The sequence below is a fragment of the Dickeya zeae NCPPB 2538 genome (assembly GCF_000406165.1).
GTDB lineage: Bacteria > Pseudomonadota > Gammaproteobacteria > Enterobacterales > Enterobacteriaceae > Dickeya > Dickeya zeae.
The window spans coordinates 1,992,124-2,222,809 of the sequence record NZ_CM001977.1 but is presented as its reverse complement, the minus strand read 5'-3'; the positions used below and the strand labels follow the sequence as shown (position 1 = coordinate 2,222,809).

Here is a 230,686-nt window from a genome sequence, read left to right as displayed (position 1 = left end):
GCATACAAATGGGTTGAATCAAGGTATAATCACACTATTCTGCGTTAACTCTTTATTTTTAATGAGTTAACGCATTTCTGGTCATCAATGACATTCCCCCCGACGCCTGTGAAGGCGACATCAGAGGTTGCTCAATGAGCGAAAAGCTACAGAAAGTGCTGGCGCGTGCAGGGCACGGTTCACGCCGCGAAATTGAAAGTATGATTGAAGCCGGGCGCATTAGCGTTGACGGCAAGATTGCCACGTTGGGGGATCGCGTTGAGGTTACCCGGGCGACCAAAATTCGTATCGACGGACATGTGGTGTCAGTTCGTGAAACTGAAGAAGCTGTCTGCCGTGTATTAATGTATTACAAGCCGGAAGGGGAACTCTGTACCCGCAGCGACCCGGAAGGCCGACCGACGGTGTTTGATCGTCTGCCGCGCATTCAGGGATACCGTTGGGTGGCAGTAGGGCGTCTTGACGTGAATACCTCTGGCCTGCTGCTGTTTACAACGGATGGTGAGCTGGCTAACCGTTTGATGCACCCCAGCCGTGAAGTCGAGCGTGAGTATGCCGTACGCGTCTTTGGCGAAGTGGGTGATGATAAAATTCGTCAATTGAGTAAAGGCGTTCAACTGGAAGATGGCCCGGCGGCATTCCGTGCGATTCGCTACCAAGGTGGCGAAGGGCTGAATCAATGGTACAACGTCACCTTAACGGAAGGCCGTAACCGCGAAGTACGTCGTTTGTGGGAAGCGGTGGGCGTGCAGGTGAGTCGTCTGATCCGTGTGCGTTATGGCGATATTCAGTTACCGAAAGGGTTACCCCGTGGTGGCTGGACGGAGATGCCGCTGGCTGACGTTAACTACCTGCGTGAGCTGGTGCAACTGACGCCAGAGACGGTCAGTAAACTGCCAGTGGAGCGCGAGCGCCGTCGGGTGAAGGCTAACCAGATACGCCGTGCGGTGAAACGCCATGGGCAGACTGGCGCGGCGAGTCGTCCTACGGGCAACCGTCGCAGTGCGCCGAAGCGCAACGGTTGATTGGTTTGTCTGAGGCTGTGCCGACTGGCGCAGCCTCTTTGCTGTTGTTCTTTCCTGATATCTACCAGTCAATCCCTTGCTGGGCTTGAATCCCGGCGTCAAAGGCATGTTTCACCGGCCGCATTTCCGTTACGGTATCCGCCATTTCCAGCAAGTCGCGATGACAACCCCTGCCGGTAATGATTACGCTCTGATGCGCTGGCCTCTGCTGTAGTGCGGTCATGACATCGTTCAGCGGCAGGTAATCGTAGCTCAACATATAGGTCAGTTCATCGAGCACCACCAGATCGAGCGAGTCATCGGCCAGCATACGCAGGCCATGCTGCCACACACGCTGGGCGGCTTCGGTGTCTGTCTGGCGGTTTTGTGTATCCCAGGTAAAGCCGGTCGCCATCACCTGAAACTCCACCCCATGCTGCTGTAGCAGATTCTTTTCGCCGTTCGGCCATTCACCTTTAATGAACTGGATGACGCCAGCTTTCAGTCCGTGTCCGACGGCCCGGGTTACCGTGCCGAAGGCCGCCGTGGTTTTTCCTTTACCGTTACCGGTGAATACCATCAGAATGCCACGGACATCAGTAGCGGCGGCGATGCGGGCGTCGACTTTTTCTTTTAGTCGCTGCTGACGTTGCTGGTGACGATCATCACTCATAAGCGGATACCCTTTGTTCCATCGTGTGTTGCATCATTCGGCAGGGCCGGGTTTGCGGTCGGGTTGTGCGTCAAAGCTCATGCCGGTCTTACGGCGACTATCATCCCCCATTAGGTACAAATACAGCGGCATAATATCCGCTGGCGTTTTGAGCTTGTTCGGATCTTCATTGGGGAATGCGGCAGCGCGCATCGGGGTACGAGTACCACCAGGATTGATGCAGTTGACCCGCAGGTTGCGGTTGCGATACTCCTCGGCCAGCACCTGCATCATGCCTTCAGTCGCAAATTTGGAGACCGAATAAGCCCCCCAGTTAGCACGCCCCTGACGACCCACACTGGAACTGGTGAAAATAAGCGAGGGAGTGGCGGATTTCAGCAGCAACGGCAATAACGCCTGTGTCAGCATAAAAGTCGCGTTAACGTTAACCTGCATGACCTGGTGCCAGACGGTAGCGGATTGTTCCGCCATCGGCACAATGTCACCCAGCAGACCGGCATTGTGCAGCACGCCATCGAGCCGCGGTAGCGCCTGACCAAGCTGCCCGGCTATCTGCATAAAGTCATGGTGGCTGGCGGTCAGCATATCGCAGGGGATCAGATAACTGTGGGTCCCGCACTCTTGCAGGATTTGTTGTTCCACGTCCCGCAATTTACTCTCGGTACGTCCCAGCAACACCATGCTTGCACCATGACGTGCATAGGTCAGCGCGGCCTCGCGCCCAATGCCATCACCGGCACCCGTGACCAGAATAATACGGTGTTGCAACAAGTCTTTTTTCGGTTGGTAATGCAAAACAGTGTCCTCTGGCTGCCATCATTCGTGGATGATGTGGTGTTTCTAAAAAGCCATCATGGTTTTTTTATGCCTGAAACAATAGGTGTTTTCAATCAGAAGGTCCGGCTTTCTCACAGACTGCGCAGCAAAAAGCAGCGGAAAGTTCAATTTATATATAAAGATCATCGCCATCACGCTTGTCATACGTTAGGTTAGAAGCTCGGCGCCCCGCGCTGTAAACCGTAATGGTTGTTTGAGAATCAACGTCATATATCACATTGGTCAATGAAGGCGGTATTTGTGGAATTACTTTCTCAGTATGGTTTATTCCTGGCAAAAGTCGTCACCCTTGTCGTCGCGATCGGCGCATTGGTGGTGCTGACAGTCGGTATGACACAGCGTAAACGCCATCGTAAAGGCGAACTGCAGGTGATTAATCTGGGCGAACAATACCGTGAGATGCGGCAGGAGATGCGCTCTGCCGCTATGAGCGACACCGAGCGTAACCTGCTGGAGAAAAAACAAAAAAAGAAGATAAGGAAACCGCCAAACAGGAAAAGAAGCGCGCCAAACGTGGCGAGGAGAAATCCGCTCGCCCGTGCTTATATGTGCTCGATTTTAACGGCAGTATGGACGCGGGCGAAGTCAGCTCGCTGCGAGAAGAAGTGTCGGCGGTGCTGGCGGTGGCACGACCGGAAGATGAAGTGTTGCTACGCCTGGAAAGCCCTGGCGGTGTGGTGCATGGCTACGGGCTGGCTGCGTCCCAACTACAGCGTATCCGGCAGCGTGGTATTCGCCTGACCGTAGCCGTGGATAAAGTGGCGGCCAGCGGCGGCTATATGATGGCATGCGTGGCGGATCGTATCGTGGCGGCGCCGTTCGCTATTGTCGGGTCGATTGGCGTGGTGGCACAAATCCCGAACTTCAATCGGTTATTGAAGAATAAAGATATTGATGTGGAATTGCATACGGCAGGCCAGTACAAACGCACACTGACACTGTTTGGTGAAAACACGGATGAAGGGCGGGAAAAATTCCGTCAGGAATTAAATGAAACGCATCTGCTATTTAAACAGTTTGTCAGCGAGATGCGCCCGTCGTTGGATATTGAATCGGTCGCAACCGGTGAGCACTGGTTTGGTACACAGGCGAAGGACATGGGGCTGGTGGATGCTATTGGCACCAGTGACGACCTACTGATTGCTGAAATGGAAAACCACGAAGTATTGGCGGTACGCTATACCCGCCGCAAGCGTCTGTTGGATCGGTTAACCGGCAGTACCAGCGATGCGCTGGAACGTCTGATGCTGCGTTGGTGGCAGCGAGGAAATCATCCTCAGCTGTAAGTCAGCTGTTTGACCTGCCTGTCCGTGTATTGCCTTTGTATCAATACCATCAGTGTATTGTGGTGTGCCGGATGGGTGGGTTCCTGCCTGTTCTTCATATTCTGGTTTCGGTATAAATATTGTGTGGCGATTTTTAATCGTTCATTCATCTATTAATTATTTTATTTTCCTGATGGCAGGTAATTTTATTTTATAGTCCATGGGTGTTGTTCAAAATAAAAATAGATGACCTCGATGAATGAACGGCCCATGGGGCCGTTCATGTGCCGAATTATCGAATAGTTATCTGTGTGGATAACGTATTTCTTGGCGCATTCGTTGATGTGTCCTGGAATTGGAATTGACCACTTTCATTTCCATCCAGATTATAATAACGCATCCAGCCTACAACGGTATAACCGGCCGGACAAGGGAAGGTGTATTGCCCCCCGACATTACAAATAGTATCGGTTTGATAATTGGCGCTGCGTGGCAATAAATTGCTATTCATCCAGGCTACCGGATTACTGCCGTAACCAATTTCCTGTACTGCTACCCTAAGTTGTGAGCCACCGTGGTCACAGGTGGTTGAAAATTGCCCCAGAGAGGTCATGGGTTCCCAACCACAGTTAGACGAACCTACGGCGTAGACTGCCACGCGTGATAGCGCAGGGGCCGGAGCTCGCAAGGGACCAGAAGATGATGATGAACGGGGGGTATCTCTGGCTACAGAAAGCGGGCCGCTGCTTTCCAATGGCTGGAACGTTGTCAGACCTGATTCAATCGGCAGGCCTGCCTCATCGGTATTATTAAGGGTTTGAGAATAACTGCCATGACTAAAAACTGCTGCGAGTGACAATAACAAAGGCAATCCAAATTGCTTTTTCATAACACTCTCCATAAATGATTTTTAATGGATGCCGGTAAGGCATCGTTCGAGAGTATAAGTAATGATTTTTGTTCTGTAAATAAATTGCAATATTTGTTGTGAAATGTTTTCTGCTTTTTTTTTAAAAGGATTTTCTTTAAATAATATCTTTTTTAATTAAGTCTATTATATTTATTTTTAAATTATTTAGGCGTTGTTAATGGTAGCGTTGCCATTCTCCATTGTTGTGGCCTAAAACAGAGGGGCATAGCTTGGCTGACGGCGGATAACCGCGAATGCACAAAGGAGAATATTGGTGAATGCCACAGGGTACGTGAACCGGGGAGACTAAAAACACCGAAGAGTCGCAACACCAAAGAAGCACCGGGCGGTGTGGTCCCGGTGTAAGGTTGGTATTAATCAATAAGTTGATATTTTTCTGATAAGACGTGCGCCAGATGTTTGAACATATTGAACACTGCTGTGGTTTTGTTCGTCGGGAGCCCATCGTTATCGAGAAAGTACTCGCCGCGAAACACCAGTACGCCATTTTTTTGTTCTACCGCATTAGCGATCATGCCATGCAGGTAATCGTCGTGATTCTGAATCAGCGCATTGGCTTCCTGTAACAGGGCTTCACGGCTAATCGGTGTTTTTTCTTCATTTATGTGCATAAAACCAGGCATGGTCTTTCTCTCCTGCAAGTAACCCTAGTTTTTCTGGCGCTATTGTAGCGTCTGAGTGGGATTTAGCGCAAATTGACTGATTTTTATTCACTACTTTGCCGATAAACACAAGAGTAATGATTGGCGAAAACAGGTTTTACATGCTAATTAGGTTGCGTGGTGCTATTTATCAGGTAGAGTGTGGGATTTTGCATCGTCAGGCGGAAAAATTGCGTTACGCCGGGATGAAACCGGTTGCCGATGAGTGTGATGCAGTAAAGAATAATCCTGATTGATCATAGGGTTGCGGCGCAGTGAATGCGTGCGGCGCACCGTCGCCACGTTAAAAAAACGATTTTCCCGCAACCGTGATGGTTCAGGCTACGCCGGCTGGAAAGCCAGAGCGAATAACTGAGAAAATTTTTTCTTTTTTCAAAGAATTCAGTAGGTAACAATATATTATGGGTAAAGCTCTCGTTATCGTCGAGTCCCCGGCAAAGGCCAAAACGATTAATAAGTACCTTGGCAATGACTACGTGGTGAAGTCCAGCGTAGGCCATGTCCGTGACTTGCCGACCAGCGGTTCGGGTTCCGCGAGCAAGAAAGGCGCTGAAGGCGCCGCCGAGAAAGCCAAAAGTGGCGAGAAGGCCAAGAAAGCGGTCAAAAAAGATGAAAAAACCGCACTGGTTAATCGCATGGGCGTTGATCCGTACCATGGCTGGCAAGCCCATTATGAGATCCTGCCCGGTAAGGAAAAAGTGGTCTCAGAGTTAAAAACGCTGGCACAGAATGCCGACCACATCTACCTCGCAACCGACCTTGACCGCGAAGGGGAAGCCATTGCGTGGCACCTGCGGGAAATTATCGGTGGTGATGACAAGCGTTTTAGCCGTGTGGTGTTTAACGAAATCACCAAGAATGCCATTCGTCAGGCGTTCGAAAAACCGGGCGAACTGAATATCAACCGTGTTAATGCCCAACAAGCACGCCGTTTTATGGATCGTGTGGTGGGGTACATGGTGTCGCCGCTGTTGTGGAAGAAAATTGCCCGCGGATTGTCTGCCGGACGAGTGCAGTCAGTGGCGGTGCGTCTGGTAGTGGAACGCGAGCGTGAAATCAAAGCGTTTGTACCGGAAGAATACTGGGAGTTGCACGCCGATTTGCTGGCCAATGCCGAAACGGCATTGCAGATGCAGGTAACGCATCACCAGGGTAAACCTTTCCGTCCGGTAAATCAGGCACAGACACAGGCGGCGCTCAGCCTGCTGGAAAAAGCCAGCTATGTGGTCGCCGAGCGGGAAGACAAACCGACCAGCAGCAAACCGGGCGCTCCCTTTATTACCTCTACGCTGCAACAAGCCGCTAGCACCCGTCTGGGTTTTGGCGTGAAAAAAACCATGATGATGGCGCAGCGACTGTATGAAGCCGGTCACATCACTTACATGCGTACCGATTCCACGAACTTGAGTCAGGATGCGCTGACGATGGCGCGTGATTATATTCAAAGCGAGTTTGGTAAACGCTATCTGCCGGATGCCGCTAACCTGTACACCAGCAAGGAAAATTCACAGGAAGCGCACGAAGCGATCCGTCCTTCTGATGTCAAGGTGCTGGCTGACCAGCTTAAAGACATGGAAGCCGATGCACAAAAGCTGTACCAACTGATTTGGCGGCAGTTCGTGGCGTGTCAGATGACACCTGCTCAGTATGATTCCACAACACTGTTGGTCAGTGCCGGGGATTATCAACTGCGCGCCAAAGGGCGTACCCTGCGTTTTGATGGCTGGACGAAAGTGATGCCGGCATTACGCAAGAGCGATGAAGACCGGACATTGCCAGTTGTTGAAGTAGGACAAGCGTTGTCGTTGGAAAAATTGTTGCCAAGTCAGCATTTTACCAAGCCACCGGCACGTTACAGCGAGGCTTCTCTGGTTAAGGAACTGGAAAAGCGCGGTATCGGCCGGCCTTCTACCTATGCGGCTATCATTTCTACGATTCAGGATCGTGGTTATGTCCGGGTAGAAAATCGTCGTTTCTATGCGGAGAAAATGGGGGAAATCGTCACCGACCGGCTGGAAGATAACTTCCGCGAGTTGATGAATTATGATTTCACCGCACGCATGGAGAACAGCCTTGATCTGGTTGCCAACAGCCAGGCTGAATGGAAAGCCGTGCTAGATGAATTCTTTGCTGAATTCAGCAAGCAACTGGAAACCGCCGAGCTGGAGCCGGATGAAGGCGGGATGAAGCCGAACCAGATGGTGCTCACCAGCATTGATTGCCCGACCTGTAGTCGTCAGATGGGCATTCGAACCGCCAGTACCGGGGTGTTTCTGGGGTGCTCGGGTTATGCGTTGCCGCCGAAAGAGCGCTGCAAAACCACCATTAACTTGATCCCGGAAGCAGAAGTACTGAATGTGCTGGAAGGTGATGAGGCTGAGACCAATGCGCTGCGTGCTCGTCGCCGTTGTTCGAAATGCGGTACGGCGATGGACAGTTACCTCATCGACAATCAGCGTAAGCTGCATGTGTGCGGTAACAACCCATCCTGCGATGGCTATGAGATTGAACACGGCGAGTTCCGGCTGAAAGGGTATGATGGCCCGGTCGTTGAGTGTGAGAAGTGCGGTTCGGAAATGCACCTGAAGATGGGGCGTTTCGGCAAGTACATGGCCTGTACCAACGAAACCTGTGGTAATACCCGTAAAATTCTGCGTAATGGTGAAGTGGCACCGCCGAAGGAAGACCCGGTACCACTGCCGGAACTGGCGTGTGAAAAGTCCGACGCGTATTTTGTATTGCGCGACGGTGCTGCCGGTGTGTTCCTGGCGGCCAATACGTTCCCGAAATCACGGGAAACCCGTGCGCCGTTGGTGGAAGAGCTGGTGCGCTTCCGTGATCGCCTGCCGGAAAAACTGCGTTATCTGGCTGATGCGCCGGTAACCGACCCTGAAGGCAATAAAACGCTGGTGCGGTTTAGCCGTAAGACCAAACAACAGTATGTCTCTTCTGAAAAAGAAGGAAAGGCAACGGGATGGTCTGCGTTCTATGTTGACGGCAAATGGGCAGAGGCCAGCCGTTAATTGTGCCGATAAATTGACTAAAACCGCATTTTTTCCCAGTGGTTACGGTTACATTAGCTTAAGCCAGCCTGCACAGGCTGGCTTTTTTGATCCATGAACCATGAATATCATCCGCAGGCAGCCGATAACAAAAAAGGAAATAAAAATCCGTTTTCCAGTGCCAGTACTGTCTAACCAATATGGGAAATGGTTATAAAAATATTTTTTTATGATTAAATGGCATTTATTACATGGCGGGAATCTACACCGTTGCATTGAGCTGTCACCACCTTGTCAACGCAGATAACGTCAATAACACAGATGCCGCCGCGCATGACATATTACGGAATGGGATAACTTATGAAACTGCAACAGCTTCGTTATATCGTTGAAGTTGTTAATCACAATCTGAACGTTTCCTCCACGGCCGAGGGGTTGTATACCTCGCAGCCGGGGATCAGTAAACAAGTTCGGATGCTGGAAGATGAACTGGGTATTCAGATTTTTGCACGCAGCGGAAAACATTTAACGCAAGTGACACCCGCCGGACAGGAAATCATTCGTATTGCCCGAGAAGTCCTGTCCAAGGTCGATGCTATCAAGGCCGTTGCGGGTGAGCATACCTATCCGGATAAGGGGTCGCTGTATGTGGCAACGACTCATACTCAGGCGCGTTATGCTCTGCCTGATGTGATTAAAGGATTTATCGAGCGTTATCCACGCGTATCGCTGCACATGCACCAGGGTTCGCCCATGCAAATTGCTGAGGCGGTGGCGAAAGGTACGGCGGATTTCGCCATAGCCACTGAAGCGCTGCATTTGTATGAAGACCTGATCATGCTGCCGTGCTATCACTGGAACCGTGCGGTGGTTGTGAAACCCGATCATCCGTTGGCGGGAAAATCCCAGATCAGCATTGAGGAGCTGGCCGCTTACCCGATTGTTACCTATACCTTTGGTTTTACCGGTCGTTCAGAACTGGATACCGCGTTCAATCGGGCCGGGCTGACGCCGCGCATTGTGTTTACCGCCACCGATGCCGATGTGATTAAAACCTATGTCCGTCTGGGGCTGGGCGTTGGTGTTATCGCCAACATGGCAGTCACACCGGACAGTGATCCGGATCTGGTGGCGATCAACGCCGATAACCTGTTTAGCTATAGTACGACAAAAATCGGGTTTCGTCGCAGCACGTTCCTGCGTAGCTACATGTACGATTTTATTCATCGTTTTGCACCGCACCTGACGCGGGATGTGGTCGATACCGCGATTTCGCTGCGCTCCAATGAAGAAATCGAAGCCATGTTCAAGGATGTGACGCTGCCGATAAAATAAACCGTCGATTGTGCATTCGATTGCCACCCGTGGCGATACCAATAACGTATGACACAACATGGTATGACAAGCATAAGGGCAGGTGAAAACCTGCCCTTATCATGATAGGAAAGCGCTGTTGTCGGTCAGATATCGACTTTTTCTTTGTATTCGCACAGGTCTTCTATCAGGCATGCGCCGCAACGTGGTTTACGGGCGATACAGGTATAACGGCCGTGGAGAATCAGCCAGTGGTGGCAGTCGACTTTAAATTCAGCCGGGACGTATTTCAGTAATTTTTCTTCTACTTGTTCGACGTTTTTGCCCGGTGCGAAATGGGTACGATTGCAGACACGAAAAATATGCGTATCAACTGCGATAGTGGGCCAGCCAAAGGCGGTATTCAATACGACATTGGCGGTTTTGCGCCCCACACCCGGCAGGGCTTCCAGTGCGGCACGATCTTCCGGCACCTGACCTTGATGTTTTTCCAGCAGAATACGGCAGGTTTTGATGATGTTCTCCGCCTTGCTGTTGAATAACCCAATGGTTTTGATATACGCCTTCACGCCTTCCACGCCCAAGTCCAGCATGGCCTGCGGCGTATTCGCGACCGGGTAGAGTTTTGCCGTTGCCTTGTTAACGCTTACATCGGTTGCCTGTGCGGACAGCAGTACCGAAATGAGCAACTCAAACGGCGAGTTGAATGTTAGCTCGGTAGTCGGATGGGGATTGTTGTCCCGCAAGCGACTAAGAATGGCAATCCGTTTCTCTTTGTTCATATTATTCCGCTAACGTCTGTGATGAACCGATGACGGTGGGGCGTACCGCACGGGCCTGACGCTGTTTCCGTTTCTCGTCGATAAGGTACTTACCGGCCAGCATCATTCCCAGCCCGATAAACGCACCAGGGGGCAGAATCATCAGCAGGAACGGCGAATCCATGTGTACCACCTCAACGCGCAGTACCCGTGCCCAACTGCCCAGCAGCAGGTCAGCGCCATCAAACACGGTACCGTTGCCAAGAATTTCTCGTATCGCCCCCAGCACAAACAGCGCACTGGTGGCTCCGAGCCCCATGAACAACCCATCCAGCGCGGACAGTATCACCGTATTTTTGGAGGCGAAGGCTTCCGCCCGCCCAATCACGATGCAGTTGGTCACGATCAACGGGATAAAAATGCCCAGCGACTGATACAACCCATAGGCGTAAGCATTGATCAGCATTTGCACGATGGTGACCACCGAGGCGATCAGCATGACGTAAATCGGAATACGAATTTCACTTGGTACCCAGCGGCGCAACGCTGAAACGGCTATGTTGGTGCAGGTCAGCACCAGTGTGGTCGCCAGCCCAAGCCCGAGTGCGTTGGTGGCCGTTGAGGTGACAGCCAGCAGCGGGCAGAGCCCCAGCAGTTGTACCAGCGCAGAGTTGTTTTTCCACAACCCCTGTAAGGCCAGTTCTTTCGTCTGATTCATTATTTCTCTCCACATGGCGTCAGGCTGGATAAACGCGGCGGCAAGGTCTGCAAAAACAATACGCTGCGTTTCACTGCGTTCACCACCGCGCGCGGGGTAATGGTGGCACCGGTAAATTGGTCAAACTGGCCGCCGTCTTTTTTCACCGCCCAGCGACTGTCTTGTGGACCCGTTATCGTCTGGCCGGTAAAACCCGTTATCCAGTTGGAAATACGAATATCGATCTTATCCCCCAGCCCAGGGGTCTCATGATGTTCGGTAACACGAGTCCCCAGCACGTTACCATGAAAGTCCGCACCAATCAGCAGGTGGATTGCGCCGGAATAACCGTCTGGCGCGGTACTTTCCAGTGCGGCAGCCACGGGGGTACCGTCTTGGCGCGCGATATACACGCGGTGTGGTGACGTGGAGCCCAACGCCGGGTCAGTCACCAGATAACATTCGCTAAGCAGATTGTTGTTATACCGATTGGCAGGCAGTACCTGATCAAGCAGGGCACGCTGTTGCGCGATAACCTGCTGTGAAATGGTGTTCTCGGTCAGATAATTGACCAGCGCCGTCAATCCGGTGGTGAACGCGGCAAACAAGGCCAGTGTAGTCGCGTGGCGACGCATAGTGGTCAGCAACATAATCCGTCCTTAACGATGGCCATAAGCGCGCGGTTTGGTGAAATAATCAATCAGTGGCACGGTAATGTTGGCCAGTAATACCGCGAAGGCTACGCCATCGGGATAACCACCGTAGGTTCGAATGGTCCATACCAGTATGCCGATCAGCGCACCGAATATCAGTCGACCCTTGGGCGTGGTTGATGCCGTTACCGGATCGGTCGCGATGAAGAACGCGCCCAGCATCGTGGCACCGGAAAACAGATGCAGCAGCGGCGGGGCGCTGATCTCCGGATGAAGATGCCAGCCGGCCAGCGCGCATAAGGACAACGCAAGCAGGAAGCTCAACGGGATCTGCCAGTGGATGACCCGTATCAACAGCATAAACAGGCCACCGGCCAAAAAAGCCATATTAATCCATTGCCAGCCTAAGGCACCCACTACGCCGCTGAATAACGGCTGATGCAACAACACGTCGGGTTGATGGCCGCTGCGCAAGCCAGTTTTGAAGGCATCAAGCGGCGTCGCCTGACTAATACCATCGACCCCCTGGAGCAGTTGCTGGATAGTCTGGCCTGCTGTGCCATGGCCGGTAAATATAGCCATCAGCGCATCCTGAAAACCGACAGGGGATGCCTGCAATCCCTGTGGCGGTAGCCAACTGGTCATTTGTACCGGAAAGGAAATCAACAGAACCACATAGCCGATCATCGCGGGGTTAAACGGGTTTTGCCCCAGTCCACCATACAACTGCTTGGCGATAATAATCGCGAAGGTTGTTCCTAATACCACCATCCACCAGGGGGTAAACGGCGGCAAGCTGACGGCCAGTAATACTGCGGTTAACAGCGCGGAGCTGTCCTGCAGCGTTTCCAGCACCGGGCGTTTTCGCAATGCCAGTATGACCGATTCGGTAAAAAGCGCGGTGATGCTGGCCAGTGCCAATTGAATCAGGTTGCCGTACCCGAAAAACCAGACTTGCGCTACGATGCCGGGCACGCAGGCGAGCAGGACCCAACGCATAATCGCGCGGGTGGACTGGCGGTTATGGGTAAACGGTGAGGGTGCGATTCTAAAAGCCATTTAATCCTCTTGCGATGCCGACAATGCGGCGGCTTTACGTGCTTTAACCCGGGCGATAGCGGCGGCGACGGCGGCTTTGCGCGGGTCGAGGCTGTCGTTCTGGGTGGCGTCGCCCGGTGCAGCAATGAGATCACTGTCGGGGGCGGTGACTGTCGCTAATGGGGATGCTTCAAGTGACGTTGTCACGTTCTCTGTGTTATCAGCCTGTTCGGTACTATGAGATAGTGCCGTTTTACGGGCTTTTACCCGGGCAATGGCAGCGGCGACGGCCGCTTTACGCGGGTCGAGGCTATCGATCTGGGGGACGTCGCCCGATGCAGCCGTGAGACGACTTTCGGGGGATGCGCTTGTCGTAGATGGTGAAATATCCTGTGACGTTGTCACGTATTCGGCGCTATCAGCGTCTTCGGTATGATCAGAGTGTGCCGCTTTACGAGCTTTAACCCGAGCAATGGCAGCCGCGACTGCCGCTTTACGTGGGTCGAGCTTGTCGTTTGCGTCGCTTGTTTCAGCATCAGTGGTTGTGATACCGCTGGTTGTAATATCAACGGTGGTAACGCGCATTGCCTCAGCCTGACGGGCTTGCACGCGCGCGATAGCGGCAGCTACGGCAGCTTTTGGGGTATTGTCGTGCGTGGTATCCAGTGCTTTTTCCGCCTGCCGTTCACGTAACTGCACTTTGCGCGCCTCGCGGGCGGCAATAACGGTACTGTTGTCCGGCAACTGCCCAGGTTCAATGCGGATGTCGGGTTTTACGGCGGTGGCCTGTTTGTTTCGAACTCTTTCCAGCGCGGCCATTACGGCGCTTTTATCGGTAGCGGCGACACTGGCAGCGGCCTGTTTATGTCGTTCTTCACGCGAGCGCTTTTCACTCTCCAGTCGGGCCTGACGTGCATCAAAGCGCGCTTTCGCTTCGGCGGCTTTGCGGGATTCCTGATCCAACGCCTGAATCTCGGCTTTTTCCTGGCGGTAATATTGCACCAACGGGATATTGCTGGGGCAAACATAGGCGCAGGCACCGCATTCGATACAGTCGAACAGGTGGTGCTGGCGCGCTTTTTCGTGCTCTTGTCCCCGGCTAAACCAGTAGAGTTGCTGCGGTAGCAGCCCGGCCGGACAGGCATCGGCGCACTTGCTGCAACGAATACAAGCCTGCTCCTCTTCCTGCACCTGAATTTCATCGCGGGCAGGTGCCAGAATACAGTTGCTGGTCTTGATGATTGGCACGTCCAGTGCGGGCAGGGTGAACCCCATCAGCGGCCCGCCCATAATGACCATGGGTTGAGTGGTGGTGACGTGATAACCGGCATGACGCAGCAAATGACGTACCGGTGTTCCCAGCCGTACCCAAACGTTACCCGGCTGGCGCAAGGCATCGCCGGTGAGGGTGACGACACGCTCAGTTAACGGTTCACCATCAATAACCGCGCGTTTGATAGCATAGGCAGTGCCGACGTTTTGCATCAGCACGCCAATAGACGCTGAATGCTTGCCGAATGGCACTTCTTTGCCCGTCAGAATTCGGGTGAGTTGTTTGGCACCGCCAGACGGATATTTGGTGGGAATGACGCGCATTTGAATGCGCGGGTAATCCACCAGCGCAACACGTAGCGCTCTGATGGCTTCCGGCTTGTTGTCTTCAATACCCAATAGAATACGTTGCGGTTGTAACAGGTGGTCAAGAATATCGACCCCTTGTGCAATTTCCTGCGCGCACTCTTGCATCAGCCGGTCGTCAGCGGTGATATAGGGCTCACATTCAGCGGCATTGATGATCAGCGTCTCGATGCCGCGCAGGCCGCCCTGTAACTTGGCGGCGGTGGGGAAACCTGCGCCACCCAGCCCGGCGATACCAGCCTGATGCAAATGTTCCACCAGCTCAGACGCTGTCGCCTGACGATAGTCAGTCAGCGTACGACGTTCACACCAGCGGTCTAACCCATCTGGGATAATAATGATGCTCAGTTCCGTCAACCCGGAGGGGTGGTTGCTCATATGCTGACGGATAGCATGCACGGTGCCAGAGGTCGGCGCATGCACTGGCAGCATACGGCCAAAGCCACGCGTCAACGGTTGCCCACGGAGTACCTTGTCACCGACGTTGACGCACAGGTCGCCTTCCGGGCCAAGATGTTGCTTGAGCGGGATAATCAGATAGTCAGGCATAGGAACCTGACGCAGCGGTATCTGACAGGATTGGGTTTTCATTTCCGGAGGATGAATCCCGCCTGCGAAATCCCAGATTCTGTCTTTTCTAAAGGCGGCGAACAGCTTAAACATGGTTTTCAATCACACGGTTTTCCGCCTGGATGACACGCACCGGAATGGCGTCGAGATTCCATTTCCAGTTGGCGGTTGTCGGCGCTAAAGGTCTTAATTCGATACAATCCGTCGGGCAGGGAGCCACACACAGGTTGCAACCGGTGCACAGATCGCGGATGACGGTATGAACGGCACGCGTGGAACCGATAATGGCGTCGACCGGGCAGGCCTGAATACATTTGGTACAACCGATACAGTTCGCTTCATCTATCCAGGCGACCAGTGGTTCTGGTTTTTGCTGTGTATCGGCATCCAGCGGTTGTGGTTCGATGTTCAGTCGCTCCGCCAGTTTGAGCATCAGCGGCTCTCCGCCCGGCACGCATTTGTTGATGAGCTCGCCATTGAGGGCGATAGCTTCGGCATAAGGTCTGCACCCCGGATAGCCACACTGGCCACACTGACTCTGTGGCAGCATTGCTTCCAGATGTTCGACTACCGGATCCGCTTCCACGCGAAAGCGTCGGGAAGCGAATCCCAGAATGAGCCCTGACACTATCGCCAGCGCGCTGAGGGCGACAATGGCCATTCCGATAGTGTTCATCACAATTTCACCAACCCGGTAAAGCCCATAAAAGCTAGCGACATGAGCCCAGCGGTCACCAGTGCAATCGATGAGCCCCGAAACGGTGCTGGCACATCGGCGACCGCAAGGCGCTCACGCAGTGCGGCAAATAACACCAATACCAGTGAAAAGCCGACGGCAGCACTGAATCCATAAATGGTGGATTGCAGGAAATTGTGCGACTGATTAACGCTTAACAATGCCACCCCAAGGACGGCGCAATTGGTGGTGATCAGCGGCAGAAAGATACCCAGTAAGCGGTAGAGCGCCGGGCTGGTTTTGCGTACCGCCAATTCGGTGAATTGCACCACGACGGCAAACACCAGGATGAAAGCCAGCGTGCGCAGGTAGAGCAGGTTTAGCGGCAACAGCACATAGGTGTTGACCAGCCAGGAAAATACCGACCCTATCGTCATCACAAATGTGGTGGCAAACCCCATGCCAATAGCGGCTTCCAGTTTTTTGGACACGCCCATGAATGGGCATAGCCCCAGGAATTTCACCAGTACGAAGTTGTTGACTAAAATCGTGCCAACAAACAGTAATACATATTCGCTCATTACAGTGCCTACACAATAAAACCGGCGTATTATCGGGTATTGTCAGGCGTTCGGCAACTTACCCTCTGTGGGGTTATTGAGTAATCGTACGGGTAAAGCAGGGAAAAAGATAAGCTGCAGGTGTTACCCTTCATCCGTTAAGCTGCGGGATGACGTTATTAATCCTACCCATAAGCCTTGTGCTACAGGGCTAACCTGTTGCGCTGTTCAACATATCCAGCCGCCTGAAGTATTTGGGTATAAATAGTAAGAAAATATAAAATGACGCGGAAATCCGCCGGGTAGCGCGTGTGGTTTGGGCACGGGTCGCCACCATGCGGTAAGGGTTATCCATGCAGTCTGTGAGGTTTGTGAGGTTAGCGGACTTCTCAGACCACAAAATGCCAGACAGATTTCGGCACCTGGCCAATATCAAACAGTTTTCCGCCCGCGGCTAATTCCGCCCGACGATGATCAGCGGCACGGTACATATTAATAATGTCATGATCATCAGTCAGAGAATAATTTAGGTGATCAAATAATTTCTCAAGACTTTCTGGTGAATTCACTTTTCTGAACTTTAACAAATATTCGTAAACGCTCATTTGCGCAAAATTATCAATAGTGGTGATTTTAGGGGATTCAGTATATTCGTCGTAATGTTTCTGTCCAGTAGTGAATTCAAAAATATACACTTGGCACGCATTGTGGTTAATAAAAATAGTCGTCAGGCGATGTCATCAAGTATCAATGCGCCGTTGCGGGTTTCATTAACACGTCATTTCGTAAAACCACGAATAATGTGCCTGTGACTGATAAATAAAAGGACGAATAGTGCTTTCACTGGTTTTCTATATCTGCCGACATTCGGATTGTAGTAGAAAACACTGACGTAAAGATTGGCGTTATATCTTGTGTCTCAGGGTAAATAGCGTGTTCTATGGGCGCGTCGGTAGTGTGCGCTCCGGAGATTGTTGAACGTCTGCCCAATAGGATTGCCAGCATGCCGTAACCTGAAAATGCGAAAGTGGTCAGGCATATCTTCGTTTCTTTGCCACCATCCTGAGCGTCAGGGCAATAGCAAAAAGGTGGGGATATCATCGGTTGCACAGAATGGGACTCCGCACAGGTGGTGAATACGCGGGGAATCCGCATGTTGACGAAGGAGCGTTGGTCATGACGTCCAATCGGTTTCTTTCCGTTGATGTCGGGTCATGTCGATGACGTAGAGAAAAGGGAAATGGTCTATGCAAAGCAGAAAAATGCTTATCGCAATCAGTATACTGGGTTCCTCACTGGCACAGGCGGCATCACCGTCTGATGTCAGCGTGGGGCTTTCCGGCATGAAAGCACAAATAGATAATGGGTTAGTTTCCGTCGCGATTGGCAGCGATGGCAGTATCGGCACACTGTCAAACGGCAGTCAAAATCTTATCGATAAAGCCAATAGCCAGGTGAACGCGCTGGGTAAAAGCAGTACCGGTTATCTGGATTATTATTCAGGCGCATTTCTGAAGTTTAAACCACAGCAGATTTCTGTGATTGAAAACACGAAAGACATTGTACATATTGCTTATATCGATAATGAAACCAGCGCCTTGAGTCTGGAATACCATTTTATCGTACGGCGTGGTGTCAGCGGGATTTATAGCTATGCCGTGGCGCGTAATGATACGTCATCCAATCTGACGGTGAGCGAATTACGCGGGGTGTACCGGTTTAATCCTTTTCTACTTGATCATATCTCCAATGGTATTCATACCACCAAGCCTTACCTCTACTCCCAGCTCAATAACTTTGAGAAGATTCAGGATGAAACCTGGAAATTACCGGATGGTAGTTATTACTCCAAATACGACTTCGCCGGTTATATGCGCAAAACCCCAGTCTGGGGGGTATACGGCAACAATATCGGTGCATGGATAGTCCCAGGTAGTACTGAGTATATGTCCGGTGACGACACCAAGCAGGATTTGATGGTGCATCAGGACGGTCTGGCGATCATGTATATGACGGGGTCGCATTTCGGTACGCCGGACTTGATAGCCCCTCCCGGCTGGCAAAAACTGTATGGCCCCTGGTTATTGTATGTGAACGCCGGTACCGATGAGCAGATGTACAGTGACGCGCTGGCGCGTAGTCGGCAGGAAATCGCTTCGTGGCCATATAATTGGGTGAACGACAGTCGTTTCCCGGTGGACCGCGCCAGCGTAACCGGTAGCGTGAATACCACCATCCCGTTGAACGTAACACTATCGTCTTCGCTCAATGAGGCATCGGATGTACAGACCTTAGGATATGCCTTCACCACCAATACCGACAGTCAGGGAAATTTTCGCTTTGATAAGGTACGTAAAGGAAAATACACCCTGACGATTTATGCCAATGGCGGCAGCAGGCCGGGCGTGCTCTACAGTGATGTAGTGAATGTTACCGGCAATACGCCGATACCGGCTATCCAGTTAGCTAAAGCGGCACCGGTGGTGTGGGCTATTGGTCAAAGTGATCGGTTGGCGTCTGAATTCCGATTTGGCGACCAGTTGCGTAATTATCACTGGCAGAATGATGTTCCGGCCAATCTGACGTATACCATCGGCGAGTCAAGTCCGGCACAGGATTGGTATTACGCCCAAACGAATCCCGGTAGCTGGAATGTGAATTATATCGATCGTGCCGATGGCAGCAGCAGGGTGCTGAATGTGGCGTTTGCCGCGGCCAGCAATCGGGGGATGACCAACCCGACGACGCCGTCGCTGTCGGTGTTGGTCAACGGTACTAAAGTCAAAGACATTCAGTATGACAACGATAAATCCGTGTACCGCGGGGCGCTTAACAGCGGTAAATATCACTACGAGCGTATTCCCATCGACAGTGGTTTACTGCGCGACGGCACCAACACCATTACCTTCACACTGAATGGCGGCACCTTTATGTACGACGCTGTGACACTGACAAAATAGCGACCGTCACTGGCTGCGTTTAGGGGTAATTGACTGATCTATAAAATAAACAAAGCCGACACATGGTGTCGGCTTTGTTGTGTACAGCGTTGTCTGTTTACCGTGTGACTGACCGGCAAGCGGTTGGGGGGATTAGGCCCGATGTCCGCACAGCTTGTAATACAGGTCGTTCCAGCGCAGCCCGTCTTTAAAGGCTGGCAGGGTGGTTTGCTGGTCGATGACCGTCAGTTCGATGTTATGCAGGTCGGCGTACAACCGCAAGTAATCCAGATCAAGCGACTGCGTGAAGACGGTATGGTGTGCGCCACCCGCCAGAATCCAGGCTTCGGCTGCGGTTTCCAGTGATGGCTGTGCCTGCCACAGAGCACGGGCAACTGGCAGTTTCGGTAATGGGTGCGGTTGCGCGACAGCATCGACCTGATTCACCAGCAGACGGAAACGATCGCCCAGATCGATCATGCTGACATTCAGTGCTGATCCGGCCGGGGCGGAGAAGATCAACCGCACCGGATCCGCTTTACCGCCGATCCCGAGGTATTGTGCGTCCACCAACGGCTTGGCTTCGCTGGCAATACTCGGACAGACTTCCAGCATGTGTGCACCCAACACCAGATTGTTACCCGGTGCAAAATGGTAGGTGTAATCCTCCATGAAGGAAGTCCCGCCGGGTAAACCTTGTGCCATGACTTTCATAACACGCAGCAGTGCCGCGGTCTTCCAGTCGCCTTCGGCACCAAAACCATATCCCTGTTGCATCAAGCGTTGTACCGCTATGCCAGGGAGTTGCTTCAGGCCGTAGAGGTTTTCAAAGTTGGTGGTAAAGGCTTTAAAGTTGCCCTGATCGAGAAAACGCTTCAGACCGAGTTCGATGCGAGCGGCATCCAGCAAATTCTGCCGTTTGGGGCCGTGCAATTTGACCGCGTCGCTGAGCGTATAGGTTGCTTCGTACTCTTCAATCAGCGCTTCCACATCGCCCTGGCCGATATCGTCCACCACACCGACCAGGTCTCCCAATCCCCAGGCGCTGACGGCGTAGCCAAACTGAATTTGCGCACCGACTTTATCACCTTCGGTGACCGCCACTTCCCGCATGTTGTCGCCAAATCGTGCCACTTTGAGCTGGCGGCTTTCCTGCAACGCGGCGGCTACTCGCATCCATTTGGCAATGCGTTCATGGGCGTTGCGATCCTGCCAGTGACCGACCACCACCTGATGTGCCTGACGCATGCGCGCGCCGATAAACCCAAACTCACGCCCACCGTGGGCTGTCTGGTTCAGGTTCATAAAGTCCATGTCCATGCTGTCCCATGGGATATCGGCATTGAACTGGGTATGGAACTGTAACAACGGCTTATTCAGGATGCTCAGGCCACCAATCCACATTTTGGCGGGTGAGAAGGTATGCAGCCAGGTCAGCAAGCCGATGCAGTTATCCTGATAATTAGCGTCGCGGCATAGCGCGGTAATTTCATCCGGCGTCTTGACCAGCGGTTTAAGTACCAGCCGCACTGGCAGATTGGCGTCACGATTAAGGCCATTCACCACTTTTTCGGCATTCTCTTTCACCTGACGCAGTGCTTCCGGGCCGTACAGATGCTGACTGCCAATCACAAACCAGACTTCGAGCGGCTTAAATTGTTCCATGATGACTCCTGTTTGGGTTCCCAAAGGGATGTAAAAGTGATGGTCGGCAAACACTCAATGGTCTGCCCCGGAGTGGGGGCTGTAGGCGGGTTCCGCCAGCCGACACCACTGCTGATAACGTTCGTAAAGCTGTTGATAACGGGCGACACGCTGTGGGTCCGGCATCAATGTGCGTTCGATTCCGCAGGCCATGTGCTGTTGTGCAGATGGAATATCCGGGTGCGTCCCGGCGGCGACAGCAGCGAAGATGGCCGCACCCAGCGCGCAACATTGATCTGAGGCCACGATTTGCATCGGGCGGTTCATCACGTCGGTACACACTTGCATGATGGTGGCGGATTTACGGGCAATCCCGCCGAGAGCCAGCAGGTTTTCCACCGGGATCTGTTGAGACTCGAAGCACGCCATGATGGCGCGTGCGCCAAAAGCGGTGGCGGCAATCAATCCACCAAACAGCGCCGGGGCATCGGTACCGAGATTGAGGTCGGTAATCACACCTTTGAGCCGTTGATTGGCAAACGGCGTGCGACGGCCGTTAAACCAGTCGAGCACGATTGGCAGATGATCGAGTGAAGGGGAGTCGGCCCAGGCTTGTGTTAGCTGTGTCAACAGGCTGGATTGCAGTTGATCTAATTGTGATTGCCATTCGGGGTGTTCGCTGGCGGCCAGTTGCAACGGCCAGCCCAGCACACGGCCAAACCAGGCATACATATCGCCAAAGGCCGATTGACCCGCTTCCAGCCCGATATAACCGGGCACCACGCTACCATCCACCTGACCACAGATCCCGGCGATCGTTTTATCGCCAACACGATCCGCGTCTGCTATCAGAATGTCGCAGGTTGAGGTACCGATGACCTTAACCAGCGTGTAGGGCTTAGCGCCTGCACCGACTGCACCCATGTGACAATCGAAAGCGCCGCCGGATATCACGACATTGTCAGGCAAACCTAATCGCTGTGCCCATTGCGGCGTCAGTGTGCCGACCGGGTGATCAGCCGTCCAGGTCTCGGTAAAGAGTGGGTAGTGCAGTTTTTCTGTCAGGCAAGGATCGAGCGCTTGCAAGAAATCTTTTGGCGGTAGGCCACCCCAATCTGGGTGCCACAGTGATTTATGCCCGGCGCTGCAACGGCCGCGACGAATTGCGCCCGGCGCCGTGGTGCCAGAGAGCAGGGCGGGTACCCAGTCACACAGTTCTATCCAGGAGACCGCTGCCTGACGTACTGCCGCATCCTGCCGGGTGATATGGAGAATTTTGGCCCAGAACCATTCCGATGAATACACGCCACCAATGTAGCGGGTGTAATCCGGGAATTGGCCGCTGCGGCATAGCTGATTGATGGCTTCAGCTTCATCAATAGCGGTGTGATCTTTCCATAGCACAAACATGGCGTTGGGGTTATCCGCAAACTCCGGACGTAGCGCCAGCACATTGCCTTGTTCATCTATTGGCGCAGGCGTTGAACCGGTGGAGTCGACGCCAATGCCGGTTATCTGCTGGCGCTGTTCGGGAGTCAATCGTGCGACCACAGTCCGAATCGCTAATTCCAGTGATTCGATGTAATCCAATGGATGGTGGCGAAACTGGTTGCTGGCCGGGTGACAATATTGTCCCTGACGCCAGCGCGGATAGTAGACCACTTCTGTTTCCAATTCCTGCCCGCTGTGGCAATCCACCGCCAGCGCACGGACAGAATCGCTGCCAAAATCAAGACCAAGAGTAATGGCGCCCGCACTCATCGTTGCTGCTCCTGTTAATCGTAGGGATCACGCTGTTTACGATAGACAGGCCGATTTAACGCCGTGAGGAGTCATTAGCTGGAAGTATGTACTTTTCTGTCACGCTCAGGGGTTTTGTGATGGCGGTCATAAGTTAACGGCAGGTTAAATTTGCTGAATCTATGCACGAATCAGCTGTAGTTTCTGAATGTGATTGCGCTCTCTCTTCGTGGTGAAAATACCCGCTACAACTTACGCGTCTGAAGGTAAACGGAGGATGGAATCACAATAACTTATTGTTTTTCCGTTGTTCCAGAAAAAAGCATTTTACTGAGAGCGTTTACATACGTGATGGCACCTCCGGTTGCCATCGTGGTAAAGATAACAATGAGCGGAGAAAACCATGCATAAATTCACTAAGGTTCTGGCGGCGATTGGCCTGGCTGCGGTTATGTCACAATCGGCTATCGCAGAAAATATGAAGCTGGGCTTTCTGGTTAAACAACCGGAAGAGCCCTGGTTCCAGACTGAATGGCGGTTCGCCGACAAAGCCGGTAAAGACCTGGGATTTGACGTTATCAAGATAGCTGTGCCCGATGGCGAGAAAACCCTCAATGCTATCGACAGCCTGGCTGCCAGCGGTGCCAAAGGTTTCGTTATCTGTACACCTGATCCGAAACTGGGGTCAGCTATCGTTGCCAAAGCGCGCAGCTATAACCTGAAAGTGATTGCCGTAGATGACCAGTTTGTGAATGCCAAAGGGCAACCGATGGACACCGTCCCGCTGGTGATGATGGCCGCCACCAAGATTGGCGAACGTCAGGGCCAGGAATTATGGAAAGAGATGCAGAAACGTGGTTGGAAACTGCAAGACACTGCAGTGATGGCGATCACCGCCAATGAGCTGGATACCGCTCGCCGCCGCACATCGGGATCGATGGAGGCACTGAAAGCCGCTGGATTCCCGGAAAAACAGATCTATCAGGTACCGACCAAGTCTAACGATATCCCCGGCGCATTTGATGCCGCTAACTCGTTGCTGGTGCAACACCCTAACGTGAAAAACTGGCTGATCGTCGGTATGAACGACAACACCGTACTGGGTGGTGTGCGTGCAACCGAAGGTCAGGGATTCAAGGCCGCTAATGTCATCGGTATCGGTATCAATGGGGTGGACGCGGTCAGCGAACTCTCCAAAGCACAACCGACCGGTTTCTACGGCTCACTGCTGCCAAGCCCGGACGTACATGGCTACAAGAGCATCCAGATGCTGCATGACTGGGTAACAAAAGGCGTTGAACCGCAGAAATTCACCGAGGTGACGGATGTGGTGCTGATTACCCGCGATAACTTTAAAACTGAACTGCAGAAAAAAGGCTTGATGTAATGACCTTTGCCCGTACGAGCTGGTAGCCGCGCGGGCAAAACACTGGCCGCGCCGTCATCCGACGGCGCAGACCATTGAGGATGCTGAAATGACCGTACAGTCACCTTATTTATCCTTCCGGGGGATCGGCAAAGTGTTTCCCGGCGTCAAGGCACTGGATGACATCAGTTTTGACTGTCATGCCGGGCAAATCCACGCGTTGATGGGAGAAAACGGCGCGGGGAAATCCACCTTGCTGAAAATTTTGAGCGGCAATTACACGCCGTCGCAGGGAGAGATTCACATTAAAGGGCAACCAGTGCGCTTCACCAATACGATGGACGCGCTGAATGCCGGTGTGGCGATCATCTACCAGGAACTGCATCTGGTGCCGGAAATGACGGTAGCGGAAAACATCTATTTGGGGCAGTTGCCACACAAGGGGGGGCTGGTAAACCAATCGCTACTGCGTTACGAGGCCGGTTTACAACTGGAACACCTTGGATTGGATATCGACCCGGATACCCCGTTGAAATACCTGTCCATTGGGCAATGGCAGATGGTGGAAATCGCTAAGGCGCTGGCACGCAATGCCAAGATTATCGCCTTTGATGAGCCGACCAGCTCGTTGTCGGCACGTGAGATCGAACAACTTTTCCGGGTGATCCGTGAATTGCGCAGCGAAGGGCGGGTGATTCTGTACGTGTCACACCGTATGGAGGAAATCTTTGCACTGAGCGATGCCATCACCGTGTTTAAAGACGGGCGCTACGTGAAAACCTTCTCCGATATGCAGCAGGTTGACCATGCGCAACTGGTACAAGCCATGGTGGGCCGCAATCTGGGTGATATTTACGGTTATCAGCCGCGTCCACATGGTGAACCGCGGCTGGAACTGCATGAAGTCAAAGCTGTGGGTGTGAAATCACCGGTGTCGTTATCAGTACGTAGCGGCGAAATTGTCGGACTGTTCGGGTTGGTGGGGGCCGGGCGTAGTGAGCTGATGAAAGCGCTGTTCGGCGCTACCGGCATTACCAGCGGCGAGGTGCGGTTGGATGGGCAACCACTGCGTGCCAGATCCCCCGGCGATGCGATTCGTAGCGGGCTGATGCTGTGCCCGGAAGATCGTAAGGCCGACGGCATCATTCCGGTGCACTCGGTGCGGGATAACATCAATATCAGCGCCCGTCGCAAACACATCAAGAACGGTTTCATCATCAATGAAGCCTGGGAGGAGGAAAACGCCGATCATCACATTCAGGCGTTGAATATCAAAACGCCGTCGCCGGAGCAGTTGATCATGAACCTGTCCGGCGGTAATCAGCAGAAGGCGATCCTTGGTCGCTGGCTGTCGGAGGATATGAAAGTGATCATGCTGGATGAACCGACCCGCGGCATTGACGTCGGTGCCAAGCATGAGATTTACCACGTGATTTATGAGCTGGCCCGGCAGGGTATTGCCGTGTTGTTTGCGTCCAGCGACCTGCCTGAAGTGCTTGGGCTGGCGGACCGCATCGTGGTGATGCGCGAGGGTGCCATTTCCGGCGAATTGCTGCACGGTGAAGCCAGTGAGCAGCAGGTCCTGAGTCTGGCGATGTTAAAAACGACTGCTACTGAACCCGCGGTTGCCTGACCGCCAAGGAGTTGATGAATGTCTACGGTTAGTTCCCCTTCCCATGCCGGTAAATCTCATGCTTTCAGCCTGTCCCGTATCTGGGATAATTACGGCATGCTGGTTGTGTTTGCCGCACTGTTTTTAGCCTGCACGTTTTTTGTGCCCAATTTCGCTACCTTCATCAATATGAAAGGGCTGGGGCTGGCGATTTCCATGTCGGGCATGGTGGCGTGCGGCATGCTGTTTTGCCTGGCCTCCGGTGATTTTGACCTGTCGGTCGCGTCGGTGATTGCCTGTGCGGGTGTTACCACCGCGGTGGTGATCAACGTCAGCGAAAGTTTGTGGCTGGGCGTCGCCGCCGGTTTACTGCTTGGCGTTGCGTTCGGTTTACTCAACGGATTTGTTATCGCGCAACTGAAAATCAACGCATTGATCACCACACTGGCAACCATGCAGATTGTGCGTGGGCTGGCGTACATCATTTCTGATGGCAAGGCTGTTGGTATTGAAGATGAGCGCTTCTTCACGCTGGGTTACGCCAACTGGCTGGGGTTACCGGCACCGATCTGGCTGACGGTCATTTGTATGGTGTTGTTCGGTTTATTGCTCAATAAAACCACCTTTGGTCGCAATACGCTGGCAATTGGCGGTAACGAAGAGGCCGCCCGGTTGGCCGGGGTACCGGTAGTACGGACCAAAATCATTATTTTCGGTCTGTCCGGGCTGGTTTCTGCGGCGGCGGGTATCATTCTGGCATCGCGTATGACCAGCGGACAGCCGATGACGTCTATCGGTTATGAATTGATTGTGATTTCAGCGTGCGTACTGGGCGGTGTGTCACTGAAAGGTGGTATCGGCAAGATATCCTATGTGGTGGCCGGGGTGTTGATCCTGGGGACGGTGGAAAACGCCATGAACCTGCTGAATATCTCGCCCTTTGCCCAATATGTGGTGCGTGGTCTGATTCTGCTGGCCGCGGTTATCTTTGACCGCTACAAACAAATGTCGAAGAAAACGGTGTGATAGCCGGATAGCGCTAGCCAGTGCTGGCGCTATCCATAACGAGACGAGAATCTCTTTTCAGGAGGCCGCATGTATCACCGTATGGCGCATGAGTCCCAGCCTAACCCGTTGCTGCCCGGTTATGCGTTTAACGCCTATCTGGTGGCGGGACTGACGCCGATTCTGGCTGGCGGACCGCTGGATTTCTTCATTGATCGTCCAGATGGTATGAAGGGATACATCATTAACCTGACCATCAAAGGTCAGGGGAAGGTGTTGGATGGCGATGATACGTTTTTCTGTAACCCTGGCGACCTGCTGCTGTTTCCACCCCGGTCGCGTCACTACTATGGCCGTGCGCCCGGTAGCGACTGTTGGTATCACCGCTGGGTCTATTTCCGCCCTCGTGCCTACTGGGCCGACTGGCTGGAGTGGCACAGTAAAGGTTGTGATGTCGGGCGGTTGACGCTCTCCAGTACCGGGCTGTTGCAGGAGTTTGACAAGCTGTTCGCCAATATTGAACAGACCCATCGTTCCGGGCGGCGTTTTGCTGAAGAACTGGCGATGAATCTGCTGGAGCGCCTGTTATTGCGCGCGATGGAGGAAGATCCACAGAGCCCGCAGCGCATTATGGACCCGCGCGTGATCGAGGCGTGCCAGTTTATTACCGGTAATCTGGCCGGAGAACTGCGTATTGATGAGGTGGCTCGCCATGTGTGTCTGTCGCCGTCGAGGCTGGCCCATCTGTTTCGTGAACAGGTTGGCGTGAACATCCTGCGCTGGCGTGAAGACCAACGAGTTATTCGCGCCAAGCTGTTGTTGCAGACCACACAGGAGTCGATAGCTGCTGTCGGTCGTGTGGTGGGCTATGACGATCAGCTCTACTTTTCCCGCGTTTTCCGCAAGCGGGTAGGTGTTAGCCCTAGCGATTTCCGGCGGCGTAACAGCGAAATCCATCATCCGTTGATAGAAAAACCGGTGGAGGTTTCTCCCTGGCGTGGTGAATCGCTCGCTCCGCCTCACCCTTGGGTCGTGACGCCATAATTACCTGTTGATGTACCCTGGCTATGGCTGTGATGGGGAGTCATAGCCGGGGGCTCTATCAGTATTATCATCTCAGTATTACTATCCAGCGCAGCCATCTCAGTACTGTCCGATAATCATCATTTTCCCCGGTGCTATACTAGGCAGTGTTCCGCCAGCGCTGAGCTGAAGGCGGAACGCCGCCTAATTGCACGAGGACAACGGGCCTGATCTTCAGGTCCGCCAATGAGGGGAAATATATGACGGAGACCATCCGTGTTGGTCTGATAGGTTATGGTTATGCCAGTAAGACATTTCATGCGCCACTGATTGCAGCCACGTCAGGAATGAAGCTGACGGCGGTATCGAGCCGCGATGCGGGAAAAGTTCAGGCTGACTGGCCCTCAATGCACGTCGTGCCGGAGCCGCAAGCGCTGTTCACTGATCCTGATATCGATCTGATTGTCATACCCACCCCGAATGACACCCATTTCCCACTGGCTCGGCAGGCGTTGCTGGCCGGTAAGCATGTGGTGGTGGATAAACCGTTTACCGTGACACTGTCACAAGCACGTGAGCTGAACCAACTGGCAGAACATGCGGGTAAACTCCTTTCCGTATTCCATAACCGGCGCTGGGACAGTGATTTCCTGACATTACAGCAATTGCTGAAAGCCGGGGCGCTGGGCGATGTGGTGTATATGGAATCGCATTTTGACCGCTATCGACCGCAAGTGCGTCAACGCTGGCGTGAAGAGGGCGGCGAAGGAAGTGGTATTTGGTACGATCTGGCGCCACATTTGATTGATCAGGTATTGCAGTTGTTCGGTTTGCCGGTGGCGATTCAGGCGGATATGGCGCAGCTTCGTCCCGGCAGCAAAGCCGCAGATTATTTCCATGCGACGCTGATTTACCCCCAGCGACGTGTCGTGGTGCACAGTACCATGCTGGCGGCGGCGCCAAGCGCCCGTTACATCGTGCATGGCACCCAGGGCAGCTATGTGAAATTTGGTCTTGACCCGCAGGAAGACCGCTTGAAAGCGGGTGAAAAACCACAAGAACATGATGACTGGGGGCAGGATAACCATGACGGTATTCTGACGCTGCACCGTGAGGGGGTACTGGCAGAACAAACCGTGCCGACCATCCCTGGGCATTATCAATCTTATTATGCCGGTATTCGTGATGCGCTGCGGGGGCGGGGCGACAACCCGGTACCTGTCGGACAGGCGATTAACGTGATGGAGTTGATCGAGCTGGGGCTAACCTCATACGAACAGAAAAAAATGATGACACTGAAGAGCAGTTAGCCGGTAATCGTCATGATTTGTGACGTAAATCCCTGAACGCGAGGCGGGTTTCTGTCTTGCATTATGGGTATTTATTGCTGATAGTGGGGCATTGTTTAAGCAGGCGATCTTAGGATCGCCTGTATTTTTTATGTCTGAGGATGCAAACACACTATGGCATGGTTACAACGCTTGAAAATTGACAAATTTTTGCTGGTTTTAATTGCGGTCGTTATTACCGCGTCCATTTTCCCGTGTGAGGGCACGGCCAAGGTTTTTTTCGAAAACCTGACCACCGCCGCCATCGCACTGCTGTTTTTCATGCATGGCGCCAAGCTATCTCGTGATGCGATTACGGCCGGTATGGGCCACTGGCGACTGCATCTGGTGGTGTTTGCCAGTACCTTTATTCTGTTCCCATTACTGGGGATTGGCATGGCGTTCCTGTCACCACAGGTGTTAACCCCCGGACTGTATCTGGGGTTCCTGTATCTGTGTGCATTGCCTGCGACGGTGCAATCCGCCATTGCTTTCACCTCGATGGCTCGCGGTAACGTTGCGGCCGCGATTTGTAGCGCTTCGGCATCCAGCATTCTCGGGGTTTTCCTGTCGCCGATCCTGGTCGGCCTGCTGATGCATACACAAGGTGGGCAAACTGATACGCTGCATGCGATCGGCTCCATTATCATGCAACTGATGGTGCCGTTCGTCATTGGTCATCTGTCCCGTCCGTTGATTGCCCGCTGGGTCGATCGTCATCGCAAACTGATCAATATCACTGACCGGTCATCTATTCTGTTAGTGGTGTACGTGGCATTCAGTGAGGCGGTGGTGCAGGGGATTTGGCACCAGATTAACGGGTGGTCGCTGCTGGCGGTGGTTATCTGTTCGCTGGTGCTACTGGGGATTGTGCTGGTCTGTACCACGCTGGCAGCCCGCAAATTGGGGTTCAATACCCCGGATGAAATCACCATCGTATTCTGTGGTTCTAAAAAGAGTCTGGCCAATGGTATCCCGATGGCTAACGTACTATTTCCTGCCGCCGCTGTTGGGGCAATGGTGTTGCCACTGATGATTTTCCACCAGATTCAGTTGATGGTGTGTGCGACGCTGGCGCAGCGTTATGCAAAACGAGCCGCATCGCCGGATGAAGAAAAAGCGGGAAAATAACGCGTCATATGCAACAGGGTTAAAACACGTTTCCTGATGTCGATCGTTTCCTTACGAAATGGTCAACCGAGAGCACATTGACTATAGTGTTAATCTGTGAGGCTTTTTGAAGCCTCGCAGCAATAGGGATAGAGAAAGTAATCATTACTTAATTGATGAGGGATAGACATGTATAAGAAAGTGCTGCTCTCGCTGAGTTTCCTCAGTGTCGTTACCGTATCTCAGGCTTATGCCGCGACAACGGAAACCTGTGTCAAGACCGATGAAAGCGCTATCGCCAGTTTGTTTGATCGCTGGAATGCATCGTTACAGACTGGGGATGCGAAGAAGGTCAACGCCAATTATGAGACCGACGCGGTGTTATTGCCGACGTTGTCTGGCAAAATGCGTACGACAGATGCTGAGCGCATTGACTATTTTGAGCATTTCTTAGCAAAAAAACCGGTGGGTAAGATTGATAACCGCGTTATCAAGATTGGGTGTAACGAAGCGCTGGATATCGGCAATTACACCTTCACATTTGGTGATAACTCACAGGCTAAAGCGCGTTACACCTATACGTATGCATTCAAAGACGGTAAATGGTTGATCTCCAGTCACCATTCGTCCGTACAACCGAAAGATTAATTGTGCTGGGATGGGATGCTGTCGACCATGTTATCGGCAGGTCACCTTAGGCATGAAAAAAGCGGATACCATAAGGCATCCGCTTTTTTTTGTCCGGTGCAGTCTTATTACGTCTTACGCCTGTCGTTGCTGAGCGCGCTGGCGCAACAGCTGTTTTTCCTGTTCAGAGATAAACGCCATACGCAGGCCGTTTTCTTGTGCCTGTCGGATATCTTCCGGCAACAGTCCCGCTAATGGTGCCGCTATCTCGTATTCATGGCGAATATCGATCCCTTGCACGGCCGGGTCGTCGGTGTTAATCGTCGCTGGAATACCGTGGCGCAGGAAATGCACCAGTGGGTGCTCATGCATCGCTTTTACCGTGCTGGTCTGCAGGTTAGAGGTCAGGCAGGATTCAATGCCAATCTGGTGTTCTGCCATATATTCCATCAGCTCGCTGTCGACGATCGCTGTGACGCCGTGACCGATACGCTCAGCCCCCAGTTGCTGTATCGCCTGCCAGATACTTTCCGGACCGGCGGCTTCGCCTGCATGGGCGGTGATACGCCAGCCCGCATCGCGCGCTCGGGTAAAGTGGGTAGTGAAGAGTTCACCGGGGAAACCGAGCTCATCGCCTGCCAGATCGATAGCAATAATGCCGTCTTTGTGTGCCAGCAACGCGTCAAGCTCTTGCTCACAGGCGTGGGTACCAAAGGTACGGCTCATGATGCCGATAAGACGCACCATCACGGCGTGATTATGGTCACGACAACCTGCGGTAATACCATCGATTACGGCTTCAACCACGCCTTCCAGCGGTAATTGGTGACTGAGGGCCATGTAGTAAGGCGAAAAACGTAACTCAGTGTAATCCAGTCCGGCACGGATTGCGTCTTCCACGTTTTCGTAAGCAACGCGGCGGCAGGCATCCAGCGATCCCAGTACGGCCACACCCCAATCCAGCTTTTGCAGAAAGCTGATTAAATCGGGTTCGTGATCGATTATCTGTACGTGGGGACGCAGGGACTCGAGGTCATGGCCGGGCAAATCGATAGTAAACTGGCGGCCTAAGTCAAGGATGGTTTGGGGGCGGATATTACCATCAAGATGGCGATGGATATCCGTCAACGGAATGTACGGATCAATCATGTTGTATGTTGTACTCGTTTTTTATTAAAAAAATCCATCAGCAGGCGGTATTCCTTGTGACGCTGGCATTACGCCACCGTTCCACAAGGGACAGAGTCTGATAACTCGTGTGCAGTATAAGAATAAACGCGGGCAATTTACCATTGATTGATAAAAAGAAGTTTATATATCAATGCGGACATAATACAAATTAAGCATAAGCACCTGATGCCAGCGTGTGTCATCCGCCTCGCTGTCTGTTGTACGGCATACTACGTGGTACTGCATGTTAAAACGCGATGTGCTTGCCGAGCGAAAGAAACCGGCGCCTGAGCGGCGCCGGTGAGCGATTACGGACTGACGGAGGCGTCCGGTTGGGTGTCTTCTGGTGCATCATCACCTTGCTCGGGCACATTTTCCGACGGCTGGGTGATAAACGGCGCGATGAACTCAGCCAACGGGATCTTACGCCCGTTGAAGGTCACGGTGCCATCGCTGTACTGCAGTGAACTGGTGATGGCATTGTCTTTGGTGACGGTAACCTGGCTCATCTGACCAATATTGGCCATCAGTTGGGTCTGCTGACGAGCCATCTGGTCCAGTTGCTTTTTCTCTTCATCCGTGGTGGCTTTCGGCGCTATCTGTATCATCAGTTCGGTAAGCATATCCATCGGCACGTTGAGGCGGGCGTCCAGACTTTTAACAGACTGGCGGATAATTGCTTCCTCGTCAGAGAGATTCGCGGTTGGCGCGGTGCTCTTTTGCAGCGGATCGGTTAAATCCAATGCCAGCGTGAAGGTACTTTCGCCTTTCGCGTTTTTCCAGCTTAATGGCGCTACTTTGATACTCGGATTACCTTTCAACAATTGCGGCAAATTGTGCAGAACCAGAGCAGCTAACTGCTGGTCGTAAACTTCTGGCGTCATCTGATCGATGTTTTGCAGCAAGGATTGCAGGTTCTTCTGGTATTCCGTCACGAATTGGCGGGTACCTTTGCCATCCAGCCCGGAGAAGGCGAAGTTAATGTTCCACGACCCCAGATTTTGATCGCGAAATAGCGCCGATCCTAGCGACAGGGTCAGCTGTCCTGCCAGATTCGTGTCGTCTTCCGAGCTGTGATTGACCAGCGAGAAATCGTTCAATACCAGGTTATCGCCGCTCTGAACATCCAGCGCCAGTTTCTTCAACGTGAGTTTGGCGTCGCCGATATTGAGATCGAATTTACCTTTGTGGGTGTCGCTGTTAAGCGCCAGATCCTGCAGCGTCAGTTTCTCATTCTGTCCTTGCAGGTTAGGTTTCTCCATCGTCAGGTTGGCCACATTGCCGACCACTTTGCCTGCACGCAGATTACCAGCCACATCGACCAACAGTGTTGTACCGCTGAAGTTAACCTTCGTATCCTGACTTTTAACGTCCAGCGCTTCCAGCGTGACGGCAGAGTGAGTATCGCCGTTATAGTCAATGCGGCTGTCTGTAGTGATGAACGGTTTGTTCTTCGTCAGATCAAACAGCGCTTTTACCGATTCAGTGTTGGCCAGCTCGCCGTGTACGGCGGCTAATGCCGGTTTCAGGCTAAACTGACTGGCGCTCAGTGGGAAGGGGCCGTGGAATACGGTGGCGTTAAAGACTACTTCGTCATTGGCACCTAACAGGCGTTGCCGGGCATCGGTACCGTCAGACTGTAACACCAATGCGACCTGGCTTTTGAACATACCACGGTGATAGTCCCGGTAGGCGACCTTGATGCCTGATTGCGGGTACGCGTTTTTTAACTCGTTGTTCAGATTGTCGGTGACATCCCCAATATGCTGTTCAATCTGTTTGCCGGTATACCAGGAGGCACCTCCCCAGGCTACGGCGAGCGCAATAACAACCCCAGCGGCTACAACTGTTTTTTTTGCCACGTTATATTTCCTTGTTGATTCAATGTGTTGTATTCCTCATCAGGGAATACATGGCGTTATACCAGTAAAGGCCGGTTATAAACACGGGCAATCTGACCTTTCCCCTGGATGTGTACCGGTGATTCACTGGCGGGGATAAAGCATGATTCGCCTGGCAGCAAGCGGACCTGCTGTGCGCCGTGTTCCAGTACTGCCTGACCTTCGACACAAAAGATAATAGCTGCACTTTGCTGACTCAGCATCTGCGGTACATCGGTAAGATAATGCAGTGAAAAGGCAAAGTCATCGACCGGAATAGGAAAACTCAGTTCGTTGGCCGTTTTTACCGGCGACGTCAGTAAGGTGTCAGCCGGTTTCGACTCAAAGCGGACGTTGGCGAGCAATTCAGGGATATCGATATACTTAGGTGTCAGACCGGCACGCAGAACGTTGTCCGAATTGGCCATCACTTCCAGCGCCACCCCTTGAAGATAAGCATGCGGGGTTTCGGCATACAAAAACATGGCTTCGCCGGGTTGTAGTGTAACGACATTCAGCAGTAACGGGGAAAACAGGCCGCCGTCATCAGGGTAAAACTGTGCAATAAAGCGAATGGTGTCCCAAGGTTCGCCATGTTGATGGCTCAAAACCTCTTTCAGTCCGGCGATAGCGGAGGCTTTCTGCTCGCCTTCCATGCTCAACAGGCTGGAGAACAAGGTACTGAGCGTTGTGCTATCAGGGCATGACAAAAATGCGGCGATAGCCGGGTGGGCGTTGGCTAGTGGTTGCAACAAACCGGTGATCGCTGTCAGCTCACGAAAGCCATTCATCGCCAGATAAGGGGTGAGGGCAAAGACCAACTCCGGTTTGTGATTAGCGTCTTTGTAATTGCGTTGTGGGGAGTCAAGCGCTATACCGGCGGCATTTTCACGCGCAAACCCGACTTCGGCCGCAGACTTACTGGGGTGAACCTGAATCGATAACGGCTGTTCAGCACATAATACCTTGAAAAGAAAAGGTAACTCACCAAAGCGTTTTGCTACCGCCGTACCTAAAAAACCGGCCGGGTCTTTATTGATCAGATCCCGAAGGCTCTGTGCCTGCCCCTGCTCATCAAGTAAGAGAGAGCTACTTTTCGGGTGCGCTCCCATCCACAGCTCTGCCATGGGTTGATTGTCTGGGTTTTCAATCCCATACAGTTCGGTTAACGCGTGTTTACTGCCCCAGGCATAATGCTGCACATTGTTGCGCATTTTTTGCATAATATTTTCCTGCTATTAAATGGATTGTTAATTTCATGGCGATAACGGCGGGTAATCGCGCCTGAAAAGGTTCCGCCATCTCAATGCCCGCTATGCTAATGCTTTATATGCCATGATTCCAGAAGGGTAATAATTCGCAGTCATCTGAAAATGACGTGTTTCGCAAAGGAGAAAACCATGTCAGACACGCGTATTGAGAAAGATTCCATGGGGCCGATTGCCGTGCCGGCAACGCATTTGTGGGGTGCTCAGACCCAGCGTTCACTGGAGCACTTTCGTATTTCGGAAGAAAAAATGCCAGGTGCACTGATCATGGCGCTGGCACAGACCAAACGTGCGGCAGCGCGCGTCAACATGGATTTAGGGTTATTAGCCGACAATAAAGGTGATGCCATTATTCAAGCGGCAGACGAAGTCCTGAGTGGTCAGCACGTCGGAGAATTCCCGCTGGCTATCTGGCAGACGGGCTCTGGCACGCAAACCAACATGAACATGAACGAGGTTCTGGCGAATCGGGCCAGCGAATTGTTGGGGGGCGTGCGGGGTAATGACCGGCTGGTGCACCCGAATGATGATGTCAATAAAAGCCAGAGTTCTAACGATGTTTTTCCTACCGCCATGCACGTTGCGGCAGTGACCGTGCTGCGTGAACATCTGATCCCTGAATTGAACGTGTTACAACAGACCCTCGCGGATAAGGCGACGCAGTTTGCCGATATCGTCAAGATTGGCCGCACTCACCTGCAGGATGCAACGCCGCTGACGTTAGGGCAGGAGATTTCTGGCTGGGTAGCGATGCTATCGCATAATGTGCGCCATCTCGAAAATAGCATTCCTCACCTGTGTGAACTGGCGTTAGGTGGTACAGCTGTCGGTACCGGGTTGAATACACACCCTGAATACGCGGTACGGGTGGCGGCTGAACTGGCTGCGTTGACTGGGCATCCCTTTGTGAGTGCGCCGAATAAATTTGAGGCGTTGGCCACCTGTGATGCGCTGGTACACGCGCACGGTGCACTGAAGGGGCTGGCCGCATCATTGATGAAGATTGCGAATGATGTGCGCTGGCTGTCCTCCGGGCCTCGTTGCGGTATTGGCGAGATTGCCATTCCGGAAAATGAGCCCGGTAGCTCGATTATGCCGGGGAAAGTCAACCCGACACAGTGTGAAGCGATGACCATGCTGTGTTGCCAGGTGATGGGGAACGATGTGGCGGTTAATCTTGGGGGCGCATCCGGTAACTTTGAGCTGAATGTCTTTCGGCCGATGGTGATTCACAATTTCCTGCAATCCGTTCGGTTATTGGCTGATGGTATGAAGAGCTTTAACGAGCATTGCGCCGTGGGCATTGAACCTAACCGCGAGCGGATCAACCAATTGCTGAATGAGTCGCTGATGCTGGTGACCGCGCTCAATCCGCATATTGGTTATGACAAGGCCGCTGAAATCGCCAAAAAAGCGCATAAAGAGGGGCTGACACTGAAGGCATCAGCCTTGAAACTGGGCTATCTCACTGAGGAGCAATTTACGCAGTGGGTTCGCCCAGAGGACATGGTCAGCAGTATGAAACCGTGATACTCAGGCACCGTCATCGGTATACAGATGCAAGCGCGGGATCAGTAACCGCAACGGCTTGGCTTTGGGTCGATGGCGATGCTGAATGTTGTCAGCATCGTAGTCATTGAGGTCTCCCATCACCGGCATCGTATCCTGATGACACAACACCAGCAGCGGTGACGGGCAGGGATGCTGTACTTGCTTCTGCTGTTCCTGATACCAGACCCGTGCAATCGGCTGAACTTTCACGGGCCGCTTGATTTTTAGCAACGCCTGTTCCGGCAGGCGCTTCACATCTCGGATTTCCTGCTCCAGCAACGATGCCCATTGCTCCTTGCTGTAAGGGGCCTGGCTGCGTCCTGCCTGCAGACTTTTCTCCAGTTTTTCCAGTAACGTATCACGGGTAATGTTGTTGATGATGTTCTTGTTCGCCCAGCCAAATCTCACCGAGGCCGGATCAAGCAGCAGGGTAATGGTGCGATAGGCGCTCAGTGTTATCAGCCCTTTGAGGTGGGCATGGACAAAATCGAAGCGCTGTTCGGGTTCCAGTCCAGACTCCACGGTGATGATCTGCTCCAGTTCCTTTTTCCGGGCGTTTATGTTCGTCACTAACTGACGAGCCTGTCGTGATTCAGCGTTATTAACCCGAAAACACAGTACGCCGGGCAGGCGGATGGCTGCTTTGCTACTGATAGTTTCAGCGTAGTGGTGAATGAATAAATGCCGAAAATGCTGCAAACCGATATCTCGGGCTTCTATACCAGTGACGGGCGTAACCTGAATATGCGTTACCGGGTCATGCTCTGTACCTTTTTCTACCGAAGGAAGGGTAAACAAGCGCCCGCCGGTAAATTGAAAGGCGAGAAACAATTGATGCATTTCAGCCAGATGCGCTTCCAGTGAGGTAAAGCAGTGGTTCATCCGTTCAATCAGGTCGTAGGCAGGCATAATTATCAACATCAAATTAGTTACAACATACTATTTATTATATCCCAAACGCCCAGTTCAGCAACGCATCTTTTTATCAGCTTGGTAGTACGAAAAAGCAGAGTACCCACCGATTCTGAATTTTCAGCACCGGTGGGTAGAAGGGGGGAGATAAGTCACCGTTGAATCAATTTTTCAGGGATTTCAGCTTGAATCCTAAACCGATAGCCAGCGTCAGCAAGCATGACAGAAACAGCACCAACCCCGTCCAACCATAGTGATACCAAAAGAAACCACCTGAAGTACCCGCGAGGCTCGACCCCAGATAATAACAGAATAGATACTGCGACGAAGCCTGACCTTTCGCACGCAATGCACGCAAACCAATCCAACTACTGGCAACCGAGTGGGCGGCAAAGAACCCGGCGGCAAAGAGCATCATCCCCAAAAACATCATCAGCAGCGAACTGAACAGGGTCAATAGAAGGCCTGATAACATCAGCATAATACTGCCGACCAATACCGGTCCCCGGCCGAAACGAGCAATCATCGCCCCGGCGCGTGGTGATGCGTAGCTACCGGTGAGGAAGACCACCGACAGCAAACCCACCACCGTTTGACTCAGGTTGTAAGGGGCATCCAGCAAGCGATAGCCAATATAGTTGAACAGCGTCACAAAGGAGCCCATCAGCAGGAACCCTTCGGCAAATAACAACGGTAGACCAGCATCACGCCAGTGTAAACGGGTATTGATCCACAGTGTTTTGGGGCGCAGCGAACCGGCACGAAAGTGATGAGAATCAGGCAATATCCGCCAAAACGTCAATGAGGCCAGTAACGCGACGATGCCAATACAGGTGATGGATACACGCCAGCCGAAAAAATCAGCAATGACCCCGGTTAACAGACGGCCGCTCATCCCGCCAATTGAGTTACCGCTAATATACAACCCCATAGAAAATGCCACCACACTGGGATGGATTTCTTCACTCAGGTAGGTCATGGCTACCGCGCCCACACCGCTGAGCGATAAGCCAACCAGAGCGCGCATCACCAACAGGCCGACCCAGTTGGTCATCATGCAACCTATCAGGGTAAATACCGACGCCAGTAGTAGCGATACCACCATGACATTTTTACGACCAATGGTGTCTGATAGCGGGCCGGTAAATAACAATCCGACAGCCATCGTCATCGTGGAAACGGAAAGCGACAGGCTGCTGGTGGCCGGAGATACGCCAAAAGCCTGCGACAATATCGGCAATATCGGCTGTACGCAGTACAACAGGGCAAAGGTCGCCAGACCGGCAGAAAACAAGGCGAGCGTAACGCGAATGAACGACGGCGTACCTCGGCTGATAAATGGATTTTTGTAAACAGGAACGCGGGTGTCGCGTTGAGGTTGGATATCGTCAGTGACAGAAACGGACATTCTCTGTGCAGACATGGGGGTACTCAAAATCAATCCTTATCCGGAAAAATACGGCAAAAACATCAGTGGGTAAATCATAGAATTAGCTCGATTGTTTTGTATAATATATTAATTGTTAATAATGATATTTTATAAATATGAATATTGAGCTCAGGCATTTACGCTACTTCATTGCCGTCGCCGAAGAGCTGCATTTTGGGCGGGCAGCGGAAAGATTGCATATTTCTCAGCCACCGCTCAGCCAGCAGATTCAGGCTCTGGAAGAGCAAATCGGCGCTCAACTGTTGGAGCGAAATAACCGTAATGTACGCCTGACACAGGCGGGCGAATTATTTCTGAAAGAGGCCTGGGCCATCATCAGCCAGGTCAATCAGGCGGCAGAGCGAGCGGCCCGCATTCAGCGCGGTGAAATAGGGGAGCTTAATATCGGTTTCACCTCATCAGCTCCGTTTGTTAAACAGGTTTCGCGTAGTCTGTTGCAGTTTCGCCAGAGCTATCCTGAAGTACATATCCAGATGATGGAGATCAACACTAAGCAACAGATTGCACCGTTGCTTGACGGTAAGCTGGATCTGGGCGTCATGCGTAACAACCCATTGCCGGATATGCTGCGTCATCAGCTACTACTGCATGAGCCAATGGTGGCGGTTGTGCATGAGGAACACCCGCTGGCTTCTGTTCCCGGCGGGCATATCAGTATCCAGCAGTTAGCCAATGAACCCTTCGTGTTTTTTGCCCGTGAGGTGGGAACGGCGCTGTACGATGAAGTCCTGAATTTGCTCAAAAGATACGGCATTACACCGTACATTACGCAGGAAGTCGGCGAGGCGATGACGATTATCGGTCTGGTCTCATCCGGGTTAGGGGTTTCCTTGTTGCCAGCGTCATTCCGTCGTATCCGGATAGATGGCGTAAAATACCTGTCGTTGCAGGAAAAAGACGCTATCAGTGAAATGTGGTTAGTAACCCACCAGCATCGCCCGCTGAACACCGCCGCCCAGACGTTAATCACGCTAATGTTGGGTAATACCCTCAAAAATATGTGCGGTTAATCACATATCGAATCAAATATTTGACGGCTATTTACAAAAGCTCCACCATAGCCTCAGTTTTTTATTTTACAGCGTAAAAAATACCCATTACGCCTAATTGCAGGAGCCGCTTTACCGTGATTGTCAGTGGTCAGCCGGGACACATCGATCAGATCAAACAGATGAATGCAGGTGGCGTTTATCGACTGATCGATGAACATGGCCCCATCTCCCGCATTGAGTTGTCAAAACAGGCCCAGCTTGCTCCCGCTAGTATTACCAAAATCGTGCGCGAATTGATGGAAGCGCATCTGGTACGGGAAACCGAGTACCAGGAAATGGGAAGCCGTGGGCGGCCGGCAATCGGCCTGGTGTTGGATACCGAAGCCTGGCACTACCTATCGGTACGAATCAGCAACCAGGTGATGACGTTGGCCCTGCGTGATTTGAGCGGCCATCTGGTGGTGGAGGACAAGGTTGATTTACCGAGTGAACATCCCCAGCCACTACTGGAACGCATTCTGACGGACATCGATCAGTTTTTTATCCGCCACCAACGTCAGTTGGAACGACTGACCGCTATCGCCATCACGTCACCCGGTATGGTGGACTCATCCACTGGCATCATTCACCGTATGCCGTTTTACGCCGTAGAAGAAATGGCGATCGGCCCGGCGCTGGAAAAGCGCACAGGGGTGCCAGTTTATCTGCAACATGATATTTGCGCCTGGACGATGGCAGAAGCGTTGTTTGGCGCATCACGCGGTTGCCAAAACGTTATCCAGATTGTTATCGATCATAACGTCGGTGCCGGCATTATTACCGGCGGGCGTATACTGCATGCCGGTAGCCGAACGCTGGTGGAAATTGGTCACACGCAGGTTGACCCTTATGGTAAGCGCTGTTATTGCGGTAATCACGGGTGCCTAGAAACGGTTGCCAGCATCGAAAGTATGCTGGAGCTGGCCCAGCAGCGCCTGAAAGGTTCAATGAGTTCACTGTTGCATGGCTCACCGTTGACGGTCGAATCGCTGTGTGAGGCAGCGCTGAACGGCGATCAGCTGGCAAAAGATATTATCGTTGATGTTGGCAATAACGTGGGCCGTATTACCGCTATCATGGTTAACCTGTTCAATCCGGAAAAAATTCTCATTGGTTCTCCGCTTAATCAGGCCGCTGATATTCTGTATCCTGCCATTCTTGATTGCATCCGCCGTCAGGCATTACCGGCTTATAGTCACCATTTGCAAGTCACATCGACCCATTTTTATAATCAGGGAACGGTGCCCGGTGCCGCTCTCATCAAGGATGCGCTCTATAACGGTTCTTTACTGATTAAACTGATGCAGGGTTAATCAGTATCGCGTCGTGTCTTCGCTTACCGACAAAACATTGCGCTAACGCAAGCCGCTCCACAGGCCCATCCCCTAGACTTTAGGCTTCATCAGTACGTTTTTTGAGGTTTATTTTTTCAGGTGGGGCCTGCCGGAGTGGTGTTTTCATGTTAAAGCGTATGTTTGTTACAGGAACGGATACTGCCGTTGGAAAAACAGTCGTATCGAAGGCGTTATTACAGGCGCTGACGAAAACGGGCAAAACCGTGACGGGGTATAAGCCTGTTGCCAAGAGCTGCAAGGAAACAGAAGAGGGGCTGCGTAACAAAGATGCGCTGATCTTGCAGGAAGCCTCGTCGATCCCACTGTCTTATCAGCAAGTCAATCCTGTGTCGTTACAGGAAGATGAAATCAGTGCCAGCGAACAAGAGATTAACTACTGCGCGATGACTGAAGGGCTGAACCAGCTTGGCGGGTTATCGGACATGGTTATCGTCGAAGGCAGTGGTGGCTGGCGTACCTTAATGAACGACATGCGGACCTATTCGGAATGGGTGGTTCAGGAGCAATTACCGGTCGTTTTGGTGGTTGGGATAAAGCTCGGTTGTATCAATCATGCGCTACTGACGGCGCAGGCGATTATTAATGATGGGTTGCCGCTGGTCGGCTGGGTCGCCAACCGCATTAACCCAGGGCTGGCTAACTATGCTGAAATCATCCAGGCGCTGCGGGAAAAAATTCCTGCTCCTCAATTGGGTGAGCTACCGTATTTGCCCCGCGCAGAACAACGAGATTTGTCCACGTACATTGATCTTTCCGCGATTAGCCAGTCGTTCTAACTGTCGACGGGTACCCGGTTCTATATCATCCACGGCCTATGGTGGAGGTAATCCCCGGGTATTTGAATAACAAAGAGGAAAGGGGAGAATGTCGCTCCCCTTTTTTATATCGCATCATGACATCAATTGATTACGTCTAGCGCTTATTACCCACCGGGTGAGCGCTCTGATCGTCGTTATCAATTATCCGCAAGGCGGATATAAACGATTTTCTGTGTATCCTGGCCGCAATGACCAACAACCTGGCCGCCGTGCTGGCTGACCTGATCGTTAGGTACGATATCCAGCTCGAAACCGGATTCAGGTACGCCATTGTTGATAATCTTGCGGGCGATGTCATCGCGAATCTGTTCACACGAGGCTTGTGACGCTTGTGCGATAAGTGGTGTCAGTAACAGCGCTATTGCACCGGCCAGCATCGTTTTCTTCATGGCATCCTCCCACTCATCTTGATGGTTTATCTGCCCAGTCTGGGCAGATAAAGTATAGATCAATCTATCAGGGTGTTACCGGACGGCCAGAGCGACGGTCAAGGCAGCGCGAAGAGCTGGGTTCCCAGTAAGCATTGAAGTTGGAACTGGCTTTGCATTTCTCTTCAAGTGCTTCTGCCATATCGGCTTTATCGAAATCCCGATCGGCTTTATCAACGCGTTTTTCAAGATGCTTGTTCACTTTATTACGCAATGTACGTGTCTCATTCCAGTCTTCGCTACTCTGGCGCGCCGCTTCTTTTGATAACGCACTGTTGCCGTTATCAATCACGATGTGTTGCGCAGCCTGTGCTGATGAAAAAAGACCCAGACTAAACAGGGATGAGGTAAGAAGAAGGAGTAAATTACGTGTTTTTTTCTGCATGTTTCACCCAGACAGGAGTTTCTGTAAATACGAAAGCAAGGTTGTCATAACCAAAGATAGCGTCATGGTGACTATAGCATCCGCTACCATCAACAAACTATAACTGAACTAACAGATTCAGGGTACGTCGCTGCTTTCACTGCAGTATAGTCTGGGCGGAGTCGGTATCACTGCGCCTGAATGGCATGGCAGATACACCGCTCCGCGTTCGTCCCTGAATGTTCACATCAGGCGTTGGCGCATCACACCGAAAGCCTATTGATGTGGTATTACTTTATCTGGTACTACCGGTATGAATTACTCGTCGCGGGTAACCTTCAAGCCACCGTATGTCTGGCTGACCGGCATCATTTCCAGCGTGTTGATATTGACATGAGCAGGTAATGTCGCCACCCAGAACACCGCTTCAGTCACATCTTCCGGCGTCAGTGGGTTGGATTTGTCATATGTCTGGCTGACCTTGGCTTCATCGCCTTTAAAGCGTACGGCGGAGAATTCTGTGCCGCCAACCAGACCGGGTTCAATATTGGTCACTCGCACACGAGTGCCGGACAGGTCAGCCCGCAATCCCAAGCTGAACTGACGCACGAATGCCTTGCTGGCACCGTAGACATTCCCACCAAGATAAGGCCAGTTGCCCGCAGTCGAGCCGATATTAATGATATGGCCTACATTACGTTTCACCATTTCCGGCAATAGCGCATGGGTCATAAAGACCAACCCTTTGTTATTGGTATCGATCATGGTTTCCCAGTCATCTACGTTGGCTTTATGCGCAGGCTCTAACCCCAAAGCCAGACCGGCATTGTTGACCAGCACATCAATATTGCGCCATTCGGCAGGTAACGTAGCGATAGCCTGCTCAATGGCTTGTCGATCGCGAACATCAAGACGAAGCGTGAAAAGCGCATCGCCATATTCAGCTTTCAGCGCATCAAGACGTTCCTGGCGGCGCCCTGTGGCGATAACCTGATGGCCTTCTTTGATAAAACGCCGGGTAATTGCCTCACCAAAGCCCGCCGTTGCACCGGTAACCAAAATAATCATGCGTTTTTCCTCTGTTATTTCTGACTGCAATGCCTGGCTGCAATCTTCCGCTTTTGACAGCGTTTGAGCCCAACTTGAACCCAACACGGTGCTTGCCACGTTATCACGAAGATCTTGCCTGTAACATCATAATGAAAATCAGCATACCTCAACGTCATGGCTATCTCTATGTCAGTGTTGATCTTTTCGGTGCCACTCGTACTCAGGATACCGCGTTGCACTATGTTGCAGATATTCTGTCGAGCCGGGCCGCAGGCTAATCCACACAGGTTTGTTATCGATTATTGACTGGCTCTATAGTAGTTTTTGAGGTAATGATGAGTCTGGGTATCAATAACACGGGTAAGGAACAGGTATGGAAAGCAGCAAAAGTCACCAGCAGTCCGTCGAACAACAGTTTGGTGAGCAGGCTAACGCCTATCTTAACAGCGCCGTTCACGCTCAAGGCGAAGACCTTGCCCAGTTGGCCCAGCGTCTACAGGGCAACCACCATACCCGTGTGTTGGATTTAGGCTGTGGTGCCGGCCATGTCAGCTTTACCATTGCCAGTCTGGTCGAAAACGTGGTGGCATGCGATTTGTCGCCTCGGATGTTGGATGTCGTTGCCAGTGCTGCACAGGAAAAAGGGCTGGCAAATATCAGGACTGAGCAGGCGGTAGCGGAGTCATTGCCATTTGCCGATGGTAGTTTTGATGTCGTGGTAAGCCGTTATTCAGCCCATCACTGGCAAGATGTCGGGCAGGCGCTGCGGGAAGTCAGAAGGGTGCTGAAACCGGGTGGAGAAGCAATTTTCATGGACGTGATTTCACCCGGCCACCCGGTGCTGGATGTTTATCTGCAAACGGCGGAAATGCTGCGCGACACATCGCATGTACGCGATTATACCTCGGGTGAATGGTTGACACTGCTGAGCGAAGCCGGATTGACAGTACGTTCTTTGCAAACATCGCGTCTGCACCTGGAATTCCAAAGCTGGGTGACGCGGATGCGGACTCCTGAACACTTTGTCACGGCAATCCGCGCCCTGCAGCAGCAAATGTCGGCCGATGTTATCCGCCATTACGCTATTGAGCCGGATGGCTCCTTTACCACCGATACGGCTTTTATTGTTGCCAGTCGGGGGTAAAGGAGTAAGACAGCAGACTATGCATCACTCATTTCCTGATTATCTGCTTCAACGGCGTCGTACAGCCGCTCCAGAATATCAGGAAATGCTGACTGAACACGGTTCCAGCTGGGGACAAACGGTTTGTCCCCAGGACTGTCACTGTATGCCTGCCCTGATTGGGTAATGACATCAGCAAACAGTTCGACTGCCGATTCTTCGGTATGGCGATCAAAATGCAGGCCATTCATACGGGCATCATGTTCGAATGAGTCGATCATATCCAGCGCGGTTCGATAATAAGTAGCACGTAACACCCGGAACGAATCCGTTGTGATATTCACGCCCTGAATTGCCAGTTTGCGGTATAACGCTTTGGTGATATCCATCGCCATACGCTGCAATCCGGAGCTGGGGTCGTTTTCCGACATCGGTTGATGTTTGTGGTCGTAATTGTCAGCGATATCCACCTGACAGATACGGCTGGTCGCTGTTCCCCGGTGGATTTCCGATAACATACCGATTTCCAGCCCCCAGTCGCTCGGAATGCGTAAATTCCGCAGCACATGACTGCGCATCGCGAATTCACCGGATAGTGGATAGCGAAAACTGCGCATATACTCGAGATAATCTGAATTACCGTAAACGCTTTGTAGCGATTTCAACAAGGGGAAGACCAGCAAACGCCCAACGCGGCCATTCAGTTTTCCCTCCGCTACCCGTGCGTAATAGCCTTTGCAGAAATCGTAGTGAAAATATGGGTTGGCAATTGGATAGAGCAGGCGAGCCAGCATAGTGCGATCGTAAGTGACAATGTCACAATCATGCAATGCAATACAGGCTGTGCGCCGTGACGCTAAGGTATAGCCAACACAAAACCAGACATTACGACCTTTGCCTTGTTCCATCGGCGCTAATTCTTTGTCGGTCAGTTCCTGACTGAGCCGGGTCAGGCGCGGGCCATCGTTCCACAAAATGCGGTGCCGCTGCGGAAGGCGGGAGAAAAATTGCCGGGCAAACAGAAACTGCTCACGGTCGGCCCTGTCCAGCCCGATGACGATTTCTGACAGGTAAGGTACCTGAGAGAGCATATCGACAATCTTATCCAGCGCCGGGCCTTCGAGCTCAGAATACAGGGAAGGGAGGATCAACCCCATGCTGCTCTGACCGGAAAACACCTGTAATTCGTATTCCAGCTCTTCAACGCTGCGCCGGGTAAGGTTATGAAAATTGGTAATCATTCCATCCTGATAGAATTCACTCATGGTTGCCATTCCTCCCATCTCAATCAAGCAGTTCAGCCCCGTAACGGCTAAGAAAATACGTGAGCCCTTCATTCCAGCCAGCCGGTCCGGCAGCCTGAGTACGGTAGATCTCCTTATGATTTTTTTGTGACAACGTCACGTTGTGGGTATGGTGACCTTTGATGATCACGGCGTAATCAGTTGCTTCCAGTAACGATATATCGTTGGGGCCATCACCTAATCCGATAGTGACCACAGGCCCTCGGCTTGCTGATTGCATTTGTTTTATCAGGCGCTGTACCGCAGTACCTTTACTGATACCGTCAGGCATTACGTGAAGAAAACGACCGCCTTGTGTTAAACACAGCTGTTTTTGGGCCAGACAGGTCTTGAATGTTTCCAGCGATGTCGCATCGTCTTGCCACAATATAGGCTCGGAAGCGTAGCGTTGACGGGCCAGCGCCGCCTGCGGCAGCGTTAAACCTGTCTCCGCCGCCACCGTGACATCATCCATATCCGCAAAACCACAGAATAGAAAGCCGAATTGTTCACGTAAGCGTTGTAGTTCCCGACAGAGATCAGGGTAGGTAAAGGAATACATTGAACGTGCGGATAGCGGCGGTGTTTGCCAGCATGATGGCAGCAAAATGTGAGCACCATTTTCCGCGATAGCCGGCATGCTGCTTAACCCCAGTTCCTGCTGCAGCGGCAGGAGTTCCGCGGCTGTTTTACTGGTGGTGATGACAACTGGCACCTGATGACGTTGCAAGCGGTTCAGCCAGAGTTTGGCTTCATCCCAACGGTAGGTGTAGTGGTCCAGTAATGAACCGTCCAGATCGGTAAAAATAACCCAATTCGTAGTCAATTCAGGCACTTTACCTCCTGTGTCTATGTGGGGGTGATGAGGGAATGGTATAAGGCAACTGACATGCGGATTGGCGACATAACGCTATTCGCCTGATTATTTTTATGGAAATGATTCGAATGCTTTATTAAGCCTAGACAGGGATCACGGTTTTGGCAAATGTGGGTTATAGCTCAAGTCAGCGCGATTGACCAGCCCGAACGCCAGAACCCGCCTGACCTTACATTGGTTCGTATAATGTATATTATGTTAAATTAAGTTTGAAGGACACTACGTTCATAAGCATGCACAGACCACCACCAACACTTATCTCATCTTCCCTTCTTCCTGGCAGATATATGGGGATAACGTCGCACAGGTGTTTTGCACGCGGGTGAGAAAATCCGCACAGCTATGAATCGTGATCACGGATCTCGGTGATTCGACCTTCCTGCACGACGATCATTGATTTGAGCTCCATCGCCAGTATAACGCCAGCCTCAAACCGCCCTGGGATGGTTACAATCGGCGTGCCACGCCATTCAGTGTCGATCAACACGAGATCACCCACGGCATACATCCCGCGGATCTGCGTAAAACGACGATCAGGGAAAATGTCCACGGCCATCTGTTCCAACATCGCGATGAAGCTATCGGCGTCTCTGGCGTAAGCGCCACGACTCTGATGCGAGAACTGGAAGTGATCGGAGTTGAGCAGAGAGCGGAGTGTTGCGAAATCCTGCTCGCAATACGCCTCGATATAGGCTCGCGCGACGTCGACAACCTCATTAACGCCTGCGAATAAAGTCGATTTAGGATATAGCCCTCGACCAGTGTCGTCATTTAAAGCCATACACTTCCTCCCTCCGGCGTACATATTCTCTACTGTAAAATATTTGCGCAACTCTTCCGTTGAACGCTAACAGATGAGGTAAGTTTGTCCAGAGCCAACGCATGATCATGGATTAATCTGATGCCTTCCCGGCTTTATCCGCGGGCCCCACCCCCGACCTATTCACACCATGGATAGGTCGTATCCACCAGGTGCGGATTCTCAAAAAATGTTGGTGGAATAACATGAGGCTTTTCGTAAGGAGCCCACCATGTTTATTGCAAAAAAACTTGCTACAACAACGCTGTTAACCGGATCGTTGCTGTTATACCCTGCTCTTCACTCTACTGCGGCTGACGTACCTCAGCATACTGTTCAACAGCAGGCTGGTGGCTATAGCGTTCAGGTTGGCAAAGTTCTTGTCACATCATTTACCGATGGCAGTGTCGCGCAAGATCTTCACCGGCTGCTGCGGCGTACAACAACGCAGAATACGGACGCGTTATTGGCTAAAAACTTTCAGTCCAACCCGGTTGAAGCATCCATTAATGCATTTCTGATCAGTCTGCCCGGACGCAAAATAGTAGTTGATACCGGTGCTGGCCAACTATTTGGCCCCGGCAATGGCGGTCGACTGATTGAGAGCCTGGCAACCCAAGGGATTCACCCGCAGGATATTACGGATATTTTGCTGACTCATGCGCACTCCGATCATGCTGGTGGCATGGTTAAAGACGGTCAGCGGGTATTCGTCAATGCACGCGTGTTCGTGGGAAAACCGGACATTGATTTTTTCTTTGATAACGCGAATCAGAAAAAAACAGGCTACGACAAAAGTTACTTTGATATCGCCGAGAAAACCTTAAAACCCTATTTGGATGCGGGTAAAGTTGTGCCGTTTTCAGGCTCAACGGAGCTAATTCCGGGTATTACGGGCACAGTGCATCCTGGGCATACGCCAGGATCGGCGTTCTATACGCTGACAAGCGAGGGTGAAAAGATAACCTTTGTGGGCGATCTTATCCACATCGCGGCCGTGCAGTTCCCACAGCCAAATATCACTATCGCGTATGATGAAGACCAGGATCGTGCTGCTCGCGTGCGCATTCATGCGTTTGAAGACTTTGCCAGAAATAAAGATCTTATTGCCGCCCCCCATTTGCCGTTTCCCGGTATTGGTTATGTTGGCCGAAACGAACATGGCGGCTATACGTGGGTGCCTGTCACCTATACTGATCGTGCCGCTGCCATCACAAAGTAAACGGATAACAGAATGATGCCATTTTCAGACATGGATATTGATCTGATGCTAACGCTAGATGCATTGCTAAAAGATCAGAACATCACGCACGCCGCCGCGCGGCTGGGTATCAGTCAACCAGCAATGTCGGCCCGACTGTCGCGCTTGCGGGCCATCTTTGGCGATCAACTGTTTATTCCTTCCCCACATGGACGTGGGGTTTTACCAACCCCACGAGCTGAATCGCTGCGACCGCAGGTTGTGAGCGTTCTGCGCGATATATCGACCATGCTTGAACCGGTGAATTTTGATGCGGCAAGCAGTAATCGTACGTTTGTGATTGCGCTGCATGAAAATCCAGCCCTGATGCTGGGGGCAGATCTGGTTAATCAATTTCGGGTTGCGGCACCGGGTATCCGGCTTCGCTTCGCCCTGCCGGAAAGTGCTCGTTTACCTGAGCTGTTGGAAAGTGGTGACATCGACATCTATATTGGCGTGAATGCCGGTGCGCATGATGCCTGGATCAGACGCAAACTTTTTGACGATGAGTTTGCGACCGCGCAGCGTAAAGAACATCCTCGAGGCACTGCTCCCCTTGACCTGAAAAGTTATTGCGCCCTTCCCCATCTGGTGGTTTCCTCCGAAGGGGATCCGTTTACCGGTTTTGTTGATCAAACGTTGGCAGGTCTTGGGTACCAACGTAGCGTGATGATGTCCACCCAAAGCTATGCCATGGCACCACCGATTGTTGCTGGAACCGATCTGCTTTGCACGTTACCCAGACGAATGTTGCAACGTTTTGCCCAGACACTCGATATTTTCGAGCCACCGCTACCCCTACAACCGATTGTCATCAGCATGTACTGGCATCCGAAAAATAGTCATGACCCGGCCAACATCTGGTTACGTGCGCGACTGTTGTGTGCCGTCGGCCTTCAGCCGTGAGGTTAACTATTCCGTTGTCAGCGCATCGTAAACACTGCGTAGCCGCGTACGCAGGTAGAGAACGGCTTTGTGTTTACGTGATAACAACGCCTGAACGCTAACACCGGTTTCAGCTGACAACTCGTTATAGCTGTAGCCCTGCAACTCAGTCTTGTCGAACACCTCACGTTGTGCGGATGGCAATTCAGATAACGCTGCGTCCAGTTCGTCCCACAATAACGCTTTAAGATACTCATCTTCCGGCGTTTGCGGTGTGCCGAACAGCGTTTCCGCCAGTTCATCCTCTGGGAAATCCCCATCTTCATCATCAGTGAAATATCCGGATAACGGCAGCTCGCGTTTTTTGCGCGCCCGGTCGGTCATCTCGTTACGTGCAGCACGAAACAGCCAGGCGGCAACATTTTCCACCGGCTGCTCCACCGTCATCAACTGATATGTCACTTCCTGCAAGATATCGTCAGCGTCATCATGCACAGCCGTCCGGCCGCGGATAAACGCGGTTAACCGCGACCGGCAGGCTTTGATAGCTGAAATCAGCAATGACTCTCCCGCCATTTCGGCTTTCATTGCGGTTACTCGGCTTCCGGTGTTTTAGGTGTTGCATCGGTCGCATTGCGATCATGACGGCGCCCATGCCAGTTACAGCGATCGCGATGGCCGAATCCGTCACGGCGTTGCCGGATAAATTCTTCACGTTGTTCCGGTGTCATTTGCATCCAACGCTCGTGCATACGACGACGCTCGCGTGCCATACCAAATATCCCAGGCCGGAATCCCAAGCCGCCAAACAGAATGCGACTCAGTACCAACAGCCCCAACGCCTGCCAGAAATCAATACTTTTTACCCCAATAATCGCGGGTAATAACGCATTCCATAACGACATCACCAGCAGCCCCAGTACGACAAACAGCACAACAGCAATCAATAACGGTTTTGCCATCCGATGCCCATGGAACCCAGAACCTCTGCCGTGCCGATACATTTCACCATTTCTCATCATATCTCTACCTCATTACATTCTCGGATAACTTGCTTGTGATGTAGTAGACGAATGAGCGGGAGAAATATTGCTGAAAATTTGAAAAAAAGTCGGAAAGACGCTTCAACAGCCCACCGGTGGCTTGCGGGGTAGCGCCTGTTATGCTGTTAGCAGGTGGCTATCAGACACCAGTTGCCAAAGTATCTCGGTATCAATTTCCTGCAAGACGATACTTACCCAATGTTCTTTGTTCATATGGTAAGCCGGTAAAACACCGTTGATTGAACGCAGTGAACCGATCGTCTCTGGTCTGGCTTTGACGTTAACGACTCCCACTTCCGCATCACCTGTTCGCCCCAACTGGTGATTTTTCACGGTCATATGCACACAAAACCATTTTCGGTTCGGATGCCGAAATACGCAGGCATTCGTGTTTTTCCATGGATAGTCTGGTGATACACCATATTGCCGTGCAATGTTTTCAAAAAACTGTTCTTTATTCATACCACATGGTTCTCAGTTGATACTGTTTCCGAGCCCTATTCTGATAGTTGTTCAATGTGATTGTACAGTAAGTCTCAAAGCATAGAGACTGCGAGTTTAACGATCACACAACCCGCCTTAGATAAGGTACTTTCTTTATAAAAAAGACCGAAATAACACAGCATAAAAAAACAATTGCGGAAATTAAAGGGATAGTGATGACAGATTGAACCATCCACCGTCTTGAGGCCAGATAATAAAACAACTCGACAAAAATAGGATGAATGAGATAAATGCCAAGGCTAATTTCAGATAAGAACTTTAACTTTTCCGGATTAATGTATTTAGTGCGACACCCTTTAAGGATCCACATGAAAGAAATGGACATAAGGATAACATTAACACTGAGATAATTATAAAAATAGAGACCATTTTCTTTCCCAAAAATCAAGGAGAGGAAATAGCAAAATAGGCAGGTAAAGACAAACGACGAGAAAAAAATAACACTATAATGCAGTGACGAACGGCTGGGATTACCCCTGACTATTAAGTGCCCACAGATATAGTAAGGGAGATAATAGAGGAACTCACCAAAAAACAGGAAATCGTTACTTTTTATAGAGAAATTATACATATCGCTCAATGAGCAAAAAGCGAACATCATGAATACGAAAAATAATAAAAACTTTCTTTCCGTATTGAATACCACGACTCTAATTAATGGGGTGAAAATATACAGCCCCATTATCATATATAGAAACCACAGGTGATAATAGGGTCTACCATTTACGATGTTTCTTAATATCTCAGTCTCACCACCACCACTAATCCTTGATTTGATTACGCCCCAAAAAATAAAGAAAGCAGACCAAAACACCAACGGATAGAAGATCCTACTCATCCTCTTTTTGTAGAAAAAAGAAAGACTTTCGTTTTTTTCTGGCGAGAGCAATAAGGCCCCACTAATCATTACAAAAACAGGGACACACCAACGAGTTAATGAATCATATATATTGCCAGCCCACCAGGAAAGACTGCCAAGTTCAGCTAAATTTACTGTATAAGCTGAAATATGCAAAACAATAACCGCAAAAGTCGACACAATCCTAGCTATATAGAGCCATTCCATTCTGTTATATTCTCTTTGTTATATATTCCATGCAAACGATCGGTGGCATAGTATCTTATAGGTGATAATTTTAATCCATTTCAATTAATACACATCCATGGCATGTCTAGTTTTATAGCACAATAGATATGTTGAACTGACAAGGATAAGTCTTGCTCGATAGAACAGCGTAACGATTACCCTTTTGTGGATGAAGGTATCGACGATGACCGAACTTAAAAGATGGCAAGTGAAATAACCCTAATGAAAAAGTGAAGCAATCATATCACAGTCAAAATAGCATTCCACGTATAAAACATGCTACTGACGCTACATGATAAAAAATCGTGAGCACGATATCACTGCGCATAGCCCTACCCAGACAGCCCGCTACCGAAAAGCCTAAGAGTTTGAGAACCAGGGGGACTAGCGGCCCCTTCTGTTTTAGTGGCCTAACCTCACGGTGGTCATCTCGCCAGTCAATTAAGCATTGCTTATGTACAGTCGAGCTAACAACCGTTTCGTTTATTACCAGTCTTTTCCACAAATGCGTCAATTTTGTTATTCCCAAGTTATAACAAAAAGTTAGCCGGAGTATTACCTATGAGAGGGATAGACATTCTTTGCCAACTATATAAGTATACCGGCCGATGATGGGATGGCTTTTTGAACACCAGCAAGAAAGGACGTCTTCCTGGCCTCATGAACGCTGCATCGAATAATAATTTGAAATTTTCAGGAGACTGGTGATGAAAAAATCACGTCTTAACCTGCCCTCGGGTTACTTTGGCATCGTTCTGGGGATTATTGGGCTGGGGTTTTCATGGCGGTTTGCAGCGACCATATGGCCGGTTACAACAATACCGGCGAACATCCTTATCATGATGGCCACTATTATATGGGTGCTGCTCATGGCGGCACTCATTGTCAGGATGATCAGGCATGCTGATACGCTTTTGCAAGAGATAAGACATCCACTTAAAAGTAGCTTTGTGAGTCTGGCTCCTGCCACCGCCATGTTGGTCGCAATAGGGCTCGTGCCCTGGAGCTACCCAACGGCGCTCGGTCTTTTTCTTATCGCCGTAACAGTCCAACTCACCTATGCCGCATGGCAAACGGCAGGATTATGGCGTGGACGGCATCCCCATGAGGCAACCACGCCGGGGTTGTATCTTCCTACTGTCGCGAATAATTTTATCAGTGCGATGGCATGCGGCGCGTTAGGATTTCAGGATGTGGGTACCCTGTTCCTTGGGGCGGGTATTTTCTCGTGGCTTAGCCTGGAACCGGCAATACTGAGCCGCTTGAGGAATGTCGATGAGATGTCTCCTGCGGTGCGTTCTTCATTGGGTATTCAGATGGCTCCGGCGTTTGTTGCTTGCAGTGCCTGGTTGAGCGTGAATGGTGGCCAGGCAGACGTGTTTGCCAAGTTGTTATTCGGTTACGGTTTGTTGCAGGTACTCTTTATGATCAGGCTGATTCCGTGGTACTGCTCCCAACCGTTTTCCCCTACATTCTGGAGTTTCTCGTTTGGTGTGGCGTCGCTGGCAACAACCTCTATCCGGTTGGGGCATGCCGTGCCGGGAGGCGCATTATACTGGATGGCCTTCCCACTATTTATTGCATCGAATTTTATTATCGCCCTACTTATTATTAAAACCAGTATGCTTTTACTAAATGGAAAGCTCATTGTCTGGGAAGAAATAGATAAAAAGTAATCGTCGAGTTCAAAACACCGGCGGCAGTCGGTGTTTTGATTATATGTATCGTTACCTGAAATCGACCACTTTCACCATTGCTCACTCGATATCTATCATTGCATTACATGTTTCAATTTCTTTATCTATTCCTGATGATGCCTAATTTTTTCATAAAAATGACAAAGCACGCGCTTATTCAAAGCAGTAAATTAAGATTTTTCTGATTTCGCAAAGAACAATTGTCCAACACTGTTAGCGCTGAAGCAGGACATGCTTCTTAATTCTTACATTAAATAATATATGGACATGAAAATGATGAAACTCAAAAAAGTTTTATTAGCATCCTCAGTATTATTTTTCCCTCTGACTCAACATGCCCAGGCAGCCTGGGAACTTGGTGATATTTGTTATGGGTACGCGACAGCCACCGGTTCAGGTTATTCCGGTGGTGCTCTATTATTGGATCCTATCCCTTCCAATATGGAAATTACTGCGTTAAACCGGACACAACTATACTATAAAGGAGTAAAAGCAGCACTTGCCGGTGCTTATTTAAAAGTTACCGGTCCCAAAGGAAGCACGACTGTATATGTTACGGATCTGTATCCCGAGGGGGGCGATTGTGCTTTAGATCTCTCATTCAATGCCTTCGAGAAAATTGGTAATTTACAAGATGGTAAAATCAATATTCAGTGGGAGCTGGTTAAAGCACCGGTGAGTGGTAACGTCGTGTATAGGATTAAAGAAGGCTCGAATCCTTACTGGGCGGCAGTGCAGTTCAGGAACGTGAAATACCCCATTGTCGGGGTGAAGTATTTACGAGGTACACAATGGGTCAGCGCGCCAAAAACGGATTACAATCACTTTATTATTGAGTTCGTTGGCAAAAATGATATTCCCATCGAATTTACCGATCTTAAAGGCAACATATTAAGTGATACGCTGCCACCGATGCCAGATGGCACGTCGTCAGCCTATCTGATCACCGGAAAAGTCCAATTGCCATAATCGATCGGTAACGCTTGTGGCCACCTTCTGAGGGTTACCGGTACAACCGGTAACCCTCTTCTTTCTTTTGAGCCCTCCGTCTCGCCACGCCACCGTGACATAAACGTTGCTTCACTTCACACTTTTTTATGTTTTCTGATGTTGTTCAGAACTACGGCGGGGTCACACTCAGATAATGATAACCGTCTACACTATGATTACACGGCATTTTTCCTGATACTAACCCTTCACCGGGATGTGCATATGATGAATACGCAGCAAGATAAATCACCAGGTTTATTGGCCATTTCCGCTTTGGGCATTGTTTTTGGCGATATTGGTACCAGCCCACTTTATACCTTTAACACCGTAATACAGTTAGCTGGCGACGCCGCTCAGCCAGCTACCATCCTGGGCCTGCTTTCTACGCTGTTCTGGACCTTAATCATTGTCACTTCTGTTAAGTATGCGCTGTTTGCCATGCGGATTGATAACAAGGGCGAAGGTGGCGTTCTGGCGTTGATGTCTCTGCTACAAGGTAATCAACCCAAACATCAGAAATGGATCATTGCCGCCGGCCTGCTTGGGGCAGCGTTTATTTATGGGGATGGGGCGATTACGCCAGCTATTTCTGTACTGTCAGCGCTGGAAGGATTAGAACTGGTGTTTCCTGAAACCGCAAATTATATCCTGCCGCTGACGCTGGCTTTGTTGATTATTCTCTTCGCTATTCAGCCGCTGGGCACAGACAAAATCAGCCGATTTTTTGCACCGGTGATGCTACTGTGGTTTGCTGTTCTGGCGTTACTGGGTATCAAGAGTATTGTGAGTTATCCCGCCGTGCTCTGGGCACTGAACCCAGGTTATGCGTTGGCATTTTTTGCCAGCCACGGACATATCGGCTTATTGATTCTTGGTGGTGTGTTTCTGTGCGTGACGGGAGCGGAAGCATTGTATGCCGATATGGGGCATTTTGGTCGCAAGCCTATCTGGCTTGCCTGGTATGTGATGGCACTTCCTTGTCTGTTGCTCAATTATGCAGGTCAGGCCGCGTTTATTTTATCCGGTGCAGATGCCAGCAATAATATCTTCTATCGCCTCTGTCCCCCCTCATTGCAAGTGCCCTTGATTGTTCTGGCAACCCTTGCGACTATCATCGCCAGTCAGGCGATTATCTCAGGTGCCTTTTCGATGACCCGCCAGGCCATTCAGTTGGGCTGGTTACCCAGAATGAAAATTACCCAAACGGCAGAACAAAGTTATGGGCAAATCTATCTGGGAACTATCAACTGGCTATTAATGGTGGTGACACTCAGTCTGGTTATTTTTTTCCAATCGTCAGAACGACTGGCCGCGGCTTACGGTATTGCTGTATCCATCACCATGCTGATGACGACGCTGTTGTTGTATATGGCGATGCGTAAGATTTGGCGCTGGAACCGGATACTGAGCCTGAGTATCACCACTGTCTTTATCCTGATAGACCTTGGTTTTTGCGTCGCCAATATGCTTAAAGTATTTGAGGGCGGCTATGTTCCCCTGCTGCTGGCCATGCTGATTTTCTGCATCATGTTTATCTGGCGTCGAGGGGTGACCCGGGTATCACAAACGGTGTCGGAAAAAACGCTGTCGGTGGATGAATTTCTGTCATCATTGCAGAAAAATGGCATTTCACGCGTGCCGGGTGTGGCCGTATTTTTGACCAGAATACAAAATGTAGCGCCCCCGGTAATGCGTTGGCACGTGAAGCGCAATCACGCGCTGCATGATAAAATCATCGCATTGACCATTCAGGTACTGGATGTGCCTCGAGTCAAAAAGGAAGATAAGCTGATTATCACCGAGCAGTACCCAGGCTTCTGGCAAGGTGTGGCGTACTACGGATTTATGGAAAAACCCAATATTCCCGAACTGCTTAAACAAACGCCACCCATTCAGGCATGTAACGATCATGAAGCCGTGACTTACTATATCGGCCATGAGTCCATTGTTGCCAAAGACGGCACTGATGCCCTGCCACGCTGGCAATCCTATCTTTTTGCCTGGATGATGAGAAACAGCCTGCATGTCACCGAGTATTATCAGTTGCCGGGCAATCAGGTAATCGAAATCGGCCGCCGAATAGCTATCTAACCTGCCTTGAAGGGTGACAAGCGTTTCTTCCGCCGTTGTCACCCTCTCATCACCCTTTTTAACCCTGCTTTGCGATAGGAACGATAGAGTTTCAGGTGAGAGTTTGGTTGATAAAAAATAGTATGTTGTAACTAATGTAATATTGGTTATTGGTGCATGAGATGTGATGACATGCGATAAATATTGGTGGGAAGTGTTCAGGAATAAAGGGCGGATAACCGCCCTTCTCTGATGTAAACGTCAAACAACGAAATCCGCAGTTTGTGACACCTGCCCCACGATTTTCACCAGAAATTCCGCAGAAGTATTGTTATCGAGATTCAGGTAAAGATTGCTGACATTGGATGACGCATCCCAATTAAGCATAATTTCCCCACCGCTACCACTGAACTGATTAACAAAGTGCAAATTGTGGCCGGTATTGAATGCGGAAAGATCGATCTTATCAACCCCGGTCTGAAAATCGAGAATCCAGTCAGGGGCGTTAACACTTGAGTCAGACACCGCGGTATAGACAAAGGTATCTTTGCCACTACCACCATACAAACGATCGGCCCCGCCCCCACCATAAAGGATATCGTCACCCGCACCACCCTGTAAGGTGTTATTGGCATCGTTACCAATCAGTAGATCATTGCCTGAACCGCCAATCGCGTTTTCAATGGTGACCCCGTGCGCAATCGATATATTGCCTTTCAGGCCGCCGACATCCGAAAACGCGCCTTCGTTGAGGTTGATGCGCTGGTTATTACTGTAGCCGGAGAAATCAAAGGTGTCGTTGCCGCCCGCATCCCATACCGAGAAAATCAGCGCCTTACTGCTGCTGGTCGCGGTATAGAAATCACGATCGGTATTGGAATGGAACCCGTAGATGGTATCCCCCGTACGGGTGGACATATTGGCACCGTATAAACGCTGGATAGCTTCGATATCATCCAGCATCGGCCCGGCCGCATAATGGCCTTTGAAATCACCACCGGTATTTTTCTCACTCCAGTAACTCATAATACTGAACTGGCGAGTGTCTTCCGCGTAAGTGACATCGCTGTAACTGGGGTTCCCGACACCGGCATTATAATCACCGGGATGATTCAGGCCCAACGCATGGCCAATTTCATGCGTCAAGGTCTGGCGACCATACTCCATCGTATCCGGACTACGAATGTTATCTACATTGTAGTTGTACCAGGTCGAACCGGAAGCGCTACCACTTCCCGGCAGGTACGCATAAGCCTGAGAGCCGTAGTCTAAACGACCACTGGAATCACGGGTGTAATTACCGAAGGTGACATTAGCTGACTGATTACCGGTGACCTCCGTAAACGTGATATTGGCGACATCCGCCCAGGATTGTAGTGCCAGCTTCGCCTGGGAAATTTGCGCGGCATTGAATTTGACAAACCCGGTATCGCCATCCGGTGTAGCTCGCGCTGACTGCAGAAATTTAAACGTCAGGTTAGCGGATTTACCAAACACATTCGCACCGTTCCAGCTCACATTGTCACGGGTAATTTGTGCCCCCGCTTCCTCAAGCGAGTAAGAGGGTTTGCCGTTAATCGTTAATCCATTACCGCGTTCATGGTAGTGCAGCAAATTATAAATTGCGTCATAACTGCTGCTGGGGGCAGATAGTGAATGCAAAGCGTCATCATCACGTGAAGACAGATTTCTTTCCATAAAACCCTCATTCTCATGAATAATCATAAATTGCCATTAAATTTACGGATAAAAATACCCTACCAACTTAATGGCCTATTTTTAGGAAATAAATTTGCTAATATCAGATATAACCTGGTCAGCACCGTTACCAGCGCTGATTAGTTATATAATTCACTGTAATGATTTTGTAAAGAATGTATCGCTATTTTTCTATTTCATCACAGCACTGGCATGAAAATTTAAATACACCGCTAATTGATGAAATTAAAATAAGTTATAGGTATGACGAGAAGGAATAAAGAAAACGATTGCTTTACGCTAAAGCAAGTATTACTAACCGTAGATTATTACAGTAAAGAATAATACCCTGTCGCGGTATTAATGATAAAATAGGGCAGAAAGTCTGCCCTGTAAGTAACGTTCAATAATTAATTACACGATAACATCGGATTGTGCTACCTGACCGACGATACGCACCAGGAAATCGACAGAACTGTGGCCAGCCTCATGTAACCACAGATTCGTAACGCTATCTGCCGCATCCCACTGCAGTATGATTTCCTGACCTTTACCAGAGAACTGATCCTGCACAAAACTCAACTGCCCCTCGCTACGGAACGCCGACAGATCGATTTTGTCCACACCAGTCTGGAAATCGGTGATCCAGTCATACGCCGACACAGTAGAGTCCTGACCGCTGCCGTAGACGAAGGTGTCACGCCCGGCACCGCCGGTCAGCGTATCTGCCCCTGCACCGCCGTACAACACGTCGTTGCCTGCGCCGCCCTGCAGTATGTTATCGGCGCTGTTGCCGACCAGAATATCATTGCCAGAGCCGCCAATCGCATTTTCGATGGTCACTCCGTGGGCAATCGATACGTTGCCTTTCAGACCGCCAACATCCGAGAACGAACCTTCATTGAGGTTGATGCGCTGGTTATTGCTGTAGCCGGAGAAATCAAAGGTATCGTTGCCGCCCGCATCCCACACCGAGAAAATCAGCGCCTTGCTGCTATCGGTCGCGGTATAAAAATCACGATCGGTATTGGAGTGGAACCCGTATACCGTATCGCCAGTGCGGGTAGTCATATTGGCACCGTACAACCGCTGGATGGCGGCAATATCGTCAATCATCGGCGCACCACCATAATGACCGTTGTAGTCAGCGCCGACTTCATTCTCACCCCAGTAACTCATGATGCTGAACGGATAGCTATCCTCAGCATACACGGCGTCGTTATAGGTCGGCTCCCCTTCACCAGCATTGTATTCCCCTGGATGTGCCAGACCAAGCGCATGCCCAATTTCATGGGTTAGAGTCTGACGACCATACTCTTCCGCCCCCGGATTGCGGATGTTGGACTGATTATAGTTATACCAGGTGCTGCCTGCGCCCTGATACTGACCCGGATAATAAGCATAGGCCTGTGTGCCATAATCCAGATTACCGCTGGCATCACGGGTATAATTACCAAAGGTGATATTGGCTGATTTATTTCCCGTTACTTCGGTAAACGTCAGGTTGGCAACATCGGCCCAGGATTGCAATGCCAGTTTCGCTTGTGCAATTTGCTCTGCATTAAATTTCACAAACCCGGTATCACCCGCTGGGGTTGAGCTTGCTGATTGCAAAAACTTAAACGTCAGATTAGCTGATTTGCCAAATACGTTGGTGCCATTCCAACTGATATTCTCACGGGTAATCTGCGCTGCGGCCTGATCAACAGAATAAGAAGTCTTGCCATTAATCGTCAGACCATTACCGCGATCATGATAATGCAGAAAATCATAAACGGAATTATATGCACTGCTCGCATTTGCTGATAATGCGTGTTGAGCGTCATCTTGACGTGAAGACAGATTTTTTCCCATAAAATCCTCTGAAAATAATATAAGCGAGAGTAGCCATTACTTATTCAGGGCGAACAGAACCCTGCCAGAATGACATATGAATAAGATTTCGATGGAAATCTTATTAAACAGGATAGTGACACTACCCTGTTTAATATTTTCAGTGATTAATTACACGATAATATCGGACTGCGACACCTGACCGACGATACGTACCAGAAAATCCGCAGAGCTGTGGCCCGCTTCATGTAACCACAGATTCGTGATGCTATCAGCCGCATCCCACTGCAGTATGATTTCCTGCCCTTTACCAGAAAACTGGTCCTGCGCAAAACTCAGCTGCCCTTCGCTACGGAATGCTGACAGATCGATTTTGTCCACACCGGTCTGGAAATCAGTGATCCAGTCGTACGCAGACAGGGTTGAATCCTGGCCGCTGCCGTAGACGAAAATGTCGCGACCGGCACCACCGGTCAGGGTATCCGCGCCCAGACTGCCGAACAGCACATCATCGCCCGCGCCGCCCTGCAGGATGTTATCAGCGCTGTTACCAACCAGAATATCGTTACCAGAGCCGCCAATCGCATTCTCGATAGTGACCCCATGCGCAATCGATACATTACCTTTCAAACCGCCAACGTCTGAGAACGAACCTTCATTGAGGTTGATGCGCTGGTTACTGCTGTAACCGGAGAAATCGAAGGTGTCATTGCCACCCGCATCCCACACCGAGAAAACCAGCGCTTTGCTGCTGTCGGTCGCGGTATAAAAATCACGATCGGTATTGGAGTGGAACCCGTATACCGTATCGCCAGTGCGGGTGGTCATATTGGCGCCGTACAGCTTCTGGATAGCGGCAATATCATCCATCAATGGTCCGGCTGAGTAATGGCCTTTAAAGTCTCCGCCGGTATTTTCCACATCCCAGTAGCTCATGATGCTGAACTGGCGGGAGTCTTCTGCATAGGCCGCGCTGTTTTTATAGCTGATATCCCCTTCACCGGCGTTATATTCAGCCGGGTGGCTCAGCCCCAATGCATGCCCAATTTCATGGGTGAAGGTATGTCGCCCGTATTCTTCGGTACCCGGGTTACGCACAGTCGACTGGTTATAGTTGAACCAGGCGCTGCCCGACAGCGGATGCGTCCCCGGATAAGCCGCATAAGCCTGCGTATCCGTATTCAGGCTGCCATCCGCATTGCGGGTGTAATTGGCAAAGGTAATATTTGCTTTTTGACTGGGGCTGACTTCGGTAAAAGTCAGGTTCGCAACATCCGCCCACGACTGTAATGACAGTTTTACCTGCTCCATTTGTACCGGCGTAAATTTTACCGGTCCAGTATGGCCGTTAGGCGTCGACGTAAAGGTATCCAGGAACGAATAGGTCAGATTCGCCGCCTTGCCATACACATTATCGCCGTTCCAGGTGGTATGCGGTCGGGTTAACCCTTCATCCACCGCTTTATCGGTGGAATAGGACGGTTTGCCATTCACCGTTACGCCATCGCCACGTTGATGGTAATACCAAAAATCATAGACATCGGCATAGCCGATATAATTACCTGCCTTGGCAGCAGCAGAGGTATTTGATGGTATATTCTCGTTTTGTTGCATATTACTTCTTCCATAAAGTCTGACTTATTTATTACAGTCAGAATGCCTTATTCGCCATTATATCGTCGGCAGTCACCCTGACCGCCCAACGCATGGCACACCCATCTTTCGCAGCCTGCTACGAAAGAAATCTAGTGGAAACGGCATCACTTCGCGCAACAGGCGCTTATTAATGTGTTTTATTGCCGGATGACGTTTTTACCTTACCCTTTCTGGCAACATCGGCGGGTTGAAACCAGGCGGCCAGTTGCATCATGTCCTGCTCATTGAGCGTACCTGCGGTATAGCGCAGAATTAACCATGCCTGTAGCCAGCGATATTTCACTTCCGCCAGCTCGCGCCGGGCGTTGTACCATTCCTGTTCCGCCATCAATACATCCAGATTAATACGTTCACCACCGGCAACGCTTTGCCGTGTAGCGCGAATGGCTTCCTCCGCGGCGGCGACACTCATTTGCCAGGCTCGGATCTTGGCTGCGCCGTTGGTACACAGGTTAAATTGACGACGTAACTCCGCGAAGGTTTGCCGGGTTTGATTATCCAGTTCAGCCTGACTTTGCTCGTATTCCGCTGTCGCCTGACGCATTGACGCCGACACCGCACCGCCGGAATACAGCGGTACACGCACCTGTAACCCTACCGTCTGGGTGTCATATTTCTGGTTATAGTTATATTCAGATTCAGACAGGCTATTGCGAGTCGACGCTACCAGATCCATGCTCGGCAGATGACCTGCACGGTTACGCTCGATTTCATTGCGGCTGTAACCGACGTTTTCTCGCTGCACCGCCAGTTTTGCGTTGTACCGGACCGCCAGTTCACGCCATTGCGTTAAAGAGCGGTTTTCCGTCACGTTATCTGGTAACACATCCAACGCCAGCGGCGACAAATCCTGAATCTGTAGCGGCGAGCCAATCATATTTTCCAGCGCAGTCATGGCGGCATCCAACGTATCTTCCTGCTCTATACGTTGTGCATTAGTGACGGTGTAACGTGCTTCTGTCTCACGCAGATCGGTTTGCGTCCCTTCTCCCGCCGCCAACAAGCGACGATTCAACGCCAGTTGCTCCTCATAGGCACGACGTTGCGCATCAAGTAACGTTAATTTTTCCTGCGCCAGCAGCGCGTCGCTCCATGACTGATACAGCCGTACCATCAAGTCCTGGCTACGATCACGAAATCGCTGATCGGCCATCAGTTTGCGGCTGATGCCCTGCTGATAACGCGCCCAGGCGGCATAATCCAGCAACGGCTGACGCAGCGTCAGCGTTGATACATAGTTGTCGTAATCACGTTGACTGGTGTTATTCACCGTGCGATCCCGCTGCGTCACCTTGGAATGGCTGTAGTTAACGCCATAGTTATACTGTAACGACGGCAGCAGCCCGGCCCGACCGATCGCCACCTCTTCCTGCCCGGCATCCCGTTCAAAACCAGCCGCTCGCAACTGTGCATCATTACGCAACGCCAGTTCCCAGGCGTCGACCAACCCCATCGCCTGAGCGCCGCCGCCCGGCAGAGATAACACTATTGACAGAGATAACACCATTGCCAGTAATACTGCTTTCCTTCGCATTGCTTTCTTCCGTTACTCTTCCGTCAGCGCCAGATGCATACGATCCATCAACGGCTTAAACAGATAATTGATAAACGAACGCTCCCCGGTACGCACAAAGCCCTGCACCGGCATGCCGGGTTTAATTTCCAGCCCATGCAACGTTCGTTTGCCTTCTTCGCTCACCTGAATTCGCAGGCTGTAATATGGCGCGCCGTCTTTCTCATCGACCAGTCGGTCGGCGGAAAGCAAGGTCACTGTCCCCGGAACGCGCGGTGTCGTACTCTGGCTAAACGCGGTAAATTGCAACTCCACCGGCAACCCGGCCCACACTTTATCCACCATTTCTACCGGAATGCGCCCATCCACCAGCAAGGGCTGATCTTCCGGCACGATTTCCATCATCACCTGTCCGGCGGCGATCACCCCACCTTCAGTGAAGACCTTCATATCCACCACGGTACCGGCAACCGGTGCACGCACCTGCACATTAGCCAGATTAAAATCCGCCTTCTCGCGCTGGCTTATCACTTCGTTCAGTTTGGACTGTACATCAGATAACTCGCTGCTTACTTCTTTGTCATATTCCTGCTGACGCTGGGCAATGCGCAGTTTCTGTTGCTGAATATCCCGACGGATTCGCCCTGCATCGCCACTGGTCTGCGCCAGTTCACCACTCACCTGCGCAAACAGTCGCTCCATTTCCAGCATTTTATTGCGCGGCACATAATTCTCCGCCGCCAGTGGACGTAATCCCTGCAACTGCTGGCTTAATACGGCTTGTTCCGACTGCTTGCTGGTGATCACTTTTTGCAACGCGCCAAGCGATGTCTCCATCCCCTCGATACTGGCGCGCACACCTTCAGTTTCCAGTTTCAGAGCCTGTTGTCGGCTATACAGCAGATTTTCCTGTAACGCGATAATGCCCGCTATTTCTGGCCGCTGGCGTGCTTCAACCAGCCGGGGCGTCGCCACTAACGATGACTGATTGCGCTGTTCCGCCAGTAATCGGGCTTCGCGCGCAATCAACTGATCATATTGGGAACCTAATCCCTCGCTGGTGGTACGGGCATCAACGGCATTGAGCGTCAGCAATACCTGACCGGCAGCAACACGGTCCCCCTCTTTGACCTGAATGCGCTCGACAATGCCGCCTTGCATGTGCTGGATCACTTTGCGATTGCCAGAAACCACAACGTTCCCCTGCACCGCCACACCTTTATCCAGCGGCGCCAGTAATGCCCACAGCAGAAAACCGCCAAAACCGGCAAATACCAGCCACCAACCCAATCGCAACGCCCGTTTTTCATCACGACTGGCCCGATCGCGCATTGTCGCTTCGTTTAATTCATCCTGTGTCGTTACATCCATGCCTGTCATTGGTCCGTTCCTGTCATTGCGGCATCACAGCCGGCGTATTCATCCGGGCCTGATTGGCAGCGCTACGTTGCTGCAACTCCGTCAGTACATCCCGTGCCAGTCCCATACGTTGTTGCTGGCCTTCATGGAGGATAAGAATTTTTTGCGCCAAGGTAGTTAGCGCTGGACGATGGGTGATGAGCACCACGGTGGCGCCACGTTTTTGCAGTGCGACGATCGCCTGCATCAGGGCCTTATCACCGTCACTGTCAAGGCTGGCATTGGGTTCATCTAACACCAACAGGCAAGGATCGCCGTACATCGCCCGGGCCAAACCAATACGTTGACGCTGCCCCCCCGACAGGCCACTGCCGCCATCCCCTAACTCCGTGTCATACCCTTTGGGTAGGGACAAAATCAGCTCATGCACCCCTGCCAGTTTTGCCGCCGCCACCACTTTCTGTGGGTCGGCTTCACCGAAGCGGGCAATGTTTTCCGCCAGTGTTCCTCTGAATAACTGCACATCCTGCGGCAAATACCCAATAGCCGGACCAAACGCGCTTTTATCCACCAGATCCAGGTCTGCACCGTCCAGACGTACTTTACCTTGCGTCGGCGCTTGTGCACCGACCAGCAACCGGGCCAATGTAGACTTACCAGAACCAGAGGCACCTAGCACCACCAGCGTTTCCCCCGCTTGTAGTGAGAAATGGATATTCTGCAATCGGGCGTTACCATTACCTTGTGCCGGGCGCAGTGATACCTGTTCAACACTGAGATGACCTTCGGGTGCGGGTAATGCCATCGATTCTGGACGCGGCGGATATACCGCCATCAGCCGGGTCAAACGCTGCCAGGCAATGCGTGCACTGCTCCACTGTTTCCACACCCCGATCAACTGATCGATCGGGCTTAAAACACGACCTACCAGAATGGAGCCAGCGATCATCATCCCCGGTGTAATTTTGCCGTCGATCGCCAACAATGCCCCTAGCCCCAACATGAATGATTGCAACGCAATACGGCTGTATTTGGAGGCACCACCGACAGCCGCAGCACGTTCACTGGCGAGATTTTGCAGAGAAATAAAGCGATAATGACGCGCCAGCCAACGCCGACGCAGGTTACCCAACATCCCCATCGCTTCAATCACGTCAGCGTTACGCAGTTGAGCATCAGCCAGGTGGGTCGCCTGCTGGGATTGCAGGTTAGCTTCCGCCAGCGGCTGGCTGGTCAGATGCTGGTTTAGCCAGGTCAGCGCAACCAGTACGACGGTGCCGCCCAGAGCCAGCAACCCCAACCAGGGGTGCAATAAAAACAGTACCAGCAGGAACAGCGGGAACCACGGTACATCGAAGAAGGCGAATAACGCATTACCGGTAATAAACTGGCGCAACAATGTTAAATCGGTGAGTGCCATTCCGGCGCGACCGTCACCGGCGTCAAGATTACGGGCAAACGCGGCATTGAAAACATCCTGATTGAGCGCCAGGTCGATCCGGGTCCCCAGTCGCACGACCAGCAGGCTGCGCACCCACTCCAACGCGCCCATAAAAACACACAGTCCCGCCATCAGCAGGGTCAGCATCAGCAGGGTAATGCCGTTACCTGACGCCAGCACCCGGTCATACACCTGGAGCATGTAGACCGAAGGGGCCAGCATCAGCAGGTTGATGACCGCGCTGAAAATGCCGACGCTCCAAAAACTGCGGCGAAACTGACGCAGTACGCCGAACAGCGAACGATCTTGCTCAGTGGAAGCATTCACGACGGGCGACTCCCACTCAGGCTTTCTTTTTCAAAATACGCACACTGCCGTTAGCCAGCGTATGTTCGTACTGATCATGACTACGGCTGAAAAACGCCACTGCTGAACCGTCAGTCTGTGTCAGTGTCACCCCATCAGGCGTAGGCCGCCAGCCAACCGGCGCTTCCGGCAACAGCGCTTGCAGGCAGGTCTTGTCGCCCGCCAGTCGCCAGGTCGTGCTATCAAGCACCTCGGTATTCAAACGGATATCGCAGTGCTGTTCCGTGCCGCTTAATACCCACTCTCCGCTCAGCTCCGCTGCAGACGGTAATCTCAGACTGCTCGCCATACATCCTCCACTCAGTGCACCCAGTAATGTCGCAATAATCAGCTTTTTCATGATATTCCCATCATTCGGTTATCAGAGCGCGCGATTCATGATTGAAACTATCTTGTTAAAGACATTGATAATGGCAGGATCATTTCACATCAAACATCACCTGCCATTATTTAATGGCCCTGTAGATAACAGGTTTTTTTCTGTTCTTACTTTCTCTGTTCTCGTTAAAAAATTATGCGGTCATTAAACGATCACACCATTGTTAAACAATGAGATTTGACTGTTAAACAATGAAATCCGACGGCTGCAACGCCGTACCGACAATGTTCACCAAAAAATCAGCCGAACTGTGTCCGCTTAAATGCATCCACATATTGGTCTGGTTCGCCTGACCATCCCAATTCAACAACACTTCGTTGCCAGCTCCGGAGAAATGATCGACAAACTGGAGATCATGATTCTTATTAAAGGCGGACAAGTCGATTTTATCTTCACCACGCTGAAAATCAGTAATGGTATCCGGTGCCGATGCGAGCGAGTCTTTTTCCCAGGCATAAACAAAAATATCTTTACCCGCCCCGCCCGTTAAAATATCAGCGCCGCCATCACCGTACAGCACGTCATTACCTGCTCCACCGTCGATGTGGTTATCAGACAGATTACCGACAATGACATCATTGCCTGAACCGCCGATAGCATTTTCAATTACCGCGCCCGCCGCAATAGAAACATTTCCTTTTAAACCGCCGACATCTGAAAACGTACCGCTAATCAGACTGATGCGCTGATTCGAGCTATAACCGGAAAAATCAAAGGTATCATTGCCGCCGGCATCCCAAACGGAAAATATCAGCGGTGTTTTGCTGTCGGTCGCGGTATAAAAATCACGACCTGTATTAGAGTGGAACCCGTATACCGTATCGCCAGTGCGGGTGGTCATATTCGCACCATACAGTTTTTGGATCGCGGCGATGTCATCCATTAACGGAGCGGCGGCATGATAGCCATGAAAATCGCCACCGGTATAACCCTCATTCCAGTAACTCATGATACTGAATTGACGGGTATCTTCGGCGTAGGTCACGTCTTTATAGCCAGGGTTACCATCGGAGGCGTCATAATCCCCTGGATGATACAATCCGAGCGTGTGGCCAATTTCATGTGCCAGCGTATTGCGGCCAAATTCATTAATATCCGGCCGCTGGTTATCAGCCTGATTGTAATTAAACCAGGCCGAACCAGCCCACTTCCAATTTCCAGGATAGAAACCAAAGGCCTGGCTATTGTTATCCGTATGGCCATCTGAGGTTAATGTATAGTTACCGAACTTAATCGTAGCCTGTTGAGGGTTTTTGACTTCGGTGAACGTCACATTGGCTACATCAGCCCAGGATTGTAATGCCAGTCTGGCCTGCTGAATTTGTGCGGCGTTAAATTTAACGAAACCTTTGTAATTATCAGGCATATTGGCATCAGAAACTGACTGAAGAAAAGCGTAAGTCAGTGCGACAGGTTTACCGAAAACATGATCACCATTCCAGGTGACATTACCTCGGGTTATTTGGTCGCGAGCCTGCTCCAGCGTATAGGATGGCTTATCGCCAATATTGCCATCCCCACGGTGATGATAATTCCAGAATTGATAGACATCCGCCACACCGGTATACCCACCGGACGATGCGGAAGAAAGATCGGTTTTTTTGCTATATAAAGCCATCACGCTTCCTCCATGAAATACGTTCATATCTGATGATGTTATGTGCGGACATATACCCGTCATACTTCAAGTTGCTGGTGTGTTGGCTACATTCGCTCACCCGAATCACTAACCTCATCGGGATTCACTCTCTTGCCGCCTTCCTGCAACTCGAATATTTTGGGTACAACATCTTTTTATAAATACACGCGTTGTCAGCGCGTAATTCATAAAACTCTCGCTGAACACCCACCATTCACTTTTTCTGTTAAAAGCGAATGTTCCCTGTTAGGCATGAATCAACTATTCAGGCAGCATAGCCTGACAACACAAACAGGTTAGTAAAACAGAAATAAAATGACAAGATTTCATCAAGAAAATCGATGTTTTGTTACAGACAATTCAGGCTGCCAAAAAAAAACCAGACAGAAGATTGAGGAAGGAAAAATTAGCAGAATAAAAAATGGTGCGTAAGTAACCAAACGCACCACGTCAGAGCATCACTCACTTATCAATGACAACGACAAAATCATCAATTACAACGACGCCAGCGTACTACGGATGACTTCGGCATACGGCGTGGTCGGATGGCCCAGCAGCGCGGCCAGCGCGTTCTTATCATCAAACAAGCCGCCTTTTTCCGCCCCTGCATCCGAATCAGCCAGCATATCGGCAAGACCACCCGGCAAGCCTGCGCCTTTTAAGGCGTTGGCGAAATCGGCTTGCGACAGGTTGACATACTGTAATGGTTTGCCACTCTGCCGGGCGATTTCGGCGGTAAACTCCGCCAGCGTATAGCTATTGTCACCGGCCAGTTCATAAGTTTTGCCGGCTTGACCGCCCAATTGCAGCATGAGAGCCGCCGCCTGTGCATAATCACTACGTGCCGCCGACGCGATACGGCCCTCACCAGCCGCGCCGACAAACGCGCCATGCGCCAACGCCGGGGCAATGCTGGCGGCATAGTTTTCGGTATACCAGCCGTTACGCAAAATCACATGAGGAATGCCGGAAGCCTTTAACGCCGCTTCCGTCGCCAGATGCTCCGCCGCCAGTCCGAGTGGAGACGTGTCGGCATGCAGCAAACTGGTGTAGACGATAAGACTGACACCTGCCGCTTTAGCTGCGTCAATAACAGCTTTATGTTGCGTTTCGCGCTTGCCCACCTCACTGGAGGAAATCAACAACAGCTTTTCGACCCCGCTCAGTGCCTTGACCAGTGTTTGTGGTCGATCGTAATCGCCATAACGCACATGGATCCCTTTCGACGCCAGTCCACTGGCTTTCGCTGGATCGCGAACCACAGCAATGATGTGCGCTGTCGGTACTGATTTCGCCAGAGTATCAATCACTAAACGGCCTAACTGGCCTGTTGCTCCTGTAATCGCAAACATCGTGTACTCCTGTTTATGGGGAAATACCGCTGCACGCTTCAGCCCGTATATCCTAAACCTCGGTATCCGGTTGAAACTCATATCTGCAGCATATGGCCTGAACTCACTTTTAGTAAGTACTAACAAAAATGTTAGTGTGAAATAACAATGCGAGCATCATCACAACATCCCAGCTACCGGCTTCCTGCTGACGTGTTGCAGGGTAATCTGTAAGATGGCTCTCAGCCGGTTTTTTAGTTTCAGTCATATCGCACTTATGCGATATTGCTTTTTCAGAGAGCTGATGACGCAAATATTTGTCATATTTGTCACTTCTTTACTTATTTGATTCGTGCCCATCAGAATTATAATCGCAGACAGTGGACACGATTTTCTGCCTTGACGGTTTATCACAAAGGGTCTCTTTGGCGTGGCAAAATTATTTTTACGCAGTGGAAATTTAGACGATTTTCTTGCGTTGGGAGAGAACGGCCAGCCCGTTTATACTTCGGCGCTACAACTACGGGAAACACTGCGTCTTCGCAAACAACAGCCCATCGCTGATTGTCTGGCTATTCCTCAGCCTAATGAGGATGGCGATCGCATCGACTGGTATTCCCCCTTCTCCGGTAAAATTACTTCCTGGATGGCAGCCAGCGACGAACAACGCGAGCAGGCGTTGACGCTGCTGGAAAACTATCTCAACACGGTTGACGCGATCAGCGAACGAGCGCGCCAGTCCGACAAACCGGCACAAAAACTTTTCGGCGTATTGTTGTCGAAAGCCTTTCAGTTTCCGGGCTCCAATCATGTGTATCTGGTCGACGATAAACCGGTTATTACCTTCTGGGGATTCGTCAGCCTGGGCAAAAAATCTCGCCAGGATGTGCTGGAGTGCCTGCGTCCGGTTGAACTCCCTGAGCCAGTTCCGGAACCGGAACCGCTGCCGGAAGTCACGGTACACATTGCCGAGCCCGAACCGGAGTTACCGCCGCCGCCCGTCGTCGAACCAGAACCCGTCGTGATTGCCGAGCCGGTCGCAGCACCTCCTGCTCCGCTGTCGGCACGCCGTGTCTGGACCAGTCCTTGGGTTCTGGGGCCGGGTGTCGCGCTACTGGCGACGCTGGCGTTTCAGATTCGCGGCTGTGTTTCCCACCCTGAAAGCAACGCGCCGTCTGCCGTGACTGCTATCAAACCGGAAAAACGTGCACTGGGTGCAACGCCGCCGGATGCACTCCCACAACCCAATCTGCCATTAAATGTGGCCACACTGCTGCCACAGCCCGTCACGGCTGAACCACAGAAAAAAGCGGAAGAGAAAGCACCGCCAGCGGCAGTAGAAATGGCCGCCGCGCCGAAAGGCGCGCTGGTGATGCCGGCCGACGCAGTGAAAATCGGCTCCATCCGCTTCCTGGATGGCAACTGGCAAGCCACACTGTCGGTGAAAAACCCGCTGACCGGTAAGCCGCCGGTATTGCGCTATCAGCTCAAAAACGGCAAAGGCCGGGTGCACTTTACCTATGGCGACAACATCACCTGTCAGGCAGAGGTGGAGGCCGGGTTGCATCAATCCGGCAATCTGGTGATCAACAGCCGCTACCGTGCGCGCTGCAGCGATGGTTCCCGCTATCCGATGCCGGAAATCGTCTGTACCCGACAGGAGTCGAGCGAGGCTGCTGAATGTAAAGGCCGCTATGATGCCGACACTGTGCTACCGATGACGATTAAGCGTGAGAGTAAATAACCATGCTGGCAACCCTGACAGATTACAAACAACACATTACGCTGATTCAAAATAGCGGTATTCAGTTTCTTGACTTTGCGTTGAAGCTCACGCCAGCCCGCGCCGGATTCGCCAATCGTTTCGTGCGCAAAAGCGCCAATGGGCCGTTGCTGCGACTGACCTATAACGAACACAGCGGAAAATACACCCTGCCGAGCGCGATGCAGGTGCTGCCGGAAGCAGTTAACCCGGAATCCAGTTATACGCTGGAGCAGTCTCTCCACTTACTGAGCAATGCGTGGTTACCGTTACCCTTCTTCCGCTTTAACCCACCACGTACCTTTATGGGCGGCCCGAATAACTGGGCACGAGTACAAGTGCTGGAGCTCGACGAACCGGACGATGACGGCAACACTCACCGGATTTGTCTGGCGTTCGATACCCGTGTTTACCCGGAAAGCCATGACCTGGAAACGCTGGCCCCCAGCGAGAACGATATCAACGCCGGGCGACTGTTCACGCTGGCTTACCACAGCGAAGAACTGGATGATTTTCTCGATCAGACCTGGGTAGATGGCTGGTTGCGCGAAACCTTTTCGCAGCAAGCACTCACGGTGGAAAACCGCAAACCTCGAGATATCCGCCAGAACCTGCGTGAATTCGAATATCAGGCGCATTACCTGAATCTGCTGGATATTATGGCGACACTGCTGGATGTACCGGAAATCCGGATCACCAGCGGTACCTTGAAAGAACCTGCCATTAACGTGGACCTGATACTGGATGTCGGCAACTCCCATACCGCCGGGATCCTGGTGGAAGATCATGCCGATGAGAGCAACGGCTTGCGGCAGACCTACGAATTGCAGATTCGCGATTTGAGCCAGCCTCATTATTTGTACAATGAGTTGTTCGACAGCCGGGTGGAATTCGCCCAGGCGCGTTTCGGTAAGCAAAACTTCTCCTTTGAAAGCGGGCGCGACGACGCGTTTGTCTGGCCATCCATTACCCGTGTTGGCCGCGAAGCCAGCCGCCTGGCGCTACAGCGTCAGGGAACCGAAGGTTCCAGTGGTATTTCCAGCCCACGTCGCTATCTGTGGGATGAAGAGCCGTATGTGCCGGGCTGGCGCTTTAGCCAGACAACCAGCCCGCGCCAGCAGGAACCGCTGGCGACCGCCATGCCGTTGACCATGCTGGTCAACGATGAAGGTCAGCCCCTGTTCAGCTTACCGCTGGATGAACGCCTGCCGGTGTTCGACCCTCACTACAGCCGCAGTTCGGTCATGACATTCATGCTCTCCGAGTTGCTGGCACAAGCGCTGATGCAAATGAATAGCGCGGCCCAGCGTCTGAAGATGATTCATGCCAATGCGCCGCGTCAGTTGCGCAATATTATTCTGACCCTGCCTTCAGCCATGCCCAAGCCAGAGCGTGAAATTTTCCGCCGTCGCATGATCGAAGCGATCGGACTGGTGTGGAAAGCGATGGGCTGGCACCCGGCCGATGATGAGTTCCTGACGGCGGACGACAAGCGCCGCAGCACGGTACCGGTGCCTGACGTGCAAATGGAGTGGGATGAAGCCACCTGCGGGCAGATGGTGTACCTCTATAACGAAGCACAAGTGAATTTCGGTGGCCGGGCGGAGGCCTTTTTCGCCAGTATGGCGCGGCCGGATAAAGAGCTGGCGGATGACGAGCAGCCGGGTAAAACCTTGCGCATCGCGTCTATCGATATTGGTGGCGGTACCACCGATTTGGCGATCACCCAGTACTGGCTGGATGACGGTGTCGGCAGCAACGTCAAAATCATCCCTCGCCTACTGTTCCGTGAAGGGTTCAAAGTCGCTGGCGATGACATTTTGCTGGACGTGATCCAGTTGTATGTCCTGCCAGCCTTGCAGGCAGCGTTGAAAAAAGCCGGTGTTACCAGTCCGGATAGCCTGATGACCCGCCTGTTTGGCAGTGAAGGCCGTATGGATGGTCAGTTGACACTGCGTCAGCAGGTCACACTGCAAATGTTCATTCCTATCGGGCAGGCGATTCTGGAAGCCTATGAGCGATTCGACCCGCTCGACCTGAATGCGGAAATCGACACCACGTTCGGTGAAATGCTGTCGCAAACACCGACACGTAAGGTGCTGGAGTACGTCAACACCGAGATCCAACGCGAATTGCCGGATGAGGAAACCCCGTTCGACATTCTGCAAGTGCCACTGATTCTGCGTCTTAGCAAGCTACACAGCGAGTTTCTGGCTAACCGCATGAGTATCACCCAGCATTTGCGCTTGATGTCGGAAGTGGTGTCTCTGTACGCCTGCGATGTGCTGCTGCTGACCGGTCGGCCGTCCCGTTTCCCGGGCATTCAGGCGTTGTTCCGCCATCTGCAACCGCTGCCGATTAACCGCATGATGTCGCTCGATGGCTATCACACCAGCGACTGGTACCCGTTTAACAAGCGCGGTCGCATTGAAAACCCGAAATCCACCGCGGCGGTGGGGGCCATGTTATGCCTACTGGCGCTGGATCTGCGCCTGCCCGGCTTCTACTTCAAAGCCGGGGATTTCGAGCCCTATTCCACCGTGCGTTATCTTGGCATGCTCGACAACACCAACACACTCACCACCGATAACGTCTACTATAACGATATCGATCTGGATGATGCGGATTTCACGCTGGATGACCAACCCGGTTTTGAAGTCCGCGGTTCGCTGTGCCTTGGCTTCCGCCAGTTGGATAACGAGCGTTGGCCCGCTTCGCCACTCTATTCACTGTCGATAGTCGACCCGGAGCTGGCGCGTAAAGTCGCGGGTGACAGCGTCCTGCATGTGCGCCTGAAAGTCGTACCGGGTGACGATAACCCCACACCAGAACGCGTTGAAATAGCCAGTGCGGTGTTGGGGTCGGGAAATACTATTTCACCGCATCAATTGAGGTTAAAACTGAATACCTTATCCAGCACGGTTTCCGGCATGGCACATTACTGGATCGATAGCGGGAGCGTCTTCAAGAAATGAAACCATTAACGCCCAAACAGTTGTCGAGCCGCCTCAGCCGTCAGTTACAGTCCGTTTCGCAAGGCGTGGATCAGGCGATTGCCTGGGTAGAAGAGACCCGGCGCAACGTCCCTCGTCTGGATATGGAAGCCGACCGGCTGATCATTAAATTGCGCCGTTGTCGCAACAAAGCCCGTGGGCTGTCCGAGTCATCGCTCAAAGAGATCGCCATGGGGATGTTCGGTTTGGCTCAGGGGGGGAAAACCTACCTGCTGACATCACTGGCTGGCGGAGAAAACGGTCGAATCGAAACGTCCGTCGGCGGCGTCACGCTGGATTACCAGAAAAATATCAACCCGGACAACCAGCAACCGGCGTTTGTCACCCGTTTTACCCGTCAGGTTGAAGGCAAAAATACGCCAAACCCGGTGCAACTCCAGTTGCTTAACGAAGCCGATGTCGCCCGTATTATGGCTTATTCCTTCATTCTGGAAGATGCTCAGAATGACACGGCGGAACTGGATGAGCAGCATATTGCCGAACACCTGAAAACCCTGTCGCTGCACCGCCAACAGGAGCCGGTGACCGGGCTGAGCAGCGATGATGTGGTGGCATTATGGGATTACCTGACGCGTCATGATGCCCGGCGACAAAAACCACTGGAACGCAAGTTCTGGCCGCTGGCGGTCGAACTGGCGCCACACCTCAGTATCGACGATCGCGCCAGCCTGTTCTCGGTGCTGTGGGGCGAACGCGCAGACTACACCTCGCTGTATCGCCATTTTGCCCACACGCTGGAGCAGCTCTCCGGCGCCCGTAAAGTACTGGCACCGATTAGCCTGCTGGTGGACGAAGCGTTGCAACCGGACAGCGGTATTTTTAATGCCAGTCAGTTCGACCGCCTGAATAGCCCTTCCGACCTGAGCGTACAGGTACGCCCTATTGTGAATGGTCGTGCTGCTCGCGGCGTAGAACTGTCACTGGCAGAACTGATTATGCTGACAGCCGAAGTGCTGGTTCCACTGCTGTCACCGCCGAAAGAAACCCTGTTCGGTCAGGTCGATCTACTCGATTTCCCAGGCTTTAGCCTGCAGGATGAACCCGAAGCGGAGGTGGATGACGATAACCCGGACCGCCTGTTGCGGCTCAAACCGCACCCGTTATCCCGAACGTTGCTGCGCGCCAAGCGCGCTTATTTGCTGGAACGCTATACCGACGATCAGGAAATGAATCTGCTGATGGTGTGTACCGCCGCAGCCTGTAAAGCGGATGTGCGCCACGTTGGCCGTGCGCTGGACTTTTGGGTTCGCCATACCCAGGGGGAAAACCCGCAAATCCGCAGTCGCCGTAAGCCTGGCCTGATTTGGGCGGTCACCCGCCATGACAGGCGTTTCACTCATGGCCATAACAACGATGAAGCGGTGCAGCGCTATGTGGGTAACCCCGGCGATGCCTGGGGCACCATGCTGGCGATGGACAAGCGCGGCATCAACCGTATGACTGCCTGGCTGGATACCGAAGTCCGCCGCGAGGTCAAACTGGGGCGTATCAACGAACAGTTGAGCGAATTACAGCGCGAGCTGTCTGATAACCTGCTCGGCAGTTGGTACCAACCTGCGGGTGCTGACGATCCAGCACGCAAGCAACACATCGCTGAATCGATGCTCAAGGCGCTGCAGACACGAACCGGCGTACACGGCGAATTGCTGGAGCGGCTGTTACCCTCTCGCGATGAGCTGCGTCATCTCTATTTGCAGCAACAAGTGCAGCAATCGCGTAATTTTGCCGCCTATCAGGAAACACCGGATACCGCGGTGCCGATGGCCAGTTACGAGCCTTTTGGCGTTGGGCTGGATATCGACCTCTTCAGTGATGAGAGCGCGCAGGCTGAAAGCGAAGAAAAACCAACGCCCGTCGTACCCGTTGTGCAAACGGAAGAAGACCAGGCCGAGAATCACAGCTATGAGGCGGAGTTCGCCCGCAACCTGTACCGTTACTGGATCAATCACCTGCGCAATTTGCCGGAAAATGTCGCCATCATTGAGCTGTTGGGTATTAACCGCCCCACGATCGAAATGCTGGTGGAAGAGCTGATTACCGCCAGTATTCGTCTGAAACTCGAAGACGAATTACAAATCATGCTGGTGGATTCCGGTCAGCTAGGGATTAACCGGGAAAGCAAAGCAGACCGTCAGGTATCCCGCGCACTGAATGTGCTCGGTGATTTCGTCGCCTGGCTGGGCTTCCAGCAAATATCGGAATCCCTACGCCCGGACAGTCGCGTCAACAAAGGCAACAAGATCTTCGCGAAACCGGAAAAGCAGGTCGCTAATTTTGGTGCCTCACGTCGGCTGACGAAGCTATCCGTCACTCCGGTCAACAATACCGCGTATTACATCTATGACTGGTTGATTGGTCTCAATGAGATGATTATCCAGAACGCGGGTTACGCGGCTGGTCGTGATATCAAGCCAAAACAACGTGAACGTCTGGGAACGATCCTCAGTCAGATCAAACCCACGGAAAGCTAACGGCTCAGGCGGAGCATCAGGCTCCGCCTTCCGCCCGTCCCCGCACAAAAGTTTACATAATCAAATAATTATGTCGCTTTTCGGGTCACTCCTTTCGACAAAATCACGTTATAAATCAGGCTGGTCTTGCAAAAACGCAGCACTCACGTCATAGTTTCTGGCGGGGTGCGTACTGTTGTACCGAATGTCTGTTATTGTCATGCTTTTTCGTTAATCGCCCGGTTTAAAACACGCTGTTGATTTAAAAAAAGGAACACAGACCACCCCGTTCTTTTTCCGCCATCTTGATGCTGTTCTGTTTCTTCTGCTCTCCGGCGAAGACAGAAAAGCACCGCTTCCAGGGATATCAGTTGCCGTTATCGATTGGGTATGTGCCAGTCGTACTGACCATCCGCATTCACATATCCGGTTGCTGATGCCGTTTTTCGGCCTATCACCGTAAAACGATTAATTAAGATCGATATTAACGAAGATAAAGAGAGCATCGCCTATTCCACGACGCCTGACACCCGGATCAGTCGCGCGGGTTTCTTTTAGCTGTTTACGACATGGCACAGGTAACGCATCATGAGTAACAGTAGCGAATCCGATACCGCATTTGATGATTTTCTAACGCTTTCCGCCCTGCTTACCGGGTTCAGTCGATTTGAACTGACCGGTACCGGGCTGGCCCATGACTATTTCGACTGGCTGCAACAGGCTGCCCCTTTACCCTTCAAACAATTGCAGCGCGATTTTTCAGCACAACCCGACGATGACACCATAAGGCTCACCTGGCTGCAAAACACCGTGCTGACATCATCCTCACTCGGCCCCGTCACACGCAGCCTGCTACGGCTGTGGTATACCGGTCAGTGGATCCCGGTCAACCCGACACCCCAGGCAGACGCCCGTTTTCTCAGTGAGGCAGCCTGGCGCGAAGCCTTGATCTGGCAGGCTATCCATGCCCATCCGCAGTCAATCCGTCAACAGGAGTTCGGCTCCTGGGCCGAACCGCCGATGGCTGAATGGAGAACACGTGGATGAACCTTGTCACACCCCATCAGGCAGAAGAGACTGATTACGATGTGGTGATTGTCGGCGGCGGCATTGCCGGGGCGCTGATGGCCAAGACCCTGACTCGCGCAGGCAAGCGTTGTCTGATACTGGAAGCGGGCTCGGGAGATAATCTGCACTACACCGGCTACCGGGAAATGCTGACGCACTATCGTCAGCGGCCAGATAAAAGCCATCAGGTATCTGGCGTACACAATGTCAACGCGCCGGTACCGCATGATACGGCGCTGCATCCGCTACTGCCGGATGGGTACGACGACCGTGGTTATCTGGTGCAACGTGGCCCGCTGCCATTCAGCTCTACCTATTGCCGCCAGCTCGGTGGCACCTCGCTACACTGGCTTGGCAATGCCATGCGCATGCTGCCAGAAGACTTCGAGTTACAAAGCCGTTACGGCGTCGGGTTGGACTGGCCGCTGCGTTATAACGACCTGGAGCCCTGGTATCGGGCTGCCGAGTATGAGTTGGGGGTGTCGGCCAATGTCGAAGAACAAGCGTATGGTGATATTCATTTTCCACCGGACTATGTTTATCCCATGCACGGGATACCTACCGCCTGGGGCGATCGGCAACTGGCCCGGCGTTTGACCGGCATGAGTATCATGGAGGACGGACAGCCTATCCCTCTGTCGCTGCGTGGTACCCCATCAGCCCGTAACGGTGTACCGCATCCTGCTTATGACCATGGGCGCGGCTATCACCCGCGTGGGGCGGCCGGTAACCCGCACCTTGGCCTGTATTGCACCGGTAATAGCTATTGCACGCCGCTCTGTCCGACACAGGCCCGTTATAATGCGCTGAAAACACTGGAAGACGCCGATGCTACACGGCTGGATGTGCTCACTTGCAGTGTGGCGCATAAGCTACTGATAGACCCCGCTACCGACGCCATCACCGGTATCCAGTTTCGTCATTACGTCCATCATGAAACGGCACTACATCACCTGCATACCGTCAGCGCCCGACGCTATGTCCTGGCTGGCAACGCGATTGCTAACGCGGTTCTGCTGCTGGCGTCCGGTGCCTGTAAAGGCAATGATCTGGTCGGCCGCCACCTGATGGATCATCCCATCCTGCCGGTCTGGGGTCGGGCGGATGCACCGCTCTGGCCGATGCGTGGCCCACTGACCACCTCAGGCATTGAAGCGATGCGAGGCGGCAGCGCCCGTGTACACCGGGCAGCGTTCCGTATCGAGCTGAGCAATGACGGCTGGCGCTGGCCGGTTAACAAACTGTATGACGATGTTGAGACGTTACTGCAAGAACCCCTGTGTGGCCCCCGCTTACGCAGTCAGATTCGTGAGCGGCTGTCCCGCCAATGCAGCGCGCGTTGCATGGTGGAACAGTTACCAGAGTACAATAACCGGGTGACGATCCATCCGGATTACCGCGATGCGCTGGGTAATTACCGCCCGGTGATTCATTACGATCTGTCACTGTATACCCGCGCCGGTGTTGCGCGCGCCAGCACGGTTATGCGGCAGGTTTTCCGACAGATAGGTGTGCATGACTACAGCCGTTATTCACCCGGTGAACCCGGTTATTTTACCTGTCAGGGCCAACCGCTGGCGTTTACCGGTGCCGGGCACATCGCAGGGACCCACTGCATGGGAAACTCTCCGCACCACTCGGTGGTGGATCGCCAACAGCGTAGTTGGACTCATAAGAATCTCTATCTGGTAGGCGCCGGAAATATGGTTAGCATGGGAACGGCACCACCGACTCTGACACTGGCAGCACTGACGTTATGGGCAGCGCACACAATTCTTTCCGAACTGGACAGAATGTGTGCCAGCACACGTTAAACGTGAAAAAAGCGCTACAAAAGATGATGATATTCAGGTTTCATGCTAGGAATAAATAGATAAGACTAATTACACACTTCGTCACTGCCGCAACTGACTAGACGGAATAACACCATGAACTTAAACGAACAAAACCAACAGCACGATTTGGATGCGACTTTCAGGGAAAAGGGCTACGTCAAACTCACCAGTCATAAAGATTTGGCCCATGAACTGGACGACATCCGCGATCTCCTGCAAAAGGCGATGGTGCTTGAACATGCGGTAATCCCCCCTTATCTGACCATGCTTTACACGGTGAATGACGATATCGACCCACGGGTCACTGACGTGATCCATTCGGTCGTAATAGAGGAAATGTTGCACTTCGTCATGGTCGGCAACCTACTCAACGCGGTAGGTGGCACGCCCGATATTAGTAGCCCCAGTTTCATGCCTGACTATCCGGCTACACTACCGTTCGGCATTGAAGATCTGGAAATTCAGCTCCACCCATTTTCTCAGCACGCCATTCATCAGGCGATGCAAATCGAACACCCCAAGTACGTTCGCCCGGAAGTGGTCGCCAGTCATGTTTGCAGTGACATGTCTATCGGTGAGTACTACATCTACATCGAATCACGCTTGCGCGCAGCGGTGGAGTCTTTCGGCGAAAAAGCCGTGTTCTGCGGCGACCCTACCCGGCAGATCGAACCGGAACAGTTCTGCCACGGCTCATACGGCAATATCACGCCCGTGGTCGATCTCGACAGCGCGGTCTATACCCTGCGTCAAATTTGCGATCAAGGCGAAGGTTCGCCGCACAACATCTGGCAGGGTGACGAAAATAATGTGCCGCATTACTACCGCTTCAACGAAATCTACTGTGAGCGCATGTATACGCACGGCGATACCATCGCCAGCGGTCCAACCGGTGATCCATTGAATATCGAATGGGATAAAGCGGTCAAAACCCACAGTGCTGCCAAAATCGCCGATTACCCAGAAAGTGAGCTGCGTAAAGCCATTGTGCGTTTCAATCGCCGTTACAGCGAAATTCTGGAAAACCTGCAACTGGCGCTGTCCGGTCGCCCGCTGAAACTCACTCCAGCGGTCATGGCGATGGGGTCATTGCGCGAAGATTTCCGCGCCATTGTTGCGCATCCGTTCCCCGGAGATAACGCGTACCACGCGGCACCGACATTCGAATATACCCCGCCGCCGCCGCCGCGTTTTCAGGCCAAAAGCCAGGCAGTCACCTTCGCCAATAACCAGACCACGTTGGAAAAACTGTCTCAGGCTTATGCCGCCGGTGATTTGCCGATGGCACTGGCGTGCCTGAGCGAACAACTGGTGTGGGACATGACCGGCCCGGTAGATGTCCCCTATACCGGCGTATTCTACGGTCATGAAGGCTTCTCCCGTTTTTGGTCACTGATGAGCCAGACCGTGGAATTCAGCAGTGAGGTGGTGGAAAAAGTCTTCTTTAGCGACAATCAGGCGATGGCTTACGGTAGCCAGCAAGGGATCACCAAATCTACCCGCGTCCCTTACAGCTACGACTGGGCAATCCGGTATGAATTTACCAGCGATCATCGCATTCGGCTGATGCGTAATTATTTCAACCCGATGCGAATTCAGGCAGCGTTGGCGGCCACGCCACCAAAACCACGGTCGTTCATCAACAAATAACGCCGTTTTTGATGGGGTTGAATGGGCACCGCCGCATTGGCGGTGCTTTTTTATCTATATCAAATCAGATCGCGTCAGCAACTGAGTTATAGGATGAAAAACGGTTCGATTATCTGTTGTACCTCGGGGATAGCCGTTGCCACATGCATGCCCCCGGCCTCGTAGCTTCCCCGATATTTCACTACCAACCCCGCCTCCGAACCAATGACCACCCCGGCGGCGATATCCCAAATGCTGGTGTTTTTTTCCACGTAGCCGTCGGTAAAGCCCAGCGCGGCAAAACTCAGCCCAACAGTGGCACAACGATAGCGCGCCACAGCCCAACCTTCATCGCGCAGATAGCCATCGAGCATCGCCACTTCCGCCGCCGCCCATTTATTACTTTCGCCCAACGCCAGCAAGCGAACTTCGCTAAAGGGAACCTGACGGCGATAAGGCATGCCATTGCGCCAGACCCCGCATCCAATTGCGGCTGACAGCGTCAGGCCCAGCATCGGCAACGCAATGGTGCCGACCACCGCTAATCCGTTTTCGACATACCCGATGGAAATCCCCCACAGCGGCAGCCCACGTAAAAAGTTGGTGGTGCCATCAATTGGGTCGATAGACCAAAAACTATCGCCAACCTCTCCGCCCATTTCCTCGCCTAAAATGGCGTCATCAGGAAAGACATCTTTCAGACGATCACGAATCAACTGCTCTACCTGACGGTCTGCATCCGATACAAAGTCGTTGGCGGATTTCTGCTCCACTACCACGCTGTCACGCCGGGCAAACAACTGCTTCGCCAGTAACGCGGCCTCTTCCATAACCGCGTTGGCGGTCTCAAAGCGTAACTGCAAATCAGACATGACGTCCTCCGGTTATATCACCCCAGCAAATTGGGAATATCAGACAGTACGGTCTGCGCACCCTTATCCAGAAATCGCCGGGCTTGTGCGACATCATTAACAATCGCCACCGCGTATTCAATACCACTGTCGGCCAGAATATGCAGCGCTTCATCATCCAGCAGCTCCGACAAACAGTGCAAAATCTGGCAGTTCGTTTCCTGCAACAGCGCAACGGGGTTTTTAGGCGGTACCACCACGGCGAAGGCACGCGGGACATCCGGCATCAATCGGGCCGCCGCCTGCATTGAGCGAACGGAAAAACTCGACAGAAACAGGCGGTCACGATTAGCAGGCCACATTGACTTCAGTACCGCCAGTGCGACCTCCGCCGTTTCCACATCATCACCGGCGGTGGGCTTGAGTTCGAGTTGCAGCCCCATGTCTAATTCCAGTACACATTCAATCAATTCCTGCAAAGTAGGAATTGTCACGCCAGCGAATGCGTCGCCAAAGTGTGCGCGTGCGTCAAGCTGGCGAATCTCCGCCAGTGTTAACCCGGCGACCAAACCACGGCCGTTGGTGGTGCGATCGACCCGGTCATCGTGAATGATCACCGGTTGACCATCCCGGGTCAGTTTGACATCCACCTCCAGCCAGGTCGCCCCCTGTTGCGCGGCTTTACGCATTGCAATCAGCGTGTTTTCCGGTGCCAGTGAAGATGCGCCACGGTGGGCAATGAGTGAAGACGCTACCACACGGCGGCGGCGTGAGTGCTCGGTTACAACATCAGACATAATGGTTTCCCTGGTGTTTCAATGCATCGGTGTTGAGTAAAAAAATGTGTTGATATCTGGATGACGTCTTATCGTGTCGTTACGCCCAGGCTGATACCGGAAACCATCAGTCAGTTGGGCCCCGGTATTACAGCCAGGCATCGTCATCTCATTTCAGCATCACGTTTTGGATAAACTGTTTTTTAATTTCATCACCCAGCGGTTTAGCCGCCCAGGCGAAGCTGTGCGACCGGTCCAGCGAACCCACCACCGGTACGTCGGTTCCTGCTGGCATCAGCGGTGCCGTACCAAACTGAGAATGAAAGCGCAGTTGGGTATCAGGCAGTGTCAGCCAGTGGATAAACAGCAACGCTGCCGCTTTGTGCTTAGCATTAGCGGGAATACCGACGACATTACCGCCGCCCGGCATACCAAAATCGGGCAGGTAAAATTTGATATCTGGCGACAATTCCCCTTTATGTTGCAGCGACAGCACCAAATCTTCCCAGGAGGCGGCAAGTTTAAACTCACCGGCATTGAGCCGGGTGATGCTATCGGCATTGGAAGCACTGATCACCAAACTACTTTTGTAATGGTTGAACCAGCGCCAGGACGGGGCGAGCTGCTGCACTATCTCCGTTGTAACGCGCCCGTCGCGATAGTTCACATCTGGCACCAGCGTGCGGGTGACAGACTCGATAAATGCCGGTCCGGAACCGCCATTCTCTACGTTAAAAGCGAACTCGCCGGGGTTTTTCGCCAGAAACTGTTCAAGTTGGGGCAACGAATGCGGCAGGTCGGCCTCCTTGATACGGGCCGAGTTGTAAGCGATGACTGTCTGATTCCCCCAGAACGCCACGGCATAGCCTTTCGTATCAACCCCTTCTATCTGATAGGTTAGCTTGTCGCCACCGGGCAACCGTGAGGTCAACGGCCCCCAGAACAGTTTCGGCCCATTGAACAACCCAAACTGACTGCCACCCACCGATATCACATCGATGTCACCCTGGTCGCGGTTCTGTTCCGCCAACAGCTTATTGATACTGCCCGCCGCCTCACCGTCTGGAATGGTGACCCGAATACCGTACTGTTTCTCAAACGCTTTCACTTCGTCGCGCAATCGGTCCTGGTAATACCAGTTAAACCAGGTAAGTTGCCCTTCCTGACGCGCTTGTGCCTCCACGTCCTGCCAGGACATCGTTTTTAAATCTGCGGCCTGAGCCCCACACAGTGGCAACAACAACACCGGCAATGCCACCAGCTTGCGTAAGGTCGACGGCGTAAATCGAGTAAACATGCAAGATTCCCCTGATGATTTCCCTGATAAGTAGTGAGACCGCATCATCGCTATCCTTTATTGACGAACGCTGACGTCGGCACATTTTTAAGACAGCGCTCCATCAGCAGCATCAGCACCACGTTGGGCACCACCAGAATCAGTGACACCACCGCGGCATTAGGCCGGATGAAGTTATAACCAAGGTATGAATACAAAATGGTAGGTACGGTGATGAAATCCGGTGCCCCCACGATGTAGGAAACGGAAAACTCTTCGATAGAGAGGATGAACACCATAATCATCGACGCAATCACCCCAGATTGCAGCGACGGCCAGTAAGCCACCCGGAAGATCTCCCCCCTGCTGGCACCCAGATTGCGTGCCGCATCGACCAAATCCTGTCGCACCTGACTGAAGGAGACACTCAGAATGCGAATGGCGTATGGCAGAAATAACACGGTGTGCCCAAGAAAAATCCCCATGAACCGCGAATAAACACCTAACCGCATCAGTAATGAAGATAAGAACACCGCGATAACGAACCCCGGCAACACAATCGGCAACAGCGTCACTGCCTGCGCCACCCCTTTTGCCGGGAATGACAACCGCCCAAACGCATAAGCCGTCGGCATCGCCAGCAGCAGACACGTTACGGTAACGCAAGGGGCCAGCAGGTAACTGTGCAGCAGCGCATCAGGTAAGGACGTGGTATTCCACAACTCACCCCAGCGTAACAGCGACAAGACTGGCGGAAAGACATCCGGGTAAGACCAGGGATGGGCAGGATCCACCAAGGACCACAGTATCGCCATGGCAAATGGCAGAACCAGCCAGACAAGCCCCAAGAGCAAAAGCAACGTGACCAGCAGACGATTGAGTCGGTTAACGGCTGTTTGTTGCATCGGTTATCTCCTTATGCCGCGCACGACGACACCTGTCGCCATCGCCAACAATCCAGCCCCCAGCAGCGACAACAGCATCAGCATCACTGCCACGACCGCCGCCTGGTTCCAGCCATCGCTTCCCGACTGTTGTACCCGCAACATCAGTTGTGACATGGAGTTCAGGTTGACCGGCCCGGCGACCGACTGAAAGGAAAAGTCACCGGCAGCACCGATGAAGATCAGCATCATGGCCGTCTGCAATGCCCGTAACGTTAACGGCAGCACAATCCGCCAAAAGCGAACCCAGACACCGGCCCCCAGATTACGGGCGGCCTCCAGCACTGTTTCGCCGATGGCCTGCACAGAACCACTTATCAGCAACAACGCAAACGGCATCTGTTTCCAGATTTGAAGCAGGATCACGCCAATACCGTTGGCATCATTCTGCATACGCATAGGCCGCTCCGTTATCCCCAGCCGTAACATCGCGACGTTGAGAAACCCCTGATAGGAGATAAAGTTGACGAACAGAAACGCTGCCGTCAGCCCCGGCACCAGCAACGGCGCTTTAAGTACCGCACGTAAGGTGATGGCACCCGGGAAAGGTTTACGCAGCCAGATTGCCAATGGGTAAGCCAGCGCAACGGACAACACGGCACTAAACAAGGCGATGCGGGCTGAATAGAAAAAAGAGCGCCAGAGTTGCTCGTCTGCCAGCATGACTTGCCAGAAACGCAGCGAAAACGCACTGTCACCGGCGAAATTGAAAAAACCCAGCGACTGGGAGAACGCCATCCCCAGTACCGCCCCCATCGCCAGCACAATAACCCCCACGCCAGGCAACAGTAACAGGTAAGCCATGAATGACGATTTCATGTCACCTCCTCGCGCAAAAAACGTAACGCGTCAGGTGGTAGCGAAAAGGTGTAAGTTTCCCCTTCCAGTAACGGCTGGTATCCCAACAGTTGGATACGATAGCTGGTCATGTCGGAGTCTGGCGGGCTTCCCTCGATGTCGGTCAGGTTGCCGAGGAAAGTATGGCGTTTCACCCGCAGAGAAAAAATATTCTGCCCTGTCGCCGATATGGACAGCAGGCTGGCATTTTCAGGACGCCAGCACAGGTAAAGTCGATCCCGAATCGGCGGTTCGTCGGATGCCACGACCAACTCACCCAGCGGCGTCGCCACCCGATAATGTCCGCAGAGTTCATCCCGCGACATGACAGTACCAACCATAATATTGGCGGTACCAATAAAATCTGCGACAAAGCGGTTAACCGGCCGCTGGTAAATATCCTGGGGAGTACCGGCCTGGATGATACTGCCGCCGTGCATCACCATCACCTTGTCAGACATGGCTAACGCTTCAGCCTGATCATGCGTGACATACACAGCGGTAAAGCCCTGTTTGCGTTGTAACGTGCGAATCTGCAACCGCAGTTGCTCGCGCAGTCGGGCATCCAGGTTGGATAAGGGTTCATCAAACAGCATCACGTCCGGTCGCACGGCCATGGAGCGCGCCAGCGCCACGCGCTGTTGCTGTCCACCTGAGAGCTGAGCAGGCAATTTATCCAGATGTCCGGCCATCGCCACCGTCAACGCCGTTTCCACGACCCGGTGGCTTAGCGCCTCTCCCGACACCCGGCGTTGCTGTAATCCAAAGGCAATGTTTTCTGATACGGTCAGGTGGGGAAACAAGGCGTAAGATTGAAAGCACATCGCGGTGTTGCGTTTCTCTGGCTCAAGACCATTCATCTCCCGGCCACCAATACGAATGGCCCCGCCATCCAGTGGCACAAAGCCAGCAATAGCCCGCAAGAGCGTGGTTTTGCCGCATCCAGACGGCCCCAGCAGGGTAACAAATTCACCTTCGTTAGCCTCGAATGATACCCCCTTGAGTACAGGCGTATCACCGTAAGCCACACTGGCGCGCTCCACTTCCAGTCGACTCATCACACGCTCCCCGTCGTTCGTCAGGCACCTGTTTAATCAGGTGAAAACGCTGCCAATTGAATTTATAATGCAGTATGCATAATAATAATGACAAATACGTTTCAAATGCGTCACAGAAAATAGACAACACAACCAAATGATATATAAGAAAATATATTTAAATTAACTGTAATATCTCAAAAAATCGTATCAGCCATAGAGTTGTATCTGATATCAGAGATAATTATTATTCTTTATGTTTAATAATTAACAGTACCGGTATTTACGGCATGCCTTCCGGCATCAGCCATGAGCTAACTGCACGACGGGGCGTGATAAAAGGATCATAAACACCATGAAGACACACGCGGAGGCCCGTGCCTGATGTGGCCAATACTTCACGACAATGCAAGTGTTACCGTGAATGAACGTCTGGTTCTGGATATCGTTCGTCGTAACCGGCACATCATGCGTTCTGCGGTGTCACCGCAGACCAACCTGACCCAACCCTCGGTACACCGCATCATCGATAACCTGCTGGAGCGTGGGCTATTACAGTTAGGTGAAAGCATCGTACATGGCCGCGGGAAACCCAGCCCGGCGCTGGAACTGGCGCCGTCGGCGCGGTATAGCATCGGTATTTCGGTCAATACCGACGCGCTGACGTTTTGTCTGTGCAACTTCGGTTGCCAGGTGGTCTATGAAGAAACCCTCGATATTCCGCTGGATGACCGTACGCGCGCATTGTTTATGTTGAAAGAGCAGGTGCGTAAGGCACTGCAGCGGTGCGCGATCCCCACGTCAGCCGTGGTGGGCATAGGGTTCGCTATGGCAGGCTATCTGGTGGAAGAAAAACGGTTGTTTAACGCACCGGAACCGCTTCGCGACTGGTCACTGGTGGATCTCAAAAGTGAGCTGGAAACCCTGTTTGATCTGGAAGTCTGGACTGAGAATAACGCCACCACCGGTGCGATTGGCGAATCTGTGCTGGGCGCGGGGCTACAGTACCCGACCTTCGGTTACCTGTCATTCAACTATGGCTTTGGCGCGGGGCTCATCCTCAATGGCCAATCCTTTGCCGGTTCTTTCGGCAACGCCGGAGAAATCAGCCGTATTTATACCAAACAGGAGTTTTCCTCCCGCCCCGCGCTGGGCGAATTGCTTAAGCGGCTTAATACACAAGGGATCGATATTCAGCGGGTCAGTGCCCTGCGTAAACAGTTCAACCCACAGTGGCCAGGTGTGTCAGACTGGGTTGAAGAAGTCAGGCCCAGCCTGAACCGTGCCATTGATGCGCTGCGGGCGGTGGTCGACCCGGCGGCGATTGTCTTTGGCGGCGAGTTACCAACAGCATTGGGAGAGATGTTACTGAACGTGCCCCCCACCCAACAGCCGCCACGCTATGGACACGCAGCCCGTTATCCCCGGCTATTGTTAAGCCAGATCCAGCATGACCCGGCGGTGATTGGCGCTGCACTCATGCCGCTCAAAGCTCGCTATTTTGCCTGAGTAAGCGGTTGTACAAGGCGCGTTATCACAACATTGCCACAATATTAGTGACAACGTCACTTTACGCAATAGCATCGGTGGCCTCCGTCAACAGAGCCACCAGCGTCGCAACCTCCGTGTCGTAAGGCTGTTTGTCTTCTTCCACTACCAGATAGAGCGGCGTAAAACGCCGCCCGCCTTGTGGCAAAGGCAGCAATTTCAGTATGCCGGACGCCAGACCATCGGCCACACGCGCTTGCGGCATCCAGCCATAACCCACACCGTGCATCACCGCTTCGATGGCTGCTTCCACCGTGGTAAATGTCCAGTTTTCCGTGCTGGCGGGTTTATGCAGGCTCTCTTTCTGCTGTTGTCTGTCAATAATTTCAATCAATGGATAGGCGCTAAGATCCGCAAATGACAACGGCTGCGTCTGCTGATGCAATGGATGGTCTGCCCGCGCGACAGCAACGAATGCCATGTCCATCAATAATCGTCCTCGGTTAATCCCCTCCCACGGCTGGGAAATCAGCCAGATATCGGCCTGATAGTCGGCAAGTTGCGCCCGACTCTCGCTGCGTAGCACCTCCATCAAATGAACTTGAGTGTGCGGATGACGCGACTGGAAAGTACGCAGCGCCGCAAACAAAGTCGGTTTGGGGAAAATGCTATCTACCACCAGATCAATTCTGGCCCGTCCGCCACGCCGAAGCATGTCTGCCCGCAACTCCAGCGTGTGAAAGGCATTAAGCAGCGGAATAGCCTGCGTCAGCAGTTGCTGCCCCTGCGCAGTTAACACCGTCCGACGCCCGGATGGCACCAACAACGAGACCCCCAGCCGTTCCTGCATCAATGATAATTGGTAGCTCACCGAAGACTGGCTACGGTTAAGCGCTTGCGCGGCCTGAGCAAACCCACCCAGCTCCACCACTGCCCGCAACAGCGCCCATTGCTCCAGTGTCGTTTTCGTCAGCATCTGCGTCATTCCATCTGTTGGTCTACCGGCATAAGTCAGCCAATCAATCTAATTATTGAATTAATTAACACTAAAAACAGCGTTATTCATCAATTTATTCAGGCCTTATACTCTGTTTCAGCCAACAATAAGGAAAACAGTATGAGTACTTTCGACAAACACGATCTCAGCGGTTTTGTAGGAAAACACCTGGTTTATACCTACGATAACGGCTGGAATTACGAGATATACGTGAAAAATGGTCACACATTAGACTACCGCATTCATAGCGGTATCGTGGCCAATCGTTGGGTAAAAGATCAGGAGTCGTTCATTGTCCGTGTCGCCAGCGATGTTTACAAAATTTCCTGGACAGAGCCGACCGGCACCGACGTGAGCCTGATAGTCAATCTGGGCGATCGCATTTTTCACGGCACCATTTTCTTCCCACGTTGGGTCATCAATAACCCGGAAAAAACCGTCTGCTTCCAGAATGAGCACATTCCGTTGATGGAATCTTACCGTGCGGCAGGCCCAGCCTACCCGACAGAAGTGATTGACGAATTCGCCACCATCACGTTTGTGCGTGACTGTGGTGAAAACAACAATAGCGTTATTGATTGCCCGGCCAGCGACTTGCCGGACAACTTTCCGCAGAATCTGCGCTGATTCCGCTATATCGACCAGATAACGATGCCATAAAAAACAGCAGGCCGAATGGCCTGCTGTTTTTGTCTGCCATGCCGATGGTAGTCGGCTTAAAACGTTGTCCAGTTATCCGCCGAAGTATCGGCTATAGCGCTATTACCCGGTGTGGTATTGCTACCCGGTAATGCCGCTTGTCGATTTGCGATCTCTGGCCGACGCAGACGGCTGGTCAACATCGCTGTGTTGCCTGATGTCTGAGGCTCATCCTGCGCTGACAGACGGAAGACCGACACCAGTTGCGAGAGCCTGGCGGCTTCATCTTCCAGAGAATTTGCTGCCGCAGAGGATTCATGCACCATCGCGGCGTTCTGCTGAATAGTCGAATCCATTTCGGATACCGCGCCACCAATCTGCGCAATACCACGACTCTGTTCATCCGACGCAGAGGCAATTTCCCCCATAATGTCGTGTACCCGTTTAACGGACGCCACAATATCATCCATCGCGCTCCCGGCATCGGATACCAGTACCGTCCCGGTATTAACCCGGCTCACTGATTCTGAAATCAGCCCTTCGATCTCTTTGGCCGCCTGTGAACTACGCTGCGCCAGATTGCGGACTTCACCGGCTACGACGGCGAACCCACGCCCTTGCTCACCGGCACGTGCGGCTTCCACGGCAGCGTTGAGCGCCAGAATATTGGTCTGGAACGCAATACTGTTAATGACGCTGGTGATATCGGAAATCTTTTTCGAGCTACCGGAAATCTCGCCCATCGTCTGGACGACCCGGTGAATAATATCACCACCACGATTCGCGTTATCCGTGGCCTGTTCGGAAATCTGGCTGGCATGACGCGCATTATCCGCATTGTTTTTCACGGTGGCGGTCAACTGTTCCATACTGGCTGCGGTCTCGACAATCGCGGACGACTGCTGTTCAGTGCGTGAGGACAGGTCATGGTTGCCCGCCGCAATCTCTGAAGAGGCTTTGGCCACGCTATACACACTATGTCGGATATCGGCTATCAACTGACGCAGTTTTTCCGTCATCGACATCATTGCCAGCGTCAATTGTCCCAGTTCATCATGCCGTTCCACGGTCACACTGGCGGACAAATCGCCACTGGCTATCTTCTCCGCCAGGTTCAGATTGGCGATCACCGGCCGGGTAATCTGGCGCGTAACCGACAAGGCGATCAACAGCCCCAGAATAACGGCGGTGATGCCGCAAATAACCGTCTGGAAGACAGAGTTATTAATAATATCGTTGTTGCGAGCACCGATTTTTTTGAGAACACCATCGATATCGCTAATCAATTTATCCCCGGTCGCCCGGAGTGCGGAATCAGACGCCTTCAGTTGATTCACTTTGTCGTTATATTTCACCCCACTCTGGTTGTAGCGCTCAATACGATCGCCAAGCTCGCTGATGCTATTTTTTACCTCAGCCGGGAGTCCGCCATTCAGGCTATCGAAAGATTTTTTCGCCTGATCATAAGCACCTTGCACCGCCTTAAACGCTGCGTCACTGTTCTCTTTTTGCAACAAATGGACCTTATCCACCAATTGCCCATAGAGGACAGACGTTTGATGATATTGGCGTAATAGATTGATGTCATTTGACAGGGTATACAGCGCATCACCGGGGGCGGCTTGTTGGTCAAGTGCCGAGATGCCTTTGGTCACTTCATTCATACCCTCGACACTGCTTTTGATGCGGTCGATATTTTGGGTGTAATCAGCGAAGTCCTGTTCCACATTTTTGAAATCGCCCTGATACGTCTCATCCCATTTCAGCGCCTTCGCTTTATCATTTAATTGGCGAGCCTGCTGCAGGTATTTATTCAGGTTAGTCAGGTTGTCATCATTGAGGGTATAGGTGAATTTAATGCGGGCGATTCGAGTCAGATCGATGAAATTGCCCATTTCATTCATGATTGAACTCTTAATATATAAATCACGAATCGTGAAAAAACGCACTGAGCTAAACGTTGATGCCAGAATAACCAGCAACAATACAATGCCAAATCCGCCATAAAGCTTGTGAGAAACCTTGAGATTTCTCACATAACGCCCAAACACACTCATCCTTGCCTCTCCGACTTAAGTGGAATACGCCCTGATTAAAAGCGCACAGATATTTTACTTATCGGAAATATTTGATTTTATTTTAGCGATTTAATGTGATTTAAATCACATATTATAGCAAACTTCGCGCTTAATTAATCACTGATGATTTTTTATCATCACACGCAACCTATAAAAAAGCCCTACCGACCGGCAGGGCTGAGCCATCAGGCGATCACAATCACGCTATTTAGCCGCCAGCAGACTTTTTCCGATGGACAACACCACCGCGGCCTGGCGCTGCTGTGCCGGTTCAAACGCTTTATTGTCCACCAGTGTGACCGGCTGGATCTCCACCACCCGACCTTTCACCACGGCGGAACATAAAGAATGCACAACCTGATCATTCAGAATGGTCAGCAGACACCGGAATTTTGGTGTGCCATCGGCAACCAGATCCTTTTTCTCCGGGCGAATTCGCTGGCGCAGCATCTCTTTCTCGGAACTGGCAACCGCAGCATCCAGTTCAGTTTCACTGGTCGCTTCCTGCCCACTGATTGATGGCGGAATATAAATGGTGACCAGCGTCTTACGTTTCGTTGCGGTATCTACATACTCGGCCTGCACGGAATGCTCTTTGGCATCCACTTCCACACCGCGGCGTTTTAAGCCATCAACCACCTCCGGTAACGCATTAGCCAGTTGTTGCGAGGTATAGCCGGCAATCAAATCCGGATTTTTGTTATCGGCCAAACCGCAGAGCGGCATTGCCAGCAACAGGCCACACAGCCCTTTCGTTACCACACCCTTACTCATTTTTTTCGTCTCCTTCATGCCTGATTTTTTCATCATATTTTCCATCCCCTGATTACACTATATATCGAATTGTTGTTTTATCAGTGTGATAGACCCAATTTTTGTCCTGTGTCGACGATTACACCGTCTGGCGATGCTCAAAATGCGGGTGTGTCTGGCCCTTCCAGCATTGATTGCCGTCGACAATACGTGACAACGTCACTAAAGACTGGCGCGCTATACCGTGCCGACTATATTTGGCTTGAGGGAATCCATTTTCCTGGGTACCCGTTGATGAGGTAAACGGGCGTTTTATGCCCTCGGCACGACCGATGATGTTGCCGCGTAATAATCAGGGCTGCGGCAGTACACGACAATGGAAACAAGGGAGCATCATGAAACTCAACGCACTGATTCTGTCTGGCCTGTTCATCAGCGCCATCGCCCATGCGGCCAGTACGACCGTCACACTGAAAGAGGCGCTACCTACTGGCGATGGCGATACGCTAGGTAATATCACTATCACTGAAACAGAGTATGGCCTGTTGTTTAGCCCCAACCTGAAAGGGTTGCAACCGGGCATTCATGGCTTCCATGTCCATGCTAATGCCAGTTGTGCGCCAGGTACGCAAAATGGCAATACCGTACCGGCACTGGCAGCGGGTGGGCATCTGGATCCACAAAAAACCGGTCGGCATCTTGGCCCTTACAATGATAAAGGCCATCTGGGCGATCTGCCTGGTCTGGTCGTCAATGCTGATGGCAGCGCCACGTACGAAGTACTGGCACCACGGTTGAAATCGCTATCGGAAGTGAAAGACCACGCCTTGATGGTTCATACCGGTGGTGACAACTACGCCGATACACCGAAGGAACTCGGCGGCGGCGGAATGCGCATTGCCTGCGGCGTTATCCAGTAACGGACTCCGGCCGATACGACAGCGCACTGTATCGGCCATCCTCTGGCAGCAATCCGTACAATACCCCCCATTCACCTCGAAAATACATTAGTAAATCTAAGTAATTTCATTTTTCACAAAATAATTTTCTTATCATTCTCTAACTCGTTCATCTACCACTATCATCAATGTGATCCCGCACACGGAATTAGATTTCTTGCCTATTCGAGTAATGGCAGGTGATCCCGATCACCCTACACTCTATTGGCATCTCGTAGGATAAAATCAGGCTTCCCATTAAATTAATTAAATATAGGGAGTGGAAACATTATGTCATCTTTCCTGAGCCATATCGCAATCCCGGGCTTAACAAGGAACCGCCCAGCACGTGGCACCTATCGGTGTGACGCCTTACCCAACTCATTGTCTGCTCTCGGGCTCCCCTCCAAGCCGGGATTGTTGTTGGCATTCGTCCCCCCTGAAGCCAACTTCTCCGAGGTCAATCGCGCCTGGCAACGATTTTCAGCCCCTAATCGCACCGTGATCACCCTCTCCTCCACCGGCACGTTATGCAGTCAGCGTAATCGCTCTGCTTATTGCGAGATGAATAGCCCGCAAGGCAGTTGGTTATGGATGCCTCAATCGCTGATCGCCAAACATGAGGTGCATCTGGTCGATCTGCACATGCATGACAAACCCAGCGCTCGCGTCAGAATCGACGCCATTAAGCGAGAACTGGAGCGCCTGAACGTCAGTATGCCGCTCTCTCCGGATAACACCTTTGCGCTGATTTATTGTGATGGTCTGGCGGCATCGGAAGGCTTTTTGATGCAGGCCTGGTACGCCTGCCGCCGTTTCCCCTGCCTGACCATCGGCGGTGCGGCAGGTGGACGGCTCGATTTCAGCGGTACCTACATTGGTGCGGATAACGCGGTGCTACAAGGAAAGGCGGTAATCGTGTTCTGTCAGATGGCGCCCGGCAAATCATTCGCGCCATTCAAAAGCCAGAACTTTGAACCGACAAAACAGAGCTGGCTGGTGGCAGAAGCTGACCCTGTCGCCCGTACGGTAAAATCTGTTTTCGATGCCCACGGCCATGAGCAGCCAATTATTGACGCGATCGCTGCCTGTTTACGCTGTCCGCCAGGTCAAATCAGCCAGCATCTGACAGGAAAAACCTTCGCGGTTAAGGTCAATGACGAGTACTTCGTTCGTTCCGTCGCCGCCATTAAAGAAGACCATATTGCCTTTTTCTGTGACCTGGAATTTGGTGACCGACTGCATCTTATGCAATCAACCGATTTTATCGCCACCACCGAACGGGACTGGCAACAGTTTGTGTCACAACATGGCAAACCAGAGCTGTTACTGCTCAATGACTGTGTACTGCGCCGGGTTGGCAACACCAGTCTGGAGCAGGCTCAATTTTTTGATCAGGTCCCCGCCGCCGGGTTTTCCAGCTTTGGTGAAATTCTGGGGGTACCCATCAACCAGACGCTATCCGCACTGGCATTTTTTGACCGTGACGTGAAAGCCATGAACCATTTCCCTGTCGAATACGCCGCCTACGCCGGTCATTATGCCCAACGCGCCCTGCGGCGTTGGGAAGCCCTGCATGACATTCAGTCAGCCGTAGTCAAACAGGTGGTTGATTATGAACAGGCGTTGGCACCGCTGTTGATAGCCATGCCCCAACTGGAACAGGCAACGCTACGCCAGAGCGATACACTGGATGTGGCTCAAAGCAGCATCCGTGCAATTAGCGACTCTGCCTCAAAAACACAAGAGGCACAGGTCCGGCTGGAAACCGGCCTTAACGACCTGGAACGTATTTCAACCAGCATCAGTCATATCACCAGCGGTATCAATGCGATTGCGGATAAAACCAACTTGCTGGCACTGAATGCCGCCGTAGAGGCCGCCCGCGCGGGTGAGGCAGGCCGGGGATTCGCCGTGGTTGCTGACGAAGTCCGCAAACTGGCCAGTTCCTCTAAAGAGCAGGTTGACGCGACCACCCACAGCATTAATGAAGCGGTTCAAACCATCGCGCATATCCGCTCCATTGCTCAGCAAACCGTCACGACCACTGCGCAAATGGCGGATAAGAGTATTTCGGCAGCCAACCAAATCGCCACCATGAGTGCCGAAACCGATAAGGACCGGGCCAACATGACGGCGAATCTGGGTAATCTGAAAGATCTCGCCAAAGGGATGGACGCCATGCAAGACGCCGTTAACCAGTTGACGACGCTTCAAAAACTGGCCTCATCCTGAGTCTGCAATTCCCTGGAGGTGCTGGCCGTGTACCCGGCTATCACCTCCAGCCCTTTCTCAAAATCATGCAGTTTTTATGTGACAGATGTTGCTATTAAAGCGACAATGCGCCCACGCTTAAATCTGGTTACCACGTCACTGTTATTGGCTGACGTTACATAACACGATATCCATGCAGACATTTTTATTTGATACGCTCCCCACGCCCATTGGGGAATTATTATTGATTGCTGATGAAAATTATCACCTTAGAGCGGTGGAATGGCGTGAATATGAAGAAAATTTATATCAATCGCTGAATAAGCGTTACCGCCATGACCCGTTCGTGTTAAAAACCTGTAATAACCCCGGTCAATTGACCGATGCGTTATCTGCCTATTTCGCAGGCGACCTGAAGATTATTGAGACCTTGCCAGTCGCGGCTGCAGGCACTGACTTCCAACATCAGGTCTGGCAGGCGCTTCGTACCATACCTTGTGGCACGACAACCACTTACGGTGAACTGGCTGTCAGACTCGGGCAACCAGGTGCCGCCCGCGCCGTTGGACTGGCCAATGGTTCCAATCCCATCAGTATTGTCGTCCCCTGCCATCGTGTTATTGGTGCGCGAGGTACGCTCACCGGTTACGCCGGCGGCATTCATCGTAAACAATGGTTATTAACCCACGAAGGGTATTTACCACAGCAAGATTTATTCAATAGCAGACGCTAAGTTAGTGAAAATCCGCGAGTGGTGAGGCGAAGAATCCAAATATCGTGCCAAAAATATTAATAAGCTCACTATTTACTTGTCAGTTCCAGAGATAGCAGATCTTATCAGACCCAATAAAAGCTGTTAAAATTGACCAATATCAATTATCGCCTGAGTAAAGTCTATGATTCCTGAAAAGCGAATAATCCGACGCATTCAGTCTGGCGGCTGCGCAATCCACTGTCAGGATTGCAGCATCAGCCAGCTGTGTATTCCTTTCACACTGAACGAGCATGAACTCGACCAACTCGACAACATTATCGAAAGGAAAAAACCCATCCAGAAAGGGCAAGCGTTGTTCAAGGCCGGTGATGAACTGAAATCACTGTATGCTATCCGCTCAGGCACCATCAAAAGCTACACCATCACCGAACAAGGCGATGAACAAATCACCGGTTTCCATCTGGCAGGCGATCTGGTTGGGTTTGACGCTATCGGTGGCGCTCAGCACCCCAGTTTCGCTCAGGCCCTGGAAACGTCCATGGTGTGTGAAATCCCATTTGAAACGCTGGACGACTTATCCGGTAAAATGCCCAACTTGCGTCAGCAAATGATGCGGCTGATGAGCGGCGAAATTCGTGGCGATCAGGACATGATCCTGCTATTGTCGAAAAAGAACGCCGAAGAACGCCTGGCCGCCTTTATCTACAACCTTTCCCGTCGTTTTGCCCAGCGTGGTTTTTCACCTCGTGAATTCCGGCTGACCATGACTCGCGGTGATATCGGCAACTATCTGGGTCTGACGGTAGAAACTATCAGTCGCCTGCTCGGTCGCTTCCAGAAAAGCGGTATGCTGGCCGTGAAAGGTAAGTACATCACTATCGAGAATAATGAGCTGCTGGCCGAACTGGCGGGCTCATCACGTACTAAAGCTTAACACCCCCTGTACAGCGCCGGATCAATGATTGCTCTGAATTGTTGATCCGGTCGCGCTCATCGTATTGTTCAAAGCGATTTCCTTGCGTTACTCTTAACGGGCAGGCTGCAGAGTGACAGCCAACAGGAGGAGCTATGGCGAAGTATCAGAATTTACTGGTAGCTATTGACCCCAATCAGGATGACCAGCCCGCGCTGAGACGGGCCGTTTATCTGGTCCAGCGGCTTGGTGGTCGTATTAAGGCGTTTTTGCCTATCTACGACTTTTCCTACGAAATGACTACCCTGCTTTCTCCGGATGAACGAACCGAGATGAGACAAGGGGTTATCGCCCAACGAACCGAATGGATTGCGGAACAGTGTAAATACTACCTTGATGCGGGGATCCCCATTGATATCAAGGTCGTCTGGCATAACAAACCTTATGAAGCCATTATTCAGGAGGTGATTGCCGGTAAGCACGATTTATTGCTCAAAATGGCTCACCAGCACGACAGGCTGGAGGCGGTGATTTTCACCCCGACCGACTGGCAGTTACTGCGTAAATGTCCTTGCCCGGTCTGGATGGTGAAAGACCAGCCCTGGCCGGAAGACAGCCGCGCCCTGGTGGCAGTCAATCTGGCGAGTGAAGACCCCTATCACGACCCGCTTAATATAAAACTGGTATCCGAAGCGCTGGATTTAGCTCGTCAGGTTAACCAAACCGAAGTCCACCTGGTCGGCGCTTATCCGGTCACCCCCATCAATATCGCCATTGAACTGCCGGATTTCGACCCCGGCGTCTATAACGGAGCTATCCGCGGCCAACACCTGCTGGCGATGAAGTCTCTGCGACAGAAGTTCAATTTGGATGAACGCGTCACCCATGTGGAAAAAGGTTTGCCGGAAGAGGTCATTCCCGACCTGGCGGAACATCTGCAGGCTGGGGTAGTGGTGTTGGGATCGCTTGGGCGCACCGGCCTGTCTGCTGCGTTTATCGGCAACACGGTAGAACACGTGATCGATCACCTAAAATGCGATTTGCTGGCCATTAAACCGGACGACTTTGTTTCGCCGGTCACATTGCAGGGTGAAAATGACGCGGGTAGTCAGGAGAAAACCAACTGACCGCTACGCTTATCACGCTCAGTCACTACTCTCAATAACAACAGGGGCCATCGGCCCCTGTTGTTTTACGGATGTTTCATCGAATTGATGCTGACTTACAACGCTTTCAGAATCGCTTCCACGCTTTCTTTGGCATCGCCGAACAGCATTTGGGTGTTCTCTTTAAAGAACAGCGGATTCTGCACACCAGCATAGCCGGTATTCATCGAGCGCTTAAACACGATAACATTCTGCGCTTTCCAGACTTCCAGTACCGGCATACCCGCAATAGGACTGTGTGGATCTTCCTGAGCGGCAGGGTTAACGGTGTCGTTAGCGCCAATCACCAACACGGTATCGGTATCGGTGAAATCGTCATTGATTTCATCCATTTCCAGCACGATATCGTAAGGCACTTTCGCTTCCGCCAGCAGAACGTTCATGTGCCCAGGCAGACGACCGGCAACCGGGTGAATACCAAAGCGAACCGTAATGCCGCGAGCACGCAGTTTAGCGGTAATGTCATGCACCGGGTATTGGGCCTGCGCCACCGCCATACCATATCCCGGCGTAATAATCACCGAGGTAGAGTTTTTCAGCAGTTCTGCAACCTCTTCTGCGGTGGTTTCACGATGTTCACCCACGGCTTCATCACTACCCGCCGAAGAGCCGTCCGTACCGAAACCGCCAGCAATAACGCTAATGAACGAGCGGTTCATCGCCTTGCACATGATGTAAGACAGAATCGCACCAGAAGAACCCACCAGCGCACCGGTCACGATGAGCAGGTCATTGCTCAGCATAAAACCTGCCGCCGCGGCCGCCCACCCTGAATAGGAGTTCAGCATGGAAACCACCACCGGCATATCCGCGCCACCGATAGAGGCCACCAGATGCCAGCCGAACGCCAGCGCAATCAGCGTCATCAGCAGCAACGCGAATGCCTGCATTCCAGCACTGCCGGTTTTGACAAACACCAGCAACAACAGGAATGACAGTACCAACGCCAACAGATTCAGCTTATGGCGATTAGGCAGCATCAGTGGTTTCGATGAAATCAAACCACGCAGTTTACCAAACGCGACAATCGAACCGGTAAAGGTCACCGCACCGATGAAAATACCCAAAAATACTTCGGTCAGATGGATATTTTCCATGATGGGTTCAGCAATATCGGCTTCGCCAATAAAGCTGTTGAAGCCGACCAGTACCGCCGCCAGGCCAACAAAGCTGTGCAGAATCGCTACCAGCTCCGGCATTTCGGTCATTTCTACCTTGCGAGCCAGGCGCACACCGACAGTGCCACCGATCACCATCGCTACGAGAATCCAGCCTACGTTCCCGGCATGCGGCCCCAGGATGGTCGCCAACAGTGCAATGGCCATCCCGCTAATACCGAAAATGTTCCCCTGACGGGACGTCTCGTGTTTGGATAAACCAGCCAGGCTGAAAATAAACAGAATTGCAGCAACGATGTATGCTGCTGTCACTAATCCTCCAGACATCCGTTACCCCTTAATTCTTACGGAACATTTTCAGCATGCGCTGAGTGACGGTAAACCCGCCGAAAATATTGATGCTGGCGATCAGCACGGCGATAAAGGAGAGAAAAGATACCCATCCCCCATGCCCAATCTGCAACAACGCCCCCACCACAATAATGCCGGAAATCGCATTGGTGACCGACATCAATGGCGTGTGCAGCGCGTGACTGACGTTCCAGACCACGTAGTATCCCACCACGCAAGACAGCGCAAATACCGTGAAGTGAGACAGGAACTCTTTCGGTGCCACGTTTGCCAGCCAGCCAAACAACACTATCGCCAACGCGATGAAGATAAATTTCTTCCAGGGCGAAGCGGGTTTCGCTTCTTTCGGTGCAGCCGCTGCTGCCGGTTTAGCCTGCTGCGGTTGTGCCGAAACCTGAATCGGCGGGGCTGGCCAGGTGATTTCACCCGATTTAACCACCGTTACACCGCGAATAACGTTATCTCCGAAATCAATATCGATTTCGCCGTTCTTCTCTTTACACAACAGCTTCAGCAGATTCACCAGGTTAGTGCCGTACAACTGTGACGACTGGGTCGGCAGGCGACTGGGCAAATCGGTATAACCGATGATCTTCACGCCGTTTTCTGTCACCGTAACCTGATCAGCAACGGTCAGCTCACAGTTACCACCGGTCTGTGCTGCCAGGTCGACAATCACACTGCCGGGTTTCATGCTTTGCACCATTTCACGGGTGATCAGTCGCGGTGCCGGTTTGCCCGGGATCAGCGCAGTGGTGACGATAATATCCACCTCTTGAGCCTGTGCCGCGAACAACGCCATTTCTGCCTTGATAAAGGCTTCAGACATGACTTTGGCGTAACCATCGCCACTGCCGGCTTCTTCTTCGAATTCCAGCTCCAGGAATTCGGCGCCCATGCTTTTAACCTGCTCTTTTACTTCCGGGCGTGTATCAAATGCACGAACGATGGCACCCAGGCTTCCAGCAGCCCCGATCGCGGCAAGCCCTGCCACACCAGCACCGATGATCATCACCTTCGCCGGTGGTACTTTACCTGCCGCCGTTATCTGACCGGTAAAGAAACGGCCAAACTCATGCGCCGCTTCAACAATGGCACGATACCCGGCAATGTTTGCCATCGAGCTCAGCGCATCCATGGACTGGGCACGGGAAATACGCGGCACAGAATCCATCGCCAGAACGGTCACCTGACGTGCCGCCAGTTTTTCCAGCAACGCCGGATTCTGAGCAGGCCAGATGAAACTAATGATCGTGCTGCCAGCACGGGTTAACTCTATTTCTTCATCCAGCGGCGCATTCACCTTGAACAGAATATCGCTCTGCCAGATCTCCGCTGTATCCAGAATTATCGCGCCAGCTTGCTCGTAAGCACTGTCATCGAAACTGGCCGGTTTGCCCGCCCCACGTTCAATAGCGACCTCAAAGCCCAGTTTCAGCAGTTGCTCCACCGTTTTTGGCGTGGCTGCGACACGGGCTTCATTGGCCAACCTCTCTTTTGGTACACCAATACGCATTGTGAATCCCTTTTCGTTGTCACGAAGGTTTTATAATAGGCTATGTCAATCACTTGAAAAATGACTTGTCGCTGTTACCAGCACCCGCGGCGGCAGCGATAAGTCCCTTTATAACCTACTTAAAATGGAATTAATGATCCACTGCTAAAACCATTACGTTCTAAAAGCAGAGTTATGACAGGCAGCTATGCCCATTTACGGTCAAAAATCACAGCTAAAACAAGTTTTTCTACCATTATTGCTACAACAATATTCAAAGACGCCTCACAAAAAATCGCTGTTAACGCTTTGTTAACTGCATTAATTGCGATAAATATCGTTTATAAAATGAATTCGATTATTAATGGTGATTATTTTCATTTTTCTCTTTCTCTGCTATTCGCGCATGATTTTGTAAGATTTGGCTTAAAATGCAGAGGCATAACATCAGGTTCCATGCCATAATCAGCGGCTACCACATAAAGATGGCTTGGAACGTATTCACCGTATGCGTCAGGCGAAAGGATTTTTTATGAAGCTGAGAACTAGCGTTGTTGCATCCACACTCCTATCAATAGTAGCGTTTTCGACGCAGGCTGCGCAGGAACTTACGCCAGAAAAAGCACAATCACTACAGCCCTTTAAGCGTATTACCTTTTATGGTCGTTACGATGCTATTTATGAAGCGGCTACGGCGGCCTCCCAAAAGGCAGATGAGAGCGGCGCAGCGGCGTTTTACATTCAGGGTACTTCCGAAGTTAACGGTGGCCGTTGGCAGGTAACCGTCGATTTGTATAAAAAAGATGCGCCTGCTGCCGTCAAAGATACTTCTCACCGTGAATTCAGTGGCGTTCAGGAACTGCCGAAAGATGAGGCGGTACGTCTGGAACCTTACGACACTGTCACGGTAAACGGTGCATTCAGTAACCAACCGGAAGTCAGCGAAGCCATCGGTAGTGCAGCCAAGAAAAAAGGCGCTTACTCGTTCTATATCGTTCGTCAGGCAGATATCAATTCTAGCGGGACTACCCAAAGCATCACAGCGTTTATCTACAAGAAAGACGCGCCCAAGCGTCAGGTGCAGAGCCCGGACCTGATCCCGGCCAACTCCGAAGCCGGTAAAGCCGCCGTCGCTGCTGGTGGTGCTGCCGCAGCTAAAGTGGAAATCCCCGGTGTTGCAACCTCTTCAAGCCTGAGCGATAAGGTGGGTAACTTCTTCCAGACCCAGTCTTCAAATGTAGGTTCCCGTTACACGGTAACGATGCCGGATGGCACCAAGATTCAGGAACTCAACAATGCCACTGCCGCTCAGATGGCACCGTTTGACTCCATTAGCTTCCGCGATAGCTTTAGCAGCCCGACAGATATTTCTGAAGCCGTAGCCAAGCGAGCTTACAAGAAAGGTGCCAAGTTCTACCACATCACCAAACAGTGGCAGGAAAACGGCGACCATTACACTATCGGCGCCGACCTGTACAAATAATCACCGTGCGTGATGGATAAAAAAACCGCCATCTGGCGGTTTTTTTGTGTCTGAAACGTCGATTAATTACTGGTATCCAATTCCGGGAAATTTTTAACCAGTTCATCAATCGCTTTCATCTGTTGCAGGAACGGCTCCAGTTTATCCAGCGGCAATGCCGACGGACCGTCACATCTGGCACTGTTCGGTTCTGGGTGGGCTTCAATAAACAACCCGGCGATGCCAACGGCCATACCCGCACGCGCCAGTTCAGCAACCTGAGCACGGCGTCCACCTGATGCCGCACCAAACGGATCGCGGCATTGCAGTGCATGCGTGACATCAAAAATCACCGGTGCGTCATGCGAAACCTGTTTCATGACATTGAAGCCCAGCATATCTACAACCAGGTTGTCATAACCAAAGTTGGTGCCACGATCGCATAAAATCACCTGATCATTGCCACCTTCTCGGAATTTATCCACGATATTCCCGACCTGACCGGGGCTAATGAACTGTGGTTTTTTGATATTGATAACCGCGCCCGTTTTGGCCATCGCCTCGACCAGATCGGTCTGGCGGGCCAGAAAGGCCGGTAACTGAATAACATCAACAACCTCAGAGACCGGTTGAGCCTGCTGTGGTTCGTGCACATCGGTAATGATTTTCACGCCGAAGGTGTCCTTCAGCTCCTGAAAAATCTTCATCCCCTCTTCCAGACCCGGACCACGGTAAGAGTGGATAGAGGAACGGTTTGCTTTATCAAAGGAAGCCTTGAAAACATAGGGGATACCCAGTTTCTGCGTCACCGTGACATAGTGTTCACAAATTCGCATCGCCAGTTCACGGGATTCCAGCACATTCATGCCGCCAAACAGCACAAACGGCAGATGGTTGCCGACCGGGATGGACCCGATGTTAACCACTTTATTATTCATAAACTTACCTTATTGTCGGATAAATCAGATATTCGGATTTCCGGTTATGCCCCGAACTAATGCAGCACAATCTGCTTATGTTCAATGGAGTGAATCTGTTTTTTGATCATGTCGCTGACCGGGTCTTCCGGGCACTGCTCTACAAAGTAACTCAGATCTGACAACGCGATATGATCGCAGTCTAACTGTGCATAAATCAAACCACGGTCACGAATTTCATACGGGTCTTCAGGGTCAAACTGCAGCACAGCCTCACTGGCACGCAGCGCCAGCTCCATCTGCTTTTCTTCCATTAGTGCGACTTTGAGCGTATCTAACAGCTTGCGGACAATCATCACGTTTTCCGCTTCATCCAGATCGCTATCCAGCAGTCTGGCAGAGAGGCCGATATTGCCTTTCAGCCAGACCTCAAGCACATGCTCGCTCAGCGTGTCGCCATTTAGCGGATTAATCAGCCACATTTCATCATCGAGCCAATCCGCACGTAAAATCAGTTGAGTGGGGAAAATCACGGGCATCAGTGGCAAGTCCAACTGATGAGCGATATGCAGGAAGATAATCCCGAGCGACACCGGCATCCCTTGTCGGGTGGCCAGCACTTTATCCAGCCACAGCACGTCAGACAAATGGTACACACCGCTGGCACCGCCAAAACCCCAGGTATGGAAAAAGAGCTCAATCAACTGCTCCAGTTGTTGATCCTGATCCAAGTCGGCGGAGATGGTCGCTCGCGCTTCATCAACAAGCTGTTGCAGAGTTTGCTTCACTTCCTGCGCGGAAAAATCGCGGCGTATCGACTGGGAAACCAGGATCACACCTTCGCTTAAGGATGACTGGTTAAATTCAAAATCAGCAATAGAACTCATAGTTATTCCATCAAAGCAAAGATAACGTCAGCTGCACGCCTGAAAAGCGAACTTCATAACCGCTGCCCGCGCGCCCCGCGAGTCCGGTCGCGCCAGCGAATCCGATAATAATGCCAAATCGCGTGTTCGTCAGCAGCTCTGTCTGGAACCTCAAGCGATAATGACTGCTAATCATTACCAATGTGATCCTGTTCAAGTTGTGCCACCAGAGGCCCCAACAGGTTTAGCGCTTGTCAGGCGAACCGGCTGACCATCGCCCCAACGTCACCCGCTCATTATCACCATAATCACGGTGTGTTTTCACCTGGACGAACCCCTGTTGCGACAACAGTTTCCGAACCGACTCGCCCTGCTGCCAGCCATGCTCGAGCAGTAACCAGCCGCCATCCAGCAGGAAATCACCAGCCTGTCGGATAATGTGCTGTAAATCCGCTAATCCTTGCGCACCCGATACCAATGCACTGGCGGGTTCAAAACGCACATCGCCACGCAACAGGTGCAGATCATGCTCATCAATGTACGGTGGGTTGCTGACGATGACGGCAAATCGCTCTTCGCCCAACGGCGAAAACCAATCGCCCGGCAAAAATCGGGCATTATGGATCCCCAGTCGGCGGGCATTCTGGCTTGCCAGCGCGACCGCATCCGGTTGACGATCAATACCCACAACCTGACAGTCAGGCCGCTCATGGGCAATAGCCAACGCTATCGCCCCGGTACCGGTCCCCAGGTCCAGCACCGATGACGCACCGTCGGGCAATACGGCCAGCGCCTGCTCGACCAGACATTCAGTATCCGGCCGTGGGATCAACGTCGCTGACGATACTGCCAACGGTAACGACCAGAATTCCCTATACCCGACCAAATAAGCAATCGGCTCGCCGGTTACACGCCGTGCCAGCAGGGACTCGAGCGTTAGCGCTTCGTCGCCAGTCAGTTCGGTCTCACCAAACGCCAGCAGAAACGTGCGGCGTTTGCCGGTCACATGCTCCAGCAAGATTTCGGCATCCCGCTTAGAACTCTCGCTTGCCTGAAGCCGGGCCGTCGCCTGTTTCAACCAGCGCTGATAATTCATTGATCCTGCTCAGCCAGCGCTGCCAGTTGGTCAGCCTGATATTCCTGCACGATAGGCTGAATCAACATATCCAGCTTGCCTTCCATCGCTTCATCCAAGCGATAGAGCGTCAGGTTAATACGATGGTCCGTCACTCGCCCTTGTGGGAAATTGTACGTTCGAATGCGGTCAGAGCGGTCACCACTCCCTAACAAGTTGCGCCGGGTAGAGGCTTCTTCCTGTTGGCGCTTGTGCATTTCCGCTGCGCGAATTCGGGCAGCCAACACCGACAACGCCTTGGCTTTATTCTTGTGCTGCGAACGCTCATCCTGGCACTCCACCACAATGCCGGTCGGCAGGTGGGTAATACGGATAGCGGAGTCCGTGGTGTTGACGTGCTGCCCGCCCGCACCGGAGGAACGGAACGTATCGATTCTCAAATCAGAAGGATTGATGTCAGGTAACTCGGCTTCCGGCACTTCCGGCATCACGGCCACCGTGCAGGCGGACGTATGAATACGCCCCTGAGATTCGGTGGCTGGCACGCGCTGAACACGGTGACCACCGGATTCGAATTTCAATTGCCCATAGGCACCATCGCCAACAACCTTGGCAATCACTTCTTTGTAGCCTCCGTGCTCGCCGTCGCTCGCGCTCATGATTTCGACCTTCCAGCGGCGGGACTCAGCGTAACGGCTGTACATACGAAACAGGTCACCGGCGAATAACGCGGCCTCATCACCGCCCGTACCGGCGCGGATTTCCAGAAAGCAGCCACGTTCATCATCAGGGTCTTTTGGCAACAGCAGCACTTGCAGTTGTTGTTCCAGATCTTCACTGGCTACTTTAGCCGCCTGCAGTTCGTCCTGCGCCAAATCACGCATTTCAGGATCGTCCAGCATTAATTCGGCCGTCTCGATATCATCTTGCGTCTGCTGCCAGCGCTCAAAGCAACGGGTAATGTCGGTAAGTTGCGCGTACTCGCGGGACAATGCCCGGAAACGGTCCATATCGGCAATCACGCTGGGTTCTCCCAGCAGCGCCTGCACCTCTTCATGGCGCTCTTGTAACGCTTCCAGTTTGGCAACAATAGAAGACTTCATGCGGGCAGTTCAATCCTGTGTTGAATCATTTGGGGGGAGAAGAATGCTAGTTCAGGCCGAGGCTGTCACGCAAAATCTGCAAACGCTCAACATCGCCATCACGGGCGGCCTGCTGTAACGAACGGGTGGGCGCATGGATCAGGCGGTTGGTCAGACGGTGCGTCAGTTCCTGCACTATGGCCTCAACATCACCACCATTCTGTATTGCCGCCAACGCTTTGGTTGTCATCTCTTCACGCAGGCTATCCGCCTGAGAGCGATAATCCCGGATAGTATCTACTGCTGACTGCGCACGCAGCCACGCCATAAACTCCGAACACTCCTGCTGCACGATGGATTCAGCCTGAATTGCCGCCGCTTTGCGCTGCGCCAGATTATGCTGAATGATCGCCTGCAGGTCATCCACGCTATATAGGTAAATATTCGGCAACCGCCCGACTTCCGGCTCGATGTCACGCGGCACCGCGATATCCACCATCAGCATCGGTTGGTTGCGGCGCGCTTTCATCGTGCGCTCCATCATCCCTTTACCGATGATGGGTAATGTACTGGCGGTAGAGCTGATGACGATATCCGCCTGCGGTAAATGCGCGTCCAGCTCCGCCAGCGTAATGACCTCAGCACCCACCTCTTCGGCCAGTGCCTGAGCGCGCTCACGCGTACGGTTGGCAATCACCATCCGCTTCACTCGGTGCTCACGCAGATGACGGGATACCAGTTCGATGGTTTCGCCTGCGCCGACCAACAGCACATTGACATCCGCCAGCGATTCAAAAATCTGCCGCGCCAGTGTACAGGCGGCAAACGCGACCGATACCGCACTGGCACCGATATCCGTTTCGGTTCGAACCCGTTTGGCGACGGTGAATGATTTCTGGAACATGCGCTCCAGATCGCCTGACAGCGAACGCTCGCGCTGAGAATCCGCAAACGCTTTTTTGACCTGCCCCAAAATCTGGGGTTCACCCAACACCAGAGAATCCAGCCCACTGGCGACACGCATCAGATGGCTGACGGCAGCGTTGCCTTCATGCCAGTAGAGATTTTTGCGGATGTCATCAGGGTTAAGCTGGTGATAATCACACAGCCAGGCGATTAACTGTTCGTGCCGGTTATCCTGCTCTTCCACACTGAGATACAGCTCAGTGCGGTTACAAGTAGACAACAATACACCGCCCTGAACCAACGGCTGTTGTAACAGACTGTGCAGCGCCTGCCCCTGTCTGTCCGGCGAGAACGCAACGCGCTCGCGAAGAGAGACGGGTGCTGTTTTATGATTGATACCAAGCGCAAGCAGGGTCATGGTCTACAGAGTAATCCCGGTGTTAGTATGGGTTTCATCTGAGGGGCATTCTACTTGAAGCCTGCGGGCAAGAAAAGTAACCCCGATTGACTAGACTCACATCATCAACGTCTTACCAGGTAACATCACAAGGATTGACGCTGCCAGTCAACCCCGCTAGCGTGACGCCTTGTTGTGAACCTATGATGCTTGTAACAGGACCTCTTCGACATGCCCAATAAACCCACCCAAGCCTTACGGTTACTGCCTTTGGCGAGTGTGTTACTGACAGCCTGTACCCTGACTCAGCCCTCCCTACCGGGTAAAAAAACCACCTCTCCCGAGTGGCGTGAACACGAGCAGAAAGTACAAAATTTGACCCATTATCAAACACGCGGATCGTTTGCCTATATTTCTGATAGGAAAAAACTGTATGCCCGTTTTTTCTGGCAACAGCCCTCCCCACAGCGCTACCGCCTATTACTCACCAACCCGCTCGGCGGCACGGAACTGGAGCTTCAGGCAAGCCCGGACCTGGTACAGATAACCGACAATCAGGGCAAACGTTACATGGGTAAAGACGCACAGTACATGGTCCAACAGTTAACTGGCATGGCGATTCCGCTCGACAACTTACGCCAGTGGATGCTTGGCCTGCCGGGCGACGCACAGGATTTCACACTGGACGAACATGCCCTGCTGCGCAGCGTCAACTATCAGCAAGGTGATCAGCACTGGAATGTCTCCTACCTGTCCTATATCAACGGCCCGTTGCCATTGCCGCAGAATCTGGAACTGACTCAGGGCGAGCAGCGCATCAAACTGAAAATGGACAACTGGACGACGCAATAGATCATGGCGACTGCAAGCAACCACTGGCCTTCCCCGGCCAAGCTGAATCTGTTTTTGTACATCACCGGTCGTCGACCGGATGGGTATCATAATCTGCAAACGCTGTTTCAGTTTCTGGATTACGGCGACACGCTGACCATTACCCCACGTCAGGATCAACGCATCGTGCTGCTGACGCCGCTGCCCGGCGTTCCCGATGAACAGAATCTGGTGGTTCGCGCCGCCCGTTTGTTGCAGGCGTGGTGCAAACAGGCCGGATTACCGTTTGCCGGCGCTGATATCAGTATCGATAAACGTCTGCCGATGGGGGGCGGTCTGGGTGGTGGCTCCTCTAACGCCGCTACCGTGCTGGTGGCGCTCAATCAGTTGTGGCACAGTCAGGTTCCTGTGGACACGCTGGCCGCGCTGGGCCTGAAGTTAGGGGCAGACGTACCAGTATTTGTGCACGGGCACGCCGCATTCGCTGAAGGCGTGGGAGAACAGCTAACCCCTGCCTCGCCTGAGGAAAAATGGTATCTGGTGGTGCATCCCGGAGTGAGTATTCCTACCCCGCTTATCTTTGGCGATCCAGACCTGACGCGAGACACGCCAGTACGCCCTTTGTCACAGTTACTGACACAAACTTTCAGCAACGATTGTGAAGCCGTCGTAAGAAAACGTTTTCGTGAGGTTGAAGAGCGACTTTTATGGCTGTTAGAATACGCACCGTCGCGCCTGACTGGCACCGGCGCTTGCGTGTTTGCCGAATTCGACACCGAGTCCGCCGCTCGTCAGGTGTTAGACCGGGCCCCGGAAGGTTTACAGGGTTTTGTTGCCCGTGGAATGAACGTTTCTCCACTGCAACAACGGCTTTCCGGGCAATTTAAGGGTTGCTAAAACACCACCGCCGACCGTGGTGCTCTAACGATCTTTTCCATACACCCGTATGTATATCCTGCTTGCGGTACGACACACGGCCTTCCGCAGGCGGAATATTTCTCTGGACGCAAGCTTGAGGTTCTTCTCGTGCCTGATATGAAGCTTTTTGCTGGTAACGCTACGCCGGAACTAGCACAACGTATTGCCAACCGTTTGTACACTAGTCTGGGCGACGCTGCTGTTGGTCGTTTTAGCGACGGCGAAGTCAGCGTACAAATCAACGAAAATGTACGCGGTGGTGATATTTTCATCATCCAGTCGACCTGTGCTCCCACCAACGATAACCTGATGGAACTGGTCGTTATGGTTGATGCCCTGCGCCGCGCTTCCGCAGGACGTATTACCGCTGTCATCCCCTATTTCGGCTATGCCCGTCAGGATCGCCGTGTGCGTTCCGCCCGCGTGCCGATTACGGCTAAAGTTGTGGCTGATTTTCTCTCCAGCGTCGGTGTTGACCGTGTCCTGACGGTGGACCTCCATGCCGAGCAGATCCAGGGCTTCTTTGATGTGCCGGTAGACAACGTGTTCGGTAGCCCGATTCTGCTCGAAGACATGCTGCAACAGAGCCTGGATAACCCGATCGTGGTTTCTCCGGATATCGGCGGTGTGGTTCGCGCCCGTGCTATCGCGAAGCTGTTGAACGATACCGACATGGCGATCATCGATAAACGTCGTCCTCGTGCCAACGTTTCTCAGGTGATGCATATCATCGGTGACGTAGCGGGTCGTGACTGCGTACTGGTTGATGACATGATCGATACCGGCGGCACGTTGTGCAAAGCGGCAGAGGCTCTGAAAGAGCGCGGTGCCAAACGTGTCTTCGCTTATGCAACCCACCCGATCTTCTCCGGCAACGCTTACGAGAACATCAAGAACTCTGTCATTGATGAAGTGATTGTCTGCGATACCATCCCGCTGTCGGAAAATATTAAGTCACTGCCGAATGTACGCACGCTGACATTATCCGGCATGCTGGCAGAAGCTATCCGCCGTATCAGCAACGAAGAATCTATTTCTGCGATGTTCGAGCATTAATCGATAATTCGGCTACAAAGGCGACGCCACCGGAGCATTATTATCCGGTGGCGTTTTTTATTAGAAACGAAGAACATTTCCATATTTTTACTGAAATACTCAACCGTTCGACAGACTCTTTAATATACGGTTATAGAGCAGCCTGGTGCTGACTCTTGGCTTGTAACGCTTTAACCACAGCTTCCCCAAGCCCCGCTGCAGAAGCTGGGTTTTGTCCGGTGATTAAGCGCCCATCAACAACAACGTTGTTCTCAAATATTGGTGCTTCTTCAAACTTTGCCCCGGCTTTCTTCAGCGCTCCCTGCAGTTCAAATGGTACGATCTTGTCATAGTGCCGGGAAGCTTCCTCCGCTGCGGTAAATCCTGTGAGACGACGACCTTTGATTAAATTTTCACCGCTGCTAAGTTTCACGTTGATGAGCCCTGCCGGGCCGTGACAAACAGCACTAATGACATCATTGTTTTCGTACATCGTGCGCACAATATTACTAAGTTCAGTATTATTGACAAAATCCCACATCGGGCCATGACCACCGACGAGCAGAATCGCAGAATATTTTGATGGATCAATATCCGATAATTTAATCGTTTGGCCCAGCTTGTTTCGGTGCTGAGGGTTAGTCCAAAAATCCAGGCTGGCCTGATCTTTCAGGTCAAAGCCATCGAAAGGGGCCAGGCCACCTTTGGGACTTGCAATGTCAAAGTCAAAACCAGCTTTATCAAAGACCTTTACTGGATGAGTCAATTCTGGAAACCAAAATCCCCCAACGAGATTTTCTGTTTTCTTATCCAAGCTGGAGACGACAATTAATATCTTTTCCTGTTTTTTGCGTTTCCTGGGTAGTCCCCGCAATAGCAGATGTCGAGAACACAGTAATGGCGATGATGAGACGAACGAAATATGTTGCAAGTGACATATGATTTCCTCCGGGCTGTTGGTATATCCCACTGTATCTGAGTTCAAAAACCGGAGGTAGACAGCCAAAACGGAACAGATTGTTTAAAAAAATGCATCAATGTTCTTGTGTTAGGGTAAGTTATTGCTACAAAATATAAATGCGCAGGCGGGATAAAATAATACGAGAGGATTCGAGATGAGTCAGATCAATGATTTTGATGGGTTGCCAGAATTTCTGGCTATCTCGAAAAGGCTGAGTATTCGGAAAGCGGCTATCGATCTTGGCAAAACACCGGGTTCAGTCAGTCAGGCATTGCAGAAATTGGAGCATCGCCTTGGCATGCTACTTTTCCATAGGACTACGCGTAAAATGGCATTGACAGAAGCCGGACAGAATCTGCTCTTGAAGATAGAACCTGCGGCGCGCGCAATTGCAGTCAGTCTCGAAGACGCAGCTCAGTCGTCAAATGCTCCGGCCGGAACATTGCGCTTAATAGTAGAGCGGTTGGCCTTACCGCATGTTATTGAACCATTATTACCCGCATTTCGCCAGGAATGGCCAAATGTAAACCTGGATATCACGGTCAGTAATCGCCATAATAATTTTATTTCTGAAGGTTATGATGCAGGTATTTTGATCGGCTCATACATTGAGCAGGATATGATTGCGGTACGACTTTCCAAGCCTTTTCAATGGGCTGTTTTTGGGGCTCCTGCCTATTTTAGGCTCCATGGAAAACCTAAAGTTACCAACGACCTTGCTCATCATGAATGCATCCGATTCCGACGCCCGGAAAAAGGCGATATTTATCGTTGGGAATTTATTGAAAATAATGAAACAGTTCGTATTGATCCGATAGGATCTATTACTGTTAATGACGGCGAACTTATGCGTAGTCTTGCTGTTAAAGGGATTGGGCTCATTTATTCCTCTACATTCCACACCTCACGCGAACTGGCGGCAGGAAGCCTGGAGCCCGTACTGCTTGATCGATCTCCAGGTAATGATGGTCTTTTTCTCTATTTTTCGAAAGTCGGCAGAAATCAACCTAAGTTACGTGCTTTTATTGATACGTGCTCACGTATAATGAATATTTAAAAATTCATCGTATTCTTTATGCTTAAAATAACTCAAATTGCAGGAAAAGGTTCACTCTTGTAACTCACTCTCAGCATGGCCAAACCATCTGGGACCTGAGAGGAAAACCAATCCACCTACAACTTGAATATGATGGGTATAAACAGGCCAATACCTTCGCCACCATTTACCAGCCGATATTGTTATATCGCTTCGGCCACAGACTTATGGATTCCGGTGCTGTTTGCGGCAGCAGCGTTTATCAAAATGCTTCAGCCACCAGTAACGGTCCGTCACACTCTCACGCCCACTTATACGTGCACCCGTCAGCCACAAAATAGCGCCAGCAAAAATAGCCAGTAACTCTACATAATAGAGCGACCCCGGCAGATTTAATTCAGGCAGCTGATTAGCAATCGAATACGCTATTCCGGCAACCATAAGCAACAGACCCAATCCCATGAATGCGTTGCCCACTCTCTCAGCATTTCTACGTTTCATATTTCACCTCCAGAAATATCCAGTGGAAATAATCAGACCAGGGAAAATAATTAGACCACGATGAATAATTAAAATAGTGCTGCGTGTCCTTCTGATCTGCTCACAGTATAAGCAGCCCCTACGCCTGAGGTTGCGTGAAGGATCACATGTTGGTGATCAACTGCCCCTGCGTTACACTATCGGCTTTGCCAATTTCCCAGATACGTGGCGCGCCCCTGGCCGTTTGAAAACGTATCGCGTGAGTCGTATCCAATAATGAGTGGTATGCAACTGTGAGTGGTATCAAATTGATTGTAGGCCTGGCGAACCCTGGTGCCGAATATGCCGCCACCCGCCACAATGCGGGCGCCTGGTACGTTGACCGCCTGGCTGACGCCTACCGACAGCCGCTGAAAGAAGAGAGTAAATTTTTCGGCTATACCGCACGCCTGTCTCTGGCAGGCAACGATGTACGTTTGCTGGTGCCGACAACGTTCATGAATCTGAGCGGTAAAGCTGTCGCTGCGATGGCAACCTTTTATCGCATCCAGCCTGATGAAATTTTGGTGGCACACGATGAACTGGATTTGCCACCCGGTGTTGCCAAGCTGAAACTCGGCGGCGGTCACGGTGGTCACAACGGGCTGAAAGATATCGTCAGTAAACTGGGCAATAACCCCAATTTCCACCGTTTACGCATCGGCATCGGCCATCCGGGCGATAAAAACAAAGTGGTGGGATTCGTGCTCGGTAAGCCGCCCGTCAGCGAACAGACGCTGATCGATCAGGCTATCGACGAATCCTTGCGCTGTACCGATATTTTGATGAAAGAAGACATGGTCAAAGCCATGAACCGCCTGCATTCGTTCAAAGCATCATGATGAAACATCGGGTGGATCGAGTTCATGCCACATTATGTGTATAATTAGCATCAAGACTGACTTTTTCCATTCTGACAGGCTTTCTACACGCAAAGCCTGATGATTAGTGATTTTTAAGGTGACATAAACATGGGATTCAAATGCGGTATCGTTGGGCTGCCTAACGTGGGTAAATCTACTCTGTTCAACGCGCTGACCAAAGCCGGTATCGAAGCGGCCAACTTTCCGTTTTGTACTATCGAACCCAACACCGGCGTGGTGCCGATGCCGGATCTACGCCTCGACCAACTGGCTGAGATTGTCAAGCCGCAGCGTACCATCCCCACCACCATGGAATTTGTGGATATCGCCGGTCTGGTAAAGGGTGCCTCCAAAGGTGAAGGTCTGGGTAACCAGTTCCTGACCAACATCCGTGAAACCGAAGCCATCGGCCATGTGGTACGTTGCTTTGAGAATGAAAATATCATCCACGTTGCGGGTAAAGTGAACCCGGCGGAAGATATCGATACCATTAACACCGAACTGGCGCTGGCGGATCTGGATACCTGTGAACGTGCGCTGCACCGTGTACAGAAGAAAGCCAAAGGCGGCGACAAAGACGCTAAAATTGAGCAAGCGGCGCTGGAAAAATGCCTGCCGCAACTGGAAAAGGCTGGCATGCTTCGCGCCTTAGATCTGAGTGCAGAAGAGAAGGCCGCCATTCGTTACCTGAGCTTCCTGACGTTAAAGCCGACCATGTACATTGCCAACGTTAATGAAGACGGTTTCGAAAACAACCCCTACCTGGATCAAGTGCGTGAAATCGCTGCCAGCGAAGGTTCGGTGGTGGTGCCTGTCTGCGCGGCAGTGGAGTCAGACATTGCCGAGCTGGACGATGCCGAGCGCGACGAATTCATGGCCGAACTGGGCCTGGAAGAACCGGGGCTAAACCGCGTGATTCGTGCTGGCTACACACTGCTGAACCTGCAGACTTATTTCACCGCCGGGGTGAAAGAAGTCCGCGCCTGGACCATCCCGGTCGGTGCGACGGCTCCGCAGGCAGCCGGTAAAATTCATACCGACTTCGAGAAAGGCTTTATCCGCGCCCAAACCATCGCCTTTGATGATTTCATCACTTACAAAGGTGAACAAGGTGCCAAAGAAGCCGGTAAAATGCGTTCAGAAGGGAAAGAATATATCGTTAAAGACGGCGATATTATGAACTTCCTGTTTAACGTCTAAATAAAATTTGTCGTCTCATGAGATCGCTCTGTATCTCTTGAAGACCCGCAAACCCAGAAAATCCGCGCAATTGCGTGGATTTTCTTTTCGACCACAGGTAGTACACGTTTGAGCGAGATAGGTCAGTCCAGTTAAATCAGTTTGTTATGCTTCCAGAAGCACGAATTTCCTCAATATCCTCAGAATTAACTAGCTTGAACGATCGACCTTGCCGCTCGGATGCGAGAGAAATCAGTAAAAATTTGTCCCCACAAGGGCCTACTAGTCTCCATGATCCAGATACAGTTCCAGCCAAACTAATGCTAGGCAGTGAAGTTGAAACTGTGTCCCCAACTAAGCGCGCCTTTGACTCCCCCATAAGAGAAGGCGCCTGCGAAAAGCCGTATAAGACAATGAAGTTCAATAGATAGACTTCATAACCACCCCACTGTAATTCTCGAAGTGCTAAACAGGCGATCAACTCACCTACCGTCGTTCCCGCTGCAACTGCCCAGAGTAAGCCGCTCACACCAACGAGGGTATTGGTTGCAAACGCACTTACATGTTTTTCCAATACCAATGATAGGCCATAGGCTACAAGCGCAAGAGTAAGGGAGAAAATTGACCAGCGGCGAAGGCCTTTCGTACTCACATCCTTTGTAATAAGTGAAACGACACTAATGAAAGCGAAAGTCGAAATTATTGTGATGAGAGAAATGCTCGTTTGCATCACTTGTGCCGGAGTCAGCAAGGAAGTTGCCCAAGGTGCCCCAAGCTGAAAATAGTATGCTGAAGTTTCTCGCCAGCCGATGATGTAGGCTAGGCCTGTAAAACCTACAGTAAACCCTGCAATTTGCGATAGTAAACCTAACACGGAACTAGTTGCACGCAGCGTACTTTCTGTATCTGGGATGCGGCTTATTGGCATAAATTCACCTTGGTTATTGTGAACCGATAGAATAGTAATGTAGTGCCAATTCATTGAACTATAACGTTTGGACTGAGTCACATCGAGGCAAAAAAATCACTGTCGCTGAAACTAACATTACGCCGTTCCCCCAGACACAAATCATAGCGTCAAGAATGGTGATCTTGCCTCTGTCCCCAAGGTCAATGCAATAATAGAGTTAATCTGCAATTACATCTCTTCTTGGTCGAGGCGAAGTTGCGAACTGAGACTGCTCTGTATATCTGTATATCTGTATATCTGTATATCTGTATATCTGTATATCTGTATATCTGTATATCTGTATATCTGTATATCTGTATATCTGTATATCTGTATATCTGTATATCTGTATACATATCTGTTTGATATGAATAGATAAATAATCATAATGACAGCGATAGACATCACTCAACACCTGAAAACTAAATGGAAAATCTTTCTCTCAGCAACCACCTTAGTCGTTGCTCTTGCTTCAGGACTGTGTAGGGGTCAACATCAATAATCTCTTTGATAAAAAAATATATGGCAGCGTGTTACGCAACGACAGCGTGCTATTAAGGCGCTGAACGCCAGATTACGGCGACAACTACCTTTAGATTCTGAAACATGGCAGCACCTGAACGTGGTAACGTTTATAGTATGTTGTCATTGGAAAAGCCAGAAATGCCCTGGATTTTTTTCTGTCAGCTACTAGCCTGCTGCCACCGTCAGAATAGCCTTTTCAGAATAACTACTGGGAAAATACCAATACCTTTCTTCATGACTGGATACGTGTTGAACATACCGCTCTTAACGTACTGAGGTGTCATCAGGAAAATATTGCTTTAGAAACCGTACAAAAGGAGTATCTCTCCCCGAAATGCTCCTTTTTATATTGCGGGTGTTAAGTATTTACGGACACTCATATTAGCTGAACGCCAACAACACGTGTTTTTATCAACGAACGCCGTAAAAATAAGAAAATAAAGAATACGCCACCATACCAGACATGACAGTAATAAAAAGACTGCGAGATAACACACCAGAAACCCCAGCAAAAATCGCAGCAACAAGTGAAAGACTTATTCCCGTCTCCGTCAGTGCTGGTTTATTTAGCAACTCAGTTACGATAATAGCTGTCATTATGGCTGAAGGGATAAAATTAAGCCATTGCTGCACCGTAACTGAAAGCCGGAACCTGGACAAAAGAATAATAGGCAGAGCTCGCATGCATCCGGTAATCACAGCAGAAAGTGTAATAGCAATAATGATATGTCTTTCCATATTAATCTCCATGTCTCTCCATCAGCCTGAGGGCTATCGTTGTCACTGTTGCTGATACGGCGGCAGCGATAACGACCAGTAAACTCATATCAAGATGCCCTGCGAAACAGGCGGTGATCATCATTGAGGTCACAATGGTGAAAAACTCAAGCGCTTTTCGCTTACTGGCAAACCATGTCATCAGCACTAGCCCAATGAACATGGATACGAGGCTAAAACTTAACCCTTTCATTAGGGATTCAGGAATGGCGGAGGCAAGCCAGGCCCCGGCGATACACGCAATCACCCAGTTAACCCAGGCAGCAAAGTTTAGGCCAAACATCCAGTAAAATGGTAAAACGCCCTGCCGAGCGCCATACTCAGCGGCAACGCCAAATGTTTCATCCGTAAGAAGAATACCATTGAGTATTTTTTGACTCATGGTGTTCTCTCTAAAATAAAGGCTGAGCGCTGAGCTCATGAGTAAATAACGTAAATTGACTAATACCACACTCAACACAATGGAAACTGTTTCCGCGCCAGCAGCCCACAGGGAATAGAATAAAAACTGGGCAGAGCCCGCATACAGCACGCCTGCAAGCAATGCGGTTTGCACAACAGAAAAACCAGATAGCGTTCCAATAGCGCCAGCAGCAAAACCAATGCTCCAATAACCGGTGATGGTTGGCAGACACGCCACCACGCCAGCCCTGAACAACGTGTACGCTCTGCTACCCTCTCCCGTTTCGTGCGTCACTGACATCAGAAACTCCCGTAGACCAGACATTGACGAGTCACTGATTTTAAGTAGTCTGATAATGAGTGATAGGATAATCCTGCTTCTGCGCCTCTCTCCTGGCGTCTTTCATTCAGGTCACGGTTATTCATGATAAATACACGCGATAACATCAAACTCTGGAAAGATTCGGGTTTGTTTGACGGGACAGAAATTTTGCAAGCGTCCTGTTTCGAGCACAGCTACCCACCTCATTTTCATGAGGAGTTCGTTATCGCCGCCTTTGCTCGAGGGGCCCAGAAAAATCGGATATGCCGGGATATCGGTGTCGCGACCGCAGGTACCGTCATGGTTATTCACCCAGGAGAAATCCATACGGGTGAAGCGTTTGAGCGAGATAAAGGATGGGATTATTGCGCCCTTTATCCGTCAGAAAAACTGCTGAATAAAATCGCTGACACCACTCTCAAAGGGCACGGCTATTTACATTTTGGCAAAGGCGCAATGCGCTATGATCAGGGTCTGGCCAGACAGCTTATCCACACCTCGTCGGTATTATTAACCAGTGATGATGTTCTTGAGAAAGAGTGTGCTTTATTCGGTGCGTTAAGTTGTCTCATTCATCAATATGGTAAGCGCTCTGGTTATACAACCCATCGGCTATATTCAAGAGCGGATATTCGCGATGCGATTGATTATTTGCAGGACATGCATGATAAAAAAGTCAGTGTGAAAGATGTGGCGACTGCGGTTGGCATGAGTGAGTTTCATTTTATGCGCGTTTTTCAGGCGACTACCGGGCTCTCTGTGCATCGTTATTTAACACAAATCAGGCTCTTCAAAGCCAAAGCGCTGTTATCTCAAGGTGTGAGTGCAATTGAAACAGCACACTCGGCCGGCTTTTTCGATCAGAGTCATTTGATTAAAAATTTCAGGTCGCATTTTGGTATCACGCCCGGCGCATACGCGGCGGGTTGTATTGCATAGCGGGTTGTACTACATAATAGGTTGAGAGCCACCTTTTGTACTTACTTCAGGGTATTTCCCCTTGCCACAATCGGTAGCTCTCGTATTTTCAGACTGTTCAGACTGATTTGTCAGATCACATCGTGACGACTACAGACTAATGCGACACGTTATTTACTGACAAACGTTGTCACACTTAACGGGTTCAGCCATACCGTTGCTTTCCCTCTACTATCAACCTGGGACGAGCCGCCATATTCAACGTTCAGCGATGCTGATGTGCTGTATTTCTCAAATTTAGTCACGTTGGCGTTACTGATATTCAGCGACAGCATTTGGTCTGAGTCATTGGTATTGACCGCAACAATCACCATTTTTCCATCTGTGTTCTTATACGCAGTCAGATGAACATTTGACTGGGGATTTTCCGTTGCCTGAATACGCAGAGCGCCAGGGCGAACGAAGCGGGCATATTGTGACATCACATAACCCCGCTTACTGACTTTGCCGTCTTCCGTCAATAATCCATACGAGCGACGGATATACCACCAGACATAGGCACTATAGTTTGACGCCATACTGGCATTCAGTTCAGTTCCCACCTCAATAGCCGATGCCCAGTTATTAGCTGACTGTTTGGAATCAACGTAGTGTTCGGTCATCCACAGCTGCTTACCGGCATTTTGTGCTAACGGGTACGGTTTAGGTGTCGTGCCATACAGGTGCCCGCCGATGATTGACACATATTTTGATGCGTCACTGTCTTTCAATACCGGGTCAGTTAACGCCGGGTTAAAACCTAGCGACTCCGCGACAATGACTTTAAGAGAGCCAAATTTGGATCCTTGCGATTTGAGATAGTTTTTAAATTCATCTCCACTCCATTCGCAGGATTCATAGTCAGGTTTCCAGTCTGGCTCGTTTTGTATTGAAATGGCATACAACGGTGCGCCGTTAGTCTGCATATATTTGGAGAAATCCAGCAGGTGCGAAGTATAAGCAGAATAATACGTCGGTAGTAAACGCCCACCGTTTATCAGGCTATTGTTGCTTTTCATATACGCCGGTGGTGACCAGGGGGTTGCCATTATTTTGGCCCCCAGCGAAACAGCCTGACGTGCACTCGGAACCTGTATATTCCATCTAGTGGAGTCTGGATCAATTCGGACACGCATAATCGACAGCCCTATCTGCCCCTCCCCACTACCGTATGCAGAATTAATTTGTTCTGTGGTGAGATCATTGATCCAACCGACGCCACTCATCCCACCAAAACCTTGAATTGTTTGATAATTAATTTTTGCGTCAATTTTCACGGTATCCGCATAGGCCGCGAAGGTGCCTGCTGCGGTTGATACGAATAAAGCTGCACTTAAACAATGACGAACCCAGCAAGTTACATTTCCATTCATAGCATCCATCCTTAATAACATGAACATTAGGAAATAATTGGAAATAATCGAAGTTATTATTTCTGATACTGATGGGGACAGCCTATAAACCCACCAGAACTTACATTGTAATAGTAATTTACTTATGTGTCATTTTATGAAAATTTATATTTTACGTGTTCTAACTCTCATATTTTATATTAACGAGATGGTATAGGTAGATAAATTAAGACCGAACTAATAATTAGCTCATTTTCTATATTTTGGCTTTCATAAAACTATCGAAATAAAGACACCGCTACAGACTCTGGCCGCAGCAACGGCCAGAATCCCTGAGATTATCCACTCGCCAAGGCAACGAGAGAGTACCTGATAACGGTCATCCACTCACTTTAACAACCGGACCTTCACCGTCTTCCCTTTAATTTTGCCTTGTTGCAGTTGCTTCCAAACCTGACGCGCCAGCGACTGCTTTACGGCTACATAAGCGTGCATCGGGTGGATCGTAATCTTGCCGATATCCGCGCCATCCAGCCCCATGTCGCCGGTTAGCGCGCCCAGAATATCGCCGGGGCGCATTTTGGCTTTTTTGCCACCATCGATACACAGCGTTGCCATTGCGGCCTCCAGCGGGGTGATACGCAACCCACTGGGCAATGGATGCCAGGTCAGTTTCATCTTCAGCATCTCTTCCAGTGCATTCGCTCGCTGGGCTTCTTCCGGCGCGCACAGGCTGATGGCAAGCCCCTGTTCACCCGCACGGGCGGTACGGCCGATACGATGAACATGCACTTCAGGATCCCACGATAGTTCGTAGTTAATCACCATTTCCAGCGCTTTAATATCCAGCCCGCGTGCGGCAACGTCGGTTGCCACCAACACACGGCTGCTGCCATTGGCGAAACGTACCAATGTCTGGTCGCGATCGCGCTGCTCCATGTCGCCGTGCAGCGCCAGTACACTTTGGTTACTGTGGGTCAACGCATCGTATACCGCCTGACAATCTTTCTTGGTATTGCAGAACACGACGCAGGACGCGGGCTGTTCACGGCTCAGCAACTTTTGCAGCAGATCGAGCTTGCCGTTGCGCGACACCTCATAGAATTGCTGCTCAACCGCAGGCAATTCATCCACCGTGTCAATTTCAATGACCAACGGATCACGCTGAATACGGCGGCTGATGGCGGCAATCGCCTCTGGCCAGGTGGCGGAAAACAGCAGAGTCTGACGTTCAACCGGTGCGTGGTGAATTACCTCGTCGATAGCGTCGGCAAACCCCATATCGAGCATGCGATCCGCTTCATCCAGCACCAATGTTTGCAACGCATCAAGGCTGACGGTCTCTTTTTTCAGGTGATCCAACAGTCGGCCCGGTGTGGCGACAATAATATGGGGAGCATGAATCAGCGAGTCGCGCTGGATGCTAAAGGGTACGCCGCCGCACAACACCAACACTTTGATGTTCGGCATACCACGCGCCAGACGACGCAACTCATTAGCAACCTGATCGGCCAGTTCGCGGGTTGGGCACAGCACCAACGACTGGGTATTGAACTGCCCGGCATCCAGATGCTGCAGCAGGCCCAGCCCGAAAGCCGCCGTTTTGCCGCTGCCGGTTTTCGCCTGCGCGCGGACATCTTTCCCGGCGAGGATCGCCGGTAATGCCGCAGCCTGAATCGGGGTCATGGACAGATACCCCAGTTCGTTTAAGGTGGTAAGTTGTTCCGCAGCAAGCGCGTTCAGTTCAGCAAATGAGGTCACAGTGAAAATTCCAGATAGGATCGGCCGACAATAATACCATTCCTTGACTGCCATGCCGCGAGGAGTTTTCACCTCGTCATCATCGGGTTCGGCGATATATCAGACAGGCGTAAACCAGATCATTTCTTCGAAGAAGAAGAATAAACAACGAATAAAAATGAAAGATGAAACGTTAACTCATCATTCACACCCATTTATTCACCCTGGAGCCAATACCATGAACCCTGCTTCCCGTTACCAACGTTCTTTCGCCTGCCGTTTAACTATCCCGGTACTGCTATTTTCTTTGCATGTCTCTCAGGTCTTTGCTGCTGGTGACGACAACACCAACAGTAAAACGCCAGACTGCCCGGCAGGACAGGTTTATAGCAGCGCAACAAAACAGTGTGTCCCGGAAAAAACCAGCTATCTCAGCGATCAGGATAAAACGAACTACGCTTATCACCTGGCTAAAAAAGGTGAGTATCAGGCGGCGCTGAACCTGCTGGACGCGTTGAAAAATGGTAATACCGCCGAAGCCTGGAACTATCGGGGTTACGCCACGCGAAAACTGGGGCGAACCGACGAAGGCATCGGCTATTATCAACGTTCACTGGCGCTTAATCCGAATTATGCGAAAGTACGCGAATATCTCGGCGAAGCGTGGCTGGTGAAAGGACGCCCCGATCTGGCGCGAGAACAACTGAAAACAATCGCCAGCCTATGCGGTCAAGGCTGCGAAGAGTATCGCGATTTACAGGCCGCTATTAACGGGCATCCCGAATCCTGAGTATCAGTGCGAGGACAAAAAAATCACTACCAGTGACGTTCGCCAGCAGCTTGCTGCGCATCTGACACGCCTGTGGCGCTATGGTCTGGTACTGTCGCGCAGTCACGATGTTGCTGAAGAATTGGTTCAGTCCACCTGCGTTCGCGCGCTCGAAAAGAGCGCGCAATTTACGCCCGGTACCCGCCTCGACAGATGGTTATTTTCTATTCTCCACTCCATTTGGATTTCCGACCTGCGCGCCCACCGCGTGCGTATAGGCCAGGGATTTGTCGACAGCGATGAATTGCTGGCACCGGATACCTTTGCACTGAATGACGACCGTCGGCATTACCAGAAAATCATGCAACGGGTAAACGCACTTCCCGAAGCACAACGTAACGCCCTATTTTTAGTTTATGTCGAAGGGTTTACCTATCAGGAAGCGGCAGACACGTTATCGGTGCCGATAGGTACGATTATGAGTCGGCTGGCGGCGGCACGAACCATTCTGGCTAAATCGGTTGATGACTCGCTTCCAGCGAAGGAAAAACGTTCATGACATCAGACAGCTACACCCATCCTTACAGTGACGAAGCCATTGTTGCCTGGCTCGACGGCGAAATGAATGATGCCGATGCACAGCAATTCGAACAGCGACTTAAAAGTGACGGTCAGCTTGCCGGGCGTATCGCTAAACTTCAGAAAAGCGATCTGGCGTTTAAAGAAGCCTTTGCACCTTTGCTTGATGAGGCTCCCCAGGCTCGCATGCAGCATCGGCTTGAGCAACTCCTGGCAGCAACGCCCACAGCGGAAGAAATTTCATCTCACACCGGCGTTAGCCGCCGTGCACTGATTGCCGCCTCACTCAGTTTTCTGGTGATAGGTTCAGGTGTGGGATATCTGGCGCGCCCGACCTCGGCAGTCCTGAGCGAGAGCGAGAAAATTCGCGATCTTGAGGCCCGCTACATGTCGTTGTACAGCGCGGAAACGCTGCTCGACATGGACAGCGCCTCATCCGTGCTGGCTCGTGGGCTGGCGCGCACCGCGCAGGACATTGGGCTACATCTGAGCGAACAGCAACTCATGCTCCAAGGCGCAGAGCTGAAAATGATACGAATGCTACGCTACGACAGCACCTCAATCGCGCAGATTGCCTGGATGCATGCCGAGTTCGGACCGATGGCATTGTGCATCTCCCCTAATCAGCAACAACGCGCAACCACGATCAACCATGAACAACGACATGGAATGCATCTGGCCTGGTGGCATGCCAGGGGCTATCAGTTCGTCTTGATCGGCCGCAATCCTGTGCCACAGCTTAGCGATAGTGCGCTCAGGTTGCAGACCTCACTGTCCTAAACGACTATGCGACGATGTCCGCCCCTCCACACCGTGCAACCTGGGTATGACAGGCGGGAGTTACAATGTGCGCTGCGCCTGAATACGAATATTAATCGCTACCCGGTCATCCACCAGCGCCATAAACCGATCCATATTAAACGATGAACGTGAAATAGCGGTTGTCGCATGAAGAAATAGCGTGCCCCCGGTTGGCGATGCGCCGACGTACTCCTCCAGCGTGGCGTCCAGAATGACGGGGCGCTGAATGTCTTTGACGGACAGCGTACCAAACACGCGAAAGTAACCATGCCCTTGCGCCACCACTCTGTTACTGGTGAACACAATCCAGGGATAGTGTTTTGCGTCAAAAAACATTCCGCTTTTCAACTGGTAGGTCAGCAGGGAATTAGACGCTTCAAGCGTCGCTACAGGGATTTTCACTTCAATGTGGTCGTCGGTTTCCTTTGCGGAATCCAGTATCACGTTCCCCGTTACGCCATCCAGATACGCCTGTGAAGTGTCGCCAAATGCGTGCCATGAAAGCGCAATGGCGGTTTTCTGGGTCGAAATAGTGTAGTTGAGCGGTGTAGCGTGCAGCATCGGGCTTATCAGCAGCCCAACAACCACTGCGGGAATAATACGCATCATAACGGGAATCTCCTCAAAGCAGACAACGCGTAAACGCTTCAGGAGGCGACTTTATTCATTCCCGTTGGCAGGCAGACAAAAAAGGGGCCACATCAAAACCCCGGATATTTGCCGTAGCGATAAATCATGAGCGGTTTGTTATCGTCAGATTACGATGACGGCCGCGTTATACAGGCAACATCATCCCCCCAATCAACCCCATCGCCTTAACCCTATCATCATCTTAACCCTATCATCATGTTAACAATAACCACCGCTTACTCCACCAGTCCGCTGACCCGAATTACCCGTCGGCTGACGGCCTCTGCCAGCACCGTACTGTGCTCGCCGACACAACCGAGGCTGAAGGCCTGCTTCGCACGGGTGATGCCGGTGTAAACCAGTTCACGGGTCAGAATCGGGCTTAAACTGTCGGGTAGCAGCAATGCGGTGTGGGCGAATTCCGACCCTTGTGATTTATGCACCGTCATGGCGAACACCGTTTCCACTGCCGACAACCGCCCCGGCATCATCCAGCGAATGCCAGAGGAGCCGTCACTGACCGGGAACGCCACCCGGGTGACCCATAGACGGGAACCGTCCGGCTGCGTCTGCGGTACCGTCAACGTAATGCCGATATCACCGTTCATCAGCCGCTGGCCATAATCGTTGCGGGTCACCATCACCGGCCTTCCCGGATACCAGCCTTGCCAGCCAGCCAGCAGCCTTTCCCGATACAGCAAATGGGCGATGCGTTCGTTCATGCTCTCCACACCCCACGGTCCATTACGCAACGCACACAACAACTGGAACTGGCCAAACGCCGCCAGAATCTCTGTAGCCCAGGCGTCAAAATCCTCCGACGATGCTGTCAACGCGGGTCGTGTCGACGCCATGCGCCGCAGGTAGTCACCGTAGCCCACCGGGGCGCTCGTACCCGGTCGAGCACCGAATCGGCTGGCAGCACCGTCGATAACCCATTCACGCAATGTGTTGTCATCATTCGCGGTGAGCGTCAGTTGTGCCAAATCAGCAAACCCATGCTGCCAGACAGACGCCAGCGCCGCGCTATCGCCCTTATTCACCGCATCGGCCAGTTTCCCGATGCCGCTGTCAGCACCAAAACGGTAACTGTGACGCAGCATAACGATAGACTGATCCAGCGCATTGCCCTGCGGGTCGAGCAACTCGTCATCCGGTGCCTCGCCGGTCACCTCGCGCAGCCAGTCCCGAGTCTGTGGCAGGTAATGCCCCTGTGCGGCGCGTTGGCAGAGTTCCCCCATCAGCGCCCCCGCCTCCACCGATGCCAGTTGATCCTTGTCGCCCAGCAAAATCAGCCGGGAATCGCGCGGCATGGCGGCCAGCAACGCCGCCATCATCTCCAGATCTACCATTGAGGCCTCATCCACTACCAGCACATCCAGCAGCAGCGGATTATCGGCATGGTGCCGGAAATGTCGGGTATCCGGTCGGCTACCCAGCAAGCGATGCAGCGTTACCACCTCGCTGTTAATATGCGTACGAATCGCCTCTCCCTGCGCCAGACCGTCCAGCGTCAGGCTGGCAATCGCGCCAGCGATGGATTCGTTCAGCCGCGCCGCTGCCTTGCCGGTCGGTGCCGCCAGTCGGATACGCAGCGGTTTGCCCTGTTGCTCCAGCGCCAGTGACTGCAACAGCGCCAGCAATTTCACCACCGTGGTGGTTTTGCCGGTACCCGGCCCACCGGTGATGATGCTAAAGGCACTGCCCGCCGCCAGTGCGCATGCCAGCTTCTGCCAGTTGGTGGTATGGGGTGTCGTCGCAGGAAATAGCGCCTCCAGCCGCTGGCGTAGCGCCGCTGGCGCGATGGCTGCCCGCAAGGTTTCATTGTGCCGTAACTGTCGGGTAATCGCCTGACGGACATCCTGCTCATACTGCCAGTAACGGCGCAGATAAAGACGTGATCCCACCAACACCAGCGGGGTCGCCCCTTCGCCCGACGCCACCAATTGTGGCTGCTGCAACGCCGCCAGCCAGGCTGACAGGGTCACCCCCGCCAGCGCCTGTGCCGGGCGCGCTATCTTACGGTTGTCACTGCGGTCACCTTCTGGCGGCAGCGCCAGCGAGAACCCGCTGTCAGCCAGCGTAGCGGCCAGATCGAGACACACATGCCCGCGCCCAAGCTGGTAACTGACCAGCGCCGCGCCCAGCAGCAACAGCGGTGATGCTTCCGGACATTCCTGATGCAGAAAGCGCACCAGCGCGCGATCCAACTCGCGCAACCACCCGCAATCCACCCACTGATCCAGCAGTTGCACCACGTCATCATGGTGAGTGAGGGTCATGCCGTCACCTCCGTATCGCCGCTAAACAGGCGGTCCAGCGCCTCAATCAACGCCCGCTCCGGTCGCTCAGCGTAAACGCCGCCCCCCGGTGCCTGACTACCACGCAGGAACAGGTACACCGCGCCCCCGACATGACGATCGTAGCCGTAATCCGGCAGGCGGGAGCGCAATAAGCGGTGCAAGGCAAACAGGTACAAGGCCAGTTGCAGATCATAGCGATGATCTAGCATGGCTCGCGCCATATGCGTTGAGTCATAGTCGGCAGCATCCGCCCCCAGCCAGTTGGACTTGTAATCCAGCACGTAGTAGCGCCCCTGATGTTCAAACACCAAATCGATAAACCCTTTCAGCATGCCATTGAGCGCGTCACGCATCAGCGGCGTTCGTGGTGCCCCCGCCAGCGTAGCAGCGCTGACCTGTTGGTCCAGACGTTGCGTATCGACCTGATTGAGCGCAAACCAGAATTCCATTTCCACCTGATACTGCGTCAGACCGGCCAGCGACACCGCACCAGCGGGCGATTCAGGCAACGCCAGCGGTTGATTGAGTTGCGCCATCAACCAGTCGGTCAGCATCGGTATCCACGGCGTCCAGCCCTGTCGGTTACAGCGTCGCGCCACCTGATCTTCCACTCGCGGGCGATCCACTGCCAGCGCGGCAAACCCCTCTTTACCCGCCCATTCCAACAACCCATGCAGAAAACTGCCCGGCACCGCACCGCGTGGAAAGCTGTACATATCGTAGCCGACCGGCAGAGGTGGCAGACGCTCTGCGGTTTCCTGCGGTTCGCTAAACGTTTCCTGCCGTGCGCTCTGTACTTCGGCAGCATCATGGGCGGCGGACTCACGACGCTCCTGATACTGCCCTTCCGGTGCCAGTTGCAACCCGGAATAACTGGTGATGCGCCAACGGTGACGGCGAATATCCGGTAACGGCGGCTCTTGCCCCAATGCCGGTGTTTCCCGCACCGCGCGATATACCGCATCATCACTTTCCGGCAGTGGTGCTATCTGGCTGTTCGGGCCGCTCCAGAGCGACAAACATGACGCCAGTTGCCCGGCCTCCACTGGCTCACCGGCACCGAGCAGGTAACCGGGCGCGCTTTTCTCCAGTTCTTTCAGCGGCGCTACCCCAAGCCACAGCGCATAGCGCGCGCGGGTTAACGCGACATAAAACTTACGCAGGTCCTCCCCCAGGCGCTCATGGTCTGCTCGCGCAACCGCCTCGTCGCTGGCGATCAGCTCAAGGCGCGGCTGCCCGTCATCATCATGAAATTTCAGCGGCACATCCCGATGGCTGACCGTGCGAAACGCACAGGCGAACGGCAGAAACACCAGCGGGTACTCCAGCCCTTTCGACTTATGCACGGTCACCACTTTGACCAGATCCGCGTCACTTTCCAGCCGCACTTTCAGGCTATCGTTACCGGGATTATCCACCTGGCACTGTTCCGCCAGATAGCGGATCAGCGCGTGTTCACCGTCCAGATGCACGCTGGCCTGTTGCAGTAACTCCGACAGGTGCAGCACATCGGTCAACGCCCGTGCGTTATCGGCAGCCAGCAGCCGACGCGGGACATCAAACTCCCACAGCAGCCGCCGTAGCATCGGCAACACGCCTTGCTGACGCCAGCACTGCTGGTAGCGGACAAATTGCATCACCCGGTGTTCCCACGCCTGCTCGTCGTGGTTAAGGCGGTCAAGCGCCTGCCAGCTCAGCCCCAGTAACGGCGTGGCCAGTGCAGCACGTAGCAGTCGGTCGTTCTCCGGGTCAGCACAGGCGGACAACCAGCAGTGCAGCTCTCCTGCCTGCGGGCTGTCAAACACCGACTCCCGGTCAGACAGGTACACACTGCGCACACCGCGCGCGGACAGTTGCGCCCGTACCGCCATCGCCTCGCGCCCGGTATTGACCAGCACCGCCATATCGCCCGGTTTGACCGGACGCCAGCGTTGGTCTGACGAGACAAAACCGGCCTGTCCCTGTTCGCCCAGTTGTAACAGTCGCACCATTTCACGTGCACACCCCGCCGCCATTCGCTGACGGTATTCTGACGACGACAGCGGTTCATCGGTTTCCAGCGTCCAGCACGTCAATGCCGCGGCGGGCGTCCCTTCCTGCATCCAGAGGTCATCACGGCCGTTAGCCTGCACCGGCAAAAACGGCACCGGGTTGTCGCCATCTGGCTGACGAAATAAAAACGCACCTGCGCCGTTGGCACGGTTTTCCGCTTGCATAAACACCTGATTAACGGCATCGACCATTGCCTGCGTGGAACGAAAGTTGGTCCCCAGCGTGTAATGTCGACCGTCGGTATCGCGCCGGGCGCGCAAATAGGTGTAGATATCGGCACCGCGAAACGCGTAAATCGCCTGTTTCGGGTCGCCTATCAGGATCAACCCCTGTTGCGGATCGTTGGTTGCCACCCGGTACAGGGTATCGAAAATGCGGTATTGCAGCGGGTCGGTGTCCTGAAATTCATCGATCATCGCTACCGGAAACTGGCGACGAATACGTTGCGCCAGCCGTTCGCCGTTATCGCCGCGTAATGCGGCATCCAGCCGGGTCAGCAAGTCCTGAAAGCCCATCTGCGCCCGGCTTTCCTGCTCGGAGCGAAAACGCTGGTGTATCCAGCGGCAGGCGTGCCGTAACAGTTGGCTACGTGGTTCGGGCAAGTCGTTCAACTGCTGCGCCAACGTTTCCATCGCACGTAACGCCGGGTGTGACGGTGCCTCGTCCGGTATTTTCCAGCACTCCCGTAACCCTTGTGGCGTCAGCCGTGTCCAGCCGGTGCCGATATCCAGCGTCGTCTCGTCACTACTGGCCCAGTGTTGCAGTTTATCCAGCCACGGGTCGAAATAGCGGGCCTGTAGCTTGCGGCCATCCGCTTTTTTCGCTGCCACCGCCGCGTTCAGCAGGTCGCGCAGCTCGTCGCACCATTGTGTCCAGGGCGCTTTCAGTGCCGCCAGTTGGCGTGTTTTTTCTGCGCGGACGGTACTGAAGATCTGTGCGGGCAGGTCATCAATGCCAATCTCATCGGCATAGTCCAGCAACGGCACCACGCTGCGATAAAAATCTTCCGGTGCGGCCCAGCTATCGCGTAGCTCCAGCACATCGCGGGCATCGAGCGGGAAAAAGAAGGTGCGCCAGTAATCACGCACCACCTCCAGTAGCAATTCGCTCTGGTCGGTTTCCAGCGTCTGATTAAACAGGCTGCCGCTGTCAAACGCGTGTTCGCCCAGCATCCGGTTACACCAACTGTGGATGGTGGACACCGCCGCTTCATCCATCCATTCCGCCGCCAGTTGCAGTTTGCGGGCGCAATCCGGCCACTGATCCAATGGGTAGTCGGCGCGCAGTTCGCGCAGTAGCGGATCAACCTCGTCATCCTCACCCGCCGTGCCGCCCTTGTCGTTCGGCTGAAAGTAAGCCGCGGCCTGCGCCAGTCGTGCGCGAATACGATCACGCAGCTCGCGGGTCGCGGCATCGGTAAAGGTCACCACCAAAATATCCGGCGGGTTGAGCGGACGCGAGAAGGCGTGCTCACCCCCATGCCCCAACACCAGCCGCACATACAACATGGCGATGGTAAAAGTCTTGCCGGTGCCGGCGCTGGCCTCGATCAGCCGACTGCCGCAAAGCGGAAAGCGCAGCACATCCAGCGCAGAAGGTAACGCGCTCGTCGTCATGGCTGACCTCCTGATTTTTTATTTCTCGCCGATGCGGCTTTCAATGTGTGGTGTAGCGGTGCCAGCAACTGCTGTACCCAGCGGGCAAACTCGCCGTCGGCCCACAGCTGTTCGAACGTCGGGAAAGCCCGCGCCAGATAAGGGTTAGATACTGATTCGGCAAATTTGCGGTTAGCAGGGTCATGCTCCTCATAGCACTGGCGTGCCGCTTTCCCTGCTTCACCATCAGCCGATTGCCCCGGTTCACCGCCAACCTCCAGCCAGCGAAACCCGGTTTTCACCGCGACGGGCAACGGGCAACGCATGCCCTGCCGCCAGGCATCCACCAGTGACTGCCAGTAAGCCGCCGCTTGCGCAGGCTCCAGCGCAGGCAGATGAACGGTACCGTTTTTGCTGACCAGCGTGCTGTGTAACGTGTGCCCGCCGAGGTGCCCGGCCAGATGCGCCACCCAGAACGGCAACAGTTTATCCAGGCGGTAACTGCGACGGGTGGGATGGAGCAACCCGCCACTTTCCAGCACCAGCCGACAGCGGTTGCCCTGTTCGTCAAGGCGCAGTTCGTTCAGCCAGTCTTCCAGCGGTAACTCCGACAGCGAGAGCGATTCGTCCGGTATCGCTGTCGGCCATTTATCCCGCTCTTGTTCATAACGGGTAAACAGGTCCGCCATCGGTTCGGCCAAATCCTGCTCCAGTACCGTGGTAAAACCGCCGGGTGCCAGCTCGCCACGCCGGGCGATACGCTGCAAATGCTCAGCCAGCGCCTGTTCGCGGGGAATCTGCCGCTGCAACGCGGCTTTTTGTACCTGGATCAACTCATGTTGCAGACGCCAGTTTTCCAGTGCATCGATAGCAAACGGTTCCTGATCCTGACTGGTGGGGTCTTCCTGCTCAAACCAGACGTTGAGCCGTAAACGAAAGAAGCTGCGTACCGGGTCACGCACAAAATCGGCCAGTTGACGCAACGTCAGTACCCCCTCCTGCACATAATCATCCAACACGGCATTCGGGGCGGCAGCCGTGTGCGGTAACGCGCCATTGTATGACGGCAGTCCGGCGCGCCACTCGCGGGCATAACTGAACAACGGACTGCCCGCGGTAAAGTACTCCGGGCTGAAAGGCTGCAACCGGTGCTCCACCGTTAACCCTGGGAGAATGTCCTGCCCGTTAACCGTCCGCCAGCCGTTGCTGAGGTGGTCGCGCAGTTGCGCCACCAGCACCGAGGGCGGACGTTCGCTGTTATCGTGGATACTGCGCCCGACCCAACTGATATACAGCCGCTCACGTGCCGACAGCAACGCCTCCAGAAACAGGTAACGATCATCTTCACGGCGGGAACGGTCGCCGGGGCGGTAATCCTGCCCCATCAGGTCGAAGTCCAGCGGCACCCGGTTGCGGGGGTAATCACCGTCATTCATACCCAGCAGGCACACATGGCGGAATGGGATGGCGCGCATCGGCATCAATGTGGCGAAGGTAACGGCCCCGGCGAAAAACGGCTGGGTCAGGCTCGCCTGTTCAAATAACCCCAGCCAGTGTTCACGAACCACCGATAACGGCAGTTCCTGCGTCAACGTGACCGATTCGCACGCCTCCAGCCAGTTCTGCAACCCTTCGTCCAGTTGCAGTAGCATGAAGCCATCCTCGCCATCATCCGCCGCAAAAAACGTACTCAGCAGTACACGTAATCGCTCGCCCCACTGCACCGGCGTCGCAGGCTGACACAACTGCTGCCAACTGTAATCGAGCCGGTCGAGCAACCACGCCAGTTGTCCAGCCAGCGCAGCATCCAGCCCGCCGATTTCATCCAACGGTTCGATATCCCGCCAGGCACTACCTGCTCCCACCGCATACCCCAGCAGCATACGGCGCAGGCCGAAAAACCAGCTGTTCTGTTCCGGCGCATCCGGCAGGTTAAGACTTTGGCGTTGGCGCGCATGCAATCCCCAGCGCACGTTGGCCGCCCGAATCCAGCGCTGTAATAACGGTAGCTGCTCTTCTTCGATGGCAAAACGCTGGCGCACCGCCGGTACGTCCAGTAGATCCAGCACATCGCTGACCGCCACGCGCGACTGCGGCAGGTGCAACAGTTTTTCCAGCGCCGCCAACACCAGGTTGTTCTGCCGTGCGCCGCGATCCGCCACACTGAATGGGATGTAACGCGGGTCCTGCCGGTCTATCAACCCGAATACCGCCTGAATATGCGGCGCATAGCCGTTAATGTCCGGCACCATCACAATCACATCGCTCGGGCGCAGTGTCGGGTCGGCGGCAAACGCCGCCAGCAGTTGGTCATGCAGCACTTCGACTTCACGCTGCGGGCTGTGCGCCAGATGAAACCGGACAGAACTATCCTGATCGGGGTCGATGGCGGGCCAGCGCGACCGGCTTTCCGCCAGCGGGCGCAAATCCCGAATGTCGTCCTGTAGCTGATGCAGCAGGCAGTCTTCGCCGTTACTGTTGAATAGATCAATACGTGAGATCACCGGTTGCAGTTGAGATTCATATTGCTCACGCTGGTCGTACTCATCGAGCAACCCGATGTAGTCGCGCCCTTGTTTGCCCCATGCCGCCAGCAGCGGGTGGGCATGCTGATGTAATTCCTCCAGCGCAATCACTTCTGGCATGCCGGGTTTTCGCTGCTGACGGGCGCGTTCAGCACGCAACAGGTCTTTATCGGCAATGATGTTGCCCCAGTAATGTTCGCACGGGTTATGCACGCACATGAACACCTGGGTCCAACGCCCGATGGCCGCCAGCAACTCCAGCGCCTGTTGCGATAATGACGAAATACCAAACACGACAACACGTGACGGTAAACCGGACGGACGTTCGCTGTCGCCTCGCCGGTCGACCTCATCCAGAAAACGTCGGTGCAACGCCGCACGGCTGGTGCCGGACAGTGCCTCGCCGGTATCCGCCAGTAGTGCACGCCACAACAACGGTTGCCAGCGCTGCTCCTCTGGCAGCGGCTCCACGCCGCGTCGGTGGCTGGTCAGCACATCCCGCCCTTCGCTCCAGTCGGCCAGCCAGTCGGCGCGATACACCTGATATTGGTCGAACAGGTCAGCCAGCCGTTCGGCCAACTGGTAGTGTTTTCGCAAATCGGTATCCTGTCGCAAAAAACGCGCCAGCGCGGCAAATTCGGGCTGTGTCAGCAGGTCCGGCAACAGGCGTAACAGCCGCCAGACCAACAACGGTTTATCAAAGGGAGAGGTTTCCGGTACCTGCTCACGGCCCAGCACCGCACGGTAAACCTGCCAGAAAAAACGTGACGGTAACTGAATATCCAGCGCGGCAGCCACACCACAGCCGCCATCGCGGGCATCGCGCGCCAGCGCCAGTTTCAGCCACTGCCCGATACCGTTGCTTTGCACCAGAATCAGTTCGTTTTCTAGCCCGGACAGCGGGTTGGCCGCCATCCACGATACCAGCACGTCACGCAGCGCTTCAGGATGGTTGCTGTGGATCGCCATCAAACCGGGTCGTAGCCTGTTTTCGTTCATCGCTCTCTCTGCTCGTTGCCGCACCGGATGTACCGAATAACAGTACAGTCAGTAAATATCTTAGCATTCATGGGATTGGCTGTGATACCGGGAAGCGCGTCATGCGAAGCCGGTCGCAGCCGCGACCGGTGTGATGATGTGGATACGATGATTTCAGAGGTAAGAACTTATTAGAACAGATCTCTTTAGTACAGACCTCGTCAGGCGGCCTGAATGTCTGCCAACGACTGTGTGATAAAGGCTCGAACGTCGCTCACCTGCCGGATATAGCCAGTAAGCAACGCGGTAAAGCCCGGCTCATCCAGCGTATCGAGCAGGTGCTGAGTGCATAGCCGCAGGTTATCGAACTCATCCAGTGCCAGCCAGCAGCCGCGCATCGCCGCCATCTCGAAATTGAGCAGTAACATCAGGCGGTAGATAGCGGGTCGATCTTCCCCTTGCAGGTTCACTATCTGGCAGTGCAGTAACAGGTTGTCGCTTTGTGCTGGCACTTCGATGACCGCCGCCTCTTGCCCCTGTGCATCATTCAGAACACAGATGCCGTTATTGAGCGCCAGCCGGGTGTGGTTAAACTGACTGAAATGTTGCAGCAAACGCGCCGCCTGTTGTTGTGCTGAGGTCATGGTGTTTTACTCCTTTAATGAATCGATAAATATTCGTCGCTCCGTTTCCACATATGCCGTTGCTTTATCAGGATTTCTCAAGCGTGATGCCATGCTGATGCATCTGATTGACCGCCTGCGACACCTCAGGATTGGCTTTAGCGATAGCCCCTTCCAGACTGAAACTGGCGGGGTTGTTCTGGTTCTGGCCGTAGCTGAAGTTAATTTTGCCCAGCAGTTTGGTCATGCTGACATCGGCACTGCTGCCTGCGCTGACAATCGGCAGCGGAAACGCCAGCCCTTCCTTATTTTTTACCGTTTGGGTGAAATCGACTGACTTGATACGCAGGTTGTTGCTGTCGCGGAAAATAGCCGCAATATCATCCTTACCCAGCGTATTGTTCTGGATGCCTTTTTCGACCCTTGCTTTCACCTCGTCTTTCAACTCCAGGCTGACGCCGGCGGTGGCGTTGGTCAGTGACTGCATTTTTTGCACCACGGCTTTCAGCGCCGGGTTTTCCTCCATAAACCCATGAATACGCTCGGCGTTGGTGGGTGGCAGGTTGTCGCTGACCAGCTTGCGCAACGCATGGAAAATCCCATTGCTGTCCAGTTTGGACAGGTTAGCGTACGTGGTGCTGTAGCTGGCACTATCCAGCGTCACACCCTGTTTTCCCGCCGCGTCATGCTGTCGAACCTTCGCCTGCAAATCCCTGATGGCACCATACTGACCGTCGTCCACTGGGGTTTTCGCGTCAAAATGCGTATTCAGAATGGCCAGTTGTTCGCCAACATCCGTCAGGTCTTTCACGCCTTTCAACACCTGCTGTGTCTCTGGGTCGGTGAATTTTTTCTTCAAGGCCGTCAGCAGGTTATCCATCTCGCGATGTTCCAGCGGTTGGGCTGGTTTGAGCTGCATACTGATACTGTGGTTGGTTTTGGTGTCTACCGTCATCGTGGCCGATGCACCGGTGGTTAGCGGGGCTACCCATGCACCATTCGGGTCCGGTCGGGTGATTCCAGCAAACGCGGTGACGTTGGCCCCGACATTCACCTGGTTCATGAAGCGCGCCCGGTTGTTGGTGGTCGCATTCTGCTCGGTGAACGCCCCCCGCACCGTGCTGTGCTCATGGCTGGCCGACATCAGGTTCGCCCCAGCACCCACGCCAACAGAAAAACGGGTCGCAGAGGTCGGCACTTTGCCTTTTTTCGACGCGGCGGGTTTATCCGTCAGATTGACTTCGGCACGGGCATCAGCCGTCAGGGCGGCATCCACATCAAATTTAATGGAGAATCCCTCTTTGACCCGGTGGTCGTTCCCCTTTGCCACCAGATCCAGCGGGTTCATCTTGCCTTCCATCAGGTTATCGATAAAACCGGGCAGCTCTTTTTCGCTCAGCGTGAATTTGAGGCCATTTTGTTGAACGGTTCCCAGCCCAGCGGAGAGGCTGCCGCCAAAGCGAACGTCCAACGTCACGGTGTGTTTTTTATCGTCGAAATCAAAACTCTTCTTCGCATCATTCGGTATTTGCCCGGTTGAGACCCCAACTTTGGCATTCAATCCCCCATTGCGCCCAAAGTTAACGTCAATACCGTTGTCGCTGCGGCTGAAGGTGAGGCTATAGGCGCGATCGCCGGTGACGCCGCCGTTGGGCACAATCGGGAACGCGGTGGCGTTGAGCATCACTTTGGCCTTCGCCGGTACATAGAAGGTACTGGCCCCGGCGTTATAACTGCGGTTAACGGCCAGGCTTTCACCGTTATCCAGCGACAAAATGGTCTCTTTGAGTTTACTGGCTAACCCGGCCTTGTCGCTGGCATCCAGCGAGGTGCGAGAGGTCAGGTTGACGGCGCTTTTCTCGTTACTAAACGCCTGAGTAAACGTTTTCACCGCATCGTAATCCGCCTCCAGCGCGCCAAACCGGGTAAAGCCCATATCCGTGACCTTTTTGACGTCGTTATCACCGTAGTGGTGATCACGCAGCGCACTCAGGGCCGCGTGCACCGGCTTAAGCTCAGCCGCGCTCGGTTGTTTACCGGAGAAGGTGGCCAGCTTATCAACGATGCCGTGCAGATCGCTTGCCGTCATGACATCCAACGCCAGACGTGATTTGGTCAGCGCCATCGCATCGCCCAGATCGCGGCGGGGCCCGGTTGCCACGCTGTCACTCTGGTAGCTCATGTCGACTTTTTTGGCGACGAAGGTGTTCAGCAATGCCCCGGCTTTGCTGTCTTTGGAAAGCGGTGCCGCGTTGATGACCGTCGACAGCGCCACACTCAGATCGTTGCCGGAACGCTTATCATTGATGGCTTGAGCCACCGCTTTGAATGCCGAGGGTTTGAAGGTGTCGTTGACCTCGCCGCCAGGTTGCAATACCCCCTGATGCTTGCCTAGCAAGGTGGCGGATTTAGCCGCACTCATTTCCACATCGTTCTGGAATGATTTCAATTCATCCAGTAACGGCTTTCCGGCCTCGCCTAAATCGAGTTTTTCCAGCCGACTTTGCAAATCTTCACGTTTAGCACTCCAGCGATGAGAAGAGACCGCCAGTTCCAATTTTTTAAACAGGTTGGCCTGCGTGTCGTAAAGCGGTGACAGCCCTTCCCGCCCTTTCAGGTGGTGTTGTGCGGCGTCAATCGGCTTTCTGGCTATCTCTTTCACCGTTTCTTTGACATAAGCTCCCAAAAAATCACCAAAGTGACTGTTGGTCTTATGGCTTTCCATCCCTGAGCGCCCCAGAACCTGTGCCTCCACTTTTCCCGTGAGGTGAGTCAAGGGAATGTGTACCGCTTTGGTCGCCCCCGCCAGCCGATCATAAGCCGCAGCGGCGGCACGTGGCGCATGCGTGTCGGGGGTTTCCGGCGTGGCGTTTTTCCAGCCATCGCTCGTTAAGCTGTGCTGCTGATGCCCGTCATCCACGATCATCGGCTCGTGGTTTTTGCTGGTCGACAACTGCTCGGCCTTCACATTGTCCGGCAACGCAACCGGCTGCCACCGGCTACTGGCTCGCACCTCTGCGTGACCCTGTAACGCCTGTTTATCCAGCCTGAATAACTGTCCGTCGTTATTGAGCGCGAACAGGTTCTGCTCCTTATCCAACGCCAGATGTTTCACTTCACCGATCAGCCCATCGGTCGGTAATGGCTGGGGCGGTATCGCCGCACGCTGTAAACCCGGTTTGTTGAGATGCAGTTGCAACGCGCCTTGTGCGGTGGCGGTAACATATTTGTTGCCATCCACCACCGCCAGTGCACTGGTACCGCTGTTTTTATCCGGCCCGGATAACGGGTCGCCCGCCGAGGGCGAGTTACGCCCCTGCGTGACAGCAAACACGTTGCTATCACCGTGGGTGACGCTGTCGGCCTTTTGGTTGATGGACAGCTTCTTCACCTGCCCCTCATCGAGCACATACGCCTGATTATCCAGACCGCGTTTCAACTGGCTGGCACCCACGTCGGTTTTGGTCCAGCTCTGGGTGGTATTGTCAAGGTAGTGAATTTTGTCGTCATGCAGCGCCATGGTGCCAAGCCTCCCCATGTCCATCGCTTCATGCGCTAACGGTTCCAGCTTGGTTAATCCGGCTTTATTGTCGACGATTAACGCATCGCTCAAATTCCAGCCCGGTTTGAACCCTTCGGTTTCTCCCGGTTTGCTGCCGTCGGCCAGCGGCGCCAGATGTTTCTGCCCGGTGGCATCGTTGACCTGCGCATTCATGGCGCCGCCATCGCCCGCGACAAACCCTTGTACCTTGTGATTATCACCAAACGCGGCGTTCAGCGCCGGGCTGTGATACGGTTCCAGCTTCACGGTATTGTCGTCACCCGAGGGCAACTTCCCGGCAAAGACCTTGCCTTCGTCATCGGCGACAAACAACCGGTCGCCATCCAGCCCAACAGCTTTAGCGTTGACCTGCTCACTACCGCGCGCCAACGCGACATTGCCGTCAAGCCTCAGGTTGAGCGTTTTATGTTCGTCTGTCGGCGCATCGGCTTTGGGTAACAAGTGAATCTGGGCGGTGTTGTTCTCTTTTTCCGTCAGTACCGCCACATTGCCCTGCGCATTGGCCGAGAACGATTTGATTTTGTCGGCAAACAGTGCCGACTCGTGCCCTGCCGACAGGTTAGCCAGCGTCTTATCGTCTTTCACGGCATACAGTTTGCCATCCGCCTGACCCGCCAGTTGGCTATGCGGCGTATCGCTTTTCTTCTCCCATACCTGATCGGCATTCAGGCTATACAGCGCTTTGTCATGAATCCTCAGCGTCTGGTTCTCGTTTGACGGGTCGGTGTGTACCCCTGTCAACAATGCCTGAACTACCCGCCCGGGTTGTGGCAGGTTGATGGTAGTGACGCCACTGTGGTTAACGACAGACGCACGGACGTGCGTATCATCCATCTCCAGCGCAAAGCTGGCCTGATGTTTGCCAGACAACGCCTGTGCGGCTTTACCCGCCTGTGCGGGGGCGCTGGAATGTAACGCCACCATTCTGTCACCGGCCAGATGTAGGCTAAACAGTCGACCGCTTTTATCCATCAGCACATGTTGGCTACCATCGTCGCTAGCCTGATGCGCGACAAAGGGCAACGCGTTCTTACCGAGCGTTTGCGACAACAGCGTTTTCAGGTGATCGGACACCCCTTCGCCCAGTTCAAGCCGCCCTTTTTTATCCAGCGATATCACACTGCCTGACCCAGCCACCGCAGGTGTATTCGCGGTTGTCGATAGCGCACGGTCTATCGCCCCTTGCATGCCCTGCAAATTGGGAGAACGGCCAATCTGCGCACCTTCACCATTGGGAAGCGACGGCTGCTGGCTAACCGGTGCGATACCGGCGTGCATTCCTGCCCGTTGCAGTGACGCCGACGTGGACTGCGCGGGCACGCTCGTACTGCCTTGCGTCAGTGTATGACTGCGTTGGGGGGCGGAGTTCTGGATGTCTGTCAACGACGATTGTCGCTGAATATGAGTGATATTGCCCAACATTGGCCTTCTCCCGTGTGCTGGATTGAGTGCGGTGATGCCTGTTGAGTGGCCTACCGTCGCCTTCAGTTCCGTCAGCCCGCAGAGTGCTTTCCCACATTCCCCCTGTGTACATTCCCCCACCGTGTGGGATGGAACCATCACGCCGCTTTCCTCACTCAGCAAACAGCGGGCATTTGCCGTGCTGACACGCGCTCGTTTTCGATAACGGGCATCCACATCCTGATAAACAGAGGCGAACTATGGCTGATATCAACATCACGCTAAGTCTCCCCAGTGCTGGCCTGAATGGCGGACTGGGTGGCGTTGGCGGTACAGACAACCTCAATAACGGCCTGGGCGGTAACGGGCTTTCCGGCAATAAATCGAGTGCGCAGGACAACAAACTGTTGGAGGCGCTGGCGGTGATCATGACCGCGCTGCTCCCCAGTCTGCTGAACAACAAAGACGGTCAGAGCGGCGGCGACAGCCCTCTCGGACGAACCAGTGATGTGCTCGGCGGCGGTGCGGGCAACGCACAAGGCGGTGGGCAGAGTAACGGTCTGGGTGACGGGCTGAATAACGGCTTGAGTGGTCTGGGCAATGGCGCGGGGGCAAACGGTAGCCAGGGTCAAGGCGGGCTGACCGATATGCTGACCAAATTACTGGATCTGCTGATGCCGAAAAACGGGGCGCAAGGCGGTCAGGGATTACAGGGTGGTGGATTAGACAGTGCAGGTGGTAGCGGCGGTGCGAGCGGCGCACAAGGCGCAGGCGGAGCATCCGGCCCAGGGGGAACAGGCGGTCTGGAGGATCTCAGTAAATCACTGTTGCAGGACTCAGGCGAAAACAGCCTCGGCAACGGTATTTCTCCAACGCAGGATGGTGGCGGCCAAATCAGTGATAACCCGTTGGTGAAAATCCTGATGGCGCTGGTGGCTATGCTGATGGAAAACCAGAAAAACCAATTTGGTCAGCCACAGGGCGGTTCAGGTGGTACGGGTGGCGCGGCACCGGTATCCGGCGGCAATGCGGCTCCCAGCGGCGGCGGTACGGCACCGGCTGCTGGTGGCGGAGTGGCCCCTGTTATGAGCGGCACGGCACCTGAAACCGGCGGTATCGCGCCAACCGGGGCCAGCCATAACGCCAGCGAACTGGCCGACGGCAAAGGCGGAACGCCATTCGGCATGGCACCAGCCCCTGCCGGGGCAGGCAACGATACCGGCAAAGCCACGGTATAACCGTCTCACGCGCCTGCTTGCGTTCTCCTGAATGAAACACATCAGGCGCGTTTTTTATTCGGTGAAAGACAGGGCCGTCTTGCCTGTCTGTTTTGGGAACGGTATCTCATCTTTGGGTTAAAGGGGCATATCATGTCAGATATCAGCATCACACTTCGCATCCCCAGCGTGGGCCTTACGAACGGTGTTGGCGGCGCAGACCGCATAACGAATAACGGATTGAGCAATAACGGGCCTTCCGGCACGCAGACTTCGCGTGGAACTCCGGCCTCGGCCAGCACATCTAATCTGGAGAATCTCAGCAAATCATTACTACAGGATGCCGGTGAAAACGCGCTCGGTAATAGCATCTCTCCCACACGGGATGGCGGCGGCCAAATCGGCGAGGATCCGCTATCGAAACTGTTGCTGTCACTGATAGCGATGCTGATAGAAAACCAGAAAAATCAGCACACCCAACCGCAGGCTGATAGGGGCAGCGCCCCCCCTGCCAATGGCGCTAACGGCGGAACAGCCCCTTCGGTTGGTAACCACGCGGGGAGCAATAATGTGGCGAACAGCAACGCGACGGGGAATACACCTGGCGTCACATCAGGTGATACCACCGGTTCTGTACCCACCAGTAGTTCAGGTAAATCAGGCCCGGTATCCTTTCCCACGGCGGATAACGCTAATGCTATCGTTGTGAATGAACCAATCAAAGTCGGCCCGGGTGAGGTCTTCGACGGCAAAGGTAAAACCTATGTTGCTGGTCCGGCATTAGGTGATGGTGGTCAGAAGGAAGGACAAAAACCCCTGTTTGAAGTCGCTGACGGCGGTTCAGTCAAGAATGTGATTTTTGGCAACAACGCCGCCGACGGCATCCATCTGCACGGCGATGCCAAAATCGATAACGTGCACTGGACTAACGTTGGCGAAGATGCACTGACGGTGAAAAGCAACACGGGTAAACCGGCCAATGTTTCTATCACCAACAGCAGTGCTCAGGGCGCAGCTGACAAGGTATTCCAGCTCAATGCCGATGCCAATTTCAGCGTCAATAACTTCAAAGTGAAAGATTTCGGTACGTTTGTTCGCACCAACGGTGGTCAACAGGGTAACTGGAACATCAACCTGAGCAACATCGATGCCCAGAACGGCAAGTTCTCCTTCGTCAAAAGTGATAGCGAAGGGCTGAAAGTCAACGTCAATAACGCCAGTCTGGATAACGTCAACAATCACTACAAAGTGCCTAAATCCACCACGCTGCAAATACACTGACAGGAAATTCATCATGACCGAACATGATATGGACACCCCTACCCGTTGGACTGAACTGGTCGACCGGGGCGGATATATCACACCAGCGCAACGCCAGGCATTCGAGCAGGCTATTCAGATGGTTACCCAACGTTTCAATCTGGTTTTGAGCAAGAGAGAATTACCGCGTAGTGGTCAGTTCGACTTTGACGCTTTTGTCGACTCGCTGGAGGCTGATTTTCTGAAAAGCGTGGATACCACGTTGGACCCAGAAATGAACAGCGACGTAGGACAAACGGCATTCTGGGTTATTCGCCAGATAGCCGACCATTTGATCGCCCTGCAACGACAACGGCATGCGTTATAGCCCGCTAACACTCCGCCTCACAAGCCAGCGTCAGACGCTGGTTTTTTTATGCCTGATGCTGGTGTGGCGTTTCATCTTGTAGCGCCGCGTCCACTCCTCGTAAAATAAAGCGCTCAGACAACGGAGATAGCCATCAGACCCTTCAGGAGGTAACAGGTTATGGATTCGGGACAACGAGCGCTCATCATTGGCGCCTCTCGCGGGCTGGGGCTCGGCATCGCCACCGCACTGCACCAACAAGGATGGACAGTCAGTGCGACACGACGTACGCCGTCCACCGTAACAGATAAGCTGGCGGTACACTGGCTGGCGCTGGATATCAATGACTCGTCACAACGCACCGCTTTTTGCCAGTCGCTGGCCGCAACCTCGTTCGATTTAGTGCTGATTAATGCCGGGATTTATGGCCCTGAACACCAGGATGCTACCGCCATCGAACCTGAACAGTGGGTGCCGTTATTCCTGACCAACACACTGGCACCGATTGCTCTGGCATCAGCATTACTGCCTTGTCTGGCCCCTGGTGCCACACTCGCGTTCATGACCTCACGACTGGGTAGCCTGACCGAAAACCCCAATGCCGAACTGCCTTTTTACGCCGCCAGCAAAGCAGCACTGAATATGCTGACACGTAGCCTGAGCGATGCGATAGCCAGCCGACAAGGCACATTGCTGTCATTACACCCCGGCTGGGTACAAACCGATCTCGGCGGCAATAGCGCTCCCCTTACGGTGGAAACCAGCGTCAGTGGATTACTGCAACAAATAACCGCTTTTCAGGGCAAAGGCGGCCACCACTTCGTCGATTATGCCGGTAATCGATTAGCCTGGTGAGGCAGCTCAGTCACGGTTAATAACCGAGTCCCATTCACCATAGCGGCCTGCCAGCCGCTATCAGAAACAAGAGCCAGGCTGACGGCAAGGGCGTGGTTTATCAACCAACACGGCAGTGATGACAAAAGTTTGTAAAACGAGACAGCGAGGTAGCGCTCCCGTAAGCTGGCGTTTAACCTACCGCGGCCTGAACGCTACGCGTTATACTGCCGATATATCACATGAACCGACACTTGATATGAAAAAGAAAAAACGCCTGCGTGCCATCGTGCTGATACTCCTGCTCTTGTTGATCTACGTAAACCGTGAGTCGCTTAACCCGTTTGTCCCTGACTGTACAGTCCGTTCTTCGGCCAGCGATGTGCCTGCTGCCTGCCGCAAACCGGTGAAAGAGGTCGCCCCCGGTTTCGAACTCTGATTCCCCTGCCAAACACGGTACTTGTGCCGGGACACAGGGAGTCCCGGTGTCGATACGGTGATTTGTTTTTTCGCTTATTATGATTTCATGATAATAAATTTACGCTTTCCTTACTCTCGCGGTTATTTATTTCAATCCATTTCTACAATATCGTTTTTCTTTCTCTATCCTTACAAAAATTACGTTTCACCTTTTTCTATGCCATTAATAGAAAAATAAATCACCATCTTTTCATCCGATTGATTTTCAATCTTTATTGAACCACTTCCACGCCAATTCCCCCTGATAGAAAAATAATTTTAATTATTCTATATACCTATGCGGCGCCGTGTATTTCATGCACGTGTCGACAGTAGTTAATTTTCTGGCAAATACTACAAGGAGAAATATCATGGTGATGTCCATATCCTCCAACTACTCGGGGTTATATAATTCCGTGTTGCAGGTATCCGGCGTCAGTTCCACGTCGTCCTCCTCATCTTCTGTAACGGCGCTCCCTTACCGTAAACAGGATGATGATAAAGAGGGGGGATTGTTTTCGTCTTTGGTGACAGCGTTATCTTCAATTGGTATCACGCTTGGCACCAGCAGTACCTCGGAAACCAGTTCCACGACATCGTCAACATCCTCAACAGACAGCAGCACGTCGGACACCTCGTCTTCCAGTGCGAAGGAAGCCGTGGCCACCTTCCTGCATACGTTGATGGATACCCTGCACAGCATTGGTGCGTCATCCAACTCATCGTCGTTGTCTGACAACCCGATGAAAAATGACCTGTCTTCGCTGATTAGCGCACTCTCTTCCGATTCCTCTTCCAGCAGCACGGTGTCCAGCAGCCAGTTGAGCGAATTGCAAAGTGCGTTCAGTTCAATGGTCACTGCTTTGGGTGGCGATAGCAGCAGTGCGTCGCTGTCGACTTTCCTGCAAAGCTTTTCCTCTTCGCTGGCTTCCGCCTCATCACAAGGCAACCTGGTTAATACCGCCGCCTGATGGTCGTTCGCCCGAGACTCTTGCTCCGCCCTGCCAGCCAGGGCGTTTTGCTCTTTGTCTGTGATCCATCAGCCCTTTCCAGACAATCAGACCATTCTTTTACCCAACCAAAAACAATTAGAAAAAATTAACAGTATCGCTGTGCAACACTCGATTTACCGCCATTTAATTCCAGAAAAAATGACGTCACAAGAACAACCTGCCACCTCACATCATTCAATGTTTTTAATCATTTCGTTCATTTTTTCTTCCTGTTTGTTTTTGTTTAATCCGATAGACTCAACTCTCAATTCCCTGACAGAAAAAGGGAAAAACACCTGCAGTTGTTCGCTTATTACGCCGTCGCCGTCATGCAATTGATAAGGTTATTGCCTGTCGGCGCGGCTTTTACCCCCCAGTCAAGGAGACCACGATGCAATACACTGGGAAGTACTTAAAGAAAACCGCACTACTCTTGACCATGATGGCTGGTATCAGCAGTTGGCAGGCTCAAGCTGCCGTTGCACCCGATACCCGTTCACTGGATGAGATTTATCAGAGCGCGCTCAGAGAAGGCGGGACAGTCACCGTTTATGCCGGTGGCGATGTCCAGTCACAGCAAACGGGCTTCAAACAGGCGTTTGAGAACCGTTTTCCTGGCATCAAGCTGAATGTCATCGTTGACTACAGCAAATATCACGACGCGCGTATCGACAACCAACTGGCGACTAATACCCTGATTCCGGATGTGGTGCAGTTACAGACGGTGCAGGATTTCCCGCGCTGGAAAAAACAGGGGGTTTTGCTGAATTACAAACCCGTGGGCTGGGACAAAGTCTACCCAGAATTTCGTGACGCAGACGGTGCCTGGATTGGTGCGTACGTCATCGCGTTCAGTAACCTGGTCAACACCCAGTTGCTGGATGAGAAATCCTGGCCGCGAGAAGCAAACGACTATCTGCGCCCTGATTTAAAAGGCAACCTGATACTGGCGTATCCAAACGATGATGACGCGGTACTGTTTTGGTACAAACAGATAGTAGATAAATACGGCTGGGAATTTGTAGAAAAACTCCAGGAGCAAGACCCGGTTTACGCACGTGGAACGAACGTACCCGGTGCTCAGATAACCACGGGTAAATACAGCGCTACCCCAAGCAGTTCTGGTGCACTGGTTCCAGCGGCTGGTTCAGTAACGCGATTTGTACTGCCGAAATCAGACCCCTTTGTCTCCTGGGCGCAGCGTGCTGCCATCTTCAAACAGGCCAAACACCCGGAAAGCGCCAAGTTGTACCTGAGCTGGCTACTTGACCCGCAAACACAAACACAGGTTGCGCGGATGTGGTCAGTACGCACCGACGTGGCTCCGCCTGCGGGTTATAAGCATATTTGGGAATACAGCAACACCCGTCCACAGGCATTTGCTGATTTCATGTCTGATCGCGGTGCCGTTGAACGCTTCCGTGCACAAATGAGTCTGTATGTAGGAGAAGCCAAAGGCGACCCCACTCCCGGCTGGCTGGGCCTGCATCCGGATGCACCGTTGGCAAACTAACCATTTATATATCGAGAGGGATCCGCCAGGATCCCTTTTTACAGTTAACCGCCCCAATCAGAGCGGTTAATGATTAGCAGGAATGGCGAAGTCAGGCGTAGCGAGAGAAGGAGAGATCGTCGTACTCAATGGCTGGCGTTTTGCCGGAGATAATATCGGCGAGCAACTGACCGGAGCCACACCCCATTGTCCACCCCAATGTACCGTGTCCGGTGTTCAGATACAGGTTTTGTAAGGGGGAACGCCCCACCAATGGCGTGCCGTCTGGCGTCATCGGTCTCAGCCCGGTCCAAAATGCTGCCTGTTCTACCGGCCCACAGTTTGGGTACAGATCACGTACCACCATTTCCAGCGTAGCCCGGCGTTTCTGGTTCAACGCGAGATCAAACCCGGCGATCTCCGCCATACCACCGACGCGAATGCGCTGATCAAAACGCGTAATCGCGATCTTATAGGTTTCATCCAGTACGGTAGATACCGGTGCGCCTTCTTCGTTAGAGAGCGGGATCGTCAGCGAATAACCCTTGAGTGGATAGACAGGGATATCGAACCATTTATCCAATAAACCGCGGGAATAGGAACCGCATGCCATCACATAAGCATCCGCGGTGATTTTTTCACCGTTGCAATACACTGAGCTAACCCGTTGCCCTTCCACATCAAGATGTTGTATCGGGCTATTGAAACGGAAGGTAACCCCCGCCGCTGCCGCCATCGTCGCCAGTTGCCGGGTAAACAGCTGGCAATCCCCGGTTTCATCATGCGGCAATCGCAATCCCCCGGTCAGCTTGTGGCGTACGCCCGCCAGCGCCGGTTCGACAGAAGCCAGTTGGCTCGCCTCCAGCAATTCATACGGCACACCGGCTTCTTTAAGCACCGCGATATCACGGTAAGCATTTTCATACTGTTGTGGAGTTCTGAACAGTTGTAACGTCCCACCCTGTCGCCCTTCATAGGCAATGCCGGTTGCGGCGCGCAGTGCCTGCAGGCAATCACGGCTGTATTCGGCCAGCCGGACCATACGAGCTTTATTAACCCGGTAGTGTGCGCTGTCGCAATTTAGCAGCATCTGCCACATCCAACGTAGTTGCGTGGCGGTAAAGTCCGGGCGAATCGCCAACGGGGCATGCTGCTGAAAGAGCCATTTGACGGCCTTAAGTGGAATACCCGGTGCCGCCCAGGGGGCGGAATAACCGGGGGAAATCTGCCCTGCGTTAGCCGCGCTGGTTTCCAGAGCTGGCTCAGCCTGCCGGTCAATAACCGTGACATCATGCCCCGATTGCGCCAGATACCAGGCGGTACTGACGCCGATAACACCACTCCCTAAAATTACCACCTTCATTATTGCTATTCTCCCTGCTTCCTCCGCCAATCCGGCGAAATATGCTGCGTAACAGTTTAAACACCAAAATAAAAACCTACTTTAACATGCGGGTATTAATTGTCATCTGTTGCAGATATAGCTTTTATTTATTATGAGAGAGTGAACACAACAACGTAGGATAACCCACAGCGGTGTGTCGCTATCAGACGTAGCGCTGACGGCGCGTCATCCGGCTTTCTATCTAAAGATTTCATCCAAGCTACCGATTTCACATCACTTTTCTCAGAATAAGCTACGATTAAGTATGCCGACGCAATGAAGTGGCGGCAGTTATAGTGAGGGGTGCGCTGATGGCTATATCGACTGATGAGCGGGTAACAAGCCCACAACGTCTGAATGACGGACCTGACTGGACATTCGATTTGCTGCAGGTCTATCTGGATGAAATTGACCGGGTAGCCAAACTGTATCGTCTGGATACCTATCCCCACCAAATCGAGGTGATCACGTCTGAGCAAATGATGGACGCCTATTCCAGTATCGGGATGCCCATCAACTATGCCCACTGGTCGTTCGGCAAAAAATTTATCGAAACCGAGCAGCGCTATAAGCACGGCCAGCAAGGGTTGGCCTACGAAATCGTCATCAACTCCAATCCGTGCATCGCGTATCTGATGGAAGAAAATACCATGCCGATGCAGGCATTGGTGATGGCGCATGCGTGCTACGGCCATAACTCCTTCTTCAAAGGTAACTACCTGTTTCGTAGCTGGACCGACGCCAGTTCGATCATCGATTACCTGCTGTTCGCCCGCCAATACATTGCCCAATGTGAAGAGCGCCACGGTGTCGATGAAGTGGAGAAACTGCTCGATTCCTGCCACGCACTGATGAATTACGGGGTGGACCGCTATAAACGGCCGCAGAAAATCTCGCTGGAAGAGGAAAAGCTGCGCCAGAAAAGCCGTGAAGCCTACCTGCAAAGTCAGGTTAACGAACTGTGGCGCACACTGCCGCGTCGTGAACAGGAAACCTCCCCCGAGAAAGCCCGTCGTTTCCCCCATGAGCCGCAAGAGAACTTGCTCTACTTCATGGAGAAAAATGCCCCATTGCTGGAGCCGTGGCAGCGTGAAATTTTGCGTATCGTGCGCAAGATAAGCCAGTATTTTTATCCGCAAAAACAAACTCAGGTGATGAATGAAGGCTGGGCGACCTTCTGGCATTACAGCATCCTCAATCATCTTTATGACGAGGGTAAACTGTCCGACCGTTTTATGTTGGAATTTCTACACAGTCATACCAATGTGGTCTATCAACCGCCGTACAACAGCCCGTATTACAGCGGCATCAATCCATATGCACTTGGTTTTGCGATGTTCCAGGACATCAAGCGAATTTGCCAGAGCCCGACGGAAGAAGACCATTATTGGTTCCCGGATATCGCGGGTAAAGACTGGCTAACGACACTGCATTTCGCGATGCAAAACTTTAAAGACGAGAGCTTTATCAGCCAGTTCCTCTCACCGAAAGTGATGCGGGATTTCCGGCTGTTTACCGTACTGGATGACGATCACAACAATTATCTGGAGATTGCCGCGATCCATGATGAAAAAGGCTATCGAAAAATCCGCCAGGAGCTGTCTTCCCAGTACAACCTGAGCAATATCGAGCCCAATATTCAGGTCTGGAACGTAGATTTACGCGGCAATCGTTCACTGACTCTGCGCTATGTGCCACAAAACCGCGCACCGCTGGATAAAAGCAGCCATGAAGTGATGAAACATGTTCATCGTCTATGGGGATTTGACGTCACACTGGAGCAGATGAACGAGGATGGCAGCATTGAACTGATCGACCGTTGCCCACCGCGCAACCCGGCCTTATGACCCATCGTGCTCCCATAAAAAATGGGTAGCTTTGAAGCTACCCATTTTTATTGTCTGACAATCTAGTCACAGAAGCGACTATCGGCGACCTTCCGCCAAATCACGCGGGATGGCATTTTGCATGCTATGCCACAACGCACCGCTCTCTTTACCGTACTGACGAATCGCATCAGGCACCTGCTCATATAACCCATCACGACCCAGCGACTCCAGACGGCGATAAAACGCCAGTGCTGTTTTGCGAGCTTCAGGATTAGAGAAGTAATAACGCCCGACCCGAATGTACAGCCCTTTCAACCCGTTAATGATCAGACCATAAATCGGGTTGCCGGAGGCAAAAGCCAGCCCACGGAACACGTTGTAATCCAGTTCGGAATACGCATCTGCGGTGTCCTGAACAGACTCAGCCAGCTTAAGGATCTCGACCGATTTTGCCGGATGCAAACGGATTGCAGTGCGGATGAAAATCCCGGCGATATTAGTACGCACCGCCAGCAAGTTATCGATCAACTGGGGAACGCTGTCATGATCGAGTCGAGCCAGCGTTTCCAGAATATTTAATCCGGATGTTTCCCAAAAATTATTGATTTTGGTCGGTTTGCCGTGCTGGATTGTGAGCCATCCATCACGGGACAGGCGCTGTAGCACCTCGCGTAACGTCGTACGCGTCACCCCGATCAACTCGGACAACTCCCGCTCAGCGGGCAGAATAGACCCAGGAGGGAAACGATTATTCCATATACTTTCAATAATATATTCTTCCGCGAATCCCGCCGGACTTTGCGCCTTTATAACCATAAGTTTATATTCCGTAGCGATGTTTACCAGTGAAAGTCAACATCATCATACCAAACGAACCCTACATCACATAGCATAGCAGGACCTGAAAATCTCAATTCGACATAAAAACTGTGACTAAAGACAATTACCCGTAAACAAACGCGAATATCCCCCACGCTTTACGATAAATTTCTCTAAACACCTATCAAATAGTTAAATTTAATTAACGTTAAAAGAGGAAAATCGATACGAAAAACGCAATCTACCACCGTATTTCCTCTGCACAAATTCCTGACACCACGCCAGATAACGACGTGCCGTGATGCCATTATTCTCATTTTGCCCACCTTGCCGTTTCCGCCAGATGCCCATTTCTCGCAGTGGCTTTGTGCACGGTGGTTATTTTCCCTGGGCATAAGCCCTGAATGCTACCTGCAGCGGTCCGATGGCTTATCCGCGCCGGCAGACTATTTTCACTGGCATGACCAGTCTAAATCAAGTATGGCATGCCATCCTCGGTAATATTGAAGTTTTGTTATTACGGATTTTCATGATAACGACAACCTATTCCCACAAACGGTTATTATCGCCACACTCATCCTGAGATGACGGTATCCGTGAAACACCATCAATGACACGGCACGTACGCACCCGGCCGCGGCACCATTATTCAATACGGTGATGATTGATCAATACCGTCATGCTCTGGAATAAATCGTGTATAGTAAGGGGCGGATTTTGTCATGAAACTGGCGATCCCTCACAGAAAGCGTTAAAAACAGCAGGGTATTTGTTGGCACAGCAGAATCTTCGCTCAGGCGCTGACGCACATTCCATGCGGTACAGGGCAACCCTACCACCGCGAGAAACGTCAGCTCACCCGAACCAAAGATTCAATGAGGGCGGTGAGCACGGTTATCACTGCTCATATTATCGTTTTTAGCATGGAATATTTTTTATGTTGCGATTTTTAAACCGTTGCTCCCGCGGCCGGGGCGCCTGGCTTCTGATGGCGTTTACGGCACTGGCTTTTGAACTGGTCGCTCTTTATTTCCAGTACGTACTAATGCTAAAACCTTGCGTACTGTGCATTTATCAGCGAACAGCACTCTATGGTGTCATGGCCGCCGGACTGGTGGGTGCCATCGCTCCGGGTACAGTGCTGCGTTACCCAGCTCTCGGGTTATGGATTTACAGTGCCTGGGAAGGTCTGGCATTGGCCATCAAACACACCAATATTCAGTTACATCCCTCGCCGTTTGTTACCTGTGACTTTTTTGTCAGCTTCCCATCCTGGTTACCACTGGACAAATGGCTGCCGGCTATCTTCACCGCAACAGGTGATTGTGCCGAACGTCAGTGGAACTTCATGAATCTGGAAATGCCACAGTGGATGATCGTGATTTTCGGTGCCTACCTGTTGGTGGCAGTGCTGGTACTGATTGCCCAGCCATTTCGCCCCAAACGCCGTGACCTGTTCGGCCGTTAAGCATTTCGGTAAATAAACCCGTGAACCACTCACACGCCGGGCCAGATAAACTCTGGCCCGGCGTGTTTTAGACGATACGTTAACTGCATTCCTGACTAATACTGTTGACTGCATCATGCCGATATCGCCGTCAGGCTACCCACCTTTATCTCGCCCACTCCGGCTTGTTTAAGATATGGTCCTGCCAGTCCACTACATCACTTTCACGCACCGCAATGTAGCGCACCGAGATTCGCTGCTGGTGCATCGCCGATTTGGAACCCGCCAGCAGCGGATGCCAGGGTTGTAGCCCTTTGCCTTCATGGATCAAACGGTAGGCACAGGTTTCCGGTAACCAGTCAAATGACAATAAATTCTCTCGCGTCAGCTTGATACAATCCGGCTCATATTCAAATCGACGTGCGTAATTACGGCACTGACAACTTTTAATATTCAGCTGGTTACACGCGACATTGGTGAAATAGAGCTCTTCCGTATCTTCATCGATCAGCTTATGCAGGCAACAGCGACCGCAGCCATCACAGAGTGCCTCCCACTCGTCGTTCGACATTTGTTCTAGTGTTTTGGTTTCCCAAAAGGGTTGTTGAGTCATAACTGCAATTCCGATGATAAACAGGAGGTATGTTGGGTATTGTAAAGGCAGACGATGAGGGATACCACCCGCAGCAACACCGCGGGTGGCGTTGAATCAAATGACGTGGGTAGTCAACGTGCGATCATTAAGCGTAATGGTCAATGCATCACCCACCTGTAACGGCCCCACACCCTGAGGGGTGCCGGTCAGGATAATGTCGCCTGCGCGCAGGGTGAAAAAGCGGCTCATATAGGCTATCAGCGGCAGAATCGGCGTAATCATATCGCTGGTATTTCCTTGCTGGCGCACCTCACCATTGATGTTGATGCCCAGTTCCGCCTGCTGCGGATCGCCAAATTCAGCCACAGGAATGAAACCGGATACCGGACAAGAACCATCAAATCCCTTGGCTTTTTCCCACGGCTGCCCGGCTTTTTTGAAACCAGCTTGTAAATCACGCAGCGTCAGATCTAATGCCACACCATAGCCTGCGATAGCTCTGGCGACACGTTCTTCGTTTGCCTGTTTGAGCGGCGTGCCGATCAATACGGCCAGCTCAACCTCATGATGTACCGACCCCAGGTCCTTCGGAATAGCCACTGGCTGGCGCAAATCGCACAGCGCGGTCTCAGGCTTGATAAAAATAACCGGTTCCGCCGGTTTGGCGCTACCCATTTCACGGATATGTTCGGAATAGTTACTACCGACACACACCACTTTGTTGACAGGAAAATCCAGTAATGCGCCCTGCCAGTCTCTGTGTTGATACATGAACCCTCTCCTGACTATTCTGTTAGTGGATGCGCCAGCCCACCACAGTGAGCGGGACATAGCCTGCTCATCATACCGGTATCGCCATCCAAAAAGTAAGCACAATTGATGAACAATAGTGTCTGAAATGTATCAGAAATTTTGCGTTACCTTTATGCAAACGCCACCAATACACAGACAAAGAAAGGAATCCTAAGGGGCGGCAGAAAATAAAGTTATTTATAATACACCTGTATATAAATCAGTATCCGGGAAATAGCATCAGCAAAATTAAAGCATTTCCTGGTTTATTTCTGACACCCCTGTATTAAAAAACAGCGGCTAATTCCTCCGCCTGCCCGAACATTATATGGAAAATAATTCGGACATTATTTTTTCGCGCTTGCCTGCAACTCATCCAATAGATTTTCTGGTGGCGGGGGCAGTTGCAGATAAAAGCCCTGTTCCTTAAGCATCTGTTTTACTTTCTCTATATCTGCTGAGGCCAGTTTTTTACTGCCATCAAGCGGTAATAACATCACCAGATGTGGCAGGCCAAAACTTTTCATCAGCTCTGCCGGAACTCGGGAAAAATCGTCTTTTTTTTCGACGTAGAGATATGTTTGTTCGCGTTTAGAACTTCTATAGATCACACAATACATGTTTTTTACTCTGAACCAGGAAAATGGTGTCTTGCCTGTATTTTCATGTGACTATAACATGCTTGGAGCGCTCTGGAATATCATGCCTTAAATGTTACTCTGGGGATTTAAAGATGCTGAAACTGAGTCAGGACAGATGTCACAAACGCCAATTGAGTTGAAAGGCAGCAACTTTACCTTATCTGTTGTTCATCTGCATGATGCACAGCCCGACATTATTCACCAGGCCTTGCAGGAAAAGATTGAACAGGCACCGGCGTTTCTCAAAAACGCGCCGGTTGTTGTCAATGTATCGACACTGCCCATTGATGCAGACTGGAGCAAACTTCAGCAGGCGATTACTGACGCCGGTTTGAAAGTCGTAGGGGTAAGTGGATGCGATGATGAGCAACTCAGGCACGTCATCGCCAGAGCGGGACTCCCGCTATTACGTGAAGGTAAATCACGTGAAGGCAAGGAACGCCGGACGACTCAACCTCCGGCACCGGTTGCTACACCCGTTAAAACCCGGGTGATCAACACACCCGTCCGTTCCGGACAGCAAATTTATGCTCGCGACTGTGATCTTATCGTCACCAGCCATGTCAGTGCCGGTGCCGAGGTCATTGCCGACGGCAATATCCATATTTACGGCATGATGCGCGGCCGTGCGCTGGCAGGTGTTTCTGGTGATGTCAGCAGCCAGATCTTCTGTACCCAGTTGGCCGCTGAACTGGTGTCTATCGCCGGGCGTTACTGGCTTAGCGATCAGATACCGGAAAGTTATTTCGGGAAGGCGGCGCGCCTGAAACTCAATCCGCCTGACCATGTTTTGACTATACAACCTCTAGACTAGGCCCTTGAAAGGAATTATTTATGGCACGCATCATTGTTGTTACTTCAGGTAAAGGGGGCGTTGGCAAGACCACTTCAAGCGCGGCCATTGCTACCGGTTTAGCCCAAAAAGGTAAGAAGACGGTTGTCATCGACTTTGACATCGGTCTGCGTAACCTCGACCTGATCATGGGATGTGAGCGCCGGGTCGTGTATGACTTTGTGAACGTCATCCAAAACGACGCGACCCTGAATCAGGCGTTGATCAAAGATAAGCGTACCGAAAATCTGTACATATTACCGGCTTCGCAGACCCGGGATAAAGATGCCCTGACCCGCGAAGGTGTAGATAAGGTTCTCAACGATCTGGCTGACATGGAGTTCGATTTTATTATCTGTGACTCCCCTGCTGGCATTGAAACCGGTGCCCTGATGGCGCTGTATTTCGCAGACGAAGCTATCATTACCACCAACCCGGAAGTGTCGTCAGTACGTGACTCCGACCGTATCCTGGGAATTCTGTCGTCCAAATCGCGCCGTGCGGAACAAGGTCTGGACCCTATCAAGGAACATCTGCTGCTCACCCGTTACAACCCAGGTCGTGTCAGCCGTGGCGATATGCTGAGCATGGAAGATGTGCTGGAAATTCTGCGCATTCCATTGATAGGCGTCATCCCGGAAGACCAGTCCGTATTACGCGCGTCCAACCAGGGTGAGCCGGTTATTCTGGATAAAGAAGCCGATGCCGGCAAAGCCTATGCGGATACCGTGGATCGCCTGTTGGGCGAAGATAGACCGTATCGGTTTATTGAGGAAGAGAAGAAAGGCTTCCTGAAACGACTCTTTGGGGGATAAATCATGGCGTTACTCGATTTCTTTTTGTCCCGCAAAAAAACGACAGCCAATATCGCCAAGGAACGGCTACAGATTATTGTCGCGGAGCGACGCCGTGGGGACAGTGAGCCGCATTATCTGCCGCAGCTCAAACGAGACATTTTGGAAGTTATCTGCAAATACGTGCAGATAGACCCGGAAATGGTCACGGTACAGTTGGAACAGAAAGGCGATGATATTTCCGTACTGGAACTGAACGTTACGTTGCCGGAAGCCGACGAGCCCGCAGCACCTACGCCGACCGTCGACAAATAATCACAGCTTCCCTGTTCCACTACCGCCCCTGCAAATCAGGGGCGGTAGCTTTCGTGATGATGATTTATCGTGCTTAATACTGCGCCAGAATCGCTTGCAACCCATCCCCAAACAGACGACCGCGCCAGCCAGTGACCATTTCCGGCGCATTATCCAGCGATACCAGTTTCCAGTGCCAATTCAGCAAACGGTTAATCTGCCGCCGGGATGCCAGCAATTCTGCTGATAAACCACTTTGTTCAGCGCACTGTTGCACCAGCGCCTTGATATCACGGAAAGCTTTCTTGTAGCCGGGGTAATCGATCAGGTTAACCACGGCAGGCGGATAATCCGCCTCACTCAGCGACGCAGTTTCCGCCACCAGCGACAACAGCGTTTTACCGTGATAGCGAATCTCCGGCCCGCTCAGGCCTAACGAGTCCAGCTCGCCGAGCGAACCGGGAAGGCAACGAGCAACCTGCCACAGGTTCTCCTCACGAACAACAAAATTTACCGCGCTATCACGTTCACGTGCTTTACGCAGACGCCACGCTGCCAGTTTTTGCAGACAAGCCAGATGACGCCCCCGCAGTTGCCAGGCATTACCGATTTCCCGATACGCCATCTCCGGTGCCAATACATCCTGACGACGCTGGCATAGCAACTGGCACTCATCCAGCGCCGCCTCCATCCAGCCAGCCGACCGGGTCTCTTCCACCAGCACTCTGGCTACCGGTAGCAGATAAAACACATCGGCGGCCGCATACTGGCACTGTCTCTCGCTCAGCGGACGCGCCAGCCAGTCGGTGCGGGACTCGCTTTTATCCAGCACAACCTGGCGGTAATCCGCCACCAGTGCGGCAAAGCCATAAGACAACGGCTTACCCAGAAATGCTGCCAGAATCTGGGTATCGATAAAGGGCGACGGCAGGCAACCGAACGCATTCAAAAACACTTCTAAATCTTCACTACCGGCATGCAGGTATTTAGTCACCTGCGGGTTCTGCAACAGTGCACGGAACGGCTCCCAGTTGCTGATTGCCAGCGGGTCTATTAACGACAAGTTCTCCCCGTCATACAACTGGATCAGCCCCAGTTGCGGATAGTAAGTACGGGTACGGACAAACTCGGTATCCAGCGCGACTTCGGACACCGCGCACGCCAACGCGCACACCGCTGATAATCCTTCATCGGTAGTAATCAACTGATAATTCAAAACGGTATTCTCTTGGTTGTACCCAGTGCGAAAAGTCGCACTCAGGGCATAAAACACATTCATGACGAACCACACGGTGCCGTTCTACCGGTCCGTCAGGGCAGGCAAAGGCCTGGCGAAAGGTGATGTTGTCCTGTGGTGCTCAGCAGGCAGGCTCTCACCATACCCGTCATGACCGCCACAGGCAACCATCAGGCAGCTGACTGCTCATTACGCAGCTCACGCCGGAGAATTTTCCCTACGTTGGATTTAGGTAACTCACTTCGGAACTCAAATAATCGCGGCACTTTATACCCCGTGAGGTTCCGGCGGCAATGGCTCACTAATTCCTCCACCGTCAGTGACGGATCGCGGCATACCACGAAAACTTTTACCGCTTCCCCTGACGTTTCACTGGGTACACCAACAGCAGCGGCTTCAGAGACCTTGGGATGGCGGACCACCACTTCTTCTATCTCGTTGGGATAAACATTAAAACCGGATACCAAAATCATATCTTTCTTGCGATCAACGATTTTCAGAAAACCCTGCTCATTTGATGTGACAATGTCACCGGTTGCCAGCCACCCCTCTTTGAGCACCTCATGCGTGGCGTCCGGTTGCTGCCAGTAACCCGACATCACCTGTGGGCCGCGCACCCACAGCTCGCCGGGCTCACCAGGTGCGACATCCAGCCCGTCATCATTGATGATTCGCACATCGGTGGAGGGTACCGGCAAACCGATGCTGCCGCTATAGTGCTGCAAGTCGTAAGGATTGCCCGCCACCAGCGGGGCACTTTCCGTCAACCCGTAACCTTCCAGCAGGTGAATACCGGTCAGTTTTTCCCAACGCTCAGCCACCACCTGTTGTACCGATGCGCCACCGCCCACCGACAAGTGCAACGTGGAAAAATCAAGCCGACTAAACGCTTCATTATTCAGCAGCGCATTAAACAGCGTATTCACCCCGGTAATAGCGGTAAATGGATAATGCGCCAGTTCTTTAATCATGCCAGGGATATCACGTGGATTGGTGATCAGCAGGTTTTTGCCGCCCAGTTCGACAAACAGCAGGCAATTCACCGTTAACGCGAAGATGTGATAGAGCGGCAGTGCCGTTACCACCAGTTCGCGTCCTTCATGGAGCACCGGACCGTACGCCGCTTTGGCCTGCATCAGGTTAGCCTGCATATTTCGGTGAGTCAGCATGGCACCTTTGGCAACACCGGTTGTGCCACCGGTGTATTGCAGAAAAGCCAGATCATGGTTATTAACTTCTGGTCGCACATAGGGCATCTTCTTGCCCTGCTGCAAAACATGGCGAAACGAAATGGCATCCGGCAGGTGGTACTTGGGTACCAGTCGCTTGATGTACTTAACCACAAAGTTAACCAGCGTACCTTTTGCCGGTGCCAGTTGATCGCCCATACGGGTCAAAATCACATGTTTCACCGGGGTGTTATACACCACCTTTTCCAGCGTATGGGCGAAATTGGAAACGATAACAATCGCGGAGGCGCCACAGTCTTTGAGCTGGTGCTCCAGTTCACGCGGTGTATATAGCGGATTGACGTTAACCACCACCAGCCCGGCGCGCAGCACGCCAAACAGTGCGATCGGGTACTGCAGCAGGTTAGGCATCATCAGCGCGACGCGTTCACCTTTTTTCAACTTCAATTGATGTTGCAGATAAGCGGCGAATGCACGACTACGCTCCTCCAGCCGACGGAACGTCATGACCTCGCCTATATTGATAAACGCGGGCTGGTCGGCATAACGCGCTACCGCTTGTTCAAACAATTCGATCAGCGATTCATAACGATCCGGGTCAATTTCCGCAGGGACATCCGCCGGATAACGCGCTAACCAGATTTTTTCCAAAACGTCACTCCCGAGATATTTTTTAAGTGGCATAATCAATCCCAACCCGAGTGATCTGTAACAACATTTTAACTCATATTAACAACTGTGAAATTCACAATGCTCAGGTTGAGAAGACGATCACTTAATTTCAACGTATTGCTATTACTACAAAAACCATAACGACAAAAAAATGAGGCGACCCTCGCCGCCTCGTTTTACTATCAGGTCATCTGACTATCAGGCCAGTGCCTGACGGATGATAAGTATTACTCGGTTACCACCGTCTCCACCTGCACCGGTGCGTAGCCATCATTCCAGCCTGGCCCCCACCCTGGTCCCCAGACGTGACGATAGCGACGGTCCCACCAGGGATCATAAGCCCGTGGCGGCAACACCATCTGCTGCACCACTCGCCAACGTTTGTAACCTTCTACCTTCACGACGACAAATGTGTATGGCCGTTCACCAATTTTACCCTGCTCGCTGCCGGTAATCGGTCCGACTACCGTGATGAGTTGGTTTTTAAACTCTACCGGTTCCAGAAAACCGTTCACGTAGGCTACCAATCGCCCTTCCGATGGTTCATCGAGCCGCGGTCGGCCTGCACCATCCAACGGTAATGTCACGATTTCCAGCCGGGTGCGGTTGGCTTCATTGCGAATATCCGCAATCCGGCCGCCAAAGCGTGATTCCTGCCCGACATACAGATTGGGGGCATTCATCACCCGAATCAGGTCCATCTGCGGTGTTGCCGATGTGCCACGGATTTCATCCGGTACCGTGACGCAGCCTGACAGCATACTCAGGCTTAGCAACAGCAGCGCGCACCATCCACCCCGAATCCACCCTGACCGTCTGCGCTCAAACGCTTGATTGGCGAAACATTCGATTGTCATCACATACACCTGCCTGCTGCCGTTAAGTTAAGTTATGACAGATACCTGAATTAGACTGTAGCTGATGCGATAAGTTGCTGTTATTCGCGGCCGGGTAATTTTTTCCATGCCACATTGTTGCGCAGATAGCGGGGTTCAGCCTGTTCGACGTTCACCGCACCGCCTGACGACCATAACTGCCAGGCCAGCGGCAGCATATCTTGAGCCTGAGGCAACAGCACATCGGTATGATTCAGGGTGATAGCCGGGTTATCAAGTAAATCCGGGTAGGTTTGCCAGCCGGTTCCAGCCGTGGCCCAGTCGCCACTCAGTGATGCTGTCAGTGCCTGCACCTGAACCGGTGCCAACACAGCCTCACTCGCTTCACCCTGCCAGTGACCTTGCTGAACACGCTCATAACTCGCCCAATAGACTTCCCCCATACGGGCGTCAATGGCGGCCAATACCCGGTTCGCGCCGGTCAGGCGGTGCGCCCCTTGCGCCAGCGTCGCCAGCGTCGACACGCCAAGCATCGGTAAACCGGCGCCCAACGCTAACCCTTGCGCAATACCGATACCAATACGCACACCGGTGAAACTGCCCGGCCCCCGAGCGAACGCCAGCGCGTCCAGTTGATTGAGCGTAATACCTTGCTCGGCCAGCAGTTGCTGGACCATCGGCAATACTCGCTGGGTATGTTCACGAGGGCAAACCTCAAACAGGGAATGGATTTCACCATCATTCCAGAGTGCAACAGAACAGGCTTCCGTTGCGGTATCAAGCGCTAAAATTCGCGTAGACATGCCAACCTCAGGCAGGGAGAAAATATTTCAACGGCGCGCATCATAACAGCCAGCGCCGGTAAGCGTCACGGTTTGCGCGTCAGAAAATCGATAGCCTGGCGCAAATCTCGCGTTCTTGGTGCAGGTGGTAGGCTGGTCAGAAACACCTCGCCATAGGGCCGTGTCACCAGGCGATTATCGCAAATCACCAACACACCGCGATCTTCCACATCGCGAATCAACCGACCAACCCCTTGCTTTAGGGTAATGACCGCATCGGGCAGTTGTACCTCATTAAACGGATCACCGCCGCGCACCCGGCAATCCTCCATACGCGCTTTCAGCAGCGGATCGTCCGGCGAGGTAAACGGCAGCTTGTCGATAATCACACACGACAGCGCATCTCCCCGCACATCCACCCCTTCCCAGAAGCTGCCAGTCGCCACCAGCAGCGCATTGCCCGCTGCCAAAAACTGCGCCAGCAATTGTGGCTTACTGGTTTCACCCTGAACCAGCACCGGCAACGTTAACGAGGCACGAAACTCCGTGGCCAGATCGCGCATCATCTGGTGTGAGGTACACAACATGAAGCAGCGCCCCTGATTGGCTTCGATGAGCGGGCGCAACAGCCGCGCCAGTTGTCTGGCAGCGCCGGGGCGATTGATCTCCGGCAGGTTGCGCGGTACGCACAATAATGCCTGACTCGCATAGTCAAACGGGCTTGGCAGCAGTAATGTGCGGGCCTGATCCAGCCCCAATCGTTCAATAAAATGCGTGAGTTGCTCGTTAACCGACAGCGTGGCCGAGGTAAACACCCAACAGGCCGGTTTCTCTCTCATGACTTCGCGAAAGCGGTCTGCAACCGACAGCGGCGTCAGCGCCAGCACAAAATGACGCGAGGTGCATTCATACCAGTAGCTGTAACCGGGTTGCTGCACATCGCGCAGCCGCTTTAATCGAGCCCGGTAAAGGGTCGCACGATCAAAGGCCGCGTCTAGTAAGGCTGAGCGCCCCAGCGACAACTTCGCCACATCGCAGCACAGTTCCAGCGCGTCATCCAACAACGTCAATGACCGCTGCAATAGATTATCCGTGACAATGTCACGTAAATTACCGCGAAATCCGGGGTCACCTAGCGCCAGCCGGAAATCCTGGGTACTCTGGCTCAAACGATCAGCACTTTTCTGTAACTGACTGGCGTCACGCACTTCAGTGCGGTAGGCAATCACGATATCTTTGGCGAGATCCAGCAACTGACGACTGGAGAGCTGCTGACCAAAGTACTGGCTGGCAATATCGGGAATCTGGTGGGCTTCGTCGAAGATCACCACATCGCTATCGGGGATCAGTTCAGCAAACCCGCTCTCTTTGACCACCATATCCGCCAGATAGAGATGATGGTTCACCACCACCACATCGGCATCCATCGCCCGTCGACGGGCCTTCACCACAAAACAGTCTTTGTAATGCGGGCAATCGCTGCCAAGGCAGTTATCGTTGGTGCTGGTCACCAGTGGCCATACCGCACTGTCTTCAGCGACATCGCCGCACTGGCTGATATCGCCGTCTTCAGTTTCGCGGCTCCAACCACGCAACCGTACCAGCTCACGCAACACGTCATGACCCAAATCGCCGCCCGCCAGTGATTGCTGCTCTAAGCGTTCGATACACAAATAATTGGCACGGCCTTTTAGTAGCGCCAGCTTACCCTGAAACTGTAATGCAGTGGCGACTGTTGGTAGATCACGGCTATACAACTGATCCTGCAACGCGCGCGAACCGGTAGACACAATCACTTTTTTACCAGAACGCAGAGCCGGTGCCAGATACGCATAGGTTTTGCCAGTGCCGGTACCCGCTTCCACCACCAGCGGTTGTCTGGCATCAATGGCGTCCAACACAGCCGCCGCCATCTGCCGTTGTGGTTCACGCGGCTGGAAGCCCTGAATCGCCAGCGCCAGTACGCCATCCGTTGCAAAATCGTCGATTGTGTTCTCTGCTGTCACGCGGTCTCTCTTGTCTGACAATGCCGTCACCTAAATGCGGCGGAATTAAGGTGGCTGATTATGCCAAGCCTGCGTACACGACACCACTGCGGCTCAAGTCTCCACCGCACGCTAATATTTGCGCCCCACGCTGGGGTCACACGGAAAGCCGAACTGTGTTAGTCTCTGCGGTTTTAGCGCCTGTTCCACTCTGCACAATTCTGCACAACTGCACTACACATGCGGCAATACGCAAATCCTGCAACGCGCACATGCCACAAGGAGACTGACTTCATGTCCATTACCCGTATCAATCCTGACGCACGCTGGTCCGACGCGGTTATCTATAACAACACGCTGTACTACACCAGTGTGCCGGAAAACCTGGATGACGACGCCAAAGCCCAAACCGAAAACGCACTCGCGTCGCTGGATGCTATCTTACAACAGGCGGGCAGCGATAAGAGTCGCTTGCTGGATGTCACCATTTTTCTGACCGATAAAGCGGATTTCGCCGCCATGAACGCCGCCTGGGATGCCTGGGTGGTGGCAGGCAGCGCGCCGGTGCGTTGCACCGTTGAAGCGAAATTGATGAACCCCAAATTTAAAGTCGAAATCAAAGCGATCGCCGCTGTGGCATAACACTTGCGGGCGGCGATGAAGTACGCCGCCCGTCAGCCATGACTCTTGCATTACTCTGGTGCGTCGTCATCCTCAAAACGCGCTACCACCCGTGCTCCCTGATGGTTTTGACGCAACTCCTCCGCTACCTGGGCAATGGCTTCACCGCTACTCATGCCTTCCGCCATTAGGTGCTGTATTCTTTCCACCGCCTGTTGCTGCTGCTCATGGGTCAGCGCCGGGATACCTGCAAACATCATTCGTCTCCTGAAAACCTTTTTATGCCGACTATGCCCGCGTCAGGCTGCGGTTTGTGGTACGCTTGCAACACTGCAACGCCTGCTGCCGGTTCAGCGCTTGGCTGCCGGTATGACCAACATCGCGAGACCATACCAATACCGTTATGCCGACACCGATAGTCTATCATGCTCTGTCCTACCAACCGGATGTGCTGTTACGCCTTTTTAGCACGCTCTCACACCAGCCCTGGGCGATGTTGCTCCATTCCGGATTTGCCGACCATCCTCATAACCGATTTGACATTCTGGTGGCGGAGCCACGTCTGACGCTAGAGACCATTGGTACACAAACCACTATCCAACAGGGTGATACCCGGCAGATTTCGACCGAAGACCCGTTTTTATTGCTGCAACAGCACATCGACGCACTGGCAGTCAACGTGCCACCCCATCCGGATTACCCGTTTCAGGGCGGCGCACTAGGCCTGTTTGGGTACGATTTGGGTCGACGGGTGGAGCACCTGCCTTCCGTGGCGGCGCGGGATATCGACCAGCCTGACATGGCAGTAGGTATTTACGATTGGGCGTTAATTGCCGACCATCACCAACAGCGCCTGACCCTGGTCTGCCATGGTGATATCGCGAGCCGACTGGACTGGCTAAATAACCTTGCCCCCGTTGAACCGGGTACCTTCTGCCTGACCAGTAACTGGCAAGCCAACATGAGTCGTGACCAGTACGGTGAAAAGTTCCGCCGGATTCAGGACTATTTGCGTGCAGGCGATTGTTATCAGGTCAATCTGGCTCAGCGTTTTCAGGCGACTTATCAAGGGGATGAATGGCAGGCATTTCTGACGCTTTCCGCCAGCAACCGGGCACCGTTTTCCGCTTTTCTGCGATTGCCGCATAGCGCCGTGCTCAGTATTTCGCCAGAGCGCTTCCTGTGGCTACACGATAACCACATTCAAACGCGACCGATCAAAGGCACACTGCCGCGACTGCCAAATGCCGACGAAGATGCCCGTCAGGCGCAGCGACTGGCTGACTCCGAAAAAGACCGCGCAGAAAACCTGATGATCGTTGACCTGCTGCGCAACGATATTGGTCGGGTCGCCGTGCCGGGTAGCGTGCGTGTTCCCGAGCTATTTGTGGTGGAGCCGTTTCCGGCAGTACACCATCTGGTCAGCACCATCGAAGCGCAACTCCCGTCGCAACAGCACGCCACCGACCTGCTGCGCGCCTGCTTTCCCGGCGGCTCGATCACCGGTGCGCCCAAGGTGCGGGCGATGGAGATTATCGAGGAACTGGAACCTCACCGACGCAATGCGTATTGCGGCAGTATCGGTTATCTCAGCGTTTGCGGCACCATGGATACCAACATCACCATCCGCACACTGATCGCCACCAACGGCACACTGTCCTGCTGGGCGGGTGGTGGAATTGTGGCCGATAGCGAAGAACAGGCAGAATATCAGGAAACATTCGACAAGATTGGCCGTATTCTGCCGTTATTAACAATATCGACCATGGAGTAAACCGGAGGGCTGAACAAGATGACGGATACCACGCTGTTGCCTTTCTTGTCCGATACGGAGGATGACTCCCCTTACGATCTGGACGCGTTTATTACACGCTTTCAGTTGCAAACAGCACCGGTTTTGCCGATTACGCGCCACCAACGGCAGGCTGCCGTACTGATACCGATTATCCGTCGCCCGGACCCGTGCCTGCTGTTGACACGCCGTTCGCCCCACCTGCGTAAGCATGCCGGGCAGGTAGCGTTCCCCGGCGGAGCGGCAGACCCAGAAGACGCCTCGCTGATTGCCACCGCACTGCGTGAAGCCCAGGAGGAAGTCGCCATTCCTCCGGCATCGGTTCAGATTTTGGGTACGCTACCCGCCTTCGACAGCTCCAGTGGTTATCAGGTCACGCCGGTGGTCGGGCTGTTGCCGGAGGACACGCCCTTTCATCCCAACGCCGATGAAGTCGCAGAACTGTTTGAAATGCCATTACGCGAGGCGTTCGCCCTACAGCGTTACTACCCGCTTGATATCAAACGCCATCAACAACGCCACCGGGTGTATCTCTCCTGGTATCAGCAGCAACTGGTCTGGGGGTTAACCGCTGCCATCATTCGTCAGTTAGCACTGCACGTGGCGATGCCGGAGTCAGTTTGATCTCTGCGTGTTCCTCCTCGCCAGCCATAAGTTATTTTTCGGCATAACATAACTTTATTTCATGTGAAAAGCCGAATATGGCAGCATACTCTCCACTACAATAGCGCATTCTATCGAGTTTTATTCTAAAGCGAGTCAGCTCCGCGCCATCACACCGGATAAGTGGTGGTATGGCGAGCAACAATGGCCCGCTTCCTATATAGTCACAACAGGCAAATAGTCACAACAGGCAACGCCCTGAGAGGAGTTTCAGCGTGATAAGCGTATTCGACATGTTCAAAATCGGAATTGGCCCCTCCAGCTCTCATACGGTTGGACCGATGAAAGCCGGTAAGCAATTTGTCGATGAACTGCAACAGCGGGATTTGCTGTCCCGTACCGATCGGGTCATGGTCGAGGTTTACGGCTCTCTGGCTCTGACCGGCAAGGGGCACCATACCGATATCGCGATTATCCTTGGCCTGGCAGGTAACCAACCCGATACGGTGGATATTGATGCTATCCCGACGTTCATTCGGGAAGTCGAGCAGACCGAACGGTTATCTCTGGCGGGAGTGCATGAGGTCGCCTTCCCCCGAGAAGGCGGCATGGTCTTCCGGGGAGAAAATTTGCCGTTGCACGAAAACGGCATGACACTGACCGCTTTTGCTGCCGATCTTCCGCTGTTTCGCCAAACGTATTATTCGATTGGCGGTGGGTTTATCGTCGATGAAGCGCACTTTGGCCAGACTCAGGAAGATCCCCTCACCGTACCGCATCCTTATCGCTCCGCCCGGGAAATTCTGGAGCACTGCAAACAAAGCGGGCTTTCCATTTCCGGCATGATGATGCGCAACGAACTGGCGTTGCATAGCCGCCAGGAAATTGAGGATTATTTCGCCGCAGTCTGGCAAACCATGCGCGCGTGTATGGATCGCGGCATGAACACCGAAGGTGTGTTGCCAGGCCCGCTGCGAGTACCGCGCCGCGCCGCCGCACTTCGCCGCATGTTGGTCTCTTCGGACAAGCTATCTAACGACCCGATGAACGTGGTGGACTGGGTCAATATGTTCGCACTGGCGGTCAACGAGGAAAACGCCGCCGGAGGGCGCGTTGTCACCGCACCGACCAACGGCGCTTGTGGCATCGTGCCAGCGGTACTGGCCTACTATGATCACTTTATCGAACCTGTCGGCCCCGGTATCTACCTGCGTTATTTCATGGCGGCCGGTGCGATCGGGTCGTTGTATAAAATGAATGCGTCTATTTCCGGAGCTGAAGTCGGTTGTCAGGGTGAAGTGGGCGTGGCCTGTTCAATGGCCGCAGCGGGTCTGGCTGAGTTACTGGGTGCCAGCCCGGAGCAGGTGTGTGTAGCCGCCGAAATCGGTATGGAACACAATTTAGGCCTGACCTGCGATCCGGTTGCCGGACAGGTGCAAGTGCCGTGTATCGAGCGCAATGCTATCGCGTCCGTCAAAGCTATCAACGCGACGCGCATGGCGATACGTCGAACGACTGAAGCCCGCGTATCACTCGATAAGGTGATTGAAACCATGTACGAAACCGGCAAGGACATGAATGCCAAATACCGCGAAACCTCCCGCGGAGGGCTGGCGATCAAGGTGCAATGCGACTGATCGCAAACGCGCTATTGGTTCATCCTGATAGGAATTGATACTTTTGCGCCAGTAACGCCCGCCACAACGGCGGGCGTTACATCATACGGCCGACACGGCTTATACAGCGCTTTCTGCCGTCGTTTCCGGTACGCGAACCACCCGAACCAGTTCAATACGGTAGTCCGTCGCTTCTACAATCAGGAAACGCAACCGGTGCAGTTCCAGTGTGTCACCCACTTTGGGGAACTCATCACTGTGCGCCAACAGCAATCCTGCCAGCGAGGTATAATCCTCTTTCGGGTCGACCAGATCCTGCACGTTGAGCACCTGCTGCAACGAATGCAAGTCAGTACCGCCTCGCACCAGCCAGCCGTCACCCTCTTCGATGATATCCAGCGTTTCATCTTCATCCGGGAATTCGCCAGCGATCGCCTCCAGAATATCCAGCGGCGTAACCAGCCCTTGTACCACGCCAAACTCATTAGTAATGATCACCAAACTACCTTTTGCCCGGCGTAATACCGGCAGCAGATTGATCACATCCAATGTTTCAGGCACCACGATCGGCGGGTTGTTGGCAGCAAACTGCTCCACATCGGTATGCTCTTCCAACGCGACCAGCAAGTCTTTGGCACGCACGACACCGACCAGTTCATCCAGCGAGCCCCGACACACCGGAAACAGGCTATGCGGCGTATCCAGTAATTGCAGGCGGATATCTTCCACCGACCGTTCACTGTCCACCCAGGAAATATCGGTACGCGGCGTCATGACACTACGCAGGGAACGGGAAGCCAGCGTCAACACCCCGCTTATCATGTAGCGTTCTTCTTCCGCAAACGTTTCTTCCGGTTGTTGCAGCGGCTGCTCTTCCTCATCATGGGTCGCTTTGCGCGCCCCCATCAGACGCAAAATCGCTTCGGCGGTACGTTCACGCATCGGTCGGTGAGACTGGTGTTTGATGAAATTGTGCCGGGCAACCTGATTAAACAGTTCGATAATGATCGAAAAACCGATCGCCGCGTACAGGTAGCCTTTCGGGATATGGAAACCAAATCCTTCCGCTACCAGACTCAAGCCAATCATCAGCAAGAAGCTCAGACAAAGCACAACGACGGTTTGATGCGCGTTCACAAAACGGGTTAACGGCTTCGATGCCAACAGCATAATGGCCATCGCAATCACCACGGCGGTCATCATCACACCGAGATGGTTGACCATACCAACCGCCGTAATCACCGCATCCAGCGAGAACACCGCATCCAGGATAACAATCTGTACCACTACGGCCCAGAAACTTGCCTGCGCACGGTTGGCATTGGGATCATGCGGGCGGTTTTCCAGCCGTTCATGCAACTCCATCGTTGCCTTGAACAGCAAAAATATTCCCCCGGCCAGTAAAATCAAATCGCGCCCCGAAAAGCTAAACTGCCCGACGAAAAACAGTGGTCGAGTCAGTGTTACCATCCAGGAAATCAGTGATAACAGGCAAAGCCGCATCAACAGCGCCAGCGATAAACCGATGATACGCGCCTTGTCACGCTGCCTGGCAGGCAGTTTATCTGCCAGAATGGCGATGAACACCAGGTTATCGATACCCAATACAATTTCGAGTACCACCAGCGTCAGTAAGCCTGCCCAGATTGAGGGATCCAGCAAAAATTCCATGTCAGACTCCGGAAAATGAACGAGCAAACGACATCAATGCCGTCGCATTGTGCAGCGAAAGAAAAAGAGAGATATCAGTACAAGGCTGAATACGGCCTGAATGGCCTATTGGCTGAAGAACACCACCGGCCAGCGCCGGAGTAAAAGAAATGAATCGTCGGTGACAGTCCATAGGAAGGGCGTTTACCCGTAACTCCTCTGTAATTAAAGGGAGAGTAACTTTAACAGAGTCAATGCTATTTTCCACAACGATTTTCTGTGACTCCGCGAAGCAGGTCGCATCACGCGTAATACAGCCATCACCAGTGCAATTCAGCCACCGATTGTCGACCGATATCACATAATTTATTTATTCGACCCCTAAAATAAATCCTGCCGATGTCAGTCTGCCCTGAATCGATTCATAAAGCAGCGTAATGCGTCCCTTACACGCTTTTTGTGCCCTATATCGGGAAAGAATCGGGCAAGAAACGGTATTGCAGCCATACTGAATATCGCTCACAGATAAACGTGACGAAATTTATCCAGATAATCAGACAGATTTCACTCTCAACAAAACGGTGATTCTTGAAAGGAGGGAGCAAGTGAGTATTGCCATCATACTATGCACTCACGGCGCCACGGCCGGTCCGCTGTTAAATACAGCTGAAATGATTCTTGGTGAACAGAGTAACGTTGGTTGGATTGATTTTGTTCCCGGCGAAAACGCCGAAATCCTGATGGAAAAATATCAGGCGAAACTAGCCGAACTGGACACCTCGCAAGGTGTGCTTTTTCTGGTCGATACCTGGGGCGGTAGCCCGTTTAACGCGGCCAGCCGTCTGGTGAATGACAAGAAAAATCACGAAGTGATTACCGGGGTCAATATTCCCATGCTGGCCGAAACATTTATGGCCCGCGACGATAACCCAGCCTTCGACGAACTGGTTGCTATCGCCCTGGAGGCCGGTCGTGCTGGCGTCAAAGCACTGAAAGCCCCCGAACCGGAAAAAGCGCCTCGCCCTGCCCCTGTAAGCGCCAAGCCAAGCGCACCGCCGGGAGCGGGTGGACACATGAAAATCGGGTTGGCTCGCATTGATGACCGCCTGATTCATGGGCAAGTCGCCACTCGCTGGACTAAAGAAACCAACGTCAGTCGGATTATTGTAGTCAGCGACGAAGTGGCGGCGGATAACGTGCGAAAAACGCTACTGACTCAAGTCGCGCCTCCCGGCGTTTCTGCACATGTGGTCGATGTCGCTAAGGCTGTCAGGGTTTACGATAACCCGAAATACGCAGCTGACCGTGTAATGTTGTTGTTTACCAATCCAACTGATGTACTGCGATTGGTAGAAGGCGGCGTCGAGATTAAGTCGGTCAATATCGGCGGGATGGCTTACCGTCAGGGCAAAACCCAGGTCAATAATGCGGTATCGATTGACGACAAGGATATCGACGCGTTCAACAAGCTCCATGCGCGTGGTATTGAGCTGGAAGTCCGGAAGGTATCGACAGATACCAAACTCAATATGATGGATTTGATCACTAAAGTGCCGCGTTGACGCCTCCGGAGCAATGAAGCGCGTAACGACGTTATTGTTCGGACCACTATTCTCACAGGAGAAGTACCATGGAGATCACCACGCTTCAAATCGTGCTGATATTTATTGTGGCCTGTATTTCAGGTATGGGTTCTATTCTCGACGAATTCCAGTTTCATCGGCCACTGGTGGCTTGTACCCTCATCGGGCTGGTGCTGGGCGATCTTAAAACCGGGATTATTATCGGCGGTACACTGGAAATGATCGCATTAGGCTGGATGAACATCGGTGCGGCGGTTGCACCCGATGCGGCCCTCGCCTCTATCATCTCGACCATTCTGGTTATCGCTGGCGGCCAAAGCGTCGGTGCCGGGATCGCTCTGGCTATCCCGCTGGCCGCCGCAGGTCAGGTATTGACCATTATTGTGCGCACTATCACCGTCGCCTTCCAGCATGCCGCTGACAGCGCAGCCGAACGCGGTAACCTTTCCGCTATCAGTTGGATCCACGTTTCCGCCCTGCTGTTGCAGGCCATGCGTATTGCTATCCCTGCGGTGATTGTTGCCGTTTCAGTCGGGACAGAAGCGGTACACAGCCTGCTCTCTTCCATCCCCGAAGTGGTCACCACTGGGCTGAATATCGCCGGCGGTATGATCGTCGTCGTCGGTTATGCGATGGTAATCAACATGATGCGCGCCGGTTATCTGATGCCATTCTTCTATTTGGGCTTTGTTACCGCCGCTTTCACTAATTTCAATCTGGTCGCACTGGGTGTCATCGGTGTTGTTATGGCGGTGCTGTATATCCAACTCAGCCCTAAATACAACAAAGCTCATGGTGCAGCAGCTGCATCGTCAAACAACGACCTTGATAACGAACTGGATTAACAGGAGAGCAAGCCATGGTGGACACCACAAAGAAACTGACTCCCAGCGATATTCGCGCTGTGTTCCTGCGCTCGAACCTGTTCCAGGGGTCGTGGAATTTTGAACGCATGCAAGCCCTGGGCTTCTGCTTTTCCATGGTACCGGTGATTCGTCGCCTCTACCCGGAAAACTCGGAAGAACGGAAACAGGCGATTAAACGCCATCTGGAGTTTTTTAATACACAGCCGTTTGTCGCCGCCCCGGTTCTGGGCGTGACAATGGCGATGGAAGAACAGCGCGCCAACGGCGCACCGATCGACGATGGGGCGATAAACGGCCTGAAAGTCGGGTTGATGGGGCCGCTGGCCGGTGTAGGTGACCCGATCTTCTGGGGAACAGCCCGCCCTGTCTTCGCGGCGCTGGGTGCTGGCATCGCCATGAGCGGCAGCCTGCTTGGCCCTATCCTGTTTTTTGTATTGTTTAATCTGGTGCGCCTGTTAGTGCGCTATTACGGCGTGGCTTACGGTTACCGCAAAGGGGCGGATATCGTGAGTGACATGGGTGGCGGCTTGCTGCAAAAAATGACTGAAGGGGCGTCAATTCTGGGGCTCTTCGTCATGGGGGCGCTAGTCAACAAATGGACCCACGTTAACATTCCATTGGTGGTATCGCGCGTAACCGGACAGGACGGGCATACCACCGTCACGACGGTGCAATCGATACTTGACCAATTGATGCCCGGTTTAGTGCCGTTACTGCTGACGTTTGGCTGTATGTGGCTTCTGCGCCGCAAAGTGAATGCACTGTGGTTGATTGTCGGCTTTTTCGTTATCGGTATCATCGGTTACTGGATTGGCGTATTGGGACTCTGATGCAATCGGCCGGGGCAACCCGGCCATGTTATTTTTTGTATTGTTAGACAGAGAGATCGTTAAACTGTCATCGCCTTACGTTCCTGACGATATTTGTCACTTTCACCATCCAAACTGTTTTTAGCGCCTCTCACCACCATTGGAGTTGTACATGACTTTTACCGACGTTGTTCTGATGGTCTCTATTGCCCTGTCACTGTTGTTCGCCATTTACGATGAGTTCCTCATGGGTCGACGGCATGGTCATACCCTGCTCAAGGTGCAATTGCGACGAAAGCATCGACTGGACGCGCTGATCTTTATCGTATTGGTGGCGATACTCATCTACAAGAATGTCACAACGCAGGGCGCTTACCTGACGACATTGCTGCTTTTTTCGCTCATACTCATGGCGATATATCTGACCATGATTCGTTACCCAAAATTACTCTTCAAAGATCAGGGTTTCTTTTATGCCAATACCTATATTCCTTATCATCGTATTAAAAATATGAATTTATCAGAAGACGGCATTCTGGTGATTGGGCTTGAAAAAAGGCGACTACTGGTGGCGGTCAATGATTTGGATGATTTAGAGAAAATATATAATTTTATGATTGAAAATCAATGAAATGAAATAAATTCGCTTTGCGAATAAATCGAAACCCATATTAACCTAATATATCTGGTTGCTATTTTAACCAGGTAGCATTGTTTTAATTTTCATCAATTGTTTCAACCCCCTTGAAGATGAAAATAATTCTCAATTTCAATTAAACCCATATATTATTTATTGTTGTTCCCTGCAGGAATAATATGGTATCTTTGCGCCGTCCTTGGGGAGTAGCCGATTCCTGATGTCTCACATTCAGGAATGCTCGTATCAACATACTCGTTCTTCACTGAACGTGGTACGGGCGGCCAGACTGGCAGGCGAGACCATAGACACGTGATCCGTCGTCTGGTTGGGGGGGGATTACGTGGATATGGAGAACTGCCCAGCCGAGGCCATTTATTATGAATTTATCCGCTACACTCATTCTTGCTTTTGGCATGTCTATGGATGCGTTTGCTGCGTCTATTGGTAAAGGTGCCACACTGCACAATCCCCGTTTCCGCGAAGCCATACGAACCGGTCTCATCTTCGGTTTTGTCGAGGCATTGACGCCGTTAATCGGTTGGGCGCTCGGATTTTATGCCAGCCGTTTTATTCTCGCCTGGGACCATTGGGTTGCTTTCAGTCTGCTGCTTATTTTGGGCGGCCGTATGATTGTGCAAGGGTTAAAAGGCGAAGACGCCTGTAACTGCGAGAAAATCTCTAAACACAGTCTGTTCGTTTTGGTGTGCACTGCTGTCGCCACCAGTCTGGATGCAATGGCGATTGGGGTCGGGTTGGCGTTCCTGCAGGTGAATATCTTCCACACCGCGATGGCCATCGGCTGCGCGACCATGATCATGGTGACAATCGGCATGATGATTGGCCGATATGTCGGCCCCATCCTGGGTAAACGAGCCGAAATCCTTGGTGGCGTGGTGCTGATCGGCATTGGCTGCAATATTCTTTACGAACACCTGCTCGATCTCGCCTGATAAATACACCAACGGGCAGCTTCCGCCGCCCGTTGGTTAGTCCACGCACTTCAGCCTTCGCGCCGGTGAAATCGAATCAGAAAATCGGTTTCACACGCAAACTGCGATTCTGCCATTAATCCATCACGAACATCCGGCGTCGCTCGCCACGCAAATGGTGTCATCTGTAACAGACTGGCGGCATCGGTTCCCGTCATCGACATGCGATACTCTAGCCGCTCGACGGTTTCCAGCACAAACCCCGGAAATACTTCATCAATTTCAGGGTGCGGTTTGACATCCTGGTAGACCCGCGCTTTGAGCGACAATAAATGGTTGGGCCCTGGAGAGACGGTCATCACCCCTCCTCCAGGCTGAATAACCCGCGCCAGCTCGTCGCCATTGCAGGGCGCATAGATTTTCAATACGGCAGCCAGAGAGTTGTCCTGAAAAGGCAGCCGTTGGCTGGAGGCCACACAAAACATGACCTGGGGATAGCGTTTTGCCGCTCGCTGTATCGCCGCTTTAGACACATCCAGCCCATAAACAGGCATCTGCTGAGGGGCGAGTTTGTCCGCCAGCGCGGCCGTGTAATACCCCTCGCCACACCCAATATCCAATAATGCCCCCGGCAGTCCCTGCATGCAGAAAGACAGGCGCTCTGATACCCGATCGCGCAGCGGCTGATAGTGCCCATGATCAAGAAAAGCCCGGCGGGCCTGCATCATTTCGGCACTGTCCCCCGGCTGTTTGGAGCGCTTGAACTGCACTGGCAGTAAATTGACATACCCTTCCCGTGCACGATCAAAGTGGTGTCTGCCGCAAGACCAGCGTCCGGATTCGGCGTACAAAGGTTGATGACAGAGTGGGCATTGGTAAGGCACTGAGGATTTTTGCATAGCATTCTTGATGATGAGAAAAGCAAAAAACCCGCACAAGGCGGGTTTTATGGCATGAGCTGGAAATTACAGCGCAACAACATTCACTGCAGAAGGACCTTTCTGGCCATCCTGAATTTCGAACTCAACATTCTGGCCTTCAGCCAATGTTTTGAAGCCGTTGCCCTGAATTGCAGAGAAGTGTACGAACACATCTTTGCTGCCATCAGCCGGAGTAATGAAACCGAAGCCTTTAGACTCGTTGAACCACTTAACCTGACCTTTAATCTTTGCCATTTCAAAGTTTCCTTGAATAGTTTAAACCGCACTAAGGCGTTATACAGAAAAACCAGAGTCGTTACTGCTTGAGGCACTAAAATAAGGATCGGCAGAGAAGTGGTATTCAACGCTAACGTTTGTACTCAAGACTTCTTTACTGAAAATGCCATTCATATACAGAACTGTACCTCGTTTTACCCAGATGCGTTATTACATACTATGTAATCGTTGGCAAGCCATTTTTTACCAGCAATGGACATGTCGCACAAATTAGAACCTTTAATGTATCATTAATATCCACTCTACAATATCTCGGGATATTGATACACCAAAGCATTCTCTGTGGTACATCCAACCATTTGATTATGTGCACGGTATTTCAATTACGCAAGCCGCTATGATCGACTTATTGCAGAATGTACTATGCCATAAAAAAATAATATTACTCATCAATCACAGGATGTAGTGGCTGTCCAGACACTGTTGACCAAAAGTGTGACTAAGGCTTTCTTTTTACTCTTTTATAATAAGAAAGACACCTATACTCGGCGTATAGCACTGTAGACCGTCTATTTCTAATCGTGACTATCCGCTTTTATAATAATGAAACATAGCAAATAGATATGAAAAATAATTCTGAGCATCGACTCCCTCAGAACGCAAACACATGCTGAACATGGGTAACCGTATCGTCATATAGCCCACCACCGCTGTCCTGACGTTGCGAGATACGTGTTAGCCTGAGTAATAAATCAGCACACTGGCAACGTCCGCTCTACCGGGGCAACATTCAACACCCAGAACAGGGATTACATTATTTTTGCAAAAAAATGATGTAATCATGATTTATGTCCATCGTATTGCAGATTCATTTCTGTTTTTTAACCGCAGAAAAAATGTTTATACCCGATTATTACTTGATGACTTTTGTTGTTTATTTCTCAATGCATCAAAAATGTTACGGAGCTATATTTCTCACTCTACCGGTATCCCCCCATTCAATCGAGGTGATCACATATTGCACCGAATAAAAAATTAATCTGCATCAACCTCTGGCGCATCAACCAGTAATAGACAACTTCAGCCCACGTCAAATTTACTATTCCGTGCGCTCATTTACCGATGTGTGCTCGTTTTTTGATCTCTATCGTGACAACCCCGACACAGCGCGTTATTGTGTCCTCACCGCCGCTATCCAATCATTCACGTCTATACCGGCACCGGCGGGTTCATCTTTTTCTGAGGGGCAGACCGGTCAGTCTCTGCATCATGGTGATGCACATCTGCAAACCTCATTTCCGGTAGCAACGATAACGCTGCCAGCTGTGCGCCAGATTCCGTTTTTACTCTGCATAAATCGCTAACGTAATGGTACATCGGCAACATCAACGGGAGGTGACCTATGTGGCAGACGATCGAGCAACTGCTGGAAGAACATCTTGGCCCCGGTGATATCTTGGATCGGCGGGAATTACCCGGTGGTGAAGTTCATTCCGCCTGGTATCTGCGTTACGGCCAGCATGATGTTTTCGTCAAATGCGATGCCCGTGAATTACTGACCAAATTTCGGGCAGAAGCCGAGCAACTGGAGCTCCTGGCGCGTAGCCAAACAGTGCAGGTACCGGCTGTTTATGGTGTCGGCAGCAACCGTGATTACAGCTTTCTACTGCTGGAATACTTAGTCCCCAAACCAGCATCCGCCCACGATGCCTGGCGGCTGGGGCAGCAGTTGGCACAGTTGCATCAATGGAGCGAGCAACCGCAGTTTGGACTCGATTTCGATAATGACCTCTCGACCACCCCCCAACCCAATGCCTGGCAGCGCCGCTGGTCCAGCTTTTTTGCCGAACAACGCATCGGTTGGCAGCTACAGCTAGCGGCAGAGAAAGGGCTGCATTTTGGTGATATCGATGCACTGATTGCGCTGGTGGAAAAACGCCTGTGCGGTCATCATCCACAGCCGTCGTTGCTGCATGGTGATTTATGGTCTGGAAATACCCTTAACACCGAGCAAGGTTATTACCTGTTTGACCCCGCCTGTTACTGGGGAGACAGAGAGTGCGATTTGGCGATGCTGCCGCTACACCCTGAATTACCGCCGCAAATTTACGATGGTTACCAAAGCATCTGGCCGCTGGAAAAGGATTTCGTTGAACGACAGCCAATCTATCAAATTTACTATTTGCTTAATCGGGCGAACCTGTTTGGCGGCAAACACGTGGTAACGGCTCAACAGGCGATAGAACATCAGTTGTTATAATACACAACTGGTTGATTGCTATCGGCGTTAGTTGCCGTACGCGGACAATCAGACTCGATACCGGGGCAACACAGGCCCCGGTAAGCTCACCCCAGTATGCCAACGACTTTCAGCGTCAGGTAACCAATGACGCCAACGACAACTGGCAGGATATATAGCGGAAAGAATTGCAACAAAATCGTATGTCGAGGCAGATCTACACGCGACTCCAGTTCCTCACGTGTTTTGCCTTCATCCCCTTTAACTTTCTCCAGAATCAGCTGGTCTTCCAACCCTTCCCGGATATGCTTTACCTGGCGGGACAAACGGGAACCAGACACCTGCAGCGCCAGACCAACAAACATCAGCACATAAATCAACCAAAACATCACGGTAGCAGGTGACGACAAACGACCAAAATCAGGCACCGGTGAGTTGTACCAAAAGAGGTTTAAAAACGGTGTATTGAAACGCAGCACCTCAACAATAAGATGTAAGAAGTCCTGCATCACACCATTGATCCCCTGCTTTTTCTCAGTAAAAGCATGGACGAGATTGGCCAGCGAGATAATGGTCGATAACAAAGCAGGAAGGAAGACGACCCACCCCGTAATACGCTTAATCACGGCAAAAAGGCCAGCCTGTTGATACGTCATGTGTTCCCCTTGTGCGTGACGTCACGCCCAGTGCCACGGTGGGCAAAAAAGTGTAGACCCATAAAACCCGTTAGCAGGGTACTTCAGGTTTTAACAGAGTCAACGTTTTCTTTCCCGGCCACCCGGCTACCTATTTTTGACCACGATAGCCATCCTGACGATGAGAAGCAGAACATAAGAACAGGATATAAGCAAGGTGTCGACGCCATCGCCGACACCTTAATTAATAGAAGAAAATAAATCGAAGAGCGCAGATTATGCGAAAAACTTAGAGGAAATCGGCACGTTTTGGCGAGAAGGTGTCAATCAGTACGCTGCCTTCTTCCAGCGATACCACACCGTGCATTTCATGCTTCACCGCCATGTAAGCATCGCCAGTTTTGAGAATGCGCTTTTCACCTTCGATCACCACTTCGAAGCTACCTGCCGCGACATAGGCTATCTGATCATGGATGTCGTGCGTATGCGGCGTACCGATAGCGCCTTTGGCAAAATGAACGCACACCATCATCAGCTCATCACTCCAGGTGATGATTTTACGTTTGATACCGCCGCCCAGTTCTTCCCACGGCGTTTCGTCGTCAATAAAGTACCTTCTCATGCTTTCTCCTCAAAGATAATACAACGTGCTTCCCTGATGTGAACAAGGTAACACAAAGGGGTCATGCCGCTATTCTAGTAACAACCGCATCAGATTAAACATAAAATAAGCAAAACCATGACGTCTCTCAAGAAATAAATAAAACATTATTTCATTTTTATTGAATTCACATCTCAACCACACTATTATCGCGCCATAACACGAAAGAACCGGGCAAAAAAGGTTCAGGTGACGTTGTCACTGCCACGCAAGGTGACCTGTTCCGCCCGGCGCTTTCCTGTCAGGCCTCGGCCTGATGTCTATCTGAAAGCGAGGAGCAACCATGCAAGTCCGTCAGAGCATCCACAGCGACCACGCCCGCCAGCTTGATACTGCTGGCCTGCGACGCGAATTTCTGATCGAACGCGTTTTTGATGCAGACGCCTGTACCATGACGTATAGCCATATTGACAGAATCATCGTAGGCGGCGTTATGCCCGTCCATCAGGTGGTGACGATAGGCGAAGACGTGGGGAAACAATTGGGCGTCAGCTACTTCCTTGAGCGTCGTGAATTGGGCGCCATCAATATCGGCGGCAACGGTGTAGTCAGCGTTGACGGCGAGCGCTATGAAATTGGTCACGAAGAAGCGATTTACATCGGCAAAGGCGCACGGGATATCCATTTTACCAGCGTAGACCCATCCGCCCCGGCGCGCTTCTACTATAACAGCGCACCTGCGCACACCACTTATCCAACACGCAAGATTACCGCGGCTGATGCTTCTCCCCAAACCATCGGGGATGACGCGACCAGCAACCGTCGTACCATCAACAAATATATCGTTCCTGATGTGTTACCGACCTGCCAGCTCACAATGGGTCTGACCAAACTGGCGGAAGGCAGCCTGTGGAACACCATGCCGTGTCATACCCATGAGCGCCGTATGGAGGTGTATTTCTATTTTGATATGGACGAGGAAACGGCCGTGTTTCACATGATGGGGCAACCACAGGAAACGCGTCATATTTTGGTTCACAACGAACAGGCGGTGATTTCGCCGAGCTGGTCGATTCATTCTGGTGTAGGCACCAAACGCTACACCTTTATCTGGGGTATGGTTGGCGAGAATCAGGTTTTCTCAGACATGGATCACGTCAAAGTTAGCGAATTGCGCTAGCGGCTTACTCACCAGATTTCGCGTTGCAGGAAAGCGGCAAGCGGGCAAATCCGTGTCCCGTAGTGGGGATGGTGAACGCAGCCACTCGAGCGGCAACCTGAAAAATGACGGGTATAACCGGTATTTCCCTACAGTAACAAGCTCACGACAAAACATGTCGTTTACAGAGAGATTAAAGCTATGATTCTAGATGCATTCAATTTACAGGGCAAAGTGGCACTGATCACGGGTTGTGATACCGGTCTGGGTCAGGGTATGGCTGTCGGTCTGGCAGAAGCAGGCTGTGACATCGTCGGCGTCAACATCGTTGAGCCGAAAGAAACCATCGAAAAAGTTACTGCCACAGGCCGTCGTTTCCTCAGTCTGACCGCTGATATGAGCGATATCTCTGGTCATGCTGCACTGGTGGAAAAAGCCGTTGCTGAGTTCGGTAAAGTGGACATTCTGGTTAACAACGCTGGCATCATCCGCCGTGAAGACGCCATCGAGTTCAGTGAAAAGAACTGGGACGATGTGATGAATCTGAACATCAAGAGCGTGTTCTTCATGTCACAGACTGTTGCCCGTCAGTTCATCAAACAGGGTCATGGCGGTAAAATTATTAATATCGCCTCCATGCTGTCTTTCCAGGGTGGCATCCGCGTACCGTCTTACACCGCATCCAAGAGCGCCGTCATGGGGATCACTCGCCTGCTGGCCAACGAATGGGCAAAACACAATATTAATGTAAACGCTATCGCCCCTGGTTACATGGCAACCAACAACACCCAACAGTTGCGTGCTGACCAAGACCGCAGCAAAGAAATTCTGGATCGTATCCCGGCTGGCCGCTGGGGTCTGCCACAGGATTTGCAAGGCCCGGCCGTGTTCCTGGCATCCAGCGCCTCCGATTATGTGAACGGTTACACCATTGCAGTCGACGGCGGCTGGCTGGCTCGCTAATTTTCCACAAAATCTCTTTATGGACAAAGGCACAATATAGTATTGTGCCTTTCTTTTATCTATCAGCAAGTTATTCTTTCCATTCCTTCCCGCCCGGTTTCCAAATTCTCCATAAAAAATTTTCAAAACAACGTTCCGACTTTGATCACACTTTCGATACTGAGCACATGACGAAAATATAACTTGGGCAATATAATCAATCAAAACAATGTTTCTATTTATAAGGAACTGTTTCTTCCAGTTCTGCAAGAAGGTAGTCCATGAGTATTTTTACTGATTTGAACACCAGCAGAAAATGGCAAATCGACCAGTGGTTATCGGCGATTAACAGCCACATTGAAAAGATTCAGCAATACGCTCACAGCGCGGTCAATCCCACGCCGTTATTGGCTGACGGATTTGAGATAAAAACACAATCTCCTGTTGTCTGGCGGTTTCCCGATGGTCATGACGCGCCGATCTCTAACTTCGCCAGTCAGCAAAATTGGCTGCGTTTATTAATATCCATGAGCGCAGTCACAGAAACAGAAAAATATCGCCAGTCCGCCTTTGCTCAGTGTGAATATTTTCTAGACCACTTTGTCGATGAAAATAGCGGGCTTTTTTACTGGGGCGGCCATCGTTTTATTCATCTCGACACATTAGCCAGTGAAGGGCCAGAATCAAAATCTCTGGTACATGAATTAAAACACCACCTTCCCTATTACGAATTCCTGTATCAGGTCAACCCTGAGAAAACCCATCATTTTATTCAGGGATTCTGGAACGCACATGTAGAAAATTGGGATAGTCTGGATTTAGGACGCCACGGCGATTACGCCAAGGTACGTGATTCCCAGGTCTTTAAACATGCCCGGCATGATGTCGTCGACCCTGCCAGGTGGCCGGAGCTCCCGTTAACCAAAGGGCTAACCTTCGTGAATGCCGGTACTGACCTGATCTATGCCGCTTTCGCTTATGCTCGCCACAGCGGTGATACTCACGCGGCTGATTGGGGTAAACACCTCTACCGCCAGTATGTGTTGGCGCGTAACCCGGAAACCGGTATGCCGGTTTACCAATTCAGTTCGCCATTGCAGCGCCAGCCCGTGCCAACTGATGACAATCAAACCCAGTCCTGGTTCGGCGACCGCGCGCAGAGGCAGTTTGGTCCGGAATTTGGTGCCATTGCCCGTGAAGCGAACGTGTTGTTCCGCGACATGCGGCCATTACTGATCGATAACCCGCTGGCGATGCTCGATATTTTACAACACCGCCCTGACGCCGAAACGCTCACTTGGGTCATCACTGGTCTGAAAAACTACTACCAATACGCTTACGATGTCGACAGCAATAGCCTGCGACCAATGTGGAACGACGGCCAGGACATGACCGGCTACTGCTTCAAACGCGATGGCTACTACGGCAAGGCCGGTACGGTGTTAAAGCCGTTTCCACTGGAAGGCGATTATCTGCTGCCATTAGTCCGCGCCTGGCGTCTGAGTAATGATAGCGACCTGTATACGTTGATCATGACGATGTTGTCACGACTGGAAAAAGAAGGCTTTCATCAATCTGCCTCACCTTTCCTGTTGTTGGCAATTACCGAACTGGCGCACACCCAGCAATCGGCACAATGGGCTGAATATGCCTGGCAAATGGCGGAAATTTTATTTAAGCGCCATTTCCACCACGGTTTATTTGTGCGCTCTGAACACCATCGTTATGTACGCCTTGATGATCCCTTCCCTGCCATTCTGTTGACGTTGATCGCCGCCTGCAGAAATAAATGGCAGGAAATTCCTACGATATTAACCCAAGGGGGATATATCCATGGCGATTATCGGATTAATGGAGAAAGCCGGGTTATTTATGACACGGAGTTTATTTACCCAGAAAAACTAATTCATTGATTTTATTTTTACAGACTCACCATTACAAAAGTAGGTAAGCATTATGAATGAAAACAGAATGCTGGGGTTAGCTTATATCTCCCCCTATATAATAGGGCTGATAGTCTTTACCGCTTTTCCCTTTCTTTCATCGTTCGTACTCAGTTTTACTGAATACGATTTAATGAGTCCACCCACCTTCACCGGTCTGGAAAATTACCACCGGATGTTTATGGAGGACGATCTTTTCTGGAAATCCATGGGAGTGACGTTTGCTTATGTGTTCCTGACTATTCCGCTAAAACTGATTTTCGCACTGCTTATCGCCTTCGTGCTGAACTTCAAGTTACGTGGCATCGGTTTTTTCCGTACCGCTTATTATGTGCCGTCAATTCTCGGTAGCAGCGTGGCTATCGCCGTATTGTGGCGCGCACTGTTCGCCATTGATGGGTTACTGAATAGCTTTATCGGCGTCTTCGGTTTAGACCCGGTTAACTGGCTGGGCGAGCCCTCACTGGCGTTAATGTCGGTTACCTTACTGCGTGTTTGGCAGTTCGGTTCCGCGATGGTTATCTTCCTGGCTGCTCTACAGAACGTGCCGCAATCCCAATATGAAGCGGCGATGATCGATGGTGCCTCGAAATGGCAGATGTTCCTGAAGGTTACCGTACCGCTGATTACGCCGGTTATCTTCTTCAACTTCATCATGCAGACAACGCAGGCGTTCCAGGAGTTTACCGCGCCCTATGTGATTACTGGCGGTGGTCCAACCCACTACACCTATCTGTTCTCGCTCTATATCTACGATACGGCGTTCAAGTATTTCGATATGGGGTACGGTGCCGCGCTGGCATGGGTGCTGTTCCTGGTGGTAGCCGTCTTCGCCGCTATCTCCTTCAAATCGTCTAAATACTGGGTGTTCTATTCCGCCGATAAAGGAGGAAAAAATGGCTGATATTCATTCTCCACTGTCTGCGCAGGACATCGCTGCAGAAGAAGTTCGCCGCACGCTGCGCCGTGAAAAAATCAGTGCCAGCATCCGCTACATCATTTTGCTGGCCGTCGGCATCCTGATGCTCTACCCGCTGGCGTGGATGTTCTCAGCGTCGTTCAAACCGAACCATGAGATTTTCACGACCCTCAGTCTGTGGCCGACACACGCCACCTGGGATGGTTTTATCAATGGCTGGAAAACCGGTACCGAATACAACTTTGGTCACTACATGATCAATACCTTCAAGTATGTGATTCCGAAGGTGGTGTTGACGGTCATTTCTTCCACCATCGTGGCTTACGGCTTTGCCCGGTTCGAGATTCCGTGGAAGAACTTTTGGTTCGCCACGCTGATCGGCACCATGCTGTTGCCAAGTACTGTTTTGTTGATTCCGCAGTACATCATGTTCCGTGAAATGGGCATGCTGAACAGCTACCTGCCGTTGTATGTACCGGTCGCGTTCGCCACCCAGGGATTCTTTGTCTTCATGCTGATTCAGTTCCTGCGTGGTGTACCGCGTGACATGGAAGAAGCCGCACAGATCGATGGCTGCAACTCCTGGCAGGTACTGTGGTATGTCGTGGTGCCGATTCTGAAACCGGCCATTATCTCTGTCGCACTGTTCCAGTTCATGTGGTCAATGAACGACTTTATCGGTCCGCTGATTTACGTTTACAGCGTCGACAAATACCCGATTGCGCTGGCGTTAAAAATGTCTATCGACGTGACAGAAGGCGCACCGTGGAACGAAATTCTGGCAATGGCGAGCATCTCCATTCTGCCGTCCATCATCATTTTCTTCATGGCGCAGCGCTACTTCGTTCAGGGCGTTACCAGCAGCGGCATTAAAGGTTAATAGAGGATTTATCATGGCTGAAGTCATTTTCAACAAACTGGAAAAAGTTTACTCCAACGGTTTCAAAGCAGTCCACGGTATCGACCTGACAATCAAAGACGGCGAGTTCATGGTCATCGTCGGGCCGTCTGGTTGTGCCAAATCCACTACCCTGCGCATGCTGGCCGGTCTGGAAACCATCAGCGGCGGTGAAGTTCGTATCGGCGACAAGATCGTCAACAATCTGGCACCGAAAGATCGCGGTATCGCGATGGTGTTCCAGAACTACGCGCTCTACCCGCACATGACGGTTCGTGAAAACCTGGCCTTCGGCCTGAAACTCAGCAAGATGCCGAAAGACAAGATCGAAGCGCAGGTGAATGAAGCAGCCAAAATTCTGGAACTGGAAGAATTGATGGATCGCCTGCCGCGCCAGCTATCCGGCGGTCAGGCGCAGCGTGTGGCGGTAGGCCGCGCTATCGTGAAAAAACCGGATGTATTCCTGTTCGATGAACCACTCTCCAACCTGGATGCCAAGCTACGTGCCTCAATGCGTATCCGTATCTCGGATCTGCATAAACAGTTGAAAAAGAGTGGGCATCCCGCGACCAGCGTCTACGTGACCCATGACCAGACCGAAGCCATGACGATGGGCGATCGCATTTGCGTCATGAAGCTGGGTCACATCATGCAGGTAGATACACCGGATAACCTGTATCACTTCCCGAAAAACATGTTTGTCGCCGGTTTTATCGGTGCGCCGGAAATGAACATCAAGCCGGGCAAACTGTTGGAAGAAAACGGTCAGATCTCACTGCAGGTCGGCCAATACACCATGAGCTTGAACCAGTCCAAGCAGGACAAAGTCCGCAATTATGTGGGTAAAGATATCTGCTTCGGCGTTCGCCCTGAATACGTCACGGTATCAGAAACGCCTTTCGATGGCGGGCACTTCCAGGGCGATCTGGTCCGTGCTGAAAACATGGGCCACGAGTTCTTTATGTACATCAAGGTTGATGGGTTTGAGTTGACCAGTCGTATGCCGTCAGACGAAGCGCGGACGATTATCAACAACAGCATGCATCGTCAGGTGTATTTCAAATTTGATATGGATAAATGCCATATCTTTGATGCAAAAACAGAACAAAATATCTCTCTCTAACAGGAGTATAACCGATGAAAAAAGTGATCCTACGGACATTAATTGCCTCTTCTCTGGCGCTGATGGCGCACCAGTCTTTTGCTGCTGACCAGGTTGACCTGCGCATGTCATGGTGGGGCGGTAACGGTCGTCACCAGGTGACACTGAAAGCCATCGAGGAATTCCAGAAAAAGTACCCGGACATCAAAGTTAAAGCAGAATACACCGGCTGGGATGGTCACCTGTCCCGCCTGACTACCCAAATCGCGGGCAATACCGAGCCGGATGTGATGCAGACCAACTGGAACTGGCTGCCGATTTTCTCCCGCACGGGTGACGGTTTCTACGACCTGAACAAAGTGAAAGACGTATTGGATCTGTCGCAATTTGACGCGAAAGAACTGCAGGCCACAACGGTCGACGGCAAACTGAACGGGATTCCGATCTCGGTGACAGCACGTGTGTTCTATTACAACACCGAAACCTGGAAGAAATCCGGCTTAACTTACCCGAAAAACTGGGATGAGTTGATGAACGCCGGTAAAGTCTTCAAGGAAAAACTGGGCGACCAATTCTACCCGCTGGTACTGGAACATCAGGATTCTCTGGCTCTGCTGAACTCCTACATGGTTCAGAAATACAACATCCCGGCGGTAGACGAGAAGAACAAGAAATTCTCTTATACCGACGCACAGTGGGTAGAATTCTTCGAGACGTATAAAAAGCTGGTTGACTCCCACGTCATGCCGTCTGCGAAGTACTACGCTTCGTTTGGCAAGAGCAACATGTATGAAATGAAGCCATGGATTGCGGGTGACTGGGGCGGCACTTACATGTGGAACTCCACCATCACCAAATACTCCGACAACCTGCAGCCACCGGCCAAACTGGAGTTAGGCTCCTACCCCATGCTGCCAGGTGCTAAAGAGGCAGGGCTGTTCTTCAAACCGGCTCAAATGTTGTCTATCGGCAAATCCAGCAAGCATCCGAAAGAAGCAGCCATGCTGATCAATTACCTGTTGAACAGCAAAGAAGGGATTCAGGCGTTGGGCCTGGAGCGTGGTGTACCGTTGAGCAAAGCCGCCGTCGCTCAATTGCGTGCTGATGGTGTGATCAAAGATAACGATCCGTCAGTTGCTGGTCTGAATCTGGCATTGTCTTTACCACATGAAACCAAGACATCACCTTATTTCGATGACCCACAAATTGTCGCATTGTTTGGTGATGCCATTCAGTATATCGATTATGGTCAGAAATCTGTGGAAGAAACGGCTAAATATTTCCAACGCCAGGCTGATCGTATTCTGAAACGTGCAATGAAAGAATAATTTCCATTTGATTTTCTATTTAAAGCCCCGTGCGCTAAGCCGGGGCTTTTTTATTTAAATTGAAACAAAATGAATCATTCTGTCGATCATCGTCACAATTTGAAATGATTTTGAATTTATTGTGATTCTAAAAGATCAAGATCACAAAACGAAATTAAATAATACATAAAATAGAACTCGTTCCATAAGAACACATCGATTTTATTTTTTTATTCTTTTCTTTATCTATGTATATATAGGGAAAATACAATGAAGATTAAATTATTAACTTTGGCTGTTGCATCTCTGGTTAGCGTTAACGCTTTAGCTGTATCCATCGATTATCGTCATGAAATGCAGGATACCGCTAAAGCGGGTCATAAAGACCGCCTGACAATTGCTCATCGCTTTGCTAATGGCTTCGGATTATCTTCTGAAGTGAAATGGGCGCAATCCAGCAATGACAAAACGCCGGATAAGCCCTTTAATGAGCAAGTCAGCAATGGTACTGAAGTGATTGCCAGTTATGTTTACAAATTCAACAACACCTTTTCCATTGAGCCAGGTTTGTCTTTAGAATCAGGATCATCCGGCAACAACTATCGCCCTTACATTCGCGGTCGTGCTAATGTCACCGATGATTTATCTGTCGCGTTACGTTATCGTCCTTACTTCAAACGTAATAGTGGCAATATTGGTAAGGATGATACGACAGACAAAGGTTATACCTTAACCGGTAATATCGATTATACCTTCCTGCAGGCTTACACCATCGGTTACGAGCTGGAATATAAAAAAGCCACCTCAGGTGAGGTTGTTCTTGCCGACAACGATGATTACGAAATCACTCATAACGTGAAATTGTCTTATAAATGGGACAAGAATTGGAAACCTTATGTTGAAGTGGGTAACGTTGCCGGTTCTAAATCCACCGATGAACGTCAAACGCGTTACCGTGTCGGTGTGCAGTACAGCTTCTAATTTACTGACTACGACGTCTGGAATATTGCGTCAAAACGGATAATAACCATGTTATTAGTACGACATTTTTATTATCCAGGTTAATATCTGCCAGGAATTAACCAAACCATCAATTCGTCATTTTAAATTTCTGTGCCTATTTCCCTTTATGGGAAATAATTTTACTCGCCAGTTTGGGTAAACATTTTATTCTCTTCGATGAAATGTTTACCTGTTTTTTTATCCCCTCCACCGTCATACTGACTCAATAAACGCAATGGATAAACGGCCATGTCACTACGCAAATTCATTACAGGAACACTTATCATGTCTGTCAGTGGACTCACCTTCGCCGACACCACCTTCCCGGTATGGCCGCAAGGCGACGCTCCCGGTGCGGTCACATCATCAGTACAGCAGCAAGTAGTAGAGCGCAGCAAAGACCCCACATTGCCAGACCGTGCCGTAACCGGCATACGCCGACCAGAAATCACGGTTTATGCGCCAGAAAACCCTAACGGTACCGCCCTATTAATTACTCCTGGCGGCTCTTACCAGCGTGTTGTACTGGATAAAGAAGGCAGTGACCTGGCACCGTATTTCACTCAACAAGGTTACACCCTGTTCGTTATGACCTACCGTATGCCAGCCGATGGCCATCAGGAAGGTGCCGATGCGCCACTGGCCGATGCTCAACGTGCGATCCGCACTTTGCGCACCCATGCCGCACAATGGCGTATTAACCCGCACCATATCGGCGTGATGGGATTCTCTGCCGGTGGGCATGTTGCGGCCAGCCTGGGCACCCGTTTTGCTCAAACCGTTTATCCGGCTCGGGACGAAATAGACTACGCCAGTGCCCGCCCCGACTTTATGGTGCTGATGTATCCCGTCATCTCTATGCAGGAAAATATTGCCCATCCAGGCTCACGCAAAGCGCTGATAGGTTCCCACCCCAGCGACGCACAAATTCAGCGTTATTCCGCAGAAAAACAGGTCAGTACACAAACGCCACCGACATTTTTGGTACATGCGATTGATGACCCCTCGGTGCCAGTAGACAACAGCCTGGTGATGCTGGCGGCACTGCGAGAGCACCACATTCCGGCTGAAATCCATCTGTTTGAACAAGGGAAACATGGCTTTGGTATCCGAGGGACAACCGGACTACCTGCGGCTATCTGGCCACAGCTATTGAATAACTGGATAAAATCACTGCAATTAGATAAAAAGACCGGGAATCAACCAGATAAAATATAACTGGTTACAGCGTCACACCTTCCGTCAACTGTTGCAATCTCTTATACTGTATAAAATGACAGTTTTTGAGATGTTTCATGACCGCGGAAGGCCACCTCCTGTTTGCCGTAGCCAGCGCAATCTTTGCAAAGAAAGCAGAACTCTCGCCCGCTCTGGCAGCGGGTGACTGGTGGCATATTATTCCCGCCGCAATGCTAACGGCTCTGTTGCCCGACATCGATCACCCTAAGTCGATTCTGGGTCAGCGCCTGAAATGGATTTCCGTACCGATCGCCAGGTTGTGTGGCCATCGCGGTTTTACACATAGCCTGTTGGCGATATTGCTCGGCGTCTATGTTATTCGTACCCGGCTACCGGTCGACTGGCCCTTACCGGGTGATGTCTACCATGCCATGATCGTGGGGTATTTAAGCCATATTGTCGCAGATATGCTGACGACTGCCGGCGTACCACTGTTATGGCCGTGCCGCTGGCGCTTTCGTCTGCCCATTCTCAATAGTGATAAAGGGAACCAACTGGAGCGCATACTGTGCGTAGGCCTTATTCTGTTTATGTTATGGCAACCACAACAACCGCTGGAATCCTGGCACTACGGCGAACCTGCGCGCTGGTTGCAGCAATTCGGCCAACAATTGCATGAATTACTGATGCGTTAAATCAACGCCACCTCGTTATTCCATTCGGTTTAATCAATGTTAGTTATCTCTATAACCGCAATATAAAAGACCTGCTATTCTACTGCGCTGGCTACGTTTCCTTCTGACCGTAGCGGTGATAAACATTAAAAAAGGAGTAGTGGGATGAATTTTCCGCTGATAATCAATGTGCTTGTTTTTGCTATGCTACTTTTCGCACTAGGGTATGGCGGTAATAAAAACTGGAGTCTGTCTAAAAAGGTACTGCTGGGGCTGGTTACTGGCGTGTTGTTTGGACTGGTATTACACCTGATTTATGGTGATGACAACCCTGTCATCAAACAATCCATCGCCTGGTTCAACATCGTTGGCAACGGCTACGTGCAATTACTGCAAATGATCGTGATGCCGCTGGTATTCGTGTCGATTCTTAATTCAGTGGCACGCCTACACAACGCATCATCGCTGGGGAAAATCAGCCTGCTGGCTCTCGGTACGCTGTTGTTTACCACGCTGATCGCCGCCTTAATCGGTATCTTCGTGACCAATCTGTTTGGGCTTACCGCCTCAGGGCTAGTGCAAGGCTCACAGGAAACCGCACGGCTATCGACTATCCAGACGAGTTATGTTGGTAAGGTCGCAGACCTGAACGTACCACAACTGTTGCTGTCGTTTATTCCGAAAAACCCGTTTGCCGACCTGACCGGCGCCAACCCGACGTCAATCATCAGCGTGGTTATTTTCGCGGCCTTCCTTGGTGTCGCCGCCCTGCACCTGGTCAAAGACGATGCGGTGAAAGGTGAACGCGTACTGACGGCGATTGATACCTTACAATCCTGGGTAATGAAGCTGGTCCGTCTGGTTATGCGCCTCACACCTTATGGCGTGATGGCATTGATGACCAAAATGGTCGCCAGCTCTAACCTGCAAGATATCCTCAAGCTCGGTGGCTTTGTGGTGGCATCCTATCTTGGTCTGGGATTAATGTTTGGCGTGCATGCCGTGTTACTGGCGTTGACGGGCATCAACCCTGCCCGCTTCTACCGCAAAGTCTGGCCGGTGCTGAGCTTCGCGTTTACCAGCCGTTCCAGCGCCGCCACTATCCCGCTGAATATTGAAGCGCAAACGCGCCGTATCGGCGTACCAGAATCTATTGCGAGCTTTGCCGCGTCATTTGGTACCACCATCGGTCAGAATGGTTGCGCGGGGTTATATCCGGCGATGCTGGCCGTCATGGTCGCCCCAACGGTCGGTATCAATCCGTGGGACCCAATGTGGATAGCCACGCTGGCTGGCATTGTCACCCTCAGTTCAGCCGGTGTCGCGGGGGTTGGCGGTGGAGCCACCTTCGCTGCGTTGATTGTCCTGCCAGCCATGGGCTTACCCGTAACACTGGTGGCACTGCTGATTTCAATTGAACCGCTTATCGATATGGGCCGTACCGCACTGAACGTCAGCGGCTCTATGACAGCAGGCACCGTGACCAGCCAGTTGCTCAGACAAACCGATAAAGCCGTGTTTAACACGGATGATGATACGGCGCTAACTCATCGTTAATCCCTGCCATAATGTGATAAAACCATGCCGACGACATTGATATTCCTCGCGTCGGCATGGTTTTTACCACTTAGAATTTTGGATTGGTGTCGTACTCCTGGCAGCTCTGGAACCCCTTGTTCAGTACATGTCCGGTCTCATCAAAGCTGACAAAGTAATACTGCACCTTACCGTCGCGTGTACCTAGCACATAAGTATTACAGGTTCCCCGAGCATGAAGCATCGTGGCTTGCGTCGATGCAGGTCCGGCAATCTGATTCACCTCCTGACGGCTCATGCCTTTTTTCACGTCCTTCACCACCGGTTTAGTGAAAAAATTTTCTGCACGATCGTAAGCCACACACCCAGAAAGCATCAGGGTACTTGCTGCGATACACAGGAATAAATCACGCTTCTTCATGGAATGACCTCACTCATTCGCGATCAGTGTTGCTAAGACTAGATAGCCACCACAGCTTTTTCAAATCCCTTATTGTCTTTCAACAGGCTGATAATTGGCGAAAAAGCCTCCGAATCACTGTAAAATTACCGGCTTTTTCTTGTTCTTTTACTCCGTCGGAATTAACGTTACTCTTTGGCGATGTCAATAATTGTTCTGGTACATCAATAGGTTCAGTAGGGGGTGGACATGTCATTACAGAAAGAAATCATTCGGGCGCTCGGGGTAAAAAGCGCGATTGATCCGGCACAGGAAATTCGGGTGAGCGTTGATTTTTTAAAGAATTATCTTAAGGCGCACCCGTTCATCAAAAGCCTGGTACTGGGGATTAGCGGCGGGCAGGATTCGACACTAACCGGCAAATTATGCCAGACCGCTATCACCGAGTTGCGCCAGGAAACCGGCAAAGCCGATTATCGCTTTATTGCGGTACGGTTACCGTATGGCGTGCAAGCCGATGAGCAGGACTGTCAGGATGCGATTCAGTTTATCCAGCCCGATCAGGTGCTGACCGTCAATATCAAACCGGCGGTAGATGCCAGTGAAGCGACGCTGCGCGCTATCGGCATCGAGTTGTCTGACTTCGTCAAAGGCAACGAAAAAGCGCGTGAGCGCATGAAAGCACAGTACAGCATCGCTGGCATGAACGCTGGATTGGTCGTAGGTACCGACCATGCAGCGGAAGCCGTCACCGGTTTTTTCACCAAGTACGGTGACGGCGGTACCGACATTAACCCGATTTTCCGTCTCAACAAACGGCAAGGTAAAGCCTTACTCACGCTACTGGGTTGTCCGTCCCACCTTTATACCAAGGCACCAACGGCGGACCTGGAAGATGATCGTCCCTCATTACCGGATGAGATGGCTCTCGGCATCACGTACGAGAAAATTGACGATTATCTGGAAGGCAAACAGCTTGATCCGATTGACGTCGCGGTTATTGAAGGTTGGTATCGCAGAACCGAGCATAAACGCCGCCCGCCAATTACCGTTTTTGACGACTTCTGGCGTTAATAGCCTTCACCACGTTAATCTCCCCGGGCAGATGCGACTCACTGGCATCTGCCCGTTTTATTGCCACATGATAGCCAATAGCCATTGGTAATAAATAACCATTGATAATCAATAAAATGACAGTCGATAACCACTAATGATACCCATAACCCCTCGTCGCGCTACGCTAGCTGGTTTGCTGGCAATCGTCCTCTGGAGCACCTCTGTTGGGGTGATCCGTAGTCTGACCGAAGCACTCGGTGCGCTAGGCGGCGCGGCCATGATTTATACGACCAGCGCGATATGCTTGCTGTTGTTCCGGCATCGTCCCTCCTTTCGTACTCATGCCAGGATCTACCTGTTACTCGGCGGAGCCTTATTCGTCAGCTACGAAATCTGTTTTTCATTGTCGATTGGGATGGCACAAAACCGTCTGCAGGCCATGGAGCTGGGAATGATTAATTACCTGTGGCCTTGCCTGACCATTCTGTTTTCACTGTTTATCAATCAACAGAAAACTCGATTATGGCTGTGGCCGGGCCTTGCCCTGTCGATAGTCGGTATTCTATGGATTCTGAAAGGTAACGGTGACTGGACTCCCACCCTGATGTGGCAGAATGTCAGCAGCAACCCGCTGGCTTATTCCATGGCACTGGCCGCTGCGCTGGTCTGGGCGTTGTACTGTAATATCTCGCGCCGTTTCGGCAACGGGAAAAGTGGCATCCTGCTGTTTTTCATCGTTACGGCAGCGGTGTTATGGGGACAATATCTACACAGTGATGCGCCGACATTCGCTTTCTCAATGCGTACTTTCTCGATGCGCACTCTGCTCGAATTGCTATTTATCGGGGGGTCAACGGCATTGGCCTATGCCGCATGGGATACTGGTATTCAACGCGGCAACATGGCATTGCTGGCAACGGCATCTTATTTTACCCCGGTACTGACGACGCTGATGGCGGCGCTATGGCTACAAACCACCCCTTCGGTGACGTTCTGGCAAGGCGTTATCATGGTGACATTGGGGTCATTGTTGTCCTGGCTGGCGACACGTGGAGCACCTTAAGCGGCGACAAGATTGTGTTTCTCGATTAAAATGCATTTATTATGCAACTTAATGGTCACCATGGGAGCGCAGCGATGTCTTCTTCCTCCGGCAAACGCATTCAACGGGAAATCCGTACCATTCAGGCAATGATCACGTTGTATGAACGTACCTTTCCAGCCCCTGCCGATGATACGGAGTATTATGTCAGGCTGCAGGACTACGCCTTAAACCGGCTAAAAAAATGTTACTACGGGGAAAATAAACCCGCCTGCAAGCAGTGTCCGATCCATTGCTATCAGCCTGCGAAACGAGAGGAAATCAAGGTTGTCATGCGGTGGGCCGGGCCAAGAATGCTGTTGCACCATCCGATACTGGCCATCCGACATCTGTTAGATGACCGCAGACCTGCGCCTGCTGCGCCGCAACGCCCGCGCAAATAGTTCTGCGAAAAGTCGTTCAGCGTTAATAGTTCAGCTCAAGTAGTAAAAAGGCCTGAATCGACTACTACATTTTCAGACGATTCTGTAAAAGGAAAAGGCCGCTAATGCGGCCTTTTTGTCAAATCAGGACTCTTTGGGTGACGCGTTTTCCACTCTGCTCTTTAATTTCTGCCCTGGACGGAACGTAACGACCCGACGCGCCGTAATCGGAATATCTTCGCCGGTTTTTGGGTTACGTCCCGGGCGCTGGTTCTTGTCCCGCAAATCAAAGTTGCCAAACCCCGACAACTTAACCTGCTCACCATTTTCCAGAGCGCGCCGGACTTCTTCGAAAAACAACTCGACGAGCTCTTTGGCATCCCGTTTGCTGAGCCCAAGCTTTTCAAACAGGTATTCAGACATTTCAGCTTTAGTAAGCGCCATAGGTTAATCCCTCAAGGATGCTTGGAATCGCTGTTTTAGTGCTGCTACACATTGCGCAACGGTAGCGGCAATTTCCTCTTCTGCCAGTGTACGAGCGGTATCCTGCAATACCAGACTGATAGCAAGACTCTTATACCCTTCCGCTACGCCCTTGCCCCGGTACACGTCAAATAAGTTTACGCCAACTAACTGATTTGCGCCAACTTTCTTGCACTCGTTCAAAACATCGCCAGCAGGCACGCTTTCAGCCACTACTACAGCGATATCACGACGGTTTGCCGGGAAACGAGAAATGTCCGCCGCCTCTGGCACCACACGATCAGCGAGCTTATCCCACAGCACTTCAAACACCACGGTACGACCGTTCAAGTCCAGCTTGCGCTCCAGTTCCGGATGAACAACACCGATATAACCGATACGCTCGCCAGCCAGATAAATAGCCGCGCTCTGCCCTGGGTGCAATGCTGAGTGGCTCTCTGCGCGAAACTCAATCGCAGACAGTTTCCCAGTCAATGCCAATACCGCTTCCAAATCGCCTTTCAAATCATAGAAGTCAACGGTCTGACGTGCCAGATCCCAATGCTCTTCGTAGCGAGTCCCTGTGATAACCCCTGCCAGCATAGTTTCCTGACGCACGCCCAAATCGGCACTCTGGTCTGGAACAAAGCGTAAACCGCTCTCAAACACACGCAGACGGCTTTGTTGACGGTTCTGGTTATACACCACCGCTCCCAACAACCCACTCCACAGAGACAGGCGCATAGCGGACATTTCTACCGAAATCGGGCTCGGCAGAATCAACGCCTCTTCACCGGGATGAATCAGCGACTGAATTTTAGGGTCAACGAAGCTGTAGGTGATCGCTTCCTGAAAACCGCGATCCACCAACAACGTTCTCACACGCTTAAGCGTCAGACTCGCCTCGCGATGTTGCGTCATCTTCAGCGGCGCTTGAGTAGGAATATTCGGAATGTTGTTGTAGCCGTAAATACGCGCTACTTCTTCCACCAAATCTTCCTCGATAGCCATATCGAAACGCCAGCTCGGCGCAACCGCCTGCCAGCCATCCGCGGTTTTCGTCACCTGACAACCCAGACGGTTAAGAATATCGCTGACTTTCTCATCGGAAATCACATGACCAATCAACCGATCCAGCTTTTCGCGGCGCAGCGTAATGGTCGCGCGTGCCGGTAAATCTTTCTCACTGGTCACATCCACGACCGGGCCAGCGTCACCGCCGCAAATATCCAGTAGCAGACGCGTCGCACGCTCGATTGCCTGATACTGCAATGCCGGATCCACACCACGCTCATAGCGATGTGATGCATCCGTATGCAGACCATAACGGCGGGCACGCCCTGTAATCGACAGCGGATTAAAATAGGCGCATTCCAGCAGCACATCTTGCGTGTCACCATTTACGCCAGAATGTTCACCACCGAAAATCCCACCCATCGCCAGCGCTTTTTGATGATCGGCAATCACCAGTGTATCCGCGCTCAGGGTAGCGTCAGTGCCGTCCAGCAGGCGCAGAGTTTCCCCTTCTTTCGCCATGCGAACCACAATACCGCCTTCCAGGCGATTAAGGTCAAACGCATGCATCGGCTGACCGAGTTCCAGCAAGACATAGTTAGTGACATCCACCACCGGATCGATGGAGCGGATACCACAGCGGCGCAGTTTTTCACGCATCCACAACGGCGTAGCCGCTTTCACATTGATACCTTTGACCACTCGCCCCAAATAACGCGGGCAGGCGTCACTCGCTTCAACCTGAATCGGGAATTGATCGGTAATCGTAGCAGGCACCGGTTCAGTCGTCGGCGTAGTCAGTTCCATCGCATTTAATACTGCAACGTCACGCGCCACCCCCAAAATGCCCAGACAGTCGGCACGGTTAGGGGTTACGCTGATCTCAATGGTATGGTCATCCAGTTTCAGATATTCGCGGATGTCAGTACCCAACGGCGCATCAGACGGCAGTTCGATAATGCCACTATGATCCTCGGAAATGCCCAGTTCGGAGAAAGAACACAGCATTCCCTCAGACGGCTCGCCACGCAGTTTGGCAGCCTTGATTTTGAAATCACCCGGCAATACTGCGCCCACCGTGGCTACCGCCACCTTGAGCCCTTGACGGCAATTCGGCGCACCACAAACGATATCCAGCAAGCGCTCACCGCCAACATTCACCTTAGTGACACGCAGTTTGTCCGCATTGGGATGCTGTGCACATTCCACGACTTCCCCGACGACCACACCATGGAAAGCCCCCGCGACCGGCTCGATGCCATCCACTTCCAGGCCTGCCATCGTGATTTGTTCAGATAAGGCATCGCTGCTGATAGCTGGGTTAACCCATTCCCGTAACCAGAGTTCACTGAATTTCATCTTGATATTCCTGCCTTATTTAAACTGTTTGAGGAAGCGTAAATCGTTTTCGAAGAAGGCGCGCAAATCCGTCACGCCGTAGCGCAGCATGGTCAGACGTTCCATCCCCATACCGAATGCAAAGCCGGAATACACTTCCGGGTCGATGCCGACATTACGCAACACATTTGGATGCACCATGCCGCAGCCCAGTACTTCGAGCCATTTGCCATTCTTGCCCATCACATCCACTTCGGCGGAGGGTTCGGTAAACGGGAAGTAGGACGGGCGGAAACGCACCTGTAAATCTTCCTCAAAGAAGTTGCGCAGAAAATCATGCAGCGTTCCCTTCAGATTGGTGAAGCTGATGTTTTTATCCACGATCAGCCCTTCCATCTGGTGGAACATCGGTGTGTGTGTCTGATCGTAATCGTTACGGTAGACACGCCCCGGTGCGATAATGCGAATCGGCGGCTGCTGTTTCTTCATCGTACGAATCTGTACACCGGATGTCTGTGTACGCAGCAGACGGGTCGCATCGAACCAGAACGTGTCATGGTCAGCGCGCGCCGGGTGATGTCCGGGAATATTCAATGCATCGAAGTTATGATAGTCGTCTTCGATTTCCGGGCCTGATGCCACGGCAAATCCCAACTCGCCAAAGAAGGTTTCAATGCGATCAATCGTGCGGGTAATCGGATGCAGACCACCGTTTTCCATCGTCCGACCAGGCAGTGAGACATCGATGGTTTCCGCGGCCAGACGAGCATTCAGCTCAGCATTTTCCAGCGTTTGCTTACGCGCATTCAGCGCGTCCTGTACTTCCTGCTTCGCCTGATTGATCACCGCGCCTGCGGCAGGACGTTCTTCAGCAGGCAGCTCGCGCAGCGAGGTCATCTGAAGGGTTAAGTGACCTTTTTTGCCCAGAAACTCGACGCGCACATTTTCCAGTGCGGCGACGTCTCCAGCCTGTTCTATGGCTGCTCTGGCTTTAGCAACCAGTTCTGCGAGATGTTGCATTGCATTCCTCTTCTTCTGCCTGTATGGCCGACAATCATGATTGGAAAGATACGGTTTTCAGTGCGCCAAACGTAACTATGGCTACGAATTATGACTACGAATCAAGAAATCCGAACCAATAAAAAAGCCTCCACGGAGGAGGCTTAGGCGCTACTTTTCGTTTCTCTTCTTACGCGCAAAGCCCCCGACGTTCAGGCGCTAAAGTAAAAAAAGAAACGGAAAATAGCAGTGTTCATACTTGCGTTACCTTTTGCTGTCATCGTTGATGGGCTATTACTGTCTAACCCGTTGACAATATACCAATTTCACTCGTTCTGAAAGTCTTTCATCCACGATAATGGAACATTGTCAGCTTTTTTCACGGCGGCAGAGACGAAAAGAGGGAGACAAGCTCCCTCTTCCATCTGACTTACGCCAGAGCTGATTTCGCTTTTTCAACCAGTGCGCTGAAAGCCACTTTGTCGAATACGGCGATGTCAGCCAGAATCTTACGGTCGATTTCAACAGAGGCTTTTTTCAGGCCATTGATGAATTTGCTGTAAGACAAGCCATTCTGGCGGGCTGCTGCATTGATACGTGCAATCCACAGCTGGCGGAACTGACGCTTACGCTGACGACGGTCACGGTAAGCGTACTGACCAGCTTTGATTACTGCCTGGAAGGCAACACGATAAACGCGCGAACGGGCACCGTAGTAACCTTTCGCTTGTTTCAGGATCTTTTTGTGACGTGCGCGAGCAACCACACCACGTTTTACGCGAGCCATATGCTCTCTCCTAAAGTCTTAATTCTGAGTTAAAAAAAGTTACTTATGCGTAAGGCAGACATGCTACAACCAGGCCCAGATCGCCTTTGGAAACCATGGCTTTCGGACGCAGGTGACGCTTACGTTTGGTCGCTTTTTTGGTCAGAATATGACGCAGGTTAGCATGCTTACGCTTGAAACCACCGCTGGCGGTTTTTTTGAAGCGTTTAGCGGCGCCACGTACAGTTTTAATCTTTGGCATTGTTATTTCCACTTCGCATTGTTAAACAATGAATCAGATAAGGCGAACAAAAACCGCGCTACGCGAAGGCAGCGCGGACGTTGTTACTTGAATGCCTTACTGTTTCTTCTTCGGTGCCAGCACCATAATCATCTGACGCCCTTCGATCTTGCTTGGGAACGACTCGACGACAGATAATTCATTCAGATCATCACGAATGCGGTTAAGCATTTCGATACCGATCTGTTGGTGCGCCATTTCACGACCGCGGAAACGCAGTGTGATCTTGGCTTTATCACCATCTTCCAGAAAGCGAACCAGGTTGCGTAGTTTGACCTGATAGTCGCCATCATCGGTACCAGGCCGGAATTTAATTTCCTTGACCTGAATAACTTTTTGCTTCTTCTTCTGTTCTTTAGTGGCCTTACTCTTCTCGTAAAGGAACTTGCCGTAATCCATGATTCGGCAAACCGGCGGTTCGGCGTTCGGGCTGATTTCAACTAAATCAACACCTGCTTCCTCAGCTTTCTCTAACGCTTCATTCAGGCTAACAATACCAATTTGTTCGCCATCAACGCCCGTCAGACGTACCTCTTGTGCGCGAATTTCTCTGTTGATGCGATTAGGACGCGCCGGTTGAACTCGTTTTCCGCCTTTAATACCTTATTCCTCCAACTGATGAAGACTACGGCTGCGAATCTCTTCTTGCAGCTTCGTGATTACTTCACTGACGTCCAAACTTCCCAGATCTTTGCCGCGGCGGGTGCGAACAGCAACTTTTCCTGCTTCCACCTCTTTATCGCCACAAACAAGCATATAGGGAACACGCCGTAAAGTGTGCTCGCGGATTTTAAAGCCTATCTTCTCATTTCTCAAGTCCGCTTTAACGCGAATGCCCGCATCCTGCAATTTTCTTGTCAATTCGCTGACATAATCAGACTGGCTATCCGTAATATTCATGATAACAGCCTGAACCGGTGCCAACCAGGTCGGGAAGAAACCGGCAAACTCTTCGGTCAAAATCCCGATAAAACGCTCCATCGACCCGAGAATAGCCCGATGAATCATGACAGGGACCTGACGCTCGTTGTTTTCGCCGACATAGGATGCACTCAGACGGCCTGGCAACGAGAAGTCCAACTGTACCGTACCGCACTGCCAGGCGCGATCCAGACAGTCATGCAACGTAAATTCGATTTTCGGACCGTAGAACGCACCCTCACCCGGTTGATACTCAAACGGAATGGCGTTCTCAGTCAATGCCGCAGCAAGGTCTTCTTCAGCCCGGTCCCACATGTCATCACTGCCGATACGTTTTTCAGGACGCGTTGACAGTTTCACCACGATTTTCTCGAAACCGAAGGTGCTGTACATGTCGTAGACCATCTTGATGCAGCTGTTTACCTCGTCACGCACCTGCTCTTCGGTACAGAAGATATGGGCGTCATCCTGCGTAAAGCCGCGTACACGCATCAAACCATGCAGGGAACCTGACGGCTCATTACGGTGGCAACTGCCGAACTCCGCCATACGCAACGGCAGGTCACGGTAGGATTTCAGCCCCTGATTGAAGATCTGTACATGGCCTGGGCAGTTCATCGGTTTGACACAATATTCACGGTTTTCAGACGAAGTCGTGAACATGGCTTCTTTATAGTTTTCCCAGTGCCCGGTTTTTTCCCACAGCACACGGTCCATCATGAACGGACCTTTGACTTCCTGATACTGGTATTCTTTGAGCTTCATGCGCACAAAGGCTTCCAGTTCACGGAAAATCGTCCAGCCATCGTTGTGCCAGAATACCATACCCGGCGCTTCTTCCTGCATATGATACAGGTCTAGCTGCTTACCAATTTTGCGGTGGTCACGTTTGGCAGCTTCTTCAAGGCGTTGCAGGTAAGCACTTAACTGTTTCTTATCCGCCCAGGCGGTACCATAAATACGCTGCAGCATTTTATTTTTGCTGTCACCGCGCCAGTAGGCACCGGAGGTTTTCTGCAATTTAAAGTGGTGACAGAAACGCATATTCGGTACATGCGGGCCACGGCACATATCGATATATTCTTCATGATGGTACAGCCCTGGGCGATCATCATGGCTGATATTCTCATCAAGAATCGCCACTTTATAGCTTTCGCCACGCGCCACAAACGTATCACGCGCTTCCTGCCAACTGACTTTTTTCTTAATAACGTCGTAGTCTTTGCCGGCCAGCTCATGCATCCGCTTTTCAAGCTGTTCCAGGTCTTCCTGTGTCAGCGTATGTTCCAGATCAACGTCATAGTAAAAACCGTTGTCGATGACCGGACCAATTGCCATTTTGGTATCTGGCCACAATTGCTTGATAGCATGTCCCAGCAAGTGCGCACAGGAATGGCGAATGATTTCCATCCCCTCTTCATCTTTGGCGGTGATGATGGCCAGTTGTGCGTCAGATTCAATCACATCGACAGCATCAACCAATTCACCATTAACACGACCGGCAATACAAGCCTTCGCCAGGCCAGGACCGATATCCAACGCGACATCAAGAGGAGAAACGGCATGGTCATAATGACGCTGACTGCCGTCAGGAAGCGTAATAACAGGCATGTAAATTCCCTTATTTGCAGTGGTGAGCCACACGAAAGCCCACATACAAAAGATAATTGTGTTTGATATATAGAAAGTTGGAGAGAAAGGATTTAACCCACAATTGTTAAATCAGTCCCATCCTGTTGACAGGTAACATGGTGATGGCTGCCGCACGGTATAGCGGGTCAGCAAGATACGCCAATAATAGCCCGACGGCGTAGAGTAGCACCATGCTCCGGGCGATGCCACCCGTTGGGCCAAAACAGGCGGCAGATAATCGATAAAACACCAAAGAATGTAGACGTATTGAGTCCGTTCGGCTGTATATCGCTACACATCAAACGATCACCGCTCAGGGATCATGTCCTTGAACAAGGTGTCCACTTCGCTTTCTTTAGTTTCAGGCAATACTGGCTGTTCCGTTACTGGTTCTACGCTTTGTGGCTCTGTTGCCGTTACCGGTACTAGCGCTTGCAGTAGCGCGATTTGTTGTTGCTGCTGTTCAACAATCTCATGCAACAATCTTATCTGCTCATTGGCCCGTACGCTGGCGCGGTTGATAAAGAACCACACCAGGATCACCAGCAGTACAATCAATGCAACAAAAACCACTTCCAGCATGTCTGAAGCAAAACTACTCATGTCTAAAACCTGTTACATAACCTGACTCAGGCGCGCATTCTAGCACTGTGCCGCCAGACAATTCGACAGTCATACCGTAATTCCCCGGCTGAAAAGCAGCTTCTGCCCATAAAAAGCCTGTCACTGAGACAGGCTAATTGCCAGAGAGCGGTAATGCACACACCCCTCTCAGAACGGGTAATCGTGATAACCCATTTGATCAGAAATATTGCGTGCTGCGGTATGTAACATCGCCACATACTCATGCTTGTTATCTTCTGAAAAACGGATCGTCGGGAAAGAAATACTCAGACCGGCAATCACTACACCAAAACGATCAAAGACCGGAACAGCGATACAACGCAGCCCTTCTTCCTGCTCTTCGTTGTCTTCGCCGAAGCCTTGCTGGCGAACCAGATCAAGTTGTGGCAACAGTTCTTCCGTACTACCGATGGTGTGCACAGTGCTACGTTTGAACTCGACATGTGACAGAATGCCTTTCACCTCTTCACGATCGCGCCAGGCCAATAATACCTTACCAATCGCGGTACTGTGCAGCGGGTTACGGCGGCCAATACGAGAATACATGCGCAGGTTATACATAGAATCAATTTTATGGATATAGACAATACTGTCTTCATCCAGCGCACCAAGGTGGATAGTTTCGCGTGTTAATGCCGACAATTCACGCATTTGAATATCCGCACTGCGAATCAAGTCCACATTCTGTAATGCTTTAGCACCCAGTTCGAACAATTTCAGCGTCAGCGAATATTTCTCTGACTCACCTTCCTGAGCAACATATCCCAGAGATTTCATCGTCTGCAGGAACCGATAAACCGTACTTTTAGACATCATCACACGTTGTGATAGTTCAGTGATGCCAATTTCACGCTCTTCGCCTAATGCCTGCAAAATACCAAAAACCTTTAAGACTGACGACACGGAATCGGGTTGTTTATCTAAATCTGCAATAGCCATTTTTTTGGTTACCCTACTCAGTATTTTTGTTTTAAAAAAAATAGAACACTTGTTTTAGTATAAAGGGAACGCTCTGAATATGGCAATCAGGCATTACTATAACAGACAACATGATTAAATATTGCTCACTGCAATAGTACTGCCGGATTAATAATCTTATTGTAAAGCGAAAAAAAACCGCGCCCTCGATGGGCACGGTTGCAGGTGCTGTTAGTGCCAGACAGAATCAGGCACTTTGGCCAGATAGAGCGCCGGTTTACCATCGACATCCGACGTAAACAGAATATGTTTATCGTCTGGTGTAAATGATGGATGCGGGTGCGTAACCTGGCGATCGCCTTCCAGCACTTCCCATGACGTATTGTGCTGAGCAACCTGGAAATGTTTCCCGGTCTTCATGTTGAACACATACAGGAAAGGATCGTTTTCAATCTTGTAGCCACCATCATCTTTCACGTCTACCGGGGCGTTGCAGCCATCACCCACCATTAACGTGCCATCATAGTTACTCATCAGATGCGAGCACGGCGGCATTTCTGTCAGTTGACGGTTTTCCAGCGTAACGGGGTCAACACTGCAAATAAAGCGGTTAGTGCTGCCTTTCAGATAAGAAACATAAGCTAGCGCAGAGCCATTTGGCACCCAGAATTCATGCGTACAGCTTTCGCCCGGAGCATGCTCTTTCACTTTGCGCATGTTGGTGCCATCTTCGTTGATAAACCACATGCGGGCATCCACCAGATCATGCGGGCCTTCATGACAGAACGCGACCGTATTATCGTCGCCAGGACGGTAAATCGGGTGACCCAGCCATTGTTTTTCCTGCAAAATGGTCGTGGCTTCACCAGTTTTGAGATCGATACGAATGAGACGGCAACACGGGTTGGTAAAATAGAACTCCTGGAATTTTTTCCAGTCGGTCAACGGTTTCCAGTCTTCTTTTTTGATCTCGATCCCCACCATCTTGGTGCAGTCAGAGTTGGCGACCCAGGTACCGTATCCGACCCAGTCATCCGGTACCTGATAGATATTGGTTTCTTCCAGTGTATTAAGATCAACGCGCATCAGGTTGCGGACATTCTTCACATAATAAAGTGCGTCATCGTTCGGAGACAGGAAGCCGCCAAAGGTATTGTCGCCAGTACCTTCGGTCAGTTGAGTCGCCTGCTGGGTTTTCAGGTCTAACAAGTAATAGTTCCACGGCCCATCAAATGCTCCGCCAAACAGCAGTTTGCTACCATCATTGGAAAAACACTTCTGGTAGAAGTAGTTGCGGTGACAGATAACATCGGGAGGGGTGAGACGCACCACTTCGGTGCCGGTGACTGAGTCCTGGTAGGTATGGAACGTAAAAGAAAGCTTTTTACCTTTGGCCATCCGTAAATCCTTAGCGCTTATCGTGAAAAATCAGACGCCGCCAGGTGAAAGAACCTGTCACTCCGGCAAATCGCCTTGTTATACCGGTATTGTAGAAACAATGTTTCACTTTTCCGTGATCATGGTTTTATTTTATAAAACATTCTTTCGCTTTTCACTGACTGTTTGCGTTTGCACAAGATTATTTTGCCAGACAGGGAATCGGATAAGGCTGTGGTATAGCAGACTGACTACCAGAAAAAACAAAGGCCCCGCAGGGCCTTTGCACATAAAACCATCTCATTGAACACTGGCAGATTGATTACTGCGCAAGGATTACTTGAGATACTCACCCGCGCGCAGCGCCTCAATACGTTTGTCCAGCGGCGGATGCGACATGAACAACTCGCTAAGAGACTTAGACTTGCCGTTGATGCAGAACGCCATCATGCTACCGGCTTCCTGCGGCTCATAGCTGGTTTTCAGACGCTGTAACGCAGCAATCATCTTCTCGCGGCCAACCAGTTTCGCCGAACCAGCATCAGCATGGAATTCACGGTAGCGGGAGAACCACATGGTGATGATGCTGGCCAAAATACCAAATACCAGTTCCAGCACCATGGAAACCGCCATGTAAACCAGCGGGTTACCGTTACCACTCTCTTCACCATCGTCACGGTTGCCGGAAAGAAAACCGGTAACAATTTGCGCAATAATGCGGGAGATAAAAATAACGAAGGTATTCACTACCCCTTGTACCAACGTCATCGTAACCATGTCACCGTTAGCGATGTGACTGATCTCATGAGCAATAACCGCTTCGGCTTCGTCACGGCTCATATTCTGCAATAGTCCAGTGCTCACCGCGACTAGCGAGCTATCGCGACGGGCGCCTGTCGCAAATGCATTGATATCAGGAGCATGATAGATAGCAACCTGTGGCATGGCGATACCCACCTGCTGAGACTGCATCCGCACGGTATCCAGTAACCAGCGTTCGGTTTCATCACGTGGCTGTTCAATCACCTCACCGCCGACGGAGCGCAGCGCCATCCATTTAGACATCAGCAGCGAAACAATCGACCCGCCGAAACCAAACACACCAGCCATGATAATCAAACCCGCCATGCTGTTGTGCTGGACTCCCGTCAGACTGAGTACCAGCCCGAATACCACCATCACCGCCAGGTTGGTGAGCAGGAAAAGCGCAATACGCATCATATGATTAAGATTTCCTCTTTCAGCAAAAGCAACAAAAGTGTTTGCAACAACCACATCGTATGGGCTGCGCTATCATTTTCAAGCATCCATAACCTTTATGTTACCAAATTAACATAACTTTACACTTTTGTTTATGCGTAATTCGGGTAAAACTAGGGGATCAGATGCTCAGAGCACGGGTTATCTCTGAACGCTATATTGAAAGGACAACTAGCAGGACGTACAGTTTGTGTGCAATCCGGAATCAGGTGTGTATCTAACTGACCCACAAACGGGGTGTAAGTAAATATAACGAATGTAATAATGGAGGCGTGTTCACTGTATCAAGGCTAACCACCGCACCATCCTATCGCTCTAGCCCAACCATCGATGCTAAAACGGCATGATTAATGGCAGCAATACAGAAACTGTCTGCCGTTTTCACACTGCTCCGCACTGATGACAAAAAATGCCCCGGCTTTATCCGCCATTCGCTGACGGACCGACGCGGCTACATCGACTGGGGAAGCATCAACCCAGAGGCGTATCCTCCAGGTCGAGCAATTTCTCGAACTCTGCTGCTGGCATCGGCCGACCAAACAGATACCCTTGAGCCTGCTCACACCCTTTATTAAGCAATCTTTCACACTGGTCCTGGGTTTCCACGCCTTCGGCAATCACATCCAGACCAAAACTTTTACCTAGATACAGAATAGCGCGGACAATCGCCGCGTCGGGTGCTGACTCGCACATGGCGCGCACGAAGGTCTGATCGATTTTAAGCCGGGTAACCGGGTAATGTTTCAACATACTGAGTGACGCATAACCCGTCCCATAGTCGTCAAACGCGATACCAATACCGCTGTTACGCAGCTCATTGAGCGGCTTCATCATATTTTCGTCATGTCGCAATATGATGTTCTCTGTAATTTCCAGCTCCAGCGAACTGGGTTTCAAGCCGGTTTGCGCCAGCACATCTCTGATTTTTTGCGCCAGCATGCCTGAGCGGAACTGCGCTGCAAACAAATTGATGCTGATCCGGAAATTTTTTGCCCCGGCCTTACACCAGTCGGAGGCCTGTTGACAGGCTGAACGCACAACCCAATCGCCAATACGCTCTGCCCAGGGGCCGCGCTCCAGTGCTGACATAAACGCCGCCGGGCCCAGCAATCCTTTATAGGGATGACGCCAGCGTAGCAACGCCTCAGCCCCTACAATCTGGTTATTGACCAGATTGACCTGAGGTTGATAGAACACCTCAAACTCTTCCTGCTCATACGCCCGGATGAACTCCAGTTGAAAGGCATGACGTGCCTGAAAGACTTCCCTCAACTCCCGGGTAAAGAAGCGATAGCAGTTTCGCCCGTCAGCCTTCGCCTGATACAGCGCCAGATCGGCGCTGGTTAGCAAGTCCTGCACAGTAGTTCCATGCGCCGGGTACATGACTAGCCCAATACTGGCGCTCGTGTTGATTTGTTTGTCATCAACGGGAACGGCTTGCGAAATATCATGAATGATTTTTTCCGCCAGTCTCGCAACCAGCTCTTCATCGCTCTGATTTGGCAACAATATTGCGAACTCGTCCCCCCCCATGCGGGCAACCAGATCGCCGGAATGAGCGTTGTCCTGCAGTCTTCTGGCCACACTGGCCAAAATTTCGTCACCGCTGGCATGACCGAGGCTGTCATTGATATCTTTAAAGCCATCCAGATCAATAATCATGATGGCGGCAGGTTCACCGTTTTTTAGCACCTGATCCAGCGTGGACGTCAGCAAGGTTCGATTTGCCAGACCGGTAAGCGGATCACGGTGCGCCTGCAAAAAGAGCCGCTCCTCGTAACGCTGCCTTTCCGTCATATCGCGCAGAATGATGCCATAACGCGTCTGGTTACCATCCCGCCACATGGACACCGTCAGCTCGGTGGATATCAACGAGCCAGACAGCGCGCGGGTTTCCAGCTCAATTGAACTGCCTTTAAAAATTGCGGTTTTGTCCGTCGCCAGATGGTGCAACTGCACAACAAACATATCCGGAACGATGATGCTGATGTGCTCGCCGATAATCTGATCGCGGTTGTATTCCAGCATTTTTTCCGCAGATTCATTCCAGAAGGTGATAGTCCCTCTGTCGTTGACGCACAGGATGGCGTCCGGAGACGACTCGGCAATGCTCTCAAAGCGTGCCTGACTAGCCCGGCGCGCCAAATCCAACCGCCGCATTTCCAGCTTGTCCATCACCAGCGCAGCAAAATCCTGCAAGTTATGCGCATCACGGGCGCTAAGAGAAGAACGGGGTTTATTGTCGATGATGCACAGCACGCCGATAGGAAAACCGCCAGGTGTTCGCAGTGGAATACCGGCATAAAAACGGATGTGCGGTTCGCCAGTGACCAGCGGGTTATCTTTGAAGCGGGGGTCTTTACGCGTATCGGGGATCACCATGATCCGTTTTTTGAGAATCGCATGAGCACAGAAGGACTCGTCTCTGGAGGTCTCGCATATCGGCATACCAATGCTGGCAGCGAACAGCTGTCGCTCTTCCTCTACCAGCGAAATCAACACGATAGGTACGTTAAAAACGTTAGCCGCCAAATTGATAAGATTATCAAAACCAGGATCAGACAGCGGCTTGCTAATGCCGTACTCTCTTAATGCCGCAAGTCGGCTTGTCTCATCTTTATTTGCTGGGGCTCGACTCATGGGGGTTCCCCTCACATTATCCATTGTTTTTTCTGTCAGAAAAAATTGTAGCCTGTTGCCGCGACGGCACTTACCGTAACTTTTCACGCAAAAAAAATCATCGACGAATAAAATCCATCGATATCTTTCGATTAAATTTAAAACGATAACTGGCTACTATCCCTCTTTGCTCTGTCTCTTCCCCACACCAGGGAGCACATCGTTCATGCAAATTATCGGGCAGCGCCAACAGAATAGCAAAATGCAGACGAGGAGGAAGACCCTGTTTTCAACATTTTCTGAGATTCTCTGTTTTTAATAAAAATAGCGATAAACGCAAGTGGTTAATTATCCTAATAGATCGTTATTCCCAATCATCAATCAGAACTTGATAACTTATCGCTATAAAATGTTATTGTCGGTAACTTTTCATAGCCAACCAATCACCGGATATTTTCTCTCCGAACGGTTAAATACTGGAAAAGACTTTTTCTTTAAGGGAATCGGCGTACAAAATCAAAATAACAATTAGCCTACTGATGATATATCAACCTCAGTTTCTATTCTGATTCGATGCCAAAATGAGCAACGAAACAAAGCACTATTCACCCTCTGGCGTTATAACAATCAAAACTCGGCGATAAATGTGGATAAAAAGCATCAAAAACGAGAAGAGAACGTAAAGTGATGGTTCAAAATTGATAGCACAAAAAAGCAAAGGAGGAAAAAACGCGAGGGAACAACCATAAAATTAGTAAGTATATAGAGAGGATACATCAGATTTGCCGCACGAATCGTACGTAGCCAGAGATAAAAAAACCTCACGGAAGCCAGGCCGCCGTGAGGTTTGACTTGATGTCGCCATCAGATTACATGTTGCTGATGATATCCTGAGCGAACTCGCTACATTTACGCAGCGTAGCGCCTTCCATCAGACGTTCGAAGTCATAGGTGACCGTCTTGTTCCTGATAGCGCCTTCCATCCCTTTCACGATCAGGTCAGCCGCTTCAAACCACTGCAGGTGGCGCAGCATCATTTCAGCAGACAGAATCACGGAACCAGGGTTCACTTTATCCTGACCGGCATACTTCGGCGCCGTACCGTGGGTGGCTTCAAACAGTGCACATTCGTCACCAATGTTAGCCCCTGGAGCGATACCGATCCCGCCAACCTGAGCTGCCAGCGCATCAGAAATGTAGTCACCGTTAAGGTTCATACAGGCGATAACGTCGTATTCTGCCGGACGCAACAGGATCTGCTGCAGGAAGGCATCAGCAATCACATCTTTAACAATGATGTCTTTGCCGGTTTTCGGGTTCTTGATTTTCACCCACGGCCCACCGTCGATCAATTCGCCGCCGAATTCTTCGCGAGCCAGTTGGTAACCCCAGTCTTTGAACGCGCCTTCGGTGAACTTCATGATGTTGCCTTTGTGCACCAGCGTGACAGAATCGCGATCATTGGTGATAGCGTATTCAATGGCAGCACGAACCAGACGCTTGGTCCCGGCTTCGGAACACGGTTTTATACCGATACCACACTGCTGCGGGAAACGGATTTTCTTCACACCCATTTCGTCTTGCAGGAACTTGATGACTTTGTCCGCTTCCAGTGTACCGGCTTTCCACTCGATGCCGGCATAAATGTCTTCAGCGTTTTCACGGAAGATGACCATGTCAGTCAGTTCGGGTTGTTTCACCGGGCTCGGCGTACCTTCATAATAACGAACCGGACGCAGACAGACATACAGATCCAGTTGCTGACGCAGTGCCACGTTTAAAGAACGGATACCGCCACCTACCGGCGTAGTCAGCGGCCCTTTGATAGCAACGCGATATTCGCGGATCAGATCCAGCGTTTCATCTGGCAACCAAACATCTTGACCATACACCTGGGTGGATTTCTCACCGGTGTAAATTTCCATCCAGGAAATTTTGCGCTTACCCTGATAGGCTTTGTTTACCGCGGCATCGACAACGTTAATCATGGCTGGCGTAACATCAACACCGATACCGTCACCTTCGATGAACGGAATGATCGGATTAGCAGGCACGACCAGTTTACCCTGGGCGTCAACCGTGATTTTCTGCCCTTCTGCCGGTACAACTACTTTACTTTCCATTAACCTCTCCTTCGAGCGCCATTTTGTTAATGACTTGTAAGATGCGTGTCAATACTACTTGAATATTTAGCCTGAGCCAATCACAAACCATTTCGAGTATAATGTTTTTGTCATTCACAGCCAGTAATAAGATGAATAAATTCCCTGTTAGAAATCACCAACTTAAACGATTCAGCTCTCGACCAAAAAAAAATGAGCCTGCGGTCGTTACCCAAAGGCGCATCGTCTTGCTTAATAAACCGTTCGATGTGCTTTCTCAGTTTACCGACGAGGGCGGCCGCGCCACGCTAAAAGACTACGTTCCCTTTCGCGATATCTACGCCGCCGGGCGATTAGACCGCGACAGCGAAGGCCTGCTCATCCTGACTAATGACGGCAAATTGCAAGCACGCCTGACCCAACCCGGCAAGCAAGCACCCAAAATTTACTATGCCCAGGTCGAAGGGATTCCCGATGAAGACGCGTTGCGTGCTTTTCGCACCGGTTTGGTGTTAAACGATGGCCCGACACTACCCGCTGGCGCTGAACGTGTGGACGAACCTGTCTGGCTATGGCCACGCCAGCCGCCTATCCGCGAACGCAAAAACATTCCGGTGAGCTGGCTAAAAATCACACTCTACGAAGGGCGTAACCGCCAGGTAAGACGAATGACGGCGCATATCGGCTATCCGACGCTACGTTTGATTCGCTACAGTATGGCTAACCTCACTCTTGATGGATTACTCCCCGGAGACTGGAAGGAGATTGATCATGTTTAAACCGCACGTAACTGTGGCTTGTGTCGTACAGGCAGAAGGCCATTTTTTGGTGGTGGAAGAAGAAATTAACCATCGTCTGCTCTGGAACCAACCAGCAGGCCACCTGGAAGCGGACGAAACGCTGATTCAGGCAGCCCAACGTGAACTGTTCGAAGAAACCGGCATCCGTGCCATGCCACAACATTTTCTACAACTTCACCAGTGGATCGCGCCAGATAGCACCCCTTTCCTGCGTTTTAGCTTTACCATTGATCTACCCGAGCGCCTTCCGACCACGCCGCACGATAGCGATATTCTTTGTTGCCACTGGCTGAAGCCGGAGGAGATTCTTCAGGCATCGTGTTTACGCTCGCCATTGGTGGCCGCCAGCCTGCATTGTTATCAACGCGGTCAGCGTTATCCGTTGGATCTGCTGGAAGCGTTTAACTGGCCATTTCCCATCCCTGCCTGATATCTTCCGGTTCGCCGTTTAGCCAGCGGCGAACCCATTTCACCTGAAAGCCGGTTTTCAGGTATCGGCGCTATCAGATCAATGACGCGCAAGAAAATGTGTGATCACGATAAATGTGTTAACCTATTGCGCTTGTTTTTCGCTTTAACGCTTTACACCACCTCACTGAGTTTGAGTTCGCGAGATGTCCATGTCAGATAACAGCCAGAAAAAAGTCATTGTCGGTATGTCCGGCGGTGTTGATTCATCGGTATCCGCCTATCTGTTGCAGCAGCAAGGGTATCAGGTGGAAGGCCTGTTCATGAAAAACTGGGAAGAGGATGACGATACGGAGTATTGCTCCGCCGCCACCGACCTGGCCGATGCGCAAGCGGTCTGCGACAAGTTAGGCATAACGCTGCACACCGTGAATTTCGCCGCTGAATACTGGGACAATGTGTTTGAGCATTTTCTGGCGGAATACCGTGCGGGTCGCACGCCTAACCCAGACATCCTGTGCAACAAAGAAATCAAATTCAAAGCCTTCCTGGAGTTTGCAGCCGAAGATTTAGGTGCCGACTACATTGCTACCGGCCATTATGTCCGTCGTCAGGATATCGACGGCAAAAGCCGTCTATTACGTGGTCTGGACGGCAACAAAGACCAGAGCTATTTCCTTTATACCCTGAGTCACCAGCAATTGGCGCAAAGTCTGTTCCCGGTGGGTGAGTTGGAAAAACCCGAAGTGCGGAAAATCGCCGAGCAGTTGGACCTGGCAACCGCCAGGAAAAAAGACTCGACCGGCATCTGTTTTATTGGCGAGCGCAAGTTCCGTGACTTCCTGGCTCGTTACCTGCCAGCCCAACCCGGCCCTATCTTATCTGTAGACGACGGTAAGGTGATGGGTGCACATCAGGGGTTGATGTACCACACGCTGGGTCAACGCAAAGGTCTCGGCATTGGTGGCGTTAAAGAAGGCGGCGATGACCCGTGGTACGTGGTTGATAAAGACGTCGCCAGTAATGTGTTGTACGTCGCGCAAGGGCATGAGCACCCCCGTCTGATGTCCGTTGGCTTGATTGCTCAACAACTCCACTGGGTTGACCGCGAGCCGCTGAGCGCACCGCTACGTTGTACGGTAAAAACCCGCTATCGTCAGGCAGATATCCCTTGTTTGCTGACACCGCTGGATGCAGACCGTATCGAAGTCCGCTTTGACGAACCGGTCGCTGCTGTCACGCCGGGTCAGTCCGCTGTGTTCTATCAGGGTGAAATCTGCCTTGGTGGCGGCATCATCGAAGAACGCCTGCGTATGGTGCCATAACCGGTTCACACCGTATTTGACCAGAGGAGCTTCAACGCTTCTCTGGTTTTCTCCTGACTTTTCCCTTCTGATTTCACGTTTTCTTTCCTGTTCGCTGTCCTTTTTGTTACATCACTGATGCGTTTTGCCACGCATCCCTTCCCTCTCCCTTCTGCACCTGATGACATCAAATAAAACACTGCGTTGGCACCTTTTTCGTTGTCATGACACTAAACTTTGAAGTACAGAACGGTCAGGATGACCGATTTGCAACCCGTGCTGGGTTTTGCCGGGTTGATACTGGGTTCATCCTGATTTTTATGGCATGATCATCGCCTTTTTAGGCTGTGTGAGTGAAATAGCTGGAGATGTACGCCAGTTTTTGACTTTTTTTCTGGGGAAAATTGGCCGTGCAGTCAGTATCGCCATTCCGGACTCACACAGCGGCCAGATGATGTTGACAGGAGTAATTGTGGCTAAAAATTATCATGACATTACGCTGGCAATGGCAGGAATCTGCCAGTCTGCTTATTTGGTGCAGCAACTCGCGCATCAAGGCAGTTGCAATACGGATGCATTCAAAACGTCGCTGAAAAGTATCATGAACATTAACCCATCCAGCACGATGGACGTGTTTGGCAATGCGGAACACCATTTGAAGATTGGGCTGGAAACGCTGCTGGGGATCCTCAACTCGTCACGCGAAGGTCTGGGCGCTGAGTTATCGCGCTATGCGTTTAGCCTGATGGTGCTGGAGCGTCGGTTGAACAAGAATCGAGCCGCACTGGACGAATTAGGCAACCGCATCAATCAGTTGGACAGACAACTGGAACATTACGACCTGCTGTCAGACACATTTATTAACGTACTCGCCGGTATTTACGTGGATGTCATCAGTAAACTGGGCCCGCGTATTCAAGTAACCGGCGCGCAAGATGTGCTCAAAAGCCCGCAAATTCAGGCTAAGGTACGTGCCGTACTGCTGGCAGGGATTCGTGCTGCCGTATTGTGGCAGCAAGTGGGCGGCAGTCGGCTACAGTTGATGTTCTCTCGCAGCAAACTGGTACGCCACGCACAAGAAATGTTGAGCCGCTGCCACCACTAACCCTGACAGAAACACCACGTCATTGATGGTGGCTGCTTATTCCGGTTCAGCCACCGTCATGAGATACTAGCTATCAGACGACGATACTGTTTGTTATGCGCTGTTGTTACGATGCGCGGTTATTTGCCATGAAACGCGATTCGTCATGCGATAGGATGGCGATAATCTCTGTTATTTATTTGAAAACAATCCCAGGAGTTGCTTGCGATGGAATTATCCTCACTGACCGCCGTTTCCCCCATTGATGGACGCTACGGCGATAAAGTCAGCATGTTGCGCACTATTTTCAGCGAATACGGTTTGCTGAAATTCCGTGTGCAGGTTGAAGTACGTTGGCTGCAAAAACTGGCGGCCTGTGCAGAAATCAAGGAAGTTCCTGCATTTGATGCCGACGCAAACGCTTTCCTTGACAAGATTGTCGCTGAATTTAGCGAAGAAGACGCCGCGCGCATTAAAACCATCGAACGTACGACCAACCATGACGTCAAAGCGGTGGAGTATTTCCTAAAGGAAAAAGTAGCAGCGGTTCCGGCACTGCACGCCGTGAATGAGTTCATCCACTTCGCCTGCACGTCTGAAGATATCAACAACCTGTCTCACGCCCTGATGCTGGATGCCGCTCGTCGTGATGTCTTGCTGCCGTTCTGGCGTAATATTATTGATGCCATCAAACAACTGGCGCAGCAGTACCGCGATATCCCGCTGTTGTCCCGTACCCACGGGCAGCCCGCCACACCGTCGACTATCGGTAAAGAATTTGCCAACGTTGCCTACCGTATGGAACGTCAATTCCGCCAACTGCAACAGGTGGAAATTCTGGGCAAAATCAACGGTGCTGTCGGGAACTATAACGCCCATATGGTGGCCTACCCGGCGGTGGACTGGCACCAGTTCAGCGAAAGTTTCGTCACGTCACTGGGGATTCAGTGGAACCCCTACACCACACAGATCGAACCGCATGACTATATCGCTGAAATGTTCGATTGCATCGCCCGTTTCAACACCATTCTGATCGACTTTGACCGCGATGTGTGGGGCTACGTGGCCCTTAACCATTTCAAACAGAAAACCATCGCCGGTGAAATCGGCTCTTCTACCATGCCGCATAAAGTGAACCCGATCGACTTCGAGAACTCCGAGGGCAATCTGGGGCTGGCTAACGCTGTAATGGGCCATCTTGCCAGCAAATTGCCGGTATCACGCTGGCAGCGCGACCTGACCGATTCAACGGTGCTGCGTAATCTCGGCGTGGGCGTAGGTTATGCTGTTATCGCTTATCAGGCCTCCCTGAAAGGCATCAGCAAGCTGGAGGTCAATCGCGACCACCTGCTGGATGAACTGGATCACAACTGGGAAGTACTGGCTGAGCCGATTCAAACGGTAATGCGTCGCTACGGTATCGAAAAACCTTACGAAAAACTCAAAGAGCTGACCCGTGGCAAGCGTGTAGACGCGGAAGGCATGAAGGCGTTTATCGATGGGCTGGCACTGCCAGATGATGAAAAAACGCGTCTTAAGGCATTAACACCGGCTAATTATATCGGTCGTGCTATCAAACTGGTTGACGAGCTTTAACTTCATTTCGGGCGACATCACCGTCGCCCGACCTAATTTCCTACCCCGCCGTTTAGCCCCAGTTGAGCACGATTGTGGATAATGCTGACGTACCTTACATCCACAAGGTATTTTTGTCGTTGGCTATCCTAAATGACGGTAAACGCGCCGGTCAGCACAGCAAGACCTGTACAACGCGTTAACAGTTCTCTAAGTTTGGATAATTCACTAAGTTTGGATCGTTCTCAGCAGGCAATGGACCGAGGAAAACCGTCATGCGTATTCTTGTGATTGAAGATAATGTTCTGTTACGCCATCACCTGAATGTCCAGTTAAATGAAATGGGACACCAGGTTGATGCAGCGGCGGACGCAAAAGAAGCGGATTATTTCCTTCAGGAACACGCGCCAGACATCGCCATTGTCGACTTGGGATTGCCGATAGAAGATGGCACCAGCCTGATCCGCCGCTGGCGTTCGCATCAGGTTAAATTGCCGATATTGGTTCTCACCGCTCGGGAAAGCTGGCAGGAAAAAGTCGCCGTTCTGGAAGCAGGCGCTGATGATTACGTCACCAAGCCGTTTCATATTGAGGAAGTCGTCGCACGCATGCAGGCGCTGATGCGTCGCAATAGCGGCCTGGCGTCTCAAATTATCAGTCTGCCGCCCTTTGAAGTGGACCTGTCACGTCGCGAATTGCTGGTGCATGGTGAACCGGTCAAGCTCACCGCTTTTGAATATACCATCGTTGAAACGCTTATCCGCAATAACGGCAAGGTAGTCAGCAAAGAGTCACTGATGCTGCAACTGTATCCCGACGCGGAGTTGCGTGAAAGTCATACCATCGACGTATTAATGGGGCGACTGCGCAAAAAACTGCAATCGGCCAACTCCCATGATGTTATTACCACTGTTCGCGGGCAGGGTTACCGCTTCGATATCTAATCATTCTGGACGGCAAGTTGAGAAAATCTCATTTTTCGCTGCGTTTTCGCTTTCTGATTTCGACCGCTGCGGTAGTACTGGCACTCACCCTCTCCTACGGCATCGTCGCGGTAGTGGGATACAGCGTGAGTTTTGACAAGACGTCATTTCGCCTGCTGCGTGGCGAGAGCAATCTGTTTTATAGCCTGGCACAGTGGCATGACAATCAGCTTACCATCGCAACACCGCCTGAAATCGATATTAACTACCCTACGCTGGTGTTTATCTACGATAAACACGGCCACTTATTGTGGCGGGAACGCGCTGTTCCGGAGCTGGAGTCCCAGATAAAACCTGAATGGCTGGAAAAAACGGATTACCACGAACTGGACGCCGACTCCAATACCAGTAATGCCGTCTTACAAGGCAGCAGCCCGCAAATGCTGGATAAGTTGCACGCCTATAGCTCGGAAGACAAAACGCCGTTCACCCATTCCATTGCCGTCAACGTTTACCCCGCCTCCGAGCGTTTGCCTAAACTGGTTATCGTGGTGGTAGACCGGGTACCGCAGGAACTGCAACAGGCGGATGTCGTTTGGGAGTGGTTCCGCTACGTGTTTATCGCTCATCTGGTGTTGGTACTGCCGCTACTGTGGCTGGCAGCCCACTGGAGTCTGCGGCCGATTAAGCATCTGGTGCATCAGATAAGCGAACTGGAAAGTGGTTCGCGCGAACATCTGGACGAAAATCCACCACGCGAGTTGAACAGCCTGGTACGCAATCTTAATACCTTATTAAGTAACGAGCGCCAGCGTTATCACAAATATCGAACGACCTTGACCGACCTGACCCACAGTCTGAAAACGCCGCTGGCAGTGTTGCAGACCACGCTACGCTCATTACGCACTGGCAAAGAGCTGACCATCGAACAAGCCGAACCCATCATGCTGACGCAAATCAGCCGCATCTCGCAGCAAATCGGCTATTACCTGCACCGCGCCAGCGTGCGGACAGAGCACCTCACTATCATTCGGGAAGTACACTCCGTGCCGGCACAGCTCGATGCGCTCTGCTCCGCCTTGAATAAGGTGTACCAACGTAAAGGTGTTGTGCTGACCATGGACATTGCCCCCGAGCTGACTTTTATTGGCGAGAAAAACGACTTTATGGAAGTCATGGGCAATATTCTCGACAACGCCTGTAAGTATTGTCTGGAGTTCGTTGAAATCAGCGCCCGCTATTCCGGCCAAAAACTGCATCTGGTTGTTGATGATGACGGTCCCGGCATTCCTGACAGCAAGCGCGAAGTCATTTTCCAGCGCGGGCAACGGGCGGACACATTGCGCCCAGGGCAAGGCATTGGGCTATCCGTTGCCGCAGAAATCATCGAGCAATATCAGGGCGAAATCCTTATCGGTTCCAGCGCGCTCGGCGGTGCCAAAGTCGAAGCGATTTTCGGTCAGCAGCATCTTGGCCAAAATGAGAATTAATGCGATCCGCTGCGAATCACCTACACTGTAGTGAGTGGTACGGTTGTCATTAATCTTGTTATTAACATCAACACTGTTATTAACAGCGCGGCTAGCGACAACCCCCATCGTTATTGCCTGCGGTCGAGCACATCGACCGCGCTTTTCAGCCTGCCATCTCATCTGTGAATAAAGGGCAAACACCATCACGGCGACTTCGTTATAATCGTCGATAGCTCCCTGTTACTGGAAATGCGTTATGGACTACCAACTTAATCTTGACTGGCAGGACTTCCTGACTCACCACTGGCAAAAAAAGCCGGTAATCATCAAAGCCGGTTTTCCTCATTTTCTCGATCCCATTAGCCCGGACGAATTAGCGGGACTGGCGATGGAAAACGAGGTAGACAGCCGTCTGGTCAGCCATCGTGATGGCCGCTGGGACGTCAGCCACGGCCCGTTTGAAAGCTATGACCACCTAGGAGAAAGCAACTGGTCTTTACTGGTACAAGCCGTCGACCACTGGCATGAGCCTTCTGCCGCGCTGATGCGCCCTTTCCGCCATCTGCCTGACTGGCGTATTGACGACCTGATGATTTCATTCTCGGTGCCCGGCGGCGGCGTCGGCCCACACCTTGACCAATACGATGTGTTTATTATTCAGGGCACCGGACGCCGTCGTTGGCGCGTTGGCGACAAGGTGCCGATGAAACAGCATTGCCCACATCCTGACTTGCTGCAGGTTGCACCGTTCGACGCCATTATTGATGAAGAAATGGCACCCGGCGATATTCTCTATATTCCACCGGGTTTTCCGCACGAAGGTTATTCACTGGAAAACTCGCTCAACTACTCGGTCGGGTTCCGTGCCCCCAGTTCCCGCGAGCTGGTCAGTGGTTTTGCCGACTATGTGTTGTCCCGCGAACTGGGTGGCCAACGCTACAGTGACCCGGATATTCCTTCTCGCGCCCATCCAGCCGACGTGTTACCGCAGGAGTTGGATAAACTTCAACACATGATGCTGGAACTGGTGCAGCACAAAGACGCTTTTCATCAATGGTTCGGCGAATTTGCGTCCCAGTCACGGCATGAACTGGATTTGGCACCACCGGAGCCGCCTTACCAGCCTGGCGAAGTATACGACCTGTTACAGCAGGGCGAGGCATTGCGCCGTCTTGGCGGATTGCGGGTATTGCGTATTGGCGAAACCTGTTTCGTCAACGGCGAGCGGCTGGAGAACCACCCTCCGCAGGCGATCGCCGCTCTGGCGCAATATGATGTGCTGAACATCGGGCGGTTTGGCGATGCACTGGATGACCCGTCTTTCCTTGCCCAGTTGACCGCTCTGGTTAACAGTGGTTACTGGTATTTTGTTGACTGACTATTGTTGACTGACTATTACTCTGCCGTCTAAAACACAGAAGACGCCAAACGGCGTCTTCTGTGTCAGTAGCGTAATACCTAAACCATCAGGCTTTCACTGACGCGCTCTCAGTGCTGGTTTGCCGGGTCTTGGCCCGTAATGCCGTCAGTTCGGCGATACGCATAATCACCGATACAGCGCTCTCCATCCCTTCCAGCGTCACAAATTCATGCTTACCGTGAGCATTGTAGCCACCCGTAAACAGATTAGGGCACGGCAAACCGCGGAAAGATAACTGCGCGCCATCCGTACCGCCACGAATCGGTTGCATCAGCGGTGTAATCCCGCAATCACGCATAGCCTGCTGCGCCAGCGCGATGATATGGGGATGCTGCTCCACCTGCTCACGCATGTTGTAGTAGCTATCGGTGATCGTGACTTCGATATAACAATCCGGGTGCAAACCTTTGCCCACTTTTTCCGCAATATCCAGCAGTGTTTTCTTACGCCGCTCGAAGCTATCGCGCTCAAAGTCCCGAATGCTGTAGTGCAGTTCGGCACGTTCTACCGTTCCTTTCGCGCTATTGAGGTGATAAAAACCCTGATAGCCTTCGGTCTGCTCTGGCGTCTCATCAGCCGGTACGAGCTGGTGAAAACGCGTCGCCAGCGACAACGCATTGACCATCACGCCTTTTGCCCAGCCCGGATGGACGTTGTTGCCGACAATCTTCACGACAGCCGATGCGGCATTGAAGTTTTCATACTCCAGTTCACCCACACCACCGCCATCAAGCGTATAGGCCCATTCCGCCCGGAATGCATCGACATCAAAGTGCTGAGCACCTTTGCCGACTTCTTCATCCGGCGTGAAAGCAATACGAATCTCACCATGCGGGATTTGGCGTTTTTTCAACCGGACCAGTGCGGTCATGATCTCCGCAATGCCAGCTTTATCATCCGCCCCCAACAGCGTTTTGCCATCAGTCGTAATCAATGTCTGGCCGAGCAGATGATGCAGCACCGGGAACATCACCGGCGACAAGACTTCATCACCCATACCCAGCGCGATATCACCGCCACGGTAATTCTCGACAATCTGTGGATTAACATGTTTGCCGCTAAAATCCGGTGAGGTATCCATATGGGCGATAAACCCCACCACCGGCACAGGCCAGGCAACATTAGCGGGTAATGTCGCCATCACACAGCCATGCTTGGTGACCGATACCTGTTCCAGTCCCAGTTCAATTAATTCTTGTTGCAGCGCTTGCGCCAGCTTCAATTGCCCTTCCGTGCTCGGCACCTGCCGAACACCCAGTCGGGATTGGGTATCAAACGCAACATAATTCAAAAAACGATCAAGTAATTTTTCCATCATCACCCCCTCCGATGGATTACAGGTTTCATTATGTAGAGGGTGCCTGTACCACATATTGCGTCAGGTCAGTTTTTATTGGTTTTCCGCCCGGCACCGCCGTTTTACACCGCCCATAACGCCGGGCAGCGCGTCAGCCCCCATGCCAGACACGCCAGAAACACCTACAAGGAGTTAATAAACAGACAACATCTCAAGACAGGCGGCAGACTTACCGCCGCAGGACGGGAGGCCGGGCCGACGGTTGATTGCACCTCGGCCCGGGAAAACATCACAACCACTCGTAATACTGGCCCTGGCGTTTATCACAGCCGCAACAGCCGCCGCACTTAGGTGCGGCATCACCCTGATGGAAGCGAATTTTGCCTTTCTGTACCCACACCTCCAGCATTCCCTCCACCACACCGGGATCGGCCTTAAAAGCCGTGCTGATATCTTGCAGCGACACCTTTTTTCTTTCGCGGACAAAATCCCGCAATTCAAGTAGCGTCATTATGTCTCCCCGGCGGGCAGTTGCCCGCCCGACTGATTTATTTTACTTCACCGACCACTGCCCGCTGGCGTTGCAGACCATTGCGGCGCAGCAACATCACTGTGACACACAGCATTGCCGCCACCCCCACCAGCGCACACAGCGAATACAACGGGTGCTGGCTAAACCGCCCAACCTGATACACCACCACCGCCGTACTGTAGCCGACCTGAATAGTCCAGCCAGCGCAGAATAGCGTCCAGGCTGTGCCCACCTCACGCCAGATGGCGGATACCGCCGCCACGCAAGGGATATACAACAGCACCATCAGCAGGTAACTAAACGCACCCAAACGGCCATCAAACAGTTGGCTGATCACGGTCAGCGAGGTCACCGAGAATTTATTGTCTTTGGCAATCGTGGCGGTATCACTCAAATCACCCACATTGATCCCTAACGGGTTTAATACCGCGTCACCCAGCTTGCCCAGATTTTCAGGGATGGTCGCCAGCGCATCGTGAATACCGCCGGTCAGACTAAAAGGTTTGGCTTCTGCTTTCGCGCCGCCGTCCTGCGAGGCTGCCATTGCGCCGTACAACGAATCCAGCGTACCGACAACCGCTTCTTTGGCGAAGATCCCGGTGAACACACCCACTGCTGCTGGCCAGTTTTCATCGCGAATGCCCAGCGGCTTAAATACCGGCACGATGGCTTGCCCCACCGCCGACAGCACCGACTTCTGGGTATTCTGGTTACCAAAGGAACCGTCGGTCCCCATCGAATTAAGAAAACCCAGCACCGTCACCACCACCACAATCAGCCGCCCGGCACGCAGCAAGAACCCCTTCAGGCGCTCCCAGGTGCGAATCAGTACACTGCGCAAGCTGGGCAAGTGATAAGGGGGAATTTCCATCACGAAGGCAGATGCTTCGCCTTTCAGCGCGGTATTTTTCAGCAAAAAGCCCGTCGCAATCGCCGCCGCGATACCGACCAGATACAACCCGAATACCAGGTTTTGTCCGCCTTCGACAAACAAGGCGGACGCAAACAGCACGTACACTGGCAACCGTGCACCACAGGACATAAACGGGGCCATCATCACCGTCACCACACGGTCACTATGGCGCTCCATGGTGCGCGTCGCCATCACCGCCGGTACGTTACAACCAAACCCGACAATCAGCGGCACGAACGCCTTGCCCGGCAAACCGATGCCGCGCATAAAGCGGTCCATCACAAACGCCGCTCGCGCCATATAGCCGGAATCCTCCAGCCAGGACAGGAACAGGTACAGACAACCGATCACCGGAATAAAGGTGGATACGGTCTGAATACCACCGCCCACGCCATCTGCCAGCAGGGTTTTCAGCCATTCCGGGGTATGCAGCGCCAGCAACAGCTCGCCGAATCCATCCACCATCAGGGTGCCGAACAGCTTGTCGAAGAAATCGGTAAAGGCGCTACCGATATTGATGGTGAAGACAAACATCAGGTACATCACCAGCAGGAAGATCGGAATACCAAAAAAGCGGTGCAACACGACACGGTCAATTTTGTCGGTCAGGGTTGCGGAAGCCTCGCCACGGCGGGTAATCACCTCACGCGCCACCGCACCAACGAACTGGTAACGCGCGTCCGCCAGAAAAATATCCAGCTCATCCTCATACTCGGCGACCAGCCGGGCGACTTCAGCATCGGCAAAGGCCAGCGTATCTGCAGGCACCCGGTCACGCACTGTCATGTCGCCTTCCAGCAACTGAATCGCCAGCCAATACGGGTTACGAATCGCCGCCTGCCCTTGCAGTTGATCTGCAATCGCCTGCGCCGCCTGATTCAGCGGTGCATCATAAGGAATCGACACCGGTGGAATCACCGGTTGTGCCAGCGCGGCCTGACACACCTCATGCAACATCGCGATGCCTTTCTTCTGGCTGGCGGTAATCGGGATGACCGGGCACCCCAGGCGCTGTTGTAAACCGGCGATATCAATATCCAACTTACGTGCGGCGGCGATATCCATCATATTGACGGCCACCACCATCGGCACCTGCATATCCAGCAACTGCGCGGTGAGATACAGATTTCGCTCCAGATTGGAGGCATCAACGATATTCAGTACCAGATTGGCTTCGCCGGACAGGATGTAATCACGTGCGACCCGTTCGTCTTCCGAGCTTTCGGAAGACGGGTTCAGCGAGTAAACCCCCGGCAAATCCACCAACGTCACCTGTTGCTGCTGATAACGGTAACTACCAACTTTCTTTTCCACCGTCACGCCGGGCCAGTTACCGACCGTTTGTTTACCGCCAGTCAGGACGTTAAATAGCGTCGTTTTGCCACAATTGGGGTTACCCACCACGCAAATTACGGGTTGCGTACTCATAAAAAATCCTTACCTGCCCGGATTAACATTTTTCCAGAATCAAAATCTGTGCTTCGCCTTTACGCACGCTGATCGATGCACCACGCAGGCGCAGTTCAATCGGATCACCCAGCGGTGCGACTCGCGACACCGAAAACTCCACTCCCGGCGTCACGCCCAGCGCCAGCAGGCGCTTGCGGTAATCCGCCGATCCTTTCTGAAACCCCAGCACACGCCACTGTGTGCCCACTGCCAATGCTTCCAGTGTCATCGCTGTGTAAACCTCATACCCATTGCTGTCTGAAAAGAACAACGGGTGTCGTAACCCCGCTGTCATCAACCGGTTGCCAGAAACCAAACATGACAAACCGATTGCCATCGTGTTTATTGCTGTGGCGATACCCACACTTGCTTACCCATCTCCCAGTTGATCGCCACCCGGCTATCCCCGGCGGCCAACATTAACGGCTGATTGGCATCACGCTGAATCACGCGCACCTGACCACCGACACGGATGCCAAGCTCAGTCAGCCGCTGCTGGTACTCGCCCGTTGAGCGAATACGCGCCACTACGGCATTCACGTTAAGAGGAAGATCAAGCAGCGTTTGAAGACTCAGAGCCATACAACATTCCTTCACTGACAGTGCGCCGCACCCCGCCTGCGTTACAACACGGCGGCAATGCATCAAGGTAAGTAATAACGATTATCAATCATATTCCTGTCTACGCATCGCCTTTTGATGTGCGTCAAGGGAGGTGAAGATTGGGGGGAGCCTGAAGGGTAAAGCAAGCATAAGCAGGGCAACGAAGGGACGTCAGAAACTATCTATATTCCTGCAGAGATATGGTCCTGATCCCGTTGCGTTGGGGAACATCTCAGCAGACTGACGGTGACTCAGAACATGTCCTGACTGATTTATTTGGTTATATACATCACGCCATTCTCAGGAAGTACAGTATTATCCCATTCATTGCTATGACGGAGTGCATCATCATTCCAATATTTAAGGTTAGCGGGCTCACTAATCGATAACATATAATCATCTAATGCTTTAATCGCCTGCATCTGGTCATCTGTTAGCCGGGCGTCATCCACTTCATCCATAGCAAGCTCCCACTCGACGGCTAATTGATCAGCCACATTTACCAAGTCAGGGAACATGCTTTTTTGTATTTCATATGGTTGAGGAAAGCATTGTGTTATCCATTTAAACCTATTCATATATCTATTCCAAGAGCCTATTAATGAGATTATTCATAGCAGCTGAAATATCCCAGTCGCATAATTCACACTATCCCTAGCCTACAGGCTAAGGGATTCACTATTTATAATGATTGATATTTGATACCCTCTTCACTTTCGAATGATGATAGCAAATAGTCAAAAATATTTATCTCATCACCAATATTTACAACAATCAAACTCAACGCCCCATCAAAGACTAACTTTATTCCTATACAGGCATCATCAATCGAGGAAAACACAGAGTAAACAGCTAACAGAACTCTTCCAATATAATTAGAAAAAAATTTTGAATTTGATATATCGATGATGATTTCTTTACCATACTCACCAAGATCCGCCTCCTGAATAGGATAACCTGTTAGTTCAAGTGTTGAACCATCTTTATCACACCTGAAACTAACCACACCATCAATATTTGAAAAAACAAACTGTAATTGCTGAGGATGTTCAAAATCAGGTTTATCAAAATAATAAACCAACCCTTTCACTTCTAAAAGTTTCTCACCGACAGCCTTTTTGATACATTTTTTATGATTTTCCGACAAGTCAACTCCTTGCTTAAAATTTTATCGACTGCTTTACTGTGTTTGTATTTTATTTCATGATAATATTATTCTATAAGATAAAATTTAGATCAAAAAAACCAGTTACGGAATCATTAGCTTTATTTTTGTGATATCAATTCTCATTTTTTAATTTAACTCTGTTACATCGATACTATCTATGATATTTTTTATTTTAATGAAAGCCTCCTTTGAGCTCGCTAAATCATCGTTGTCCAAAGTTGATAAAGCTGCTACAAGCTCACCATCATAATACTCACCTGCCAACGGGTCTTCTGTCAAAACAGATAATGCTCTTGGTATTAATTGATTAACATAGACTTTCTGCCGGATAGCACGACAGAGATCTTTCAAAGCCAAACTATCAATAGGTACATCAAGGACACTTTCAAACCACATATCAAGTGAAGAATTTTGTTCTGCCTCTTTACTTTTATAAAAATTACCGACCAACTGCCGAAAGGTAGTCATTCCTCTTCTCCATTTAAAAACCATTTCACTATAGTGAAAACCCTGCTAACACGACTTCGCCACAACCAGAATATTTTGCTTCTTGCTCATTACTCTGGAATTGGAATTCAGTATGGTTACTTATCAGTAAATTACATCCTTCATCTACTATTTTTAACTCCAAAAAGAAAGATAAACTGGTGCAACACTCACACTGTATTTTCATATATTTATCAGCCGATTATCGTCATCCTCCATCACTATAAGGGCTTCTAACCAAAATTTCATTTATCTCCCTCTGTGCTCTTGAAGCCCATGATGGTTTTAGCTTACTCATCAGTTGAACTACTCTGGGAAAAACAATACGTCGTCCATCTACATGTTCAACGCGATGTTCAATTTCATATTGAAATGCCATGCCGTAAATAACATCAGACATTATCCAATAAAGAAGTTCTTTCACATCATCAGTCGATTTTATTTCAAATTCAACCCCTCTCTCTTCATAAATATAATTATATTTATTATTATCAAAAGAAATGTGAGGCCGTCCATCCCCCGGTGAAATATCGAAAACATGCAAACTCTCACTAGGAATACATATCTTCAAGCCTAATTCATAGACTTTTTCTCGAATTTCGCTAATCGGATATAACATTCGACATCTCTAATATATCTACCAAACCTAAGCCAAAGTATATTATTGCATATCAGGTAATTCTTGAATAGCACCACTCATTTCACCTAAAGAAGCTCGCCGAGTTGAAACACTCACTCTACCCAGCGCCGTTTATTTTGCTTTAGCGCCATCAAAAAACTGCTAATTATATTTCCATTTTATAATCAAATGATCATTTTTTCCCTTTCTACATAACTCAGCAAATTCCAATGCATCTCTAAAATTATTTAAATATTTATCAAATTCCTCTTTGTTTATTTCAAAGTATTCATCATAGTCAACACCATGATTAGAAAATGGAATGGAAATATAACACCTTCCCGATTCCTCTTCTACGCCAATAGAAAACTGATCCTCTCCGCTTACAAAAAAGTCATTATACTTCATACTATTAACTCTCTCTATTAGATAAAACCGAACTAACAGTATATTTATTTTCTGGTAGTCCTGACCTACCCACATAATGTGAACATAGCCCTTATAGGTTTATTTGGCTGAATATTTTCGGGCCTTACGTTCTTCTCGCTTGACCTTTGCCCATATTCCGACACCTAAAACAAGGCCTCCAATATATCCCGATTCAAAAAAGGATGAAAAAATGCTCCACCAACTGAATGAAAAAAATCATTTTTAAAATAAAAAATTAGTGATGCAAGAAGTACTGATACTATGTCAGCAACTAAAAATAAAGCCATACAGCTTAGATAAGCTAATAAGGCTGCTTTTTAACAGTATTCATGCACCATACCCTACATCTTTAAACACCGACTTAATATGCTTTGTGAGTTCTAAGAGATCTTCATGAGCAGTAGAGCCAAAGCATGGAGAATTTTCAACAATATATTCATTTACTTTACGAGTATCCGTTCCTATTTTTTCTTTAATATCTTCCACATATTTCGGAAAAATACACCTATTGATACCTGAACCATATTCTTTCTTTTGACTAATCATCACCCATTGGACTTCTCTGCTATAAGATTTGATAGCATCTTCTAGCAGAGAAATAATTCCAGGATCCTCTTTTTCATAACGAAAACTGGTATAAGGTGGATACTTGGAGCGATCCATTTTTTCAAAATGGTCATTTATCCATTCATTCTGAATCAGACTCTGATAACGACGCCACTCGAGGGCACCTAAAGATTCGAGAAAATCCAGTAATACGGTTTCGTTCTTACAAATCTGAAACATTATTTATCCCCGCGATTTATCGGAAATTGTAATACCACCTGGATTTATAGATTTAATATTTTTTCCCCAGTTACTTCTACTCACGTAATGTGGACATTGCCATGACCAGGTGATTTTGCCATTACGGCATAATGGCCATGATAAAACATTTTCTGTCCTTCTGTCGGTTAGTGAAACACTTCAGGTACTTCCACTGCTCAGATTTAAGGATATCGATGGTTGAGGCGGAATTAAAGGGCTGACAGGCGAAAACAACGATCCCCGCACGAGGAACACAATACAACTAAGTCCATAATTCTCGCCCATCAGATGTTAACCACACCACTCCAGCAGGAGCCTTAACTAAAAACCACATGCCATAATCGTCTAAATCATCATCCTCATCATCAGATGGATATTGCGGCCAAGCAGTTTGTAACATCCCTAATTGTTCCTCAATCGTACCAGACCAAAATTTACCATTTGCGGCCAGCTTAATTTTATATTCATTTAATAAGCGTGCTAAAATATCAAAAAAAACATTCTTTTTAAATAAATAATCATCTGAGAACTCAGAACAGGCGATGCTAACATGCTGCCATATAGTTCCAATGGACAGACCATAGGTGCTATTTACAACCGATGAATATATCTTATCAAGATTTTCCATTACTTAAATTTAACCGCCACTCGTCTTCCATCATTTATTGATTCTGTGCATTTTATCCTGACTGGCGCTCAGGTAACCGCTGCCGGTCATACTGCCAAAGGTAACGCTACCGCCTGCCGACACGTAATCAGTGTCGGATCATCATGGGGCTGTTCTGCTAGTTTTGCTACAGACAGCCGCTGCGCTGTGTTATCTCGCTAAAATCAAAGATTACGCATTTCCCAAACCGAACGCTATGCACGCGCCCGCTTTCAGGCGGTGTCATTGCAAGGTGCCTGGCTCACCGAATACGGGTTGACCGACAGGATGCCGTTAAAAATACAGGTCATGCCCGGCTGCATGGTCATCACCGCCCAGAACACCCGCGAGCTGTGGTGTAAGTATCCC

205 protein-coding genes, 1 pseudogene, 1 riboswitch and 1 other annotated feature are annotated in these 230,686 nt (G+C 51.7%); of the genes and pseudogenes, 95 read left to right on the top strand and 111 right to left on the bottom strand.

Annotation, left to right across the window (positions count from 1 at the left end):
• Positions 1-134: 134 nt before the first annotated feature.
• Positions 135-1,025 (top strand): 23S rRNA pseudouridine(2605) synthase RluB, encoded by an 891-nt coding sequence (gene rluB / locus DZE2538_RS09640; RefSeq protein WP_038916215.1) that lies wholly within the window; start codon positions 135-137, stop codon positions 1,023-1,025.
• A 61-nt stretch (positions 1,026-1,086) separates the two neighbouring features.
• On the opposite strand, the gene cobO is transcribed toward rluB, so the two are convergent.
• Complete coding sequence (cobO, locus tag DZE2538_RS09635) at positions 1,087-1,677, bottom strand: cob(I)yrinic acid a,c-diamide adenosyltransferase (RefSeq protein ID WP_038916213.1); 591 nt, start codon at positions 1,675-1,677, stop codon at positions 1,087-1,089.
• A 33-nt stretch (positions 1,678-1,710) separates the two neighbouring features.
• Complete coding sequence (locus tag DZE2538_RS09630) at positions 1,711-2,472, bottom strand: YciK family oxidoreductase (protein WP_038913984.1); 762 nt, start codon at positions 2,470-2,472, stop codon at positions 1,711-1,713.
• Positions 2,473-2,754: 282 nt separating this feature from the next.
• Here DZE2538_RS09630 and sohB point away from each other — a divergent pair.
• Positions 2,755-3,800 (top strand): annotated as a pseudogene (sohB, locus tag DZE2538_RS09625) (protease SohB).
• A gap of 271 nt (positions 3,801-4,071) precedes the next feature.
• Here sohB and DZE2538_RS20350 read toward each other — a convergent pair.
• Together DZE2538_RS20350 and DZE2538_RS09620 are read right to left on the bottom strand one after the other, a co-directional pair.
• Positions 4,072-4,668 (bottom strand): YolA family protein, encoded by a 597-nt coding sequence (locus tag DZE2538_RS20350; RefSeq protein WP_019845080.1) that lies wholly within the window; start codon positions 4,666-4,668, stop codon positions 4,072-4,074.
• 395 nt (positions 4,669-5,063) lie between these two features.
• The gene (locus DZE2538_RS09620; protein ID WP_023639724.1) at positions 5,064-5,333 is read right to left on the bottom strand and encodes a YciN family protein; all 270 of its coding nucleotides are present in this window, start codon (positions 5,331-5,333) and stop codon (positions 5,064-5,066) included.
• A 140-nt stretch (positions 5,334-5,473) separates the two neighbouring features.
• Here DZE2538_RS09620 and DZE2538_RS21370 point away from each other — a divergent pair, with 140 nt between their 5' ends.
• From DZE2538_RS21370 to cysB, 3 genes are all read left to right on the top strand, one after another.
• Complete coding sequence (locus DZE2538_RS21370) at positions 5,474-5,608, top strand: hypothetical protein (RefSeq protein ID WP_264086608.1); 135 nt, start codon at positions 5,474-5,476, stop codon at positions 5,606-5,608.
• Positions 5,609-5,773: 165 nt separating this feature from the next.
• Entirely contained in the window at positions 5,774-8,395 is a 2,622-nt protein-coding gene (gene topA / locus DZE2538_RS09615) for a type I DNA topoisomerase (protein ID WP_023639723.1), read from the top strand.
• A 339-nt stretch (positions 8,396-8,734) separates the two neighbouring features.
• Complete coding sequence (gene cysB, locus DZE2538_RS09610) at positions 8,735-9,709, top strand: HTH-type transcriptional regulator CysB (RefSeq protein WP_023639722.1); 975 nt, start codon at positions 8,735-8,737, stop codon at positions 9,707-9,709.
• Between the two features lie 125 nt (positions 9,710-9,834).
• Here cysB and nth read toward each other — a convergent pair whose 3' ends face one another.
• The 8 genes from nth to ydgT form a co-directional block, all read right to left on the bottom strand.
• A complete protein-coding gene (gene nth / locus DZE2538_RS09605; protein WP_023639721.1) occupies positions 9,835-10,470 on the bottom strand; it encodes an endonuclease III in 636 nt (211 codons plus the stop codon).
• Position 10,471: 1 nt separating this feature from the next.
• Entirely contained in the window at positions 10,472-11,167 is a 696-nt protein-coding gene (locus DZE2538_RS09600; protein WP_023639720.1) for an electron transport complex subunit E, read from the bottom strand.
• The gene (gene rsxG / locus DZE2538_RS09595; RefSeq protein ID WP_038917159.1) at positions 11,167-11,793 is read right to left on the bottom strand and encodes an electron transport complex subunit RsxG; all 627 of its coding nucleotides are present in this window, start codon (positions 11,791-11,793) and stop codon (positions 11,167-11,169) included. Before rsxG ends, DZE2538_RS09600 begins: the two co-directional genes overlap by 1 nt.
• 12 nt (positions 11,794-11,805) lie before the next feature.
• On the bottom strand, positions 11,806-12,858 hold the full coding sequence (rsxD, locus tag DZE2538_RS09590; protein ID WP_038916212.1) for an electron transport complex subunit RsxD: 1,053 nt from the start codon (positions 12,856-12,858) through the stop codon (positions 11,806-11,808).
• Complete coding sequence (gene rsxC, locus DZE2538_RS09585) at positions 12,859-15,138, bottom strand: electron transport complex subunit RsxC (RefSeq protein WP_038916211.1); 2,280 nt, start codon at positions 15,136-15,138, stop codon at positions 12,859-12,861.
• Positions 15,131-15,721 (bottom strand): electron transport complex subunit RsxB, encoded by a 591-nt coding sequence (gene rsxB / locus DZE2538_RS09580; RefSeq protein WP_038916210.1) that lies wholly within the window; start codon positions 15,719-15,721, stop codon positions 15,131-15,133. Before rsxB ends, rsxC begins: the two co-directional genes overlap by 8 nt.
• Positions 15,721-16,302, bottom strand: coding sequence for an electron transport complex subunit RsxA (rsxA, locus tag DZE2538_RS09575; protein WP_012884771.1), 582 nt, complete (start codon positions 16,300-16,302; stop codon positions 15,721-15,723). Before rsxA ends, rsxB begins: the two co-directional genes overlap by 1 nt.
• Before the next feature lie 368 nt (positions 16,303-16,670).
• Entirely contained in the window at positions 16,671-16,886 is a 216-nt protein-coding gene (gene ydgT, locus DZE2538_RS09570) for a transcription modulator YdgT (protein WP_023639716.1), read from the bottom strand.
• A gap of 642 nt (positions 16,887-17,528) precedes the next feature.
• Between ydgT and DZE2538_RS09565 the strand changes: the two genes are divergently transcribed.
• Entirely contained in the window at positions 17,529-19,241 is a 1,713-nt protein-coding gene (locus tag DZE2538_RS09565) for a polysaccharide lyase family protein (RefSeq protein ID WP_019845091.1), read from the top strand.
• Between the two features lie 132 nt (positions 19,242-19,373).
• On the opposite strand, the gene araA is transcribed toward DZE2538_RS09565, so the two are convergent.
• Together araA and DZE2538_RS09555 are read right to left on the bottom strand one after the other, a co-directional pair.
• On the bottom strand, positions 19,374-20,885 hold the full coding sequence (araA, locus tag DZE2538_RS09560; RefSeq protein WP_038916209.1) for an L-arabinose isomerase: 1,512 nt from the start codon (positions 20,883-20,885) through the stop codon (positions 19,374-19,376).
• Positions 20,886-20,939: 54 nt separating this feature from the next.
• On the bottom strand, positions 20,940-22,625 hold the full coding sequence (locus DZE2538_RS09555; RefSeq protein ID WP_038916208.1) for a ribulokinase: 1,686 nt from the start codon (positions 22,623-22,625) through the stop codon (positions 20,940-20,942).
• Positions 22,626-23,007: 382 nt separating this feature from the next.
• Here DZE2538_RS09555 and DZE2538_RS09550 point away from each other — a divergent pair, with 382 nt between their 5' ends.
• From DZE2538_RS09550 to DZE2538_RS09520, 7 genes are all read left to right on the top strand, one after another.
• Entirely contained in the window at positions 23,008-23,991 is a 984-nt protein-coding gene (locus DZE2538_RS09550; protein ID WP_012884766.1) for an arabinose ABC transporter substrate-binding protein, read from the top strand.
• 88 nt (positions 23,992-24,079) lie between these two features.
• Positions 24,080-25,603, top strand: coding sequence for an L-arabinose ABC transporter ATP-binding protein AraG (gene araG / locus DZE2538_RS09545; RefSeq protein WP_019845094.1), 1,524 nt, complete (start codon positions 24,080-24,082; stop codon positions 25,601-25,603).
• A gap of 18 nt (positions 25,604-25,621) precedes the next feature.
• Positions 25,622-26,608 (top strand): L-arabinose ABC transporter permease AraH, encoded by a 987-nt coding sequence (gene araH, locus DZE2538_RS09540; protein ID WP_019845095.1) that lies wholly within the window; start codon positions 25,622-25,624, stop codon positions 26,606-26,608.
• A 69-nt stretch (positions 26,609-26,677) separates the two neighbouring features.
• On the top strand, positions 26,678-27,631 hold the full coding sequence (gene araC, locus DZE2538_RS09535) for an arabinose operon transcriptional regulator AraC (protein WP_019845096.1): 954 nt from the start codon (positions 26,678-26,680) through the stop codon (positions 27,629-27,631).
• A 239-nt stretch (positions 27,632-27,870) separates the two neighbouring features.
• Entirely contained in the window at positions 27,871-28,920 is a 1,050-nt protein-coding gene (locus tag DZE2538_RS09530; protein ID WP_038916207.1) for an oxidoreductase, read from the top strand.
• Between the two features lie 153 nt (positions 28,921-29,073).
• Complete coding sequence (locus DZE2538_RS09525) at positions 29,074-30,069, top strand: bile acid:sodium symporter family protein (RefSeq protein WP_023639711.1); 996 nt, start codon at positions 29,074-29,076, stop codon at positions 30,067-30,069.
• A gap of 168 nt (positions 30,070-30,237) precedes the next feature.
• Positions 30,238-30,696, top strand: a complete 459-nt coding sequence (locus DZE2538_RS09520) for an SgcJ/EcaC family oxidoreductase (protein WP_038916206.1) — start codon at positions 30,238-30,240, stop codon at positions 30,694-30,696.
• Between the two features lie 114 nt (positions 30,697-30,810).
• Here DZE2538_RS09520 and add read toward each other — a convergent pair whose 3' ends face one another.
• From add to manA, 3 genes are all read right to left on the bottom strand, one after another.
• A complete protein-coding gene (add, locus tag DZE2538_RS09515) occupies positions 30,811-31,824 on the bottom strand; it encodes an adenosine deaminase (RefSeq protein WP_019845100.1) in 1,014 nt (337 codons plus the stop codon).
• 329 nt (positions 31,825-32,153) lie between these two features.
• Positions 32,154-33,707 carry a YdgA family protein gene (locus DZE2538_RS09510; protein ID WP_038916205.1) on the bottom strand — a complete coding sequence of 518 codons (1,554 nt, stop codon included), beginning with the start codon at positions 33,705-33,707 and terminating at the stop codon, positions 32,154-32,156.
• A gap of 56 nt (positions 33,708-33,763) precedes the next feature.
• Positions 33,764-34,948 carry a mannose-6-phosphate isomerase gene (gene manA / locus DZE2538_RS09505; RefSeq protein ID WP_038916204.1) on the bottom strand — a complete coding sequence of 395 codons (1,185 nt, stop codon included), beginning with the start codon at positions 34,946-34,948 and terminating at the stop codon, positions 33,764-33,766.
• Between the two features lie 177 nt (positions 34,949-35,125).
• Between manA and fumC the strand changes: the two genes are divergently transcribed.
• Positions 35,126-36,523, top strand: a complete 1,398-nt coding sequence (fumC, locus tag DZE2538_RS09500) for a class II fumarate hydratase (RefSeq protein ID WP_038916203.1) — start codon at positions 35,126-35,128, stop codon at positions 36,521-36,523.
• A gap of 3 nt (positions 36,524-36,526) precedes the next feature.
• Here fumC and tus read toward each other — a convergent pair whose 3' ends face one another.
• On the bottom strand, positions 36,527-37,453 hold the full coding sequence (gene tus, locus DZE2538_RS09495; protein ID WP_038916202.1) for a DNA replication terminus site-binding protein: 927 nt from the start codon (positions 37,451-37,453) through the stop codon (positions 36,527-36,529).
• A 166-nt stretch (positions 37,454-37,619) separates the two neighbouring features.
• Positions 37,620-38,864, bottom strand: coding sequence for an MFS transporter (locus tag DZE2538_RS09490; RefSeq protein ID WP_038916200.1), 1,245 nt, complete (start codon positions 38,862-38,864; stop codon positions 37,620-37,622).
• 137 nt (positions 38,865-39,001) lie between these two features.
• Between DZE2538_RS09490 and DZE2538_RS09485 the strand changes: the two genes are divergently transcribed.
• The 3 genes from DZE2538_RS09485 (at position 39,002) to bioD (ending at position 42,068) form a co-directional block, all read left to right on the top strand.
• Positions 39,002-39,916, top strand: coding sequence for a LysR family transcriptional regulator (locus tag DZE2538_RS09485; protein ID WP_012884753.1), 915 nt, complete (start codon positions 39,002-39,004; stop codon positions 39,914-39,916).
• Between the two features lie 116 nt (positions 39,917-40,032).
• The gene (gene mlc / locus DZE2538_RS09480) at positions 40,033-41,250 is read left to right on the top strand and encodes a sugar metabolism global transcriptional regulator Mlc (RefSeq protein ID WP_023639704.1); all 1,218 of its coding nucleotides are present in this window, start codon (positions 40,033-40,035) and stop codon (positions 41,248-41,250) included.
• A gap of 146 nt (positions 41,251-41,396) precedes the next feature.
• On the top strand, positions 41,397-42,068 hold the full coding sequence (bioD, locus tag DZE2538_RS09475) for a dethiobiotin synthase (RefSeq protein ID WP_012884751.1): 672 nt from the start codon (positions 41,397-41,399) through the stop codon (positions 42,066-42,068).
• A gap of 179 nt (positions 42,069-42,247) precedes the next feature.
• Here the strand turns inward: bioD and DZE2538_RS09470 are convergent, their stop codons facing one another.
• The 3 genes from DZE2538_RS09470 to ydfG form a co-directional block, all read right to left on the bottom strand.
• Positions 42,248-42,499 carry a DUF1161 domain-containing protein gene (locus DZE2538_RS09470; protein WP_012884750.1) on the bottom strand — a complete coding sequence of 84 codons (252 nt, stop codon included), beginning with the start codon at positions 42,497-42,499 and terminating at the stop codon, positions 42,248-42,250.
• Positions 42,500-42,566: 67 nt separating this feature from the next.
• Positions 42,567-42,923: a DUF1283 family protein gene (locus DZE2538_RS09465; protein WP_019845107.1), complete on the bottom strand. Its 357-nt coding sequence runs from the start codon at positions 42,921-42,923 to the stop codon at positions 42,567-42,569.
• Positions 42,924-43,220: 297 nt separating this feature from the next.
• Positions 43,221-43,970 (bottom strand): bifunctional NADP-dependent 3-hydroxy acid dehydrogenase/3-hydroxypropionate dehydrogenase YdfG, encoded by a 750-nt coding sequence (ydfG, locus tag DZE2538_RS09460; protein WP_012884748.1) that lies wholly within the window; start codon positions 43,968-43,970, stop codon positions 43,221-43,223.
• A 131-nt stretch (positions 43,971-44,101) separates the two neighbouring features.
• On the opposite strand from ydfG, the gene DZE2538_RS21365 reads away from it, so the two are divergent.
• Both DZE2538_RS21365 and DZE2538_RS09455 read left to right on the top strand, forming a co-directional pair.
• Positions 44,102-44,230, top strand: coding sequence for a hypothetical protein (locus tag DZE2538_RS21365; RefSeq protein ID WP_269077919.1), 129 nt, complete (start codon positions 44,102-44,104; stop codon positions 44,228-44,230).
• 95 nt (positions 44,231-44,325) lie between these two features.
• Positions 44,326-45,096, top strand: coding sequence for a class I SAM-dependent methyltransferase (locus DZE2538_RS09455; protein ID WP_038916199.1), 771 nt, complete (start codon positions 44,326-44,328; stop codon positions 45,094-45,096).
• A 17-nt stretch (positions 45,097-45,113) separates the two neighbouring features.
• Here DZE2538_RS09455 and DZE2538_RS09450 read toward each other — a convergent pair whose 3' ends face one another.
• From DZE2538_RS09450 to DZE2538_RS09440, 3 genes are all read right to left on the bottom strand, one after another.
• A complete protein-coding gene (locus tag DZE2538_RS09450) occupies positions 45,114-46,340 on the bottom strand; it encodes a glycosyltransferase family protein (RefSeq protein WP_012884746.1) in 1,227 nt (408 codons plus the stop codon).
• 19 nt (positions 46,341-46,359) lie between these two features.
• Entirely contained in the window at positions 46,360-47,193 is an 834-nt protein-coding gene (locus tag DZE2538_RS09445; protein WP_038916198.1) for a mannosyl-3-phosphoglycerate phosphatase-related protein, read from the bottom strand.
• 382 nt (positions 47,194-47,575) lie between these two features.
• On the bottom strand, positions 47,576-48,016 hold the full coding sequence (locus DZE2538_RS09440) for an ester cyclase (RefSeq protein WP_038916197.1): 441 nt from the start codon (positions 48,014-48,016) through the stop codon (positions 47,576-47,578).
• Between the two features lie 250 nt (positions 48,017-48,266).
• Between DZE2538_RS09440 and DZE2538_RS09435 the strand changes: the two genes are divergently transcribed.
• Positions 48,267-49,256 carry an MBL fold metallo-hydrolase gene (locus DZE2538_RS09435; RefSeq protein WP_038916196.1) on the top strand — a complete coding sequence of 330 codons (990 nt, stop codon included), beginning with the start codon at positions 48,267-48,269 and terminating at the stop codon, positions 49,254-49,256.
• A 12-nt stretch (positions 49,257-49,268) separates the two neighbouring features.
• Positions 49,269-50,180 (top strand): LysR family transcriptional regulator, encoded by a 912-nt coding sequence (locus DZE2538_RS09430; protein WP_038916195.1) that lies wholly within the window; start codon positions 49,269-49,271, stop codon positions 50,178-50,180.
• 6 nt (positions 50,181-50,186) lie between these two features.
• Here the strand turns inward: DZE2538_RS09430 and DZE2538_RS09425 are convergent, their stop codons facing one another.
• The 4 genes from DZE2538_RS09425 to DZE2538_RS09410 all read right to left on the bottom strand — a co-directional run bounded on the left by DZE2538_RS09425 (position 50,187) and on the right by DZE2538_RS09410 (position 52,772).
• Positions 50,187-50,747, bottom strand: coding sequence for an RNA polymerase sigma factor (locus tag DZE2538_RS09425; protein ID WP_038916194.1), 561 nt, complete (start codon positions 50,745-50,747; stop codon positions 50,187-50,189).
• 5 nt (positions 50,748-50,752) lie between these two features.
• Positions 50,753-51,178, bottom strand: a complete 426-nt coding sequence (locus DZE2538_RS09420) for a hypothetical protein (RefSeq protein WP_038915104.1) — start codon at positions 51,176-51,178, stop codon at positions 50,753-50,755.
• A 141-nt stretch (positions 51,179-51,319) separates the two neighbouring features.
• A complete protein-coding gene (locus DZE2538_RS09415) occupies positions 51,320-51,664 on the bottom strand; it encodes an MmcQ/YjbR family DNA-binding protein (protein WP_019846329.1) in 345 nt (114 codons plus the stop codon).
• A 103-nt stretch (positions 51,665-51,767) separates the two neighbouring features.
• Positions 51,768-52,772 carry an acyltransferase gene (locus tag DZE2538_RS09410; protein ID WP_038916193.1) on the bottom strand — a complete coding sequence of 335 codons (1,005 nt, stop codon included), beginning with the start codon at positions 52,770-52,772 and terminating at the stop codon, positions 51,768-51,770.
• A gap of 728 nt (positions 52,773-53,500) precedes the next feature.
• On the opposite strand from DZE2538_RS09410, the gene tehA reads away from it, so the two are divergent.
• The 3 genes from tehA (at position 53,501) to DZE2538_RS09395 (ending at position 57,571) form a co-directional block, all read left to right on the top strand.
• The gene (gene tehA / locus DZE2538_RS09405) at positions 53,501-54,469 is read left to right on the top strand and encodes a dicarboxylate transporter/tellurite-resistance protein TehA (RefSeq protein WP_023639679.1); all 969 of its coding nucleotides are present in this window, start codon (positions 53,501-53,503) and stop codon (positions 54,467-54,469) included.
• Between the two features lie 294 nt (positions 54,470-54,763).
• Positions 54,764-55,459, top strand: a complete 696-nt coding sequence (locus tag DZE2538_RS09400; protein ID WP_038917158.1) for an expansin EXLX1 family cellulose-binding protein — start codon at positions 54,764-54,766, stop codon at positions 55,457-55,459.
• Between the two features lie 243 nt (positions 55,460-55,702).
• Entirely contained in the window at positions 55,703-57,571 is a 1,869-nt protein-coding gene (locus DZE2538_RS09395; RefSeq protein WP_023639678.1) for a potassium transporter Kup, read from the top strand.
• A gap of 240 nt (positions 57,572-57,811) precedes the next feature.
• Here DZE2538_RS09395 and DZE2538_RS09390 read toward each other — a convergent pair whose 3' ends face one another.
• From DZE2538_RS09390 to DZE2538_RS09350, 9 genes are all read right to left on the bottom strand, one after another.
• Positions 57,812-59,248 (bottom strand): serralysin family metalloprotease, encoded by a 1,437-nt coding sequence (locus tag DZE2538_RS09390; protein WP_012884732.1) that lies wholly within the window; start codon positions 59,246-59,248, stop codon positions 57,812-57,814.
• A gap of 414 nt (positions 59,249-59,662) precedes the next feature.
• Positions 59,663-61,102, bottom strand: coding sequence for a serralysin family metalloprotease (locus tag DZE2538_RS09385; RefSeq protein WP_038916192.1), 1,440 nt, complete (start codon positions 61,100-61,102; stop codon positions 59,663-59,665).
• A 150-nt stretch (positions 61,103-61,252) separates the two neighbouring features.
• Entirely contained in the window at positions 61,253-62,695 is a 1,443-nt protein-coding gene (locus tag DZE2538_RS09380) for a serralysin family metalloprotease (RefSeq protein WP_038916191.1), read from the bottom strand.
• Between the two features lie 169 nt (positions 62,696-62,864).
• A complete protein-coding gene (locus tag DZE2538_RS09375; protein ID WP_038916189.1) occupies positions 62,865-64,271 on the bottom strand; it encodes a TolC family outer membrane protein in 1,407 nt (468 codons plus the stop codon).
• Positions 64,272-64,283: 12 nt separating this feature from the next.
• The gene (locus tag DZE2538_RS09370) at positions 64,284-65,630 is read right to left on the bottom strand and encodes an HlyD family type I secretion periplasmic adaptor subunit (RefSeq protein ID WP_038916188.1); all 1,347 of its coding nucleotides are present in this window, start codon (positions 65,628-65,630) and stop codon (positions 64,284-64,286) included.
• A 13-nt stretch (positions 65,631-65,643) separates the two neighbouring features.
• Complete coding sequence (locus DZE2538_RS09365; protein ID WP_038916187.1) at positions 65,644-67,377, bottom strand: type I secretion system permease/ATPase; 1,734 nt, start codon at positions 67,375-67,377, stop codon at positions 65,644-65,646.
• A 16-nt stretch (positions 67,378-67,393) separates the two neighbouring features.
• Positions 67,394-67,756: a protease inhibitor Inh/omp19 family protein gene (locus tag DZE2538_RS09360; protein WP_080638976.1), complete on the bottom strand. Its 363-nt coding sequence runs from the start codon at positions 67,754-67,756 to the stop codon at positions 67,394-67,396.
• A 223-nt stretch (positions 67,757-67,979) separates the two neighbouring features.
• On the bottom strand, positions 67,980-69,413 hold the full coding sequence (locus tag DZE2538_RS09355) for a serralysin family metalloprotease (RefSeq protein WP_038913961.1): 1,434 nt from the start codon (positions 69,411-69,413) through the stop codon (positions 67,980-67,982).
• Between the two features lie 515 nt (positions 69,414-69,928).
• Positions 69,929-70,786 (bottom strand): SDR family oxidoreductase, encoded by an 858-nt coding sequence (locus DZE2538_RS09350; RefSeq protein WP_023639669.1) that lies wholly within the window; start codon positions 70,784-70,786, stop codon positions 69,929-69,931.
• Between the two features lie 409 nt (positions 70,787-71,195).
• On the opposite strand from DZE2538_RS09350, the gene DZE2538_RS09345 reads away from it, so the two are divergent.
• From DZE2538_RS09345 to DZE2538_RS09320, 6 genes are all read left to right on the top strand, one after another.
• A complete protein-coding gene (locus DZE2538_RS09345; RefSeq protein WP_038916186.1) occupies positions 71,196-72,509 on the top strand; it encodes an SrfA family protein in 1,314 nt (437 codons plus the stop codon).
• A 2-nt stretch (positions 72,510-72,511) separates the two neighbouring features.
• Positions 72,512-75,502: a virulence factor SrfB gene (locus DZE2538_RS09340; protein WP_038916185.1), complete on the top strand. Its 2,991-nt coding sequence runs from the start codon at positions 72,512-72,514 to the stop codon at positions 75,500-75,502.
• Positions 75,499-78,012: a putative virulence factor gene (locus tag DZE2538_RS09335; RefSeq protein WP_038916184.1), complete on the top strand. Its 2,514-nt coding sequence runs from the start codon at positions 75,499-75,501 to the stop codon at positions 78,010-78,012. The genes DZE2538_RS09340 and DZE2538_RS09335 overlap by 4 nt, the downstream gene beginning before the upstream one ends.
• Positions 78,013-78,579: 567 nt before the next feature.
• Positions 78,580-79,038 carry a hypothetical protein gene (locus DZE2538_RS09330; protein ID WP_038916183.1) on the top strand — a complete coding sequence of 153 codons (459 nt, stop codon included), beginning with the start codon at positions 78,580-78,582 and terminating at the stop codon, positions 79,036-79,038.
• Positions 79,035-80,873 carry a GMC family oxidoreductase gene (locus tag DZE2538_RS09325; RefSeq protein WP_038916182.1) on the top strand — a complete coding sequence of 613 codons (1,839 nt, stop codon included), beginning with the start codon at positions 79,035-79,037 and terminating at the stop codon, positions 80,871-80,873. The genes DZE2538_RS09330 and DZE2538_RS09325 overlap by 4 nt, the downstream gene beginning before the upstream one ends.
• 114 nt (positions 80,874-80,987) lie before the next feature.
• Positions 80,988-82,544 carry a ferritin-like domain-containing protein gene (locus DZE2538_RS09320; protein WP_019846348.1) on the top strand — a complete coding sequence of 519 codons (1,557 nt, stop codon included), beginning with the start codon at positions 80,988-80,990 and terminating at the stop codon, positions 82,542-82,544.
• 86 nt (positions 82,545-82,630) lie between these two features.
• On the opposite strand, the gene DZE2538_RS09315 is transcribed toward DZE2538_RS09320, so the two are convergent.
• From DZE2538_RS09315 to DZE2538_RS09290, 6 genes are all read right to left on the bottom strand, one after another.
• Positions 82,631-83,395: an inositol monophosphatase family protein gene (locus tag DZE2538_RS09315; RefSeq protein WP_023639663.1), complete on the bottom strand. Its 765-nt coding sequence runs from the start codon at positions 83,393-83,395 to the stop codon at positions 82,631-82,633.
• A 17-nt stretch (positions 83,396-83,412) separates the two neighbouring features.
• Positions 83,413-84,171: a glycerophosphodiester phosphodiesterase family protein gene (locus DZE2538_RS09310; protein WP_050568673.1), complete on the bottom strand. Its 759-nt coding sequence runs from the start codon at positions 84,169-84,171 to the stop codon at positions 83,413-83,415.
• 148 nt (positions 84,172-84,319) lie between these two features.
• Positions 84,320-85,447, bottom strand: coding sequence for an extracellular solute-binding protein (locus DZE2538_RS09305; RefSeq protein ID WP_080638975.1), 1,128 nt, complete (start codon positions 85,445-85,447; stop codon positions 84,320-84,322).
• A 50-nt stretch (positions 85,448-85,497) separates the two neighbouring features.
• Positions 85,498-86,331, bottom strand: a complete 834-nt coding sequence (locus tag DZE2538_RS09300) for an ABC transporter permease (RefSeq protein WP_038916181.1) — start codon at positions 86,329-86,331, stop codon at positions 85,498-85,500.
• Positions 86,332-86,334: 3 nt separating this feature from the next.
• A complete protein-coding gene (locus DZE2538_RS09295; protein WP_038916180.1) occupies positions 86,335-87,189 on the bottom strand; it encodes an ABC transporter permease in 855 nt (284 codons plus the stop codon).
• On the bottom strand, positions 87,186-88,265 hold the full coding sequence (locus DZE2538_RS09290) for an ABC transporter ATP-binding protein (protein ID WP_038916179.1): 1,080 nt from the start codon (positions 88,263-88,265) through the stop codon (positions 87,186-87,188). Before DZE2538_RS09290 ends, DZE2538_RS09295 begins: the two co-directional genes overlap by 4 nt.
• Positions 88,266-88,628: 363 nt before the next feature.
• Between DZE2538_RS09290 and DZE2538_RS09285 the strand changes: the two genes are divergently transcribed.
• Entirely contained in the window at positions 88,629-89,753 is a 1,125-nt protein-coding gene (locus DZE2538_RS09285) for an ROK family transcriptional regulator (RefSeq protein WP_038916178.1), read from the top strand.
• 61 nt (positions 89,754-89,814) lie between these two features.
• On the opposite strand, the gene DZE2538_RS09280 is transcribed toward DZE2538_RS09285, so the two are convergent.
• On the bottom strand, positions 89,815-90,708 hold the full coding sequence (locus tag DZE2538_RS09280) for a LysR family transcriptional regulator (RefSeq protein ID WP_038916177.1): 894 nt from the start codon (positions 90,706-90,708) through the stop codon (positions 89,815-89,817).
• Positions 90,709-90,849: 141 nt separating this feature from the next.
• Here DZE2538_RS09280 and DZE2538_RS09275 point away from each other — a divergent pair, with 141 nt between their 5' ends.
• Positions 90,850-91,356: a phenolic acid decarboxylase gene (locus tag DZE2538_RS09275; RefSeq protein ID WP_023639655.1), complete on the top strand. Its 507-nt coding sequence runs from the start codon at positions 90,850-90,852 to the stop codon at positions 91,354-91,356.
• Positions 91,357-91,445: 89 nt separating this feature from the next.
• Here the strand turns inward: DZE2538_RS09275 and DZE2538_RS09270 are convergent, their stop codons facing one another.
• Together DZE2538_RS09270 and DZE2538_RS09265 are read right to left on the bottom strand one after the other, a co-directional pair.
• The gene (locus DZE2538_RS09270) at positions 91,446-93,425 is read right to left on the bottom strand and encodes a methyl-accepting chemotaxis protein (protein ID WP_038916176.1); all 1,980 of its coding nucleotides are present in this window, start codon (positions 93,423-93,425) and stop codon (positions 91,446-91,448) included.
• Positions 93,426-93,650: 225 nt separating this feature from the next.
• Positions 93,651-94,220 carry a hypothetical protein gene (locus tag DZE2538_RS09265; protein ID WP_023639653.1) on the bottom strand — a complete coding sequence of 190 codons (570 nt, stop codon included), beginning with the start codon at positions 94,218-94,220 and terminating at the stop codon, positions 93,651-93,653.
• A 374-nt stretch (positions 94,221-94,594) separates the two neighbouring features.
• On the opposite strand from DZE2538_RS09265, the gene sodC reads away from it, so the two are divergent.
• From sodC to uspE, 5 genes are all read left to right on the top strand, one after another.
• On the top strand, positions 94,595-95,119 hold the full coding sequence (gene sodC / locus DZE2538_RS09260; protein WP_023639652.1) for a superoxide dismutase family protein: 525 nt from the start codon (positions 94,595-94,597) through the stop codon (positions 95,117-95,119).
• A gap of 309 nt (positions 95,120-95,428) precedes the next feature.
• Entirely contained in the window at positions 95,429-97,372 is a 1,944-nt protein-coding gene (locus DZE2538_RS09255) for a methyl-accepting chemotaxis protein (protein WP_019846667.1), read from the top strand.
• A gap of 172 nt (positions 97,373-97,544) precedes the next feature.
• Complete coding sequence (gene ogt, locus DZE2538_RS09250; RefSeq protein WP_038916175.1) at positions 97,545-98,084, top strand: methylated-DNA--[protein]-cysteine S-methyltransferase; 540 nt, start codon at positions 97,545-97,547, stop codon at positions 98,082-98,084.
• 163 nt (positions 98,085-98,247) lie between these two features.
• The gene (gene fnr, locus DZE2538_RS09245; protein ID WP_016941395.1) at positions 98,248-99,000 is read left to right on the top strand and encodes a fumarate/nitrate reduction transcriptional regulator Fnr; all 753 of its coding nucleotides are present in this window, start codon (positions 98,248-98,250) and stop codon (positions 98,998-99,000) included.
• 134 nt (positions 99,001-99,134) lie between these two features.
• The gene (uspE, locus tag DZE2538_RS09240) at positions 99,135-100,106 is read left to right on the top strand and encodes a universal stress protein UspE (RefSeq protein WP_019846665.1); all 972 of its coding nucleotides are present in this window, start codon (positions 99,135-99,137) and stop codon (positions 100,104-100,106) included.
• Positions 100,107-100,201: 95 nt separating this feature from the next.
• On the opposite strand, the gene pntB is transcribed toward uspE, so the two are convergent.
• The gene (gene pntB / locus DZE2538_RS09235; RefSeq protein WP_016941397.1) at positions 100,202-101,590 is read right to left on the bottom strand and encodes a Re/Si-specific NAD(P)(+) transhydrogenase subunit beta; all 1,389 of its coding nucleotides are present in this window, start codon (positions 101,588-101,590) and stop codon (positions 100,202-100,204) included.
• Positions 101,591-101,600: 10 nt separating this feature from the next.
• Positions 101,601-103,130: a Re/Si-specific NAD(P)(+) transhydrogenase subunit alpha gene (gene pntA, locus DZE2538_RS09230; RefSeq protein WP_038916174.1), complete on the bottom strand. Its 1,530-nt coding sequence runs from the start codon at positions 103,128-103,130 to the stop codon at positions 101,601-101,603.
• A gap of 174 nt (positions 103,131-103,304) precedes the next feature.
• Here pntA and DZE2538_RS20855 point away from each other — a divergent pair, with 174 nt between their 5' ends.
• Entirely contained in the window at positions 103,305-103,574 is a 270-nt protein-coding gene (locus DZE2538_RS20855; RefSeq protein ID WP_152486135.1) for a hypothetical protein, read from the top strand.
• A 67-nt stretch (positions 103,575-103,641) separates the two neighbouring features.
• Entirely contained in the window at positions 103,642-104,592 is a 951-nt protein-coding gene (ydgH, locus tag DZE2538_RS09225) for a DUF1471 family protein YdgH (RefSeq protein WP_038916173.1), read from the top strand.
• 62 nt (positions 104,593-104,654) lie between these two features.
• Here ydgH and kdsA read toward each other — a convergent pair whose 3' ends face one another.
• From kdsA to hemA, 5 genes are all read right to left on the bottom strand, one after another.
• Positions 104,655-105,509 (bottom strand): 3-deoxy-8-phosphooctulonate synthase, encoded by an 855-nt coding sequence (kdsA, locus tag DZE2538_RS09220; protein WP_038916172.1) that lies wholly within the window; start codon positions 105,507-105,509, stop codon positions 104,655-104,657.
• 56 nt (positions 105,510-105,565) lie between these two features.
• Positions 105,566-106,375: an invasion regulator SirB1 gene (gene sirB1 / locus DZE2538_RS09215; RefSeq protein ID WP_019846392.1), complete on the bottom strand. Its 810-nt coding sequence runs from the start codon at positions 106,373-106,375 to the stop codon at positions 105,566-105,568.
• A 223-nt stretch (positions 106,376-106,598) separates the two neighbouring features.
• Positions 106,599-107,450 (bottom strand): peptide chain release factor N(5)-glutamine methyltransferase, encoded by an 852-nt coding sequence (gene prmC / locus DZE2538_RS09210; protein ID WP_038916170.1) that lies wholly within the window; start codon positions 107,448-107,450, stop codon positions 106,599-106,601.
• On the bottom strand, positions 107,447-108,532 hold the full coding sequence (gene prfA, locus DZE2538_RS09205; RefSeq protein WP_012884694.1) for a peptide chain release factor 1: 1,086 nt from the start codon (positions 108,530-108,532) through the stop codon (positions 107,447-107,449). Before prfA ends, prmC begins: the two co-directional genes overlap by 4 nt.
• 46 nt (positions 108,533-108,578) lie before the next feature.
• A complete protein-coding gene (hemA, locus tag DZE2538_RS09200; RefSeq protein ID WP_038916169.1) occupies positions 108,579-109,835 on the bottom strand; it encodes a glutamyl-tRNA reductase in 1,257 nt (418 codons plus the stop codon).
• Between the two features lie 210 nt (positions 109,836-110,045).
• Here hemA and lolB point away from each other — a divergent pair, with 210 nt between their 5' ends.
• The 3 genes from lolB (at position 110,046) to prs (ending at position 112,619) form a co-directional block, all read left to right on the top strand.
• Complete coding sequence (gene lolB / locus DZE2538_RS09195; protein WP_038916168.1) at positions 110,046-110,666, top strand: lipoprotein insertase outer membrane protein LolB; 621 nt, start codon at positions 110,046-110,048, stop codon at positions 110,664-110,666.
• A gap of 3 nt (positions 110,667-110,669) precedes the next feature.
• Positions 110,670-111,542: a 4-(cytidine 5'-diphospho)-2-C-methyl-D-erythritol kinase gene (gene ispE / locus DZE2538_RS09190; protein ID WP_038916166.1), complete on the top strand. Its 873-nt coding sequence runs from the start codon at positions 110,670-110,672 to the stop codon at positions 111,540-111,542.
• 129 nt (positions 111,543-111,671) lie between these two features.
• Complete coding sequence (prs, locus tag DZE2538_RS09185) at positions 111,672-112,619, top strand: ribose-phosphate diphosphokinase (RefSeq protein ID WP_012884690.1); 948 nt, start codon at positions 111,672-111,674, stop codon at positions 112,617-112,619.
• 130 nt (positions 112,620-112,749) lie between these two features.
• Here prs and DZE2538_RS09180 read toward each other — a convergent pair whose 3' ends face one another.
• Entirely contained in the window at positions 112,750-113,529 is a 780-nt protein-coding gene (locus DZE2538_RS09180) for a type 1 glutamine amidotransferase domain-containing protein (protein WP_236617011.1), read from the bottom strand.
• Positions 113,530-113,713: 184 nt separating this feature from the next.
• Here DZE2538_RS09180 and DZE2538_RS09175 point away from each other — a divergent pair, with 184 nt between their 5' ends.
• Positions 113,714-114,616 carry a LysR family transcriptional regulator gene (locus DZE2538_RS09175; protein WP_038913941.1) on the top strand — a complete coding sequence of 301 codons (903 nt, stop codon included), beginning with the start codon at positions 113,714-113,716 and terminating at the stop codon, positions 114,614-114,616.
• A gap of 204 nt (positions 114,617-114,820) precedes the next feature.
• Here DZE2538_RS09175 and ychH read toward each other — a convergent pair whose 3' ends face one another.
• Positions 114,821-115,096: a stress-induced protein YchH gene (gene ychH, locus DZE2538_RS09170; RefSeq protein ID WP_038916164.1), complete on the bottom strand. Its 276-nt coding sequence runs from the start codon at positions 115,094-115,096 to the stop codon at positions 114,821-114,823.
• 272 nt (positions 115,097-115,368) lie between these two features.
• Between ychH and pth the strand changes: the two genes are divergently transcribed.
• The gene (gene pth, locus DZE2538_RS09165; RefSeq protein ID WP_019846386.1) at positions 115,369-115,956 is read left to right on the top strand and encodes an aminoacyl-tRNA hydrolase; all 588 of its coding nucleotides are present in this window, start codon (positions 115,369-115,371) and stop codon (positions 115,954-115,956) included.
• Positions 115,957-116,085: 129 nt separating this feature from the next.
• On the top strand, positions 116,086-117,177 hold the full coding sequence (gene ychF, locus DZE2538_RS09160) for a redox-regulated ATPase YchF (protein ID WP_019846385.1): 1,092 nt from the start codon (positions 116,086-116,088) through the stop codon (positions 117,175-117,177).
• A 136-nt stretch (positions 117,178-117,313) separates the two neighbouring features.
• On the opposite strand, the gene DZE2538_RS09155 is transcribed toward ychF, so the two are convergent.
• From DZE2538_RS09155 to DZE2538_RS09140, 3 genes are all read right to left on the bottom strand, one after another.
• Entirely contained in the window at positions 117,314-118,138 is an 825-nt protein-coding gene (locus DZE2538_RS09155; protein ID WP_152486134.1) for a hypothetical protein, read from the bottom strand.
• A 903-nt stretch (positions 118,139-119,041) separates the two neighbouring features.
• A complete protein-coding gene (locus tag DZE2538_RS09145; RefSeq protein ID WP_038916161.1) occupies positions 119,042-119,368 on the bottom strand; it encodes an AzlD domain-containing protein in 327 nt (108 codons plus the stop codon).
• Position 119,369: 1 nt separating this feature from the next.
• Positions 119,370-120,110: an AzlC family ABC transporter permease gene (locus DZE2538_RS09140; protein ID WP_050568672.1), complete on the bottom strand. Its 741-nt coding sequence runs from the start codon at positions 120,108-120,110 to the stop codon at positions 119,370-119,372.
• Positions 120,111-120,233: 123 nt separating this feature from the next.
• Here DZE2538_RS09140 and DZE2538_RS09135 point away from each other — a divergent pair, with 123 nt between their 5' ends.
• Entirely contained in the window at positions 120,234-121,070 is an 837-nt protein-coding gene (locus DZE2538_RS09135) for an AraC family transcriptional regulator (protein WP_038916160.1), read from the top strand.
• Positions 121,071-121,219: 149 nt separating this feature from the next.
• On the opposite strand, the gene DZE2538_RS09130 is transcribed toward DZE2538_RS09135, so the two are convergent.
• Positions 121,220-122,461, bottom strand: coding sequence for a glycoside hydrolase family 30 protein (locus DZE2538_RS09130; protein ID WP_038916159.1), 1,242 nt, complete (start codon positions 122,459-122,461; stop codon positions 121,220-121,222).
• 366 nt (positions 122,462-122,827) lie between these two features.
• Positions 122,828-124,201, bottom strand: coding sequence for an ATP-dependent RNA helicase DbpA (dbpA, locus tag DZE2538_RS09125; protein ID WP_038916158.1), 1,374 nt, complete (start codon positions 124,199-124,201; stop codon positions 122,828-122,830).
• Between the two features lie 217 nt (positions 124,202-124,418).
• Here dbpA and DZE2538_RS09120 point away from each other — a divergent pair, with 217 nt between their 5' ends.
• From DZE2538_RS09120 to DZE2538_RS09110, 3 genes are read left to right on the top strand one after another with little or no spacing between them, the layout of a single operon-like run.
• Positions 124,419-124,970, top strand: coding sequence for a tetratricopeptide repeat protein (locus tag DZE2538_RS09120; RefSeq protein ID WP_038913932.1), 552 nt, complete (start codon positions 124,419-124,421; stop codon positions 124,968-124,970).
• Between the two features lie 22 nt (positions 124,971-124,992).
• Positions 124,993-125,508: a sigma-70 family RNA polymerase sigma factor gene (locus DZE2538_RS09115; RefSeq protein WP_172640078.1), complete on the top strand. Its 516-nt coding sequence runs from the start codon at positions 124,993-124,995 to the stop codon at positions 125,506-125,508.
• Positions 125,505-126,308, top strand: a complete 804-nt coding sequence (locus DZE2538_RS09110) for an anti-sigma factor family protein (RefSeq protein ID WP_038916156.1) — start codon at positions 125,505-125,507, stop codon at positions 126,306-126,308. Before DZE2538_RS09115 ends, DZE2538_RS09110 begins: the two co-directional genes overlap by 4 nt.
• Positions 126,309-126,368: 60 nt before the next feature.
• On the opposite strand, the gene DZE2538_RS09105 is transcribed toward DZE2538_RS09110, so the two are convergent.
• From DZE2538_RS09105 to DZE2538_RS09080, 6 genes are all read right to left on the bottom strand, one after another.
• Entirely contained in the window at positions 126,369-126,938 is a 570-nt protein-coding gene (locus DZE2538_RS09105; RefSeq protein WP_038916155.1) for a YceI family protein, read from the bottom strand.
• Positions 126,939-127,195: 257 nt separating this feature from the next.
• Positions 127,196-129,241 carry an exodeoxyribonuclease V subunit alpha gene (gene recD, locus DZE2538_RS09100; protein WP_038916154.1) on the bottom strand — a complete coding sequence of 682 codons (2,046 nt, stop codon included), beginning with the start codon at positions 129,239-129,241 and terminating at the stop codon, positions 127,196-127,198.
• Positions 129,238-132,930, bottom strand: a complete 3,693-nt coding sequence (recB, locus tag DZE2538_RS09095; protein WP_038916152.1) for an exodeoxyribonuclease V subunit beta — start codon at positions 132,928-132,930, stop codon at positions 129,238-129,240. Before recB ends, recD begins: the two co-directional genes overlap by 4 nt.
• Positions 132,927-136,433 (bottom strand): exodeoxyribonuclease V subunit gamma, encoded by a 3,507-nt coding sequence (gene recC, locus DZE2538_RS09090; protein ID WP_038916150.1) that lies wholly within the window; start codon positions 136,431-136,433, stop codon positions 132,927-132,929. Before recC ends, recB begins: the two co-directional genes overlap by 4 nt.
• 200 nt (positions 136,434-136,633) lie before the next feature.
• Positions 136,634-137,056: a type III secretion system chaperone gene (locus DZE2538_RS09085; protein ID WP_038916149.1), complete on the bottom strand. Its 423-nt coding sequence runs from the start codon at positions 137,054-137,056 to the stop codon at positions 136,634-136,636.
• 67 nt (positions 137,057-137,123) lie between these two features.
• Positions 137,124-142,157: an AvrE-family type 3 secretion system effector gene (locus DZE2538_RS09080; protein ID WP_236617015.1), complete on the bottom strand. Its 5,034-nt coding sequence runs from the start codon at positions 142,155-142,157 to the stop codon at positions 137,124-137,126.
• A 101-nt stretch (positions 142,158-142,258) separates the two neighbouring features.
• Between DZE2538_RS09080 and DZE2538_RS09075 the strand changes: the two genes are divergently transcribed.
• The 7 genes from DZE2538_RS09075 to DZE2538_RS09045 all read left to right on the top strand — a co-directional run bounded on the left by DZE2538_RS09075 (position 142,259) and on the right by DZE2538_RS09045 (position 148,619).
• Positions 142,259-143,236: a hypothetical protein gene (locus DZE2538_RS09075; RefSeq protein WP_038916147.1), complete on the top strand. Its 978-nt coding sequence runs from the start codon at positions 142,259-142,261 to the stop codon at positions 143,234-143,236.
• 132 nt (positions 143,237-143,368) lie between these two features.
• Positions 143,369-144,496 (top strand): pectate lyase, encoded by a 1,128-nt coding sequence (locus DZE2538_RS09070; protein WP_038916146.1) that lies wholly within the window; start codon positions 143,369-143,371, stop codon positions 144,494-144,496.
• Positions 144,497-144,509: 13 nt separating this feature from the next.
• Positions 144,510-144,842 (top strand): hypothetical protein, encoded by a 333-nt coding sequence (locus DZE2538_RS09065; protein WP_038913920.1) that lies wholly within the window; start codon positions 144,510-144,512, stop codon positions 144,840-144,842.
• Between the two features lie 159 nt (positions 144,843-145,001).
• A complete protein-coding gene (locus DZE2538_RS09060; protein ID WP_038916145.1) occupies positions 145,002-145,676 on the top strand; it encodes an SDR family oxidoreductase in 675 nt (224 codons plus the stop codon).
• Between the two features lie 238 nt (positions 145,677-145,914).
• Entirely contained in the window at positions 145,915-146,094 is a 180-nt protein-coding gene (locus DZE2538_RS09055) for a hypothetical protein (RefSeq protein ID WP_038916144.1), read from the top strand.
• A gap of 391 nt (positions 146,095-146,485) precedes the next feature.
• Positions 146,486-147,085 (top strand): hypothetical protein, encoded by a 600-nt coding sequence (locus DZE2538_RS09050; RefSeq protein ID WP_023639622.1) that lies wholly within the window; start codon positions 146,486-146,488, stop codon positions 147,083-147,085.
• 412 nt (positions 147,086-147,497) lie between these two features.
• Positions 147,498-148,619 (top strand): ABC transporter substrate-binding protein, encoded by a 1,122-nt coding sequence (locus DZE2538_RS09045; protein WP_038916143.1) that lies wholly within the window; start codon positions 147,498-147,500, stop codon positions 148,617-148,619.
• A 91-nt stretch (positions 148,620-148,710) separates the two neighbouring features.
• Here DZE2538_RS09045 and DZE2538_RS09040 read toward each other — a convergent pair whose 3' ends face one another.
• Complete coding sequence (locus DZE2538_RS09040) at positions 148,711-149,961, bottom strand: D-amino acid dehydrogenase (RefSeq protein WP_038916142.1); 1,251 nt, start codon at positions 149,959-149,961, stop codon at positions 148,711-148,713.
• A gap of 332 nt (positions 149,962-150,293) precedes the next feature.
• Here DZE2538_RS09040 and DZE2538_RS09035 point away from each other — a divergent pair, with 332 nt between their 5' ends.
• The gene (locus DZE2538_RS09035) at positions 150,294-151,829 is read left to right on the top strand and encodes a SpoVR family protein (RefSeq protein WP_023639615.1); all 1,536 of its coding nucleotides are present in this window, start codon (positions 150,294-150,296) and stop codon (positions 151,827-151,829) included.
• A 78-nt stretch (positions 151,830-151,907) separates the two neighbouring features.
• Here DZE2538_RS09035 and fadR read toward each other — a convergent pair whose 3' ends face one another.
• Positions 151,908-152,627, bottom strand: coding sequence for a fatty acid metabolism transcriptional regulator FadR (gene fadR / locus DZE2538_RS09030; protein ID WP_012884667.1), 720 nt, complete (start codon positions 152,625-152,627; stop codon positions 151,908-151,910).
• A gap of 427 nt (positions 152,628-153,054) precedes the next feature.
• On the opposite strand from fadR, the gene DZE2538_RS21480 reads away from it, so the two are divergent.
• Both DZE2538_RS21480 and dsbB read left to right on the top strand, forming a co-directional pair.
• Complete coding sequence (locus tag DZE2538_RS21480; protein ID WP_152486133.1) at positions 153,055-153,213, top strand: hypothetical protein; 159 nt, start codon at positions 153,055-153,057, stop codon at positions 153,211-153,213.
• Between the two features lie 354 nt (positions 153,214-153,567).
• On the top strand, positions 153,568-154,098 hold the full coding sequence (gene dsbB, locus DZE2538_RS09025; protein WP_023639614.1) for a disulfide bond formation protein DsbB: 531 nt from the start codon (positions 153,568-153,570) through the stop codon (positions 154,096-154,098).
• 145 nt (positions 154,099-154,243) lie between these two features.
• Here the strand turns inward: dsbB and DZE2538_RS09020 are convergent, their stop codons facing one another.
• From DZE2538_RS09020 to DZE2538_RS09010, 3 genes are all read right to left on the bottom strand, one after another.
• Positions 154,244-154,690, bottom strand: a complete 447-nt coding sequence (locus DZE2538_RS09020) for a YcgN family cysteine cluster protein (protein ID WP_012884665.1) — start codon at positions 154,688-154,690, stop codon at positions 154,244-154,246.
• Between the two features lie 96 nt (positions 154,691-154,786).
• Entirely contained in the window at positions 154,787-155,443 is a 657-nt protein-coding gene (locus tag DZE2538_RS09015; protein WP_019845581.1) for a fumarylacetoacetate hydrolase family protein, read from the bottom strand.
• 368 nt (positions 155,444-155,811) lie between these two features.
• Entirely contained in the window at positions 155,812-156,084 is a 273-nt protein-coding gene (locus DZE2538_RS09010; RefSeq protein ID WP_016941428.1) for a YcgL domain-containing protein, read from the bottom strand.
• A gap of 136 nt (positions 156,085-156,220) precedes the next feature.
• Between DZE2538_RS09010 and minC the strand changes: the two genes are divergently transcribed.
• From minC to minE, 3 genes are read left to right on the top strand one after another with little or no spacing between them, the layout of a single operon-like run.
• Complete coding sequence (minC, locus tag DZE2538_RS09005) at positions 156,221-156,919, top strand: septum site-determining protein MinC (protein ID WP_038917153.1); 699 nt, start codon at positions 156,221-156,223, stop codon at positions 156,917-156,919.
• Between the two features lie 20 nt (positions 156,920-156,939).
• Positions 156,940-157,752 carry a septum site-determining protein MinD gene (gene minD, locus DZE2538_RS09000; RefSeq protein ID WP_019845580.1) on the top strand — a complete coding sequence of 271 codons (813 nt, stop codon included), beginning with the start codon at positions 156,940-156,942 and terminating at the stop codon, positions 157,750-157,752.
• A 3-nt stretch (positions 157,753-157,755) separates the two neighbouring features.
• Positions 157,756-158,046 (top strand): cell division topological specificity factor MinE, encoded by a 291-nt coding sequence (minE, locus tag DZE2538_RS08995; protein WP_016941431.1) that lies wholly within the window; start codon positions 157,756-157,758, stop codon positions 158,044-158,046.
• A gap of 73 nt (positions 158,047-158,119) precedes the next feature.
• Here minE and rnd read toward each other — a convergent pair whose 3' ends face one another.
• The 5 genes from rnd to DZE2538_RS08970 all read right to left on the bottom strand — a co-directional run bounded on the left by rnd (position 158,120) and on the right by DZE2538_RS08970 (position 164,748).
• Positions 158,120-159,241 (bottom strand): ribonuclease D, encoded by a 1,122-nt coding sequence (gene rnd, locus DZE2538_RS08990; protein WP_023639611.1) that lies wholly within the window; start codon positions 159,239-159,241, stop codon positions 158,120-158,122.
• A 191-nt stretch (positions 159,242-159,432) separates the two neighbouring features.
• Positions 159,433-161,103 (bottom strand): long-chain-fatty-acid--CoA ligase FadD, encoded by a 1,671-nt coding sequence (fadD, locus tag DZE2538_RS08985; RefSeq protein ID WP_038916140.1) that lies wholly within the window; start codon positions 161,101-161,103, stop codon positions 159,433-159,435.
• 248 nt (positions 161,104-161,351) lie between these two features.
• Entirely contained in the window at positions 161,352-161,981 is a 630-nt protein-coding gene (locus DZE2538_RS08980; RefSeq protein WP_023639609.1) for a Slp family lipoprotein, read from the bottom strand.
• A gap of 80 nt (positions 161,982-162,061) precedes the next feature.
• Positions 162,062-162,763: a tRNA (adenosine(37)-N6)-threonylcarbamoyltransferase complex dimerization subunit type 1 TsaB gene (gene tsaB, locus DZE2538_RS08975; RefSeq protein WP_038916139.1), complete on the bottom strand. Its 702-nt coding sequence runs from the start codon at positions 162,761-162,763 to the stop codon at positions 162,062-162,064.
• A 65-nt stretch (positions 162,764-162,828) separates the two neighbouring features.
• On the bottom strand, positions 162,829-164,748 hold the full coding sequence (locus DZE2538_RS08970; protein WP_038916138.1) for an ATP-dependent DNA helicase: 1,920 nt from the start codon (positions 164,746-164,748) through the stop codon (positions 162,829-162,831).
• Positions 164,749-165,021: 273 nt separating this feature from the next.
• Here DZE2538_RS08970 and DZE2538_RS08965 point away from each other — a divergent pair, with 273 nt between their 5' ends.
• Entirely contained in the window at positions 165,022-165,369 is a 348-nt protein-coding gene (locus DZE2538_RS08965; RefSeq protein WP_038913910.1) for a RidA family protein, read from the top strand.
• Positions 165,370-165,419: 50 nt separating this feature from the next.
• Here DZE2538_RS08965 and DZE2538_RS08960 read toward each other — a convergent pair whose 3' ends face one another.
• On the bottom strand, positions 165,420-165,605 hold the full coding sequence (locus tag DZE2538_RS08960; protein ID WP_016941437.1) for a YoaH family protein: 186 nt from the start codon (positions 165,603-165,605) through the stop codon (positions 165,420-165,422).
• Positions 165,606-165,751: 146 nt separating this feature from the next.
• On the opposite strand from DZE2538_RS08960, the gene pabB reads away from it, so the two are divergent.
• The 3 genes from pabB (at position 165,752) to DZE2538_RS08945 (ending at position 169,380) form a co-directional block, all read left to right on the top strand.
• Complete coding sequence (gene pabB / locus DZE2538_RS08955) at positions 165,752-167,122, top strand: aminodeoxychorismate synthase component 1 (protein ID WP_038916137.1); 1,371 nt, start codon at positions 165,752-165,754, stop codon at positions 167,120-167,122.
• Positions 167,123-167,140: 18 nt separating this feature from the next.
• Positions 167,141-167,764 (top strand): CoA pyrophosphatase, encoded by a 624-nt coding sequence (locus DZE2538_RS08950; RefSeq protein WP_038916136.1) that lies wholly within the window; start codon positions 167,141-167,143, stop codon positions 167,762-167,764.
• Positions 167,765-168,018: 254 nt separating this feature from the next.
• Positions 168,019-169,380 carry an L-serine ammonia-lyase gene (locus tag DZE2538_RS08945; RefSeq protein ID WP_038916135.1) on the top strand — a complete coding sequence of 454 codons (1,362 nt, stop codon included), beginning with the start codon at positions 168,019-168,021 and terminating at the stop codon, positions 169,378-169,380.
• A gap of 99 nt (positions 169,381-169,479) precedes the next feature.
• Here DZE2538_RS08945 and DZE2538_RS08940 read toward each other — a convergent pair whose 3' ends face one another.
• Positions 169,480-171,030, bottom strand: coding sequence for a TerC family protein (locus DZE2538_RS08940; protein WP_019845572.1), 1,551 nt, complete (start codon positions 171,028-171,030; stop codon positions 169,480-169,482).
• 584 nt (positions 171,031-171,614) lie between these two features.
• On the opposite strand from DZE2538_RS08940, the gene manX reads away from it, so the two are divergent.
• The 5 genes from manX (at position 171,615) to mntP (ending at position 175,857) form a co-directional block, all read left to right on the top strand.
• Positions 171,615-172,571: a PTS mannose transporter subunit IIAB gene (gene manX, locus DZE2538_RS08935; protein WP_019845571.1), complete on the top strand. Its 957-nt coding sequence runs from the start codon at positions 171,615-171,617 to the stop codon at positions 172,569-172,571.
• Positions 172,572-172,639: 68 nt separating this feature from the next.
• The gene (locus tag DZE2538_RS08930; protein ID WP_016941442.1) at positions 172,640-173,437 is read left to right on the top strand and encodes a PTS mannose/fructose/sorbose transporter subunit IIC; all 798 of its coding nucleotides are present in this window, start codon (positions 172,640-172,642) and stop codon (positions 173,435-173,437) included.
• 14 nt (positions 173,438-173,451) lie between these two features.
• The gene (locus DZE2538_RS08925) at positions 173,452-174,288 is read left to right on the top strand and encodes a PTS mannose transporter subunit IID (protein ID WP_016941443.1); all 837 of its coding nucleotides are present in this window, start codon (positions 173,452-173,454) and stop codon (positions 174,286-174,288) included.
• 151 nt (positions 174,289-174,439) lie between these two features.
• On the top strand, positions 174,440-174,898 hold the full coding sequence (locus DZE2538_RS08920) for a DUF986 family protein (RefSeq protein ID WP_038916134.1): 459 nt from the start codon (positions 174,440-174,442) through the stop codon (positions 174,896-174,898).
• 195 nt (positions 174,899-175,093) lie between these two features.
• Positions 175,094-175,277: riboswitch (yybP-ykoY riboswitch) on the top strand.
• 7 nt (positions 175,278-175,284) lie between these two features.
• The gene (gene mntP, locus DZE2538_RS08915) at positions 175,285-175,857 is read left to right on the top strand and encodes a manganese efflux pump MntP (protein ID WP_038904261.1); all 573 of its coding nucleotides are present in this window, start codon (positions 175,285-175,287) and stop codon (positions 175,855-175,857) included.
• A 50-nt stretch (positions 175,858-175,907) separates the two neighbouring features.
• Here mntP and rlmA read toward each other — a convergent pair whose 3' ends face one another.
• The 3 genes from rlmA to DZE2538_RS20340 form a co-directional block, all read right to left on the bottom strand.
• Positions 175,908-176,720: a 23S rRNA (guanine(745)-N(1))-methyltransferase gene (gene rlmA, locus DZE2538_RS08910; protein ID WP_038917152.1), complete on the bottom strand. Its 813-nt coding sequence runs from the start codon at positions 176,718-176,720 to the stop codon at positions 175,908-175,910.
• Positions 176,721-176,801: 81 nt separating this feature from the next.
• The gene (gene cspE, locus DZE2538_RS08905) at positions 176,802-177,011 is read right to left on the bottom strand and encodes a transcription antiterminator/RNA stability regulator CspE (protein WP_012769694.1); all 210 of its coding nucleotides are present in this window, start codon (positions 177,009-177,011) and stop codon (positions 176,802-176,804) included.
• A gap of 39 nt (positions 177,012-177,050) precedes the next feature.
• A complete protein-coding gene (locus DZE2538_RS20340) occupies positions 177,051-177,167 on the bottom strand; it encodes a DUF2627 domain-containing protein (RefSeq protein ID WP_071526204.1) in 117 nt (38 codons plus the stop codon).
• 1,228 nt (positions 177,168-178,395) lie between these two features.
• On the opposite strand from DZE2538_RS20340, the gene DZE2538_RS08900 reads away from it, so the two are divergent.
• Entirely contained in the window at positions 178,396-179,253 is an 858-nt protein-coding gene (locus tag DZE2538_RS08900) for a fructosamine kinase family protein (protein WP_023639600.1), read from the top strand.
• 86 nt (positions 179,254-179,339) lie between these two features.
• Here the strand turns inward: DZE2538_RS08900 and DZE2538_RS08895 are convergent, their stop codons facing one another.
• Together DZE2538_RS08895 and DZE2538_RS08890 are read right to left on the bottom strand one after the other, a co-directional pair.
• A complete protein-coding gene (locus tag DZE2538_RS08895) occupies positions 179,340-179,888 on the bottom strand; it encodes a YniB family protein (RefSeq protein WP_038916133.1) in 549 nt (182 codons plus the stop codon).
• Between the two features lie 268 nt (positions 179,889-180,156).
• Positions 180,157-180,489: a cupin domain-containing protein gene (locus DZE2538_RS08890; protein WP_019845568.1), complete on the bottom strand. Its 333-nt coding sequence runs from the start codon at positions 180,487-180,489 to the stop codon at positions 180,157-180,159.
• 322 nt (positions 180,490-180,811) lie between these two features.
• Here DZE2538_RS08890 and kduI point away from each other — a divergent pair, with 322 nt between their 5' ends.
• The 11 genes from kduI to DZE2538_RS08835 all read left to right on the top strand — a co-directional run bounded on the left by kduI (position 180,812) and on the right by DZE2538_RS08835 (position 193,150).
• Entirely contained in the window at positions 180,812-181,648 is an 837-nt protein-coding gene (gene kduI / locus DZE2538_RS08885; RefSeq protein ID WP_038913906.1) for a 5-dehydro-4-deoxy-D-glucuronate isomerase, read from the top strand.
• A gap of 180 nt (positions 181,649-181,828) precedes the next feature.
• Positions 181,829-182,590: a 2-dehydro-3-deoxy-D-gluconate 5-dehydrogenase KduD gene (kduD, locus tag DZE2538_RS08880; protein WP_012884638.1), complete on the top strand. Its 762-nt coding sequence runs from the start codon at positions 181,829-181,831 to the stop codon at positions 182,588-182,590.
• Positions 182,591-182,850: 260 nt separating this feature from the next.
• Positions 182,851-184,482, top strand: a complete 1,632-nt coding sequence (gene pelW, locus DZE2538_RS08875; RefSeq protein ID WP_038916132.1) for a pectate disaccharide-lyase PelW — start codon at positions 182,851-182,853, stop codon at positions 184,480-184,482.
• Positions 184,483-184,525: 43 nt separating this feature from the next.
• Positions 184,526-185,416 (top strand): carbohydrate ABC transporter permease, encoded by an 891-nt coding sequence (locus tag DZE2538_RS08870; RefSeq protein ID WP_012769686.1) that lies wholly within the window; start codon positions 184,526-184,528, stop codon positions 185,414-185,416.
• Positions 185,409-186,311 carry a carbohydrate ABC transporter permease gene (locus tag DZE2538_RS08865; RefSeq protein WP_012884636.1) on the top strand — a complete coding sequence of 301 codons (903 nt, stop codon included), beginning with the start codon at positions 185,409-185,411 and terminating at the stop codon, positions 186,309-186,311. Before DZE2538_RS08870 ends, DZE2538_RS08865 begins: the two co-directional genes overlap by 8 nt.
• A 13-nt stretch (positions 186,312-186,324) precedes the next feature.
• On the top strand, positions 186,325-187,452 hold the full coding sequence (locus DZE2538_RS08860; protein ID WP_012884635.1) for an ABC transporter ATP-binding protein: 1,128 nt from the start codon (positions 186,325-186,327) through the stop codon (positions 187,450-187,452).
• A 14-nt stretch (positions 187,453-187,466) separates the two neighbouring features.
• Positions 187,467-188,759 carry an ABC transporter substrate-binding protein gene (locus DZE2538_RS08855; protein ID WP_019845565.1) on the top strand — a complete coding sequence of 431 codons (1,293 nt, stop codon included), beginning with the start codon at positions 187,467-187,469 and terminating at the stop codon, positions 188,757-188,759.
• 249 nt (positions 188,760-189,008) lie between these two features.
• Positions 189,009-189,719, top strand: coding sequence for an oligogalacturonate-specific porin KdgM (kdgM, locus tag DZE2538_RS08850; protein WP_038916131.1), 711 nt, complete (start codon positions 189,009-189,011; stop codon positions 189,717-189,719).
• Between the two features lie 270 nt (positions 189,720-189,989).
• On the top strand, positions 189,990-190,958 hold the full coding sequence (gene paeX / locus DZE2538_RS08845) for a pectin acetylesterase PaeX (RefSeq protein ID WP_038916130.1): 969 nt from the start codon (positions 189,990-189,992) through the stop codon (positions 190,956-190,958).
• A 77-nt stretch (positions 190,959-191,035) separates the two neighbouring features.
• Entirely contained in the window at positions 191,036-191,614 is a 579-nt protein-coding gene (locus DZE2538_RS08840; protein ID WP_023639595.1) for a metal-dependent hydrolase, read from the top strand.
• 144 nt (positions 191,615-191,758) lie between these two features.
• The gene (locus DZE2538_RS08835) at positions 191,759-193,150 is read left to right on the top strand and encodes an L-cystine transporter (protein WP_019845560.1); all 1,392 of its coding nucleotides are present in this window, start codon (positions 191,759-191,761) and stop codon (positions 193,148-193,150) included.
• 70 nt (positions 193,151-193,220) lie between these two features.
• On the opposite strand, the gene osmE is transcribed toward DZE2538_RS08835, so the two are convergent.
• Complete coding sequence (gene osmE / locus DZE2538_RS08830; protein WP_019845559.1) at positions 193,221-193,550, bottom strand: osmotically-inducible lipoprotein OsmE; 330 nt, start codon at positions 193,548-193,550, stop codon at positions 193,221-193,223.
• Between the two features lie 228 nt (positions 193,551-193,778).
• On the opposite strand from osmE, the gene nadE reads away from it, so the two are divergent.
• From nadE to DZE2538_RS08815, 3 genes are all read left to right on the top strand, one after another.
• Complete coding sequence (nadE, locus tag DZE2538_RS08825) at positions 193,779-194,603, top strand: ammonia-dependent NAD(+) synthetase (RefSeq protein ID WP_019845558.1); 825 nt, start codon at positions 193,779-193,781, stop codon at positions 194,601-194,603.
• 136 nt (positions 194,604-194,739) lie between these two features.
• Positions 194,740-195,648, top strand: coding sequence for an aromatic amino acid DMT transporter YddG (gene yddG / locus DZE2538_RS08820; RefSeq protein WP_080638973.1), 909 nt, complete (start codon positions 194,740-194,742; stop codon positions 195,646-195,648).
• Between the two features lie 74 nt (positions 195,649-195,722).
• Entirely contained in the window at positions 195,723-196,070 is a 348-nt protein-coding gene (locus tag DZE2538_RS08815) for a nitrous oxide-stimulated promoter family protein (RefSeq protein WP_038916129.1), read from the top strand.
• Positions 196,071-196,193: 123 nt separating this feature from the next.
• Here DZE2538_RS08815 and ihfA read toward each other — a convergent pair whose 3' ends face one another.
• The 14 genes from ihfA to icd all read right to left on the bottom strand — a co-directional run bounded on the left by ihfA (position 196,194) and on the right by icd (position 212,403).
• Positions 196,194-196,493: an integration host factor subunit alpha gene (ihfA, locus tag DZE2538_RS08810; protein ID WP_012769674.1), complete on the bottom strand. Its 300-nt coding sequence runs from the start codon at positions 196,491-196,493 to the stop codon at positions 196,194-196,196.
• Positions 196,494-196,496: 3 nt separating this feature from the next.
• Entirely contained in the window at positions 196,497-198,884 is a 2,388-nt protein-coding gene (pheT, locus tag DZE2538_RS08805) for a phenylalanine--tRNA ligase subunit beta (protein ID WP_023639592.1), read from the bottom strand.
• A gap of 15 nt (positions 198,885-198,899) precedes the next feature.
• A complete protein-coding gene (gene pheS, locus DZE2538_RS08800) occupies positions 198,900-199,883 on the bottom strand; it encodes a phenylalanine--tRNA ligase subunit alpha (protein WP_012884624.1) in 984 nt (327 codons plus the stop codon).
• Between the two features lie 117 nt (positions 199,884-200,000).
• Positions 200,001-200,124: a sequence feature (Phe leader region), on the bottom strand.
• Positions 200,075-200,119, bottom strand: a complete 45-nt coding sequence (gene pheM / locus DZE2538_RS20845; protein ID WP_133845469.1) for a pheST operon leader peptide PheM — start codon at positions 200,117-200,119, stop codon at positions 200,075-200,077. (Overlaps the previous feature by 45 nt.)
• A 168-nt stretch (positions 200,125-200,292) precedes the next feature.
• A complete protein-coding gene (gene rplT / locus DZE2538_RS08795; RefSeq protein ID WP_012769671.1) occupies positions 200,293-200,649 on the bottom strand; it encodes a 50S ribosomal protein L20 in 357 nt (118 codons plus the stop codon).
• Between the two features lie 43 nt (positions 200,650-200,692).
• On the bottom strand, positions 200,693-200,890 hold the full coding sequence (rpmI, locus tag DZE2538_RS08790; protein WP_016941461.1) for a 50S ribosomal protein L35: 198 nt from the start codon (positions 200,888-200,890) through the stop codon (positions 200,693-200,695).
• Positions 200,891-200,986: 96 nt separating this feature from the next.
• The gene (gene infC / locus DZE2538_RS20335) at positions 200,987-201,529 is read right to left on the bottom strand and encodes a translation initiation factor IF-3 (protein ID WP_012884623.1); all 543 of its coding nucleotides are present in this window, start codon (positions 201,527-201,529) and stop codon (positions 200,987-200,989) included.
• Positions 201,530-201,532: 3 nt separating this feature from the next.
• Positions 201,533-203,461 carry a threonine--tRNA ligase gene (gene thrS, locus DZE2538_RS08780; RefSeq protein ID WP_019845552.1) on the bottom strand — a complete coding sequence of 643 codons (1,929 nt, stop codon included), beginning with the start codon at positions 203,459-203,461 and terminating at the stop codon, positions 201,533-201,535.
• A 327-nt stretch (positions 203,462-203,788) separates the two neighbouring features.
• Positions 203,789-204,085: a YebO family protein gene (locus DZE2538_RS08775; protein ID WP_016941464.1), complete on the bottom strand. Its 297-nt coding sequence runs from the start codon at positions 204,083-204,085 to the stop codon at positions 203,789-203,791.
• 168 nt (positions 204,086-204,253) lie between these two features.
• Positions 204,254-205,045 carry a DNA-binding transcriptional regulator KdgR gene (gene kdgR, locus DZE2538_RS08770; RefSeq protein WP_012884620.1) on the bottom strand — a complete coding sequence of 264 codons (792 nt, stop codon included), beginning with the start codon at positions 205,043-205,045 and terminating at the stop codon, positions 204,254-204,256.
• A 210-nt stretch (positions 205,046-205,255) separates the two neighbouring features.
• A complete protein-coding gene (gene ogl, locus DZE2538_RS08765) occupies positions 205,256-206,422 on the bottom strand; it encodes an oligogalacturonate lyase (protein ID WP_012884619.1) in 1,167 nt (388 codons plus the stop codon).
• A 315-nt stretch (positions 206,423-206,737) separates the two neighbouring features.
• The gene (gene htpX, locus DZE2538_RS08760) at positions 206,738-207,622 is read right to left on the bottom strand and encodes a protease HtpX (RefSeq protein WP_023639590.1); all 885 of its coding nucleotides are present in this window, start codon (positions 207,620-207,622) and stop codon (positions 206,738-206,740) included.
• 510 nt (positions 207,623-208,132) lie between these two features.
• On the bottom strand, positions 208,133-210,301 hold the full coding sequence (locus DZE2538_RS08755) for a sensor domain-containing phosphodiesterase (RefSeq protein ID WP_023639589.1): 2,169 nt from the start codon (positions 210,299-210,301) through the stop codon (positions 208,133-208,135).
• 848 nt (positions 210,302-211,149) lie between these two features.
• Positions 211,150-212,403, bottom strand: coding sequence for an NADP-dependent isocitrate dehydrogenase (gene icd / locus DZE2538_RS08750; protein WP_038916128.1), 1,254 nt, complete (start codon positions 212,401-212,403; stop codon positions 211,150-211,152).
• 131 nt (positions 212,404-212,534) lie between these two features.
• Here icd and rluE point away from each other — a divergent pair, with 131 nt between their 5' ends.
• The 8 genes from rluE to DZE2538_RS08710 all read left to right on the top strand — a co-directional run bounded on the left by rluE (position 212,535) and on the right by DZE2538_RS08710 (position 221,326).
• Positions 212,535-213,161, top strand: coding sequence for a 23S rRNA pseudouridine(2457) synthase RluE (rluE, locus tag DZE2538_RS08745; protein ID WP_038917150.1), 627 nt, complete (start codon positions 212,535-212,537; stop codon positions 213,159-213,161).
• On the top strand, positions 213,154-213,612 hold the full coding sequence (locus tag DZE2538_RS08740; RefSeq protein ID WP_019845546.1) for an NUDIX hydrolase: 459 nt from the start codon (positions 213,154-213,156) through the stop codon (positions 213,610-213,612). Before rluE ends, DZE2538_RS08740 begins: the two co-directional genes overlap by 8 nt.
• 190 nt (positions 213,613-213,802) lie before the next feature.
• On the top strand, positions 213,803-214,915 hold the full coding sequence (gene mnmA, locus DZE2538_RS08735) for a tRNA 2-thiouridine(34) synthase MnmA (RefSeq protein WP_038916126.1): 1,113 nt from the start codon (positions 213,803-213,805) through the stop codon (positions 214,913-214,915).
• Positions 214,916-215,366: 451 nt separating this feature from the next.
• Entirely contained in the window at positions 215,367-215,999 is a 633-nt protein-coding gene (hflD, locus tag DZE2538_RS08730; protein WP_038917149.1) for a high frequency lysogenization protein HflD, read from the top strand.
• A 207-nt stretch (positions 216,000-216,206) separates the two neighbouring features.
• Positions 216,207-217,574, top strand: a complete 1,368-nt coding sequence (purB, locus tag DZE2538_RS08725) for an adenylosuccinate lyase (RefSeq protein ID WP_016941474.1) — start codon at positions 216,207-216,209, stop codon at positions 217,572-217,574.
• 254 nt (positions 217,575-217,828) lie between these two features.
• The gene (phoP, locus tag DZE2538_RS08720) at positions 217,829-218,497 is read left to right on the top strand and encodes a two-component system response regulator PhoP (protein ID WP_012884607.1); all 669 of its coding nucleotides are present in this window, start codon (positions 217,829-217,831) and stop codon (positions 218,495-218,497) included.
• Positions 218,498-218,514: 17 nt separating this feature from the next.
• Positions 218,515-219,966, top strand: coding sequence for a two-component system sensor histidine kinase PhoQ (gene phoQ, locus DZE2538_RS08715; RefSeq protein ID WP_019845543.1), 1,452 nt, complete (start codon positions 218,515-218,517; stop codon positions 219,964-219,966).
• A 238-nt stretch (positions 219,967-220,204) separates the two neighbouring features.
• Positions 220,205-221,326: a ribosomal protein uL16 3-hydroxylase gene (locus DZE2538_RS08710; RefSeq protein ID WP_019845542.1), complete on the top strand. Its 1,122-nt coding sequence runs from the start codon at positions 220,205-220,207 to the stop codon at positions 221,324-221,326.
• A gap of 88 nt (positions 221,327-221,414) precedes the next feature.
• Here the strand turns inward: DZE2538_RS08710 and pepT are convergent, their stop codons facing one another.
• From pepT to DZE2538_RS08655, 12 genes are all read right to left on the bottom strand, one after another.
• Positions 221,415-222,683 (bottom strand): peptidase T, encoded by a 1,269-nt coding sequence (gene pepT, locus DZE2538_RS08705; RefSeq protein WP_038917148.1) that lies wholly within the window; start codon positions 222,681-222,683, stop codon positions 221,415-221,417.
• 271 nt (positions 222,684-222,954) lie between these two features.
• Entirely contained in the window at positions 222,955-223,176 is a 222-nt protein-coding gene (locus tag DZE2538_RS08700; protein WP_016941523.1) for a FeoC-like transcriptional regulator, read from the bottom strand.
• Between the two features lie 37 nt (positions 223,177-223,213).
• Positions 223,214-225,538: a Fe(2+) transporter permease subunit FeoB gene (gene feoB / locus DZE2538_RS08695; protein ID WP_038916124.1), complete on the bottom strand. Its 2,325-nt coding sequence runs from the start codon at positions 225,536-225,538 to the stop codon at positions 223,214-223,216.
• A 22-nt stretch (positions 225,539-225,560) separates the two neighbouring features.
• Positions 225,561-225,788: a FeoA family protein gene (locus DZE2538_RS08690; protein WP_012884601.1), complete on the bottom strand. Its 228-nt coding sequence runs from the start codon at positions 225,786-225,788 to the stop codon at positions 225,561-225,563.
• 113 nt (positions 225,789-225,901) lie between these two features.
• Entirely contained in the window at positions 225,902-226,141 is a 240-nt protein-coding gene (locus DZE2538_RS08685; protein WP_016941525.1) for a FeoA family protein, read from the bottom strand.
• A gap of 293 nt (positions 226,142-226,434) precedes the next feature.
• Positions 226,435-226,740: a hypothetical protein gene (locus DZE2538_RS08680; RefSeq protein ID WP_050568671.1), complete on the bottom strand. Its 306-nt coding sequence runs from the start codon at positions 226,738-226,740 to the stop codon at positions 226,435-226,437.
• Positions 226,741-226,844: 104 nt separating this feature from the next.
• Positions 226,845-227,309, bottom strand: coding sequence for a hypothetical protein (locus DZE2538_RS08675; RefSeq protein WP_050568670.1), 465 nt, complete (start codon positions 227,307-227,309; stop codon positions 226,845-226,847).
• Positions 227,310-227,456: 147 nt separating this feature from the next.
• Positions 227,457-227,798, bottom strand: a complete 342-nt coding sequence (locus tag DZE2538_RS08670; RefSeq protein ID WP_050568669.1) for a contact-dependent growth inhibition system immunity protein — start codon at positions 227,796-227,798, stop codon at positions 227,457-227,459.
• Between the two features lie 226 nt (positions 227,799-228,024).
• Positions 228,025-228,435, bottom strand: coding sequence for an Imm63 family immunity protein (locus tag DZE2538_RS20330; RefSeq protein ID WP_071603574.1), 411 nt, complete (start codon positions 228,433-228,435; stop codon positions 228,025-228,027).
• Between the two features lie 162 nt (positions 228,436-228,597).
• On the bottom strand, positions 228,598-228,843 hold the full coding sequence (locus tag DZE2538_RS08665; RefSeq protein WP_038917145.1) for a hypothetical protein: 246 nt from the start codon (positions 228,841-228,843) through the stop codon (positions 228,598-228,600).
• 348 nt (positions 228,844-229,191) lie between these two features.
• Positions 229,192-229,650, bottom strand: coding sequence for a hypothetical protein (locus DZE2538_RS08660; protein ID WP_038916122.1), 459 nt, complete (start codon positions 229,648-229,650; stop codon positions 229,192-229,194).
• A gap of 283 nt (positions 229,651-229,933) precedes the next feature.
• Positions 229,934-230,299 (bottom strand): DUF596 domain-containing protein, encoded by a 366-nt coding sequence (locus DZE2538_RS08655; RefSeq protein ID WP_038916121.1) that lies wholly within the window; start codon positions 230,297-230,299, stop codon positions 229,934-229,936.
• A 216-nt stretch (positions 230,300-230,515) separates the two neighbouring features.
• On the opposite strand from DZE2538_RS08655, the gene DZE2538_RS21360 reads away from it, so the two are divergent.
• The coding region (locus DZE2538_RS21360; protein ID WP_152486159.1) for a SymE family type I addiction module toxin at positions 230,516-230,686 on the top strand (171 nt) is incomplete at its 3' end.

Excerpts from the sequence above, each read along its gene's own strand:
- DZE2538_RS09305 (WP_080638975.1), bottom strand. The coding sequence starts at position 85,447 with ATGTTTACTCGATTTACGCCGTCGACCTTACGCAAGCTGGTGGCATTG.
- feoB (WP_038916124.1), bottom strand. The coding sequence starts at position 225,538 with ATGAGTACGCAACCCGTAATTTGCGTGGTGGGTAACCCCAATTGTGGC.
- araG (WP_019845094.1), top strand. The coding sequence starts at position 24,080 with ATGACCGTACAGTCACCTTATTTATCCTTCCGGGGGATCGGCAAAGTG.
- DZE2538_RS08680 (WP_050568671.1), bottom strand. The coding sequence starts at position 226,740 with ATGAATAGGTTTAAATGGATAACACAATGCTTTCCTCAACCATATGAA.
- DZE2538_RS09275 (WP_023639655.1), top strand. The coding sequence starts at position 90,850 with ATGAGTACTTTCGACAAACACGATCTCAGCGGTTTTGTAGGAAAACAC.
- rsxB (WP_038916210.1), bottom strand. The coding sequence starts at position 15,721 with ATGAACACTATCGGAATGGCCATTGTCGCCCTCAGCGCGCTGGCGATA.
- DZE2538_RS09265 (WP_023639653.1), bottom strand. The coding sequence starts at position 94,220 with ATGAGTAAGGGTGTGGTAACGAAAGGGCTGTGTGGCCTGTTGCTGGCA.
- DZE2538_RS09390 (WP_012884732.1), bottom strand. The coding sequence starts at position 59,248 with ATGGAAAGAAATCTGTCTTCACGTGATGATGACGCTTTGCATTCACTA.
- DZE2538_RS08925 (WP_016941443.1), top strand. The coding sequence starts at position 173,452 with ATGGTGGACACCACAAAGAAACTGACTCCCAGCGATATTCGCGCTGTG.
- mntP (WP_038904261.1), top strand. The coding sequence starts at position 175,285 with ATGAATTTATCCGCTACACTCATTCTTGCTTTTGGCATGTCTATGGAT.
- recB (WP_038916152.1), bottom strand. The coding sequence starts at position 132,930 with ATGACGACGAGCGCGTTACCTTCTGCGCTGGATGTGCTGCGCTTTCCG.
- osmE (WP_019845559.1), bottom strand. The coding sequence starts at position 193,550 with ATGAAGAAGCGTGATTTATTCCTGTGTATCGCAGCAAGTACCCTGATG.
- DZE2538_RS09400 (WP_038917158.1), top strand. The coding sequence starts at position 54,764 with ATGATGAAACTCAAAAAAGTTTTATTAGCATCCTCAGTATTATTTTTC.
- tehA (WP_023639679.1), top strand. The coding sequence starts at position 53,501 with ATGAAAAAATCACGTCTTAACCTGCCCTCGGGTTACTTTGGCATCGTT.
- DZE2538_RS09525 (WP_023639711.1), top strand. The coding sequence starts at position 29,074 with ATGGCATGGTTACAACGCTTGAAAATTGACAAATTTTTGCTGGTTTTA.
- DZE2538_RS09255 (WP_019846667.1), top strand. The coding sequence starts at position 95,429 with ATGTCATCTTTCCTGAGCCATATCGCAATCCCGGGCTTAACAAGGAAC.
- DZE2538_RS09105 (WP_038916155.1), bottom strand. The coding sequence starts at position 126,938 with ATGATGCGTATTATTCCCGCAGTGGTTGTTGGGCTGCTGATAAGCCCG.
- DZE2538_RS21370 (WP_264086608.1), top strand. The coding sequence starts at position 5,474 with ATGCTAATTAGGTTGCGTGGTGCTATTTATCAGGTAGAGTGTGGGATT.
- ydfG (WP_012884748.1), bottom strand. The coding sequence starts at position 43,970 with ATGATTATTTTGGTTACCGGTGCAACGGCGGGCTTTGGTGAGGCAATT.
- icd (WP_038916128.1), bottom strand. The coding sequence starts at position 212,403 with ATGGAAAGTAAAGTAGTTGTACCGGCAGAAGGGCAGAAAATCACGGTT.
- DZE2538_RS08655 (WP_038916121.1), bottom strand. The coding sequence starts at position 230,299 with ATGGAAAATCTTGATAAGATATATTCATCGGTTGTAAATAGCACCTAT.
- DZE2538_RS09385 (WP_038916192.1), bottom strand. The coding sequence starts at position 61,102 with ATGGGAAAAAATCTGTCTTCACGTCAAGATGACGCTCAACACGCATTA.
- hemA (WP_038916169.1), bottom strand. The coding sequence starts at position 109,835 with ATGACCCTGCTTGCGCTTGGTATCAATCATAAAACAGCACCCGTCTCT.
- minC (WP_038917153.1), top strand. The coding sequence starts at position 156,221 with ATGTCACAAACGCCAATTGAGTTGAAAGGCAGCAACTTTACCTTATCT.
- ihfA (WP_012769674.1), bottom strand. The coding sequence starts at position 196,493 with ATGGCGCTTACTAAAGCTGAAATGTCTGAATACCTGTTTGAAAAGCTT.
- rsxC (WP_038916211.1), bottom strand. The coding sequence starts at position 15,138 with ATGTTTAAGCTGTTCGCCGCCTTTAGAAAAGACAGAATCTGGGATTTC.
- DZE2538_RS08870 (WP_012769686.1), top strand. The coding sequence starts at position 184,526 with ATGAATGAAAACAGAATGCTGGGGTTAGCTTATATCTCCCCCTATATA.
- DZE2538_RS09430 (WP_038916195.1), top strand. The coding sequence starts at position 49,269 with ATGATGCCATTTTCAGACATGGATATTGATCTGATGCTAACGCTAGAT.
- ogt (WP_038916175.1), top strand. The coding sequence starts at position 97,545 with ATGCAGACATTTTTATTTGATACGCTCCCCACGCCCATTGGGGAATTA.
- DZE2538_RS09395 (WP_023639678.1), top strand. The coding sequence starts at position 55,703 with ATGATGAATACGCAGCAAGATAAATCACCAGGTTTATTGGCCATTTCC.
- DZE2538_RS21365 (WP_269077919.1), top strand. The coding sequence starts at position 44,102 with ATGAAAATCAGCATACCTCAACGTCATGGCTATCTCTATGTCAGTGTT.
- pabB (WP_038916137.1), top strand. The coding sequence starts at position 165,752 with ATGCCGACACCGATAGTCTATCATGCTCTGTCCTACCAACCGGATGTG.
- rpmI (WP_016941461.1), bottom strand. The coding sequence starts at position 200,890 with ATGCCAAAGATTAAAACTGTACGTGGCGCCGCTAAACGCTTCAAAAAA.
- DZE2538_RS09135 (WP_038916160.1), top strand. The coding sequence starts at position 120,234 with ATGATAAATACACGCGATAACATCAAACTCTGGAAAGATTCGGGTTTG.
- uspE (WP_019846665.1), top strand. The coding sequence starts at position 99,135 with ATGGCGAAGTATCAGAATTTACTGGTAGCTATTGACCCCAATCAGGAT.
- DZE2538_RS09045 (WP_038916143.1), top strand. The coding sequence starts at position 147,498 with ATGCAATACACTGGGAAGTACTTAAAGAAAACCGCACTACTCTTGACC.
- DZE2538_RS08670 (WP_050568669.1), bottom strand. The coding sequence starts at position 227,798 with ATGACTACCTTTCGGCAGTTGGTCGGTAATTTTTATAAAAGTAAAGAG.
- DZE2538_RS09555 (WP_038916208.1), bottom strand. The coding sequence starts at position 22,625 with ATGAGTGCGGGCGCCATTACTCTTGGTCTTGATTTTGGCAGCGATTCT.
- paeX (WP_038916130.1), top strand. The coding sequence starts at position 189,990 with ATGTCACTACGCAAATTCATTACAGGAACACTTATCATGTCTGTCAGT.
- DZE2538_RS08950 (WP_038916136.1), top strand. The coding sequence starts at position 167,141 with ATGACGGATACCACGCTGTTGCCTTTCTTGTCCGATACGGAGGATGAC.
- DZE2538_RS09435 (WP_038916196.1), top strand. The coding sequence starts at position 48,267 with ATGTTTATTGCAAAAAAACTTGCTACAACAACGCTGTTAACCGGATCG.
- DZE2538_RS08980 (WP_023639609.1), bottom strand. The coding sequence starts at position 161,981 with ATGACAATCGAATGTTTCGCCAATCAAGCGTTTGAGCGCAGACGGTCA.
- sodC (WP_023639652.1), top strand. The coding sequence starts at position 94,595 with ATGAAACTCAACGCACTGATTCTGTCTGGCCTGTTCATCAGCGCCATC.
- pelW (WP_038916132.1), top strand. The coding sequence starts at position 182,851 with ATGAGTATTTTTACTGATTTGAACACCAGCAGAAAATGGCAAATCGAC.
- rluE (WP_038917150.1), top strand. The coding sequence starts at position 212,535 with ATGAATAAATTCCCTGTTAGAAATCACCAACTTAAACGATTCAGCTCT.
- DZE2538_RS09075 (WP_038916147.1), top strand. The coding sequence starts at position 142,259 with ATGGCTGATATCAACATCACGCTAAGTCTCCCCAGTGCTGGCCTGAAT.
- htpX (WP_023639590.1), bottom strand. The coding sequence starts at position 207,622 with ATGATGCGTATTGCGCTTTTCCTGCTCACCAACCTGGCGGTGATGGTG.
- DZE2538_RS08890 (WP_019845568.1), bottom strand. The coding sequence starts at position 180,489 with ATGAGAAGGTACTTTATTGACGACGAAACGCCGTGGGAAGAACTGGGC.
- DZE2538_RS09355 (WP_038913961.1), bottom strand. The coding sequence starts at position 69,413 with ATGGCTTTATATAGCAAAAAAACCGATCTTTCTTCCGCATCGTCCGGT.
- DZE2538_RS09380 (WP_038916191.1), bottom strand. The coding sequence starts at position 62,695 with ATGCAACAAAACGAGAATATACCATCAAATACCTCTGCTGCTGCCAAG.
- ychF (WP_019846385.1), top strand. The coding sequence starts at position 116,086 with ATGGGATTCAAATGCGGTATCGTTGGGCTGCCTAACGTGGGTAAATCT.
- DZE2538_RS09280 (WP_038916177.1), bottom strand. The coding sequence starts at position 90,708 with ATGCTGACGAAAACGACACTGGAGCAATGGGCGCTGTTGCGGGCAGTG.
- DZE2538_RS09315 (WP_023639663.1), bottom strand. The coding sequence starts at position 83,395 with ATGTCTGATTTGCAGTTACGCTTTGAGACCGCCAACGCGGTTATGGAA.
- nth (WP_023639721.1), bottom strand. The coding sequence starts at position 10,470 with ATGAACAAAGAGAAACGGATTGCCATTCTTAGTCGCTTGCGGGACAAC.
- sirB1 (WP_019846392.1), bottom strand. The coding sequence starts at position 106,375 with ATGAGTTCTATTGCTGATTTTGAATTTAACCAGTCATCCTTAAGCGAA.
- purB (WP_016941474.1), top strand. The coding sequence starts at position 216,207 with ATGGAATTATCCTCACTGACCGCCGTTTCCCCCATTGATGGACGCTAC.
- DZE2538_RS08665 (WP_038917145.1), bottom strand. The coding sequence starts at position 228,843 with ATGAAGTATAATGACTTTTTTGTAAGCGGAGAGGATCAGTTTTCTATT.
- DZE2538_RS08860 (WP_012884635.1), top strand. The coding sequence starts at position 186,325 with ATGGCTGAAGTCATTTTCAACAAACTGGAAAAAGTTTACTCCAACGGT.
- araC (WP_019845096.1), top strand. The coding sequence starts at position 26,678 with ATGTATCACCGTATGGCGCATGAGTCCCAGCCTAACCCGTTGCTGCCC.
- add (WP_019845100.1), bottom strand. The coding sequence starts at position 31,824 with ATGATTGATCCGTACATTCCGTTGACGGATATCCATCGCCATCTTGAT.
- DZE2538_RS08690 (WP_012884601.1), bottom strand. The coding sequence starts at position 225,788 with ATGACACTGGAAGCATTGGCAGTGGGCACACAGTGGCGTGTGCTGGGG.
- tsaB (WP_038916139.1), bottom strand. The coding sequence starts at position 162,763 with ATGTCTACGCGAATTTTAGCGCTTGATACCGCAACGGAAGCCTGTTCT.
- bioD (WP_012884751.1), top strand. The coding sequence starts at position 41,397 with ATGTTAAAGCGTATGTTTGTTACAGGAACGGATACTGCCGTTGGAAAA.
- DZE2538_RS09410 (WP_038916193.1), bottom strand. The coding sequence starts at position 52,772 with ATGGAATGGCTCTATATAGCTAGGATTGTGTCGACTTTTGCGGTTATT.
- DZE2538_RS09340 (WP_038916185.1), top strand. The coding sequence starts at position 72,512 with ATGCTGGCAACCCTGACAGATTACAAACAACACATTACGCTGATTCAA.
- kduI (WP_038913906.1), top strand. The coding sequence starts at position 180,812 with ATGCAAGTCCGTCAGAGCATCCACAGCGACCACGCCCGCCAGCTTGAT.
- ychH (WP_038916164.1), bottom strand. The coding sequence starts at position 115,096 with ATGAAACGTAGAAATGCTGAGAGAGTGGGCAACGCATTCATGGGATTG.
- fnr (WP_016941395.1), top strand. The coding sequence starts at position 98,248 with ATGATTCCTGAAAAGCGAATAATCCGACGCATTCAGTCTGGCGGCTGC.
- DZE2538_RS20330 (WP_071603574.1), bottom strand. The coding sequence starts at position 228,435 with ATGTTATATCCGATTAGCGAAATTCGAGAAAAAGTCTATGAATTAGGC.
- prfA (WP_012884694.1), bottom strand. The coding sequence starts at position 108,532 with ATGAAGTCTTCTATTGTTGCCAAACTGGAAGCGTTACAAGAGCGCCAT.
- DZE2538_RS09175 (WP_038913941.1), top strand. The coding sequence starts at position 113,714 with ATGAGTCAGATCAATGATTTTGATGGGTTGCCAGAATTTCTGGCTATC.
- DZE2538_RS09155 (WP_152486134.1), bottom strand. The coding sequence starts at position 118,138 with ATGAATTGGCACTACATTACTATTCTATCGGTTCACAATAACCAAGGT.
- prmC (WP_038916170.1), bottom strand. The coding sequence starts at position 107,450 with ATGAATTATCAGCGCTGGTTGAAACAGGCGACGGCCCGGCTTCAGGCA.
- DZE2538_RS09415 (WP_019846329.1), bottom strand. The coding sequence starts at position 51,664 with ATGAATAAAGAACAGTTTTTTGAAAACATTGCACGGCAATATGGTGTA.
- DZE2538_RS09350 (WP_023639669.1), bottom strand. The coding sequence starts at position 70,786 with ATGTTTGCGATTACAGGAGCAACAGGCCAGTTAGGCCGTTTAGTGATT.
- manA (WP_038916204.1), bottom strand. The coding sequence starts at position 34,948 with ATGCAAAAAATGCGCAACAATGTGCAGCATTATGCCTGGGGCAGTAAA.
- DZE2538_RS21480 (WP_152486133.1), top strand. The coding sequence starts at position 153,055 with ATGGCTTATCCGCGCCGGCAGACTATTTTCACTGGCATGACCAGTCTA.
- ogl (WP_012884619.1), bottom strand. The coding sequence starts at position 206,422 with ATGGCCAAAGGTAAAAAGCTTTCTTTTACGTTCCATACCTACCAGGAC.
- DZE2538_RS09550 (WP_012884766.1), top strand. The coding sequence starts at position 23,008 with ATGCATAAATTCACTAAGGTTCTGGCGGCGATTGGCCTGGCTGCGGTT.
- DZE2538_RS08840 (WP_023639595.1), top strand. The coding sequence starts at position 191,036 with ATGACCGCGGAAGGCCACCTCCTGTTTGCCGTAGCCAGCGCAATCTTT.
- DZE2538_RS09035 (WP_023639615.1), top strand. The coding sequence starts at position 150,294 with ATGGCTATATCGACTGATGAGCGGGTAACAAGCCCACAACGTCTGAAT.
- DZE2538_RS08710 (WP_019845542.1), top strand. The coding sequence starts at position 220,205 with ATGGACTACCAACTTAATCTTGACTGGCAGGACTTCCTGACTCACCAC.
- cysB (WP_023639722.1), top strand. The coding sequence starts at position 8,735 with ATGAAACTGCAACAGCTTCGTTATATCGTTGAAGTTGTTAATCACAAT.
- pntB (WP_016941397.1), bottom strand. The coding sequence starts at position 101,590 with ATGTCTGGAGGATTAGTGACAGCAGCATACATCGTTGCTGCAATTCTG.
- rsxA (WP_012884771.1), bottom strand. The coding sequence starts at position 16,302 with ATGAGCGAATATGTATTACTGTTTGTTGGCACGATTTTAGTCAACAAC.
- DZE2538_RS20340 (WP_071526204.1), bottom strand. The coding sequence starts at position 177,167 with ATGAATGGCATTTTCAGTAAAGAAGTCTTGAGTACAAACGTTAGCGTT.
- DZE2538_RS09285 (WP_038916178.1), top strand. The coding sequence starts at position 88,629 with ATGTGGCCAATACTTCACGACAATGCAAGTGTTACCGTGAATGAACGT.
- kdgM (WP_038916131.1), top strand. The coding sequence starts at position 189,009 with ATGAAGATTAAATTATTAACTTTGGCTGTTGCATCTCTGGTTAGCGTT.
- DZE2538_RS20350 (WP_019845080.1), bottom strand. The coding sequence starts at position 4,668 with ATGAAAAAGCAATTTGGATTGCCTTTGTTATTGTCACTCGCAGCAGTT.
- DZE2538_RS08660 (WP_038916122.1), bottom strand. The coding sequence starts at position 229,650 with ATGTTTCAGATTTGTAAGAACGAAACCGTATTACTGGATTTTCTCGAA.
- pepT (WP_038917148.1), bottom strand. The coding sequence starts at position 222,683 with ATGGAAAAATTACTTGATCGTTTTTTGAATTATGTTGCGTTTGATACC.
- kdgR (WP_012884620.1), bottom strand. The coding sequence starts at position 205,045 with ATGGCTATTGCAGATTTAGATAAACAACCCGATTCCGTGTCGTCAGTC.
- DZE2538_RS08815 (WP_038916129.1), top strand. The coding sequence starts at position 195,723 with ATGTCTTCTTCCTCCGGCAAACGCATTCAACGGGAAATCCGTACCATT.
- rluB (WP_038916215.1), top strand. The coding sequence starts at position 135 with ATGAGCGAAAAGCTACAGAAAGTGCTGGCGCGTGCAGGGCACGGTTCA.
- DZE2538_RS09335 (WP_038916184.1), top strand. The coding sequence starts at position 75,499 with ATGAAACCATTAACGCCCAAACAGTTGTCGAGCCGCCTCAGCCGTCAG.
- DZE2538_RS20855 (WP_152486135.1), top strand. The coding sequence starts at position 103,305 with ATGACAGGCAGCTATGCCCATTTACGGTCAAAAATCACAGCTAAAACA.
- DZE2538_RS08855 (WP_019845565.1), top strand. The coding sequence starts at position 187,467 with ATGAAAAAAGTGATCCTACGGACATTAATTGCCTCTTCTCTGGCGCTG.
- DZE2538_RS09145 (WP_038916161.1), bottom strand. The coding sequence starts at position 119,368 with ATGGAAAGACATATCATTATTGCTATTACACTTTCTGCTGTGATTACC.
- DZE2538_RS09450 (WP_012884746.1), bottom strand. The coding sequence starts at position 46,340 with ATGAGTGAATTCTATCAGGATGGAATGATTACCAATTTTCATAACCTT.
- cspE (WP_012769694.1), bottom strand. The coding sequence starts at position 177,011 with ATGGCAAAGATTAAAGGTCAGGTTAAGTGGTTCAACGAGTCTAAAGGC.
- cobO (WP_038916213.1), bottom strand. The coding sequence starts at position 1,677 with ATGAGTGATGATCGTCACCAGCAACGTCAGCAGCGACTAAAAGAAAAA.
- DZE2538_RS09020 (WP_012884665.1), bottom strand. The coding sequence starts at position 154,690 with ATGACTCAACAACCCTTTTGGGAAACCAAAACACTAGAACAAATGTCG.
- topA (WP_023639723.1), top strand. The coding sequence starts at position 5,774 with ATGGGTAAAGCTCTCGTTATCGTCGAGTCCCCGGCAAAGGCCAAAACG.
- DZE2538_RS09565 (WP_019845091.1), top strand. The coding sequence starts at position 17,529 with ATGCAAAGCAGAAAAATGCTTATCGCAATCAGTATACTGGGTTCCTCA.
- DZE2538_RS09330 (WP_038916183.1), top strand. The coding sequence starts at position 78,580 with ATGAGTAACAGTAGCGAATCCGATACCGCATTTGATGATTTTCTAACG.
- DZE2538_RS09360 (WP_080638976.1), bottom strand. The coding sequence starts at position 67,756 with ATGAAAAAGCTGATTATTGCGACATTACTGGGTGCACTGAGTGGAGGA.
- rsxD (WP_038916212.1), bottom strand. The coding sequence starts at position 12,858 with ATGGCTTTTAGAATCGCACCCTCACCGTTTACCCATAACCGCCAGTCC.
- DZE2538_RS08685 (WP_016941525.1), bottom strand. The coding sequence starts at position 226,141 with ATGGCTCTGAGTCTTCAAACGCTGCTTGATCTTCCTCTTAACGTGAAT.
- DZE2538_RS09010 (WP_016941428.1), bottom strand. The coding sequence starts at position 156,084 with ATGTATTGTGTGATCTATAGAAGTTCTAAACGCGAACAAACATATCTC.
- DZE2538_RS08835 (WP_019845560.1), top strand. The coding sequence starts at position 191,759 with ATGAATTTTCCGCTGATAATCAATGTGCTTGTTTTTGCTATGCTACTT.
- araA (WP_038916209.1), bottom strand. The coding sequence starts at position 20,885 with ATGGAACAATTTAAGCCGCTCGAAGTCTGGTTTGTGATTGGCAGTCAG.
- araH (WP_019845095.1), top strand. The coding sequence starts at position 25,622 with ATGTCTACGGTTAGTTCCCCTTCCCATGCCGGTAAATCTCATGCTTTC.
- kduD (WP_012884638.1), top strand. The coding sequence starts at position 181,829 with ATGATTCTAGATGCATTCAATTTACAGGGCAAAGTGGCACTGATCACG.
- DZE2538_RS09425 (WP_038916194.1), bottom strand. The coding sequence starts at position 50,747 with ATGAAAGCCGAAATGGCGGGAGAGTCATTGCTGATTTCAGCTATCAAA.
- DZE2538_RS09420 (WP_038915104.1), bottom strand. The coding sequence starts at position 51,178 with ATGAGAAATGGTGAAATGTATCGGCACGGCAGAGGTTCTGGGTTCCAT.
- lolB (WP_038916168.1), top strand. The coding sequence starts at position 110,046 with ATGCCCAATAAACCCACCCAAGCCTTACGGTTACTGCCTTTGGCGAGT.
- DZE2538_RS09485 (WP_012884753.1), top strand. The coding sequence starts at position 39,002 with ATGAATATTGAGCTCAGGCATTTACGCTACTTCATTGCCGTCGCCGAA.
- DZE2538_RS09270 (WP_038916176.1), bottom strand. The coding sequence starts at position 93,425 with ATGAGTGTGTTTGGGCGTTATGTGAGAAATCTCAAGGTTTCTCACAAG.
- DZE2538_RS09375 (WP_038916189.1), bottom strand. The coding sequence starts at position 64,271 with ATGCGAAGGAAAGCAGTATTACTGGCAATGGTGTTATCTCTGTCAATA.
- pheS (WP_012884624.1), bottom strand. The coding sequence starts at position 199,883 with ATGCAACATCTCGCAGAACTGGTTGCTAAAGCCAGAGCAGCCATAGAA.
- minE (WP_016941431.1), top strand. The coding sequence starts at position 157,756 with ATGGCGTTACTCGATTTCTTTTTGTCCCGCAAAAAAACGACAGCCAAT.
- DZE2538_RS09085 (WP_038916149.1), bottom strand. The coding sequence starts at position 137,056 with ATGACCTCAGCACAACAACAGGCGGCGCGTTTGCTGCAACATTTCAGT.
- pheT (WP_023639592.1), bottom strand. The coding sequence starts at position 198,884 with ATGAAATTCAGTGAACTCTGGTTACGGGAATGGGTTAACCCAGCTATC.
- mnmA (WP_038916126.1), top strand. The coding sequence starts at position 213,803 with ATGTCAGATAACAGCCAGAAAAAAGTCATTGTCGGTATGTCCGGCGGT.
- DZE2538_RS08895 (WP_038916133.1), bottom strand. The coding sequence starts at position 179,888 with ATGACGTATCAACAGGCTGGCCTTTTTGCCGTGATTAAGCGTATTACG.
- DZE2538_RS09015 (WP_019845581.1), bottom strand. The coding sequence starts at position 155,443 with ATGTATCAACACAGAGACTGGCAGGGCGCATTACTGGATTTTCCTGTC.
- DZE2538_RS09600 (WP_023639720.1), bottom strand. The coding sequence starts at position 11,167 with ATGAATCAGACGAAAGAACTGGCCTTACAGGGGTTGTGGAAAAACAAC.
- fumC (WP_038916203.1), top strand. The coding sequence starts at position 35,126 with ATGTCAGACACGCGTATTGAGAAAGATTCCATGGGGCCGATTGCCGTG.
- DZE2538_RS09325 (WP_038916182.1), top strand. The coding sequence starts at position 79,035 with ATGAACCTTGTCACACCCCATCAGGCAGAAGAGACTGATTACGATGTG.
- minD (WP_019845580.1), top strand. The coding sequence starts at position 156,940 with ATGGCACGCATCATTGTTGTTACTTCAGGTAAAGGGGGCGTTGGCAAG.
- yddG (WP_080638973.1), top strand. The coding sequence starts at position 194,740 with ATGATACCCATAACCCCTCGTCGCGCTACGCTAGCTGGTTTGCTGGCA.
- DZE2538_RS08740 (WP_019845546.1), top strand. The coding sequence starts at position 213,154 with ATGTTTAAACCGCACGTAACTGTGGCTTGTGTCGTACAGGCAGAAGGC.
- DZE2538_RS09080 (WP_236617015.1), bottom strand. The coding sequence starts at position 142,157 with ATGGTTCCATCCCACACGGTGGGGGAATGTACACAGGGGGAATGTGGG.
- DZE2538_RS09140 (WP_050568672.1), bottom strand. The coding sequence starts at position 120,110 with ATGTCAGTGACGCACGAAACGGGAGAGGGTAGCAGAGCGTACACGTTG.
- recC (WP_038916150.1), bottom strand. The coding sequence starts at position 136,433 with ATGAACGAAAACAGGCTACGACCCGGTTTGATGGCGATCCACAGCAAC.
- nadE (WP_019845558.1), top strand. The coding sequence starts at position 193,779 with ATGTCATTACAGAAAGAAATCATTCGGGCGCTCGGGGTAAAAAGCGCG.
- DZE2538_RS08930 (WP_016941442.1), top strand. The coding sequence starts at position 172,640 with ATGGAGATCACCACGCTTCAAATCGTGCTGATATTTATTGTGGCCTGT.
- DZE2538_RS08965 (WP_038913910.1), top strand. The coding sequence starts at position 165,022 with ATGTCCATTACCCGTATCAATCCTGACGCACGCTGGTCCGACGCGGTT.
- DZE2538_RS08900 (WP_023639600.1), top strand. The coding sequence starts at position 178,396 with ATGTGGCAGACGATCGAGCAACTGCTGGAAGAACATCTTGGCCCCGGT.
- tus (WP_038916202.1), bottom strand. The coding sequence starts at position 37,453 with ATGCCTGCCTACGACCTGATTGAACGGATGAACCACTGCTTTACCTCA.
- DZE2538_RS09120 (WP_038913932.1), top strand. The coding sequence starts at position 124,419 with ATGAACCCTGCTTCCCGTTACCAACGTTCTTTCGCCTGCCGTTTAACT.
- fadR (WP_012884667.1), bottom strand. The coding sequence starts at position 152,627 with ATGGTTATAAAGGCGCAAAGTCCGGCGGGATTCGCGGAAGAATATATT.
- recD (WP_038916154.1), bottom strand. The coding sequence starts at position 129,241 with ATGACCCTCACTCACCATGATGACGTGGTGCAACTGCTGGATCAGTGG.
- DZE2538_RS09455 (WP_038916199.1), top strand. The coding sequence starts at position 44,326 with ATGGAAAGCAGCAAAAGTCACCAGCAGTCCGTCGAACAACAGTTTGGT.
- DZE2538_RS09440 (WP_038916197.1), bottom strand. The coding sequence starts at position 48,016 with ATGGCTTTAAATGACGACACTGGTCGAGGGCTATATCCTAAATCGACT.
- DZE2538_RS09310 (WP_050568673.1), bottom strand. The coding sequence starts at position 84,171 with ATGTCTGATGTTGTAACCGAGCACTCACGCCGCCGCCGTGTGGTAGCG.
- DZE2538_RS09295 (WP_038916180.1), bottom strand. The coding sequence starts at position 87,189 with ATGAAATCGTCATTCATGGCTTACCTGTTACTGTTGCCTGGCGTGGGG.
- DZE2538_RS09065 (WP_038913920.1), top strand. The coding sequence starts at position 144,510 with ATGACCGAACATGATATGGACACCCCTACCCGTTGGACTGAACTGGTC.
- DZE2538_RS08755 (WP_023639589.1), bottom strand. The coding sequence starts at position 210,301 with ATGAGTCGAGCCCCAGCAAATAAAGATGAGACAAGCCGACTTGCGGCA.
- DZE2538_RS08920 (WP_038916134.1), top strand. The coding sequence starts at position 174,440 with ATGACTTTTACCGACGTTGTTCTGATGGTCTCTATTGCCCTGTCACTG.
- dsbB (WP_023639614.1), top strand. The coding sequence starts at position 153,568 with ATGTTGCGATTTTTAAACCGTTGCTCCCGCGGCCGGGGCGCCTGGCTT.
- phoP (WP_012884607.1), top strand. The coding sequence starts at position 217,829 with ATGCGTATTCTTGTGATTGAAGATAATGTTCTGTTACGCCATCACCTG.
- kdsA (WP_038916172.1), bottom strand. The coding sequence starts at position 105,509 with ATGAATAATAAAGTGGTTAACATCGGGTCCATCCCGGTCGGCAACCAT.
- DZE2538_RS09040 (WP_038916142.1), bottom strand. The coding sequence starts at position 149,961 with ATGAAGGTGGTAATTTTAGGGAGTGGTGTTATCGGCGTCAGTACCGCC.
- DZE2538_RS09070 (WP_038916146.1), top strand. The coding sequence starts at position 143,369 with ATGTCAGATATCAGCATCACACTTCGCATCCCCAGCGTGGGCCTTACG.
- thrS (WP_019845552.1), bottom strand. The coding sequence starts at position 203,461 with ATGCCTGTTATTACGCTTCCTGACGGCAGTCAGCGTCATTATGACCAT.
- DZE2538_RS09490 (WP_038916200.1), bottom strand. The coding sequence starts at position 38,864 with ATGTCCGTTTCTGTCACTGACGATATCCAACCTCAACGCGACACCCGC.
- DZE2538_RS09110 (WP_038916156.1), top strand. The coding sequence starts at position 125,505 with ATGACATCAGACAGCTACACCCATCCTTACAGTGACGAAGCCATTGTT.
- DZE2538_RS08775 (WP_016941464.1), bottom strand. The coding sequence starts at position 204,085 with ATGAGTAGTTTTGCTTCAGACATGCTGGAAGTGGTTTTTGTTGCATTG.
- DZE2538_RS09050 (WP_023639622.1), top strand. The coding sequence starts at position 146,486 with ATGGTGATGTCCATATCCTCCAACTACTCGGGGTTATATAATTCCGTG.
- ydgT (WP_023639716.1), bottom strand. The coding sequence starts at position 16,886 with ATGAGCGTTTACGAATATTTGTTAAAGTTCAGAAAAGTGAATTCACCA.
- rplT (WP_012769671.1), bottom strand. The coding sequence starts at position 200,649 with ATGGCTCGCGTAAAACGTGGTGTGGTTGCTCGCGCACGTCACAAAAAG.
- DZE2538_RS09300 (WP_038916181.1), bottom strand. The coding sequence starts at position 86,331 with ATGCAACAAACAGCCGTTAACCGACTCAATCGTCTGCTGGTCACGTTG.
- ispE (WP_038916166.1), top strand. The coding sequence starts at position 110,670 with ATGGCGACTGCAAGCAACCACTGGCCTTCCCCGGCCAAGCTGAATCTG.
- DZE2538_RS09530 (WP_038916207.1), top strand. The coding sequence starts at position 27,871 with ATGACGGAGACCATCCGTGTTGGTCTGATAGGTTATGGTTATGCCAGT.
- DZE2538_RS08700 (WP_016941523.1), bottom strand. The coding sequence starts at position 223,176 with ATGACGCTACTTGAATTGCGGGATTTTGTCCGCGAAAGAAAAAAGGTG.
- DZE2538_RS09320 (WP_019846348.1), top strand. The coding sequence starts at position 80,988 with ATGAACTTAAACGAACAAAACCAACAGCACGATTTGGATGCGACTTTC.
- DZE2538_RS09470 (WP_012884750.1), bottom strand. The coding sequence starts at position 42,499 with ATGAAGAAAACGATGCTGGCCGGTGCAATAGCGCTGTTACTGACACCA.
- DZE2538_RS09620 (WP_023639724.1), bottom strand. The coding sequence starts at position 5,333 with ATGCCTGGTTTTATGCACATAAATGAAGAAAAAACACCGATTAGCCGT.
- DZE2538_RS09520 (WP_038916206.1), top strand. The coding sequence starts at position 30,238 with ATGTATAAGAAAGTGCTGCTCTCGCTGAGTTTCCTCAGTGTCGTTACC.
- DZE2538_RS08865 (WP_012884636.1), top strand. The coding sequence starts at position 185,409 with ATGGCTGATATTCATTCTCCACTGTCTGCGCAGGACATCGCTGCAGAA.
- ydgH (WP_038916173.1), top strand. The coding sequence starts at position 103,642 with ATGAAGCTGAGAACTAGCGTTGTTGCATCCACACTCCTATCAATAGTA.
- pntA (WP_038916174.1), bottom strand. The coding sequence starts at position 103,130 with ATGCGTATTGGTGTACCAAAAGAGAGGTTGGCCAATGAAGCCCGTGTC.
- DZE2538_RS09465 (WP_019845107.1), bottom strand. The coding sequence starts at position 42,923 with ATGCAGAAAAAAACACGTAATTTACTCCTTCTTCTTACCTCATCCCTG.
- DZE2538_RS08940 (WP_019845572.1), bottom strand. The coding sequence starts at position 171,030 with ATGGAATTTTTGCTGGATCCCTCAATCTGGGCAGGCTTACTGACGCTG.
- DZE2538_RS09130 (WP_038916159.1), bottom strand. The coding sequence starts at position 122,461 with ATGAATGGAAATGTAACTTGCTGGGTTCGTCATTGTTTAAGTGCAGCT.
- DZE2538_RS09055 (WP_038916144.1), top strand. The coding sequence starts at position 145,915 with ATGAAAAAGAAAAAACGCCTGCGTGCCATCGTGCTGATACTCCTGCTC.
- DZE2538_RS09290 (WP_038916179.1), bottom strand. The coding sequence starts at position 88,265 with ATGAGTCGACTGGAAGTGGAGCGCGCCAGTGTGGCTTACGGTGATACG.
- DZE2538_RS08960 (WP_016941437.1), bottom strand. The coding sequence starts at position 165,605 with ATGTTTGCAGGTATCCCGGCGCTGACCCATGAGCAGCAGCAACAGGCG.
- DZE2538_RS09370 (WP_038916188.1), bottom strand. The coding sequence starts at position 65,630 with ATGACAGGCATGGATGTAACGACACAGGATGAATTAAACGAAGCGACA.
- DZE2538_RS09060 (WP_038916145.1), top strand. The coding sequence starts at position 145,002 with ATGGATTCGGGACAACGAGCGCTCATCATTGGCGCCTCTCGCGGGCTG.